Annotated in this window: 213 protein-coding genes and 1 other RNA gene (2 of these 214 only partly in view); 104 read left to right on the top strand and 110 right to left on the bottom strand. The window is 70.0% G+C overall.

All coding sequences use genetic code 11. The annotated features are described in order from the left end of the window. Nucleotides 1-675, bottom strand: partial view of a glucose 1-dehydrogenase gene (locus AC3WSN_RS29380; RefSeq protein ID WP_492542776.1) — the 5' portion only. The gene continues 72 nt to the left of window position 1, outside the view; the window shows 675 of its 747 coding nt (coding positions 1-675); it begins with the start codon at nt 673-675; the stop codon falls past the left edge of the window. 107 nt (nt 676-782) lie between these two features. Here AC3WSN_RS29380 and AC3WSN_RS29375 point away from each other — a divergent pair, with 107 nt between their 5' ends. Further along, nucleotides 783-1,157 (top strand): ArsR/SmtB family transcription factor, encoded by a 375-nt coding sequence (locus AC3WSN_RS29375; RefSeq protein WP_492542774.1) that lies wholly within the window; start codon nt 783-785, stop codon nt 1,155-1,157. Nucleotides 1,158-1,215: 58 nt separating this feature from the next. Here AC3WSN_RS29375 and AC3WSN_RS29370 read toward each other — a convergent pair whose 3' ends face one another. Continuing rightward, nucleotides 1,216-2,559: an LLM class flavin-dependent oxidoreductase gene (locus AC3WSN_RS29370; RefSeq protein ID WP_492542772.1), complete on the bottom strand. Its 1,344-nt coding sequence runs from the start codon at nt 2,557-2,559 to the stop codon at nt 1,216-1,218. A gap of 599 nt (nt 2,560-3,158) precedes the next feature. Between AC3WSN_RS29370 and AC3WSN_RS29365 the strand changes: the two genes are divergently transcribed. The 4 genes from AC3WSN_RS29365 to AC3WSN_RS29350 all read left to right on the top strand — a co-directional run bounded on the left by AC3WSN_RS29365 (nt 3,159) and on the right by AC3WSN_RS29350 (nt 6,773). Beyond that, nucleotides 3,159-4,139, top strand: coding sequence for an aliphatic sulfonate ABC transporter substrate-binding protein (locus tag AC3WSN_RS29365; protein ID WP_492542770.1), 981 nt, complete (start codon nt 3,159-3,161; stop codon nt 4,137-4,139). Between the two features lie 8 nt (nt 4,140-4,147). Next, a complete protein-coding gene (locus AC3WSN_RS29360) occupies nt 4,148-4,927 on the top strand; it encodes an ABC transporter permease (RefSeq protein ID WP_492542768.1) in 780 nt (259 codons plus the stop codon). A gap of 68 nt (nt 4,928-4,995) precedes the next feature. After that, a complete protein-coding gene (locus tag AC3WSN_RS29355; RefSeq protein ID WP_492542766.1) occupies nt 4,996-5,778 on the top strand; it encodes an ABC transporter ATP-binding protein in 783 nt (260 codons plus the stop codon). Nucleotides 5,779-5,816: 38 nt separating this feature from the next. Then, nucleotides 5,817-6,773, top strand: a complete 957-nt coding sequence (locus tag AC3WSN_RS29350) for an aliphatic sulfonate ABC transporter substrate-binding protein (protein ID WP_492542764.1) — start codon at nt 5,817-5,819, stop codon at nt 6,771-6,773. A 27-nt stretch (nt 6,774-6,800) separates the two neighbouring features. On the opposite strand, the gene AC3WSN_RS29345 is transcribed toward AC3WSN_RS29350, so the two are convergent. The 3 genes from AC3WSN_RS29345 to AC3WSN_RS29335 form a co-directional block, all read right to left on the bottom strand. After that, nucleotides 6,801-9,965, bottom strand: coding sequence for an efflux RND transporter permease subunit (locus tag AC3WSN_RS29345; protein WP_492542762.1), 3,165 nt, complete (start codon nt 9,963-9,965; stop codon nt 6,801-6,803). Beyond that, the gene (locus tag AC3WSN_RS29340; protein ID WP_192706693.1) at nt 9,958-11,067 is read right to left on the bottom strand and encodes an efflux RND transporter periplasmic adaptor subunit; all 1,110 of its coding nucleotides are present in this window, start codon (nt 11,065-11,067) and stop codon (nt 9,958-9,960) included. The genes AC3WSN_RS29345 and AC3WSN_RS29340 overlap by 8 nt, the downstream gene beginning before the upstream one ends. Nucleotides 11,068-11,363: 296 nt before the next feature. Beyond that, nucleotides 11,364-11,759, bottom strand: a complete 396-nt coding sequence (locus AC3WSN_RS29335) for an exopolysaccharide production protein YjbE (RefSeq protein ID WP_192706692.1) — start codon at nt 11,757-11,759, stop codon at nt 11,364-11,366. A gap of 402 nt (nt 11,760-12,161) precedes the next feature. Between AC3WSN_RS29335 and AC3WSN_RS29330 the strand changes: the two genes are divergently transcribed. The 4 genes from AC3WSN_RS29330 (at nt 12,162) to AC3WSN_RS29315 (ending at nt 15,566) form a co-directional block, all read left to right on the top strand. After that, nucleotides 12,162-12,923, top strand: coding sequence for a 5-oxoprolinase subunit PxpA (locus AC3WSN_RS29330; RefSeq protein WP_192706691.1), 762 nt, complete (start codon nt 12,162-12,164; stop codon nt 12,921-12,923). Beyond that, nucleotides 12,920-13,654 carry a 5-oxoprolinase subunit B family protein gene (locus AC3WSN_RS29325; protein ID WP_492542760.1) on the top strand — a complete coding sequence of 245 codons (735 nt, stop codon included), beginning with the start codon at nt 12,920-12,922 and terminating at the stop codon, nt 13,652-13,654. The genes AC3WSN_RS29330 and AC3WSN_RS29325 overlap by 4 nt, the downstream gene beginning before the upstream one ends. Beyond that, nucleotides 13,654-14,670 carry a 5-oxoprolinase subunit C family protein gene (locus AC3WSN_RS29320; protein ID WP_492542758.1) on the top strand — a complete coding sequence of 339 codons (1,017 nt, stop codon included), beginning with the start codon at nt 13,654-13,656 and terminating at the stop codon, nt 14,668-14,670. The genes AC3WSN_RS29325 and AC3WSN_RS29320 overlap by 1 nt, the downstream gene beginning before the upstream one ends. Nucleotides 14,671-14,777: 107 nt before the next feature. Beyond that, the gene (locus tag AC3WSN_RS29315) at nt 14,778-15,566 is read left to right on the top strand and encodes an aldolase (protein WP_192706688.1); all 789 of its coding nucleotides are present in this window, start codon (nt 14,778-14,780) and stop codon (nt 15,564-15,566) included. 5 nt (nt 15,567-15,571) lie between these two features. On the opposite strand, the gene AC3WSN_RS29310 is transcribed toward AC3WSN_RS29315, so the two are convergent. Next, nucleotides 15,572-16,849 (bottom strand): lytic murein transglycosylase, encoded by a 1,278-nt coding sequence (locus tag AC3WSN_RS29310; protein ID WP_492542755.1) that lies wholly within the window; start codon nt 16,847-16,849, stop codon nt 15,572-15,574. Nucleotides 16,850-16,990: 141 nt separating this feature from the next. Between AC3WSN_RS29310 and AC3WSN_RS29305 the strand changes: the two genes are divergently transcribed. From AC3WSN_RS29305 to AC3WSN_RS29295, 3 genes are all read left to right on the top strand, one after another. Continuing rightward, complete coding sequence (locus AC3WSN_RS29305) at nt 16,991-17,485, top strand: SRPBCC family protein (protein WP_492542753.1); 495 nt, start codon at nt 16,991-16,993, stop codon at nt 17,483-17,485. A gap of 143 nt (nt 17,486-17,628) precedes the next feature. After that, entirely contained in the window at nt 17,629-19,041 is a 1,413-nt protein-coding gene (gene pyk, locus AC3WSN_RS29300) for a pyruvate kinase (RefSeq protein WP_492542751.1), read from the top strand. Nucleotides 19,042-19,297: 256 nt separating this feature from the next. Then, nucleotides 19,298-19,426, top strand: a complete 129-nt coding sequence (locus AC3WSN_RS29295) for a TFIIS helical bundle-like domain containing protein (protein ID WP_192706684.1) — start codon at nt 19,298-19,300, stop codon at nt 19,424-19,426. 51 nt (nt 19,427-19,477) lie between these two features. Here the strand turns inward: AC3WSN_RS29295 and AC3WSN_RS29290 are convergent, their stop codons facing one another. Beyond that, a complete protein-coding gene (locus AC3WSN_RS29290; protein WP_192706683.1) occupies nt 19,478-20,665 on the bottom strand; it encodes a patatin-like phospholipase family protein in 1,188 nt (395 codons plus the stop codon). A 419-nt stretch (nt 20,666-21,084) separates the two neighbouring features. Between AC3WSN_RS29290 and AC3WSN_RS29285 the strand changes: the two genes are divergently transcribed. Further along, a complete protein-coding gene (locus AC3WSN_RS29285; RefSeq protein ID WP_192706682.1) occupies nt 21,085-21,612 on the top strand; it encodes a GcrA family cell cycle regulator in 528 nt (175 codons plus the stop codon). Nucleotides 21,613-21,624: 12 nt separating this feature from the next. Here AC3WSN_RS29285 and AC3WSN_RS29280 read toward each other — a convergent pair whose 3' ends face one another. Further along, nucleotides 21,625-22,572, bottom strand: coding sequence for a TAXI family TRAP transporter solute-binding subunit (locus AC3WSN_RS29280; protein WP_492542748.1), 948 nt, complete (start codon nt 22,570-22,572; stop codon nt 21,625-21,627). A gap of 275 nt (nt 22,573-22,847) precedes the next feature. Between AC3WSN_RS29280 and cysK the strand changes: the two genes are divergently transcribed. From cysK to AC3WSN_RS29255, 5 genes are all read left to right on the top strand, one after another. Beyond that, nucleotides 22,848-23,822 carry a cysteine synthase A gene (gene cysK, locus AC3WSN_RS29275; protein ID WP_492542746.1) on the top strand — a complete coding sequence of 325 codons (975 nt, stop codon included), beginning with the start codon at nt 22,848-22,850 and terminating at the stop codon, nt 23,820-23,822. Between the two features lie 484 nt (nt 23,823-24,306). Then, a complete protein-coding gene (locus AC3WSN_RS29270; protein ID WP_492542744.1) occupies nt 24,307-24,804 on the top strand; it encodes a hypothetical protein in 498 nt (165 codons plus the stop codon). Between the two features lie 72 nt (nt 24,805-24,876). Further along, nucleotides 24,877-25,086 carry a hypothetical protein gene (locus AC3WSN_RS29265; protein WP_492542742.1) on the top strand — a complete coding sequence of 70 codons (210 nt, stop codon included), beginning with the start codon at nt 24,877-24,879 and terminating at the stop codon, nt 25,084-25,086. Next, entirely contained in the window at nt 25,086-25,400 is a 315-nt protein-coding gene (locus tag AC3WSN_RS29260) for a hypothetical protein (protein WP_492542740.1), read from the top strand. Before AC3WSN_RS29265 ends, AC3WSN_RS29260 begins: the two co-directional genes overlap by 1 nt. Continuing rightward, nucleotides 25,397-25,555 (top strand): hypothetical protein, encoded by a 159-nt coding sequence (locus AC3WSN_RS29255; RefSeq protein WP_238194194.1) that lies wholly within the window; start codon nt 25,397-25,399, stop codon nt 25,553-25,555. Before AC3WSN_RS29260 ends, AC3WSN_RS29255 begins: the two co-directional genes overlap by 4 nt. 48 nt (nt 25,556-25,603) lie before the next feature. Here the strand turns inward: AC3WSN_RS29255 and AC3WSN_RS29250 are convergent, their stop codons facing one another. Together AC3WSN_RS29250 and typA are read right to left on the bottom strand one after the other, a co-directional pair. Further along, nucleotides 25,604-25,849, bottom strand: a complete 246-nt coding sequence (locus AC3WSN_RS29250; RefSeq protein WP_373622279.1) for a DUF2188 domain-containing protein — start codon at nt 25,847-25,849, stop codon at nt 25,604-25,606. Between the two features lie 160 nt (nt 25,850-26,009). Further along, nucleotides 26,010-27,833: a translational GTPase TypA gene (gene typA, locus AC3WSN_RS29245; protein ID WP_192706675.1), complete on the bottom strand. Its 1,824-nt coding sequence runs from the start codon at nt 27,831-27,833 to the stop codon at nt 26,010-26,012. 427 nt (nt 27,834-28,260) lie between these two features. Here typA and AC3WSN_RS29240 point away from each other — a divergent pair, with 427 nt between their 5' ends. Together AC3WSN_RS29240 and AC3WSN_RS29235 are read left to right on the top strand one after the other, a co-directional pair. Further along, nucleotides 28,261-30,909: an ABC transporter transmembrane domain-containing protein gene (locus AC3WSN_RS29240; RefSeq protein ID WP_492542737.1), complete on the top strand. Its 2,649-nt coding sequence runs from the start codon at nt 28,261-28,263 to the stop codon at nt 30,907-30,909. Nucleotides 30,910-30,986: 77 nt separating this feature from the next. Beyond that, nucleotides 30,987-32,423, top strand: coding sequence for a cytochrome P450 (locus tag AC3WSN_RS29235; RefSeq protein WP_192706673.1), 1,437 nt, complete (start codon nt 30,987-30,989; stop codon nt 32,421-32,423). On the opposite strand, the gene AC3WSN_RS29230 is transcribed toward AC3WSN_RS29235, so the two are convergent. The 5 genes from AC3WSN_RS29230 to minC (AC3WSN_RS29210) form a co-directional block, all read right to left on the bottom strand. Then, nucleotides 32,413-33,297 carry an alpha/beta fold hydrolase gene (locus AC3WSN_RS29230; protein WP_492542735.1) on the bottom strand — a complete coding sequence of 295 codons (885 nt, stop codon included), beginning with the start codon at nt 33,295-33,297 and terminating at the stop codon, nt 32,413-32,415. The genes AC3WSN_RS29235 and AC3WSN_RS29230 overlap by 11 nt on opposite strands. Nucleotides 33,298-33,687: 390 nt before the next feature. Next, entirely contained in the window at nt 33,688-34,026 is a 339-nt protein-coding gene (gene minE / locus AC3WSN_RS29225; RefSeq protein WP_492542733.1) for a cell division topological specificity factor MinE, read from the bottom strand. Beyond that, entirely contained in the window at nt 34,023-34,838 is an 816-nt protein-coding gene (gene minD / locus AC3WSN_RS29220; protein ID WP_192706670.1) for a septum site-determining protein MinD, read from the bottom strand. Before minD ends, minE begins: the two co-directional genes overlap by 4 nt. Nucleotides 34,839-34,851: 13 nt before the next feature. Beyond that, nucleotides 34,852-35,580, bottom strand: a complete 729-nt coding sequence (gene minC / locus AC3WSN_RS29215) for a septum site-determining protein MinC (RefSeq protein WP_192706669.1) — start codon at nt 35,578-35,580, stop codon at nt 34,852-34,854. A 302-nt stretch (nt 35,581-35,882) separates the two neighbouring features. Continuing rightward, on the bottom strand, nt 35,883-36,536 hold the full coding sequence (minC, locus tag AC3WSN_RS29210; protein WP_373622863.1) for a septum site-determining protein MinC: 654 nt from the start codon (nt 36,534-36,536) through the stop codon (nt 35,883-35,885). A gap of 210 nt (nt 36,537-36,746) precedes the next feature. Here minC (AC3WSN_RS29210) and addA point away from each other — a divergent pair, with 210 nt between their 5' ends. Next, nucleotides 36,747-40,238: a double-strand break repair helicase AddA gene (gene addA / locus AC3WSN_RS29205; protein WP_492542730.1), complete on the top strand. Its 3,492-nt coding sequence runs from the start codon at nt 36,747-36,749 to the stop codon at nt 40,236-40,238. Between the two features lie 195 nt (nt 40,239-40,433). Beyond that, nucleotides 40,434-40,757, top strand: coding sequence for a thioredoxin (gene trxA / locus AC3WSN_RS29200; protein ID WP_010682902.1), 324 nt, complete (start codon nt 40,434-40,436; stop codon nt 40,755-40,757). A gap of 114 nt (nt 40,758-40,871) precedes the next feature. Here trxA and AC3WSN_RS29195 read toward each other — a convergent pair whose 3' ends face one another. The 4 genes from AC3WSN_RS29195 to trpA all read right to left on the bottom strand — a co-directional run bounded on the left by AC3WSN_RS29195 (nt 40,872) and on the right by trpA (nt 45,150). Then, nucleotides 40,872-41,765: an outer membrane protein gene (locus AC3WSN_RS29195; RefSeq protein WP_192706666.1), complete on the bottom strand. Its 894-nt coding sequence runs from the start codon at nt 41,763-41,765 to the stop codon at nt 40,872-40,874. A 234-nt stretch (nt 41,766-41,999) separates the two neighbouring features. After that, nucleotides 42,000-43,325 (bottom strand): bifunctional folylpolyglutamate synthase/dihydrofolate synthase, encoded by a 1,326-nt coding sequence (locus AC3WSN_RS29190; RefSeq protein WP_192706665.1) that lies wholly within the window; start codon nt 43,323-43,325, stop codon nt 42,000-42,002. 10 nt (nt 43,326-43,335) lie between these two features. Then, nucleotides 43,336-44,232 carry an acetyl-CoA carboxylase, carboxyltransferase subunit beta gene (gene accD / locus AC3WSN_RS29185; RefSeq protein WP_492542727.1) on the bottom strand — a complete coding sequence of 299 codons (897 nt, stop codon included), beginning with the start codon at nt 44,230-44,232 and terminating at the stop codon, nt 43,336-43,338. Nucleotides 44,233-44,310: 78 nt separating this feature from the next. Further along, the gene (gene trpA / locus AC3WSN_RS29180; RefSeq protein WP_492542725.1) at nt 44,311-45,150 is read right to left on the bottom strand and encodes a tryptophan synthase subunit alpha; all 840 of its coding nucleotides are present in this window, start codon (nt 45,148-45,150) and stop codon (nt 44,311-44,313) included. A 206-nt stretch (nt 45,151-45,356) separates the two neighbouring features. On the opposite strand from trpA, the gene AC3WSN_RS29175 reads away from it, so the two are divergent. Beyond that, nucleotides 45,357-46,022 (top strand): HAD-IA family hydrolase, encoded by a 666-nt coding sequence (locus tag AC3WSN_RS29175; protein ID WP_492542723.1) that lies wholly within the window; start codon nt 45,357-45,359, stop codon nt 46,020-46,022. A 99-nt stretch (nt 46,023-46,121) separates the two neighbouring features. Next, on the top strand, nt 46,122-48,794 hold the full coding sequence (locus AC3WSN_RS29170) for an MGH1-like glycoside hydrolase domain-containing protein (RefSeq protein WP_492542721.1): 2,673 nt from the start codon (nt 46,122-46,124) through the stop codon (nt 48,792-48,794). A gap of 35 nt (nt 48,795-48,829) precedes the next feature. Here AC3WSN_RS29170 and AC3WSN_RS29165 read toward each other — a convergent pair whose 3' ends face one another. The 8 genes from AC3WSN_RS29165 to AC3WSN_RS29130 form a co-directional block, all read right to left on the bottom strand. Further along, on the bottom strand, nt 48,830-49,237 hold the full coding sequence (locus AC3WSN_RS29165) for a Ros/MucR family transcriptional regulator (protein ID WP_192706660.1): 408 nt from the start codon (nt 49,235-49,237) through the stop codon (nt 48,830-48,832). Nucleotides 49,238-49,562: 325 nt separating this feature from the next. Continuing rightward, nucleotides 49,563-50,279 (bottom strand): LrgB family protein, encoded by a 717-nt coding sequence (locus AC3WSN_RS29160; RefSeq protein WP_492542718.1) that lies wholly within the window; start codon nt 50,277-50,279, stop codon nt 49,563-49,565. 3 nt (nt 50,280-50,282) lie between these two features. Beyond that, nucleotides 50,283-50,687, bottom strand: coding sequence for a CidA/LrgA family protein (locus AC3WSN_RS29155; RefSeq protein WP_492542716.1), 405 nt, complete (start codon nt 50,685-50,687; stop codon nt 50,283-50,285). Nucleotides 50,688-50,703: 16 nt separating this feature from the next. Beyond that, nucleotides 50,704-51,165: a tellurite resistance TerB family protein gene (locus AC3WSN_RS29150; RefSeq protein ID WP_192706657.1), complete on the bottom strand. Its 462-nt coding sequence runs from the start codon at nt 51,163-51,165 to the stop codon at nt 50,704-50,706. 78 nt (nt 51,166-51,243) lie between these two features. Beyond that, entirely contained in the window at nt 51,244-51,930 is a 687-nt protein-coding gene (locus AC3WSN_RS29145) for a DJ-1/PfpI family protein (protein WP_492543318.1), read from the bottom strand. Between the two features lie 151 nt (nt 51,931-52,081). Then, nucleotides 52,082-52,777: a TenA family protein gene (locus AC3WSN_RS29140; protein WP_492542714.1), complete on the bottom strand. Its 696-nt coding sequence runs from the start codon at nt 52,775-52,777 to the stop codon at nt 52,082-52,084. Between the two features lie 4 nt (nt 52,778-52,781). Further along, nucleotides 52,782-53,456 carry a response regulator gene (locus AC3WSN_RS29135; protein WP_192706655.1) on the bottom strand — a complete coding sequence of 225 codons (675 nt, stop codon included), beginning with the start codon at nt 53,454-53,456 and terminating at the stop codon, nt 52,782-52,784. Continuing rightward, nucleotides 53,453-54,928 carry an ATP-binding protein gene (locus tag AC3WSN_RS29130; protein ID WP_492542712.1) on the bottom strand — a complete coding sequence of 492 codons (1,476 nt, stop codon included), beginning with the start codon at nt 54,926-54,928 and terminating at the stop codon, nt 53,453-53,455. Before AC3WSN_RS29130 ends, AC3WSN_RS29135 begins: the two co-directional genes overlap by 4 nt. A gap of 427 nt (nt 54,929-55,355) precedes the next feature. Between AC3WSN_RS29130 and AC3WSN_RS29125 the strand changes: the two genes are divergently transcribed. After that, the gene (locus AC3WSN_RS29125) at nt 55,356-56,048 is read left to right on the top strand and encodes a hypothetical protein (RefSeq protein WP_492542710.1); all 693 of its coding nucleotides are present in this window, start codon (nt 55,356-55,358) and stop codon (nt 56,046-56,048) included. Nucleotides 56,049-56,221: 173 nt separating this feature from the next. Here the strand turns inward: AC3WSN_RS29125 and AC3WSN_RS29120 are convergent, their stop codons facing one another. Then, the gene (locus AC3WSN_RS29120) at nt 56,222-57,976 is read right to left on the bottom strand and encodes a DEAD/DEAH box helicase (protein WP_192706652.1); all 1,755 of its coding nucleotides are present in this window, start codon (nt 57,974-57,976) and stop codon (nt 56,222-56,224) included. A gap of 259 nt (nt 57,977-58,235) precedes the next feature. Between AC3WSN_RS29120 and AC3WSN_RS29115 the strand changes: the two genes are divergently transcribed. Then, nucleotides 58,236-59,333: a calcium:cation antiporter gene (locus AC3WSN_RS29115; RefSeq protein WP_492542707.1), complete on the top strand. Its 1,098-nt coding sequence runs from the start codon at nt 58,236-58,238 to the stop codon at nt 59,331-59,333. Nucleotides 59,334-59,471: 138 nt separating this feature from the next. Here the strand turns inward: AC3WSN_RS29115 and AC3WSN_RS29110 are convergent, their stop codons facing one another. Both AC3WSN_RS29110 and AC3WSN_RS29105 read right to left on the bottom strand, forming a co-directional pair. After that, nucleotides 59,472-60,209 (bottom strand): FAD-binding oxidoreductase, encoded by a 738-nt coding sequence (locus AC3WSN_RS29110; protein ID WP_492542705.1) that lies wholly within the window; start codon nt 60,207-60,209, stop codon nt 59,472-59,474. After that, complete coding sequence (locus AC3WSN_RS29105) at nt 60,184-60,789, bottom strand: sulfite oxidase-like oxidoreductase (RefSeq protein ID WP_492542703.1); 606 nt, start codon at nt 60,787-60,789, stop codon at nt 60,184-60,186. The genes AC3WSN_RS29110 and AC3WSN_RS29105 overlap by 26 nt, the downstream gene beginning before the upstream one ends. A gap of 168 nt (nt 60,790-60,957) precedes the next feature. On the opposite strand from AC3WSN_RS29105, the gene AC3WSN_RS29100 reads away from it, so the two are divergent. Beyond that, nucleotides 60,958-61,260, top strand: a complete 303-nt coding sequence (locus AC3WSN_RS29100) for a hypothetical protein (protein WP_091781038.1) — start codon at nt 60,958-60,960, stop codon at nt 61,258-61,260. Here the strand turns inward: AC3WSN_RS29100 and AC3WSN_RS29095 are convergent. The 3 genes from AC3WSN_RS29095 to AC3WSN_RS29085 form a co-directional block, all read right to left on the bottom strand. Continuing rightward, nucleotides 61,230-62,198 (bottom strand): DMT family transporter, encoded by a 969-nt coding sequence (locus AC3WSN_RS29095; protein WP_492542701.1) that lies wholly within the window; start codon nt 62,196-62,198, stop codon nt 61,230-61,232. The two genes, AC3WSN_RS29100 and AC3WSN_RS29095, sit on opposite strands and share 31 nt — an antisense overlap. Further along, nucleotides 62,195-62,470: a translation initiation factor IF-1 gene (infA, locus tag AC3WSN_RS29090; protein ID WP_012320343.1), complete on the bottom strand. Its 276-nt coding sequence runs from the start codon at nt 62,468-62,470 to the stop codon at nt 62,195-62,197. The genes AC3WSN_RS29095 and infA overlap by 4 nt, the downstream gene beginning before the upstream one ends. Before the next feature lie 211 nt (nt 62,471-62,681). Then, the gene (locus AC3WSN_RS29085) at nt 62,682-63,821 is read right to left on the bottom strand and encodes a branched-chain amino acid ABC transporter substrate-binding protein (RefSeq protein ID WP_492542698.1); all 1,140 of its coding nucleotides are present in this window, start codon (nt 63,819-63,821) and stop codon (nt 62,682-62,684) included. A 255-nt stretch (nt 63,822-64,076) separates the two neighbouring features. Here AC3WSN_RS29085 and AC3WSN_RS29080 point away from each other — a divergent pair, with 255 nt between their 5' ends. Further along, complete coding sequence (locus AC3WSN_RS29080) at nt 64,077-65,282, top strand: amino acid aminotransferase (RefSeq protein ID WP_492542696.1); 1,206 nt, start codon at nt 64,077-64,079, stop codon at nt 65,280-65,282. A gap of 4 nt (nt 65,283-65,286) precedes the next feature. Then, entirely contained in the window at nt 65,287-66,318 is a 1,032-nt protein-coding gene (locus AC3WSN_RS29075) for a hydroxyacid dehydrogenase (RefSeq protein ID WP_492542694.1), read from the top strand. Between the two features lie 121 nt (nt 66,319-66,439). Here the strand turns inward: AC3WSN_RS29075 and AC3WSN_RS29070 are convergent, their stop codons facing one another. From AC3WSN_RS29070 to AC3WSN_RS29060, 3 genes are all read right to left on the bottom strand, one after another. Continuing rightward, on the bottom strand, nt 66,440-67,234 hold the full coding sequence (locus AC3WSN_RS29070; RefSeq protein ID WP_492542692.1) for a hydroxypyruvate isomerase family protein: 795 nt from the start codon (nt 67,232-67,234) through the stop codon (nt 66,440-66,442). Between the two features lie 3 nt (nt 67,235-67,237). Beyond that, nucleotides 67,238-67,909 (bottom strand): aspartate/glutamate racemase family protein, encoded by a 672-nt coding sequence (locus AC3WSN_RS29065; RefSeq protein ID WP_192706643.1) that lies wholly within the window; start codon nt 67,907-67,909, stop codon nt 67,238-67,240. Between the two features lie 105 nt (nt 67,910-68,014). Beyond that, nucleotides 68,015-69,055: a LacI family DNA-binding transcriptional regulator gene (locus AC3WSN_RS29060; protein ID WP_192706642.1), complete on the bottom strand. Its 1,041-nt coding sequence runs from the start codon at nt 69,053-69,055 to the stop codon at nt 68,015-68,017. A 173-nt stretch (nt 69,056-69,228) separates the two neighbouring features. On the opposite strand from AC3WSN_RS29060, the gene AC3WSN_RS29055 reads away from it, so the two are divergent. The 8 genes from AC3WSN_RS29055 to AC3WSN_RS29020 all read left to right on the top strand — a co-directional run bounded on the left by AC3WSN_RS29055 (nt 69,229) and on the right by AC3WSN_RS29020 (nt 79,559). Next, a complete protein-coding gene (locus AC3WSN_RS29055) occupies nt 69,229-70,536 on the top strand; it encodes an alpha-hydroxy acid oxidase (protein ID WP_492542689.1) in 1,308 nt (435 codons plus the stop codon). Between the two features lie 13 nt (nt 70,537-70,549). Further along, the gene (locus AC3WSN_RS29050) at nt 70,550-71,620 is read left to right on the top strand and encodes a lactonase family protein (protein WP_492542687.1); all 1,071 of its coding nucleotides are present in this window, start codon (nt 70,550-70,552) and stop codon (nt 71,618-71,620) included. 190 nt (nt 71,621-71,810) lie between these two features. Then, on the top strand, nt 71,811-73,106 hold the full coding sequence (locus AC3WSN_RS29045; RefSeq protein WP_492542685.1) for an MFS transporter: 1,296 nt from the start codon (nt 71,811-71,813) through the stop codon (nt 73,104-73,106). Nucleotides 73,107-73,137: 31 nt separating this feature from the next. Continuing rightward, a complete protein-coding gene (locus AC3WSN_RS29040) occupies nt 73,138-73,974 on the top strand; it encodes an NAD-dependent epimerase/dehydratase family protein (RefSeq protein WP_492542683.1) in 837 nt (278 codons plus the stop codon). A gap of 235 nt (nt 73,975-74,209) precedes the next feature. Further along, nucleotides 74,210-74,911 (top strand): molybdate ABC transporter substrate-binding protein, encoded by a 702-nt coding sequence (locus AC3WSN_RS29035; RefSeq protein ID WP_192706637.1) that lies wholly within the window; start codon nt 74,210-74,212, stop codon nt 74,909-74,911. A gap of 59 nt (nt 74,912-74,970) precedes the next feature. Continuing rightward, nucleotides 74,971-76,293: an MFS transporter gene (locus AC3WSN_RS29030; protein WP_492542681.1), complete on the top strand. Its 1,323-nt coding sequence runs from the start codon at nt 74,971-74,973 to the stop codon at nt 76,291-76,293. Between the two features lie 148 nt (nt 76,294-76,441). Continuing rightward, on the top strand, nt 76,442-78,073 hold the full coding sequence (locus tag AC3WSN_RS29025) for an ABC1 kinase family protein (protein ID WP_192706635.1): 1,632 nt from the start codon (nt 76,442-76,444) through the stop codon (nt 78,071-78,073). A gap of 256 nt (nt 78,074-78,329) precedes the next feature. Then, nucleotides 78,330-79,559, top strand: a complete 1,230-nt coding sequence (locus tag AC3WSN_RS29020; protein WP_492542679.1) for a sensor histidine kinase — start codon at nt 78,330-78,332, stop codon at nt 79,557-79,559. Between the two features lie 74 nt (nt 79,560-79,633). Here AC3WSN_RS29020 and AC3WSN_RS29015 read toward each other — a convergent pair whose 3' ends face one another. Next, on the bottom strand, nt 79,634-79,990 hold the full coding sequence (locus tag AC3WSN_RS29015) for an Hpt domain-containing protein (RefSeq protein ID WP_238194119.1): 357 nt from the start codon (nt 79,988-79,990) through the stop codon (nt 79,634-79,636). Between the two features lie 366 nt (nt 79,991-80,356). Between AC3WSN_RS29015 and AC3WSN_RS29010 the strand changes: the two genes are divergently transcribed. The 3 genes from AC3WSN_RS29010 to AC3WSN_RS29000 all read left to right on the top strand — a co-directional run bounded on the left by AC3WSN_RS29010 (nt 80,357) and on the right by AC3WSN_RS29000 (nt 84,680). Next, entirely contained in the window at nt 80,357-81,817 is a 1,461-nt protein-coding gene (locus AC3WSN_RS29010; protein WP_492542676.1) for a sensor histidine kinase, read from the top strand. Next, nucleotides 81,802-83,214, top strand: a complete 1,413-nt coding sequence (locus tag AC3WSN_RS29005) for a sigma-54-dependent transcriptional regulator (RefSeq protein WP_492542674.1) — start codon at nt 81,802-81,804, stop codon at nt 83,212-83,214. Before AC3WSN_RS29010 ends, AC3WSN_RS29005 begins: the two co-directional genes overlap by 16 nt. Nucleotides 83,215-83,360: 146 nt before the next feature. Further along, nucleotides 83,361-84,680, top strand: a complete 1,320-nt coding sequence (locus AC3WSN_RS29000) for an MFS transporter (protein ID WP_492542672.1) — start codon at nt 83,361-83,363, stop codon at nt 84,678-84,680. Nucleotides 84,681-84,848: 168 nt separating this feature from the next. Here the strand turns inward: AC3WSN_RS29000 and AC3WSN_RS28995 are convergent, their stop codons facing one another. After that, on the bottom strand, nt 84,849-85,064 hold the full coding sequence (locus AC3WSN_RS28995) for a hypothetical protein (protein ID WP_492542670.1): 216 nt from the start codon (nt 85,062-85,064) through the stop codon (nt 84,849-84,851). A gap of 169 nt (nt 85,065-85,233) precedes the next feature. Here AC3WSN_RS28995 and AC3WSN_RS28990 point away from each other — a divergent pair, with 169 nt between their 5' ends. The 3 genes from AC3WSN_RS28990 to eda all read left to right on the top strand — a co-directional run bounded on the left by AC3WSN_RS28990 (nt 85,234) and on the right by eda (nt 89,235). Continuing rightward, a complete protein-coding gene (locus AC3WSN_RS28990; protein ID WP_492542668.1) occupies nt 85,234-86,355 on the top strand; it encodes a type II asparaginase in 1,122 nt (373 codons plus the stop codon). Between the two features lie 404 nt (nt 86,356-86,759). Next, entirely contained in the window at nt 86,760-88,586 is a 1,827-nt protein-coding gene (gene edd, locus AC3WSN_RS28985; RefSeq protein WP_492542666.1) for a phosphogluconate dehydratase, read from the top strand. A 22-nt stretch (nt 88,587-88,608) separates the two neighbouring features. Beyond that, nucleotides 88,609-89,235: a bifunctional 4-hydroxy-2-oxoglutarate aldolase/2-dehydro-3-deoxy-phosphogluconate aldolase gene (eda, locus tag AC3WSN_RS28980; protein WP_492542664.1), complete on the top strand. Its 627-nt coding sequence runs from the start codon at nt 88,609-88,611 to the stop codon at nt 89,233-89,235. 206 nt (nt 89,236-89,441) lie between these two features. On the opposite strand, the gene AC3WSN_RS28975 is transcribed toward eda, so the two are convergent. Together AC3WSN_RS28975 and AC3WSN_RS28970 are read right to left on the bottom strand one after the other, a co-directional pair. Continuing rightward, the gene (locus tag AC3WSN_RS28975; RefSeq protein ID WP_492542662.1) at nt 89,442-91,553 is read right to left on the bottom strand and encodes an ABC transporter ATP-binding protein/permease; all 2,112 of its coding nucleotides are present in this window, start codon (nt 91,551-91,553) and stop codon (nt 89,442-89,444) included. Between the two features lie 152 nt (nt 91,554-91,705). Then, complete coding sequence (locus tag AC3WSN_RS28970; protein ID WP_492542660.1) at nt 91,706-91,915, bottom strand: hypothetical protein; 210 nt, start codon at nt 91,913-91,915, stop codon at nt 91,706-91,708. A gap of 398 nt (nt 91,916-92,313) precedes the next feature. On the opposite strand from AC3WSN_RS28970, the gene AC3WSN_RS28965 reads away from it, so the two are divergent. Further along, nucleotides 92,314-92,946 carry a 2OG-Fe(II) oxygenase gene (locus AC3WSN_RS28965; RefSeq protein ID WP_492542658.1) on the top strand — a complete coding sequence of 211 codons (633 nt, stop codon included), beginning with the start codon at nt 92,314-92,316 and terminating at the stop codon, nt 92,944-92,946. Nucleotides 92,947-92,968: 22 nt separating this feature from the next. Further along, nucleotides 92,969-93,616, top strand: a complete 648-nt coding sequence (locus tag AC3WSN_RS28960) for a peptidase inhibitor family I36 protein (RefSeq protein ID WP_492542656.1) — start codon at nt 92,969-92,971, stop codon at nt 93,614-93,616. A gap of 3 nt (nt 93,617-93,619) precedes the next feature. On the opposite strand, the gene lpxB is transcribed toward AC3WSN_RS28960, so the two are convergent. From lpxB to AC3WSN_RS28915, 9 genes are all read right to left on the bottom strand, one after another. Further along, entirely contained in the window at nt 93,620-94,795 is a 1,176-nt protein-coding gene (lpxB, locus tag AC3WSN_RS28955) for a lipid-A-disaccharide synthase (RefSeq protein ID WP_492542654.1), read from the bottom strand. Then, entirely contained in the window at nt 94,792-95,655 is an 864-nt protein-coding gene (locus tag AC3WSN_RS28950; RefSeq protein ID WP_492542652.1) for an LpxI family protein, read from the bottom strand. Before AC3WSN_RS28950 ends, lpxB begins: the two co-directional genes overlap by 4 nt. 12 nt (nt 95,656-95,667) lie before the next feature. Beyond that, nucleotides 95,668-96,486: an acyl-ACP--UDP-N-acetylglucosamine O-acyltransferase gene (gene lpxA, locus AC3WSN_RS28945; RefSeq protein ID WP_192706619.1), complete on the bottom strand. Its 819-nt coding sequence runs from the start codon at nt 96,484-96,486 to the stop codon at nt 95,668-95,670. Further along, the gene (gene fabZ / locus AC3WSN_RS28940; RefSeq protein WP_192706618.1) at nt 96,483-96,959 is read right to left on the bottom strand and encodes a 3-hydroxyacyl-ACP dehydratase FabZ; all 477 of its coding nucleotides are present in this window, start codon (nt 96,957-96,959) and stop codon (nt 96,483-96,485) included. The genes lpxA and fabZ overlap by 4 nt, the downstream gene beginning before the upstream one ends. Before the next feature lie 291 nt (nt 96,960-97,250). Beyond that, on the bottom strand, nt 97,251-98,309 hold the full coding sequence (gene lpxD / locus AC3WSN_RS28935; RefSeq protein ID WP_492542650.1) for a UDP-3-O-(3-hydroxymyristoyl)glucosamine N-acyltransferase: 1,059 nt from the start codon (nt 98,307-98,309) through the stop codon (nt 97,251-97,253). 50 nt (nt 98,310-98,359) lie between these two features. Then, nucleotides 98,360-100,930, bottom strand: a complete 2,571-nt coding sequence (gene bamA, locus AC3WSN_RS28930) for an outer membrane protein assembly factor BamA (RefSeq protein WP_192706616.1) — start codon at nt 100,928-100,930, stop codon at nt 98,360-98,362. A 428-nt stretch (nt 100,931-101,358) separates the two neighbouring features. Next, a complete protein-coding gene (locus AC3WSN_RS28925) occupies nt 101,359-102,513 on the bottom strand; it encodes a M50 family metallopeptidase (protein ID WP_192706615.1) in 1,155 nt (384 codons plus the stop codon). Nucleotides 102,514-102,678: 165 nt separating this feature from the next. After that, the gene (locus AC3WSN_RS28920) at nt 102,679-104,265 is read right to left on the bottom strand and encodes a DHA2 family efflux MFS transporter permease subunit (RefSeq protein ID WP_492542647.1); all 1,587 of its coding nucleotides are present in this window, start codon (nt 104,263-104,265) and stop codon (nt 102,679-102,681) included. Nucleotides 104,266-104,273: 8 nt separating this feature from the next. Then, nucleotides 104,274-105,524 (bottom strand): HlyD family secretion protein, encoded by a 1,251-nt coding sequence (locus AC3WSN_RS28915; protein ID WP_492542645.1) that lies wholly within the window; start codon nt 105,522-105,524, stop codon nt 104,274-104,276. A gap of 139 nt (nt 105,525-105,663) precedes the next feature. On the opposite strand from AC3WSN_RS28915, the gene AC3WSN_RS28910 reads away from it, so the two are divergent. Then, nucleotides 105,664-106,302, top strand: a complete 639-nt coding sequence (locus AC3WSN_RS28910; RefSeq protein ID WP_492542643.1) for a TetR/AcrR family transcriptional regulator — start codon at nt 105,664-105,666, stop codon at nt 106,300-106,302. A 54-nt stretch (nt 106,303-106,356) separates the two neighbouring features. On the opposite strand, the gene dxr is transcribed toward AC3WSN_RS28910, so the two are convergent. The 6 genes from dxr to AC3WSN_RS28880 all read right to left on the bottom strand — a co-directional run bounded on the left by dxr (nt 106,357) and on the right by AC3WSN_RS28880 (nt 112,577). Further along, entirely contained in the window at nt 106,357-107,535 is a 1,179-nt protein-coding gene (gene dxr / locus AC3WSN_RS28905) for a 1-deoxy-D-xylulose-5-phosphate reductoisomerase (protein ID WP_492542641.1), read from the bottom strand. Between the two features lie 19 nt (nt 107,536-107,554). Then, the gene (locus AC3WSN_RS28900) at nt 107,555-108,412 is read right to left on the bottom strand and encodes a phosphatidate cytidylyltransferase (RefSeq protein WP_192706610.1); all 858 of its coding nucleotides are present in this window, start codon (nt 108,410-108,412) and stop codon (nt 107,555-107,557) included. Between the two features lie 19 nt (nt 108,413-108,431). After that, nucleotides 108,432-108,995 (bottom strand): ribosome recycling factor, encoded by a 564-nt coding sequence (frr, locus tag AC3WSN_RS28895; RefSeq protein ID WP_020092978.1) that lies wholly within the window; start codon nt 108,993-108,995, stop codon nt 108,432-108,434. A 310-nt stretch (nt 108,996-109,305) separates the two neighbouring features. After that, on the bottom strand, nt 109,306-110,028 hold the full coding sequence (gene pyrH / locus AC3WSN_RS28890) for a UMP kinase (RefSeq protein WP_192706609.1): 723 nt from the start codon (nt 110,026-110,028) through the stop codon (nt 109,306-109,308). Nucleotides 110,029-110,464: 436 nt separating this feature from the next. Continuing rightward, nucleotides 110,465-111,391 carry a translation elongation factor Ts gene (gene tsf, locus AC3WSN_RS28885; RefSeq protein ID WP_192706608.1) on the bottom strand — a complete coding sequence of 309 codons (927 nt, stop codon included), beginning with the start codon at nt 111,389-111,391 and terminating at the stop codon, nt 110,465-110,467. Nucleotides 111,392-111,509: 118 nt separating this feature from the next. Next, nucleotides 111,510-112,577 (bottom strand): 30S ribosomal protein S2, encoded by a 1,068-nt coding sequence (locus AC3WSN_RS28880; RefSeq protein WP_192706607.1) that lies wholly within the window; start codon nt 112,575-112,577, stop codon nt 111,510-111,512. Nucleotides 112,578-113,037: 460 nt separating this feature from the next. Here AC3WSN_RS28880 and AC3WSN_RS28875 point away from each other — a divergent pair, with 460 nt between their 5' ends. Beyond that, nucleotides 113,038-116,073, top strand: a complete 3,036-nt coding sequence (locus tag AC3WSN_RS28875) for a patatin-like phospholipase family protein (RefSeq protein ID WP_492542638.1) — start codon at nt 113,038-113,040, stop codon at nt 116,071-116,073. 10 nt (nt 116,074-116,083) lie between these two features. Here the strand turns inward: AC3WSN_RS28875 and AC3WSN_RS28870 are convergent, their stop codons facing one another. The 7 genes from AC3WSN_RS28870 to AC3WSN_RS28840 all read right to left on the bottom strand — a co-directional run bounded on the left by AC3WSN_RS28870 (nt 116,084) and on the right by AC3WSN_RS28840 (nt 122,015). Further along, nucleotides 116,084-116,824, bottom strand: coding sequence for a pseudouridine synthase (locus tag AC3WSN_RS28870; RefSeq protein WP_492542636.1), 741 nt, complete (start codon nt 116,822-116,824; stop codon nt 116,084-116,086). After that, nucleotides 116,821-117,726: a class I SAM-dependent methyltransferase gene (locus AC3WSN_RS28865; RefSeq protein WP_192706604.1), complete on the bottom strand. Its 906-nt coding sequence runs from the start codon at nt 117,724-117,726 to the stop codon at nt 116,821-116,823. The genes AC3WSN_RS28870 and AC3WSN_RS28865 overlap by 4 nt, the downstream gene beginning before the upstream one ends. Nucleotides 117,727-118,134: 408 nt before the next feature. Beyond that, complete coding sequence (gene era / locus AC3WSN_RS28860) at nt 118,135-119,109, bottom strand: GTPase Era (protein WP_492542634.1); 975 nt, start codon at nt 119,107-119,109, stop codon at nt 118,135-118,137. After that, nucleotides 119,106-119,885: a ribonuclease III gene (gene rnc / locus AC3WSN_RS28855; protein WP_192706602.1), complete on the bottom strand. Its 780-nt coding sequence runs from the start codon at nt 119,883-119,885 to the stop codon at nt 119,106-119,108. The genes era and rnc overlap by 4 nt, the downstream gene beginning before the upstream one ends. After that, on the bottom strand, nt 119,882-120,667 hold the full coding sequence (gene lepB / locus AC3WSN_RS28850) for a signal peptidase I (protein ID WP_192706601.1): 786 nt from the start codon (nt 120,665-120,667) through the stop codon (nt 119,882-119,884). The genes rnc and lepB overlap by 4 nt, the downstream gene beginning before the upstream one ends. 191 nt (nt 120,668-120,858) lie before the next feature. Next, a complete protein-coding gene (acpS, locus tag AC3WSN_RS28845; protein ID WP_192706600.1) occupies nt 120,859-121,269 on the bottom strand; it encodes a holo-ACP synthase in 411 nt (136 codons plus the stop codon). Continuing rightward, entirely contained in the window at nt 121,266-122,015 is a 750-nt protein-coding gene (locus AC3WSN_RS28840) for a pyridoxine 5'-phosphate synthase (protein WP_492542631.1), read from the bottom strand. The genes acpS and AC3WSN_RS28840 overlap by 4 nt, the downstream gene beginning before the upstream one ends. Before the next feature lie 405 nt (nt 122,016-122,420). On the opposite strand from AC3WSN_RS28840, the gene rpsF reads away from it, so the two are divergent. From rpsF to AC3WSN_RS28790, 10 genes are all read left to right on the top strand, one after another. Then, nucleotides 122,421-122,882, top strand: coding sequence for a 30S ribosomal protein S6 (gene rpsF, locus AC3WSN_RS28835; RefSeq protein ID WP_192706598.1), 462 nt, complete (start codon nt 122,421-122,423; stop codon nt 122,880-122,882). A gap of 3 nt (nt 122,883-122,885) precedes the next feature. Then, nucleotides 122,886-123,137 carry a 30S ribosomal protein S18 gene (gene rpsR / locus AC3WSN_RS28830; RefSeq protein WP_007561044.1) on the top strand — a complete coding sequence of 84 codons (252 nt, stop codon included), beginning with the start codon at nt 122,886-122,888 and terminating at the stop codon, nt 123,135-123,137. 129 nt (nt 123,138-123,266) lie between these two features. After that, complete coding sequence (locus tag AC3WSN_RS28825) at nt 123,267-124,283, top strand: hypothetical protein (RefSeq protein WP_492542628.1); 1,017 nt, start codon at nt 123,267-123,269, stop codon at nt 124,281-124,283. A gap of 40 nt (nt 124,284-124,323) precedes the next feature. Then, nucleotides 124,324-124,896 (top strand): 50S ribosomal protein L9, encoded by a 573-nt coding sequence (rplI, locus tag AC3WSN_RS28820; protein ID WP_192706596.1) that lies wholly within the window; start codon nt 124,324-124,326, stop codon nt 124,894-124,896. A gap of 312 nt (nt 124,897-125,208) precedes the next feature. Then, nucleotides 125,209-126,696, top strand: coding sequence for a replicative DNA helicase (locus AC3WSN_RS28815; RefSeq protein WP_192706595.1), 1,488 nt, complete (start codon nt 125,209-125,211; stop codon nt 126,694-126,696). A gap of 243 nt (nt 126,697-126,939) precedes the next feature. Then, entirely contained in the window at nt 126,940-127,389 is a 450-nt protein-coding gene (locus AC3WSN_RS28810; RefSeq protein ID WP_492542625.1) for a cupin domain-containing protein, read from the top strand. A 9-nt stretch (nt 127,390-127,398) separates the two neighbouring features. Then, a complete protein-coding gene (locus AC3WSN_RS28805; RefSeq protein WP_492542623.1) occupies nt 127,399-128,301 on the top strand; it encodes an SMP-30/gluconolactonase/LRE family protein in 903 nt (300 codons plus the stop codon). Beyond that, nucleotides 128,298-129,194 (top strand): VOC family protein, encoded by an 897-nt coding sequence (locus AC3WSN_RS28800; RefSeq protein ID WP_492542621.1) that lies wholly within the window; start codon nt 128,298-128,300, stop codon nt 129,192-129,194. The genes AC3WSN_RS28805 and AC3WSN_RS28800 overlap by 4 nt, the downstream gene beginning before the upstream one ends. Nucleotides 129,195-129,273: 79 nt before the next feature. Then, nucleotides 129,274-130,182, top strand: coding sequence for a prolipoprotein diacylglyceryl transferase (gene lgt / locus AC3WSN_RS28795; protein ID WP_492542619.1), 909 nt, complete (start codon nt 129,274-129,276; stop codon nt 130,180-130,182). Continuing rightward, nucleotides 130,179-131,267: a class I SAM-dependent methyltransferase gene (locus tag AC3WSN_RS28790; protein WP_492542617.1), complete on the top strand. Its 1,089-nt coding sequence runs from the start codon at nt 130,179-130,181 to the stop codon at nt 131,265-131,267. The genes lgt and AC3WSN_RS28790 overlap by 4 nt, the downstream gene beginning before the upstream one ends. 27 nt (nt 131,268-131,294) lie before the next feature. On the opposite strand, the gene AC3WSN_RS28785 is transcribed toward AC3WSN_RS28790, so the two are convergent. Beyond that, entirely contained in the window at nt 131,295-131,573 is a 279-nt protein-coding gene (locus AC3WSN_RS28785) for a fibronectin-attachment protein (FAP) (protein WP_492542615.1), read from the bottom strand. 66 nt (nt 131,574-131,639) lie between these two features. Between AC3WSN_RS28785 and pgeF the strand changes: the two genes are divergently transcribed. The 3 genes from pgeF (at nt 131,640) to AC3WSN_RS28770 (ending at nt 134,519) form a co-directional block, all read left to right on the top strand. Beyond that, entirely contained in the window at nt 131,640-132,410 is a 771-nt protein-coding gene (pgeF, locus tag AC3WSN_RS28780) for a peptidoglycan editing factor PgeF (protein ID WP_492543316.1), read from the top strand. A gap of 271 nt (nt 132,411-132,681) precedes the next feature. Further along, a complete protein-coding gene (locus AC3WSN_RS28775) occupies nt 132,682-133,533 on the top strand; it encodes an outer membrane protein (RefSeq protein WP_492542613.1) in 852 nt (283 codons plus the stop codon). A 203-nt stretch (nt 133,534-133,736) separates the two neighbouring features. Continuing rightward, on the top strand, nt 133,737-134,519 hold the full coding sequence (locus AC3WSN_RS28770; RefSeq protein WP_492542611.1) for a DUF2076 domain-containing protein: 783 nt from the start codon (nt 133,737-133,739) through the stop codon (nt 134,517-134,519). 94 nt (nt 134,520-134,613) lie between these two features. On the opposite strand, the gene AC3WSN_RS28765 is transcribed toward AC3WSN_RS28770, so the two are convergent. Further along, nucleotides 134,614-135,453, bottom strand: a complete 840-nt coding sequence (locus tag AC3WSN_RS28765; protein WP_492542609.1) for a L,D-transpeptidase — start codon at nt 135,451-135,453, stop codon at nt 134,614-134,616. A 289-nt stretch (nt 135,454-135,742) separates the two neighbouring features. Here AC3WSN_RS28765 and AC3WSN_RS28760 point away from each other — a divergent pair, with 289 nt between their 5' ends. The 5 genes from AC3WSN_RS28760 (at nt 135,743) to AC3WSN_RS28740 (ending at nt 140,019) form a co-directional block, all read left to right on the top strand. After that, nucleotides 135,743-136,459 (top strand): protein phosphatase CheZ, encoded by a 717-nt coding sequence (locus AC3WSN_RS28760; protein WP_192706586.1) that lies wholly within the window; start codon nt 135,743-135,745, stop codon nt 136,457-136,459. A 79-nt stretch (nt 136,460-136,538) separates the two neighbouring features. Continuing rightward, nucleotides 136,539-138,599: an excinuclease ABC subunit UvrC gene (gene uvrC / locus AC3WSN_RS28755; RefSeq protein ID WP_492542607.1), complete on the top strand. Its 2,061-nt coding sequence runs from the start codon at nt 136,539-136,541 to the stop codon at nt 138,597-138,599. Nucleotides 138,600-138,672: 73 nt separating this feature from the next. Then, complete coding sequence (gene pgsA / locus AC3WSN_RS28750; RefSeq protein ID WP_192707344.1) at nt 138,673-139,272, top strand: CDP-diacylglycerol--glycerol-3-phosphate 3-phosphatidyltransferase; 600 nt, start codon at nt 138,673-138,675, stop codon at nt 139,270-139,272. A 52-nt stretch (nt 139,273-139,324) separates the two neighbouring features. After that, nucleotides 139,325-139,576 carry a molybdopterin converting factor subunit 1 gene (gene moaD / locus AC3WSN_RS28745; protein WP_492542605.1) on the top strand — a complete coding sequence of 84 codons (252 nt, stop codon included), beginning with the start codon at nt 139,325-139,327 and terminating at the stop codon, nt 139,574-139,576. Between the two features lie 212 nt (nt 139,577-139,788). Next, nucleotides 139,789-140,019: a hypothetical protein gene (locus AC3WSN_RS28740; RefSeq protein WP_192706583.1), complete on the top strand. Its 231-nt coding sequence runs from the start codon at nt 139,789-139,791 to the stop codon at nt 140,017-140,019. Between the two features lie 96 nt (nt 140,020-140,115). Here the strand turns inward: AC3WSN_RS28740 and xylB are convergent, their stop codons facing one another. Continuing rightward, a complete protein-coding gene (gene xylB, locus AC3WSN_RS28735; RefSeq protein WP_492542603.1) occupies nt 140,116-140,892 on the bottom strand; it encodes a D-xylose 1-dehydrogenase in 777 nt (258 codons plus the stop codon). Between the two features lie 157 nt (nt 140,893-141,049). Between xylB and AC3WSN_RS28730 the strand changes: the two genes are divergently transcribed. Further along, the gene (locus tag AC3WSN_RS28730) at nt 141,050-141,445 is read left to right on the top strand and encodes a flagellar biosynthesis repressor FlbT (protein WP_492542601.1); all 396 of its coding nucleotides are present in this window, start codon (nt 141,050-141,052) and stop codon (nt 141,443-141,445) included. Nucleotides 141,446-141,457: 12 nt separating this feature from the next. Here the strand turns inward: AC3WSN_RS28730 and flaF are convergent, their stop codons facing one another. Beyond that, nucleotides 141,458-141,829, bottom strand: a complete 372-nt coding sequence (gene flaF, locus AC3WSN_RS28725) for a flagellar biosynthesis regulator FlaF (protein ID WP_492542599.1) — start codon at nt 141,827-141,829, stop codon at nt 141,458-141,460. Nucleotides 141,830-141,871: 42 nt separating this feature from the next. On the opposite strand from flaF, the gene AC3WSN_RS28720 reads away from it, so the two are divergent. Beyond that, a complete protein-coding gene (locus tag AC3WSN_RS28720) occupies nt 141,872-142,243 on the top strand; it encodes a hypothetical protein (protein ID WP_492542597.1) in 372 nt (123 codons plus the stop codon). On the opposite strand, the gene AC3WSN_RS28715 is transcribed toward AC3WSN_RS28720, so the two are convergent. The 3 genes from AC3WSN_RS28715 to AC3WSN_RS28705 all read right to left on the bottom strand — a co-directional run bounded on the left by AC3WSN_RS28715 (nt 142,244) and on the right by AC3WSN_RS28705 (nt 143,438). Continuing rightward, entirely contained in the window at nt 142,244-142,387 is a 144-nt protein-coding gene (locus AC3WSN_RS28715) for a hypothetical protein (RefSeq protein ID WP_492542595.1), read from the bottom strand. A gap of 88 nt (nt 142,388-142,475) precedes the next feature. Continuing rightward, nucleotides 142,476-142,739 carry a hypothetical protein gene (locus AC3WSN_RS28710; protein ID WP_238194037.1) on the bottom strand — a complete coding sequence of 88 codons (264 nt, stop codon included), beginning with the start codon at nt 142,737-142,739 and terminating at the stop codon, nt 142,476-142,478. 189 nt (nt 142,740-142,928) lie between these two features. Beyond that, nucleotides 142,929-143,438: a metallophosphoesterase gene (locus tag AC3WSN_RS28705; RefSeq protein WP_492542593.1), complete on the bottom strand. Its 510-nt coding sequence runs from the start codon at nt 143,436-143,438 to the stop codon at nt 142,929-142,931. A gap of 148 nt (nt 143,439-143,586) precedes the next feature. Between AC3WSN_RS28705 and AC3WSN_RS28700 the strand changes: the two genes are divergently transcribed. From AC3WSN_RS28700 to AC3WSN_RS28675, 6 genes are all read left to right on the top strand, one after another. Further along, nucleotides 143,587-144,306 carry a cytochrome c biogenesis CcdA family protein gene (locus AC3WSN_RS28700; protein ID WP_192706577.1) on the top strand — a complete coding sequence of 240 codons (720 nt, stop codon included), beginning with the start codon at nt 143,587-143,589 and terminating at the stop codon, nt 144,304-144,306. A gap of 34 nt (nt 144,307-144,340) precedes the next feature. Next, the gene (selD, locus tag AC3WSN_RS28695; protein WP_492542591.1) at nt 144,341-145,387 is read left to right on the top strand and encodes a selenide, water dikinase SelD; all 1,047 of its coding nucleotides are present in this window, start codon (nt 144,341-144,343) and stop codon (nt 145,385-145,387) included. An 87-nt stretch (nt 145,388-145,474) separates the two neighbouring features. Beyond that, nucleotides 145,475-147,454, top strand: a complete 1,980-nt coding sequence (locus AC3WSN_RS28690; protein WP_492542589.1) for a glycosyltransferase — start codon at nt 145,475-145,477, stop codon at nt 147,452-147,454. Continuing rightward, nucleotides 147,451-148,554, top strand: a complete 1,104-nt coding sequence (locus AC3WSN_RS28685) for a glycosyltransferase (RefSeq protein ID WP_492542587.1) — start codon at nt 147,451-147,453, stop codon at nt 148,552-148,554. The genes AC3WSN_RS28690 and AC3WSN_RS28685 overlap by 4 nt, the downstream gene beginning before the upstream one ends. 282 nt (nt 148,555-148,836) lie before the next feature. Then, nucleotides 148,837-150,312, top strand: coding sequence for a GumC family protein (locus AC3WSN_RS28680; RefSeq protein WP_492542585.1), 1,476 nt, complete (start codon nt 148,837-148,839; stop codon nt 150,310-150,312). Further along, entirely contained in the window at nt 150,305-151,168 is an 864-nt protein-coding gene (locus tag AC3WSN_RS28675; RefSeq protein WP_492542583.1) for a WecB/TagA/CpsF family glycosyltransferase, read from the top strand. The genes AC3WSN_RS28680 and AC3WSN_RS28675 overlap by 8 nt, the downstream gene beginning before the upstream one ends. Nucleotides 151,169-151,170: 2 nt before the next feature. On the opposite strand, the gene AC3WSN_RS28670 is transcribed toward AC3WSN_RS28675, so the two are convergent. The 5 genes from AC3WSN_RS28670 to AC3WSN_RS28650 all read right to left on the bottom strand — a co-directional run bounded on the left by AC3WSN_RS28670 (nt 151,171) and on the right by AC3WSN_RS28650 (nt 154,967). Then, a complete protein-coding gene (locus tag AC3WSN_RS28670; RefSeq protein ID WP_492542581.1) occupies nt 151,171-151,746 on the bottom strand; it encodes an NUDIX domain-containing protein in 576 nt (191 codons plus the stop codon). A 38-nt stretch (nt 151,747-151,784) separates the two neighbouring features. After that, nucleotides 151,785-152,042 (bottom strand): sulfurtransferase TusA family protein, encoded by a 258-nt coding sequence (locus AC3WSN_RS28665; RefSeq protein WP_492542579.1) that lies wholly within the window; start codon nt 152,040-152,042, stop codon nt 151,785-151,787. A gap of 81 nt (nt 152,043-152,123) precedes the next feature. Next, nucleotides 152,124-152,453 (bottom strand): hypothetical protein, encoded by a 330-nt coding sequence (locus AC3WSN_RS28660; protein ID WP_492542577.1) that lies wholly within the window; start codon nt 152,451-152,453, stop codon nt 152,124-152,126. A 98-nt stretch (nt 152,454-152,551) separates the two neighbouring features. Next, nucleotides 152,552-153,919: a glutamate--cysteine ligase gene (locus AC3WSN_RS28655; RefSeq protein ID WP_492542575.1), complete on the bottom strand. Its 1,368-nt coding sequence runs from the start codon at nt 153,917-153,919 to the stop codon at nt 152,552-152,554. A gap of 295 nt (nt 153,920-154,214) precedes the next feature. After that, nucleotides 154,215-154,967 carry a 16S rRNA (uracil(1498)-N(3))-methyltransferase gene (locus tag AC3WSN_RS28650; RefSeq protein ID WP_492542573.1) on the bottom strand — a complete coding sequence of 251 codons (753 nt, stop codon included), beginning with the start codon at nt 154,965-154,967 and terminating at the stop codon, nt 154,215-154,217. 220 nt (nt 154,968-155,187) lie between these two features. Here AC3WSN_RS28650 and AC3WSN_RS28645 point away from each other — a divergent pair, with 220 nt between their 5' ends. Next, nucleotides 155,188-155,667, top strand: coding sequence for a hypothetical protein (locus AC3WSN_RS28645; RefSeq protein ID WP_192706566.1), 480 nt, complete (start codon nt 155,188-155,190; stop codon nt 155,665-155,667). A gap of 84 nt (nt 155,668-155,751) precedes the next feature. Then, a complete protein-coding gene (gene ubiA, locus AC3WSN_RS28640) occupies nt 155,752-156,699 on the top strand; it encodes a 4-hydroxybenzoate octaprenyltransferase (RefSeq protein ID WP_492542571.1) in 948 nt (315 codons plus the stop codon). Nucleotides 156,700-156,714: 15 nt separating this feature from the next. On the opposite strand, the gene AC3WSN_RS28635 is transcribed toward ubiA, so the two are convergent. Further along, nucleotides 156,715-157,170 carry a DUF6101 family protein gene (locus AC3WSN_RS28635; RefSeq protein WP_192706564.1) on the bottom strand — a complete coding sequence of 152 codons (456 nt, stop codon included), beginning with the start codon at nt 157,168-157,170 and terminating at the stop codon, nt 156,715-156,717. Between the two features lie 410 nt (nt 157,171-157,580). On the opposite strand from AC3WSN_RS28635, the gene AC3WSN_RS28630 reads away from it, so the two are divergent. After that, a complete protein-coding gene (locus AC3WSN_RS28630) occupies nt 157,581-158,396 on the top strand; it encodes an inositol monophosphatase family protein (RefSeq protein ID WP_492542569.1) in 816 nt (271 codons plus the stop codon). A 249-nt stretch (nt 158,397-158,645) separates the two neighbouring features. On the opposite strand, the gene AC3WSN_RS28625 is transcribed toward AC3WSN_RS28630, so the two are convergent. Both AC3WSN_RS28625 and AC3WSN_RS28620 read right to left on the bottom strand, forming a co-directional pair. Next, complete coding sequence (locus AC3WSN_RS28625; protein WP_192706562.1) at nt 158,646-158,882, bottom strand: AsnC family transcriptional regulator; 237 nt, start codon at nt 158,880-158,882, stop codon at nt 158,646-158,648. A 240-nt stretch (nt 158,883-159,122) separates the two neighbouring features. Then, nucleotides 159,123-159,332, bottom strand: a complete 210-nt coding sequence (locus AC3WSN_RS28620) for a cold-shock protein (RefSeq protein ID WP_010682786.1) — start codon at nt 159,330-159,332, stop codon at nt 159,123-159,125. A gap of 317 nt (nt 159,333-159,649) precedes the next feature. Here AC3WSN_RS28620 and AC3WSN_RS28615 point away from each other — a divergent pair, with 317 nt between their 5' ends. Next, nucleotides 159,650-160,039: a hypothetical protein gene (locus tag AC3WSN_RS28615; protein WP_492542566.1), complete on the top strand. Its 390-nt coding sequence runs from the start codon at nt 159,650-159,652 to the stop codon at nt 160,037-160,039. A gap of 20 nt (nt 160,040-160,059) precedes the next feature. Here the strand turns inward: AC3WSN_RS28615 and AC3WSN_RS28610 are convergent, their stop codons facing one another. Continuing rightward, complete coding sequence (locus tag AC3WSN_RS28610; RefSeq protein WP_192706560.1) at nt 160,060-160,263, bottom strand: hypothetical protein; 204 nt, start codon at nt 160,261-160,263, stop codon at nt 160,060-160,062. Nucleotides 160,264-160,422: 159 nt separating this feature from the next. Here AC3WSN_RS28610 and AC3WSN_RS28605 point away from each other — a divergent pair, with 159 nt between their 5' ends. Further along, nucleotides 160,423-161,001, top strand: a complete 579-nt coding sequence (locus AC3WSN_RS28605; protein WP_492542564.1) for a type 1 glutamine amidotransferase domain-containing protein — start codon at nt 160,423-160,425, stop codon at nt 160,999-161,001. A 331-nt stretch (nt 161,002-161,332) separates the two neighbouring features. On the opposite strand, the gene AC3WSN_RS28600 is transcribed toward AC3WSN_RS28605, so the two are convergent. Then, on the bottom strand, nt 161,333-162,631 hold the full coding sequence (locus AC3WSN_RS28600; RefSeq protein ID WP_492542562.1) for a L,D-transpeptidase family protein: 1,299 nt from the start codon (nt 162,629-162,631) through the stop codon (nt 161,333-161,335). Between the two features lie 229 nt (nt 162,632-162,860). Between AC3WSN_RS28600 and AC3WSN_RS28595 the strand changes: the two genes are divergently transcribed. From AC3WSN_RS28595 to rcdA, 4 genes are all read left to right on the top strand, one after another. Further along, nucleotides 162,861-163,247, top strand: coding sequence for a hypothetical protein (locus tag AC3WSN_RS28595; protein WP_492542560.1), 387 nt, complete (start codon nt 162,861-162,863; stop codon nt 163,245-163,247). Nucleotides 163,248-163,288: 41 nt separating this feature from the next. Further along, nucleotides 163,289-164,269: a copper chaperone PCu(A)C domain-containing protein gene (locus AC3WSN_RS28590; RefSeq protein ID WP_492542558.1), complete on the top strand. Its 981-nt coding sequence runs from the start codon at nt 163,289-163,291 to the stop codon at nt 164,267-164,269. 530 nt (nt 164,270-164,799) lie between these two features. Continuing rightward, nucleotides 164,800-166,941 carry a TonB-dependent receptor family protein gene (locus tag AC3WSN_RS28585; protein ID WP_492542556.1) on the top strand — a complete coding sequence of 714 codons (2,142 nt, stop codon included), beginning with the start codon at nt 164,800-164,802 and terminating at the stop codon, nt 166,939-166,941. 180 nt (nt 166,942-167,121) lie between these two features. Then, nucleotides 167,122-167,652 (top strand): protease adaptor protein RcdA, encoded by a 531-nt coding sequence (gene rcdA, locus AC3WSN_RS28580; protein WP_192706554.1) that lies wholly within the window; start codon nt 167,122-167,124, stop codon nt 167,650-167,652. Between the two features lie 164 nt (nt 167,653-167,816). On the opposite strand, the gene rpmE is transcribed toward rcdA, so the two are convergent. Then, nucleotides 167,817-168,065: a 50S ribosomal protein L31 gene (gene rpmE / locus AC3WSN_RS28575; RefSeq protein WP_012322259.1), complete on the bottom strand. Its 249-nt coding sequence runs from the start codon at nt 168,063-168,065 to the stop codon at nt 167,817-167,819. A 243-nt stretch (nt 168,066-168,308) separates the two neighbouring features. Between rpmE and AC3WSN_RS28570 the strand changes: the two genes are divergently transcribed. Both AC3WSN_RS28570 and AC3WSN_RS28565 read left to right on the top strand, forming a co-directional pair. Continuing rightward, nucleotides 168,309-170,153, top strand: a complete 1,845-nt coding sequence (locus tag AC3WSN_RS28570; protein ID WP_492542553.1) for an ABC transporter transmembrane domain-containing protein — start codon at nt 168,309-168,311, stop codon at nt 170,151-170,153. A gap of 49 nt (nt 170,154-170,202) precedes the next feature. Further along, nucleotides 170,203-171,225 carry a D-cysteine desulfhydrase family protein gene (locus tag AC3WSN_RS28565; protein ID WP_492542551.1) on the top strand — a complete coding sequence of 341 codons (1,023 nt, stop codon included), beginning with the start codon at nt 170,203-170,205 and terminating at the stop codon, nt 171,223-171,225. A gap of 17 nt (nt 171,226-171,242) precedes the next feature. On the opposite strand, the gene AC3WSN_RS28560 is transcribed toward AC3WSN_RS28565, so the two are convergent. From AC3WSN_RS28560 to AC3WSN_RS28530, 7 genes are all read right to left on the bottom strand, one after another. Beyond that, entirely contained in the window at nt 171,243-171,626 is a 384-nt protein-coding gene (locus AC3WSN_RS28560; protein ID WP_492542549.1) for a methyl-accepting chemotaxis protein, read from the bottom strand. A 633-nt stretch (nt 171,627-172,259) separates the two neighbouring features. Then, the gene (locus AC3WSN_RS28555) at nt 172,260-173,273 is read right to left on the bottom strand and encodes a peptidoglycan -binding protein (protein ID WP_192706550.1); all 1,014 of its coding nucleotides are present in this window, start codon (nt 173,271-173,273) and stop codon (nt 172,260-172,262) included. After that, nucleotides 173,273-174,247, bottom strand: a complete 975-nt coding sequence (locus AC3WSN_RS28550; protein ID WP_192706549.1) for a MotA/TolQ/ExbB proton channel family protein — start codon at nt 174,245-174,247, stop codon at nt 173,273-173,275. The genes AC3WSN_RS28555 and AC3WSN_RS28550 overlap by 1 nt, the downstream gene beginning before the upstream one ends. Nucleotides 174,248-174,347: 100 nt before the next feature. Then, complete coding sequence (locus AC3WSN_RS28545) at nt 174,348-175,166, bottom strand: TIGR00282 family metallophosphoesterase (RefSeq protein ID WP_492542547.1); 819 nt, start codon at nt 175,164-175,166, stop codon at nt 174,348-174,350. Nucleotides 175,167-175,169: 3 nt separating this feature from the next. Then, the gene (locus AC3WSN_RS28540; RefSeq protein ID WP_492542545.1) at nt 175,170-175,781 is read right to left on the bottom strand and encodes a 5-formyltetrahydrofolate cyclo-ligase; all 612 of its coding nucleotides are present in this window, start codon (nt 175,779-175,781) and stop codon (nt 175,170-175,172) included. Then, a non-coding RNA gene (ssrS, locus tag AC3WSN_RS28535) (6S RNA) lies at nt 175,771-175,927 on the bottom strand. The genes AC3WSN_RS28540 and ssrS overlap by 11 nt, the downstream gene beginning before the upstream one ends. A 97-nt stretch (nt 175,928-176,024) precedes the next feature. Then, a complete protein-coding gene (locus AC3WSN_RS28530; protein WP_492542543.1) occupies nt 176,025-177,524 on the bottom strand; it encodes a glucosamine inositolphosphorylceramide transferase family protein in 1,500 nt (499 codons plus the stop codon). 261 nt (nt 177,525-177,785) lie between these two features. Here AC3WSN_RS28530 and AC3WSN_RS28525 point away from each other — a divergent pair, with 261 nt between their 5' ends. Next, nucleotides 177,786-179,891, top strand: coding sequence for a GumC family protein (locus AC3WSN_RS28525; protein ID WP_492542541.1), 2,106 nt, complete (start codon nt 177,786-177,788; stop codon nt 179,889-179,891). Then, nucleotides 179,891-181,186, top strand: a complete 1,296-nt coding sequence (locus tag AC3WSN_RS28520) for a VpsF family polysaccharide biosynthesis protein (protein ID WP_492542540.1) — start codon at nt 179,891-179,893, stop codon at nt 181,184-181,186. The genes AC3WSN_RS28525 and AC3WSN_RS28520 overlap by 1 nt, the downstream gene beginning before the upstream one ends. A gap of 7 nt (nt 181,187-181,193) precedes the next feature. On the opposite strand, the gene AC3WSN_RS28515 is transcribed toward AC3WSN_RS28520, so the two are convergent. Both AC3WSN_RS28515 and AC3WSN_RS28510 read right to left on the bottom strand, forming a co-directional pair. After that, a complete protein-coding gene (locus AC3WSN_RS28515; protein WP_492542538.1) occupies nt 181,194-182,429 on the bottom strand; it encodes a glycoside hydrolase family 5 protein in 1,236 nt (411 codons plus the stop codon). After that, entirely contained in the window at nt 182,429-183,610 is a 1,182-nt protein-coding gene (locus AC3WSN_RS28510; RefSeq protein ID WP_492542536.1) for a DUF1972 domain-containing protein, read from the bottom strand. The genes AC3WSN_RS28515 and AC3WSN_RS28510 overlap by 1 nt, the downstream gene beginning before the upstream one ends. 190 nt (nt 183,611-183,800) lie before the next feature. Between AC3WSN_RS28510 and AC3WSN_RS28505 the strand changes: the two genes are divergently transcribed. From AC3WSN_RS28505 to AC3WSN_RS28495, 3 genes are all read left to right on the top strand, one after another. Then, nucleotides 183,801-184,913: a glycosyltransferase family 4 protein gene (locus AC3WSN_RS28505; protein WP_492542534.1), complete on the top strand. Its 1,113-nt coding sequence runs from the start codon at nt 183,801-183,803 to the stop codon at nt 184,911-184,913. A gap of 253 nt (nt 184,914-185,166) precedes the next feature. Next, the gene (locus tag AC3WSN_RS28500; RefSeq protein WP_192706541.1) at nt 185,167-186,156 is read left to right on the top strand and encodes a sterol desaturase family protein; all 990 of its coding nucleotides are present in this window, start codon (nt 185,167-185,169) and stop codon (nt 186,154-186,156) included. Nucleotides 186,157-186,158: 2 nt separating this feature from the next. Beyond that, nucleotides 186,159-187,289 (top strand): GNAT family N-acetyltransferase, encoded by a 1,131-nt coding sequence (locus AC3WSN_RS28495; protein WP_492543313.1) that lies wholly within the window; start codon nt 186,159-186,161, stop codon nt 187,287-187,289. 31 nt (nt 187,290-187,320) lie between these two features. Here AC3WSN_RS28495 and AC3WSN_RS28490 read toward each other — a convergent pair whose 3' ends face one another. Further along, complete coding sequence (locus AC3WSN_RS28490) at nt 187,321-188,658, bottom strand: polysaccharide biosynthesis protein (protein ID WP_492542531.1); 1,338 nt, start codon at nt 188,656-188,658, stop codon at nt 187,321-187,323. Between the two features lie 124 nt (nt 188,659-188,782). Next, entirely contained in the window at nt 188,783-189,967 is a 1,185-nt protein-coding gene (locus tag AC3WSN_RS28485) for an aminotransferase class V-fold PLP-dependent enzyme (RefSeq protein WP_492542529.1), read from the bottom strand. 53 nt (nt 189,968-190,020) lie between these two features. On the opposite strand from AC3WSN_RS28485, the gene AC3WSN_RS28480 reads away from it, so the two are divergent. Then, nucleotides 190,021-190,659, top strand: a complete 639-nt coding sequence (locus tag AC3WSN_RS28480; protein WP_492542527.1) for a molybdopterin-binding protein — start codon at nt 190,021-190,023, stop codon at nt 190,657-190,659. A 66-nt stretch (nt 190,660-190,725) separates the two neighbouring features. Further along, entirely contained in the window at nt 190,726-191,598 is an 873-nt protein-coding gene (locus AC3WSN_RS28475) for a 4-(cytidine 5'-diphospho)-2-C-methyl-D-erythritol kinase (protein WP_492542525.1), read from the top strand. 11 nt (nt 191,599-191,609) lie between these two features. Here the strand turns inward: AC3WSN_RS28475 and AC3WSN_RS28470 are convergent, their stop codons facing one another. Next, nucleotides 191,610-192,083, bottom strand: a complete 474-nt coding sequence (locus tag AC3WSN_RS28470; RefSeq protein WP_492542523.1) for a hypothetical protein — start codon at nt 192,081-192,083, stop codon at nt 191,610-191,612. Further along, nucleotides 192,080-193,894 (bottom strand): chloride channel protein, encoded by a 1,815-nt coding sequence (locus tag AC3WSN_RS28465; RefSeq protein WP_492542521.1) that lies wholly within the window; start codon nt 193,892-193,894, stop codon nt 192,080-192,082. The genes AC3WSN_RS28470 and AC3WSN_RS28465 overlap by 4 nt, the downstream gene beginning before the upstream one ends. A gap of 162 nt (nt 193,895-194,056) precedes the next feature. Here AC3WSN_RS28465 and AC3WSN_RS28460 point away from each other — a divergent pair, with 162 nt between their 5' ends. Next, nucleotides 194,057-194,497 carry a MarR family winged helix-turn-helix transcriptional regulator gene (locus AC3WSN_RS28460; RefSeq protein ID WP_492542519.1) on the top strand — a complete coding sequence of 147 codons (441 nt, stop codon included), beginning with the start codon at nt 194,057-194,059 and terminating at the stop codon, nt 194,495-194,497. Nucleotides 194,498-194,539: 42 nt separating this feature from the next. After that, the gene (locus AC3WSN_RS28455) at nt 194,540-195,418 is read left to right on the top strand and encodes a protein-L-isoaspartate O-methyltransferase family protein (protein WP_492542517.1); all 879 of its coding nucleotides are present in this window, start codon (nt 194,540-194,542) and stop codon (nt 195,416-195,418) included. An 11-nt stretch (nt 195,419-195,429) separates the two neighbouring features. Here the strand turns inward: AC3WSN_RS28455 and AC3WSN_RS28450 are convergent, their stop codons facing one another. Continuing rightward, nucleotides 195,430-196,449, bottom strand: coding sequence for a polyprenyl synthetase family protein (locus tag AC3WSN_RS28450; RefSeq protein ID WP_492542515.1), 1,020 nt, complete (start codon nt 196,447-196,449; stop codon nt 195,430-195,432). Nucleotides 196,450-196,620: 171 nt separating this feature from the next. Between AC3WSN_RS28450 and AC3WSN_RS28445 the strand changes: the two genes are divergently transcribed. Together AC3WSN_RS28445 and AC3WSN_RS28440 are read left to right on the top strand one after the other, a co-directional pair. Then, nucleotides 196,621-196,845 carry a putative signal transducing protein gene (locus tag AC3WSN_RS28445; protein WP_210032554.1) on the top strand — a complete coding sequence of 75 codons (225 nt, stop codon included), beginning with the start codon at nt 196,621-196,623 and terminating at the stop codon, nt 196,843-196,845. Then, a complete protein-coding gene (locus AC3WSN_RS28440; RefSeq protein ID WP_492542513.1) occupies nt 196,842-197,585 on the top strand; it encodes a tRNA1(Val) (adenine(37)-N6)-methyltransferase in 744 nt (247 codons plus the stop codon). The genes AC3WSN_RS28445 and AC3WSN_RS28440 overlap by 4 nt, the downstream gene beginning before the upstream one ends. Nucleotides 197,586-197,594: 9 nt before the next feature. Here AC3WSN_RS28440 and AC3WSN_RS28435 read toward each other — a convergent pair whose 3' ends face one another. Together AC3WSN_RS28435 and AC3WSN_RS28430 are read right to left on the bottom strand one after the other, a co-directional pair. After that, nucleotides 197,595-197,906, bottom strand: coding sequence for a hypothetical protein (locus AC3WSN_RS28435; protein WP_192706531.1), 312 nt, complete (start codon nt 197,904-197,906; stop codon nt 197,595-197,597). A gap of 38 nt (nt 197,907-197,944) precedes the next feature. Continuing rightward, nucleotides 197,945-198,619 (bottom strand): trna delta -isopentenylpyrophosphate transferase, encoded by a 675-nt coding sequence (locus AC3WSN_RS28430; RefSeq protein ID WP_192706530.1) that lies wholly within the window; start codon nt 198,617-198,619, stop codon nt 197,945-197,947. Between the two features lie 471 nt (nt 198,620-199,090). Here AC3WSN_RS28430 and AC3WSN_RS28425 point away from each other — a divergent pair, with 471 nt between their 5' ends. From AC3WSN_RS28425 to AC3WSN_RS28415, 3 genes are read left to right on the top strand one after another with little or no spacing between them, the layout of a single operon-like run. After that, nucleotides 199,091-199,888, top strand: coding sequence for a heme ABC transporter permease (locus AC3WSN_RS28425; protein ID WP_192706529.1), 798 nt, complete (start codon nt 199,091-199,093; stop codon nt 199,886-199,888). Nucleotides 199,889-199,898: 10 nt separating this feature from the next. After that, nucleotides 199,899-200,042 (top strand): heme exporter protein CcmD, encoded by a 144-nt coding sequence (ccmD, locus tag AC3WSN_RS28420; protein ID WP_192706528.1) that lies wholly within the window; start codon nt 199,899-199,901, stop codon nt 200,040-200,042. Continuing rightward, entirely contained in the window at nt 200,039-200,653 is a 615-nt protein-coding gene (locus AC3WSN_RS28415; RefSeq protein ID WP_192706527.1) for a DsbE family thiol:disulfide interchange protein, read from the top strand. Before ccmD ends, AC3WSN_RS28415 begins: the two co-directional genes overlap by 4 nt. Nucleotides 200,654-200,656: 3 nt before the next feature. Here the strand turns inward: AC3WSN_RS28415 and AC3WSN_RS28410 are convergent, their stop codons facing one another. Then, the gene (locus AC3WSN_RS28410) at nt 200,657-201,271 is read right to left on the bottom strand and encodes a septation protein A (protein ID WP_238193947.1); all 615 of its coding nucleotides are present in this window, start codon (nt 201,269-201,271) and stop codon (nt 200,657-200,659) included. A gap of 133 nt (nt 201,272-201,404) precedes the next feature. Continuing rightward, on the bottom strand, nt 201,405-202,745 hold the full coding sequence (gene ftsY, locus AC3WSN_RS28405) for a signal recognition particle-docking protein FtsY (protein WP_492542509.1): 1,341 nt from the start codon (nt 202,743-202,745) through the stop codon (nt 201,405-201,407). A 57-nt stretch (nt 202,746-202,802) separates the two neighbouring features. On the opposite strand from ftsY, the gene AC3WSN_RS28400 reads away from it, so the two are divergent. Then, nucleotides 202,803-203,477, top strand: a complete 675-nt coding sequence (locus AC3WSN_RS28400; RefSeq protein WP_192706524.1) for an RluA family pseudouridine synthase — start codon at nt 202,803-202,805, stop codon at nt 203,475-203,477. Between the two features lie 327 nt (nt 203,478-203,804). Here AC3WSN_RS28400 and mtaB read toward each other — a convergent pair whose 3' ends face one another. Then, nucleotides 203,805-205,031: a tRNA (N(6)-L-threonylcarbamoyladenosine(37)-C(2))-methylthiotransferase MtaB gene (gene mtaB, locus AC3WSN_RS28395; protein WP_492542507.1), complete on the bottom strand. Its 1,227-nt coding sequence runs from the start codon at nt 205,029-205,031 to the stop codon at nt 203,805-203,807. Further along, entirely contained in the window at nt 205,031-205,918 is an 888-nt protein-coding gene (gene dapF, locus AC3WSN_RS28390) for a diaminopimelate epimerase (protein ID WP_192706522.1), read from the bottom strand. Before dapF ends, mtaB begins: the two co-directional genes overlap by 1 nt. Before the next feature lie 197 nt (nt 205,919-206,115). Between dapF and AC3WSN_RS28385 the strand changes: the two genes are divergently transcribed. The 5 genes from AC3WSN_RS28385 (at nt 206,116) to tam (ending at nt 210,528) form a co-directional block, all read left to right on the top strand. Beyond that, complete coding sequence (locus tag AC3WSN_RS28385; protein ID WP_192707336.1) at nt 206,116-206,859, top strand: GyrI-like domain-containing protein; 744 nt, start codon at nt 206,116-206,118, stop codon at nt 206,857-206,859. A 245-nt stretch (nt 206,860-207,104) separates the two neighbouring features. Continuing rightward, on the top strand, nt 207,105-207,866 hold the full coding sequence (locus AC3WSN_RS28380; protein ID WP_492542505.1) for an endonuclease III domain-containing protein: 762 nt from the start codon (nt 207,105-207,107) through the stop codon (nt 207,864-207,866). A gap of 93 nt (nt 207,867-207,959) precedes the next feature. After that, the gene (gene trpS / locus AC3WSN_RS28375) at nt 207,960-209,024 is read left to right on the top strand and encodes a tryptophan--tRNA ligase (RefSeq protein ID WP_492542503.1); all 1,065 of its coding nucleotides are present in this window, start codon (nt 207,960-207,962) and stop codon (nt 209,022-209,024) included. Next, entirely contained in the window at nt 209,021-209,722 is a 702-nt protein-coding gene (locus AC3WSN_RS28370) for a haloacid dehalogenase type II (RefSeq protein ID WP_492542501.1), read from the top strand. The genes trpS and AC3WSN_RS28370 overlap by 4 nt, the downstream gene beginning before the upstream one ends. Nucleotides 209,723-209,745: 23 nt before the next feature. Beyond that, a complete protein-coding gene (gene tam, locus AC3WSN_RS28365; protein ID WP_492542500.1) occupies nt 209,746-210,528 on the top strand; it encodes a trans-aconitate 2-methyltransferase in 783 nt (260 codons plus the stop codon). A gap of 12 nt (nt 210,529-210,540) precedes the next feature. Here tam and AC3WSN_RS28360 read toward each other — a convergent pair whose 3' ends face one another. From AC3WSN_RS28360 to AC3WSN_RS28315, 10 genes are all read right to left on the bottom strand, one after another. Further along, the gene (locus tag AC3WSN_RS28360; RefSeq protein ID WP_492542498.1) at nt 210,541-212,616 is read right to left on the bottom strand and encodes a methyl-accepting chemotaxis protein; all 2,076 of its coding nucleotides are present in this window, start codon (nt 212,614-212,616) and stop codon (nt 210,541-210,543) included. A 245-nt stretch (nt 212,617-212,861) separates the two neighbouring features. Beyond that, a complete protein-coding gene (locus AC3WSN_RS28355; RefSeq protein WP_492542496.1) occupies nt 212,862-213,515 on the bottom strand; it encodes a pyridoxamine 5'-phosphate oxidase family protein in 654 nt (217 codons plus the stop codon). A 168-nt stretch (nt 213,516-213,683) separates the two neighbouring features. Continuing rightward, a complete protein-coding gene (ilvC, locus tag AC3WSN_RS28350) occupies nt 213,684-214,703 on the bottom strand; it encodes a ketol-acid reductoisomerase (protein ID WP_492542495.1) in 1,020 nt (339 codons plus the stop codon). A 12-nt stretch (nt 214,704-214,715) separates the two neighbouring features. Further along, nucleotides 214,716-215,369, bottom strand: coding sequence for a TetR/AcrR family transcriptional regulator C-terminal domain-containing protein (locus tag AC3WSN_RS28345; RefSeq protein WP_492542492.1), 654 nt, complete (start codon nt 215,367-215,369; stop codon nt 214,716-214,718). Nucleotides 215,370-215,455: 86 nt separating this feature from the next. Then, on the bottom strand, nt 215,456-216,100 hold the full coding sequence (locus AC3WSN_RS28340; protein ID WP_492542490.1) for a glutathione S-transferase family protein: 645 nt from the start codon (nt 216,098-216,100) through the stop codon (nt 215,456-215,458). A gap of 125 nt (nt 216,101-216,225) precedes the next feature. Next, nucleotides 216,226-216,768 carry an acetolactate synthase small subunit gene (ilvN, locus tag AC3WSN_RS28335; protein ID WP_020090724.1) on the bottom strand — a complete coding sequence of 181 codons (543 nt, stop codon included), beginning with the start codon at nt 216,766-216,768 and terminating at the stop codon, nt 216,226-216,228. Nucleotides 216,769-216,850: 82 nt separating this feature from the next. Continuing rightward, nucleotides 216,851-218,626 carry an acetolactate synthase 3 large subunit gene (locus AC3WSN_RS28330; RefSeq protein ID WP_492542488.1) on the bottom strand — a complete coding sequence of 592 codons (1,776 nt, stop codon included), beginning with the start codon at nt 218,624-218,626 and terminating at the stop codon, nt 216,851-216,853. 425 nt (nt 218,627-219,051) lie between these two features. Further along, nucleotides 219,052-220,497, bottom strand: coding sequence for an amidase (locus AC3WSN_RS28325; protein WP_492542486.1), 1,446 nt, complete (start codon nt 220,495-220,497; stop codon nt 219,052-219,054). Between the two features lie 175 nt (nt 220,498-220,672). Beyond that, nucleotides 220,673-221,752 carry a dihydroorotase gene (pyrC, locus tag AC3WSN_RS28320; protein WP_492542484.1) on the bottom strand — a complete coding sequence of 360 codons (1,080 nt, stop codon included), beginning with the start codon at nt 221,750-221,752 and terminating at the stop codon, nt 220,673-220,675. Nucleotides 221,753-221,763: 11 nt separating this feature from the next. Then, nucleotides 221,764-221,847 carry the end of an orotate phosphoribosyltransferase gene (locus tag AC3WSN_RS28315; protein ID WP_238193924.1) on the bottom strand. The gene runs 618 nt beyond the window's last position, so 84 of the gene's 702 nt are visible here — the last part of the coding sequence; its start codon lies off the right edge, out of view; the stop codon is at nt 221,764-221,766.

Below are 221,847 nucleotides of genomic sequence, written 5' to 3'. Positions count from 1 at the left end.
CACGACGCCCGCGATGTCATCGGGCTGGCCGGCGCGGCCGAGGGGCGTCTGCGCGACCATCCCGGCCTCCATCTCCGAACCGGAAATGCCCGCCGTACGCGTGCCCTCGGTCACCACGTAGCCGGGGCTGACCACGTTGACCCGGATCTTGCGCGGGGCCAGCTCGTTGGCGAGGACGCCCGAGATGGCGTTCACGGCTCCCTTAGTGCCGCTGTAGACCGCCGTGGTGGCCGGATGGATGCTCGCCGCCACCGACGAGATGGTGATGATGCTGCCGCCCTCGCCGAGATGCTCCGAGGCGGCCTGCGTCGCCAGGAGCACCCCCAGCACGTTGACGTCGAAGATCCGGCGATAGTGCGCCTCGGTCACCTCGGCGAGCGCGGCGAATTCATAGACGCCGGAATTGTTGACCAGGATGTCCAGCCGGCCGAACGCCTTCACCGCCGCCTCGATCAGCCCGCGTGCCTGCGCGGCGTTGGAGACGTCGGCCTGGACCGCCGTCGCCCTGCCCCCCGCCGCGGTGATCGCCGCCACGACGGCGTCCGCGCCCGTCCGGCTCGATGCGTAATTGACCACGACCGCGGCTCCATCCTTCGCCAGCGCCTTCGCGATCGCGGCACCGATCCCCTTCGATGCCCCAGTCACCACTGCGACCTTGCCGTCGAGCTTCGACATGTGTGCTAACCTTCGACATGGGCCGGTTCCGGGATGGAAGCCATCGTCCCATAGTTCCGGATTTCGGAACTAATAGAACGGAGTTCAAGGCCCCATATGGGTGAAACATGAGGCCCCTGATTCACCCTGCGATTGAAAACGTTCAGCCCGAGGCGATCCTGCACGCGCTGGCCGATCCCGACCGGGCGGCGATCTTCGCGCGCATCACGCGCGCGGGCTGTGTCGAGGCCTGCTCGGCCGTTTCAGCGCTCGGCGAACGGGTGATCCCGAAATCGTCGCTGTCCAGCCACTTCAAGGTGCTGCGCGAGGCGGGCCTGATCCGGTCCGAGCGCCACGGCGTGGAGATGCGCAACCACTCACGCTTCGTCGAGGTCGATGCCCGCTTTCCCGGCATGCTCGCCGCGATCCTGAACGCCTACGCGGCCCGGTTCGCCCAGGACGGGGCGGCCGAGACCAACGCGGCCGGAACCTGCGGGACCTGAGCTTCCGCCGCTCGATCGTGCCTCGCGGCGTCGGGACGGCTCGCGCCGCCGATGGCGGTCAGCGTGCCGGAGCCGTCCCGGGACCGAAGCCCGTGGGCGGGCGCGAGTCGAGATGGCCCCGCAGGGTCCGGCTCTCGTATTCGCTGCGGAAGAGGCCGCGCCGCCGCAGCTCAGGCAGCACCAGCTCGATGAAGTCGTCGAGGCCGCCGGGCAGGGTCGGCGGCATGATGTTGAAGCCGTCGGCGCCGCCGGCCTGGAAGCGCGCTTCCATCTCATCGACGATCTGCGCCGCCGTCCCGACGATCTGCGAGTGGCCGCGGGCGCCCGCGATGCGCAGGTAGAGCTGGCGCAGAGTCAGACCCTCGCGGCGGGCGAGATCGAACATGAGCTGCTGGCGGGACTTGATGCCCTCGGTCTCGGGCAGTTCCGGCACGGGCCCCTCGGGATCGTAGCCCGACAGGTCGTGGCCGCCGATCATGCGGCCGAGCAGTGCCAGCCCGACAACCGGGTCGATCAGGTCCTGAAGCGCCTCGAACTTCGCCCGCGCCTCGGCCTCGCTGCGCCCGACGACCGGGAACAGGCCGGGCATGATCTTCAGGTCGTCCGGCGCACGACCGAACCCGGCCATGCGCCCCTTGAGATCACCGTAGAACTCGACCGCCTCGTCCAGCGTCTGGTTCGCGGTAAAGACGATCTCGGCGGTCCGCGCCGCGAGGTCCTTGCCGGGCCCGGAGGCGCCGGCCTGCACCAGCACCGGCTGGCCCTGCGGCGTCCGCGAGATGTTGAGCGGACCGCGCACCTCGAAATGCTTGCCATGATGGTCGAGGGGCCGGAAGCCGTCCAGCTTCGAGAACTGGCCGCTGGCGCGGTCGATGATCACCGCGCCGTCTTCCCAAGTGTTCCAGAGGCCGAGGACCACGTCCACGAACTCCTCGGCGCGCTCGTACCGGTCGGCGTGGCGGGCGATCCGGTCGCCGCCGAAATTCGCCGCCTCCGCGTCGGTGGCGGATGTGACGAGGTTCCAGCCGGCGCGACCGCCGCTGAGGTGATCGAGCGACGCGAACCGCCGCGCCACGTTGTAGGGCTCGTTGAAGCTCGTCGACGTCGTGGCAACGAGGCCGATCCGGCTCGTCACGGCCGAGAGGGCCGAGAGAAGGGTCAGCGGCTCGAAATGGGTCGAGCGCGCCGTGCGCTCGCTCGAGCGGAGGTCCAGATCACGGATACCCGTGCCGTCCTCAAGGAAGATCAGGTCGAATTTCGCGGCTTCAGCCCGGCGTGCCCAGCCGACATAGCGTTCCAGCACCAGCCCGCCGTCGGCCTCGCTGGAGGGATGACGCCAGCCGGCCACATGGTGACCCGTCGCGTAGAAGAACGCGCCGAGGCGCAGGGTGTCCTGTCTCATCGATCCGACCGGCTACGGGGACGGCCCGCTCCGGGCCGCGTCACGGGACGGAGTGTAGCCGACCGAGCCCCGGCCGCGAACCGCCGGTTGCGGACGCGGTGAAAATCTCGAGCGCTTGAAACGGCCGCGACTTCCAGCGGCGGCCTCACGGACAAGGCCGTGTGATTGAATTCTTCTCGCAGCGCGACCGAACGCCGAAGATTATTGTCTTCAAACTTCAAAGTAGAGAACGCACTTTCGTTGACTCGGGCATGCTCCGACAGGATCTTGTATACACTGTCTGCACCAAGGACCCCGCGGCAACGATGAAGACGCAGAAGCCGTCCGGCAGTGGCCCCGGAGCGACTTTGCGCGAAGGCCGCACGCGCGCCCGCGATCGAGACGCCGCGCCGCGTCACCGCGGATGCACGCGCCTGCCGCGATGTCCGACATCGACGAGCCGCGTCCCGCCGCGCCGGGTGCCGTCGATCGTGCAGCACTGAGCGGCGTTTTCCGTCAACCAGACCGACCAAAACCACGCGCCGGGCGCAGCCTTCGCCTCCCGAGCGGGGCGCCAGAACCGCGCGCAACGCCAACCTCCTGAGCCCTAGGTTATGCCCATGTCCTTGCTCCGCCGATCCCTCCTGGCCGCCGGCCTTGCTCTGGCCGGTCTGGCAGGCCCGTTCGGGCAAGTGGCCAGGGCCGAGGAACCCAAGGAGATCCGGCTGGACTGGGCCACCTACAATCCGGTCGGCCTGCTCTTGAAGGAGAAGGGCTTCCTGGAGGAAGCGCTGGCCCCGCGCGGGATCAAGGTCCGGTGGGTCCAGTCGCTCGGCTCCAACAAGGCTCTCGAATTCCTCAATGCCGGGGCGATCGATTTCGGCTCGGCGGCTGGCGCGGCAGCCCTCGTGGCGCGGATCAACGGCAACCCGATCAAGGCGATCTACGCCTATTCGCGCCCCGAATGGACGGCGCTCGTTACCCGCAAGGAGACCGGCATCACCAAGCCGGCCGACCTCAAGGGCAAGCGCGTCGCGGTCACCCGCGGCACCGATCCGCACATCTTCCTGATCCGCGCGCTCCAGGGCGCCGGCCTGACCGAGCGCGATGCCAAGCTCGTCCTGCTGCAGCACCCCGACGGGCGCACCGCCCTCGACCGGGGCGACGTGGACGCCTGGGCGGGCCTCGACCCGATGATGGCGGCGGCCGAGATCGAGAACGGCGACGTCCTGTTCTACCGCGACGCCGCCGCGAATACCTGGGGCCTGCTCGACGTCCGGGAGGCCTTCGCCAAGGAATATCCCGATCTCGTGCGGGTGGTGATCGCCGCCTACGAGCGGGCGCGGGCCTACGCGCTGGCCAACCCGCAGGCGCTCTCCGCCGCCCTGGTCGCGGCCACCAAGCTGCCAGAGCCGGTGATCGCCCGCCAGCTCGAGCGCAACGATCTGTCCCAGCCGGCGGTCGGCCCGGCCCAGGCCGAGTCGATCAAGGCCGCCGGCCTCGCCCTGCAGCAGGCCGGCGTGATCCCCGCCGGCACCGACGTGACGGCCGCGGTCGACGGCCTGCTCGACGCGAGCTTCAATCCCGTCGCCGGGCGGTGAGGCGGGGCGTGCCGCTGCTGCAGCGGGGCGGTCGCGCCGGACTCGGGCTGGTTCTGCCGCTCCTCCTCGCGATCGGATGGGAGATCGCGGTCGATACGGGGCTCGCGTCCGGGCGCCTGCTCCCGCCGCCGAGCCGGATCGGCGCGACGCTGTGGGACCTCGCGGCGTCGGGGGATCTCTGGATGCATGTCGAGGCGACCCTGGTCCGGGTCGGCCTCGGCTTCCTGTGCGGGGCCGCGGCCGGAATCCTGGCCGGCGCGCTGGTCGCCACGGTTCCGGTCCTGCGCTGGCTGATCGATCCGAGCCTTCAGGCGCTGCGCGCCGTCCCGTCGCTGGCCTGGGTGCCGCTGTTCATCCTGTGGTTCGGGATCCTCGAGACGCCCAAGGTGCTGCTGATCGCCGTGGGCGTGTTCTTCCCAGTCTACGTTGGCGTGTCCGGGGCGATCGCCTCGGTGGATCGGAAGCTCGTGGAGGTAGGGCGGATCTTCCGGCTGTCGCGCCTCGCTCTCGCGCGCCGCATCCTGCTGCCGGCCGTCCTGCCGGCCACGCTCATCGGCTTGCGCACCGGCCTCGGGCTCGGCTTCCTGTTCGTCGTCGCGGCGGAGCTGATGGGCGCCTCCGAGGGCCTGGGCTACCTACTGGTCGACGGCCAGCAATTCAGCAAGCCGGATCAGATCGTGGCGGCGATCATCGCCTTCGCGGTGGTCGGCAAGCTCGCCGACATGGCCTTGATCACCCTGACACACCCCTTGACGCGCTGGCAGGATACCGTGCGGGAGAACCTGTGACGGCCGATCCGAGACCCGCGCCATTCGAGCCGGCTCCGCGCACCGACCCCGACGGACCAAGGTTACCCGTGCTCAACGTCGACGACCTCTCGAAGACCTATGCCGACGGCACCGAGGCGCTGTCGGGCATCGGCCTGTCGGTCCGGCAGGGGGAGATCGTCGCGCTGATCGGCGGCTCGGGCTGCGGGAAGACGACGCTGCTCCGGCTGATCGCGGGCCTCGATCAGGCGAGCCGCGGGTCCGTGCAGGTCGACGGCGAGGCGATCCGCGCGCCCCATCCGAGTGTCGGCGTCGTATTCCAGGAGCCGCGGCTCCTGCCCTGGCTCGACGTGGCGGGGAATGTCGGCTTCGGGCTCGCCGCCCTCCCCCGCTCCGAGCGCCGGAGCCGCGTCGCCCACGCCCTCGACCGCGTCGGCCTCGCCGAATATGGCCATCGCTGGCCGCGCGAGCTCTCCGGCGGACAGCAGCAGCGCGTCGCCATCGCCCGGGCCTTCGTGGCCCAGCCCCGGGTGCTGCTCCTCGACGAGCCGTTCTCGGCGCTCGACGCCTTCACCCGGAAGGGACTGCACGAGCAGCTTCTCGACCTCTGGACCGAGTCGAAGCCCACGATCCTGATCGTCACGCACGATGTCGGCGAGGCCGTCACGCTCGCCGACCGGGTCGTGGTGATGCGCCCGCGGCCGGGCCGGCTCGACGAGACCGTGGCGATCGGGCTCAGCCGCCCGCGCGATCCCGTGGCGCCCACCTACGAGGCGGCGGTGCGCCGGGTGCTGGCCGCCCTCGACCGCTCCCTGCGACCGGCCCAGACCGGCCCCCGTCCCACCCCCGAGACTCGCGCCAGCTGGTGGTGAGCCACCGCCGCCCGGCGACCCGATCCATGGATGATTCGATGCCCGTCACGCGCCGTACCCTGCTCACCGGCCTCTCGGCCGCCGTCCTCGCCGGGCTGAGCCGCCCGGCCCGGGCCGCCGCCACGCTGCGCATCGGCTATCAGCGCTCCTCGACCCTGATCGCACTGCTGCGCCAGGACGGCGCCCTGGAGCGCGCCCTGGCCCCCCTCGGCACCGGCCTGTCCTGGCACGAATTCACCAGCGGGTTGCCGATCATGGAGGCGCTGAATGCCGGGCAGATCGACGTCTCGGCCGATGTCGCGGACACCGTCCCGATCTTCGCTCAGGCCGCTGCCGCCCGGATCACCTACATCGCCCAGGAGGCGCCCTCCCCCGAGGCCCAGGCGATCCTGGTGCCCGCCGAGTCCGCGGTGAAAGCGGTGGCCGACCTCAAGGGCCGGCGGGTCGCCGTGACCAAGGGGGCGGGCAGCCACTACCTGCTGCTCGCGGCGCTCGCGGAAGCCAAGCTCACCTTCAAGGACATCACGCCGGCCTATCTGACGCCGGCCGATGGACGCGCGGCGCTCGCCAGCGGCGGCGTCGAGGCCTGGGTCGCCTGGGATCCCTTCCTGTCCGCGGCCCGGCAGCAATCGGGCGCCCGGGTGCTGCGCGACGGGGCCGGATTGTCGCTCTACAAGCGCTACTACCTCGCGGCCGATCCCTACGTGGCCGCCAACGGCCCGGTGCTCGCCGCCCTGTTCGACCGGCTCGCCGAGACCGGGGCCTGGGTCAAGGCGAACCCGGCCGAGGCGGCCGCCCGTCTGGCGCCCCTCTGGAAGGTCGAGCCCGAGGTGATCGTGCGCGCCAACGCGCAGCGGAGCTACCGGGTCGAACCGGTCACCCGCGCTGGCCTCTCGGAGCAGCAGAAGATCGCCGACGCGTTCCGCGCCGAAGGATTGCTGCCCCGTGCCGTCGATGCCAGCGCTCTGGCCATCTGGACGCCGCCGGCGCGCTGATCCGCATCGCGTTAGACATCGGCGCGTTCAGAGAACCGGTGCCAGCTCCCGAGCCGCCGGCTCGACCTGCCGGAACCGCGCGAAGCGCAGGGCCATCACCGGCAGGATCAGCAGGTTCAGAACCGTCGAGGTGACGAGGCCGCCGAGGATTACCAGCGCCATCGGCCCCTCGATCTCGCGCCCGGGCTCCCCGGCGCCCAGCGCCAACGGCAGCAGGCCGAGGCCGGTGACCAGCGAGGTCATCAGGATCGGCACCATCCGGTCGGCCGCACCCTCGGCGGCGGTGGCGGCGTTCCAGGAACGGTGATCGCGCGTCACCATCTGCTCGTAATGGGCGATCATCATCACGCTGTTGCGCAGCGAGATCCCCGACAGGGTCACGAAGCCCACGACCGAGCCCAGCGACAGCACACCGCCCGTGAGCGCCGCCGCCGCCACGCCGCCCACGAAGGCGAAGGGCAGGTTGATCAGCACCAGCAGCAGGTTCGCCGCCGAGCCCGTAACGATGGCGAGCAGCACCACGATGCCGAACCCGGCGAGCGCCGCATGGAGCAGCAGGTCGCGCCGGGCGGCCGCCTGTGCTTCGGCAGCCCCCGAGAAGGTGACGTAGACGCCTTCGGGCAGCCGCACCTCCTTGGCGACCTTGCGCTTGGCCGCCGCCACGAAGCTCGCGATATCGCGCCCGACGACGTTGGCGGTCACCGCCTGGACCCTCTGCGCGCCCAGGTGCTGCACCTGGTACCGGCCGGCGCTCTCGTAAACGTCGGCCACCTGCGACAGGCGGACGTAGCGGCCACCGGGCGTCCGCAGCGGCAGGTCGCCCACCGCGCTGAGGCGCCCCCGCGCCTGGGCGTCGAGGATCACCAGCACGTTGAACACGGCGTTGCCGCGGTAGGTCTGCCCGACGACATCGCCCTGATAGGCGGTGCGGACCGCCTCCAGGACCTCGACCGGGTCGAGGCCCCAATGGCGTAGGTCCACCGGGCGCAGGGCGACGGTGACCTGAGGCAGGCCGGCGGGCGAGGCCTGCTGGACGTCGCGGGCGCCCTTCACCTCCGACAGTTCCTGGGCCACCGAGCGGGCGGCGGCCTCGATCCGGTCGAGGTCGCTGCCGACCACGTTGATCACGACCGGTGCGGTGAAGCCCGAGACCGTCTCCTCGATCCGCTCCGTCAGGAAGGTCTTGAGCGAGAAGGCCGCGCCGGGAAATCCCGCGATCAGCGCCCGGATCGCGGTCTCGACCGAGCGCTGGGCGGACCCGTCGAGGCCGGGCTGCAGATCGATGTGGATCTCGCTGTAATGTGGGCCGGCCGTGTCCTCGCCCGCCTCGGCCCGGCCGATCTGCGACGCCACCGCCCGCACGCCCGGGATCTGCTTCAGGTCCGCGGTGATGAGGGTGCCGAGCCGCTGCGATTCCTGCAGCGAGGTTCCGGGAATGGCCACCATGTGCAGGATCATGTGCCCCTCCCGGAGATCGGGGAGGAAGACCGCCCCGAGGCTCGGGAGGATGGCGGCACCGACGAGCGTCACCAGAAGGCTGCCGAGCATCGCGAGCCGCGGCACCCGGCCGACCAGGGCGAGCAGCCGGAGATAGGCCGCGCGGCTCCAGCGCACGACCGGCGGCTCCCGGAACGGCGCGGCCTCGCCACCCTTCAGCCGGCTGGCCAGCAGCAGCAGCGCCAGCGCGGGGGTGACGGTCAGCGCCACGAGGAGCGAGGCGACGACCGCCGCGATGTAGGCGAGCGCCAGAGGGCCGAACAGGCGTCCGGCGACCCCGTTGAGCGCCAGCACCGGCATGAACATCAGGAGCACCGCCAGGGTGGCGTAGGCCACCGAGGTGCGCACCTCCAGCATCGCGGAGAACACCACGCGCGCCGCCCCGCGGCCGGTGCCGCGGGCCGCTCGCAGCCGGCGGGCGACGTTCTCGACGCCGATCACCGCGTCGTCCACCACCTCGCCGATGGCCAGCGCCAGTCCGCCGAGCGTCATGGTGTTGAGGCTCTCGCCCCAGGCCTGGAGGGCCAGGGCGGCGGCGATGAGCGAGAGCGGGATCGCCGCCGCGCTGATCAGGGCGGCCCGCCAATCCGCCAGGAAGACGAGGAGCACGAGAACCACCAGCACCCCGCCGAGCGCCAGGGCCTGGAGGACGTTGCCGGTGGCGACGTCCACGAAGTTCGCCGGCCGGAACAGGTCGGGGCGCAGGCTCACGCCCTCGCGGTCGAGAACCGGGCGCAGCTCGTCCAGCGCCGCCTCCAGGCGGGCGGTCACCGCACGGGTGTCGACCCCGATCTGGGCGCCGACCATCAGCAGCACACCTGGCGTCCCGTCCACGAGGGCGCCGCTGATCGCGGGCTCGGGCGCGGCCGTGACGGTCGCGACGTCCGACAGGACCACGCTCGCCCCGCCGTCGTTGTGAAGGACGGTCCGTCCCAACGCCTCGGGCGTCAGCGACTGCCCCTCAGTCCGCAGCAGCACCCGCTGGTTCGGCGTGTCGACGAAGCCGGCGCCCCGGACCCCGGTCGCCTTGCGGGCCGCCGCCAGGACATCGTTGAGGCCGATCTGGTAGCGGATCAGGTCGTCCGGACGGATCTGGACCTGGAGCGACCGGACCGAACCGCCGTAGATCGACACCTGGGCGATGCCCGGGACGGCCTGCAGGCGGCGGCGCACGGTCCATTCCGCGACATGGCGCAGGTCCATGGCATCGCGCGTCTTCGAGGTCAGCCCGACGAGGAGCACCGTGAGCGTCGAGGAGGTCAGCGGGGTCATGGCAGGCGCCGCGACCCCGTCCGGCATGCGGCCCGCAAGGGCCGCCAGACGCTCGTTGACGCGCTGGCGCAACCGATCGACATCGCTGCCGGATCTGAATGCGGCGGTGATCACCGAGAGGCCCTGGATCGATGTCGAGCGCAGGGTCTCCAGGCCGGGCAGGCCGCCGACCGCGACCTCGACCGGCTGGGTCACCAGCACCTCGACCTGCTCCGAATCGAGGCCCGGCGCCTCGGTCTGGATCGTCACGATCGGCGGCGCGAATTCCGGGAAGACGTCGTAGCGGGCGCCGGCGAGGGCGTAGAGGCCGAAGACGATCACCGCGCAGGCCAGCGCCAGCACCACCCGCGGCAGCCGGACCGCGAAGCCGACGAGGAACGCCTGGGGGCCGCCGCGACCGGCAGCGGCGGGCGGCTCAGTCATCGTCGTCGCCCACGACCCGGATGCGGCTCTTCATCTCCTCGGAGAGCAGGGCCTGGCCGCCCTTCAGGACGATCTCGCTCGCCTCGGGCAGATCCTCCACCACGAAGGCATCCGCCGACATGGGCGCGTCCGGACGGATCGGATGCCGCACATAGGCCCCCTCGCCGGTGCCCCGGTACACCCAGGTGCCCCCCTCCCCGTGCACGACGGCATCCTCGGGCACGAGGACGCCGCGCACCGGGCGCGCGGCCGGCAGGAAGGCCATCGTGCTCGTACCTGGCAGGAGCCCGCTCTCGCCCGAGACGAGGTAGAAGAAGCTCTGGCCCTGGATGCGCGGATCCGTGCGGGTCGCGGGCGAGACGAGCCGCAGGGGCACCCGCTCGCTCTGCGGCGGCACCTCGGCAGACGCTTGCTTCGGCGGCTCCGGGAGGCTCTCGCCCGGCGGTAGCGTCACCTGGACCAGGAAATCCGCGCGCTCGATCAGCCGCGTGACCAGGGGCGAGCGCTCGATGATCGCCTTGCCGAGCACCGAGCCCCATTCCTGCCGGGCGGTGGCCGCGAGGGTGCGCACCTGCGATTCGGCCGCGGTCACGGCGGCCCGGTCGGTCAGAAGCGTGCCCTCGGCGGTCTCGATCTGCGCCACAGCCACCACCCCGGCCCCGAGGCTGCGCGCGCGTCGCGCGGCGCTGGCGGACACCTCGACCCGCGCCTGGGCGGTCTGAAGCGCCGCGACGGCCCCCGCGTAGCTGTTGGCGAGCTCGGTGATGCGGGCGAGATCGAGGACGCTGCCATACGCGGTCAGCTCCTGCTCGTGGCTCACCGAGGGCCGCGTCTCAGTGACGAGGCCGATCCGCTCGCGCTCGGCGGTAGAGAGCCGCACGACGGTGCGCCCGTCCTCGATCGCGGTACGCGGCGCGGGGAGCCGCGCCTCAGCAACGGCGTCTCCACGCAGGCCGGGGACAAGCGGTTCAAGCTGCTGCCGCAGGTCCGAGAGGATCGGAGCCGCGCGTGCACGGAGCAGCGCACCGGGCTCCGTGAAGGCGACGCACGCGGCTGCGAGCAGCAAGCCTCCGGCGAGCAGGAGCGTCCGCCGCTGACCCACGTCCCGTCCCTCCCCTGCGCCATTGCCGAATTTACCCGGCTCTAATGCCGAATACACCCGGATGCGCTGGGCTCAAACTGCGCCGCGCTGGGGCGGGGCAAGGATCCAGAGGAATGTCGCGGGTCTCTGCCCGCCGGTCACGATGCCGGACTGGGCCTGATTGTATCGCCTTCGCGTGACGGCGCCGGCACTGCGGCCACGGCGCGGATCTTTGTCGACGATGCTCGTAAAAGGGAAGGCCCGCCTCGCGCTGACGAGGCGGGCCTTCACCGATTTCCGAGCGTCTTGGCTGAGCTTTAGCAGTCGTTGCCCGACACCGGGGCCGTCTGGCTATTGGCGGCGGCGTTGTTCATCGCGCCAACAGTGCCAGGTGACGCCGGCTGCTGGCCGCCCGCAAGGTTGGCGGCAGCCGGATCGGTCGAGTTCGACTTGGCACCCGGGCTTGTCTTGGCGGTGTCAGCCGTCTGCGTGGCACCGGCGTTGTTCATGGCGCCGACAGTTCCGGGCGAGGCCGGCTGCTGACCACCGGCCAGGTTCTTGCTCGACTTGTCGACATCCGAGCTGCTGGGGTTGGATGACTGCTGGTCCGGCGTCTTCGACTTCGTCGTCCCGGTGTTGCAGGGCGCGGCGAGGGCAGGGCCGGCCGCGAGGGCGAAAAGCGCAACCGCGCTGGCCAGGCGTGAGACCTTCATCAAAACGTTCCTCCAGAGTTTTTCCTGGGATGTAATTGCCAGATCGACACGGGAGTTCCGTCAATAGTATCGGTATTTTGATGATGGACGGTCGAAAGCTCATGTCTTCCAGGCGCCGATCGGTGGGTGCGCTTTGCGAAACCGAAACTGTGCGACGCGGAGCGATGCGCAGGCTTGCGGCATCACGCCGACGGGCCGCGATACACGACCGGGGTCTTGCCGACCGCGAGCAGCGCGTGTCGGGCCGATCCGACGTCGGAGCTGGACGTCGGCCAGACAATGACCAGGCATCGACCTTGCAGACGGTGGAGGCCGGCGCGCGACTTCTGCTAGAGCACATCGGCGGGTGGGGTCGGATCGCGCTCCGAATGACGGAGCGGCACGGTTGAGGGAGCAAGTCCGGTGACGCGCGTGGACCTGAACTCCGATCTCGGCGAGGGCTTCGGCGCCTATGCCTGCGGCGACGACGCGGCGATCCTCGGGATCGTCACCTCGGCCAACGTCGCCTGCGGGCTGCATGCGGGCGACCCCGAGATCATGGCCCGGACCTTCGCGCTGGCGAAGGAGCGCGGCGTCGCCGTGGGCGCCCATCCGGGTTTCCCGGATCTCTGGGGCTTCGGTCGGCGGCGGATGCCGTTCAGCCCGCCCGAGATCGAGCGGCTGGTCGCCTATCAGGTCGGCGCCGCGCAGGCGCTCGCGGCCTATGCCGGTCACCGCATCACCTACGTGAAGGCGCACGGAGCGCTCGCCAACATCGCCGCCGAGGAGCGGCCGGTGGCCGACGCCATCGCCCGGGCGGTCCGGGCGGTGGACCGCGACCTCGCGCTGCTGGCCATCGCACTGACCGCCCAGGTGCCGGCGGGCGAAGCCTGCGGGCTGGAGGTCCATCAGGAGATCTTCGCCGACCGCGGCTACACGGAGGCCGGCCTGCTGATCCCGCGCGGCCAGCCCGGCGCTCTGATCACGGAGGCCGACGCGGCCGCCGACCGGGTCGTGCGCATGGTCGAGGCCGGCGCGATCATCACGGCGGCGGGCACGCATCTGCCGACACCGATCCGCTCGATCTGCGTCCACGGCGATTCCGACCATGCCGTCGCCACCGCCCGGGCGGTGCGCGCCCGGCTGGAGGGCGCAGGGGTGACGCTGGCGCCGTTCCGGCCGTGAGCGCGGTCTCGGACGAACCCCGGCTCCTCGATGCCGGCGAGGCGGCGCTGGTCGTCGAGTTCGGCACCACCGTCGATCCCGCGATCAGCGACCGGGTGCTGGCGCTTGACGACGCCCTCGGCGCGGATCCGCCGGAGGGGCTGCGGGAGCGCGTGCCGACCTACCGCTCGCTGATGCTGCACTACGACCCCCTGGTGCTCGACCGCGACACCCTCGCCGCCCGGGTGCGGACGCTCGCAGCGGGCGATGCCGCGCGGGCGGCGACGCCGACCCTGTGGACGCTGCCCTGCTGCTACGACGCCCCGCACGGCGAGGACATCGCCCAGGTGGCCGAGCGCACCGGCCTGTCGGCGGAGGCGGTCGTCTCGACCCATGCGGGGGCGACCTATAGGGTCTACATGTACGGGTTCGCGCCGGGCTTCGCGTATCTCGGCGGCCTTCCGACGACCCTGGCGGTGCCGCGGCGGGCGAGCCCGCGGCCGCCGCATCCGGCGAACGCCGTGGTGATCGGCGGCGGTCTCGCCGCGGTGGCGACCGTGCCGATGCCGACCGGATGGTACGTGATCGGCGCCACGCCGGCCCGCCTCTACGCGCCGGAGCGCGATCCGAGCTTCTTCGTCGGCGCCGGCGACCTGATCCGCTTCGAGGCGGTGGATGCCGCGGCCTTCGAGGCCCTGACCGCCCGGGAGGCGGCGGGCGAGCCGGTGGCGCGGCGCGGGGAGGCTCGCTGATGGCCGCCCTCGTCGTCGAGGCCGCCGGGCCCGGGATCACGCTGCAGGATGGCGGCCGGCACGGCTACCTGCGCTACGGGATCACGGCCGCGGGGCCGATGGATCCGCTGATCTACGCCACCGCCAACCGGGCGGCGGGCAATCCCCTGCACGCCGCCGCGATCGAGATCTCGACCGGTGGCGTGGCCGTCACCGCCGCGGACGGCGCCCTTGGGCTCGCGCTTGTCGTCCCGGGCTTCCGGGTCACGCTGGACGGCGCGGCGCTCCCCGACGCCGTCGCGCTGACCCTCGAACCCGGACAGAGGCTCGTCGTCCGGGCGGGCGACGCGGGCGCGTGGGGCTATCTGGCGGTGAGCGGCCACCTCGATGTGGCGCCGGTCCTCGGCTCGGTGGCCACCCACACGCGCTCAGGCCTCGGCGGTCTCGACGGCCGCGCGCTGGCCGCCGGCGACCGGCTGCCGATCCGCGAAGCCAGGCCCGGCGACGGTTCACCCCAGCGGCTCGTGACGCCCTGGCTCGACCGGGATCCGCGGGAGATCCGGGTCGTGCTCGGGCCGCAGGACGACTACTTCGCCGCCGATCAGATCGAGGCCTTCCTGGCCGGCCCCTGGACGGTCTCGCCGCGGGGCGACCGCATGGCCTGCTTCCTGGACGGCACGCCCCTGACACACGCCAAGGGTCACGACATCGTCTCCGACGGGGTCGCCATGGGGGCGATCCAGGTGCCCGGCAACGGCTTGCCGATCATCCTGATGGCCGACCGCCAGTCGACGGGCGGCTATCCGAAGATCGCCACCGTCATCGGCCCCGATCTTGGGCGCCTCGCGCAGATCCGCGGCGGGGCGCGGCTGTCGTTCCGGCGCGTCTCGGTGGCCGAGGCGGTGGCGGCCCGGCGGGCCGAGCGCGACGTCCTCGCCGAACCGGTGCGCCGGGAGCCGGTAGTGCGGACGGATTTCGCGTCCGACTTCCTGCTGGGGCTGAACCTCGTCGGCGGCGTCACCGACGGACGGCCCTGAACGCGCGGGGGACGCGCACGGCGTGCGCCGCCGCGATCAGGAGCGTAGAAGACCGCGCCGGCCGGGTCGCCGGCCGCAGATCCGAGAGAGCAGGAAGGTCGTCACGCATGGCTCACGCCGTCACCGCCTCGGGCACGCCACCCGCGCGCAGCAACGAGCCCCTGAACGCCGACAGCGTGCGCCGCGCCCGCATCGACCTGGCCGCGTGCCTGCGCTGGGCCGCGCGCAACGGGCTCGAGGAAGGCATCTGCAACCACTTCTCGGCGGTGCTGCCGGAGCGGCCGGACCTGTTCCTGGTCAATCCCTACGGGCTCGCCTTCGCGGAGGTGACGGCGTCGAGCCTGCTGCTGTGCGACTTCCACGGCAATGTCGTCGAAGGGGATGGCCAGCCGGAGGCGACCGCCTTCCACATCCATGCCGAGCTGCACCGGCTGAAGCCGCGCGCCCGGGCCGCCTTCCACACGCACATGCCCTACGCCACGGCGCTCGCCATGCTGGAGGGCGAGCCCCTGATGTGGGCCGGCCAGACGGCCCTGCGCTTCTACGGCCGCATCGCGGTGGACGAGGATTACAACGGGCTGGCGCTGGACTCGTCCGAGGGCCAGCGGATCGCGATGAGCGCCGGCGAGGCGGATGTGGTGTTCCTGAAGAACCACGGCGTGATGGTGCTCGGCGAGAGCATCGCGGAGGCCTGGGACGACCTCTACTACCTGGAGCGGGCCGCACAGGCCCAGATCCTCGCCATGAGCACCGGGCGCGCCGTCAAGGTCGTGCCCGAGGCGATCGTCCGGCACGTGGCGGCCCAGGAGGCGGCCGGGCGCGCCGAGAGCGCACGGCTGCACCTGGAGAGCGTCAAGCGCGTCCTCGCCCGGGACGAGCCGGCCTTCCTCGCCTGACCGGCTCAGGGCGCCGCGCGGATCCGGTCGAGCAGCGGCGCGTCGGCATAGCCGTCCGGCGGCAAGCCGACCGAGCCCTGGAACGCGCGGAGCGCGGCGCGGGTCTTCGGCCCGATCTTGCCGTCGACGCCCCCGGTAGCAAAGCCACGCTCGATCAGGCGGGTCTGGAGGTCGCGGCGCTCGTCCGCAGTGAGGGCCCGGTCGCCCCGCGGCCAGTCACGGGCGAGCGCCGGATCGCCGCGAAGGCGGTCCGACAGGAGCGCCACCGTGAGCGCGTAGGACAGGGCGGTGTTGTAGCGCAGGATCACCGCGAAGTTCGGCTGGATCAGGAAGGCCGGGCCGCGGATCCCCGCGGGCAGGATCAGGGTCGCCTGGGCGTCGTCCGGCATCGGACGGCCGTGGGCCGGAATCACGCCCAGCGCCCGCCATGCCGCGACGCTGCGGGCGGTGGTCTCGTCGGCGAGCGCGGCGTCGAAGCGTTCCGGCAGCACCGCCTCGGTGCCCCAGCCGTCTCCGGGTTTCCAGCCGTGGACCCGGAGGTAGTTGGCCGTGGACGCCAGGGCGTCGGGCACAGACGTCCAGATGTCGCGCTTGCCGTCGCCGTCGAAATCGACCGCGTCACGCTGGTAGACGGAGGGCATGAACTGGGTGTGGCCCATGGCGCCGGCCCAGGATCCGGTCAGCCCGCCGGGCATCCGGTCCAGGGGCGCCTGGTTCCAGGCCAGGATCTGAAGCGCGGCCGCGAGCTCGTCGCGCCAGTACGGGGCGCGGGCGGCATCGCCGCAGCCGAGCGTCGCGAGGGAACGGACCACGGGCTTCACGATCGCCGGATTGTCGAGCACGGCCCCGTAGCTCGACTCGACGCCCCAGAAGGCCACGAGGATATGGCGGTCGACGCCGTACTTCGCCTCAATGGCCGCCAGGGTGTCGGCGTGCTCGGCGAGCTTGCGCTGGCCGGCTTCGATGCGGGCCGGCGTCACGCTGGCTTCGATGTAATCCCAGATCGGCCTGACGAACTCGCCCTGGCTTGCGGTCGCGGCAAGCACGTCCGGATCGGGGGTGAGGTTGCCGAGCTGCGCCTCCGCGAGACTCTGCGGCACGGCCCGCGCCGTCGCCCAGGCGATCAGCTCGGTCCGGCAGGTCTCGAAGGGTTGCGGTGAGGCGGTCGGAGGCGACCCCATCTCCGCGACGGCGAGAGCCGGCGCGAGCACGCAGGCGGTGACCGCGAGGCGGACCGAGCCGCGCCGCTTCGCGTGCCGGATCTGCGCGTTGCTGTGATCCATGGGGTCTCCGGTGGCCCAAAGCCGTGTCTGTCTGCCAGCATAGCTGCCAAGGCAGAGCGACTTCCAGGCGCGGGCCTGCACCGCGACGGACGCACGCTGCGCCCTACATCGATCCGGCGTGGCCCGACGGAGAGGGAAACCGTGAAGCGCATTGCCTGCACGGTGCTCGGCGCGACGCTGCTCGTCGCCGAGCCCGCCCATGCCCTGGAAGTCTCCCGGAGCCGCGACATCCCGGTGCGGCCGGACGCGGTCTGGGCCCTCATCGGGGATTTCTGCGCCATCCAGCTCTGGCACCCGCAGGTGCAGCGCTGCGTCCTGTCGAACGACGACGACGATGACGGCATCCGCGCGCAGATCCGCGGCCTCGTGGTGAAGGGCGGCCTGGGCACGATCGTCGAGGTCGAGACCGCCCGGGACGAGGCCGGCATGAGCTACAGCTACAGCTTCATCCAAGGCCCGCTGCCGGTGCGCGCCTACAACGCGACGCTGGCGGTTCGCCCGAACGGGACCGGCGCGACGGTGATCTGGAGCGCGACCTTCGATGCGGACGGCATGAGCGATGCCGAGGCCGTCGCTGACATCACCGGCGTCTTCGATGCCGGGCTTGCCGGGATCGCTCGCGAGACGGCACGGTGAGTTCCGTCCGGATCGCGGCCTGGCGTGAAAAATGCCGCCCCCGCCCCTCGCCGCAGCATCGTCGAGGACCGATGTGAGCGGCGTCGGCGCGACCGCTCGGCCGGCGCGACACCCCCGAGGCAGCCTCAGGAGCCCGAGACCGCATGCGCCGTCACCGTCACGCCAAGATCGTCGCCACCGTGGGCCCAGCCAGCTCGTCGCCGGACCGGTTGCACGCCCTGTTCCTCGCCGGGGTCGACACCTTCCGGCTCAACTTCAGCCACGGCGTCCAGGAGGATCACGCCAAGGTCCATGCCGCGATCCGCGCCCTCGAGAAGGAGGTCGGCCGACCGATCGGCATCCTGCAGGACCTCCAGGGTCCGAAGATCCGGATCGGCACGCTGCAGGGCGGCCGCTTGGACCTTGAGGCCGGCGAGACGGTGCGCTTCGTCCTGGAGGGCGGCGAGGGCGACAAGCAGGCGATCCCGCTGCACCACCCCGAGATCTTCGACGCTGTGGTGCCGGGCCAGGAATTGCTGATCGACGACGGACGGGTGCGGGTCCGGGTGACCGGACCGGATCGGACCGCCATCACCGCTGAGGTCCTCACCGGCGGGCCGATCTCGAACCGGAAGGGCGTCAACCTGCCGGGCACGCTGCTGGACCTGTCGCCGCTCACCGAGAAGGACCGGGCCGATCTCGCCTTCGGCCTCGATCTCGGCGTCGACTGGATCGCGCTGTCCTTCGTCCAGAAACCCTCGGACGTCATCGAGGCACGGGGGATCATCGGCGACCGCGCCGGCATCATGTCGAAGATCGAGAAGCCGCAGGCGCTTGAGCGGATCGACGACATCATCCGCCTCTCGGATGCCGTGATGGTCGCCCGCGGCGATCTCGGTGTCGAGATCCCGCACGAGGACGTCCCGGCCCGGCAGAAGGAGCTGATCCGCGCCTGCCGACTCGCTGTGAAGCCGGTGGTCGTCGCCACCCAGATGCTGGATTCCATGGTCAGCGCGCCGGCACCGACCCGGGCTGAGGCGTCCGACGTTGCCACCGCCATCTACGACGGCGCGGATGCCGTGATGCTGTCGGCGGAATCGGCCACCGGCCGCTATCCTGTGGAGGCCGTGTCGATGATGGACCGGATCATCCGGAGCGTGGAGGGGCACAAGCTCTACCACTCGATCGTGGCGGCGTCCGAGCCCGGCGAGGAGGAGACCCCGCCCCACGCCGTAGCGACCGCCACGGCCGACCTCGCGGAAGCCGTGCACGCGGCCGCCATCGTCGCCTACACGGCAAGTGGGACGACGGCCGCGCGGGTCGCGCGCAAGCGTCCAGCCGCCTCGATCCTGGCCTTGACCCCGAACCTCGCCACCTCGCGCCGGTTGAGTCTGCTCTGGGGCGCGCACAGCGTGCTGACGGAGGATGTCGATTCCTACGAGGAGATGACCACCAAGGCCTGCCACCACGCGCAGGACGAGGGTTTCGCCAAGCCGAACGACGTCATCGTGGTCACCGCCGGCATCCCGTTCCACACCGCCGGCAACACCAACAACATCCGCCTGATGCAGATCTGATCCGGGTCCGGGTGATCACCTCGGCCACACCGTCCTTGCGAGCGGAGCGAAGCACGCCAGCAGCGCCAAACCCGAAAGGGTCGCGCCGCACTGGGTCACTTCGCTGCGCTCGTGATGACGGCGAGGACCCGCCCGGAGGCTTCACTGGTCATCGCACGAGGCGCGCATCGGTACGGCTGCCGGTGGAACGCGGTCGCCGGGTCACCCGTTGAATCCAAAGCTGCGCCGTTTTGGCGCGAAACCAGAGGGCCGACCCATGAACCTGATCGGACGTCTCGTCACCAAGCTTCTCGGCAACGAGAATCGCCCCATCGATCGCGACGACCGGAACGCCAGCACGGCGACGCCGATCGGCCGCCTCGTCACGAAGATCCTGGGCAAGTAACCCAGTCCGCCGCCGCGCGCCCGGGAGGCGCGCGGCGCGCGATGGGCGGGGTCAATTCGCGAGCGCGCTGGTGGTCGCCTTCACGACCGGCGCCGCCGGCACCGTGTGCTGCCAGAAGGTGCCGCTCCGGCCCTTCTCCAACCCCTCCTCGTAGAGGGCGCGCATGTAGGCGGTGTCGAACCCCTTGGCGGCCGACGCCTTCGGGCCGTTCTCGTCGATGTAGGTCAGGTTGAAGCCGATGCCGTTGTTGCGTGCCAGGGCGTAGGTCGCCGTGAGCGTCGCCCGCGAGCGCGCCCGGCTCGCCGTGGTGAAGGAGCGCTCGACGATCGAGAGCGTGTTGTCCTTGGTGACCTCGAAGTCCGGCTCCAGGCGGCCGTTGATCACCACGTAGATCTCGGCCTTGCCGCCGGTGCGGATGCGGCCGTCGCGCAGCAGCAGCGTCTGCGGCAGCGTGAAGACCGGCGTGACCACCGAGCCGTCGACGTGCATCTCCTGGAAGCGGGCATCGCCGGCCGAGACGTCGATGAATTGCGGCGGGAAGACCGCCGGGATGCTGGCCGAGGCGGCCAGCACGTCGCGGAACAGCTCCCGGGCATTGGGCACGCCGCTCGCCGCGATCGCGCCCATGTTCCAGATCACCGCGCGCTGCGAGTCGAGATTGGTCGTCACCACGAGCAGGCGCCGGCCCTTCGCGTGCTCCTCGGCGACCGCCCGGATCAGGTCGGGCGTCACGTAGCGGTCGATTAGGCTGCGCAGGCGCCCGTCGCCGAACAGGCCCGAGCCGAACAGCACGTTGGCGAGGTTGGGCGAGGCCACGAGCTCGCCCGCGACCCCGCTCGTATAGAACTCGGTCAGGTACGGGTCGTAGGCCGAGCCCAGGAACGCGAAGGGCGCGATCAGCGCGCCGGTCGAGACGCCGGAGACCAGGGTGAATTCCGGCCGCTTGCCGGAGGCGGTCCAGCCGTTCAGCACGCCCGCCCCGTAGGCGCCGTCGCCGCCGCCGCCCGAGAGCGCGAGATAGGTGAAGCCGGCGGAGCGCCGCTGCGGATTGGCCGCGAGTTCCGCGATCGTCTGAACCGAGGCGTCGGCGAAGACGCGCGCGCCCGGGATGCCGGGCACGCTGGCGAAGGCGGCCTGCTCGGCCGTGTAGGGCGCGCGCGGGACGCTCCCGCAGGCCGCGACCTGAGCCGCCAGCCCGAGCGCGAGCAGCGCGCGCAGGCGTCTCTGACGGAAACCCATCGTCCTGACCTCAATCCGTGAAACCCGAGCCACTGTGCCATACGGAACGAGCTTGGCCGTATCCGGCGTTCCGCCTTCGCTGGCTCAGAGGCACGATATGGCCGCGCTGTTGCCCCGCGGTCACGATCGGACGGGATCGCGGCGCGAGCGTGGCCGCGCCGGATCAGCGAGCCCGCACGCGTCGCCCATTGCCGGTGGACAGGGCCAGCGCCAGGCAGGGCGACGCCCTTGCAACGCTCGCGAACGCCGCGCTAGGGTCCGGTCGTGGCCTGACAAGACAGGGTGTCGCACCTGATGCGGCAGCCATTTCGTCGGCGCGCGGTCTGTCCGACGGCTTGCATAGCCGGATGACGGGTCATGGACCCGGGATGCACACCGCACGCGTGGCGCAAGTCAGGTCGCAGGGGGCGGAGGGGATTATGGAAGCGGGCCTTGGCTGGACGGATGATCGCGTAGCTCTGCTGCGGCGACTCTGGGAGGACGGGCAGAGCGCGAGCAAGATCGCCGCGCAGCTCGGCGGCGTCACCCGGAACGCGGTGATCGGCAAGGTCCATCGCCTGGGTCTGGCTGGCCGCGCCCGCGGCGCCGATGAAGCCCCGACCGCCGCAACGCCATCGAAGATCGTGGAGATCGAGACCGCCATCGCGGTGGTGGAGACCCAGGCGCCGGAGCCGGTGGCGATCCTGTCGCATCGGCCGACGCCCGAGTTTCCCGCCGCCGCGGCCGCCAAGGAGCCGGTCGCGATTCCGGTGTCTCAGCGGGTCACCATCATGGACCTGCGGGAATCCATGTGCCGCTGGCCGCTCGGGGATCCGACCACGCCGGAATTCCGCTTCTGCGGCGCGCGCTCGATCACCGGACTGCCCTACTGCACCCATCACGCGGAGATCGCCTATCAGCCCGCCACGGAGCGGAAGCGCGACCGCCGGGTGGCGTCGTTCCGCTGAGCGTCCGGCGCTTCAGCGCAGGCTGATTCCCCCCTCGGTCAGAAGTCGGGCGGTGGCGGGGTTGATCCAGGCCGCTGGAACGAGGCCGACGAGGTTCTTCGGGTGGGTTGCCCCGAGATCGGCGCGCGCGATGGCGCGGACGATCTGGTCGGCCAGCGCCGTGTCGAGGTTCGGCCGCGCCAGGACGAAGCTCCACGAGCCCACCGTCTCGATTGGCGCCGATTGCCCGGGGAAGCTGCCCGCCGGCACCGTGAGCCGCCGCATCGCCGCCCCCGGCTGGGCCAGCCGCGCGATGCCCGCCTCCGAAGGTCCGAAGAACCGGGCGCCGCCCGGATCCCGCGCCAGGGCCTGAAATCCCGGCCAGTCCAGGCCACCGCCCCAGAGCGCGTCGGCTTGTCCCGCCCGCACCAGGGCGGGCCCGTCGCCGGCCCGATCCAGCAGGATCGGACGGATGTCCCGCGCGGGATCGAGGCCCGAGGCGTCCAACGCGCTGCGCCCCATGACCGTCAGTCCGGAATTGTGGGTGCCGAGCACTACGGCGCGCCCACGCAGATCCGCCACCGTTCGGATCTGACTGCCGGCAGGAACCGCGAACAGGCCGGGCGTCGGGTACATCGGCGCCAGGATGTTCAGGCCGTCAGCCGCGGCGAGGGCCGGATAGGCGTACTCGCCCTGCACGAGGGCCAAGTCGACCTGCCCGTCGCGCAGGAGCCCGATATTCTGCGCCGATCCGCCCGAGTTCCGCGTCTCGATCGTCAGTGTGGCGTCGGCCCTATGGATCGCTGCCGCGAACGCATCGCCGAAGGCGGGAAAGCCGCCGCCGGGCGTGGCGGTGGCGAGCACGACCCGCGCCTCGGCGGCGTGTCCGGGGCGGGCCAGCATCAGCCCGAGTCCTGACAGGAGTGCCGCCCGGCGAGTCGGACGTCGGCTTGGCGGGGCACCGGCGCGCCCGCGCGTCATCGGGCACAGACCGGCGTGCGCCGCCGGTCTGGAGAACGAATTTCTATCGTGGCCGGGAAATTCAGCATAGCCGTTCCACCTCCGGCGTTCCTGACTCGCTAAAGCGGAAAGAACTTTCGGCAACGGGACTTAGCCCGATTGCCCCCGCGGCGGCAACGCGATATCGCACCCTCCTGTCCGGCGCCGGACACGGCAGCGCCCGATCGAAGGTCTTCGGTGCGGGTGGTCCGGACCCGACGTCCGTTCGTCCTATTTCCACGAGCAGGAGTTCCGCGATGGCCGATACCCTCAACGCGCCGCAGAAGGTCGGCCATGGCCGTGTCTACGGCTCGATCACCGAGACGATCGGCAACACACCACTGGTCCGGCTGAACCGCCTGCCGAAGGAACAGGGTGTCGATGCCGAGATCCTGCTGAAGCTCGAGTTCTTCAACCCGATCGCCAGCGTCAAGGATCGCATCGGCGTCAACATGATCGACGCGCTCGAGGCGTCCGGCAAGCTTCAGCCCGGCGGCACCCTGGTCGAGCCGACCTCGGGCAACACCGGCATCGCCCTGGCCTTCACGGCGGCGGCCCGAGGCTACCGGCTGATCCTGGTCATGCCGGAGACGATGTCGCTGGAGCGGCGCAAGATGCTCGCCTTCTTGGGCGCCGAGCTGGCGCTCACCCCCGGCGCTCAGGGCATGAAGGGTGCGATCGCCAAGGCCGAGGAGCTCCTGAAGGAGATCCCGGGCTCCGTAATGCCGCAGCAATTCTCGAACCCGGCGAATCCTGAGATCCATCGCAAGACCACCGCGGAGGAGATCTGGACCGACACCGGCGGCCAGCTGGACGCCTTCGTGGCCGGCGTCGGCACAGGCGGCACCGTGACCGGCGTCGGCGAGGTGCTGAAGCCGCGCCTGCCGAACCTGAAGGTCTTCGCGGTGGAGCCGGAGGATTCGCCGGTGATCTCCGGCGGCCAGCCGGGCCCGCACAAGATCCAGGGCATCGGGGCCGGGTTCATCCCCGACAACCTTCACACCGACATCCTCGACGGCGTGCTGAAGGTCTCCAACCAGACTGCCTTCGAGACCGCGCGGGCCCTCGCCCGCCTCGAGGGCATCCCGGGCGGCATCTCGACCGGCGGCAACGTGGCCGCGGCGCTTGAACTGGCCAAACAGCCGGACTTCCAGGGCAAGCGGATCGTCACCATCGCCTGCTCGTTCGCCGAGCGCTACATCTCGTCGGCGCTGTTCGACGGAATCGGCTGAGCGGCCTGGCGCCCGAACATCGCTCTCGCGCCGAAATTTAAATCTGTCATCCCGGGGCCGCATCGCGGATCCCGGGATCCAGACCCACAGGCACGTCAAGGATCGAGACCGAGCGGGTCTCTGGATGGGCTGCCGCCGGCATACCTTTTCGAGTCCCGGCTCGCCTCTGGTGCCCCGGACTGATGACCATGAGGCGACGGCTCGGTGCACGGCTCGCCGCAGGCAAAGAAGGCCAATCCAGACGCTATCGGCCGTTAATGAGTTGGCCTCTTTATCGGTAACCGATATTTTCGACCCTCAATTACCACCTCTTCAGCCAAAAGTGATCACCTCTACTGAAAATAAGCTTCGACACTGCGCGTCAGTTCTCGCATAGGATCACCTCGGGCTGGCGGAGATCGCGATGGAACCTTCGCGAAGTCGATCTGGATCTTCGTTCATCCTTCCGCTACCGCCGATCGGGCGACCGGAAGGAGATTCTCACATGCGCGGCCTGCTCTGCCTTCTCTGCTGCCTCTGGGCACAGGCGGGATTAGCCCAGGGCTTCGCCGTCCACGACCTGACGCAGGTCACCGAAGCGGCCCGCGCGAGCCTCGGCAGCGGATCATCGGCACAGGCGGAGCCGGAGCATCTCATCCTGACGTGCACGGGCTGCGCAGGCGCACCGTTGGCCGAACTGCAGCTCGGGCAGCTGAGCGACGGCACCGAGCAGCGGGTCCGGTCCGGAAAGACCTCCTTCGGCGCCCTGGAAGCGCTCTGCATCAAGCGGAATCCGGATTGCCGGCTGTCCGGCCTTCCCGCCGGCCCCGCTATCGGCTGGATCACCGTCTACGCGCTCGGAAACGGCGGAGGCGCGACTGCGGTGATCCTGCGCGACGGCGACCTGCTTTCGATCGACGCCCGGGCGACGAGCCGCGGGAGCGCCGAGGATACGGTACAGCGGCTGGTGCAGACGATCATGCCGCGTATCGTCGGCCCCTGACGTCCGGGTCGGCACCGATCGCGCAACCGTCCGTCTCCGCCTCCGTTGTCCCGCGAAGACGCAGAGAGGCGGATGATGACGAATCACGCAGACCGATCGTCGCCGAGGGACAACGACGCACCCTCCGGCGGCACGAACGCATCGGAATCCGGCAAGACCGGTTCCCAAGCGGGATCGTCGCGCGAGGACCGCGATGGAGCGAAGGGTCAGGCAAACCCGCAGCTGAGTGAAGCGATCGATCGCGCCACGGCTGCGGTCGGCCAAGACGACGGGAAGCGCTGATGGTCAGGCCGACGAGCGATTCCGGCACCGTCACCCGCAAGCCCGACGACGCGGTCGGCTCACGCGGGGATGCACCCGCGGGCGGCGGTCGGCAGACCGCCGATCAGGCCGCCGTCACCGAGATGGGCACCGGCGGAACGCCGCGCACCGAGCCGAAAGAGGGCTGGGGAAAAGCGGGCGAGCCTGGGCGGTCGCCGCCGGCGGTCGGGGGCTCATCGGGCGGGCACTCCGATCAGAAGGCGTCGCGCGGCCCGGCCGAGGACGAGAAGGTCGCGGGCGGTCGCTACCGGGCTGAGCGGGAGAATCGGGAATGAGCGAGCGCGAGGAGACCGGCGCGAAGCCGGAGAAGCCGAAGAACGTCGCGCCCGACGCGGTCAAGGATCCGAACGAGAAGACCGACGGCAAGCCCGGGATGGGGCCGCCGGCTGGCGGGACCCAGCGCGACGAGACTGATCCCGGCAGCAGCTGAGCTGGGGGTGGACGCGGACGCGGCGATGCCCGCCGCGCCCGGCGCCGCTCAGACGAGCCGGAACGGGATCGGCTCGGCGGAGAGCCGGACGTCGTCCGGCCGGCAACCCGTTTCGATACAGGCGTAGCGGATCGCGTCCTGGCGGGTCCGGAAGATGCCCCCTGCCCGTCCTCCGGTCTCGACGGCGACCCAGTGGCCGTCGCCATCCTGGCCGACGAGGTAGGACAGCGGCGCCGGGGAACCGAGCGACCGGACAGGCGGGAGCGAGTTCGACGCGACGGACATGGAGGTCATGGGGTTCACGCGGACCTCTCGGGTCCGCCATGCCGCGTTACGCCACACGGCATAAGGGTTCGATGGACTCGAGTGAGGCTTACCATAAGGACCGCATCAGCAACCGGGCCTGAGCGCCCGGTTGCCGGTTGTTCACGTCCGGTTGCCCCGGCCGTTCGGCTCAGGCCGCGTTCTCCTTGGCACGCTCGGCGCGCTTCCGGTCGTTCGGGTCGAGAACCGCCTTGCGCAGGCGGATCGACTTCGGGGTCACCTCGACGAGCTCGTCGTCTTGGATCCAGGCCAGCGAGCGCTCCAGGGTCATGCGGATCGGCGGCGTCAGGCGGACGGCCTCGTCCTTCGAGGTCGTGCGGATGTTGGTGAGTTTCTTGCCCTTGAGCACGTTCACCTCAAGGTCGTTCTCGCGGTTGTGCTCGCCGACGATCATGCCCTGGTACACCTTCCAGCCCGGCTCGATCATCATCGGGCCGCGATCCTCCAGGTTCCACATGGCGTAGGCCACGGCCTCGCCCTGGTCGTTGGAGATCAGCACGCCGTTGCGCCGGCCCGGCATCTCGCCCTTGTAGGGCTCGTAGGCCTTGAACAGCCGGTTCATGATGGCCGTGCCGCGGGTGTCGGTGAGCAGCTCGCCCTGGTAGCCGATCAGGCCGCGGGTCGGCGCGTGGAACACGAGGCGCAGGCGATTGCCGCCCGACGGCCGCATCTCCAGCATCTCGGCCTTCCGCTCGGACATCTTCTGGACGACGACGCCGGAATGCTCCTCATCGACGTCGATCACGACCTCCTCGATCGGCTCCAGCAGGCCGCCGGCCTCGTCCCGCTCGTACACGACGCGCGGGCGCGACACGGCGATCTCGAAGCCCTCGCGGCGCATCGTCTCGATCAGGATTGAGAGCTGCAGCTCGCCACGGCCCGAGACGTAGAAGCTGTCCTTATCGGCCGCCTCCTCGATCTTGAGCGTGACGTTGCCCTCGGCCTCCTTGAACAGGCGGTCGCGGATCATGCGGCTCGTGACCTTGTCACCCTCGGTGCCGGCGAGCGGGCTGTCGTTGACGATGAACGACATCGTCACGGTCGGGGGATCGATCGGCTGCGCCTGGATCGGCGTCTCGACCTGCGGGTCGCAGAACGTGTCGGCGACGGTGCCCTTCATCAGGCCGGCGATGGACACGATGTCACCCGCCTCGCCGATGTCGATCGGCGCGCGCTCCAGGCCGCGGAAGGCGAGAATCTTCGAGACGCGGCCGGTCTCCACGACCTTGCCGGTGCGATCGAGCACCTTGATCGACTGGTTCGGCTTCACCGAGCCTGCGGCGATGCGGCCGGTGATGATGCGGCCGAGGAACGGGTTGGCCTCCAGCAGGGTGCCGAGCATCCGGAACGGCCCCTCCTCGGTCCGGGCCGGCGGCACGTGCTTGAGCACGAGATCGAACAGCGGCTCGAGACCCACCGAAGGATCGGCCTCCGGGGTGTCGGCCATCCAGCCGTTGCGGCCCGAGCCGTAGAGGATCGGGAAGTCGAGCTGCTCGTCGGTCGCGTCGAGGGCGGCGAACAGGTCGAACACCTCGTTCACGACCTCGTTGATCCGCGCGTCCGGCCGGTCGACCTTGTTGATCGCCACGATCGGGCGCAGGCCGATCTTGAGCGCCTTGCCGACCACGAACTTGGTCTGCGGCATCGGGCCCTCGGCCGCGTCGACCAGCACGATCACGCCGTCGACCATCGACAGGATGCGCTCGACCTCGCCGCCGAAATCGGCGTGGCCGGGGGTGTCGACGATATTGACGCGGGTGTCCTTCCAAACGACCGAGGTCGCCTTGGCCAGGATCGTGATGCCACGCTCCTTCTCGAGGTCGTTCGAGTCCATCGCCCGCTCCTCGACCCGCTGATTCTCGCGGAAGGTGCCGGACTGGGCCAGCAGCTTGTCGACGAGGGTCGTCTTGCCGTGGTCGACGTGAGCGATGATGGCGATGTTGCGCAGATTCATGGCGGCCCGAAACGGGTTGTGCCGGCTCCCTGGCGGCCGCGCGGCGCGGCCGTCCGCGCCGGTTCAGGTACGGAGTCGTGGTGGTTGCGTCGCAATATAAGGACACGCGCCCGTCGGCAAGGCCACCGAGGACATGGCGGGGGCGCACAGCCCGAATCGCTGGGGGCAGTCGAGGTCATCGCTCGCGCGTCAGTCGGAACGGCGGACCGTCGCTGCTTTCGTGCAGGGCTGCCCTGCACGCGTGCCCGCTGCGGAAATCACCGCCCTATATCAGGACGTGCATGCGCCTCGGCGGCGGCTGCCTGCCGCTTCGGGTTGAGTTGGATGGAATCGAACCGCTCGGGTACCGTGACGGCGGCTGCACTGCGTCCGGCCGCCGCGATTCGGCCCTCGCCCCACCAGAACGGACTTACGTCGGAAGGACACGATGCGCGCGCTTGAGCCGCGGCTGTTCCCGTACATCTGGCGCTACTCCAAGGCCGATCAGCTCAAGATCTGCGCCGTGGTGTTCGCGTCGCTGCCGTTCTACTTCGCGTCGCTCGACCTGCCGAAGCGGATCGTCAACGACGCGATCACCGGGAAGGCGTTCTCTCACGGCGAGGGAACCGCACCCTTCCTCGAGATGACGGTCCAGTGGCCCGACGCGCTCGGCGGCGGGACCACCCGGCTGTTCGAGGGTTTCCAGCTGGACCGGCTGGAATTGCTGCTCGGGCTTTCGACGCTGTTCCTGACGCTCGTCCTGATCAACGGCGCCTTCAAGTTCTGGATCAACCTCCAGAAAGGCATCCTCGGCGAGCGGATGCTGCGGCGGCTCCGATTCCAGCTCTTTTCCCTGATGCTGCGCTTCTCGCCCGAGGCGCAGCGGGAGGTGAAATCCTCCGAGACCGCAACGATCATCCGCGACGAGGTCGAGCCGATCGGCTCCTTCATCGGCGACGCCATCGTGGTTCCGGTGTTCCTCGGGACGCAGGCCGCCACCGCGCTCGCCTTCATCATGATGCAGAACCTCTGGCTCGGCCTCGCGGCTGGCGGCATGGTGGGCGTGCAGATGATCGTGATCCCGCGGTTGCGGCGCGAGATCATCCGCCTCAGCCGGCGGCGCCAGATCGCCTCGCGTAACCTCGCGGGCCGCGTCGCCGAGGTGCTGGACGGGCTGCCGGCGGTCCTGCTCAACGATACCGGGCGCTGGGAACGGGCGGAGATCGGCGGCCGGCTCTACAGCCTCTACGACCTGCGCCTGCGGATCTATCGGCGCAAGTTCGCAGTCAAATACCTGAACAACCTGCTCGCCCAGGTGACGCCGTTCCTGTTCTACGCGATCGGCGGCTACTTCGCGCTGAAGGGTGAACTCGATATCGGCCAGCTGGTGGCGGTCCTCGCCGCCTATCGCGACCTGCCCCCGCCCTTGAAGGAGCTGATCGACTGGGACCAGCAGCGCCTCGACGTGGAGGTCAAGTACGAGACCGTGGCGGCGCATTTCGGGCCGCAGCGCCTGCGACCTGCCGAGCACGAATCGCAAGGGTCGCCGCCCCGGCTTGGCAGTCCGCTCCAGGTGGAAGGCCTGACCTTGCGCGATCCGCAGGGCGGCGCTCCGGTCGAGGTGCGCGATGCCGAGGTGAACCTTCCGCAGCGCCTCGCGCTGGTGCCGTCCGGCCCGGTCGCGCAGGAATTCACGCGCGTCCTGGCGGGCCTTCAAACGGCGCCGAGCGGCTCGATCCGGATCGGCGAGCACGACCTGTTCACCCTGGCGCGTCCCGTCCACGCGCACCGCATCGCGTATGCCGGCGTCGAACCAGTGCTGTTCCCCGGAACGTTGCGCGACAACATCCTCTACGGCCTGCGGGTCCGGCCGCTGCGGACGAACGGACTCGATCTCAGCAAGACCCGGATCAACGAGGCGGTGAAGACCGGCAATCCGTGCGACAGCGTCGAGGATCCCTGGGTGGATTATCGGCGTCTCGGCGTCCGCGATGCCGGGGAGCTGGACGAGCGGCTCGTCGATCTGCTCGGACGGCTCGACCTCGGCGACGACCTCTACCGGTTCGGTCTCGGGGCGCTCAGCTCGGTGGCGCACGACACGCCGGTGGGCCAACGCATGATCGCGGCCCGGGAGCATCTGCGCGAGCACTTCGCCCGCAAGGGCCTGGCCGACTTGGTGATCCCCTTCGCCCGCGGGCGCTACAACGATCAGGCGACCGTCGGCGAGAACCTGCTGTTCGGCGTCCCGCGCGATCCGAGCTTGAAGGAGCCGCAGCGCCTGGCGGCGACCCCCCTGTTCCGCCAAGCCCTCGAGAAGGTGAAGCTGCTCGACGAACTCGACCGCATGGGCGTCGCGATCGCCAGCAACCTCAAGGACATCTTCGCCGACGTGCCGCCCGGCCACCCGCTGTTCCGGCGGTTCTCGCTGATCACGCCCGACGCGCTGCCGGATTACCTGCGCCGGCTCGCCCGCCTGCCGGCCGAAGGGCGCCTGAGCGAGGCCGACAGCGTCGCCTTCCTGGCGCTGGCGCTCGCCTACGTGGAGCCCCGGATGCGTTTCGGCCTGCTCGACGAGGCGCTCGCCAAGCGGATGGTCGGCGCCCGCGGGATCGTGCAGGGCTTCATGCACGGCGACGACGGCTGCGACGTCGAATCCTACGATCCGAACCGGATCAACCCGCGCAGCACGGTCCTCGACAACCTCCTGTTCGGCCGCATCGACACGGCGCGGATGCACGGCGAGGCGCTGATCCAGCAGGAGGCGCGGGCGGTGTTCCGGGAATTCGACCTGGAGCGGCCGATCCAGCGGCGCGGTCTCGAGAAGGACGTCGGCAACCGCGGGCAATTGCTGGCCGAGCGTGTCCGCGTGCGGATCGGCCTCGCCCGGGCGATCCTGCGCGAACCCGAGATCCTGGTGGTCGATCGGGTCGACGAGCACCTCGAGCGCGGCGTCGAGACGCTGCTCGACGTCGCGGACGCCACGCTGCCCCGCGCCAGCTTGGTGGCCAGCCTCTCGCCGGACGCGGATCTCGCCCGCTTCCCCGCCCGTCTGCCGCTCCGCGATGCCGACACGCGCCTGCGCAACGCCGCCGAATGACGGAGGCGTGACCGGCGCACCCGGCGCGCCGGCGGCGGTTTACAGATCATCGCGTGTCCGGCACAGGATGGCGCCCCATGCCCACATCAATGGACGCGACCGCAACCCCGGCCCGGTCGACCGCGAGCCTCGCCGGCCTGCCGCGCGTGGTGCCGCCGCACCGCGCCCCGCCGGAGCGCGAGTTGCCGATCCCGGCCTATCTGCGCTCGATCCGCGACAACAGCCTGCGGGGGTTCTCCAAGCGGGCCTACGAGGAGCCGGTGACCCGCCGCGGCCTGCTGGGGCGCTCGAGCTTCATCCTCAACGACCCGGAGGCGATCCGGCGGGTTCTGGTCGAGAACCAGGCCAACTACGCCCGGACCACCGGCACCACCCGCATCCTGCGTCCGATCCTCGGCGACGGCCTCCTGATCAGCGAGGGATCCGCCTGGCGCCATCAGCGGCGCACGCTCGCCCCGGCCTTCACGCCGCGGGCGATCGACGGCTTGGTCCCGCACATCTCGGCCGCCGTGGACGAGGGGCTAGACCGCATCGCCGAAGAGGCGGCCGCGGGGCCGGTCGATCTGTTCAACGCGTTCTACCGGCTGGCGCTCGAGGTTGCCGGGCGCGCCATGTTCTCGGTGGGCATGGACGAGCACGGCGCGGAGCTGCGCGGGTTCATCGCCGAGTACGCCGAGCGGATGGGGCGGCCGCATCTTCTCGACATCGTGACGCCGCCGGGCTGGCCGGTGCCCCTCGACTGGTCGCGGTCGCGCTTCCGCCGCCGGTGGATCCCGTTCCTCGACCGGATCATCGCGGCCCGCCAGGCCTCGGACCGGGGTCAGGCCCGCTCGGGCGACCTGCTGGATCTGCTGGCGACGGCGCGCAACCCGGATACGGGAGCCGCCTTCTCGCCGGGCGAGCTGCGCGATCAGGTCGCCACCATGATCCTGGCCGGACACGAGACGACCGCCGGCACGCTGTTCTGGGCCGCCTACCTGCTGGCCCTCGCCCCCGAGGTGCAGGAGCGCGCCGCCGCGGAGGCGCGGGGCGCCGACCTTGCGGACCCGACCGGCTGCCAGAGCGACGGGCGACTTCCCCTCACCCGCGCGGTGATCGACGAGACTCTGCGCCTGTATCCGGCAGCGTTCGTGGTCGTCCGCCGGGCGCTCGGCCCGGACATGGTCGCCGGCCATGCGGTGAAGAAGAACGACATCGTGATGGTCAGCCCTTGGGTGCTGCACCGGCACCGTGGCCTCTGGTCCGACCCCGAGGCGTTCGATCCGGGCCGCTTCCTGCCGGGGGCGCCGCAGCCGCCGCGCTTCGCGTACCTGCCGTTCGGCGCCGGCCCGCGCGTCTGCATCGGCGCACAATTCGCGCTGAGCGAGGCGGTCCTGTCGCTGGCGCGGCTGCTGGCGCGGTTCCGGATCGTCCTGGACGAGAGGGAACCGGTCCTGCCGCAGGCCGTGGTCACCACCCAGCCGGACCGGGCGGCCCTGTTCCGGCTGATCGCGCGGGATCCGGTCAGCCCTTGATGCCGGTGATCGTCGCCGAGACGGCCCGCGGGTCGCGCAGCGGCCAGCGGCCGCTCTCCACCTGCGCGAGGAAGGCGTCGAGCAGCCGGTTGTAGGCGTCCGGCTCCTCGACGGAGAGCGCGTGGCCGGTGTTGGGCAGCATGGCCAGGGCGGCGGACGGGATGACCTGCTTGAGCATCAGGCTCGGAGCCAGGCAGGGCCAATCCTCGTCGCCGGCGAGGATCAGGGTGGGCACGGTGAGGCCTGCCAGAGCGTCGGTCAGATCGTAGAGTGAGGGCCGCTCCTTCTGGACCCCGGCCTGCGTGTTGGCGGAGCCCACGGCCGAATGCTCGGCGAGCATCCGCTTGAATTCGGCGTGGCCCCGCGGATCCTTGTTGGCGAATTGCACCCGGGTCGGTCCGTAGGCGTAGCGCTCGGCGAAGGCCGCCATGCCGTCGCGGCGCAGCATCGCGGCGGTGGCGTCGGCCTCGGCCCGGAACAGCGCCTGCCGATCAGGCTCCGCGCCGTAGCCGACGCCGCCGAGGCAGAGCGACAAGGCGCGGCCGGGATGGCGCAGGCCGAAATGGAGGGTCGCGAAGGCGCCCATCGAGATCCCGGCCACGTGCGCCGTCTGAGCCCCGACATGATCGAGGATCGCCAGGATGTCGTCGGCGGCGCGCGCCTGCGTGTAGGCCGAGACGGCCTCCGGAACGTCGGAGGGCGGATAGCCCCGGGCATTGAACGCGATCGCGTGATAGCGCTGGCCGAAATGGCGGAGCTGCGCCTCGTAGCTGCGATGATCGCCGGCGAATTCGTGGACGAAGATCAGCGGCGTCCCGCGCCCGCTCTCCTCGTAGTGGAGGCGAACTCCGTCATCCGTCGTGGCGCTCGGCATGGCGATCCCTGTGCTGATGCCCCCCGGCACACCATACCGATAACCCGAGCCGCCGGAGATGCGGCAGCCTTCAACACCGGCCGAGGTGAAACGTCTCTCCGCTCGGCCCAAGAGAATAAGCACCGTCTTTCCGGGTCGCCGCAGGCGAGCCCGGAATCCAGAACCGCCGTCGGTGCAAGATCTTGGCGCGCTGGCGGCTCTGGTTTCCGGGCTCCGCTACGCGGCCCCGGAATGACAGGGCGTGGAGTCGCGACGCCGGATCGAGAAGCGGCTCGGTCTCCATCCGCGGACCCCAAGCCTCCCAGACGGACTTGCAAGCGAAAAGCCGCGCCCGGCTGCCCGGACGCGGCTTGTGTCGATCCATACCGGCGGGAGCAATCCCGGCCCGGCTCAAGCGGCCTTCTTGGACGCCAGCTTACCGCGGCCCTTGTTGGCGGCGACCTCGGCGAGCTTGGCCGCGAGCTTCGCGTCGAGCTTGCCCGCGGCACCGAGCGGCAGCTCGATGTCGAGGCCGAGGGTCGAGACGCCCTCGCCGCGCTCCAGGGTGACCTTCACCTTGTCGGGTTCGACCGCGACGTGGTTGGCGATCACCGCCAGGATCTCCTCCCGGAGCTGGAGCACGAGGTCGGGGCGACCCGACTCGGCCCGCTCGTGGGCGAGGATCAGCTGCAGGCGGTCGCGGGCGACCGTGCCGGAGTTGCGCTTCTGGAAGATCCCGAGGATGCTCATGCCGCCCTCCGCATGAACAGCTTGTCGAGGAAGGACTTGCGCTCGACCGGCAGGCTCATCGGCACCTCCTCGCCCTTCAGGCGGCGGGCCGCGTCGGCATATGCGCGGGCCGGGGCGCAGAGCGGGTTGTTGAGGGTGACCGGGCAGCCGAGGTTCGAGGCGCGCAGCACCTCCTGGCTCTCCGGGATGATGGCGAGCAGCGGGATCGACAGGATGTCGAGCACGTCCTCGGTCTTGAGCATGTCGCCGCGGTCGGCCCGGCCTGGGTCGTAGCGGGTGAGGATCAGGTGCTTCTCGATGTCCTCGCCCTTCTCGGCCTTGGCGGTCTTGGAGTCGAGGAGGCCGATGATCCGGTCGGAGTCGCGCACCGAGGAGACCTCGGGGTTGGTCACGACCACCGCCACGTCGGCGTGGTGCATGGCGAGCTGGGCGCCGCGCTCGATGCCGGCGGGCGAGTCGCAGATGACCCAGTCGAACTTGTCGCGCAGCTCTTCCATCACCCGGGCGACGCCGGCGTCGGTGAGCGCGTCCTTGTCGCGGGTCTGCGAGGCCGGCAGCAGGTGCAGGGTCTCGACCCGCTTGTCCTTGATCAGCGCCTGCGGCAGCTTGGCGTCGCCGTTAACCACGTTGATCAGGTCATAGACGACCCGCCGCTCCGCACCCATGATTAGGTCGAGGTTGCGCAGGCCGACGTCGAAATCGACGACGCACACGCTCTGTCCGCCCTGTGCCAGGGCTGCTCCGAGGGCCGCGGTCGTCGTCGTCTTGCCGACGCCGCCCTTGCCCGATGTGACGACGAGAACCTTTGCCACGCGTCGATCTCCCTTAATCCAGGCTTGCCATTCGGATGTTGCCGTTATCGAGCCAGACCTGGGCGGCCTTGCCGCGCAGGGCCGTCCCCATGTCCTCCGCCGTCCGCACGAGGCGGTCGATCCCCAGCAACTCGGGTTCGAACTTGCGGCAGTAGATTCGTGCGCGCGGGTTGCGCGCGGCTCCGGCGATCGCGCGTCCGCGCAGGGCGCCGTAGACGTGGATGGAGCCGCCGGCCAGGATCTCGGCCCCCGAGGAGACCGAACCCATCACGGTCACGTCGCCGGTCGGGTTGATGACGCTCTGACCGGAGCGGACCGAGCCCTCGACGGTGATCGAGGTGACCACCTGCGGCTCCGGCTCGGCCGGGACGCTCGGGATCTCGATCGTCTCAGACGGGTGGCCCTTGACCAGCAGCGGCGGCAGTCCCGCCGCGACCGCGTCGGCGCCCTCGATCCCGAGGACCGCGATGCCGCGGGCCTTGAGCTCGGCCATTAACGTTTCGAGCGCGTCCGGCTCGGGCTTGAGCTGGGCGCAGTCCAGGATGACGGCCCGGCCTTTCAGCAGGGTCGGCGAGCGCTTCAGCGCCGCATCGAGGCCCGCGAGCCACTCGGGAAGCGGCGGCTCGGGGGAGAGGGCCAGGGCCTTGAAGGCCCGTCCGCGCAGGCTGAGCGGCCGGGGCGCGGAGGGAGAAGCCGCCTGGGCGGTCTCCGGATCGATCGGCTCGGGGAGGGTCTCGCTCATGTCCGCCCGTTAAGAGTCCTTACCGGACCATTGACGGCGGGTATGGTTACCGAAGGGTTAAGTTTCTGATCCGGTCGGCAAATTCTGCCGGGATCCTTGTATCGGTGCGGAAGAGGACACTTTCACGGTTCGGCCGCGACCGTCGCAAGTGCGGTCGAGCGCTCTCGTCATCGCGAGCGCAGCGAAGCGACCCGGGGCGGCGTCACCCCTGAGATTGGAGCGCCGACCGGATCGCTTCGCTGCGCGCGCAAGGACGGCACGGGTTTCGAGAGGCCGAACGAACCGCTCTCGCGAAAAGCCCATCAACCCCGCTCGAACAGGTTGAGCTTGATCGCATCCTCGAGGAGCCGGACCTCGACGGCCTGTCCGCGGAAAGCCGGATCGAGGTCGTCGGCGGCCCGGTAGAGGCCGTCGATCGCCACGAGCTCCGGCTCGAAGCGGCGACACCAGATCCGCGCCGTGGGATCACCCGCGGCGCCGGCAATGGCCCGTCCGCGCAGCGCCCCGTAGACGTGGATCGAGCCGCCGGCGATCACCTCGGCACCCGAGGCGACGGCCCCGAGCACGGTCACATCGCCTTCCAGATGCAGCACGGTCTGGCCCGACCGCACCGGTGCGTCGAGGATCAGAGAGCGCGCGACCTCCTTCGCGGGCGTCTCGGCCGGCGCGGCCTCACCAGGCGTGTCGATCTCGCCCGCGGGACGACCGCCCGACAAGGCCGGCGGTGTTCCGGATCCGAGAAGCGACGGGGCCGCACCCTCGATGCCGAGGATCGCGATGTTGCGGGCGGCGAGTTCGGCCAGCAGCCCGTCGAGATCCTCACGGCCGAGCCGCAATCCCCCGAGGTCGAGGATCACCGGCCGGCCGGCGAAGAAGTTCGGCGCGCGCCGGTTCAAGGCGTCCAGGTCGCCGAACCACTCGGACACGGGCGGCACCGGCGCCAGAACGGTGGCCATGAAGGAGCGGCCGCGGAAGCGGATCGGCGGGCGCGCCGGCTCGGATGTCGGCTGGGTCACGGGCGTGTTCGGTGTCGCTGCGAGGGTCGTCCGCATCCATGCGGCGGCGCGGCGCCGGGGGCAATCCCGCATCGCCCGGTGTGACGCCTTGGCGGGTGCGCGAGGCCGTTTCTGTTGTAGAGAGATGCGGCAGCCGAGCCGGACGGACCCTTGAGCAGCGCCACCACGCAAGCCCTCAGACCCTTCGTCGTCGATGACCTGACGCAGGCGAACCAGCGCCGGGCGGCCGACCCGCGCGCCTCGGCCTGGGTGTCGGCCAATGCCGGGGCGGGCAAGACCAAGGTGCTGACCGACCGGGTGGTGCGGCTGCTGCTCGACGGCGCGCCGCCCGGACGCATCCTGTGTCTGACCTTCACCAAGGCCGCCGCCGCCAACATGGCGATCCGCGTCTTCCGCCTTCTCGGGCGCTGGGTGACGCTGGATGACGCGGCCCTCGCCGCCGAACTCGCGGATCTGACCGGCGAGCGCGCCGGGCCGGATCGACTGCGCATGGCGCGGCGCCTGTTCGCCAGGGCCGTGGAGACGCCGGGCGGCCTGAAGATCGAGACGCTGCACGCCCTCTGCGAGCGGCTGCTGCACATGTTCCCGTTCGAGGCCAACGTCCCGGCCCGCTTCGTGGTGCTCGACGACACCAAGGCGCGCGAGCTGTTCGAGATCGAGATGGCCAACGTCCTGGCCGACGCGGTCTCGAACGGCGACACGCCGCTGAGCGCGGCCCTCGCCCGCGTGACGCCGGAGGCGACGGGCGACACCCTCCGGGCGGCGATCCGCTCCGCGATGCGGGCCCGCGGCCTGATCGGTGACCGGGCCGGGCTGGACGACGCCTTTGCGCGCCTCCACGGCGCGCTCGGGCTCGCCGCGGAGGAGACCGCCGAGCGGATCGAGGCGGCGATCCTGGACGGAGGCCCCGGCTGTGCGCCGGACGAGCGCGGCGCGCTGGTCGCGGCGCTCCGCACTGGCAAGGCCAACGACGAGAAGCTCGCGGACGCGCTCGCCGCCGCGGAGGCCGAGCGGGTGCGCTCTGAGGCGCTTCCCGACCGGAGCGAGGCGCTCGCGCTCTATCGCGGCGTGTTCTTCACCCAGAAGGACGAGCCCAAGGCCGACAGCAGCCTCGGGACCAAGAGCGTCCCGACCGCCGTGAAGGAGGCCCTGATCGCCGAGCGGGAGCGGCTGGTGCCGCTGTTCGACCGCCTGCGCGCCGCCCGCGCCCATGCCCGCACGCAGGCGCTGTTCCAGCTCGCGGCCGAGATCCATCGGCGGGTCGAAGCCCAGAAGGCCCGGCTCGGCGCCCTCGACTTCGATGATCTGATCCACAAGGCGCTGGATCTGCTCGACCGCGTCGGCGCGGGCTGGGTGCTGTACAAGCTCGACCGGGGCATCGACCATGTGCTCGTCGACGAGGCGCAGGACACCAACCCGGAGCAATGGGCGATCCTGCGGGCGATCACGCAGGAATTCGCCGCCGGCGAGGGCGCCCGGACCGGGACCCGCACGCGCTTCGCGGTGGGCGATCCCAAGCAGTCGATCTACGGCTTCCAGGGCGCGGAGCCGCGGGAATTCGCCCTTACCCGGGCGGCCTGGATCGCCGAATCGCGTTCGGCCGGCCTGACCTTCGAGGACGTCCCGCTCACGCTGTCGTTCCGCTCCACGAGCCTGGTCCTGCAGGCGGTCGACGCGGTGTTCGCCCTCGACGCGCACAATGAGGGCCTGTCCTTCGACGACACGGTGCGCAAGACCGTCCATGCCAGCGCCCGGCCCGGGGCGCCGGGCGCGGTCGAGCTGTGGCCGATCGCCGAGCCCGAGCCGGCGGCCGAGCCCGAGGCCTGGACGGCGCCGCTGGACGCGCCCGAGATCAGCGCCCCCGCCATCGTGACGGCCCGTCGCGTGGCGCAGGCGGTGCGGACCTGGACCACGCGCGGCGACGCCACCGGCCGGATCTGGCGTCCCGGCGACGTCCTGATCCTGGTGCGCAAGCGCGGACCCGCCTTCGAGGAGGTGATCCGGGCCCTGAAGGGGCTCGCAGTCCCCGTCGCCGGGCAGGACCGGCTGGAGGTCTCGGCCCATATCGCGGTGGCCGACCTCGTCGCGGCCGGACGGGCCGGCCTGCTTCCCGCCGACGACCTGACCCTCGCCACGGCGCTGAAGACGCCGCTCGTCGGCCTCACCGACGACGATCTGGTGCGGATCGCCGCTCGCCGCGACCTGTCCGAAACCCTGGAGGATGCCCTGCACCGGCACGCGGAGGCCGGCGACGCGGCGGCGATCCGCGGGCGTACGGCGCTTGCCGACTGGATCCGGCTCGCCGGCCTACACGGCCCGTTCGGCTTCTATGCCCGGCTCCTCGGCCCGCAGGGTGGCCGCGCGAAACTCGTGGCCCGCCTCGGCGGTGAGGCCGGCGACGCCATCGACGTGTTCCTCGCCGCCGCGGCCCAGGCCGAATCCGGAGAGGATGCGCCCTCTCTCGGCGGCTTCCTGGCGCGCTATGTCGGTGCCGAGGCCGGGCATACGGTCAAGCGCGACCTCGAATCGGGTCGAGACGAGGTCCGCGTGATGACCGTGCACGGGGCCAAGGGTCTCGAGGCGCCGGTGGTCGTGATCCTCGACGGCTGCGAGCCCCTGGGACGCAACGATCCGCCGCTGCTGCCGCTGGCGATGGAAGGGGCCGTCCTGCCGCCGGTCTGGTCCGGGGGGAAGACGCAGGATTGCGCGGCCGCCGGAGAGGCGCGCGCGGCCCTGCTCGCCCGTGCCCGGCAGGAACACAACCGCCTGCTGTACGTGGCCATGACCCGGGCCGCCGACCGGTTGATCGTCGCCCCCTTCCGCGGCCACGAACGCGAGAGCGAGACGGCATGGTGCCGGATGATCCATGCCGGGCTGGAGAACGCCTTCGGCGCCGGCCGGTCGATCGAGCTGTCCTACGGTTCCGCGACCGTGTGGCACGACGGGATGGAGACGGCTCGCGAACCCGGTGGGCCGCCGCAAGCCGCCGCTCCGGAGCCGGAGCCGTCCTGGCTGCGCAGCCCCGTGCCGCCCGAGCCGGAGGTGCCGACGCTCAGCCCGTCGGGCGCGCTCCAGGCCGCGGACGGCACTCGCGTGCCGCCGCCACGCCTGGCGGATGCGCAGGCCCGGCGGCGCGGCATCCTGATCCACGCGCTCCTGCAGCATCTGCCCCGGGTCGAGCCGGCACGCCGGGAGGCCGCCGGGCTCGCCTTCGTACGGTCGCGGGCGCCTGGATTACCGCGCCCCGCCGTCTACGGCATCGTCCGGTCGGTGCTGCGCCTCATCGACGACCCGGACCTCGCGCCGCTCTTCGCGCCCGAAGCGCGCGCGGAGGTCAGCCTGTCGGGGCGGGTGCGGACGGAGCAGGGCGAGCGCTCGGTCCAGGGGCGAGTGGACCGGATCTCGGTCACGGCCGACACGGTGCGCATCGCCGACTTCAAGACCGGGCGCCCGCCGGACGAGGACGCGCCGCTGCCGCCGGCCGAGGCGGGCCAGATCGCCCTGTATGCCCGGCTCCTCGGCCAGATCTATCCCGGCCGAACGATTCGTCCCATGCTGATCTGGACCTCCGGCCCGGTGATCCGATCCCTCGAGGCCAGCGACGTCGCGGCGGCCCTCGAGCATGCCAAGATCGTGACCTGACGACGCGCTCCCCGAGCTCTGCCGGTGCCGACATGCGCCAGCGCACACGCGGCAACGGGAGACGGGAGCCCGCTCTCGCCGGAGCGGCCGGACTTCTTGACCGCGCAGTCACCCGTCGCCAATTCTGGTCGGACCGCGCGGGCCCCTGCCCGTTCGACGCTGCCCGACCGGCGGCGACTTCCGAAAGGTGACGTTATGGCGACGGTGAAAGTAACCGACGCGAGCTTCGAGCAGGACGTTCTCAAGTCCGCCGAGCCCGTCGTGGTGGATTTCTGGGCGGAGTGGTGCGGCCCGTGCCGCCAGATCGGCCCGGCGCTCGAGGAGATCGCGACCGATCTTCAGGGCAAGGTGAAGATCGCCAAGGTCAACGTCGACGAGAATCCGCAGATCGCCGCCCAGTACGGCATTCGCTCGATCCCGACGCTGCTCCTGTTCAAGAACGGCGAGCGGGTTGACCAGAAGGTCGGCGCCGCCCCGAAGGGCGACCTGTCCCGCTGGATCGGCGCGCAGACCGCCTGAACGATCCGCGAGGACGGCAAAAAGGAAAGCCCGGCCGCAAGGCCGGGCTTTCTCGGTTTCAAGACCCTGTTCTTATGAAGTCCCGGGCTTCTGCCCGGGACTCGACGTCCGGTCTCAGTACGAGCCGAACTTGTAGTTCAGGCCGGCGCGGACGACAGCGAAGGCGTTCTCGTCGCGACGGGCAGTGGCCAGCGAGTACACCGGCACGAGGCCGACCGGGGAGATCGCGGCGCCGACCAGCGGGAACTGGGCGCGGTTGTTGCTGTCGAGGTTCACGTACAGGCCTTCCACCTTCAGCGTGACGGCCGAGGAGCGGAAGAAGTTCAGGAAGGAATCGGTCGGCAGGGCGTATTCGATACCGCCACCGACGGTCCAGCCGGTCTTGAAGTCGTTCCGGCGACCGGCGAAGTTCTGGAAGCCGACGCGCGCGCCGTCATCCGTGCCGGTGGCGTAGGCGAAACCGCCGGTGGCGTACACGAGGGTCCGGTCGAAGGCGTAACCGAGACGGCCGCGGACGGTGCCGAAGAAGTCGATGGTGTTGAGCGTGCCGTTGACCGGGATGAAGCCCGGGTTGATCGCGCCGGCGTTGGTGGCGAAGCGGGCGCGACGGCCGAAGTCGAGGTACTGCGCGTCGGCCTCGAAGCCGATCACGGCGCCGTTGCCCGGGCTCAGCTGCCAGTTGTAGCCGATCTGGCCACCGCCCGAGAAACCTTCGCGGCTGTTGTTGTCGTAGACCAGCGACGAGCCGTTCGGCAGAAGCGCCTGGTAGGGGACGAGACCGCCCGGCACCAGAGCGACCGGGTTGCCGGGCGTCTGGACGAAGCCGCGGGTCGAGTTGCTGCTGGCGTCGAAGGCGTAGCCGGCGTTGATACCGAAGTAGGCGCCGGTCCAGGTGAACACCGGAACGGGGGTGAACACCGGCGGCGGAGCGCGACGCGGCAGGTCGGCGGCCGAAGCGGCGGCGGTGAGCGCCGTAAACGCCGCAAGAGAGGTAACAAGCTTCTTCATTACTGTGATCCCCAGCATTAGCCCGATCGAGAGTGAAAATAAGCGATCGTGGCTTTCGGGGATGTAGCTTAGCTGCCACAGCCGGGGGAAAGCGTGGCCGTGGAGCGGCTTTCGCCGCGTTGATTGCGGCGAATCGACGACGTTTGGAACTCGGAAACCAAAGTTCGCGAGATGTCCAGGGCCAAGCCCTGGAGCTGCCGGGGCAGCTCCGAACCGCTCCGGACTTGCGAGCACTCAGACCGGCGGCGTGTCGTTGGCCGCAAGGACTAAGCCGGCCAAGTACAGCGATCCGCAGATCAGGATCCGCGGCGGCTGCTCGAAGGCGATGTCCTTCACGAGAGCGAGAGCAGCCTCGATGCTCGGCGCCGCGTAGGTCGAAAGGCCGACGCTCGCGCCGATCTGCGCCACCTCGTCCGCGGGACGTGCCGCCATCGTACCGGTGATCGGCACAGCGACGAGCGCGCGCGCGAGACCGACGAAGTTGCGCAGGAAGCCGTCGGCGTCCTTCGTGCCGAGAAGGCCCACGATCAGCACCAGCGGCACGTCGCTCCGCTCGCCCAGATCGGCCATCGCGGCGGCCAGGATCCGGCCGCCATCGATGTTGTGGCCGCCGTCGAGCCACAGCTCGGCGCCGGGATCGAGCTGCGCGGCGAGGCGACCGCGGCCAAGCCGTTGCAGCCGGCCCGGCCACTCGACCTCGGTCAGGCCCTTCTCCAGCGCGGTGATTCCGATGTCGCCGAAACCGGCCGCGCGCAAAGCCGTGATCGCGGTGCCGGCATTGACCAGCTGGTGGCGGCCGGCGAGCCGGGGGCGCGGCAGGTCGAACAGGTCCGTCTCATCCTGATAGACCATGCGGCCGCGCTCCTCGTGGACCGAGAAATCCTGGTTGCCCACCAGGATCGGTCCGGCGCCCACGGCCTCAGCCCGCCGGCAGAGCACGGCGTCGGCCTCGGCATAGTCCTGGGCGGCGATCACCGCCGGACAGCCGCGCTTGAAGATCCCGGCCTTCTCGGTCGCCACCGACTCGACGGTGTCGCCGAGGTATTCGGCGTGGTCACGGCCGATGGGGGTGACGACCGCGCAGGCCGGCCGCTCGATCACATTGGTGGCATCGAGCCGTCCGCCGAGACCGACTTCCAGCAGCAGCACGTCGGCGGGGCTCTCCGAGAACAGCAGCAGCGCCGCGGCCGTGGTGATCTCGAACATGGTGATCGGCTCGCCGTCATTGGCGGTCTCGCAGCGCGAGAAGGCGTCAGCGAGCCGGTCCTCGTCCACGAAATGGCCGCCGCCGATCCCGCCGATCCGGATCCGTTCGTGGAAACGCACGAGATGCGGCGAGGTGTAGACATGCGCGGCAAGACCGCCCGCCTCCAGGATCGACCGCATGAACGCGATGGTCGAGCCCTTGCCGTTGGTCCCGGCGACATGGATCACCGGCGGCAGGCGCCGTTCCGGATGGTTGAGCCGCCCGAGCAGCCGCTCGATCCGCCCCAGCGACAGGTCGATGGTTCGGGGGTGCAGCGCGAGGAAACGCGCCATCAGGGCGTCGGACGAGGCCATCGCGTGGGTCTTACGCCGCCTCGGAGGCCGCGACCGGCGCACCGGCCTGGGCGACGTTGGTCAATAAGCCGCAAAGGCGCGTGATCGTCTCCTTGAGCTGGTGGCGATGCACCACTTGGTCGACCATGCCGTGCTCGCGCAGATATTCCGCCCGCTGGAAACCATCGGGCAGCTTCTCCCGGATGGTCTGCTCGATCACCCGCGGGCCGGCGAAGCAGATCAGGGCACCCGGCTCGGCGAGATGCACGTCGCCGAGCATCGCGTAGGAGGCGGTGACGCCGCCGGTGGTCGGGTTCGTGAGGACCACGATGTAGGGCAGGCGCGCGGCATTGAGCCGGCGCACCGCCACCGTCGTCCGAGGCATCTGCATCAGCGACAGGATGCCCTCCTGCATGCGGGCACCGCCCGAGGCCGCGAACAGCACGTAGGGGGTACGCTTCTCCAGCGCCGTCTCGGCGCCGCGTACGAAGGCCTCACCGGCCGCCATGCCGAGGGACCCCGCCATGAAGCCGAATTCCTGCGCGGCCAGCACCATCGGCAGGCCGCCGACCCGGCCGAAGCCGATCTTGAACGCGTCCTGCAGCCCGGTCTTGGCGCGTGCCTCCTTGAGCCGGTCGGCGTAGCGCTTCTCGTCGCGGAACTTCAGCGGGTCGGGGGCGACCTCGGGAAGCGCGACGTCGATCCAGGTGCCCTCGTCGAACATCATCTTCAGGCGCGCCTGGGCAGCCATCTTGAGGTGATGCTCGGAGCCCGGAATGACCCAGTGATTGGCCTCAACCTCCTTGTGGAAGACCATCTGCCCGGTATCCGGACACTTGACCCAGAGGTTCTCCGGCGTCTCGCGCTTGAACAGAGTCTTGATCCGGGGGCGCACAACCTCCGAGATCCAGTTCATCGGTTCGACCATTGCGTTGCGTCCGTCCGCTTCAAGCCCGCGCAGATATCAGGATGGGCGCGCCCCACCGCCAGGGTTCAGGAGGCCCGCTCAGGCCGCCCGCTCGACGCCGGCGGATCGCACCCCCTCGGCCAGCTCGCGTACGAGGTCCACGACGGCCGGCACGCTCCCGGCCTGCGGCCGGCCCTCACCGTCGAAAGAGCGGACCAGGGCGTCGACCAGCGCCGAGCCAACGACGACGCCGTCGGCCCCCTTGGCGATCGCGGCCGCATGGGCGCCGGTCTTCACGCCGAAGCCGACCACCACGGGCAAGTCGGTGTGGCGGCGGATCCGGGCGACTGCCTCGGAGACCTTGCCGAAATCGGGCGTCGCCGCGCCGGTCACGCCGGTGATCGACACGTAGTAGACGAAGCCCGCGGTGTTCGCGAGCACCGCTGGCAGGCGACGCTCGTCGGTCGTCGGCGTGGCCAGCCGGATGAAGGCCAGGCCCTTGGCCAGCGCCGGCAGGCACAGCTCGGCATCCTCTTCCGGCGGCAGGTCGACCACGATCAGGCCATCCACGCCGGCCGCGACCGCATCCTCCAGGAACCGGTCGACCCCGTAGGTGTGGATCGGATTGTAGTAGCCCATCAGCACGATCGGCGTGCCGTCGTTCTCCGCGCGGAAGCGGCGGACGAGGTCCAGCGTGCCGGAAACAGTCTGCTTGGCCTTCAGCGCCCGCAGGCCCGCCGCCTGGATCGCAGGACCGTCCGCCATCGGGTCGGTGAACGGCAGGCCGAATTCCAGGATGTCGGCGCCGGCGCCGGGGAGCGCCCTCAGAACCTCCAGGGAGGTCTCGGGATCGGGGTCGCCCGACATCACGTAGGTGACGAGGACGGACCGGTTCTCCGCGCGGGCGCGGGCGAAGGTGGCGTCGATGCGGCTCGGCATGGTCTGGCGGTGTTCGCGGTTGCGGGGCGAGAACGGCCCGGGGTTGCACCCGCGCTACACCAAAGGCGCCGGCCCGTGAAGCGGGCGGCTCTTGCGGCTGCGCTTCGATGCCGACGGCCGTCACGCCCGCGGGCGCTCCGACGCGTGCGACGCGGCCATGCGCGGCGGGCGATTGTCGCGCCCGCTGCAGCTGCGTAGCTGGTCGCATGTCCGAGACCTCGCTTCCGACGCGCCCCTTCTCCGCGATGCTGTTCGACATGGACGGCACGATCATCAGCTCGATCGCCTCGGCGGAGCGGGTCTGGTCGCGCTGGGCCGAGGCGCACGGTCTCGACGCGGCGTCGTTCCTGCCGACCATCCACGGGGTGCAGTCGGTGGAGACGATCCGGCGCCTTAACCTGCCCGGTGTCGACCCGGAGGCCGAAGCTGCCGCGATCACGCGGGCCGAGATGGAGGATGTCGGCGACATCGCGGAGATTGCCGGGGCGCGAGCCTTCCTAGAGGCGCTGCCGCCGGAGCGCTGGGCGATCGTCACCTCGGCGCCCCGGGCCCTGGCGACCCAGCGCCTCGCGGCGGCCGGGATGCCGCTGCCCGCCCTCATGGTGGCCGCCGAGGACGTTCGTCACGGCAAGCCCGCGCCGGACTGCTTCCTGATGGCGGCGGAGCGGCTGGGCGTGGCGGCATCGGAATGCCTGGTCTTCGAGGATGCGCCGGCCGGCATCCAGGCGGCCGAGGCCGCCGGCGCGACCGTGCTGGTCGTCACCGCCACCCACCACAGGCGGGCGAGCGCCGGACACGCCGCGACCCCGGATTACCGCGGGCTCTCCGTCGAGGCCGCCGCGGACGGGATCCGCGTGATCGCGCGCACCTGAGCGGATCGGCCTCGCCGCCACAGGTCGGGCATTGACTTCACGCGGGCACAGCACGGCACTATCGGGCCTGCGAGGATCGGGTCCAGGAGCAGCAGGCTGATGACCAAGCCCAACGGCGTTCCGCGCAACCTCTTCGAGACAGCTGAGGGTCGTCGTCTCGTCGAGGCTCGCACCGACCCGGCCTGGCGCCAGTGGGGTCCGTATCTCAGCGACCGGCAATGGGGCACGGTCCGCGAGGATTACAGCGCGGGCGGGGACGCCTGGGACTACCTGCCCCACGACCATGCCCGCTCCCGGGCCTATCGCTGGGGCGAGGACGGGATCGGCGGCTTCGGCGACCGCCATCTCAATTGGTGCTTGTCGCTCGCGCTCTGGAACGGGCGCGACCCGATCCTGAAGGAACGCCTGTTCGGTCTTACCAACCAGGAGGGCAATCACGGCGAGGACGTGAAGGAGCTCTACTACTACCTCGACGGCCTCCCGACCCACGCCTTCATGCGGATGCTCTACAAGTACCCGCAGGCCGCCTTCCCTTACGGACAGCTGGTCGCGGAGAATGCGAGGCGGGGCCTCGACGACCCGGAATACGAGCTGCTCGACACCGGCCTGTTCGACGAAGGCCGCTACTTCGACGTCGAGATCGCCTACGCCAAGGCCGCACCCGACGACATCCTGATGCGCGTCACCGCGACGAACCGCGGCCCCGACGCCGCCGACCTGACGCTCCTGCCGCAGCTCTGGGCCCGCAATATCTGGTCTTGGAAACCGGACGTTGCCAAGCCGGAGCTGATGGCCGGGTCCGACGGCTCGGTCTGGGCCCGTCATGCCGCGATGCCGCCGATGCGGTTCTTCGCGCAGGGCGCGGCCGAGCTGCTGTTCACCGAGAACGAGACCAACACCCACCGGCTGTTCGGCAGCGGCCCGGCCGCGGGCTTCTACAAGGACGGGATCGACCGCCACGTGATCGGCGGCGACCGTGGCGCGGCCAACGGGCTGTCGGGCACCAAGTGCGCCGCCCGCTACGACCTGCATCTCGAGCCCGGCGAGACGCGGATCCTGCGCTTGCGGCTGCGCGCCGAGACCGTAGCGGGGGAGCCCTTCGCGGATTTCGATGCGGTCTTCGCCGCGCGCGAGGACGACGCGGACGCGTTCTACGCGGCGCTCCAGGCGTCGATCGCGGATCCCGAGATGCGTCTCGTCCAGCGGCAGGCGCTGGCCGGCATGCTCTGGTCGAAGCAGCTCTATCACTACGACGTGCGCGAGTGGCTCGCGGGCGATCCGGCCCAACCCGCCCCCGCGCCCGAGCGCCAGCACGGGCGCAACAGCGATTGGGCGCACCTCCGCGCCAACGACATCATCTCGATGCCGGACGCCTGGGAGTATCCCTGGTTCGCCTCCTGGGACCTCGCCCTTCAGGCGATCGTGTTCGCGCTGATCGATCCCGATTTCGCCAAGAACCAGCTGCTGCTCCTCGTCGACGAGGCTTACGCGCATCCGAACGCGGCGCTTCCGGCCTACGAGTGGGGGTTCGGCGACGCCAACCCGCCGGTTCATGCCCTGGCGGCCTGGCGGGTGTTCGAGCTGGACCGCGCGCTCACCGGCGTGCCCGACCACGCCTTCCTCAAGCGGATCTTCAACAAGCTCACCCTGAATTTCACCTGGTGGGTGAACCGCAAGGATGCGGACGACCGCAACCTGTTCCAGGGCGGTTTCCTCGGGCTCGACAATATCGGGATCTTCGACCGCTCGAAGCCGGTGGGCGACGGAGCGACCCTCACCCAGTCCGACGCGACGGCCTGGATGGCGACCTACGCCCTCAACCTGATGCGCATCGCCATCGAGCTGGCTCTGCAGGATCCCACCTTCGAGGACATGGCGGAGAAGTTCTTCGAGCATTTCCTCCTGATCGCGGGCGCCACCGGCGTGGGCGTGTGGGACGAAGCGGACGGCTTCTTCTACGACGTGATCGAGACACGGGACAGCCAGCGGCTGCCGATCCGGGTGCGGACCATGGTCGGCCTGATCCCGATCTTCGCTGTGGCGACAATCAACGCGTGCGACCTCGAGAAGCTGCCGTCGCTGCGCGCACGGATGGAGTTCTTCCTGAAGAACCGACCGGATCTCGCGACCCTGGTCTCGCGCTGGAACGAGCCCGGCCAGGGTCAGACCGCGCTGCTCTCCCTGCTGCGCGGCCACCGGCTGAAGGCCCTGCTGCACCGGGCCCTCGATCCGGGCGAGTTCCTGTCGGATCACGGCCTGCGCGCCGTATCGCGGGCCTACGCGGACCAGCCGTTCTGCTTCGCGTGGGACGGCCGCGACCTCGGCCTCGCCTATGAGCCCGCTGAGTCCCGGTCACGCTTGTTCGGCGGCAATTCGAATTGGCGCGGCCCGGTCTGGATGCCGGTGAACTACCTGCTGATCGCAGGCCTCAACCGCTTCCACGACTATTACGGACCGGATTTCCGGGTGGAGGCGCCGACCGGTTCGGGGCGGACCTCCTCGCTGCGCGAGATCGCCCGGCATCTGTCTCAGCGCCTGATCGGCCTCTCGACCCGCGGATCCGACGGGAAGCGGCCGGTCTACGGGCACAGCCGCATCGAGCAGGACGACCCGAACTTCCGCGACCACGTCCTCTTCTACGAATACTACGACGGCGACACCGGACGCGGCGTCGGCGCCGCGCACCAGACCGGATGGTCCGGGCTCGTGGCCTTGCTGATCCAGGACATCGCGACGGCGGCCGTCGAAGCGTCAGCGTCGGATTGGCCGTAACGCGCCCCGCCGGTCCGCAGCCGGACGGTGCGGCGCTACTCCGCCGCCTGTCTGACCCGCAGCCGCTGGTCGATGCCGATCTGACGCGAGATGTTCGACCGGCGGGCGCTATAGGCGGCCGAGACCAGCGGATAGTCGACGGGCAGGCCCCATTTCGCCCGGTAGGCCTCGGGGGTCAGACCGCGAATGGTCAGGTGGCGGCGCAAGGCCTTGTAGGGCTTCCCGTCTTCGAAGCTGATCAGCGAATCCGGGCGGATCGAGGCGCGGATCTGCGCGTCGGTCGGTCGATCGATCGACGTCTTCGCGGGTTGGTCTAGCGCCGCGATCGAGCGGTGAACCTGCAAGAGCAGCTCGGGCAGAAGATCCGCGGGCACGCTGTTGCGCGTTACATACGCGCTCAAGATCTTCGCTGCGAGTTCAACACTCGGCGAGGCGGTGCGCATGGTCGTCTCCTCGGTTTTTCTTTATGGCCGATCCGGCGCTCGCCCATCTTTTTGGCATTAGCTCTACCGTGGGCTATTATGCGCCATGAGCAACATAGTACAACTGTGGCGCGCATTTGTCGCACCATAAATACCACCTCGAGTTGAAAAATCCGGTCCGCTGACGCGGCTGCATCGGCGAGGATGCGATGAGGCCTCGGGAACTGCCGCCGGACATCACTCCGATTGGTGCGGACGACGCGACCGAAGCCGTGGAAGGCAGGCTGCGATTCAACTGGCGCAGAGCGCCAGACCCGCGTTGACTTCAAGTCAGCGGGTTAAGAGCTCAGAACAGCAGGTGCAGCGCCAGCGGCGCCAGGATCGCCGTCACGAACGCGTTGAGCCCCATGGCGATGCCCGCGAAGGTGCCGGCCACCTCGCTGACCTGGAAGGCGCGCGCCGTGCCGATGCCGTGCGCCGCGAGCCCGGCTGCGAAGCCCCGGGCCCGCATGTCGTGGATCCGCAGCAAGTTCATCATCGGCGTCACGAGGATCGCGCCGATGATGCCCGTGAGGATCACCAGGATGGCGGTCAGCGTCGGGTCGCCGCCGAGCGCCTCGGCGATGCCCATGGCGACACCCGAGGTCACCGATTTCGGCGCGAGCGACACGAGAACCGGCTGCGGGATGTCGAGCAACCGCGCCAGGCCGATCACGACGGCCAAGGTCGTGGCCGAGCCCGCGGCCAGGGCCGTGAGCATGGGCACCAGCGCGCGCATCACGGTGGCCCGCCGCTCGTAGAGCGGCATGGCCAGCACCACGGTGGCGGGTCCGAGCAGGAAGTGCACGAACTGCGCGCCCTCGAAATAGGCGGGATAGGGTGTTCCGGTCACCGCCAGGACCCCGCCGACCAATGCCACGGTGATGAGCACCGGATTGGCGATCGGATGCCGGCCGGTGGCCGCGGCGATCCGGTCCGCCAGGACGTAGGCCGTCAGAGTCACCGTCAGCCACAGCAGCGGCGTCTTGGCGAGATAGACCCAGAGGGAGAAGTCGCCGCTCACGCGTCAGGGCTCCCGGTCGGACCCGCGTCGCTCGACCAGGGCCGCCACGGCGCGGAAGACCAGGACGGTGACCAGGAGCGACAGCGCGGTCGAGACGACCAGCACGATGGCGAGCTTGAGGCCCTGCGCCCGCAGCAGGTCCAGGCGGCCGACGACACCGACGCCCGCCGGGACGAACATGAGCGACAGGTTCATCAGCAGGCCGCGCGCCGTGGATTCGAGCGTTCCGTCGGTGAGCGGCTTCGGGAGATAGCGGGGCAAGCCGAATCGGGCATTGTCGCGCACAAGCAGGAACGCGAACATCAGCCCCATGCCGATGACCGGGCCCGGGATCGGCACCCCGGCGCCGCGGGCGAGGATCTCACCCAGAAGCTGGGCGAGCAGGATCAGCGCCAAGCTCGCGATCATCGCCGTCCCCGGGGCGTCAGGCGATTCCGACGCTGTGCTGACCGCTGCGCCGCGCGGCCGCGATGGCGCCGTCGTCGAAGCCGAGCAGGCGGCCGAGGCGCTCGACCAGCGCCTCCTCGAATTCGTCGACATGGCCGTCTGCGGCCGCGACCGACCAAGCCATGGTCAGCAGCTCCTGCCGCTCGGTCCTGTCGGCCTCGTGGGGAATCATTTCCACGAGGCTCGCGACGTCGCGCGTCTCGGAGTCGATGGCGGCGGCCCGCTCGATGAGCGCGCGCGCCGCGTCCGGGCCGTCCGCATAATGACCCTGCACGAGGCGGGACAGGCGCTCGCTCTCGGACGGGGCCAGGATCCCGTCGACTCGGGCCACGTGAACGAGAAGCGCCGTGGCAGCCAGATGCGTGTCGTCGACGGTTTCGTGGCTGCCGACGCCGAGGGCCTCGGTCGCGTAGGCGCGCAGGCGTGCGATCAAGGACATGTCGGCTCCGGCGGATCTTGCACGGCACAGTTCGGATGGGCGGCTGCCTCCGTCAAGGACGCGCCCGCACGTCGCCGCTCAGCGTGGCAGAGCTGCATCGCTGAGGCCGGGCTCGGGAGACCGCGCCGCCTCCGTCGCTCCGGCGACCAGCGGCACCAGGATCGCATCGGCGGCCCGGACGGCAGCCGGCCCAGCTTGCGCGGGCGTGCCGGCCTGGAACGGCGGTTCCGGCGCATACTCTGCGACGAGCTGAGCGGTTCGGGCGTACTCCGCACCGCGCAGACGCGCGGCGAGGGCCAACCCGAGGTCGAGCCCGGCCGAGACGCCCGCGCCCGTGACGCGGTTCCGGTCGAACACCACGCGCTCGGCCACCGGCTCGGCGCCGAGGAGCGGCAGGGCCGCATCGCGCAGACACCAGTGCGAGGTGGCCCGGTAACCCCGCAGCAGCCCGGCGGCGCCGAGGATCAGCGAACCGGTGCAGACGCTGGTCAGCCACGTCGCCCGCGCGGCGCGCTCGCGCAGGAAGGCGAGCAGCGTCGGATTGCGCATCTGCGCCGGCGTGCCGTCGCCGCCGGGTACGAACAGGACATCGAGCGCCTGCGGACAGGTCTCGAAGCTGTGCGTCGCCACGAGAGCGAGTCCGGTGTCGGCCGCGACCGGACCGATCTGTTCGGCGACGAGGTAGAGGCTGTCCTGAGCCATCCCGGCGAGCAGCGTCTGCGGCCCCACGAGGTCGAGGGCGGTCATGCCGGGGAACAGCAGCATGGCGATCCGAACCGATCGATCCGGCGGGATCAGTCCGGGCGTGTCGGATCCTGCGGCGAGCGCCGGCCAGGCGGCCGCGGCCGCCGCTGCGGCGGCCATCAGGTTGCGCCGGCTCGGGCCCGACGGCGCTCTCACGGATGCCGCCGACCCTTCAGACCGGCCACCCGGCGTCGCGGTAGGCACTGTCCCAGAACATCCATTCGAGCCGGGTCGCCTGCGTGAAGGCCCGGTGCATCCGCTCGCGCGTGCCCGCCGAAGCCGTCAGCGCCGCCCGATCGGTCGCCGCGATCATTCCGACCACCGCTTCGGCGAACTCTTCGCCCGCATAGGTGTCGATCCAGGCCCGATACGGATTCCCGGCCGCCGCGCGGGCGAAGATGTCGTCGCCCACGGCCTTGTAGATCCAGAAGCAGGGCAGCAGGGCGGCGCAGACGACCTCGAAGGGCTCCGCGTAGGCCGTCGCCAGAAGATAGGACACGTAGTGGTCGCAGGCCGGCGTCAGCAGCGTCGCCGCGAAGCTCTCGGGGCCGATTCCGTAATCCCGGAAGAAGCCGCCGTGGAGCGCGCGCTCCACCACAATCGCGTCCTGTGCGGCCCGGGAGAACTGCACGATCCCGTCCGGTTCCGGCGCCTTCGCGGCGGCGAGGCTGAGCGCCCGGCCGAAGCCGATCAGGTAATGGGCGTCCTGGACGATGTAGTGCTGGAAGGTGGCGCGCGGCAGCGTGCCGGCGGCAAGCTCCGCGTTGAACGGCATCGCCCCGATGGTGTCGCAGGCGGCGGCATTGCGCGTCCAGGCCTCGCCGGAAAAGGAGCCCGGGCCGCCGTCACCCGTCATCGCGAGGGCCATTCCTCTAACCCTGCCGCTGCGCGTGAGTGACGGCGACGTGGATCAGTTCCGCGAGAGTGCGCACGCCGAGCTTCTGGCGCATCTGCGAGCAGGCGTTGGTGACGGTCTTGTAGCTGACCGACAGGTCGGCCGCGATGGCCCCGTAGGAGCGCCCCTGGGCGAGGCGGGCCAGGATCTGCTGCTCGCGGGGCGTGAGCTGGGATTCCGGGGTGCGGCGGGCGTCGGCGCGCAGCATCGCCACCTCCGTGGCGAGCCGGCGGTCCAGATAGACCTCGCCGATCCGCACCTTGCCGAAGGCCTCGAACAGCTCGGCCGAAGCATGGTCCTTCAGGACGTAGCCGAGGGCGCCGGCCTCCAGGGCGCGCGCGACGATGACCGGATCGTTGTGCATGCTGAAGACGAGGATGCGCGTCTCCGGCGCCACCGCGCGGATCCTTCGGATCAGGCCGAGGCCGGCCATGCCGCTGCCCTGGAAAGTCAGATCGCAGATCACCACCGGCGGCCGCAGCCGGTGAAAGATGCGGTAGCCGCCGACCACCGTGGTCGCTTCCGCGATGGTCTCGACGCCGGCATCTTCCAGCACGCGTCGACAGCCCTGCAGCACGATCGGGTGGTCGTCGATCACCAGGACCGGCAGACGGGTTGCTGCGACGTCGATCTGGGAGGCGATGGCGTTCATGCGCTCGGCGCGTTGTTCTCGTCGCCCTGCTCCGGCGGAACGGGGATCGTGATCCGGACGATTGCTCCGGGGCCGCCTTTGTCAAGGGCGAAGCTGCCACCGAGGGCCTCGACGCGCTCCCGCATCCCCGAAAGACCGAGTCCGGTCCCGTGTTCAGCCGGGATTCCGGTGCCGTTGTCGCGGATCGTGGCCTGCACCCGCCCGTCCACCTCGCCGGCCTCGGCCTCCACCCGCGTCGCGCCCCCGTGGCGCACGGCGTTGGTGGCACTCTCCTGCACGCAGCGGAACACGGTGAGGTCCACGAGGTCGCCGTAGCCGCGCGCCAGCCCGTCGAACCGGCCGACGAAGGCGATGGCGGGATGACGCTGGGCGAACCCGCGCAGGAGCAGGTCGAGGCAGGTGGCCAGGGGCGCCTGGCCGAGCCCGTGCGGCCGCAGGCGGTTCAGGAGTTCACGGTTCACCGTCTGGACCTGGCCCACGATGGTGCTGATTTCGTCGGCCCGGGCCGCAAGCTTCTCGCGGCTGGGCTCGGCGGGACCGGAGGCGATCCGGGCAATCGAGGCGGCATTGGCTTCGAGGGCGAACAGGCAGGGGCCGAACTCGTCATGCAATTCGAGGGCGGTGCGGCGCCGCTCGTCATCCTGCGCGGTCAACAGCTGGCGATTGAGCCGGCCGTTGGCGGCGCGGACCTCACCCAGTGCCGCTGCCACCTTGTTGAAGCGATCGGCGATCACCGCCAGCTCACGGGCTCCGGGTGGCTCCAGCCGCGCCGTGTAATCGTGGTGCTCCAGCTGCGTCAGACCGACGCCGAGCCGCCGCAGCGGCGCCAGGATGCGGCCGAGGGCGACGTAGAGCGCGATCAGCATTGCGGCGTTGATCGCCAGGGTGGTCAGCGACAGCGCCCGGGCGTAGCCCCAGATCTCGTCGATCTCGTCGAGCGGCTGCGTGGTGATCTGCGCGGTGCCGAGCTGCTGGCCGTTCACCGCGATGGGCAGGGTGTGCCGCTCGATCGGCGGCATGATCAGGTCGGCGAACCAGCGCGGCGCCTCGCGCTCGGACCGGTGGGGCAAGGCCGGCTGCCCGATTTGGTCCCCGTCCGCGTCGCGCACGGCGACGCGGACGTGACGGAGCACCTTGAAGCGGAGGTCCAGGGTCTGAAGCAGCGTGTCGGGGTTGCTGGTGTCCGAGAGGCGGATCGTATCCGCGACCAGGGACTCGACGGTGGCCAGCGACGCGCGGGTCTCGACTCGCACGGCCGTGCGGGCGTTAAGCACGATAACGCCGCAGGAGATCAGGGCCGCCAGCGCGTCGATCAGCAGCACGACGGCGACGAGCCGCGCGCGCGTGGACCAGCCCGCCCAGGGCCATCGCCCGGTACGGTGCTTGAAAGGCGCAGGCGCGTCGTCCAGCGTCAGGTGTTTCGGTCCTGTATCCACCCCGTGACGCATAGCGGCCGCGCCGCCGAAGTCCATGCCGAGCCGTCCCGTGGAGCGGACCTCGGCAGAGGATGCGCAGCGTCGGAACCGGGGGGATCCCGGCGATGACGGATTCTTAAGCGGCACGTGTATATCTTGTGGATAGCCGAGCCACGACTGGGCTGCGTGCCGATTCGAGCCGACATCTTTGCGCCGTATTGCGCTTCCACTGTCGGATGCAGCGACGAACCTCTTCCGTACTATCGGAAGACGCTGGCCGGTCGCGGGGGAGCCCGGTCGCGCGCATTGTGCATCGTGTCAGAGACCCCGGACCATGATCGATCTCGCCCTGGATCCTTCTGAGACCCGAGAGACTCGGGATCCGGAGCTGCGTCCGAAGCGCGGCGTCAACCTGCGCGTCATCTTGTTCGGTCTCGCCGGGGCCGGGGCCCTCTGCGGCTTCGGTGTCGCCGCCTCGACCTTGATGGCCGGCCTCGCCGCACCGGCGCCAGCGACGTTCAAAGTCTCCGGGAAAGCGGCCGACTGGCCCGACTTGAAAGACGGTCTCCCCGCGCTCGCAGGCTCCGGCAAGGTGGCATCGGCGCCGGTGCCGGCGGCCGAGCCTGTATCGCCCGCCCTGCGAATGGCCGCGCTGCCCGAGGCGTTCACGCCGGCCGCCGCGCCGACCGGAAATCCAGCCGCGCCGCCGCCGGCAAAGGTTGCCGCCGCAGAACCGCCGGCCCGCCGCATCCCGGTCCCGACCCCGATCGCGCCGATCGCCGCCGGGCGCCAGGCTGCGACGCTGCCGCCGAGCCGGACAGCGGCGCTCATCGCTCCGCGTGCCTCGGAGGCCATCAAAGCGCGCGACGTGGTCGAGCCCGCCGCGACGCCTGTTCAGAAACTGGTCGCCGCGTCCGCGCCCGTGGCCGCGCCGCCGGCGGCCGAGAAGGGCGAGAAGCCGGGACGCAAGGCGGTAACAGCCCAGAAGCCGCCTGCTCCGCCCAAAGTTGCCGCCAAGGCGAAGGCGCCGGCGTCCACCGCCGTGGCACAGGCCGAGGCTTCGGAACCGGAAGAAACCGAAGTTCTCGGCATCAAGCTGCCGTCCCTCGCGCCGGCGGGACGTAAGCTCAAGGAGAGCGTCGATGCGCTCGGTGACGCGGTGAAGAACGTCTTCTGAGCGGCCTGCGGCACTCAGCGAAGACAGGCTGAGCTGGGCTCGCACGCCCGCTCAGCCGTGAACGATCACCGAGGATCGCTCGGTCGGTCACCCGAACCGCCTGCGGCCTCACCGATCGCGAGAGGCGCGCCCCGCACGACGGCGAAGCGACAGGGCGGGCTGCAGCGAGCTTTTCAGCCTCGGCCCGAATGGCGGCCCGGCTTGTGGTCCGGCTTCGGACCAGTCCGTTCGACCTTGCGCTGATGCTTTCCGGCCCGCGGGCTCGCGAAGCCCTTCGGGCCGCTGGGCCGTCCGCTGCGCTCGCCGGGAGGGGCATCCCCTACGAGCGCCTCGACCTGGATTTCCGGCGATCCGTTGCGGGCGAAGGATTCGGCAAAGCGCGCCGCCGCATTGCCGCGCACCTCGAACTTGGTCTCGCGTTCGAAGATCCGGATCGCGCCGATCTCCTGACGGCCGATGCCGCCCCGACGGGTCAGCATCGGCAGCAGGCGGCGCGGGTCGGCGTTGTCGCGGCGGCCGAGATTGAGCCGAAACCAGACGGCCGGCCCCATGGCGGCGATCCGCTCGGGATCCATCGGGTCGTAGGGCGGCCGCTCGCCCCGCGGGGCGCGGCCCTCACCCGGATCGCTGACTTCCTCGGGCGCCGGCAGGCGGGTGCGATAGACGCGGGCCAGGAGCGCGGCGAGTTCGTCCGGGCTCTTGCTGGCCAGGAGCGTCTCGGCCAGCGCCACATCCTCCTCGGCCGGCGGCTCGGCGAAGAGCGGGTCGGACAACATGCGCTCGCCGTCGAGGCGGCGGATCTCGTCGGCCGAGGGCGGCCCCGACCATTCGGGGCTCACCTTGGCGATGGCGAACATCTGCTCGGCCCGCCGCCGGCGCGAGTTCGGGATCAGGAGCACGGAGGTGCCCTTGCGGCCGGCACGGCCCGTCCGGCCGCTTCGGTGCTGGAGCACTTCGGCATCGTGCGGCAGATCCGCGTGGATCACGAGGCTCAAGGACGGCAGATCGATGCCGCGGGCGGCCACGTCGGTGGCGACGCAGACCCGGGCGCGGCCGTCGCGCAGGGCCTGGAGCGCGGCGTTGCGCTCGCCCTGGCCGAGCTCGCCCGAGAGCGCCACCACCGAGAAACCGCGCTCGGTCAGGCTCGCCTGCAGATGGCGGACGGCGTTGCGGGTGTTGCAGAAGACCATCGCCGTCTTGGCGTCCGCCTCGCGCAGGAGGTTGAGCACCACGTGCTCGGTCTCGCGCGGCATGATCCGAACCGCCCGGTAGGCGATATCGGCGTGTCCCCGGGTCTCGCTCTTGATCGCGAGCCGGAGCGCGTCGCGCTGATAGCGCTCGGCCAGCGCCTCGATGCCCTTCGGCAGGGTCGCGGAGAACAGGTAGGTCGCCCGCTCGGGCGGCGTCGCCGAGAGGATGAACTCGATATCCTCGCGGAAGCCCAGATCGAGCATCTCGTCGGCCTCGTCGAGGACGACGGCCCGCAGCGCGGTGGGATCGAGATTGCGCCGTTCCAGGTGGTCGCGCAGGCGGCCGGGCGTCCCGACGACGATATGCGTGCCCTCGGCGAGCATCCGGCTTTCCCGGCGCGGATCCATACCGCCGACGCAGGCGGTGATCCGGCCGCCGGCCGGGCCGTAGAGCCAGAACAGCTCACGCTGCACCTGGAGTGCGAGTTCCCGGGTCGGAGCGATCACCAGGGCGAGCGGCGCCGCCGGCGGCGGGAGCATCTCGCCGTCGCCGATCAGCAGGCTCGCCATGGCCAGACCGTACGCCACGGTCTTGCCGGAGCCGGTCTGGGCGGAGACGAGGAGATCGCGGGAGCCGGCAGCCGCCTCCAGCACCGCGGCCTGGACCGGGGTGGGATCGGCGTAGCCACGATCGGCAAGGGCCCGCGCGAGGGGGGCGGGCAGGGTCGGAAAAGGCAAGCTCGGGGAACTCTCAACGGCCGCGCCGCACCCGGCAGCGCGCCATCGCGCGGCGGAGGAATCAGGCACCGGACTCTATTCGGGTGGTGGGAAGGTAACGCCTCCCGGGCCAACTGACCACTCCCGCCGCAGCATGGGGCGGTTGCGCGCGGTCAGCCGAGGGTGCACCGGCCCTGTCATCCGCGATCAGATGGCCTAGAGACGGTCACGTATCGCACACCGCAGCTTGGCCGCGGTCGGCACGGAGAGCATCACGGACATGACGGCAGCCCTGCGAGTGGCGGTAGCCTGGGCGACGGTTCTCGCCTTCGCGTGGTTCGGCAAGGACTGGCTCGGCGACCTGTCGCAGCCGCTTTTCGCGGGCGGATTGTTCGCGTGGCTGTTGGCGGTGATCGTGTGGTCGGCGTTCGGCGTGGTGCATGAGGCCGAGGAACTGGCCCACCGGCTGGGAGAGCCTCTGGGCACCCTGGTGCTCACCCTCGCCATCGTCATCATCGAGGTGGCGCTGATTTCCGCCGTGATGCTCTCGGCCAAGGACGCGCCGACGCTCGGCCGCGACACGATGTTCGCGGTGCTGATGATCGTGCTGAATGGCGTGGTCGGGCTCGGCCTCCTGGTCGGCGGCCTGCGCCACCACCAGCAGCGCTACAACCTCCAGGGGGCCTCGGCCTTCATGGCGGTGATCATCCCGCTCACCACCATCGCGCTGATCATCCCGAACTTCACCAGCTCCACCAGCGACGGGACGCTGACGACCCTCCAGGCGGTGACGTTCTCGGTGTTCACGCTGGCCCTCTACGGCGTATTCCTGCTGATCCAGACCGGCCGGCACAGCGAGTTCTTCATCGACGCCGAGGCTCGGGATGCGGACGCGCATCCCGGAGAGGCCTCCTCCGTGTCGGGCGGCAGTGTCGCCAAGCATGTCGGCCTGCTGCTCGCCAATGTCCTGCCGATCGTCATCCTGGCCAAGAGCCTCGCGGTCATCCTCGACCACGGCATTGCGGCACTCGGCGCGCCCTCGGCGCTGGGCGGCGTGCTGATCGCCGCCATCGTGTTCACCCCGGAGGGCATCTCGGCGCTCAAGGCGGTGGCCCGCAACGAGCTGCAGCGGGCGATCAACCTGTGCCTCGGTGCGGCCACCTCGACGGTCGGCCTCACCGTACCGGCGATCCTGACCATCGGCCTGCTCACCGGACAGACCGTGGTGCTCGGCCTCAAGCCCACCGAGATGACCCTGCTCGCCGTGACGCTGATCCTCAGCGCCCAGACCTTCTCGGGCTCGCGCACGACCGTGCTCGAAGGCGCGGTGCACCTCGTGCTGTTCTTCGTTTACCTCGTGCTGATCTTCAGCCCGTGATCCGCGCGGGTTACCGGTTCAACGCCGTCATCCCGGGGCGCCGCAGGCGAGCCCGGAACGACGGCGCTGGTCATCGAGCCGAAGGTGCCGAAACGCAGGCAATCACGCGTCGGGCCGCGACAGCCCAGATCCCGTGGCTCAGGCGCCGAAGCGCTCCGTGCGGATCAGGCCCGGGGCGACGCCCGCGGCCACGATCAGGTCCGACGCCGCGGCGACGAACCGGTTGGAGCCGCAGATGAACACCTTCCCCGGCGGCCCGGTCCGCGCCAGCGCGGTGGCCACTAGGGCAGCGTCGATCCGCCTGCCACCGGGTTCGCGGGTGACCGCGAGATGCAGGGAGACGCCGGGATCCGTCGCGGCGAGCCGCTCCAGTTCGGCGACCGCGATCGCATCGGCGCGGGTGCGGGCCGAGTAGATCAGCGCCGCCGGGATCTCCCGCCAGCCCTGCGCCCGCCGCCGCAGCATTGCGAGCAGCGGCACCACACCGGAGCCGCCGGCCGCCAGGAGCAGCGGGCCGCCGTCGGGCCCGTCCCACGAGAACGAGCCGCCGATCGGCCCGCGCAGCTCCACCCGGTCGCCGACTTCGGCGCAATCCGAGAACCAGCCAGAAACCTCGCCGTCCGGCAGGCCCTCGATCATCAGCTCGAGGGTGCCGCTGCCGTCCGGCGCCGAGGCGATCGAGTAGCTGCGCTGGGCCTGGTAGCCGTCCTCGGCAGTGAGGCGGACATCGACGTGCTGCCCGGCCCGGTACTGCTCGGCCAAGCCGCAGCGCAGCCGGACGCTCTTCACGTGGGGCGTGACGGGCGCGATCGCGGTGATCTCGGCCTGATGCCAGCGGAAGACGACGGGCTCAGTCACCGATGTAGCGCTGCTCACGCCAGGGATCCCCGTACATGTGGTAGCCGCGCAGCTCCCAGAAGCCGGCGGTGTCGACGGTGGTGAAGCGCAGCCCCTTCACCCACTTGGCGCTTTTCCAGAAATAGAGATGCGGCACGAACAGCCGCGCCGGCCCGCCGTGATCCGGATGGATCGGCTCACCGGCGTAGCGGGTGGCCACGAGGGCGCGACCGCCCACGAGATCCGCCACCGGAACGTTCGTGGTGTAATCGTCATAGGATTCCGCCAGCAGGAACCCCGTCGGCGCCGCGATCCCGGCATCCGCCAGAAGGTCGTCGAAGCTGACCCCTTCCCAGTCCGTATCGAACTTCGACCATTTGGTGACGCAGTGGATATCCCCGTGCCACCTGGTCCGCGGCAGCGCCTCGAACGCGTCCCAGCTCCAGGACTTGATCGGCCGGGATCCCTCGCGGAGCGTGAACCGCCACGTGGCGAGGTCCACCACCGGGTTGGGACCGATCTGCAGGATCGGGAAATCATCGGTGAGATACTGGCCCGGCGGCAGGCGTGCCCCGCTCTCGGGCGGCTGCCTGCGCCCGACGAAGCCCCGTGTCACCATACCGGCCTCCGCGCCCCTCGCTGTCGCCCTGGGTTTGGTGCGACGGCACACCTCACGTCAAGCCGCCGAGTCCCGTCATGTGTGGCCGAACAAACGCCCCAAAGCTCGGGTGTGCTAGCGGGACTGTGCCGACGTTCGGCACGAATCGCCTGCTTTCAGGGGGAAGTCATGAAGTACCTTCTCGCGACGAGCCTTGTCGTCGGGAGTCTTGCCACCCTCGCGCCGGCCGCCCAGGCCCGCGACGGGATCGGTGCCGGCGGCGCGGCCGCGCTCGGCGTGCTTGGTGGTCTGGCGGTCGGCGGCGCCATCGCGTCCGCCAATAACGGCTACTACCCGGGCCGCCCGGTCTACCGCGCCCCGCCGCCGGTCTACGTCGAGGAGGATTACGGCCCGGTCTGCCACTTCGAGCGCCGCCGCACCGTCGATCCCTACGGCGACGTCTACATCCGCCGCGTCCGCGTCTGCGAGTAAGCGGCTTCTGGGACGGACTCGACGGCGAGCGCCGGCTTCAGGCGCTCGGCGCAGGCGATCCCGCCGAGGACCAGCGCGAGGGCGACCGCTTGCGTCGCCCCGAACGGCTCGCCGACCAGAAGGACGGCGAGGATCGCGCCGAAGATCGGCACGAGGTTCACGAACAGGCCAGCGCGGTTCGGACCGATCATCTCGACGCCGCGCATGAAGAAGAGCTGCGCCAGCAGCGACGGCCCCAAGCCGACGAACGCCACCATGGCCCAGCCCTCGCGGCTGGGCCAGACGGCGTGCCCGGTCGCCCACTCGACGGCGAGCGGCGGCAGGGATGTTACGAAGGCGGCCACCGCCATGGCGGCGAAGAAGGCCAGCGCCGAGACCTTCGGCCGGGTCGGCAGGAAAATGGTGTAGCCCGCGTAGAGCAGGCAGGCCCCGAAGACGAGCACGTCGCCGCGGTTGAAGGCGAGGTGCGTGATCACCGACCAGTCGCCGTGGGTCGCGGCGAGGCCGGCGCCGATCAGCGTCAGGACCACGCCGGCGACCTGGCCGGCCGTGACTGGTACGCGATAGGCCAGGCGGTTCAGGAGGATCACCAGAACCGGGATCGCCCCCTGAAAGAGCGCGAGGTTGATCGCGCCGGTATGCACGCCGGCCGCGTAGAACAGGCAGTTGAAGGCCGTGTAGCCCAGCCCGCCCATCAGCAGGATGCGCAGCCAGTGCGGGCGCAGGAGCGGCCACTCGGCCGCGAGCCGTCGGGCGGCGAACGGCGTCAGCACCGCGCAGGCCACCGCCCAGCGCAGGGTCGTGATCACTTGAGGGGAGACGTGGCCCGGCGCCCAGCGGCTGGTGACCGCGTTGCCGGCCCAGAGCAGGGCCGTGGCTGTGAGCAGGAGGTAAGCGGGCGCGGCCGACGGAGCCCGGGCCGCGCGCTCAGTCGTCAACGGCGGCGGAACTGACCGCCGCGGACGGGGGGACGCGGGCCGGAGGAACGCTCGTCCTTGTGGCGGAACACGAGGCGTCCCTTCTCAAGGTCGTAGGGCGACATCTCGACGGTCACACGGTCGCCGGCCAGCGTCTTGATGCGGTTCTTCTTCATCTTGCCGGCCGTGTAGGCCACGATCTCGTGGCCCTGGTCGAGCTGCACGCGGTAGCGCGCATCCGGCAGGATCTCGATCACGAGACCGTCGAACTGCATCAATTCTTCTTTCGCCATGCACCTTCTCCAGTCGGACCGTCCGGCAGCAGGCGTTCCGGCAATGCGTTCTCGGCTGTCATCGAGCTCGGGAAACGCCGCAGGGCGCGGATCCGATCCAGTGGATCGACCGCGCCAGCTCAGCAGCACCGCTCGCATGTAGTCGCCGCGGGAACGGCCCGCAAGTCACGGACGCCGAACCCGCTCCGTCATCGACATGAATTACGCCGCCTTACGGCTCGATGTCGTTGCCGGCATAGTCGATGCGCCCGTCCGGCGACCGCCGCCAGATCCGCAGGGCCACGGCGTTGCCGGTGCGATCCCCGCGAGCGTCGAAGCTCACGGGACCGAGCACGGTGCGCACGGGCTGCGGGCCGCGCAGGATCTCGGCCACCTTCCGGCCCTCGGAGATCCGGCCCGTCTTCGGGTCTGCGGCAGGGGCCTGCTCGGTCGCCCGGGCCAGGAGTTCGACCGCCGCATAGGCGCCGGCCGCCACGGTCTCCGCCTCGGGGGACCGCGGCACGGGCTTGCCGCCGCGGGAGTCGGGCAGGCGCGGCGGGTCCGGGAGCAGCGTCATCACCGTGCCCTCAGCGGCAACTCCGGCGGCGGCCGGGAAGCTCGGGTCGAGGATCCCGTCGCTGGCCACCAGGGCCGTGCCGAGGCCCGCCTCCCGCATCGCCCGCAGCAGCGCGACGGCCTCAGGCGCGAGCCCGCCGAAATAGACAGCGTCGAGCCGGGCAGCCCTCAGGCGGCCGACGAGGTCGGAGAGATCGCGGTTGCCCCGCGCGAACCCGTCGAACAGCACCTCCGGCGCGCCGCTCTCCTTCAGCCGCGCCGAGACGGCGTCGGCAAGGCCGCGCCCGAAGGTCGAGCGGTCGTTGAGGATGCCGACACGACGCCCGGCATAGGCCCTCGCCAGGTACGCCGCCGCGGCCCGGCCCTGCTGCGCATCGCTCGGCGCCAGCCGGAACAGGTTCCAGAGGCCGCGGCCGGTCAGCGGCGTGTAGGTCGCGCCGGTCGTCACCGCGACGGCGCCGGCATCCTCGTAGACCGGTGCGGCGGCCGCGACCGCACCGGATTCGAACGGCCCGATCACGAGACGCACCCCGTCGGCGGAGAACTTCCGGGCAACCGCCGCCGCCTGCTTGGGATCGCCGGCATCGTCGGCGGGGACGAGAACCCAGCGTGGGCGCCCGCCGGCGGCCCGGTTCAGGTCGGCCACCGCCTGCTCGGCCCCCTGCCGGAGTCCCTGGCCGAAGACGGCGTCCGGGCCGGTCAACGGGGCCGAGAGCCCGATCCGCACCGCATTCTGTGCGGAAGCCGGCGCGACGGCGAGGAGGCCCGCGAGGGTCAGGGCGTGAGAGCGCAACATCCCGGCACCTTACGGCGGAGTCCGGCGCCGCCGGAAGGCCGATCTTTGCGGGACCCCGGCTGCGCAATGCGTGACAATGAGCGTCGTCGATCGAGGGATTATGTGCATCCTTGAACCGATCGGGATGCAGATACGCGCGGAAGCGCTGGCGCGCGCGGGCGATGTGCGGAATAAGGCCCTCGGCCCGATCCTCGCCGGTCGACTGAACCGCCCTTCGCGGCCTGCCTCGAAGACCCTCTGGGACGATTGACGATCATGACCTCGCTGTTCGCCGGCATCCAGGACGCGCCGCTCGACCCGATCATGCGGCTGTTCGAGGCCTTCAACGCCGATCCGAGCCCGAAAAAGCTCAACCTCGTTGTCGGCGTGTACACGGATGCGGACGGCAAGGTGCCGCGCCTTCGCGCCGTGCAGACCGCCGAGAAGCGCTGGATCGAGAAGGGCCTGCCGAAGACCTACCGGCCGATCGAGGGCACCAAGCCGTTCCGGGACGCGGTCCAGGAGCTGCTGTTCGGGAAGGGCGCGCCGATCCTGTCGCAGAACCGGGTCGCGACGCTGCAGAGCATCGGCGGCACCGGCGCGCTGAAGACCGGCGCCGACTTGCTGGCCAAGCTGTACCCGGGCGCCACCGTCGCGGTGAGCAACCCGAGCTGGGAGAACCACAAGGCCCTGTTCAGCCAGGCCGGCTTCACCGTGGTCGACTACCCTTATTTCTCGGCCAAGACCGGTGGCGCCGACTACCCGGCCATGCGGGCCTACCTCCAGGATCTGCCGAAGGGCTCGATCGTGGTGCTGCATGCCTGCTGCCACAATCCGACGGGCGCGGATCTCAGCCTCGACGAGTGGCGCGACCTCGTCCCCCTGATGGCCGAGCGGGGCCTGATCCCGTTCCTCGACATCGCCTATCAGGGCTTCGGGAACGGCCTCGATGTCGATGCCGAGCCGGTGCGCCTGTTCGCCGAGTCGGGTCAGGAATTCCTCGTCGCCTCCTCGTTCTCGAAGTCGTTCTCGCTCTACGGCGAGCGCGTCGGCGCGCTGACCATCGTGGCCGAGAACCCGGCCGCGAAGGCGAAGGTTGAGGCCTTCGCCAAGCGGCTGGTGCGGGCGAGCTACTCGAACCCGCACACCCACGGCGCCGCCATCGTCGAGATCGTCCTCACCGATCCGGAGCTGCGCGCCGATTGGGAACGCGAACTCGCGGAGATGCGCGACCGGATCCGCGCCATGCGCGACCAGATGGCCGACAGCCTGCAGCAGCGCCACCCCGAGCGCGGCTTCGACGCCATCAAGACGCAGAAGGGCATGTTCTCCTACACGGGCCTGAGCCCCGCGGAGGCGACCCGCCTGCGCGAGGAGCACGAGGTCTACGCGCTGGAGACGGGCCGGATCTGCGTGGCTGCGGTCAACACCCACAACATCGATCACGTCATCGACGCGATCGACGCCGTGGTGAAGGGCTGACGCCGTGGCGGCTCTCAAGCGCGTCTGCCGGTTCAACGTCTGGATCAATCCGGTCTTCGATACGCGGCTGAGGGCCGAGCCCGATATCGACCTGCAGATCGGGGACCTGCAGGGTCCGGACAGCGCGCTCCAGGCGCTGCTCGAGCAGGCCCATGTCTTCCACGTCTCGCCGGCGCGGGACGAGCTGCCGCGCCGTTGGCACGTCACGGACGATCTGCTCGCCTCCTGCCCGAACCTGCTCGCCGTCTCGTCGGGCGGTGCGGGCTTCGACACGGTCGACGCCGCCGCCTGCACCCGGGCCGGCGTCGCGGTGGTGAACCAGGTCGGCGGCAACGCGCAGTCGGTCGCGGAGCTCGCGATCGGCCTGATGCTCGCCGTCTCGCGCAAGATCTGCGTGTCCGACCGCCTGCTCCGGACCCAGCGCGGCTTCTCGCGGGAATCGCTGATGGGTCACGAAATCGGCGGCTCGACCCTCGGGCTCGTCGGGATCGGGCATACCGGCAAAGCGGTGGCCAAGCTTGCCCGCGGCTTCGACATGCGGGTCCTGGCCTACGATCCGCTGCTCTCCGCCGAGGAGATCCGGGCGCGCGGTGCCGAGCCGGTCGATCGGGAGCGGCTGCTGGCCGAGTCCGACATCGTGTCCCTGCACTGCCCGCTCGACGACACCACGCGCGGCAGCTTCGACGCCAAAACCTTCGCGGCGATGAAGCCCGGGGCGCTGTTCATCACCACCGCCCGGGGCGGCGTCCACGACGAGGCCGCGCTGGCCGAGGCTCTGACCTCGGGCCACCTCGCGGGGGCGGGCCTCGATGTCTGGGCGCCGGAGCCGCCGCCCCTCGACTCGGCGCTCCTCCAGCTCGAGACCGTGGTGGCGACCTACCACACCGCCGGTGTCACCCATGAGGCGCGCCGCAACGTGGCGGCGTGGGGTGCCGAGCAGATCATCGGCATCCTGAACGGCGTGACGCCGCCGCGGCTGGTCAATCCGGAGGTCTGGCCGGCGGTGCTGGAGCGCCGGGCGCGGTTGCTGGGCTGAGTTTCGCGCGGGGCCGCTCATCCGGCGTCGATCCAACCCTCCCTCTCATCCTGAGGTGCCGGCGCGCAGCGGCCGCCTCAGGATGAGGGCGAGGGTTGGAAGTCCGGATTCTCCCAGTCCGCTACGTCGCCGCCCGCATCCAGCCCAGCCCCGCCTCGGTGCCGGCCGCCGGATGGTACTCGCAGCCGACAAAGCCGGCATAGCCGACCTCCGCCAGCGCGGCGAAGATCGGGTCGAACGCGATCGTCCCGGTCCCGGGCTCGTGGCGACCGGGATCGTCGGCGATCTGGACATGGGCGATGAGCGGCGCGTGCGCGCGGATCAGCGCCGCCGGGTCGTGGCCCAGGCAGACGCAGTGATACGCGTCGAACAGCAGCTTGACGTTGTCGCGCCCGATCGCCCGGATCGCCTCGACGGCCACCAGCGGGTCGTCGATCACGTAATTGGCGATCGAGCCGGGGCCGATCGGCTCGACGATCACCGTCATCCCGCGTGCCTTGGCGGCATCGGCCGCGAAGGCGAGGTTGTCGAGATAGGTCTCCCAGAGCCGCGCCTGCTCGACCCCGGCGGGTCGGACGCCCGCCATCGGATGGACAAGGCGGCAGCCGAGCTGCGCGACGTAGTCCAGGGTCGGCTCGATGGTGGAGCGGTAATAGTCGACCTTGTCCGGAAGGGCCGCGAAGCCCTTCTCGCCCTTGGAGGCGTCGCCAGCCGGGAATCCCGTCTGGACCAGCGGCACGCCCGCCCGTTCGAGCCAGCCCGCCACCTCCCGCGCCGGCGTGGCGAACAGGTTCGGGTGTTCGACCGCCCGGAAGCCGGCCTTGGCGGCGGCGGCGAAGCGCTCCGCGAGCGGCAGCTCCGTGAACAGGAAGCCGCAATGGCCGCTGAGGCGGTCCTTGTAGGCACCGAGCTTCATGGGTCAGGCACTCCTGCCGGTCTCGATCATCGCGCGCATCCGGTCCACCGCCGCGTGGGGCGCGGTCAGGACCGGGACATTCACCGCCTTGCGCACCGCCTCGGCCGCCCGGGAGGTCGAGAAATGCGCCAGCATGATCGCGTCGCAATCGGAAAGTTCCGGCGCCCGCTCGGCGACGAGACGGTTGTGCGTCTCGGCATCACCCGCCCGAAGGCGCGCCATGGCGTCGTCCACCAGCACCGTGCGCAAGGTTGCCGGCCGGTCGGCCTGCCCGACGAACTCCTCGAACTCGTCGGTCATCGTGCCGACGGAGGGGCCGAAGGTGGCCAACATGCCGATGCGCTGTCCCTGCGCGATCGCCGCGCGGAACATCGCCTCGTTGGGCTTGAGCACCGGGACCGGCACGGTCTCGATCAGCCGGTCGATCGCCGGACCGAAGGCCGAGCAGGTGATCAGGATGCCGTCCGCGCCCATGTCGTGGCCGTAGCGGCCGAACCGCACGAAGCGCTCGATCATGCCCTCCGAGATCTCACCCGGCTCTTTGGCCCGGTCGAGCGACAGGCCGTCGTCGAGGAGGTTGACGGTCTCGGCCTCCGGCCAGTTTTCCGCGAAGGCTGCCTGGATCGGCGCCATGGCGACGGGCGTGGCATGCAGGAGAACGATGCGGGGAGCCATGCTGTGTCTCAGGTTGGGCGCTTCGGCACCGGGCCGAAGCGCCATCGATCGACTTGTAAGCGATTTCAAACAGGGAGCAAGATAACGCAAGCTAGGCCCGAAGACCTAGCGCCGGGGCGGCGCTGTGCTCGCGCGGAGGATCAGTTCGGCGTCGATCTCGGTGAGGCGCACCACCGGGCGACCTTGGATCCGGGCGATCAGGTGATCGCCGGCGGCGTGGCCGATCTCGGCAGAGTGGATCCGGATCGTGGTCAGGGGCGGATCCAGGAAGGGCGCGAAGTCGGAATCGTTGTGACCGATCACCGATAGGTCGCCCGGAATGGCGAGGCCGCGGGCGCGGGCCTCGATCATCGCGCCAAAGGCGATCTGGTCGGTGCCGCAGATGATCGCGGTGGGTGGCGGACCGCTCGCGAGCATCTGACGGAAGCCGTCGCGGCCGCCGCCGATCCCGTAGGAGATCTCGATGTCGTGCTCCGGCGCGAGTCGCAGGCCGCGGTCCGCGAGCGCCTGCGCGATGCCGTTCACGCGCGCCCCGCCGCGATCGTTGTCCTTGCGCAGGCCCGAGATCACCCCGATCCGGCAATGGCCCAGATCCATCAGGTAGTTGGCCGCCCGGGCCGCCGAGGCGGCGTTGTCGAACCCGACGCAGGGGCGCTCCCGCGACAGGCTGAAGGTCTGCACCATCGGAATACCGGTGCTGGCGATGCGGGCGTAGAGGTCCGGGTGGTGGATGTCGCCGACCAGCATCAGCCCGTCGACGCCCCGCTCCAGCAGGAAGGTCGCCTCCCGCAATTCGTCCTCCAGGTCGTAGCCGGCATTGGCGGCGACCAGGGTGTAGCCCGCCTGCCGCAGCCGGTCCTGGAAGCTCGACAGAACGCGCACGAAGGCCTCGTTCTCGATGTTGGGGACCACCGCACCCACGGCCATGAACCGGCGGGTCGAGAGCGCCCGGGCCGCACCGTTCGCGACGAAGCCGAGATCCTGCGCGGCCCGCATCACCGCCTCGCGCTTATCGGCCCGCACCCCGGCGGAGCCGTTGAGAACCCGGGACACGGTGGCGGTCGAGACGCCGGCGCGGCGGGCCACGTCCCGCGCGACCGGGCTGCGCGACGGTGGCTCGAGGATGTCGCCCCGCAGATCCAGCACTGAAATCGACCGCTCCCCTGTCACCCGGCTTCGCCTGTCGCGCGACGGCTCAGCCCCCTTCTCGGCGTGTGCGCCGACTCGGACAGGCAGTATATTGACACTCCTCGCACCGCCTGACTATCTGAAAGCGCTTTCAAAAGCCGTCCGGCGCGACGGTCTACAGGGAGGAGCGGATGGCGACGCTCGACCGGCCGGCCTCCGGCCTGGGGTCACCGGAACGCGAGGCGCCGACGGTGGGCGGGGCGGATGCCACGGCCGCGGGCATCGCCGCGCCGCAGGCGATCGTGACCAGCCTCAAGCGCAGCGACGCCGTCACGCCCTACCGGTTCCGCGACCTGCTGGCGCTGGACGATTTCGAGCGCCACGCGCGACGGCTGCTGCCGCCGATGATCTTCCAGTACGTGTCCGGCGGGGTCGAGACCGGCTCGGCCCTGGCGCACAGCCGCGGTGCCTATGCCGACTATGCCCTCGTGCCGCGGCTGATGCGCGATACCTCGGCGCGCGACACCACCACCGAGCTGTTCGGCCAGACCTACGCGGCGCCCTTCGGGATCGGGCCGCTCGGGGGAGCCGCCTTCATCGCCTACCGGGGCGATCTCGTCCTGGCCGAGGCGGCCAAGCGCATGAATGTGCCGATGTGCCTGAGCGCCTCGTCGCTGATCAAGCTGGAGGATGTCCACGACCAGAATCCGCAGGCCTGGTTCCAGGGCTACCTGCCGGGCGACCAGAACCGGATCGACCGCCTGCTCAACCGCGTGGAAGCCACCGGCTACCGCACCTTCGTGGTGACCGCCGACACGCCGACGCTCGGCAACCGCGAGCACAACACCCGCAGCGGCTTCTCCATGCCGATCAAGGTCACGCCGAAGGTCGCGTGGCAGAGCGCGACCCATCCGCGCTGGCTGCTCGGCACCGTGGCCCGGACCTTCCTCAAGCACGGCGCCCCGCATTTCGAGAACACCGAGGCCGAGCGCGGGCCCCCGATGATGTCGCAAGGGGCGGTGCGCAACACCATCGCCCGTGACCAGCTCTCGTGGAAGAACCTGGAGGCGATCCGCAGACGCTGGTCGGGCAACCTGCTGGTGAAGGGGCTGCTCGCCCCAGAGGATGTCGAGATCGCCCGCGCATGCGGCGCCGACGGCGTGATCCTCTCGACCCATGGCGGGCGGCAGCTCGACTACGCCGTCGCGCCCCTCGACGTGCTGCCGGAGATCGCCGCCCGGAAAGGCGACCTCAAGATCATCGTCGACAGCGGCATCCGCCGGGGCACCGACGTGATGAAGGCGCTGGCGCTGGGCGCCGACTTCGTCCTGCTCGGCCGACCCTTCATGTTCGCCGCAGCTTTGGGCGGGGTCGCGGGCGTCGAGCACGCGATGCGGATCCTCAAGGAGGAACTGAACCGCGACATGGCGCTGATCGGGGTGAATCGCCTGTCGGAGCTCAATCCCGAGTTCCTGCGCCGCGTCCCGCGTCGGGGCTGAGCCGGAGATCGCCATGCCCGATGCCGCGCTCCGCCCTGCCCCGCTCGGTCTCGCCTTCGTCGGCTGTTTCACCACCGAGCGCCGCAGGGCGCGCGGACAGGGCATCGACGTGTACCGCACCGGCGCCAGCCTGGAGGGCTGGACCCATCTCGGGCGGGTGGACGGGCTGACGAATCCGTCCTTCCTTGTGACCGATCCGGCGCGTGCCGTGGTGTACACCGTTCAGGGCGACGGCGAGGCGGCGAGCGCCTTCGCGGCCGAGGCCGACGGAAGCCTGCGCACGCTCGGAAGCGCGGCAACCGGCGGCACCAACAGCGTGCATCAATCCCTCGACCCGAGCGGGCGCTTCCTGATCGTCGCCAATTACGCCAGCGGCTCGGTGGCACTGCTGCCGGTGCGCGCTGACGGCGGACTCGAACCGGCGAGCCACGTCCTGCCGCTCCCGGGCGATCCCGGCCCGCATCGGACTGAGCAGGCCTGCGCCCACCCGCACCACGTGGTCGTGTCGCCGGGCGGCAGCCACGTGCTCGTCCCCGACAAGGGTCTCGACCGTGTCTTCGTCCTGCGGCTCGACGGCGACCGGCTCGCGCTCGTGTCGGAAACGGTGATGCGCCCCGGGGCCGGCCCGCGCCACATCGGGTTTCACCCGAGCCGCCCCCTCGCCTTCCTGGTCAACGAGCTGGACTCGAGCGTCGCGACCTGCCGCTGGAACGAGGCGACCGGGACACTGGTCCCCCTGCATCTCGTGCCGACCCTGCCCCCGGACTTCTTCGGCGCGAGCACGGCCGCGGCGATCGTGGTCACGCCCTGCGGGCGCTTCGTCTACGCCTCGAACCGCGGTCAGGACGGCATCGCCCGTTTCCGCCTGGAGGACGCCGCCGAGCGGCTCGACCCGACCGGCTGGACGCCGTCCGGCGGCCGCGACCCGCGCTTCATGACGCTCGCGCCCGGCGGCAAGCACCTGCTCGTCGCCAACGAGCAGGGCGACAGCCTCGTCGAGTTCACTATCGACCCCGACACCGGCGACCTGTCCCGGACGGGCACGCGCACGAGCCTCAGCCCCTGCACGATCGCGTTCCTGTGACGGAGACATCCGGATGCGCGGTCGTCCTTCCGCGCGAAGCAAGACAATTCAGGGTTGCAGGATGTTCACCGACGTCGCGCTGCCCTGGGTCGCCCAGCTCCGCTCGCGACGACGGCGCTTTTCAAGAGATCGATCAGAAGCTGCTCGACCAAGATAAAAATAAAAACATGATCTACCCGGAGGAAATCCCATGTTTGCCAAGCGCTACAGGTTTCTGATCGCGTTCCTTCTGTTCATTGCGGGGATCATCAACTACATGGATCGCGCGGCGCTCGGTGTTGCGGCGCCGTTCGTCAAGCAGGACCTCAACCTGTCGCCCTCGGAGCTGGGGGTGATCTTCAGCACCTTCTTCTTCGGCTACGCGATCTTCGCCTTCGTGGGCGGCCAGCTCGCCGACCGCTACGGCCCGCGCAGCGTCTACAGCTGGGCCGCCGCCTCGTGGTCGATCCTGTGCATGCTCACCGGCGCGGTGACCGGCTTCGCCCAGATGTTCGTGGTCCGCGCCCTGTTCGGCTTCGCCGAGGGGCCGATGAACTCGACCACGAACCGGACCATCACCACGTGGTTCCCGCGCGAGGAGACCGCCCGGACGATCGGCTTCACCTTCTCGGGCCAGACCGTGGGCAGCGCCGTCGCAGCTCCCGTCGTCGGCCTGCTGGCGATCCAGTACGGCTGGCGGGTGGCGTTCGTCGCCATCGGCGCCGTCGGCCTGCTCTGGGTCGTGGCGTGGAGGCTCCTCATGACAGACCGGCCGCAGGACAATCCGCGGGTCGGCCCGGAGGAGATCGCCCTCGTCGAGCGCAGCCGGGCCGTGACCCATCTCGCGCCGTCCGACCACGCGCAGTCCCTGCGGGAGTACCTGTTCCTGCCCAGCACCCTGTCGCTGGGACTCGGCATGTTCGCGGTGAACTACACCCTCTACATCTTTCTCTCGTGGCTCCCGAGCTACCTGACTGACGCCCTGCACATGCCGGTGCAGCAGATGGCGCTCGTGGCCTCGATCCCGTGGGCCTGCGGCTTCGTCGGCTATGTCGGCGGGGGTATCGTTGCCGATCACCTCTACAAGCGCATGGGCGACAAGCTGGCCGCCCGGAAGCTCACCACGATCGTGCCGCTCGCCATCGCGGGCGTGGCGCTGATCGCCGTCAATGCCGCGCCGAACGCCGCCGCCGCCGTTGCGCTGATCGCGCTGGCCGTCCTGATGCTGACGAGCTCGGTGCAGTCCTGCTGGGCGACGATCCACGAGCTGGTGCCGGAGGCGCGGGTCGGTGGGGTGAGCGGCTTCATCCACCTGCTCAGCAACATCTCGGGCATCGTCGGACCGACCGCGACCGGGCTCGCCGTCCAGTATCTCGGCGGCTACGCCAGCGCCTTCGTCATCGCCGCCCTGATCGCCGCAGCCGGCGTGATCGCCATGGCGATCTTCGTGCGCCGCCCCCGTCTTCCGGAAGCGGCCCATCCCCTGAATGCGGCCAAGACCGCCTGATCGAGACCGCCTGATCCCGGAGGGCCAGACCATGAGCACGCGTGCCGATACCGTCCCGCAGAAACCCGTCCTCCTGACCGGGGCCTCGGGCGCCCTCGGGCGCGTGCTGACGCGGGCGCTCGGAGAGCAGGGCTGGACCCTCCGGCTCTCGGACCGCGTCCCCTTCCCCGACCCGCTGCCGGAGCGCGCGCGCTTCCAGCTCGCCGACCTGGAGGACGGGCCGGCGATCCTGCGGCTCGCGGAGGGCTGCGGCACGATCCTCCATTTCGGCGGGATCTCGGTGGAGCACCCGTTCGAGACGGTGATCGGCCCGAATATCCGCGGCCTCTATCACGCCTACGAGGCCGCGCGCCGCGAGGGCGCCCGGATGGTCTTCGCCTCCTCGAACCACGCCATTGGCTTCCACGAGCGGACCGAGGTGCTGGATGACGACTGCGCCCTGGCGCCGGACGGCTATTACGGCCTGTCTAAGGCGTACGGCGAGATGATGGGCGGCCTGTATCGCCACAAGCACGGCGTCGAGAGCGTCTTCCTGCGCATCGGCTCCTGCTTCCCCGAGCCGACCGATGCGCGGATGCTCGCCACGTGGCTCTCCTACGGCGACATGACCCGCCTGGTCATGCGCGCCACCCTGGCCCCGACTCTCGGCCCCTCCGGGACGGCCGTGATCTGGGGCGCCTCGAAGAACAGCCGCATGACCTGGTGGCGTCGGGACGGCCGCGAAATCATCGGCTGGGCCCCGCAGGACAGCGCCGATTCCTACGCGGCGGCGCTGGAGGGAAAAACCAGCGGCAACCCGGTGGCCGAGCGCTACCAGGGCGGCGGCTTCACCGCCCTCGACTATTCCCGCAGCGAACCCCCGCGGTGATGACAGGAGGATCGAACCGCCAATCCCCTTTCACCGCCCTCATCCTGAAGTGACCGCGAAGCGGGCTTCGAGGGAGGGCTCCAGGGATCGAAGCGCTCTCTGGACCCCTCCCTCGAGGCCTCCGCTGCGCTCCGGCACCTCAGGATGAGGCCGTAGGCGGGCAACCCAAGACACGCGTGTGCGACCCGGCGGAACGTCGGGCGACCGGCTCTCAGATGAAGTGATGAGACACGATATGGCAGACGAGCAGACCGCGACCCGATTGAAATGTGCCCTCGTGGTGCGGGGCGCCTTCGACGCGCACGTGGTGCCGGCCTTCGAGGCGGCCGGTGGCCGGGCGGCGATCCACTGGGCGCCGACTGCGGTGATCATGAAGGAGATTGAGGCCGGCGCCACCGCCGACGCGGTCTTCGTCCTGTCGGACGCCATGGACCGCCTGATCGCGGAGGGCAAAGTCGAGGCGGAGAGCCGGGTCGACGCGGTGCGCTCCCGCTACGGCATCGCCGTGAAGGCCGGGGCAAAGCACCCGGACATCTCAACCGTGGAGGCGCTCAAGCGGACGCTGGTCGAGGCGCGCTCCGTCGCCTACTCGCGCACCGGCGCGAGCGGGATCTACTTCGCGGGGCTCCTGCCGCGGCTCGGCCTTGCCGAGGCGGTGAACGCCCGGGCGACCATCATCCCGCAGGGCTTCACGGCCGAGAAGCTGGTCTCCGGCGAGGCCGACATCGCGGTCCAGCAGATCAGCGAGCTGATGGTCGTGCCGGGCATCGAGGTGGTCGGCCCCCTCCCCGATCCGGTGCAGGAGATGACGACCTTCTCGGCCGCGATCATGCGCGGCGCGACCGACCGCGCGGGTGCCGCGCGCTTCCTCGCGGGCCTGACCACGCCGCAGGCCGCCGAGGCCTACCGGACCAGCGGCCTCGAACCGGCCTTCTGACCGGCGCGGCGACGATCCGGCGAAACCGGTCGAACAGAACGATGTCTCACGAGGAAACGATGCCCCCGAACGAACAGGACCGGATTGTCCGGCAGGTCTTCTTCAGGCTGATGCCGCTGCTCTTCATCGGCTACGTCATGGCCTATGTCGACCGGATCAATGTCGGCTTCGCGGCTCTGCGGATGAACGCCGATCTCGGCATCGGCCCGGCCGTGTTCGGCCTCGGCGCCGGGATCTTCTTCATCGGCTATTTCCTCTTCGAGGTGCCGAGCAACCTGATCCTGGAGAAGGTCGGGGCCCGGCGCTGGATCGCCCGGATCATGATCACCTGGGGCCTGCTCTCGGCGGCGATGATGTTCGTGCAGGGCTCGACGAGCTTCCTTGTCCTGCGCTTCCTGCTCGGTGCGGCCGAAGCCGGCTTCTACCCGGGCGTGATCCTCTACCTCACCTACTGGTTCCCCAAGGCCTACCGGGCGCGGATCTTCGGCGCCTTCGCGGTGGGGATCCCGGTCTCCCTGGCGATCGGCGCACCGCTCTCGACCTCGATCATGCAGCTCGACGGGCTCCTGGGCCTCAAGGGCTGGCAATGGCTGTTCCTGCTGGAGGGCGTGCCCACCACCCTGTTCGGCTTCGTCTTCCTCGCCCTCATCCCCGACCGGCCCAACGACGCAGCGTGGCTGGCGCCGGCGGACCGCACCGCCCTGCAGGCGGTGATCGACGCCGAGCAGCGGGCGGTCGCGGCCACCCACGGAACCAGCCTGCGCAAGGCCTTCGCCGACCCGCGGCTGATGGCCCTGTCGTTCATCTACTTCGCCAATACCGGCGCCAATCTCGGGCTGGCGTTCTTTCTGCCGCAGATCCTCAAGAGCACCGGCCTGTCCGACATGCAGACGGGCCTGATGACCGCGGTTCCTTACGTGTTCGGGGTGATCGGCGGCCTGACCATCGGCTGGATCTCCGACCGCACCAACGACCGCCGGGTGACGCTGGCGAGTGCCCTGATGCTCACGGCGGCGGGCCTGGCGCTCGCGGGTTTCGCCACGGGCTCGCTCTGGGCGGTGGCCTTCATGGCGGTGGCGGCAGCCGGCCTCTACGGCGGCAAGGCGCCGTTCTGGGCGCTGCCGCCGGTCTTCCTCTCCGGCAGCGCGGCGGCCGGCGGTATCGCGCTGATCAACTGCGTGGGCAATCTCGGCGGCTTCGTCGCGCCGTCCATCGTCGGCTGGATCCGCGAGACCAGCGGCAGCTTCGAGGCCGGACTGTACTTCCTGGCAGCACTGGCCTTCTCGGCGGTGATCGTGACCCTGCTGGTGGTCAATGCCCGCTTCGGCGATGCCCGCCAGCCGGCGACGGTTCCAGGCCCGGCGGTGGCGCCGCGCACCTGACGCAATCCGCGTGGGGATCGCTCCCAGATCCCCACCCGCGACGCCGAAGTCGCCCTAGGGTTCGCCATCCCGGGTTCGCGACCGCAAAAAAGTCCTTATGCTCGTGCTGTCCGGACACCTCATCCCGTCGGACCGGATCGCGCCCTCCATGCTGAAGACAGCCTTCGTTGCCGCCCGCGACCGCCAGCGGCTGTCCGAGATCGCGACGATCCTGATCGGCTTCGGCGTCACGCGGGTCGTCGACCGCCTCGGCCTGCGCTATTTGCCGCTGCTGCCGCGCCGCCAGCCCCGGCTCGACGTCACCCGCCTGTCTGAGCCCGAGCGCCTGCGGCGGGCGATCGAGGCGCTGGGTCCGACCTTCATCAAGTTCGGGCAGGTCCTGGCGAGCCGGCCCGACCTCCTGTCGCCCGCCTGGACCGAGGAGCTGCAGAAGCTTCACAGCCAGGTCGTACCAGTCACGTGGGAGCAGATCGGGCCGCAACTCGAGCAGGATCTCGGCGGCTCGCCGCTGGAAGTGTTCGCCGAGTTCGACACCAACCCGATCGCCTCGGCCTCGATCGCCCAGGTCTACCGGGCGCGCCTGCACTCGGGCGAGGACGTGATCGTCAAGGTCCTGCGCCCGAACCTGCGCAAGATCATCGAGGCGGATCTGCGCCTGATGGCGCACGGCGCCCGCATCGTCGAGAACGAGTGGCCCGACATGGCCCGCTATCAGCCGCGGGAGCAGATGCGCCACCTCGCGGAAGGATTGAACGGCGAGCTCGACCTCCTCAACGAGGCGCGCAACTGCGAGCTGCTGGCCCAGATCTTCGAGGGCCGCGACGACATCGTCTTCCCGAAGATCCACTGGGAGTACTGCTCCGAGCGCGTGCTCGTGCAGGACTTCATTCACGGCATTCCGCCCAACGACGAGGCGGCCCTGAAGGCGGCCGGCGTCGACAAGAAGCTGTTGGCCCAGAAGGGAACCGACGCCTTCCTGCGGATGGCGCTGATCGAGGGCCTGTTCCACGCCGACCCGCATCCCGGCAACATGCTGGCACTGCCGGGCAACCGCATCGGCTTCATCGATTTCGGCATCATCGGCCGGCTGTCGCAGCGGCGGCGCTCGCAGCTCCTTGTGCTGATCGGCGCCATGCTCAAGCAGGACGCCGACGGCCTGATGGCCGTGCTTCTGGACTGGACCGGAACCAGCAACCCGGACCTGACCCGCCTTCAGGTCTCGGCCCAGTCCTTCGTGGAAAGCCACTCCTCAATCCCGCTCAATCTGGGGCTCGTGCTCACCGACTTCATGAACATGGCCCGCGAGAACGATCTCGCGATGCCCACCGATCTCGCGATCCTGTTCAAGGGGCTGGTCACCGCCGACGGCGTGATGCGCCACCTCGACCCGGATTTCGACCTGTTCGCCGCGGCCGGTCCCACGGTCCGGGCGAGCATGCAGACGCAGTTTTCGCTCTCCGCCCTCAAGCAGAAGGCCGAGGCTCTGGGCGTCGGTCTCTACGGCGCCGCCTCGGAGCTCCCGACGCTGATCCACCTGATGCTGGTGCGCCTCAAGCAGGGCCGCGTCACCGTCGAGATCGAGGTTAAGGGGCTCGACAAGGTCACCCGCGGCATTGAGCGCGCCGCCGCCCGCGTCGCCGTGGCGCTTGTGGTCGCCGCCTTCGCCACCCAGCTCGCCCCGCGGCTGATCGACCTCGGCACGCCGGTCTTCGTGTCGATTGGATTAATTATTTTCGTGCTCGGGATCGGCTGGCTCGTGCTGCTGATGCGTAACAAGTAGACGATTTGATCGCCGATCTTGTTACAAACCTAAGTTATGACCCCGCGGCGAATACCGGGCTCGTTTGATTATCGTCCGCGGCGTGTTAGCGTAACTCATCCAACGATTCGCCGGGTCGCGGGCGAGGTATGCACCAGAAGCGGTTAAACCGTCGGTGTAGCCGAGTTCTCGACAATCCGTCGCCGCGCCCTGCCATCGGTGGAAGGCTGGCGGCGCGCCGCGGACAGGCGCCTGCCGGAACCAGAGGGGGCGGGCGATGGATGCGGGCATCGTGTTGCCGTGGACCGATGGGACGACGCGCCGCCTCGGCGCGCTCGAAGCAGAGAACATCCGCCTGCGGGACCTGCTGACGCAGGCGACCGCGCAGGCTGACCGGGAGCGCCAGCGCAGCCGGCGGCTCGGTCGCATTATCGAGGCAGCAAGCCGGGTCGAGGCCGGCCGCCTCGCTGCCGGGCGCGAACCGCCCCCGCCGGGTCCGACGCGGCGCTCAGACTCGGACATGACTTCGGGCCATGACCGACGGGCGCCACGTTCCGCACGGCATCAGGCGGCCAACGATTACCTCGAGCTGCTCGACTGCGACGGCCGCCTGATCACGGGCAGCGAGGATGGGCCGGCGCTCTTCGGCCTGTGCGAGGAGACGGACGCGGTCGGTCGCCTGTGGATGGAGATCTGGACCCGTCCGGAGGATCGCGAAGCCGCGGCGGCCGCCCTGGACCGGGCCCGCGCGGGCCGACCGAGCCGCTTCCAGGCGGAGCTGGAGACCGGCGGCACGGTGCGATGGTGGGACGTCGCCGTCACGCCGCTCGGCGCGACGCCCGATCGGTCGGAGCGCATCCTCGCGGTGTCGCGCGACATCACCGAGCTGAAGCTGACCGAGGCCCGGCAGGCGCTTCTGATGCAGGAGTTGGCGCATCGGATGAAGAACACCATGGCCCTGGTCCAGGCTGTCGCGGCCCAGACCATGCGCAACGCGGCGTCCCTGGAAGCGGCCGGTGAGGCGCTGTCGGCGCGGCTGCTGGCCCTCGCCAAGGCGCACGACGTGCTGCTTCAGGGCTCCTTCGCCCGGGCCTCCCTGACCGACCTGGTGGACGGAGCCGTCTCCCTGCACGGCGACGGCGTCCTGGGCCGGTTCGCGGTCGCAGGCCCCGAACTGACTTTGAGCGCGCGCCACGGCCTGACCCTGGCGCTCATGCTGCACGAGCTCGGGACCAACGCCACCAAGTACGGCGCGCTCTCCGTGGCGGCCGGTCGGGTTGGCATCACCTGGGAGGTGACCGAGACGGAGCGCGGGCCGGCTCTGCGGTTCCGCTGGGAAGAGACCGGTGGACCGCCGGTCGTCCCTCCGACGCGAACCGGGTTCGGGACCCGCCTGATCGCCAGGAGTCTCGCCCACGGCTTCGGCGGGACGGCAACGCTCCTGTACCCGCGCACCGGGGCCGTCCTGACCTTCGAGGCGCCGCTCGACGCCGTGGTGGCGGCTTGACCGGGGACCGGTGTCACGCGGTTCCCGGCCGCATGGTCGGACGTCACGTTCGGATGGGCGATGCGGCGGACCCGTTACCCGGTCGCCAGCCGGATCGACGGTTCCACCGCGGGCCGCATGTCCCGGAGAGCCGTGATCGTCCGGTCGCGGAGGATTCTAAGGTCGATCAGCGAGCCCGTGATGTCGTCGCCCGCCTTGGCGGCCTCCTCGAGACCGCGGCATGCCAGAGACAGGGGTGTGCAGCCGAGCATGCCCGACATGGACACGAGGGTATGCGCCTCGCGCCCGTACTCGGCCGGTCCGCAATCGGGGCCCTCGAAGGCGGTGACGAGGCTGGCGACGAACCGGTCGAGGATACGGACGAGCTTGTCCCGGCCGATCGCGGCCGTGAGCTCGTCGAGCGCATCCCGATTCACCAGCGCGTGTGACACCGTCCGTCTCCGGTACCGGGCATGATGCGAGGGTGGTCCACCCTCGGGCTCTTGCCCCGGGAACGCGGTCACGCGGACCCTGTCGCCGCCTGTGCCACGTTTTGAAAAAGAAGCGTAATCTTCCACCGGAACCTGCGCAGAACCGCGCTGATTTGCAAGCACTGTCGCGAAGCTATTTAGGCGCCGCACCCCGATTTCGGACGCCGGCTTCACCGTAAAGTTGCATTGATTACCTCAATGAAGCCGGTGCTTGTCCACGACTTCTGCCGACGGATTGGTGGCCGCCGCGACGGGCGGTGCTAAGCATTCGAATCAGGTGGCGCACAACCGTCGAGGAGCGCGCAGCTTGCCTGACCGGACGGCACCGTGACAGCCTACAGCCTGCGTGCCCGGCTGCTTGCCCTGTGGGTGCTGCTGCTGACCTCCGCGGCCGCGACGGCCTACCTCATGTACGGCGTCTACAATCAATCGACCGGCGTGCAGGTGGCTCAGGCGGAGGTCGCGGTGGCGCGGGCCTGTCGCGCGATCATCGACCGATACGCCGCGCTGGTCCGCAACCGTGGCGCGCGGACGGCGGAAGGTGACCTCGCCGACGTGGTCGAGGGGGCGCTTGGCGGTTTCGGAGGTGTCGAAGGCGGAATCTGGAGCGCTTCGGACGGTTCAATCGCCTATGCCTATCCCACCTACGAAGGGACCGGACCGAAGACGGATCTCCCGGCGGCCGAGCGTGAGACGATCGCTGCCGTGAACGCCCAGGCGCTGCGCGTCGACCATGCGGTGCCGCAACGTCGGCCGAGCCGCACGCAGGTGCTGCTGCTGCAGGGCTGTCCCCTGCACGGACCCGAGCCCGGGCTGACCGCCTGGACCATGGGGCGCGCTCGCGTCAACGACGGCCCCACCTACACGCGCTTCCTGGCGGGACTCGGCTTCCTGACCGCCACGGTGCTCGGGTCGGCGGCCTTTCTCGGATGGTTCCTGTACGGATTTTCCGGCCGGATCGCGCGGCTCGAAGCCGCGCTCGCGACCCAGCCGGATGGTGAGGATCTGCCTCGGCTCGAACCGACCGGCGAGCGCGAACTCGACCGTCTGGTCGATGCCCTGAATGCGGCGGGCGGGCGCCTGCGGGACGCGCGGGCGCGGATCGTGGCCGCCGAGCGTCTGGCCACTGCCGGCCGGCTGGCGGCGAGCATCGCGCACGAGATCCGCAACCCGATCGCCGCGATGCGGCTCAAGGCCGAGAACGCCCTAGCGAGCGGTGACTCGAACCGGGCCGCCCTGGCCCTCGAAGCCATGCTCGGCCAGATTGCGCGAGTGGACACGCTTTTGCGCGACCTCCTCAACTTGACCCAGGCGCGGCCGCTCCACCGGACGCCCACCGCGATCGCACCGCTGCTCGCCGAATGCGCGCGCCTGCACGAGGATCTCGCGACCGCCCGCAACGTCCGGATCGAAACCGTGTCGGACGGTCTGCCAGAGTCGGACCACCCGCATATCGACCGGGTCCAGGTCGCGCGCGCGCTCGACAACCTGCTGCTGAACGCGCTCCAACACACGCCCGCCGGCGGCCGTGTCCGCCTCGGAGCCGCGCGGGACACGGTCGATGGAACGATGCGTCTGCGGCTTCGCGTCAGCGATACCGGTCCCGGGGTCGATCCCGCGATCCACCCCAGCCTGTTCGAGCCGTTCGTCACGGGCCGCCCCGACGGGACCGGCCTCGGCCTCGCGATCGTGCGCGAGATCGCGCTGGCGCATCGTGGCACAGCCAGGCTGGTCGAGAACGCGCCGGAGACCACCTTCTGTCTGGACCTGCCATGGCGACCATCCTGATCGTCGACGACGACCGAGCCCTCCGCGAAGGCCTCACCGAGACCGTGGCCGACCTCGGCCACACGCCCGTTCCGGCGGCGTCCGGCTCGGAGGCGCTCGCGCGGCTGCAGGAAGGCCCGGTGGCGGCCGTACTCCTCGACCTACGGATGCCCGGCGATCTCGACGGTATGGCCACGCTGGAGCAGATCTGCGCGCTGCCGGATCGGCCACCCGTGACCGTCCTGACCGCCTTCGCAAGCCCGGCCAACACGATCGAGGCGATGCGCCTGGGCGCCCACGACCATCTCACCAAGCCGATCGGCCGCTCGGACCTCGCCGCCGCCCTCGACGCGATGCTGGCGCATGCCCAGCCGGACGCGGCCGCTCAAGCCGCTCAAGCCGCGCATGCGGGCCATCCGGGTCTCGTCGGATCGAGCGAAAGCATGCGGCGGGTGCAGAAGACCATCGGTCTCGTGGCCGATACCGCGTCCACCGTGCTGATCCGCGGCGAGACCGGCACCGGCAAGGAGGAGGTGGCACGTGCCCTCCACGCCTTCTCGCGACGGCGGGCGCGGCCGTTCATCCCGGTGAACTGCGCGGCCATCCCGGGAGACCAGCTGGAGAGCGAGCTGTTTGGCCACGTCCGCGGCGCCTTCGCCGGGGCGACCGCGGACCGCGCGGGGGCCTTTCATCAGGCTGAGGGCGGCACGCTGTTCCTGGACGAGATCGGCGACATGCCGGCGGCCATGCAGGCCAAGATCCTGCGCGTCATCCAAGATTGCGTCGTGACGCCGCTCGGCGGCCGTTCCACCCGGATCGATGTCCGTCTCGTCGCCGCCACGCATCGCGACCTGCCGGCGCTCGTGGCCGAGGGCGGTTTTCGGGCCGACCTGTACTACCGGCTCAACGTCGTGCCGATCGACCTGCCGCCCTTACGCGAGCGCCTCGCCGACATCGTGCCGCTCGCCGAGCATTTCCTGGCCCCGTCGGGCAAGCGCCTGAGCGGCGGCGCGGCATCCCGCCTGCTGGCCTATGACTGGCCGGGGAACGTGCGCGAGTTGCGCAACGTGGTGGAGCGGGCGGCCGTGCTGGTGCGCTGTGGCGTGATCGCGGCCGACGACATCGACCTGCCGGCGGCCCGGCCCGAGCGGCGAGCCGGTGACGGATCACTTCAGGACTGGCTCTCCGGCGACCTGCCCGGAGCCGTAGCACGGCTGGAGCGGACCATGATCGCGGCCGCCCTGCGCGAGGCCGACGGCAACCGCGCCCGGGCAGCCCGCCGCCTCGGTATCCAGCGCCAGCTCCTTTACGCCAAGATCGAGCGCTACGGCCTCGGCACGCCGGGCGCCGACCTGTCGGGAGACACGACAGGGGATGTCGTGAATCCCGACGCTTCGGATCCCTCAGAGGCGGGCTAAGCCGCTCACGGTACACGGAATCTTGAGGCGGTGGGGTGCAGCCCGCAACCCGTGGGAACCGCAGGCCTGTGCGCGCGTCGAGCATCGCGGCGGGCCGGCGAATCATGTGTACTGGGCCTCGCCGTCGATCGGGGGATCGAGGCACGATGGACAGGATCGACGGGGGCCGGCAGGCCCGGACTGCGCGCGTGCGGACCGCCGACACCAAAGCCCTGCGCGGGCTGGACGCGCTGAACTTCTTCCTCGCCGACGTGCGCGACGGCCTCGGCCCCTACCTCGCCATCTATCTCATCGCGGTGCGCGGCCCCGATCAGGGCTGGAACGAGGCCACGACCGGCCTCGTCATGACGATCGCGGGCATCCTCGGCCTCGTCGCGCAGACGCCGGCGGGCGCGCTGATCGACGCGACCAACCACAAGCGCGCCGTGGTGATCGGCGGCGCGATCGCGGTGACGGCGAGCTGCCTCGTCCTGCCGTTCATCGCGAACTTCTATCTCGTGACCGCGACACAATCGATCGCCCACGTCGCCGGGACGATCTTCCCGCCGGCGCTGGCCGCGATCACGCTGGGCCTCGTCGGCCCGAAGATGTTCGCCAAGCGGATCGGCCGCAACGAGGGCTTCAATCATGCCGGCAACGCGGTCTCGGCCGCGGTCGCGGGCGGGCTGGCCTACTTCTTCGGGCCGGTCGTGGTGTTCTGGCTGATGGGCGTGCTGGCGGCACTCTCGATCGGCGCCATGCTGATGGTGCCGGCCGACGCCATCGACAACGATCTCGCCCGCGGCATGACTGAGGATGAGGCGCAGACGCAGGAAAAGCCATCGGGCCTCGCCACCCTGCTGCAGAACCGGGCGCTGCTGCTGTTTGCGGTGCTGTGCGCGATCTTTCACCTCGCCAACGCGGCGATGCTGACCTCCGTGGGTCAGCTCCTCACGCACCTGTCGGGCAAGGATCACGCGACCTCGCTGATCGCCGTCTGCATCGTGGCGGCACAATGCGTGATGGTGCCGGTGGCGATCTTCGTGGGCGCCAAGGCCGACGTGATCGGCCGCAAGCCGATCTTCCTGGCGGCCTTCGGAGTCCTGGCGCTCCGCGGCGTGCTCTACACGATGTCGAACAACCCGTTCTGGCTGGTGGGCGTGCAGCTTCTCGACGGGATCGGCGCCGGCGTCTACGGCGCGCTGTTCCCGATCGTGGTGGCCGATCTCACCCGCGGCGGCGGTCGCTTCAACGCGGCCCAGGGCGCGGTCGCGACCGCACAGGGGATCGGCGCATCCCTGAGCGCGACGCTCGCTGGCGTGATCATCGTGTCGGCGGGCTATTCCACCGCATTCCTGGCGCTCGCGGCCATCGCGGCGCTGGGCTTCGTGCTCTACCTCATGCTGATGCCCGAGACCCGCGGCAGCGGCGCGAGCGAGCCCGAGAGCGACGGGACTCTACCGCCAGCCGTGCCGGCGAGCGCCTGAGTGGCGGATATTCCGGGGCTCCTTCGCCGACCCCGTTTTTGCGAGCGCAGCGACGCAACCCAGGGCAACGCGCCATCGCGAGGGTGGCACTGCTGGACAGCTTCGCGCCGCTCGCAGACGCTAAGAGGCAGCGGCGATTCTGACGGTGTCCCCTCCCACGGGGCGGCCTCAGAGGGCGACGGTTAGAACCGGATCCGGCAGCATCGCCGCGACCGTCGCCTCCGGCGGGGCCTTGCGCGAGACGTAGTAGAGATCGATGGCGCGCCAGAACGCGCCCTGCTCCTCGACCGATCGGCGGGCGAGGGAGCTCTCGAGGATCGACATCGCGGCCCGCGCGGGCTCGCTCCGCTCGAGTTCCTCGAGCAGGCCGGCGAGATGCAGCATGGGGGCTTACCTCCGAACGGACAGCAACCCCTAACAACGCCCGAGCGTGCCGAACGATCCCGAGACCGCGCGCGGCCGCATCCCGCACGATCCTTGCCTCGCGCGGAAGCGCGACTACCATCGCGGCACCGAGTCTGACTCGCTTTCCTTCAACCATCGAGGATCACCGATGTTCTCAAGCCGAAGCGGCGCGGCTCTTACCGCGCGCGGAGCGGTGTTCGCGCTGGCCCTGGCCAGCACGCTCGGGGCGGGTCCGCTCCTCGCCCGCGAGATGCCCGAGGCCGGCACGGCGGCGGCGGCGAAGAAGCCGAACGTCGTGATCCTCGCCACCGGCGGCACGATCGCGGGCGCCGGGGCGGATGCCGCCAACAGCGCCACCTACACGGCCGCCAAGGTTCCGGTCGACAAGCTGATCGCCGCCGTGCCCCAGATGAGCGCCGTCGCCAACGTGCGCGGCGAGCAGGTCTTCCAGATCGCCTCGGAGAGCTTCACGGATGCGCAGCTCGTCCAGCTCGGGAAGCGCGTGTCCCAGCTGCTGAAGCAGGACGACGTCGACGGCGTGGTCATCACCCACGGCACCGACACCCTGGAGGAGACGTCGTTCTTCCTCGACCTCGTAGTGAAGAGCGACAAGCCGATCGTGGTGGTCGGCTCGATGCGGCCCTCCACCGCGATCTCGGCGGACGGCGCCCTCAACCTGCTGGACGCCGTGACGGTGGCCGCCAGCAAGGAGGCGATCGGCCAGGGCGTCACCGTCACGATGAACGACACCATCCAGTCCGGCCGCGACGTGACCAAGCGGACCAACGTCGTGCCCAGCGCCTTCTACAGCCAGTGGGGACCGCTCGGCATGGTGATCGAGGGCAAGACCTACTTCTTCCGCTCCCTGTCGAAGCGCCACAACACGAGCTCGGAATTCGACATTGACCAGATCGACAGCCTGCCTTTGGTGGGCATCGTCTACGGCTCGGGCAACATGATCCCGGGCGTCTACGAAGCCGAGGTCCAGGCGGGCGCCAAGGCCATCGTCAACGCGGGCACCGGCAACGGCTCGGTGGCGGGCTACCTCGTCGACAAGCTCAAGGACATCCGGTCCAAGGGCACGCTCGTCATCCGCTCCTCGCGGGTGCCGGACGGCCTCGTCCTGCGCAATGCCGAGCAGCCCGACGACAAGTACGACTGGGTAGTCGCCCACGACCTCAACCCCGCCAAGGCCAAGATCCTGGCCGCCGTGGCGCTCACCAAGACCAGCGACACCAAGGAGTTGCAGCGGATCTTCTGGGAGTATTGAGCCCAGCGACGGGCCACGTCTTCCAAGCGCGACCGCACCCTGTAGCACGCCGCGAAGGAGCCCCGACGCGGCGTGCTGACGCCAGACAATGGCGTCAAGGCTGCCGTCTTTGTGAGCGGATCAGAGCAATCCAGTAGCGCCACGCCGTCTGGGGTCGCGCTGCCCTGGGTCACTTCGCTCCGCTCGTGATGACTTTGCGGACGGCGTCAGTCGAGGCGCCAACCGGAGCCGCCAAGACTTGGGGCTTCCTTGACGGCCTACCGCTCTGATGCTGCAACCGGTACCCGCCCCGGGTTACATCCCACGGCGCACCCCTTAGATACCGGCCAGCGCCGCGGTTGCGCGGGCCGAACCAAATCGCGGCCTTGGCCCCGCCCGGCGGCACCGATCCTGGAGGAACGAGCATGACCGAGCTTCATCCCGAGGTCGCGGCGGTCACCGAGCGCGTGGTGGCGCGCTCCCGCGAGACCCGGCGTGCCTATCTCGACCTGATCGCCCGCGAGCGCGAGGCGGGGGTCCGGCGCGGCAAGCTCGCCTGCGGCAACCTCGCCCACGGCTTCGCGGCTTCCGGCGAGGACAAGGCGGCGATCCGCGACGAGCGGACGGTGATGAACATCGGCATCGTCACCGCCTACAACGACATGCTCTCTGCCCATCAGCCCTACGGACGCTACCCGGACCAGATCAAGCTGTTCGCCCGGGAGCGCGGCGCGACCGCCCAGGTGGCGGGCGGCACGCCCGCCATGTGCGACGGCGTCACTCAGGGCCAGACCGGCATGGAGCTGTCGCTGTTCTCCCGCGACACCATCGCCCTGTCGACCGCCGTGGCGCTGAGCCATGGCATGTTCGACGGCGCGGCGCTGCTCGGCATCTGCGACAAGATCGTGCCGGGCCTGCTGATCGGCGCGCTGCGCTTCGGCCACCTGCCGACGATCCTGATCCCGGCCGGGCCGATGCCGTCGGGTCTCGCCAACAAGGAGAAGCAGCGAATCCGCCAGCTCTACGCCGAGGGCAAGGTCGGCCGGGCGGAACTGCTCGAATCCGAGTCTGCCTCCTATCATTCAGCCGGCACCTGCACGTTCTACGGCACCGCTAACTCGAACCAGATGATGATGGACATGATGGGCCTGCACATGCCGGGCGCGTCCTTCATCAATCCCGGCACGAAGCTGCGGCAGGCCGTGACCCGCGCGGCGATCCACCGGCTCACCGAGATCGGCGCGGCCGGCAACGATTACCGGCCGCTCGGCCTGTGTGTCGACGAGAAGGCGATCGTGAATGCCGCGGTCGGCCTGCTGGCCACGGGCGGCTCGACCAATCACGCGATCCACCTGCCGGCCATCGCCCGCGCCGCCGGCATCGTGATCGACTGGGAGGATATCGACCGCCTTTCCGGCGCCGTGCCGCTGATCGCCCGGGTCTATCCGAACGGGGCCGGCGACGTGAACCACTTCCATGCCGCGGGCGGCATGAGCTTCGTGATGGCCGCGCTGCTCGATGCAGGCCTCCTGCACGATGATATCCTGACGGTGGCGGGCCAGTCGCTGCGCGACCACGCCCGCGACCCGAAGCTCGCCGAGGAGGAGCTGGTCTTCGAGGATGCCGTGCCGGAGAGCCTCGACGACACGATGCTCCGCCGGCCCGAGAACCCGTTCCAGCCGGACGGCGGCATGCGGCTGGTGAAGGGCAATCTCGGCCGGGCGACCTTCAAGACCAGCGCCGTGGAGGAGCAGCGCCGGACCATCGAGGCCCCCGCCCGGGTCTTCTCGGATCAGGACGAGGTGCTCAAGGCATTCAAGGCCGGCGAGCTGGAGCGGGACGTCGTGGTGGTGGTCCGCTTCCAGGGCCCGAAGGCGAACGGCATGCCGGAGCTGCACAAGCTTACGCCGCCGCTCGGTGTGCTGCAGGACCGCGGCCACAAGGTCGCCCTGGTCACGGACGGGCGCATGTCAGGGGCGTCGGGCAAGGTTCCGGCCGCGATCCACGTGAGCCCCGAGGCGCTCGGCGGTGGCCCGATCGGTCGGATCCGCGATGGCGACGTCGTCCGTCTCAGCGCCGCCGAGGGGCTGCTGGAGGTGCTGGTTGGCGACGACGAGCTGGCCGCGCGCGCGGAGGCCGTCGCACCGGCACCCGCACAGGGCACCGGGCGCGAGCTGTTCGCGTTCATGCGCCATGGGGCCGACACGGCCGAGCGCGGCGCTTCGGCGATGCTCGCCGCCGCCGGCCTGTGAAACCGCACAGGAGGTGCCGACCATGAACGATCTGACCAGCATCGACGCTCTGATGCGTTCCGTGCCCGTCATTCCGGTCCTGGTGATCGACGACGTGGCCCATGCGCGGCCCGTCGCCGAGGCCCTGGTGAAGGGCGGCCTCACCGCCCTCGAGGTCACCCTACGCACGCCCGCCGCCCTCGACGTGATCCGGGAAATGACCCGGGTCGAGGGCGCGGTCATCGGGGCCGGGACGGTGCTCAATCCCCGCGACCTGGAAAACGCGCTCGCGGCTGGCGCCGAATTCATCGTCTCGCCCGGCCTGACCGAGCCGCTGACCGACGCCGCCAAGGCCAACGGCGTGCCCTATCTGCCGGGCGTCGCCACGGCGGCCGACATCATGCGCGGCCTGGGTCACGGGCTCGACCGGTTCAAGTTCTTCCCGGCCGAGGCCGCCGGCGGGATCAAGGCGCTGAAGGCGCACGCGGCAGTGTTCGGCGCGGTGCGGTTCTGCCCGACGGGCGGGATCACCGAGGCGACCGCCCCCGACTGGCTGGCGCTTCCCTCGGTGCTCTGCGTCGGGGGCAGCTGGGTGGTGAAACCCGGCACGCCGGATCCGGCGGCGATCGCGCAGGCGGCCCGGGCGGCCGCGGGGTTGCGGACGGCGTAAACGCAGCGACCGCCGTCCTTGCAAGCGGAGCGAAGCGATTCAGGGTCGCGCCACATCTCGAAGATGTCGCGCTGCCCTGGGTCACGTCGCTACGCTCGTGATGACGGGGAGGTCACGGCGCCCGCGTCGATCAACAAGAGACCGGATGGCTGAGTGGCCGGACAAGGCTCCCCTCCCCGTAGGGAGAAGAGCACTGGTGGGGCCCGCTACTCCGCCGGCAGCGGCTGCCGCTGGTCCCGTGGCGTGAACACCCCGCCCTTCGGCTCCAAGATGATGCGCCGGTCGTGGAAGGCCTCGAGCGTCGAGCGGTGGCCGATCGACACGATCGTCGTGCCCGGGAGCTTCTCGCGCAGCATCCGGTAGAGCGCCGCCTCTGAGGGCTCGTCCAGCGAGGCGGTCGCCTCGTCGAGGAACAGCCATTCCGGCTTGGCGAGCAGGGCGCGGGCGATGGCGAGGCGCTGCTGCTCGCCCCCCGAGAGCCGCCGCTCCCAGGTGTCGACCTCGTCGAGGCGGTCCACCAACGGGGCCAGCTGGGCCGCCGTCAGCGCATCCTTGATCGCCGCGTCGGAGAACTGATCGACGGTGTTCGGGTAGACGACGGCGCCGCGCAACGTGCCCTGGGGGATGTAGGGCCGCTGCGGCAGCAGCAGCGCCGATTGCCCGGCGGGCACGTCGACCCGGCCCTTGCCGAAGGGCCAGATCCCCGCGATCGCGCGGAACAGAGTCGACTTGCCCGAGCCGGACGGACCGGTGACCAGGGTTGCGCCGCCGCGCGGCAGGGTCAGTGCGTCGGCGGTGACGATCGGCCGCCCGTCCGGAAGCGCGAGGACGAGCCCGCGCGCGGTGACGTCGCCGGTGCTGTCGTTGCCCTGCACGAGGCCGTAGCCCGCTGCCTCCAGCGCCTCCGCCTTGGTCATCGCCCGGCGGAAGGAGCCGAGACGGATGGTGTTGGCCTTGTAGGCCGCCAGCGTCGTGTAGGAATCCACGAAGAACGACAGCGAGCTCTGCACCTGCCCGAAGGCCTGAGAGGTCTGCTGGAGCGCGCCCAACGTGATCTTCTTGGCGAAGAACGAGGGCGCCGCCAGCACCATCGGGAAGATCACGCTGGCCTGCCGGTAGCTGAACGTGAAGGCGATCAGCTTGATGCGGCGGAAGATGATGCCGATGTAGTTGTCGATGACGCTATGGAACAGCGTCGCGAGTCGCGAGGCCTCCGCCCGCTCGCCGCGCAGCAGCGCGATCTGCTCGGAATAGATGCGGTTGCGGGCGAGCGCGAAGCGGAAATTCGCCTCGACCTGCTCCTGCCGGAAGTCGAGCCCGATGAGCGGCCGACCGATCAGGTGGGTGAGCCAGGTGCCCACAACCGCGTAGGCGATCACCAGCCAGACCAGGAAGCCCGGGATCACCGCGTCGGTGAACGGCACGACGAAGTCGCGCGACAGGGTCCAGAGGATCACGATGAACGAGACGAGCTGTGCGGCTTGGCTGAGCAGCCGGATCGACAGCGTCGTGGTCTGCACGATGAAGCTGTTGACGTCGGCCTGGATGCGCTGATCCGGGTTGTCCGCCTCCTCGTCGGTGAACGGGATCCGGTAATGCGTGCCGTTGCCGAGCCAGCGCTCGTACAGGCTGTGGGTCAGCCACGTGCGCCAGCGGATCAGCAGCGAGGAATCCACGAACAGGTCGAACATGCCGATGGCGATGTTCATCGTGGCGAGCGGCACGAACACCCAGAGCAGCTGGTACCAGAAGGCGTTCGCGTCGTATTCCTGCAGTGAGTTGTAGATGTCGCGGTAGAAGAAATTGAACCGCAGCGTCAGCGCGACGTCGGCGAAGTTCACGAAGATCGAGAGCGCGACGAGGTTACGGCCGATCCGACCCTCGGTGGTGCCGAACCAGCGGAACAGGCCAATCTCCTTGGTCGGCTTGTCGCGGTTGGCGAAGTACGGGTCGGCGATGTTGGTGATCGCCCGGATCGGTTCGAGATACGAGATGCCGAGCACGATGGCGGCGAACACCACGGCGCCGGTGGCGGCGAAGGCCGGAGGCAGAAGCGCCGCGATCACCGGCGGCAGCAGGCCCATCGCCGCGATGGTCTTCGACCCGGCGAGCAGCAGGTAACCGACGCCGTAGACCGAGACGAAGACCTTCAGATAGGCCGAGATGCGGTTGGACGCGATCAGGATCGCCGCCATGGCGAAGCCGGCCAACGAGACGTAGAGCGGCGGGCTCGGGATACCGGGAACCGCCAGCAGGATCAGCGCGGCGACGGCCGTGAGCACGGCCTGGATTCCGAGCCCGGTCCTGAGTGCAGCCACGCGTCGATCCCCCGTCCCGTTCACACCCGGTCAAGGGCGCAACCCGGCGGCCTTGGCCCCGGCTGATGGCGAGATAGTGGCACTGGCCCCGCGCTGTCGCGTGAAACTTTCGTCACGTTGACGCGCTGCGGCGATTTAGGCCGTTGGCGCGCCTACCAGTTCCATTCCTCGAAGCCCGGCTCGCGGCACCGATAGCCGATCGGGCATTGCGGGTTGTCGCGGGTGGGGGCGAAGCGCAGCTCCGCGATCTCGGAGCCGCTGCACTGTCCGGGCCCGCTGACGAAGCGCTCTGGGGCAGCCCCCGCGACGATCACGACGTCGCCCTCGCCCTTCACCAACGCCATCGCCTCCGCGCAGCTCATCCGGGCGGTGACCGATCCGCGCGGCGCGCGCGGTTGCGCAAACGCCCCCGTCCCGGCCGCGACGGCGGCAAGGTGCGAGCACAGTAAAGCGAGGGCCAAAGGCCTCATCAAGAACGGATTCCAACACGGACCCGGGAAGAAAGCCCACGGGCATCGCACCATCCTGCACGGGCCGGCTGCCGGAGACTGTCACCGGAATGCGCCACCGCACGGCTTTCGCCGTCGGACCGCCGCAATCGGCGGATTATGAGATTTTCGGACCGCCGCGAAGCGTTGCACACTCCGAACCGGGGCCGCCTGCGCGGGCGACCCCGGCAAAGCGTCGCGAACGGCCTTCGGCACGCGTCTCCGGCGCCCGGCGTGCCGGTCGACCTGCGTCGGAGCCAAGGGATCCAACGATGTCCGCCCTCTCGATCCTTGACGTCTCTGCGGTGCGCGCCGCGCCCGTATCCCGGGAGCCCTACGCCTATACCCTCGGGAACAACGTGCTCAATCCGGACGCGATCGACGACATCCGGCGCGACTTTCCCAAGATCGGCAAGCCTGGTTACCTCACCGTCGACGAGGTCGCACTCAAGGGCCGGTTCAAGGCGCTGATCGACGAGCTGGAGAGCGACGAATTTTCCGCGATCCTCGGCGAGAAGTTCGGGATCGATCTGGTCTCGTGCCCGCGGCTCACGACGATCATGCGGCGCAGCCAGTTGAAATACGGCTCGATCCACACCGACGGCCCGTCGAAGGTGCTGACGCTCCTCGTCTACATGAACGACGCCTGGGACGCTCCCGCCGCGGGCCGCCTGCGGGTGCTCTACGACGGCAAGAACTACGAGCCATTCGCGGTCGAGGTGCCCCCGACCATGGGCACGATGTTCGCCTTCCAGAGGGCCGACAATTCCTGGCACGGCCACGAGCCGTTCGAGGGCGAGCGACGCGTGGTTCAGGTCGCGTGGCTCAAGGACGCGTCGGAGCTGGAGCGCAAGCGCAAGCGCAACCGCACGGCGCAGTTCCTGAAAGGCATCTTCGGCCGCTGATCGGACATTTGGGGGGTGGACGATGGGGGCGTTGGTGCTGGCCGATCCGGGAGGCGGAGCGCGTTCCGGTTCCGGGCGTCGCTACGCGTTGCCGGCGCTGCTCATTCTCGGATGGATCGGCCTGTTCGCCTACAGCGCCGCCTACCTGACCGAGGACCTGCCCTTCCGCTCGCAGCCGTCCGAGGCGACCGCCTCGGCAGATGCCGCCGCGCAGCGGGCACCATCGAGCCGGATCGTGATGCTCGATACGCCCGATCTGCCGACCCTGGCTACGCCTCCCGAGACAAAGTCGGAGCCCGCGCCGAGCGTGCCGGCCACGCCCGTGCCGGCGCCGCTCCCGGCCGCTCGACCCGCTCCGGCCTCAGCCCCGATCAGTGCCGAATACGTCGGCGTCTGGGGTCCGACGCCCGAGGCCTGCGGGTCTCGCTCTAGGCGGCGGGGCTATATTCCGGCAACGATCACGCAGGATCGCGCGCGGGCCGGCCGCACGGTCTGCACCTTTCACGACACCCGCCGCAGCGGGAGCGCCTGGGTCACGTCGGCCGAGTGCAGCGACCGCGGCCGCCACTGGTCCTCGCAGGTCCGCCTGACGGTGGAGGGCGATCACCTGACCTGGTCGAGCAGCCGCGGCACTTCGGCGTATATCCGCTGCAGCCGCCGCGCCGGCTGAGCGTCACGGTCCGGGGGCGACCAGCCCCGCAGCCTGCAGGACGATCCGCGCGGCGGCCCGGCTGGGCGTGTCCGCAGCCGCGAGCCGCATGCGGCCATCGATCCGGGCGAGCGCGGCGAGCTGCGCGTCCCGGACGGCGCCGCCAGACAGGAGCGGCTGCAGGGACTCCGCGAGGCGCGCGGGCGTGCAATCGGCCTGGACGAATTCCGGCATGGCGTTCTCGGCCAGGATCAGGTTCGGCAGCACGATGGTCGGAACCTGAATCAGGCGGCGGGCGATGAACTCCTCGGCCCGCGAGACCTTGTAGGCGACGACCATCGGGACGCCCGCGAGCGCCAGTTCCAGCGTCACCGTCCCCGAGGCGGCGAGCGCCGCGCGAGCCCCGCGGAACGCGGCGTATTTCGGTGCCTCGCCGGTGACGATCCGAACCGGGACCGGCCAATCCGCCGCCAAGCGCTCGATCAGCGCGCGGTGGCGCGTCACGGCCGGCAGCGAAGCCGCGATGGGCAGCGTGCGACCGACCTGGGCCAGCACCTGCCCGAAGACCGGCATCAGCCGCTCGATCTCGGACCGGCGCGACCCGGGCAGCACCACGAGGCTGTAGGGCTGCGCCTCGCGGCGCCCCAGTTCGGGATCGTTGGGACGCAGTTCCGACAGGCGCTCGATCAGCGGATGCCCGACATAGGTGCAGGGCGGCCCGCCGAGCCGCAGATGCGCGTCCGGCTCGAACGGGAGCAGGGCCAGGACATGATCGATGAAGGGCCGCATACCCTTCGCCCGCCAGGGACGCCAGGCCCAGACGCTGGGCGAGACGTAGTCGATGATCGGGATGCCGGGCGCGGCCTTGCGCACTCGCTTCGCCACCGCGTGGGTGAAGCCCGGGCTGTCGATGATCACCAGGACGTCCGGCCGGGCGCGCACCGCGGCCTCCGCGGTCTCGCGGATGCGGCGCAGCAGCGTCCGGGCCCGGGCGAGTACCGGCAGGTAGCCCATCACCGCCACGTCATCGAGGGGGAACAGGGACGTGAACCCGGCCTCCGCCATGGCCTCGCCGCCGACACCGCCGAAGGCGAGATCCGGCGCCGCCGCCCGCAGCGCCCGCATCAGCTTGGCCCCGAGCTGGTCACCGGAATCCTCGCCGGCCACGAGCCAGATCGTGCGGGACGGAGGGGCGCTCACGGCGCGCTCCCGTAGCCGGTCACGAACAGCCCAAGGCGATCAGCCTCCGCGGCGGTGGCCTCACGGTCGATCACCAGGGTACCGCCGGCCTCCAGCGCGAGGCCGACGCAGCCGGCCCGGGCCGCGTTCCGGACCGTGCGCGGGCCGACCGCCGGCAGGTCCACGCGCAGGTCCTGGCCGGCCTTGGGCGCCTTCACCAGCACGGTCGCCGGCAAGGGCCGCCCGAAGCCGAAGGGCCGGCGCCCGAGGGCGCGCGCCCGGGCGAGCATCCGGTCGGTGCCCTCCGGTCCCTCGACGGCGAGCACCCGGTCCCCCGCGACCGCCGTCGCCTGACCGAGATCGTAGGGCGACAGGGCCGATAGCACGGCCCGCCCGGTTCGGATCGAGGCGGATGCCTCCGCCTCCGGCGCCCGGCGGCCGATGGGTCCCTCCGGGCAGAGCAGGTCCGGCGCGGCCTCGTGGACGCCGAGGACCCTGTGTCCCTCCTCTTCGACGAGGGATAAGGCCGCGCGGAGCAGGCGGTCATCACCCCCGCCCGCGATGGCGCGCAGGGCCTCGCGGTTGCGCAGGGCCGCGCCGGCGTTGAGAATGGCGGCCGGGCTCGGGCGGGAGACGCCGCCGGCTGGCACGACCATGGCCGGCCCCCAACGGCGCAGCAGCTTCAGCGTCGCCGCGAGATCGAGAAGATCGACGGTCGCGTCGGCGCTGGCGCGCAGGGTCCGGCCGGTGAAGCCGCGCAACGCGATCACCCGGAACGGCCGGCGGGCCCGGCGGAGCGACTCGGCGACGAGTTCCGGCAGACGGCCGGCCCCGGCGATTAGGACAAGCGCCCCCTCGGGCGCGGGATCGGCGATCGCCATGCCCTGCGCCGGTCAGGCGGCGCTGATCGGGGTCGGCACCTCGCGCGGCGTGCAAATCGAGCGCTTGCCGCCGACGCGGATGAAGTCGAGGATCTCCCGCACCGCCGTGTGGGACTCGAAGGTGGCCGCGACGTCCTCGACGCGCTCCATCAGCGTGCCCTCGGGGGCGAAGAGCAGGCGGTAGGCCCGCCGCAGGGCGTGGATGTCCTCCCGCGCGAAGCCGCGGCGCTGCAGCCCGATGATGTTGAGCCCCGAGAGGGTGGCGCGGTTGCCGAGCACCATGCCGTACGGGATGCAATCGTTCTCCAGGCCGGAGAGGCCGCCCACGAAGGCATGCGCCCCGACGCGGGCAAACTGGATCACCGCGGCCCCGCCCCCGAGGATCGCGTAGTCGCCCACCGAGCAATGACCGGCCAGCATCACATTGTTCGAGAAGATCACGTGGTCGCCGACGCGGCAATCATGACCGACATGAGAGTTCGCCAGGAAGGTGCAATGGTCGCCGACCAGGGTCTCCAGCCCGCCGCCGCTGGTGCCGGGATTCATGGTGACGCCCTCGCGGATCAGGCAGTCGGAGCCGATCGTGAGGGTCGAGGCCTCGCCGCGGTACTTCAGATCCTGCGGCGGATGCCCGATCGACGCGAAGGGAAAGATCCGGGTGCGGGGACCGACATTGGTGCGACCTGCCAGCACGACATGGCTGACAAGCTCGCAATCGCGGCCGAGCACCACCTCGCCGCCGACATGGCAGAACGGGCCGATCCGCGCCCCGTCGCCGATTTCGGCGCCGGGCTCGATCACGGCGCTCGGATGGATGAACGGCGCGCTCACTCCGTCACCAGCATGGCGCCGATCTCGGCCTCCGCAACCAGCGTCCCGTCGACCCGGGCCTCGCCGCGGAACCACCACATGGTCCGGCGCTGGTTCATCTTCGTCATGTGGAAGCGCACCTGGTCCCCGGGGGTGACGGGCTTGCGGAACTTGCACTTGTCGATGGTCATGAAGAACACCTGCTTGGTGCGCAGCTCGTCGGTCCGGATGTGACGGCAGCAGATGGCGCCCGCCGTCTGCGCCATGCCTTCGATCAGGAGCACGCCGGGGAAGACCGGCAGGCCCGGGAAATGTCCCATGAACTGCGGCTCGTTGGCGGTGACGTTCTTGATGCCGACGCAGGATTCGTCGCGGTCGATCTCGACGATGCGGTCCACCATCAGGAATGGATAGCGGTGCGGCAGCAGCTCCAGCAGCGTCTGGATATCGGCTGTGCCCAGCTCGCCGCCGGTCTCGCGCGCCGCCTCACTCATCAGATTTCGCACCTCGACGTGCCGCCCGAGGCGGCCTGGGATCCGGCCGCCGACGGCGGACGGATCGCCCTCTTCGGAAGAAATCGTCGAAAGCGCAAGCTCTTCCCGGTCATGCGCGCGCGGCAAGCCCGGTCCCTGACACTTGGACGAGGCCGGGCCGCGCCGAAAGGACGGGCGCCCTGTCCCTCATCCCCAGGCTCAGAAGCAGTGCGGAGGCCTTCAGGGAGGGGCCGGGAGACCTTGTGATCTCCGGACCCGCGTTTGCGCCGGCTGCGGCACAGGATCCTGAGGCTACGCCTCCTCGCCCGCCGCGTCCTTTCCGGAGCGCTCGGCAAGACGGGCCAGCGTCGTCAATTCACGGAACCATGCCCGCACCGGCTTGGCGGGGGTTCCGCCCCAGCGGCTGCCCGGCGGGACATCGCGGTTGACGTTGGAGGAGCCGGCGATCTGGGATCCTCGGCCGATGCGCAGGTGGCCGACGACGCCGACCTGGCCGCCGAGGACGACGTAATCCTCCAGCGTCGTCGAGCCCGAGATCCCGACGCCCGACACGATCACGCAGTGGCGCCCGATCACGACGTTGTGAGCAATCTGCACGAGGTTGTCGATCTTGGTCCCCTCCCCGATCACCGTGTCGCGTGAGGCGCCCCGGTCGATCGTGGTGTTGGCGCCGATCTCGACATCGTCCTGGACGATCACGCGCCCGATCTGCGGCACCTTGAGGTGGCTGGCGCCCATGGCGAAGCCGAAGCCGTCCTGGCCGAGCCGCGCCCCCGGATGCACGATCACCCGGTTGCCGAGAAGTGCGTGGCTGAGGGTGGTCCCCGCGCCGATCGCGCAGTCGCGGCCGATGCGCACGCCCGGACCGATCACCGCGTTCGGGCCGATCACCGTACCGGTGCCGATCTCCGCGCCGGGGCCGATGACAGCGCCGGGATCGACCGCGACGCCCTCCTCAAGCCGCGCGTCCGGATGGACGTGGGCGCCCGGTGCGATGCCGCGGGCCCCGAATTGTGAGCCGGGACGCAACGCGTCCGGATGCAGGCGGCCGAGCAGCACCGCGTAGGCCCGGTAGGGATCGCGGCTGATCAGGGAGACGGTTCCCGCCGGGCAGCGTGCCGCGAAGCGGGGGGAGACCAGACAGGCACCCGCCCGCGTGGCGGCGAGGGCGTCGCCGTAGCGGGCATTGTCCATGTAGGCGAGTTCGCCGGGACCAGCGCTCTCCAGCGGCGCGGCGCCGTCGAGCCTGAAGTCCGGGTCTGCACCCTCCGGGAGGGTCGCGCCGGCGACTGCCGCGACCTCGGCGAGGGTCAGGCCGCCCGCGGCGGTGAAGAAGATGGGATCTGACATGTTCGACAACGCGTCGGCCGGGACAAACCGGCCGACGCGCGAGATTTTTATCAGAAGCGCGAGCCGCCGGAGAAACGGAACGCCTGTGTCTGATCCTTGCCGACGTGCCCGTACTTGCCGAGGATCGGCACGTAGACCGCGATACCCTCATCCTTCGTCAGAGCGTAGGCGTAGTCGAAGCGGATCGGGCCGAGCGGCGAGTTCCAGAGGATGGACGCACCGACCGAGGAGCGGATCGTGGCGCTGTCGCGGACGTTCACGCATTCCGGCTCGACGCCGACGTTGAAGGCGTTGAAGTTGCAGCGCCCGGTGACCGGCGACGTGCCGTTGATGAAGCCGTCTCCGTTCACGTCGAAGTTGCGGCGGCTGTTGTAGCCGAACAGCGTGCCGGCGTCGGCGAAGAGCGCGCCCTTCAGGCCCAGATCGCGCGGAACGAGGGGCAGCGGGAACTGCACTTCGAGGGTACCGCCGATATAGGTCGAGCCGCCGATCGCGTTCGAGCGGGCGTCGGCGATGCCGACGTCGCGCGGGCCGATGCCGTTGGGCGCGAAGCCGCGGACCAGCGACGGGCCGAGGAAGAACTCGTCGGTCACCCGCAGCGGCTTGCCGTCGATCGCCGAGATGTGGCCGCCCTGGAACCGGACGAAGCCGACCACGTCCTCGAAGATCTCCTTGTAGTACCGCGCATCGGCGGTCACGCGGAAGAACTTGGAGTCGCCGCCCAGGCCCGCGACGTCGGGCTTCAGCTCGGCATAGAGGCCGTTACGCGGCGCGCCGATCACGTCGAGCGTCGAGTAGGCAAGCGTCAGGCCGGCCAGCGAGGTCAGGGTGTTGCCCTGCGAGCCCTTGATGGCGATCGAGGCCTCGCCGTCATACGCGCAGTTCGGATAGAGCGCCTGGCCGCCGATGTTGCGGCCCGTGTTCGGGTCGATCGTGCCTGCCGCGTAGGTCGCGGTGTAGCCGGGGATCGGGACCGAGCAGTCGTTGTACGGCCGCTTGAGGGTGTTCGGCACCTTCAGCTCGGTGTTGTACAGCGAGTAGCGCAGGGTGATGCCGAACTCCTCGGTGATCGGCAGGCCGAGGCGCAGCTGGCCGCCGTACACCGTGGTCTCGTAGCGCGAGTACCGGGTCAGGTCGGAGTACTTGTAGAAGGCATCGAAGCCCGCCGCGAGGCGGTAGCCGAGGAAGTACGGCTCGGTGAAGGAGAAGTCGACGCCGCGCGAGTACTGACCACCCGTGCCGGCGAGGCGGACGTACTGGCCACGACCAAGGAAGTTCGACTCGGAGACCGAGACCTCGCCGATGATGCCGTCCTGGGTGGAGTAGCCGCCCGCCACCGAGAACGAACCCGTGGGCTGATCCTCAACGTCGATGTTGATGACCACGCGGTCCGGGGCCGAGCCCGGCTCGTTGGAGAAGCGGACCTTCTTGAAGAAGCCCAGGCCGTTCAGGCGCCGCTCGGCGCGATCGGTCAGCACCCGGTTGTAGGCATCGCCCTCGGCGATATCGAGCTCGCGGCGGATGACGTAGTCGCGGGTCCGAGTGTTGCCGCGGATGTTGATCCGCTCGACGTAGACGTGCGGGCCGTCCTCGACCACGAAGCCGAGGGAGACCTGGTGGCTCCCCGGGTCGCGCTGGCCGGTCGGGCGGACCTGCGCGAACGGGTAGCCGGCGCGGTTGACCTGACGGGTGACGTTGTTGAGCGTCTTCTCGACGTCGTCCGCGTTGTAGACGTCGCCCACGGCGGTGGCGACGTCGCTGTTGAGCTGCGCGGTGTCGAGGCCCGGCAGGCGGGAATCCACCTGCACGGCGCCGACCTTGTACTGCTCGCCCTCGCTCACCGTGACGGTGATGACGTAGCCCGAGGTCTCGCCCTCGACGTAGCGCGCGTCGGCGCTGACCACCTGGAAGTCGGCGTAGCCGTTCTTCAGGTAGTAGCGGCGGACCTGATCGAGGTCGTTGGTGATGCGGTCGGGATCGTAGACGTCGGAGGTCTTGATGAACGACAGGAAGTTCATCTCCGAGGAGCTCATCAGCCCCTTCAGCGTCCGCTCCGAATAGGCGTTGTTGCCGACGAAGTTGATCGAGATGATGCCGGTCTTATCGCCTTCGTCGATCTGGTAGATCACGTCGACGCGGCCGTTGGGCAGATCGACCGTGCGGTAGGTGACCTTGGCGGTGCCGCGGCCGAAGCGCTTGTAGACGTCGCGGATGCGGGCGAGGTCGGCGTTGATGATCGCCTCGCTGTAAGGACCGCGGGCCTTGGCCTCGACGATCCCCTCGAGGGTCGCCTTCTCGACCTTCTTGTTGCCCTCGAAGACCACCCGGTTGATCAGGTTGTTCTCGCGGACGGTCACCACCGTGCGCCCGCCCGACTGGGCGACCTTCACGTCCGAGAACATGCCGCTCGCCAGCAGGTTGCGGCGGGCCTCCTCGGCCGAGCCGGAGGCCGTTCCGGTCACGTACGACCGGATCGTATCTGCATCGACGCGCTGGTTGCCCTGGACGACGATCTGCTGCGCCTGAGCGGCTCCGCTCAGGACAACGCCAAGACCCGCGGTGACTAGGACGATGGTTCTCCGCACCGACTTGCGTCGGCGCTTCCCCGTCAACGACATCATGCAATCGCCCGTTTCTGTTCTGGTCGCGGGGGTTAGCCCGTCTCAGGCGACCGTTGACCGGTCGTCCCGTCACCTGGTCCAAGCGTGGCTTCGGTCCAAGCGTAGCTCTTAGCGGGATTCCCCTGCCAAGCAAACGCGCGGGAGGCCATCGTCAGGGGATTTTGGGGGGTCGTGGCCTTCGCGCCACTTAACGGTGCGGTCAGCCTGTGGGCAAACCGCAGATCGTGGTAAACGACCCGTAAACGCTTGCGACGACGAGCCTTTTCAGACCCGTCGTCGCCCCTGCAAACGCAGCATTAACCGAGATTTCGACCCGCGCGAGGGCCTGTTCAGGGCGGTCTCCCGGCGAGATCGCGGCGGGAATGAGGCATCCTTTCCCGTGCACCACGGACAGCATACCCAGCGCGACCGCTCGAGGCGGCGGCGCGTCAGGTGTTCCGCCAGGACGCGCCGAGGTTGAGGATGTCGTTCCAGGCCGCGAACAGCATCAGCATCAGGACCAGGGCGAGGCCGATGCGGAAGCCGATCTCCTGGGCGCGCTCGCTCAGCGGGCGGCCGCGCACCACCTCGAAGGCGTAAAACAGCAGGTGGCCGCCATCGAGCAGCGGCACCGGGAAGAGGTTCAGGAGGCCGATCGAGACGGAGAGCAGCGCGATCAGACCGACGAGGCCGCCGACGCCGCCGGTCTTGGCGACCTCGCCGGAAACGCGGGCGATGCCGATCGGGCCGGAGAGCTGGTCGGCGGATTCGCGGCCGGTGGCGAGCTTGCTGAGATACGAGAAGGTGCGCTCGACGACGAAGTAGGTCTCGCGCACCCCGAGATCGAGTGAATCGAGCGCCCCGTAGCGGACCAGCCGGGCTTCCGAGCCGGCAGGCGAGCGGATGCCGAGGCGACCGATCCGGTGGCGGCCGAACGGCGTCTTGTCCTCGAAGGTGGCCGGCGTCGCCTGGATGGTGATCGGCTGATCGTTGCGCTCGACCGTGAAGGTCAGCGGCGTCCCGGCGCTGCCGGTCACCGTCCGGTACATGGCGTTGAAGTCGCCGATCTTCTCGCCGTCGATGGCGGTGATCACGTCACCCGGCTGGAAGCCGGCCTGGGCGGCGACGCTGCCGGGCTCGACCGACGAGACCCGAGCGGGCAGCTCGTAGCGGCCGCCGAGCCAGATCGCGCCGGCGAAGAGCAGTATCGCCAGGATGAAGTTCGCCACCGGCCCGGCGGCGACGATCGCGGCGCGCTTGGATACCGGCTGGGTCGGGAAGCTGATCGCCCGCTCCTGCGGGCTCATCCGGGCGACCGCCTCGGGATCGGGCATGCTCGCCCCGTTCACGTCGCCGTGGAACTTGACGTAGCCGCCCAGCGGGATCGCGCAGAGCTTCCAGCGGGTGCCGCGGCGGTCGTTGAAGCCGAACAGCTCCGGGCCGAAGCCGAGCGAGAAGGCGTGCACGCCGACCCCGCACCAACGTCCGACCAGGAAGTGGCCCATCTCGTGCACGAACACCACGACGGTGAGCACGAACAGGAACGGGATCACGGCGCCGAAGAAGCCGCCGGCGGTGCCGGTCATCGCGTTGAGGAAGTCCATAAGCCGTTCCCTGGCCGTCTTCGCGCCGGCTTCTCGGGCCAGGCATCGAACCGTTCTAGCAGATCGGGGCCGCCCCCTGCCAACGCAATCCTGCGCGCAGGCTGCCGAAGGTCGCACGCGCCGTCCGATTCCGCACGCTCCGATCGCGCCTGCCGGGCGGGAGCGTCAGTGGCCGCCGCCCCCGCCCGCCGCGGCGTTCGGGCGGCGGATCAGCGGCACGGCGCAGGCGATCGCCAGGAACAACGCCGTGAGCGCGAGGAACACGTCCTCGAAGGCCATCACCAGACCCTGGATCCGCACCGTGTTGGTCATCGCCTGCAGCGCCATGCCGGGCGCGGCGCTGCCGTAGGAATCGAAGCCGCGCTGCAACGTGTCGAGGCGCTCCAGCGCGGCCGTGTTCGCCCAGGTGAAGCGCTCGTGAAGCCGGGTGAGATGGAGGTCCCAGCGGTCGTTGAGGATCGTGTTTATCAGCGCGAGGCCGACCGCGCCGCCGAGATTGCGCATCAGGTTGAACAGGCCCGACGCGTTCTTCATGCGCACCGGCGGCAGCGTGCCAAGCGCAATGTTGTTGATCGGGATCATGCACAGCATCAGCGAGCAGCCGCGCAGGATCTGCGGCAGCAGCAGCTCGTAGAAGTCCCAGTCCTTGGTGAGACCGGTGACGATCCAGGTACCGCAGGCGAAGCCGACGAAGCCGAGCCCCATCATGAGGCGCGGATCGACCTTGCCGGACAGGCGGCCCGCGATCGGCGCCGTCGCGAACATGCACAGGCCGGAAACGAACATGGTCTCGCCGATCATCAGCGCCGAGTAGCCGCGGACCCGGGCGAGATAGACCGGGTAGATGTAGGTCAGCCCGTAGAGGCCGATGCCCAGCACGAAGCTGGCGACGCAGCCGCTGGCGAAATTCCGGTCCGAGAAGGCGCGCAGGTCGACGATCGGCTGCTTGGCGGTGAACACCCGCCAGAAGAACAGCAGCGCCGAGGTTCCGCAGATCACCGCGCAGGTGAAGACCGCCTCGTCCTGCAACCAGTCGTGGTTCGGGCCTTCTTCCAGAACGTATTCGAGGCAGCCGAGAAACCCGGCCATGAAGGCGAGCCCGGCCCAATCGAACGATTTGATCAGGCCGTAATTGGGCTCGTCGAAATCGACCAGGATCCAGGTCGAGACCGTCACGAAGATGCCCGGCACGACGTTGATCAGGAACAGCCAGTGCCAGGACATCAGGTCGGTGAGATAGCCGCCCACCGTCGGGCCGATCGTCGGCGCCAGCGTCGCCACGAGGCCGATCATCGGCGAGACGATGGTCCGCTTGGAGGGCGGGAAGATCGTGAAGGCCGCGGCGAAGACGGTGGGGATCATGCCACCGCCGATGAAGCCCTGGGCGGCCCGCCAGACGATCATCTCGCCGATCGACGAGGAGGTGGCGCACATCAGGCTCATGGCGGTGAAGCCGCCGGCCGAGATCGCGAACATCCAGCGCGTCGAGAGCACCCGCGACAGGGTGCCGGAGAGCGGAATCGAGATCACCTCGGCGACGAGGTAGCTGGTCTGAACCCAGGGGATCTCGTCGCCCGAGGCCGAGAGGCCGGCCTGGATCTCGTTGAGGGAGGCCGAGACGATCTGGATGTCCAGGATCGCCATGAACATCCCGAAGACCATGCAGAGGAACGCCACCATGCGGCGGCGGTCCAGCGGCGGCTCGGCGGCGCGCGCCGGCGCGCCCGCGGGGATGGCGGCGGTGGCGGCCACGGCCTACCTCAGCGGCTCGCGGTGCTGACCGGCCGGTCGCCGGCGGCCCGGTCCAGCACGGATCGGTCCCCACCGGCGCGGGTATCGACCCGCACCACCGCCGACAGGCCCGGCCGCAGCAGCCCCTCGCGGGCGACGTCCTCCGGCACGCGCACCCGCACGGGCAGGCGCTGGACGATCTTGGTGAAGTTGCCCGTCGCATTGTCGGGCGGCAGCAGGCTGAACACCGAGCCGGAGGCGGGCGAGAACGACTCGACCACGGCGTGGATCTCGCGGTCCGGATAGGCGTCGACCGTGACCGTGACCGGCTGGCCGGGACGCATGCGCTGAACCTGCGTCTCCTTGAAGTTCGCGTCGATCCGCACACTCTGGAGCGGCACGAGGGCGGCGATCCGGGTACCCGGCGACACGTAGGCACCCGCCTCGACGGCCTTGTTGCCGACCACGCCGTCGAACGGTGCGCGGATCACCGTGAAGTCGAGGTCGCGCCGGGCCCGGTCGACGGCGGTGCGCAGCTCCGCCGCGAGGCTCTCCGCCTCGCGCTTCTGCGCCTGCAGAACGTCGACATTGGCCCGGGCCGCGACGAGGCCGGCCTCCATGGCCTTGACCGAAGCCTCGGTCCGGTCGCGGTCGGCGCGGGTCTGGTCGATGCGGGACTTGGCGACGTAATCCGCCTGCATCTGCGTCGCCCGGGTGAAGTCGGTCTGGGCGCGGACGGCGTCGGCACGGGTCGCGTCGAGCTGCGCGGCGGCCTGGGCGACCTGCGCCTGCGCCGCCTCGGCCTGCCGACCGATTCGCGCGATCGTGCTCTCCTGGGTCGCGAGCTTGTCCTGTGCGGCCTGGAGCGCGAGGCGGTAATCGCCGTCGTCGAGCTTGGCGATGACGGCGCCCTTCTTCACCGACAGTCCGTTCACCACCGGGACCGCTTCGAGATAGCCCGGCACCTTTGCGGCCAGCACCGAGATATCGGCCTGCACGTAAGCGTCATCGGTGGCCACGAAGAAACGCCCGACGGTCCACCATTGCCAGCCCTGGTAGGCACCGCCCGTGAGTGCGGCGGCCAGGAATCCAAGCAGGACGAGCCTCCTGAGGGGCCGCTTGCGCCTCGGCGCGTCCGAAGGCGCCACCGGGCTTGCCGGCGCAGCCGCCGTGGAAGCCGGCACACGGGGCGCCGCATGCTCCGCGCGCTCGTCCGAGCCGGTCTCGGCAGGGCTCTCGATACCGGAAGTGGGCCGATCGGCGTCCTCGCGAAGGGACATCTCAGCGCCTCAAGATGACTGACCGAACCGTTCGGTCAATGAGGAGGACGCGTCTTGACGCGCCTCGGAAGACGCCGCAGATTATGTTGACCGAACGGTTCGGTCAAGCGTGGCGGCGTCTCGGACGCGGAGCGGAACGATGGCACAGGGTGCGGTGCTGGAGCGGAGTCAGGCCCAGCACGAAGGCGACAAGCGGCGGCAGATCCTCGACGGCGCGCGGACGGTGTTCCTGTCGGCGGGTTTCGACGGCGCCAGCATGGGTGAGATCGCCCGGGCGGCCGGTGTCTCCAAGGGCACGCTCTACGTCTACTTCGAGAACAAGGAAGACCTGTTCGAGGCGCTGATCATCCAGGAGAAGACCAGCCTCGCCGAGGCGCTCTTCACCCTGGATGCCGGAGATCCGGACGTGCCGGGCGTGCTGGCGCGGCTCGGCACCAGCTTCCTGACCGAGATGTGCCGTCCGGAGCACGTCTTGGTGGTTCGGATGGTGATCGGCGCCTGCGAGAAGTTCCCGCGTTTCGGGTTGGCCTTCTACGAGGCCGGCCCGGCCTGCGGCGTCGAGCGCCTGTCAGGCTATCTCGATGCGCAGGTCGCGGCCGGCCGGCTGCGGATCGCCGATACCGAACTCGCGGCCCGTCACTTCCTGCACTTGTGCCAGGCGGGCCTTCTGACTCGGCTGCTGTTCGGGGCCGGCGGCATCGCCGACGCGGCCCAGATGCGCCATCAGGTCGACGAGGCGGTTCGGATGTTCCTGGCCGGCTATGGGCCGGAGCGCTGAAGCGCGGCTCCGGCGGCGACCGTCTTGGCTTGGCTGCGCCCGCGAAGACGGGGTTCAGCCTGCCGCGCGCAGCTCCGGCAGCGCCTCGGCGCTCCAGACGCGGACATGGGCGTCGATGGCGAGCGCCTCGTCGACGTCGGCCGGCGCTGATCTGTACTGCCCGGCGAAGTGGGTGCAGGCGCGCTCGACGAGATCGCTGATCCCGTAGAAGCCGATCCGGCCGGCGATGAAGGCCGCCACCGCGATCTCGTTGGCCGCGTTCATCACGGTCGGCGCCGCACCGCCCGCCGCCAGCGCCGCACGGGCGATCCGCAGACAGGGAAAGCGCGCCTCGTCCGCCGCCTCGAAGGTGAGCGATCCGAGCTTCACAAGGTCGAGGGGCCGACCCCGCTCGATGGCCAGGCGGTCGCCGAGGCCGAGACAGTGCGAGATCGGCACGCGCATGTCGGGCAGCGCCAGCTCGGCGGTCACGGCGCCGTCGAGCCAGTAGACCATGCCGTGGATCACCGATTGCGGGTGCACCACGACGTCCAGGCGCTCGGGCTCGATGCCGAACAGGTGGTGCGCCTCGATCAGCTCGAGGCCCTTGTTCATCAGGCTCGCCGAATCGATGTTGATCTTCATGCCCATCGACCACGTCGGATGGGCAGCGGCCTCGGCCGCGGAGGCGGCGGCAATCCGCTCGCGGGTCCAGGTGCGGAACGGGCCGCCCGAGGCCGTGATCATCATGGTGCGGACGTCGGCGAGCGGCCGGCCGGCGAGCGCCTGGCTCAGGGCGTCGTGCTCGGAGTCCATCGGCAGGATCGTGGCGCCATAGCGCGCAGCGTCGCGCATGAAGGCGTCGCCGGCGCAGACCAAGCTTTCCTTGTTGGCCAGCGCGACCTTGCGGCCGAGGCGGAGCGCCGCGTGGGTCGATTTCAGCCCGGCCGCCCCGCTCACCGCCGCAACGACGATATCGGCGTCCCGGGCGACGGCCTCCATGACGGCCCCCTCCCCCGCTCCGCTCGGGATGCCGGAGCCCGACAGGGCCTCGGCGAGCGCAGGGCCGGCGGATTCGTCGGCCAGCGCCGCGAACGAGGCGTTCAGCTCGCGGGCGACCTTGGCCAGCGCGACGGGATCTTTGCCGCCGACCAGGGCACCGACGCGGAACCGGTCGGCATGCTGGGCCAGCAGGTCGGCGGTCGAGCGGCCGATCGAGCCGGTGGCGCCGAAGACGCTGACGATCTGGGTCACGGGTTCAACTCCCTCATCGTCACGTGATCAGACCGCCCCCGCGCAGGGCGAGATAGACAGCCGCCAGCAGAGCGACCGCAAAGAATCCATCGAGCCGGTCCATGACGCCGCCATGGCCCGGGATGATCTTGCCCGAATCCTTGACGCCGTAATGGCGCTTGAGACCGGATTCGATCAGGTCCCCCGCCTGACTGAGGACGGAGGCCAGCGCGCTCACGCCCGCCACCACCGGCAGGGAGGCGGCACTGGGCAGGGTCATTCCCGCGAGGTCGGCAACCACCGGGACCAGCGTCCCGGCCGCGACCGCGCCGAAGAGGCCGCCGAGGGCGCCCGACCATGTCTTGTTGGGCGAGACCCGGGGCATCAGCTTGGGGCCGCCGATCTTCCGGCCGGCAAAGTAGGCCGCGATGTCGGTGGACCAGACCACCGCGAACATCCAGGCCGGTCCGACCAGGCCGATGGCGGGATCGTCGCGGAGGGCCACCGGCACCGCGGCGATCGCCGCCGCGCCGAGCACGCCGAGGAAGGCACGGAGCCGCCCCCGGCCGGTCCGGGCCACCGTCGCGCAGGCCGCGGCACCCAGCAGCAGGACCGCGAGGCAGGCCGGCGTTGGGGCGCCGCCGCGCTGGCACAACAGCAGCGCGCCGAGCGTCGCCGCGCCCAGCGCGATCAGCACCTCGCGGGGCTCGGTGCGGCTCATCACCATCCACTCGGCGTAGCCCACGATACCAGCGGCGAGCCAGATCCCCGCGAAGGGCCAGCCGCCATAGACCAAAGCGGCCAGCACGCCGGCCCCGAGCACGAGGCCCGAGGCGACGCGCAGCCACAGCTCGCGCCGCCCCGAGGGACGCGCGGCCGGTGCGGCGGCGGAGGTCACGCGCGTCCCGCCCTTCGCCTCAGACCTGCATGATCTCCTTCTCCTTGGAGGCCAGCACGCCGTCGATCTCGGCGATGTATTGGTCGGTCGCCTTCTGAACGTCGGTGGCCTGACGCTTCTCGTCATCCTCCGAGATGGCGCTGTCCTTCAGGAGCTTCTTGAGGTGGTCGAGGCCGTCCCGGCGCACGTGGCGCACGGCGACGCGGGCCTCCTCGGTGTACTTGTGGGCGACCTTGACCATCTCCTTGCGGCGCTGCTCGTTCATCTCGGGGATGCGGAGCCGGATGGTCTGCCCCTCGGTCTGCGGGTTGAGGCCGAGGTCGGATTCGCGGATCGCCTTCTCGACGGCCGTGACCATGCTGCGGTCCCAGACCGAGATCGACAGGAGCCGCGGCTCCGGAACGCTGACCGTGGCGACCTGGGCCATCGGCATCATCGAGCCGTAGGCGTCGACCTGGATCGGGTCGAGGAGTGACGGCGTGGCGCGCCCGGTGCGCAGCGAGCCGAGATCCTTCGAGAGAGAAGACACAGCGCCCTGCATGCGGCGCTTGATGTCGTTGAGATCGAATTCCGGTGTGGCCATGAGGGTCGTCCCGAGACGTCTGACGTGGTCTTGAGCCCGGCGCGGGCAGTCGCGGCCTCAATGGACGAATTTTTTCAGGGCCGCAAACCGTCTTCCGGTCGGATCACACCCAAGCCCGTCGGGGCCGGTGGAACGGGCAGGTGCAACGTGTGCCGTCATTTCGGGGCCCCGGCGGCGAGCCCGGAAACCAGAACCCCGGACGGTGCCTTGCTCTTGCCTACCGGCGCGTCCGGATCCCGGGCGCCGCGCGCGGCCTCGGTATGACGATGTGGGCTGCCGGCCCCGGAACGCCGCCGGACAGACGGCTCCGTCAGGGCGCCACGAGGGTGGAAGGCGCTTCACCCGATAGGATCGCGGCGATCGAACTCGGCGGGTGCAGCGAGCCGACGAGTATCGACAGCTTGCTCTCGCGGGCGAGCGCGAAGGCGGCGGTGTCCATCACCTTGAGGTCGCGGGCGATCGCTTCGTCATGGGTGATGCGGTCGTAGCGGGTCGCGCTCGGGTCCGTCTTGGGATCGGCCGAATAGACTCCATCGACCTGCGTCGCCTTGAGCACGGCATCGCAGCGGAGCTCGGCGGCGCGCAGGACGGCGGCGGTGTCGGTGGTGAAGAACGGATTGCCGGTGCCGCCCGCCAGGACGACCACCTGACCCTTGTCGAGGTGATGCAGAGCTGGCTGACGGGCGTAGGTCTCGCAGATGGTCGGCATGGAGACTGCCGACATGGTGCGGGCCTGAACACCCGCGGCGTTCAGCGCGGTCTCGATGGCCAGAGAGTTCATGACGGTGGCCATCATGCCGAGCGAGTCGCCGGTCGCCCGGTCGATCCAGCCGGCCGCCGAGATCCGGGCCCCACGGATCATGTTGCCGCCGCCGACAACGATGGCGATCTCGGCGCCCGCCTCGATCGTGCGGGCGATGTCCTCGGCCAACCCCGCCAGGGTCGGGGGATGCAGCCAATAGCCGTCCGGGGCGGCCAGTGCCTCGCCTGACAGCTTCAGCAAGATCCGGCGAAACGGCGTCGTATCCGGCATCGGGTCTCCCGGCTCCATCCCGTATCGGGCAAGCCGGGAGGCTTCTACGTCAGGCGCGGGAGCCGCGTCGAGGGGTTGCGGCGGATCCGGGTAGGGCGTCCCAGCGAAATCGGCACCGACACACGCGCGGATGCCTCACGATTCATTCGTGCGCGAGCGAGGCGCCGGCCTGATTGAGGGCAGGCCGGCGCCCGTTTTCAGCTGCCGACCAGAACGCCGACGGCGCCGAGGACGGTCATTGCAAGACCGGACGCGAACACGCCGATCATGAGGTAGGAGAAGGATTTCAAAGCCATGCGTAGAACCTAGCGCAGCGCGGCAGAATGGCGTGTGCGCCGCAACACGATCCGGCGTGGAACACGATCCGGCCTGCGAAAAAACGAAGCCCCGCCCGGCTCGCGCCGGACGGGGCTCAAATCACACGAGGCCGGTGCGATCAGGCGCGGCCGGCCTGCTGCGCAACCTCGGTGGCGAAGTCCGGCCCGTCTTCCTTCTCGATGCCCTCGCCGAGCGCGTAGCGGACGAAGCCCGTCAGGGTCACAGGGCCACCGACCTTGGAGCCGGCCTCCTTGAGAACCTGGCTCACCGTCTTCGAGCCGTCGTGCACGAAGGGCTGATCCAGGAGGGTGACCTCCTTGTAGTAGCTCTTCAGGCCGCTCTCGATGATCTTGGCGAGGACGTGGTCCGGCTTGCCGGCGTTCTTCTCGCGCAGGATGTTCGACTCGCGCTCCACCGTGGCGGCATCGACGCCCGAGGCGTCCAGCGCCACCGGATTGGTCGCCGCGACGTGCATGGCGATCTGACGGCCGAGCGCCGACAGAGCGTCGACGTCACCCTCGGATTCCAGAGCCACGAGCACGCCGATCTTGCCGAGGCCCTCGGAGATCTGGTTGTGCACGTAGGAGGCGATAACGCCCTTCTTGACCTCGAGCTTGGTGACCCGACGCAGGTTCATGTTCTCGCCGATCGTGGCGATCAGGGCCTGCAGCTTCTCGGAGACGGTCTCGGTGGCGCCCGGGAAGTGGGCGGCCTGGAGGCCCTCCAGCGTGCCGTCGGTGTTCAGGGCGATCTTGGCGGCCTCGCGGGCGAAGGCCTGGAAGGCATCGTTGCGGGCGACGAAGTCGGTCTCGGAGTTCACCTCGACCACCGCGGCGTGATGGCCGGCGGACTCGACGGCGACCAGGCCCTCGGCGGCGACGCGGCCGGCCTTCTTGGCGGCCTTGGCGAGACCCTTCTTGCGCAGCCAATCGACGGCGGCCTCGATGTCGCCCTGCGTCTCGTTGAGCGCGCCCTTGCAATCCATCATGCCGGCGCCGGTCTTCTCCCGGAGCTCCTTCACCATCGCGGCGGTGATGTTGGCCATGGCGATCCCTTTCGTGTGGTCTGGATGAGAGAGGCCCGGCGCGCGGGTGAGCGGCCGGGCCCGGTATGCCTGGAACCGCGACGGCCCGATGACGGGGCCGTCGCGGAGTCCCGATAGATCAGGCCGCGGCGGCGGCCTCGACGAAGCCGCGGGCCTGCGAAACCCACGAATCGCGGTCGATGCGGCCGTTGAGCTTCAGGTCGGCATCGACCTTGGCGACGTCCTCGGGGGTCATCGCGGCGAGCTGCCAGTAATGGTAGATGCCGGCATCGTTCAGCTTCTGCACGATCTGCGGGCCGGCGCCGTTGAGCTTGGTCAGGTCGTCCGGCGCGCCGCGCGGGGCGGCGAGCAGCTCGAAATGCTCGGTCGTCTCGGCGAGCATCGCCACGTCGGCCGGGTCGAGGGCGTCGGACTCGACCGAGACGGCCGCGTCGTCGTTGGCCGGCAGCTCCTCGGCCATCGGCTCCTCGGAGGCGCCGAGATCCATGCCCGACGAGCCCTGGGCGCGCGAGATGCCGTCGATGGCGGCCTTGGCGATCAGGTCGCAGTACAGCGCGATCGCGCGGCCGGCGTCGTCGTTGGCCGGGACGATGTGGGTGATGCCGTCCGGGTTGCAGTTGGTGTCGACGATGGCGGCCACCGGGATGCCGAGGCGGTTCGCCTCCTTGATCGCCAGCTGCTCCTTGTTGGTGTCGATCACGAACAGCAGGTCGGGCACGCCGCCCATGTCCTTGATGCCGCCGAGCGCCTTCTCGAGCTTCTCCTTCTCACGGGAGAGCATCAGGCGCTCCTTCTTGGTCAGGCCCGGGCCGCCGGTCTCCAGCGTCTCGGTGACCTTGCGCAGGCGCGAGATCGAGCCCGAGATGGTCTTCCAGTTGGTGAGCATGCCGCCCAGCCAGCGGGAGTTGACGTAGTACTGGGCCGAACGCTTGGCCGCCTCGGCAATCGTGTCGGCCGCCTGGCGCTTCGTGCCGACGAACAGCACGCGGCCGCCCTTGGCGACGGTGTCGCTCACCGCCTGCAGCGCCGTGTGCAGCGCCGGCACGGTCTGGGCGAGGTCGATGATGTGGATGTTGTTGCGCGTGCCGAAGATGTACGGCTGCATCTTCGGGTTCCAGCGGTGGGACTGGTGACCGAAATGGGCGCCCGCCTCGAGGAGCTGACGCATAGAGAAATCGACGGCCATGTCTTTTGTGCTCTCCGGTTAAATCCGCCGCGGAGGGATGCGGCCGCCCGAATGCTCGGACGACCACCGGAAACGCCTCATTCAGGCATGAGGCCGGCTCCGCGTGTGGGATAGGCGGGCGCTTAGCAGAGTGTGCGCCCCGCAGCAAGTCTGTCCGGTGCGATCCGGCCGGCGAGAGCAGCCGCGGACTCCGCCTCGAAAGGATCTCCGCGTCCGTTCGATCGAGCGCCGCCGTCCAGCGGCACCACGCCCGTCGGCGTCCGGACATCGTCTTGCGCCAGCAATCATTTGTGATCTATATTGTATTTGTTGGATAAGATTGGCAATTCTGAATCAAATACGATTAATTTGAAGCTGATAGATTGAATTTCGACGCGCCGCCCGTCGCTCGATGGGCCGGCGCGGTGCGACGGAACCATGCGCGCCGCTGGTCCGCGGCTTGTCGGGGAGATCGTCAACGATGGCGTCGGTCAATCCTGCGGGGGCATCGGAGGAGAAATCACGCGAGCTGCGCGTCGACTGGAAGACAGCCTTCGCCGAAGAACAGCAAGCGCTCGGCCTCGACGGAGACACCCAGCCGGCGGCCCTCTGCCTATCGGGCGGTGGCGTGCGCAGCGCCGCTCTGTGTCTGGGCGTCCTGCGTTCGTTGGCGGATCGGAAGCACGCGCTGCTCCAGAACGTCCATTATCTCTCCACCGTCTCGGGAGGCGGATATATCGGATCCTGGTTGACGCGGTTCATCGCCGATCAGGACAGGGCGCAGCGGGTCATCCCCGCGATCACGCGGACGATCGGCAAACGCGCTCATGAAGGCGAGGCGGCACCGGTGCGGCAGCTGCGCCGCTATACCCGCTTCCTGGCGCCGCAGGCGGGCCTGCTGTCGCTCGATACCCTGGCGGGTATCCTGCTGTGGATCCGCAATACGCTGGTCAATTGGCTCATCTTCCTGCCGATCTTCAGCGCGGTGGCGAGCCTGCCCCTCGGTCATTTCGCCCTGACGGCGGCCATGATCGGGGTCCCGGTGGATAGTCCGATCAAGATGCTGGTCGCGCTGGTCGCCTTCCTCGGTCTGATCTCAGGCGCGGCGGCTTCAATCCTCTACCTGCCGAGCCACTATCATCCCGACCCGGAGGCGAGCCCCCCGAAAGAGGGCCCTTACGGCATACCGTGGCAGAAGATTCTCGCGGTGGTCGTTGTGCCGATGCTGGCCTGGTGCGTGCTGGTCCCGCTGATGGTCGCCGACACCGTCCTGCCACCTGCACAGATCCGGCACGCGCAGACCGTGTTCGGCACGTGGCCGGACGTGGCGTGCCCCGCCAGCACGCCGGCGGCGTGCCCGCGGGCAGACGGCCAGGCGCCGCTGACCGCGGTGGTGCGCGAAGCCTTGCGGATCGCCGCCAGGGACTCGTCGATTGCGGCGGACGGCCGATCCTGCGGCGCAGCGGTCTCAACAACGGCCTGCGCACGGCCCACGCGCCCCGGCTACCCCTCCGCCGCCGATCTGTGGCGGCTACCGGTCTCGAGTGCCGGTGCGTGCGTCCTGGCCTACCTCATTGCGTATCTCCTTGTCGCGCGACGGCGCTACGCGCCGATTACGCGGAACGGGAAACCCATCGACCCGCGCAAAAAGCATCTCACCGTGCTCGCGCAAGGCTTCCTTCCCTGGCTGGCCGGCTCCGCGCTGTCCTGCGCGTTCCTTTGGGCGGGCATCGCCCTAGCGCGGGACGGTGGCCTGTTCTGGCTCGCCATTGCGGGCCCGCTCTGGGTCGGTGTGGCGGAGACACTGCGAACGACGGTGTTCGTCGCGTTGCGCCATAAGCGGATCCGCGGCGACCTCGATCGAGAATGGCTCGCCCGCATGAGCGGCGCCAAACTCCTCGTCATCCTGGCCGGCACCGCGGGCGGCGCCGTCGTGGTGGTCGGCGGCGCCGGGCTCGCGCTGCTCAGTGGCGGCGCATTCAAGGCGCTGGCCGGAGGCGGTCTGGCTTCGGGGGGCCTCGTGGCCTGGATCGGGCGAAGCGCCGCGACGGTCTTCACGCCGCGCACCGTCGGCGGCCCCGCGCCCGGGCTTCAACTGCCGCTTGCCGCGATCGCCAACGTCGCCGTCATCGTGTTCGGAGCCACCCTGTTCGCGCTGATCGGCCACGGCATGGCGATCCTGATCGGAGCGACGGCAGCCCGGATCACCGCTCCGGCTGAGCCCGGAATATTCGGGATCTCCGTCCTCTCCTTTGCCGTCGCTGCGGCCTGCGCCGGACTCGCCTGGGGCCTCGGCCTCGCGATCAACCTCAACCGCTTCTCGATGCACGCGGTCTACCGCAACCGTCTGACGCGCGCCTTCCTGGGTGCGGCCCGCAAGCCCGAGAGCCGGCATCCGGACAGTTTCACGGGCTTCGATCCGGCCGACAACCTGCGCATGGCGGACGCCTTCGACCGGCCGTCAGGCGGTAACCGCCTGTTTCCGGTCATCAACGTTGCCCTCAACAGCACGGTCGGTGAGGATCCGGCGCGGGCCGAGCGCAAGGCGGTGTCGTTCACGATCACGCCGCTGCGCTGCGGCTCCGCGGCGCTCGATCTGAAACGGAACATGGCGGACCCGAAGGGCGCCTATGTGCGCAGCGACAAATATGCCGGCGACGAGAAGCAGACCGGCCTGCTCGATGAGCGCAAAGGCATCAGCCTCGGAACAGCGATCACGATCTCCGGCGCCGCCGCGAGCCCCAATATGGGCTACCACTCGACGACCCTGATCGCGAGCGTGATGACGCTGTTCAATGTCCGGCTGGGGGCGTGGCTTCCGAACCCGGCCGTCGTCAACGCCCCGAAGCTTCTCGGCCGCGCCGGCCCACGCAACGCCGTCGGGGTTCTGCTCTACGACCTGCTGGGTCTCGCCAGCCTCAAGCGTCCGTACGTCTACCTCTCGGACGGCGGCCATTTCGACAATCTCGGTATCTACGAAATGCTGCGCCGACGCTGCGGCATGATCCTCGCCATCGATGCCGGGCAGGACCAGCATTACGCCTACGAAGATCTCACCCGGAGCATCGAGTACGCGCGCATCGACCTAGGCGCGGAGATCACCTTCCTCCCGCCGATCCGTGTCGGCGACGCCAAGCTGGAGGCCCAGGGGGCCTTCGCGGAGATTCTCTACCGGAAGACGGCGGAGGATGAATCGCCGCAGACGGGCCGCTTGATCTACCTGAAGGCGTGGCTGCCGCCGGATGCGCCGGTGGAATTGCTGGCGATGCAGAAGCGGAAGACGAGCTTCCCGCACGAGAGCACCCTGAACCAGTTCTTCACCGAGAGTGATTTCGAGAGCTATCGGCGGCTGGGCGAGTACCTGATGGATTACCTCATCGATCTGTCGAATGCCCCACCCGGCGAAGGCGCAGATCCAGCGCCATCCGCGAACGGGCTGGAGCACCTGTTCGACGGACTTCAACGTCTAGCGCGGAAGGCGCAGCAGGATCGGGCAGTCCCCCCGGCCAGCCCGTAGACCCAGGCCGTCAGGATGCGGCGAACACGCGCGCGACGGCCTCCTGGCTCATGACGCGATAGGCTCCAGCCGCCAGATCCTCCGGCAGATCGAGCCCTCCGACCCGATCCCGGTGCAGCGCCGCGACGTGGTTGCCGACCGCGGCGAACATCCGGCGGACCTGATGGTAGCGGCCTTCCGTCAGCGTCACGGCGCAGCGTGTGGCATCCTCGACGTCGAGCCGCACCGGCAGCAGCGGGCGCTCCTCGCCCTCCAGCATCAGCGTCCCCGCGGCAAACACCGCCGCCTCGCTGCCCGTCAGCGGCCGGTCGAGCGTAACCCGGTAACGCTTCGCCACCTGGGCCTTCGGGCTGATGATCCGGTGCAGCAGCGCCCCGTCGTCGGTAAGCAGCAGCAGCCCCGACGTCTCCTTGTCGAGCCGGCCGACGGTGGAGAGCGGCGGGTCGCGGCGGCGCCAGCGCTCGGGCAGAAGCCCGTAGACCAGCGGACCGGCCTCCTTGTGCGAGCAGGTGACGCCCAGCGGCTTGTGCAGCATCAGGCACAGGCCCGGCAAAGGATCGAGGGGCGCGCCGTCGATCGTCAGGCGGTCCGGAAGGTCCGGATCGAGGGCAATGCGATCGCCGGCATCCTCCAACTCGACGCCGTCCAGACGGATCGCGCCGGCGCGGGCGAGGCCCTGGATCTCGCGCCGCGAGCCGTAGCCAAGATTGGCGAGGAGCTTGTCGAGCCGGACGGATTTCGCCGCGCTCACCGGCGGGCCTCGTAGACCCGGAAGCCATTCGCCTGCACGGCGACGGTGACGGCCCGGAACGACTCGCGCAGGGTCGCCTCGTAGGGCAGGTGCGCGTTGGCCACGAGCCAGAACGCGCCGCCCGGCCGCAGCACCTCGGCGGCCCGGGCAATGAAGGCCCGGCCGAGAGACGGGTCCTCGGCTCCGCCCTCGTGGAACGGCGGGTTGGTCACGACGAAATCGAGACCGTCCGGCACCACGCCGGGGGTGCGGATATCCGCCCAGTGGATCGTGGCCCGCGGGTCGGCGACGTTGCGGCGCGCCATCTCGACGGCCCGGCGATCGATCTCCACCAGCGTCAGAGCGGTCACCGCGTCGGATCCGAGCAGCGCCCGGGACAGGATCCCGAGACCGCAGCCGAAATCGGCGCCGCGGCCCTTCAGGCTCGGCAGGTTCGCCAGGAGCAGCGCCGTGCCGGCATCGAGCCGGTCCCAGGAGAAGATCCCGGGCTGCGTGCACAGAGCGAGATTGTCGACGTGGCGCGGACCGCCCTCGTCGATCGCCTCCGCGAGGCCGGCCGGAACCTGCGGGCGCTCGGCCGTGCAGATCCGGTGATGCCGGCGCGGCTGGTCGGCGGCGGCGCAGCCGAACGTCGTCAGTTCCTTGGCGAGGCGCGTGCCGCCCCGGTCCTTCGGGGCCAGGGCGACCATGCGGCCGCCGGGGCCCAGGGCCCGCAGCAATTGGGCCAGCACGTAGCGGCGCTCGACCGTTCCGGGTGGCGCCAGCACGGTCGCCGTGTCGAGGCTGTTCTCGGGCAGATCCTCCAGCCGGGCGGCGCCGGGGATCAACGGGGAAAGCTGGACGGCATCGCCGGGGACCTCGGCGAGGTCCACCGGCGGCAAGCCGTAGACGGCATGGCGCATGAAGGATTCGGGATCTTGAGAACCGGAGCCGGAACGCGAATCCGCTGCGGAGCGGGGAGACCCGCGCCCGACTCGGTTCATCCGGGGGGAACACCGCGTTTATACCGGAACCGGCCCGGATGCCCAGCCTTCCGGGCGCGATCACAGAGCCCCGGAAGGGCAGTCCAGGCGCCCGTGCCGGGCTGGGGCTCCGCCCGACGCTCTTATCCGTTCAGGAGATCGCTTCGGCCTGCCCGTCCTTGCGAGCGGAGCAAAGCAATCCGGCAGCGCCACACCCGAAGAGGTCGCGCTGCCCTGGATCCCTTCGCTGCGCTCGTGATGACGGAGGGTCCGTCACCCGAGCGCTTCAGCCGGAAACCGGCTCACGTGTCCCTGCCGGACGCAGCGAAAGAAGCCCGACGAGGCGCATTACCCCCGGGGGAATTCGAGGCCCATCTCGCGGTAGCGGGCCGGATCGTCGGCCCAGTTCTCCCGCACCTTCACGTGCAGGAACAGGTGGACCTTGGCGTCGGCCGCCTCGGCGATCTCGATCCGGGCCGCCTGTCCGATCGACCGGATGGTCTGGCCGCCCTTGCCGAGGACGATGGAGCGCTGGCTTTCCCGCTCGACGAAGATCGTCTGCTCGATGCGCACCGAGCCGTCCGATCGGACCTGCCACTGGTCGGTCTCGACCGTGGAGCGGTACGGCAGCTCCTCGTGCAGCCGGTCGTAGATCTTCTCCCGGGTGATCTCGGCCGCGAGCATACGCAGCGGCGCGTCCGAGACCTGATCCTCCGGGTAGAGCCACGGTCCGGCCGGCATGCGTGCCGCCAGCGCGCGGCGCAGATCATCGACGCCGCTACCGTTGAGCGCCGAGATCATGAACGTCTCGGCGAAGGGCGAGGCAGCGTTGAGCTTCGCGGCGAGGTCGAGGAGCCGCTCGCGCGGGATCAGGTCGATCTTGTTGAGGATCAGCAACTTCTCGCGCCTCACCTCGCCGAGGCGGCCCAGCACGGCCTCCACCTCGGTGTCCACGCCCTTGCGGGCATCCACCAGCAGACAGACCGCGTCGGCATCCGCCGCGCCGCTCCAGGCCGAGTGCACCATCGCGCGGTCGAGGCGGCGCTTGGGCGCGAAGATGCCGGGCGTGTCGACGAGCACGACCTGCGCCGAGCCCTCGATGAAGATGCCGCGCACGAGCGCCCGGGTCGTCTGCACCTTGCGGGAGACGATGGAGACCTTGGTCCCGACCAGGTTGTTCAGGAGCGTCGACTTGCCGGCATTCGGAACGCCGATCAGCGCGACGAAGCCCGCCCGGGCGTCGGCGGGCGTACCCGGAAGGGCCGAGGCCGCGTTGCCGGCCTCCGCTGGTGTCGGGCCGTCGTCCTGATCATTCTCGCTCATGCTGTCTCCGTCGGCCCCGCCTCCGGCAGGGCCCCGATCCCCTCCCGCTCCAATAACGCCTGGGCGGCCGCCTGCTCGGCGATCCGCTTCGATGTGCCCTCGCCGAGGCCGGGCTCAAGACCCTCGACCTGGACGGCGATCCGGAACCGGGGCGCGTGATCGGGGCCGGTCCGCTCAACCACCGCGTAGGTGGGGATCGGCAGACTCCGCCCCATCGCCCATTCCTGCAAGGCGGATTTCGCGTCGCGGCCGCGCGCCGCGGCCGTCGGCTCGCCCGGCCGGAAATGCGCCTCGACCACCGCCCGGGCGGCGTCGAACCCCGCATCGAGGTAAATGGCGCCGAGAATCGCCTCGCAGACATCGGCGAGGATCGTCTGGTTGCGCCGGCCGCCGCCCATCACCTCGCCCTGGCCGAGGATCAGGTGCGGCCCGACCTCCCACGACGCGGCAACCGTCGCGCAGGTCTCCCGCCGCACCAGGGCGGCGAGCCGGCGCGAGAGGTCGCCCTCGTCCGCGTCGGCGAAGGCGCCGTAGAGGCGGTCCGCCACCGCGAGACCGAGCACGCGATCGCCGAGGAATTCGAGGCGCTGGTAGCTGCCGCCCCGCCCACTCGCCTTGCTGGTGTGGGTCAGGGCGCGCGTGAGCAGGTCCTGATCGGCGAAGCGATGGCCGATCCGTTCCTCGAGCGCGCCGAGCGGCGGGCGTGGCTTGTGGGCACGTCGCGTCCGCGCGGAGGATCGAGGCTGCGCCGCGTCGTCCAAGTCCGAACCGGTCAATGGATCGTCGTGAACAGGCGCGACCAGCGGACATGGGCCGGCCAGTTCCACACCTGCCACGCCGGTGTGCCCTCATCGATCGAGAAGAAGATCATCTCGGCACGCCCCACGAGATTCGCGAACGGAACGTAGCCGACATTCGCGAGGTCGCGCGAATCCGTTGAGTTGTCGCGGTTGTCGCCCATCATGAAGAAGTGACCGGCCGGGACCGTGTAGGGCTCGGTCTTGTCCCAGAAGCCGTTGTCGCCGTCGCGCTCGATCACCGGGTGGACCACGCCGTTCGGCAGCGTCTCGAGATATTGCGGGACCTTGGTCGCCTGGCCGTAGGGATCGGTGGTCTCGTAATCGGCGATGCGCTCGCGCTTCACAGCCTTGCCGTTGATGTTGAGCACGCCGTCGATCATCTGGATCTTGTCGCCCGGCAGGCCGATCACGCGCTTGATGTAGTCGGTCGCGTTGTCCTTGGGCAGCTTGAACACCGCGATGTCGCCGCGTTTCGGCTCGGCACCCCACACCCGTCCGTCCGCCTGGATCGGAATATATTCTGAGAGCGGCAGCGAGTACTTCGAGTACCCGTAGGAGTACTTCGAGACGAACAGGTAGTCGCCGATCAGCAGGGTCGGGACCAGTGAGCCGGAGGGAATGTTGAACGGCTGGAACAGCAGCGTGCGCACCACCAGGGCGATGAGCAGCGCCTGGATGCCGACCTTCAGCGTCTCGCGGATGCTGGCCCAGGTGCCGGTCTCGGCGGGTTTCCTGAGCGGCTTGCCGTCGTAATCCACGCGCGCGTCCCGTCTTCGGTTGAGGTTCCGTCGCCTGCCGCCAGCGGGGCGCGGCCCCGCCGCGCGCGGCTTAGATGTGCGGTTGTCCTGAGGAATGCGCCGCAATCGTGTCCGCTGTGTGCGGCGGTCTAGACCAAGCGCGAGCCCCCCGCAACGCGCGAGAGCGGCCGGCTAATCCGTGCTGCCGGATCTTACCCGATGCCGGCCACCGGCAGCGCCTCGATGATCACGAAGGCTTGTGCCATGGGCGGATCGTCCGTGAGGCTCACGTGGAGGCGCCCCTCATGGCCCGCCGGCAGCAGCTCCTGCAGCCGCGCCGCCGCGCCGCCAGCGAGTCGCAGGGTCGGCTGGCCGGAAGGCAGGTTGACCACCTCCATGTCCCGCCAGAACACGCCCGCGCTGAGACCGGTGCCCAGAGCCTTGGCGCAGGCCTCCTTGGCGGCGAAGCGGCGGGCGTAGCCCTCCGCGCGGGCGGCCCGCCGGTCGCAGCGGGCCCGCTCGCCGTCGGTGAAGACCCGATGCGTGAAGCGCTCGCCGTGACGCTCCAGGGTCCGGGCGATCCGGCGGATGTCGCAGAGGTCCGAGCCGATCCCGATGATCATGGTGTCCGCGCGCGGTCCATGGCGGCGCGCATGTCTCGAACGGCCTGGGCGAGCCCGACGAAGATCGCGTCGGCGATCAGTGAGTGGCCGATGTTCAGCTCCCGGAGCTGCGGCAGAGCAGCGACCGGGCCGACGCTACCGAGGGTGAGACCGTGCCCGGCATGGATCTCCAGGCCGAGAGCCGCCCCATGCTCGGCCGCCCGCCGGATGCGGGCGAGTTCGCGCGCAGTGTGGGCTTCGTCCGCCTCCAGGGCGGCCTCGCAATAGCTGCCGGTGTGGAGTTCCACCACCGGTGCCCCCAGGGCGCGGGCCGCGTCCATCACGGCCGGCTCCGGCTCGACGAACAGCGAGACCCGGATGCCGGCCTCCGCCAGGGCCCGGATGCGCGGGGCGAGATGGTCGCGGCCGCCGATGATGTCGAGCCCGCCTTCGGTCGTGCGCTCCTCGCGCTTCTCCGGGACGAGGCAGGCGGCGTGGGGACGGGTGTCCAGCGCGATCGCCACCATCTCGTCGGTGGCGGCCATCTCGAAGTTGAGCGGCACGGTGAGGCCGCGCTTCAGCGCCGCGATGTCCGTGTCGCGGATGTGGCGCCTGTCCTCGCGCAGGTGCGCGGTGATGCCGTCGGCGCCCGCCTCGACAGCGAGCAGCGCGGCCCGCACCGGGTCTGGATAATCGCCGCCGCGCGCGTTGCGCACGGTCGCGACGTGGTCGATGTTGACGCCGAGGCGCAGCTTTTCGGAAGTCATCCGCTCGTTCGTCCCCGTGTCGGCGCGGTTCGACAGGCCTGCGGGCAAGATTTGGCGCGCGTCACGCCGACGCTCCGTAGCTGCGATATGCTGGCGTTTGGCCGCCCCGACAAGACGGGCCGTCGACGCCCGGCGCTCGGGACGGCCCGCCCTTGGGCTTGCCAGCGCCCGGAAAACCGACTAAGCGCCGCCCCTCGCGTTCGCTCCGGCCGGGGGCTGAACGGACGGTGCCGCTTGCGGCATAGGGCTCGTCAAGAACCCGTCGTCCGGTGTCTCCGCCTTCGATCAACCGCTCGGGCCTGAAAATCGGCTCGAAGGGCTTGGCGCCGGGCGATCCGCGAGATGAACCGGCCCGAACCTCCGCCCCCGGCGGCCGGGCTCCTTTTGACGACGAAAGGCCCGACAATGCCTCTCTACGAGCATGTGCTCTTGGCCCGCCAGGACGTGACGTCCCAGCAGGTCGAGACGATGATCGACACCTACAAGGGTGTGATCGAGCAGAACGGTGGCCGTCTCGAGAAGATCGAGATGTGGGGCGTGAAGTCCCTCGCCTACCGGATCAAGAAGAACCGCAAGGCGCATTTCGCGCTCCTCAACATCGACGCCCCGCCGGCCGCCATCGCCGAGATGGAGCGCCAGATGCAGATCTCCGAGGACGTCCTGCGCTTCATGACCGTCCGGGTCGAGGAGCTCGACCAGGAGCCGTCCGCCATGATGCAGAAGCGCGACCGCGACGACCGCAAGGATCGCGAGCGCGGCCGTCGTCGTGACGACGAGGGCTTCGGTGGCGGCGGCTTCGGCGGCGACCGGGGTGACCGCGGCGATCGGGGTGATCGCGGCGAGCGCAGCTTCGGCGGGGAGGGCTAACCCATGGCATTCGGTGCTGGTGCGGGCGGCGGACGCCGTCCCTTCTTCCGTCGTCGCAAGACCTGCCCGTTCTCCGGCGCGAACGCGCCGAAGATCGACTACAAGGACGTCAAGCTCCTGTCCCGCTACGTGTCCGAGCGCGGCAAGATCGTGCCGTCGCGGATCACCGCGGTCTCGGCCAAGAAGCAGCGCGAACTCGCCCAGGCGATCAAGCGCGCCCGCTTTCTCGGCCTGCTGCCCTACGTGATCAAGTAGGCTGAACGAAACCCGCCGGCCCGGCATCAGCCCGGGCCGGTCCTCGCAGAGGGCGGCTCACGCCGCCCGATCGTTGGGGCGCAACGCCGCCTCTAACCCTGCCGCAGCGGCAGCGGGACAGCGGAATCCATGGCACAGCATATCGGCATCGGTATCGGCGCGGGCCTCGTCTCCGCACTCCTGTTCGGGGTGCTGCTGAAGGCGACCCCGCTGGCGATCCTGCTCTACCTCGTGGCGCCGCTGCCGATCCTGATCGTCGGATTGGGCTGGAGCCACAAGGCCGCCCTCGCGGCGGTCGCGACCGGAAGCCTCGCGCTCGCCCTGTTGATCGCGCCCTTCCTGGGACTGGCCTTCGGCGCCTATATCGCCCTGCCCGCGTGGTGGCTCGCCTATCTGACCCTGCTGGGACGCGAGACGCCGAACGGCCTCGAATGGTATCCGACCGGCCGCCTGCTCGGTTGGATCGCCGCCACGGCCGCCCTCGCCTTCATCGCCATTGCGGTCCTGTCCTCGCCGAACCACGCCGCCTTCGACGCGCAGTTGCGCGGGCTCGCTAACACGTTGGTGCAGGCCCGGATGCCGGACGCGCCGACCGAGGCGGGAAAGACCCGCGATGCCGGGCGTGCGTCCGACACCGGGGATGCGGCTGCCGATCCGAAGGCGGTGCCGGACGCGGAGCCGGCCGACGTGACGCGGACCGAGCTGGCCGACGCTCTGGCGCGGGTGGTGCCGGCCTTCGCGGCGAACGGGCTCGCTCTGCTGCTTGCCTTCTATCTCTGGGCCTCGGCCAGGATCGTGAAGATCTCCGGACGCCTGCCGCGGCCCTGGCCGGACATCCCGTCGACCGCCATGCCGCGTGCGACGCTGGCGACCCTCGCGGCCGCCGTGCTGATGTGCTTCGCACCCGGCTATGTCGGTGTGCTCGGCGTCGCGCTGGTCGGCGCATTCAGCGCCGCCTTCTCGCTCCAGGGGCTCGCCGCCTTCCACGACCGCTCGCGCGGCCGCCCGGGCCGCGGGCTGATGCTGTTCGGCATGTACCTGACCCTGTTCGTGACCCAGGGCATCGCCCTGGTGGCACTCACCTTGTTCGGCCTGGCCGACACCGCCCTCGACCGCCGTCGTCCGAAGGACAGTCCGGCGCCGTAGACCCCGGCCTCAGCGGCCGACCACCTGAAGGAGAAAAACCATGGAAGTGATCCTGCTCGAGCGCGTGGCCAAGCTCGGCCAGATGGGCGAGACCGTGAATGTCCGCCCCGGCTTCGCCCGCAACTTCCTGCTCGCCCGCGGCAAGGCCCTGCGCGCGACGGAAGCCAACAAGAAGCACTTCGAGGGTCAGCGCGCCCAGCTCGAGGCCCGCAACCTCGACCGCAAGAAGGACGCCGAGGCGGTGGCCGAGAAGCTGAACGGCCAGAGCTTCATCCTGATCCGCCAGTCGGGCGAGACCGGCGTGCTCTACGGCTCCGTCTCGACCCGCGACCTCGCCGAGGTCGTCGCGAAGGACGGCTTCACGGTCGAGCGCGGCCAGTTCACCCTGAACCAGCCGATCAAGACGCTCGGCCTCCACAAGGTCCCGGTGGTGCTCCACCCTGAGGTCGAAGTCGAGATCACCGTCAACGTCGCCCGCAGCCCCGAGGAGGCCGAGCGTCAGGCCCGTGGCGAGTCGGTCACCGAGCGTGAGGCGTTCAACCTCGACGACCTCGGCCTCGAGGTCGGCGCGGCGCTGGCCGATGCCGGCGAGGGCGCCGACGACCGCGGCTGAGTCCTTTGGCGGCTCCGGCCGGCCTCTCGGCCGGAGCCGCCATCGTGGCGTGGCGTCGGGCCGCTCTGCGGCAGATCGACGGTGCCTGTATACCGGTGAACATCGGGGATCATCGTCCCCGAGACTTGACACGTTCCAGTTTTGTTCCAGCATGGACGCCCGCCGCTTGCGAGAGTCGGCGGGCGTTCGTTTGTTCGGGATCCACCCGACAAACGCGGTGTCGGCTAGGCTTCGGTAACCATACCGCGGCCAAGGTCGTGCGGTGTGATCCTGGTGCGCCCGCCGCGGCGCCTGATACGGAGTCGTCCGCCGATGGCCCTGCCCAATGCGCTCACGGCCAAGCTCGAAGCGGTTCAGGCCGAGTACCGCGTCGCCCCGCACAACGTGGACGCGGAGCAGGCATTGCTGGGCGCGATCCTGGTGAACAACGACGCCTATTACCGGGTGTCGGACTTCCTGCTCGCCGAGCACTTCATGGAGGATGCCCACCAGCAGATCTTCACGGTGGCGGCATCGCTGATCCGGGCCGGCAAGCTCGCGACCCCCATCACCATGAAGACCTATCTGGGCGACGCCGATTTCGGCGGCCAGACAGTGATGCAGTACCTCGCCCGGCTCGCCGCCGATGCCACGACGGTGATCAACGCCGGCGAGTACGGCCGCACGATCTACGACCTCGCCATCCGCCGCCGGCTGATCACCATCGGCGAGGATCTGGTCAACGGCGCCTACGAGGCGCCGGTGGAGCAGGCCCCGCGGGACCAGATCGAGGAGACCGAGCGCCGCCTCTACGAACTGGCCGAGGCCGGGCGCTACGACGGCGGCTTCCAGAAGTTCTCGGACGCGCTCACCGCCGCCGTCGACATGGCCGCCAAGGCCTACCAGCGCGACGGCAAGCTCTCGGGTATCGCCACCGGCCTGAGCGATCTCGACGCCAAGATGGGCGGCCTGCAGCCTTCCGACCTGATCATCCTCGCGGGGCGCCCGGCCATGGGCAAGACCTCGCTGGTGACCAACATCGCCTTCAACATCGCCAAGGCGTATCGCGGCGAGAAGCAGCCGGACGGCACGACCAAGACCGTGAACGGCGGCATCGTCGGGTTCTTCTCGCTGGAAATGTCGGCCGAGCAGCTCGCCACCCGTATCATCGCCGAGCAGTCGGGCGTCCCCTCCTACAAGATCCGCCGCGGCGATATCCGGCCCGAGGATTTCTACAAGATCACCGACGCCGCCCGGGACATGCAGACGATCCCGTTCTACATCGACCAGAGCGGCGGCATCTCGATCGCCCAGCTCGCCGCCCGAGCCCGGCGCCTCAAGCGCCAGAAGGGCCTCGACCTGCTGATCGTCGATTATCTGCAGTTGCTGTCGGGCTCCGGCAAGCGCAGCGACAACCGCGTGCAGGAGATGACCGAGATCACCACCGGCATGAAGGCACTCGCCAAGGAACTGGCAGTGCCGATCATCGGCCTGTCTCAGCTCTCCCGTCAGGTGGAGAACCGCGACGACAAGCGTCCGCAGCTCGCCGATCTTCGTGAATCGGGCTCGATCGAGCAGGACGCCGACGTGGTGATGTTCGTGTTCCGCGAGGAATATTACGTCGGCAACAAGAAGCCCCGCGAAGGGACCGAGGAGTTCTTCGCCTGGGAAGCCGAGATGCAGCGCGTCCACGGCAAGGCCGAGGTGATCCTCGGCAAACAGCGTCACGGCCCGACCGGCACGGTGGAATTGCAGTTCGACGCCAACATCACCCGGTTCTCGAACCTCGCCCAGACGGATCGGATCCCCGAGCAGATGTAAGGCGCCATCGGTTCGGCCGACTCCGTTATCGCGAGCGCGGCGCAGCGACCCCGGGGCGGCGCGCGATCGGTCATCGTCGCGCGCCTGGTTTGCTTTGCTCCGCTCGCAAGGACGACGGGGCTTCCTGGCCGGGGGCCTGAGAACCGCGCGGCGGCCATCCGAGCCCCCGCGTTCCCGCCTGCGAACCATCGGCAGCTCCGGCCGTTGAGCGAGGACGATTTCTCCGCCGGCGCAGGAGCGACGATGAGCGAGCCGACACCTCCGAAGATGCCGTACTGGCACGTCTACACCGACGCGGAGGGGGTGAGCCGCCAGGAGCTGTTCCACCTGGAGCGCTTCAAGTTCGAGGGGATCAACCCCGAGACCGCGCCCCAGTGGAACGACAAGATGGAACCCGCGCCGTCGGTCGTGACCTTCACGGTTCTGCCGGTGGGCTGGGTCGGCGAGTGGCACGAGAATCCGCGGCCGCAATGGATCGCGATCCTCTCCGGCCGCTGGTTCGTCGAAACCATGGACGGCCATCGGGTCGAGATGGGCCCGGGCGAGCTGATGATGGGCGAGGATCAGAACACGAAGGAACGGGACGGAAGGAAGGGTCACCTCTCCGGCACGGTCGGCGATGAGCCCTGCACGATGATCGTGACCGGCCTCCAGGTCGAGCCGACCGTGAACCAGCCGGGCCGGTTCAAGTAAGGACCGGCCATGGACGGCTTCGAACTCACGCAGCCGCGCTTCAAGGCCTACGTTCTGCCGAACGCGCCCTTGCAGAAGCTGGCTGAGGGATTCCGCTGGACGGAAGGTCCGGTCTGGTTCGGTGACCGCGACGAGCTGCTGTTCTCGGATTTGCCCAACAACCGAGTGATGCGCTGGGCGGAATACGCAGGCTTGAGCGTCTACCGGGAGGCGAGCGACTTCGAGAACGGTCACGCCCGCGACCGCCAGGGACGGATGCTGTCGTGCTCGCATCGCGGCCGGCGCATCCACCGGACCGAGCTGGACGGGCGCGTCACCAGCCTGGTCGAGCGCTACCAGGGGCGGCGGCTGAACTCGCCCAACGATATCGTCTGCAAGTCCGATGGCACGATCTGGTTCACCGACCCGCCCTACGGAATCCAGACCGACTACGAGGGCGGCAAGCAGGAATCGGAGCTGCCCGCCGCGGTCTACCGGTTCGACCCGCGCGACGGCTCGCTACGGGTGGTGGCCGACGATTTTCAGGGGCCGAACGGGCTCTGCTTCTCGCCCGACGAGCGCAGGCTCTACATCGTCGAGACCGGACTTCAGTTCGACACCGACCCGCTCCAGCACGTCCGGGTGTTCGACGTGTCCGACGACGGCGGCCTGTCCGGCGGTGGCGTGTTCTGCACGATCGATCCGGGCAATGCCGACGGGATCCGTTGCGACGAGCACGGCAATCTCTGGTCGAGCGCCGGCGACGGGGTCCACTGCATCGATCCGGGCGGCGAATTGGTCGGCAAGATCCTGGTGCCCTCGACCGTGGCCAATCTGACCTTCGGCGGACGGAACAACAGCCGCCTGTTCCTCTGCGCGTCGCATACGCTCTACGCGATTTACGTGAACGTGCGCGGAGCCCCGCTGCTGTGAGCGGCGTGCGGGCGATCGTCGGCTTCGGCCGCACCGTCCTGGATCTCTCGGTTACCGAGGCGTTCTACCGCGACGGCCTCGGCTTCGCGCGGATCGCCCCGCCGGAACCCGTGCCGGTCGCGCAGGTGGAGGCGATGGGCCTCGCGGATCGGCGCGCGTCACAGCTGCGCATGCGGCTCGGCGGGCAGACCGTCGCCTTCCTGGCAGTCGATCCGCCCGGCGCGCCCTACCCGGCCGAACCTGCGGCGACGGACCCGTTCTTCCAGCATCTCGCGATTCCGGTCCGCGACATGGAGGCCGCGATGGCGCAGCTGGCGCGGCTCGCCCCGACGCCCATCAGCCACGGCGGGCCGCAGGGGCTGCCGGCCTCCACGGGGGGCGTGACCGCCTACAAGTTCCGCGACCCCGACGGGCATCCCCTGGAGCTGATCGCATTTCCCGGTGGGCCGCCCGCCGCCCGCTGGCGCGATGCGCCGGGACTGTTCCTGGGCATCGATCACTCGGCGATCACCGTCACCGACCTCGACGCTACGCTGGCTTTCCTCACCGGCCCCGTCGGCCTCACGGTGGCGGAGCGTGGCCTGAACCAGGGTCCGGAGCAGGCGCGCCTCGACGGGGTGGAGGCTCCGCAGGTCGACGTGATCGCGCTGGAACCGCCGGTCCCGGCGCCGCACGTCGAGTTGCTGCACTACCGCCTGCCCACCACCGAGCGGCGGCAGCGTGTCGGTCCGGGCGACCGGGCCGCGACCCGCTACGTCTTCTCCGCGACCGATCCGGAGGGCCTATCGCGACGACTGCGCGCGTCCGGACTGGCGCCGCGGGTCTCCGCCGACGGCACGACGGTCTACTGTGCCGGGCCGGACGGACACGGCTTCTTGTTCGTGCGGGCCTGAGCGCACCTGCCCGGCAAGCCCCGCGCGGGCTTGACGCGTCGCCCCTCCGGCGTCCAATCCGGCCGCCCCGGAGGTAAGATTGATGCCGCTCCTCGCCCTGCCCTTTCCGGCCATCGATCCGGTGGCGCTCGCGATCGGGCCGATCACGATCAAATGGTACGCGCTCGCCTACATCGCCGGCCTGATCGGCGGGTGGTACTACGCGCGCCGCCTCGTGATGGCCGACCGCCTCTGGGGCGTGGTGAAGCGTCCGCAGGTCGTCGACATCGACGACCTCGTCGTCTGGGTGGCTCTGGGCGTCGTGCTCGGCGGCCGGATCGGCTACGTGCTGTTCTACAATCTGCCGATGTATCTCGACGACCCGATCGAGATCCTGGCGATCCGCAACGGCGGCATGTCGTTTCACGGCGGCTTTCTCGGCGCGATCCTGGCCTTCCTGCTCTTCGCCCGGGCCAAGAAGCTCAACGGCTACACGCTGCTCGACATCGGCGCCGTGGTCGTGCCGATCGGCCTGTTCTTCGGCCGCATCGCCAATTTCGTGAACGGCGAGCTCTGGGGGCGGGTCGCGCCGGACTTCCCCTACGCGATCGTGTTCCCCAGCGGCGGGCCGCTGCCACGCCATCCAAGCCAGCTCTACGAGGCGGCGACGGAAGGCCTGCTGCTGTTCATCGTCATGGCGATCGCCGTGCGCCGGTTCGGCTTCCGCAAGCCCGGCCTGCTCGGCGGCATCTTCGTCCTCGGCTACGCCCTGGCCCGGACCTTCTGCGAGTTCTTCCGGGAGCCCGACCGGCAGCTCGGCTTCCTGTTCGGCGACCATCTCGGCCCGATGGGTGGCGGCGTGACCATGGGCATGCTCCTGTGCGTGCCGATGATGATCGTCGGGCTGACCTACATCGTGCTGGCCGCCACCGGCCGGACACGACCGCGCCATCCAGTCGAAGGACCCGTTGCCGCCGAGGAGGCGCGCAAGGCGCCCGTGGAGGCGTGACGCCCCTCGGGGCCGAGATCGCCGCGCTGATCCGGCAGAACGGGCCGATCGGCGTCGATCGCTACATGGCTTTGTGCCTCGGCCACCCGATCCACGGGTACTATCGCACCCGCGATCCCCTCGGCGCGCAGGGAGACTTCACCACGGCGCCCGAGATCAGCCAGATGTTCGGCGAGCTGATCGGCGCCTGGACCGCCTACGTCCACGGGCTGATGGGCCAGCCGGATCCGCTGATCCTGGTGGAACTCGGCCCGGGACGCGGTACGCTGATGGCCGACGCCCTGCGGACCTTGCGGGCCGCGATCCCGGACGTGCGGGTCGCGCCGCACCTCGTCGAGACCAGTCCGATCCTGCGGGCAGCGCAGGAGCGGATCCTCAGCGGCACCGGCGCGATCTGGCACGTGGAGATCGAGACGCTGCCTCCAGGCCCGGCGATCCTGCTCGCCAACGAGTTCTTCGACTGCCTGCCGGTGCGCCAGTTCGAACGCCGGCCGACCGGTTGGCACGAGCGGCAGGTCGGCCTCGGGCCGCAGGGCACTTTCGTCTTCGGCCTCGCACCGGAGCCGAGCCCGGGGCTCGACGCCGACGGGCCAAACGGAGCCTTGCTCAGCGTGCCGACGGTTGGTCTCGCGGTGATGCGGACGCTGGCGCAGCGGTTCCGCACGTCGGGCGGCGCTCTGCTCGCCATCGATTACGGCCACGTCCGACCCGGCTTCGGCGACACCCTGCAGGCCGTGGCGGGCCACCGGTTCGCGGATCCGTTGGCTGCCCCCGGTGAAGCGGACCTGACCCATCATGTGGATTTCCAGGCGCTGGCCCGGGCGGCGAGTAGCCAGGGGGCGCAGGTCCACGGACCTGTCGATCAGCGCGATTTCCTGTTCGCCCTCGGACTGCGCGCCCGCGCCGAACGGCTGAAGACGCGCGCGACCGACGCCCAATCCATCGAGATCGACAGGGCGGTCGCCCGGCTGACGGAGTCCGGTGCGCGCGGGATGGGCTCTCTGTTCAAGGTTCTGGCGGTGAGCGGCCCAAGTTTGGGGCCGCTCCCGGGGTTTCCGGACGCCGGATCGTCGGCAGCCGGTTGATGGCCCGGCCCTGCGGACCGAGTCGGATCAGCCGAAGGAACCGAACCCCGAATCCGTCTGGCTGGGTGCCCGTGGTGTCGGCGGCGCGGGCGGGTTCGGATCGTTCGGATTGAAGGCAGCGGGTTCGCCCGTGACCGGATGTGCGGGCGCGCTCGGGATCCGGGGCTCCTCGGCCTCCGGCTTGGTCGTTTCGATCAGGGCGTCGGTCTCGATCCCTTGGGCCATTGCGATCCTTCTCGGAATGGAGCCGTCCTCGGCCCCATACTGCATTGCAGCAAGAATCTGACGCCTGAACGACATCGTCAAGGGGCGGGCCTTGCGGTATCGGAGCGCGACAGGGGAACCGGAATGGGAGCGAGCGTGACTTCAGGCATGTCGATCAAGGCGCCGCAACTCTCCGCGCATCCGAACGTCCGTCACGCCTTCTTCACCCGCCAGGGCGGCGTATCCGACGGCATCTACGTCTCCCTCAACGGTGGTCTCGGGTCGCAGGACGATCCGGAGCGCGTCGTCGCCAATCGGGCTCGGATGTGCGCCCAGCTCGACGTTCCGTCGGACAGGCTCGTGAGCCTTTACCAGGTTCATTCCGCCGAGGTGGTGACCGTCGAGGCGCCGTTCCCGGCGGCGATGCGCCCCCGGGCCGACGCCATGGTGACTCGCGTTCCGGGGCTTGCCCTTGGCATCGCCACCGCCGATTGCGGGCCGATCCTCTTTGCCGATGCCGAGAACGGAGTTGTGGGGGCCGCCCATGCCGGCTGGAAGGGCGCGCTCACCGGGGTGATCGACGCGACGGTGGCGGCAATGGAGACGTTGGGCGCACGACGGGACCGGATCGTGGCGGTGCTCGGCCCGACGATCAGCCAGGATTCCTACGAAGTCGGGCCCGACTTCGTCGCGCGGTTCCGGACGGAGGCGCCCGGCATGGAGCGGTTTCTCGGCGCCGGGACACGGCCCGACCATGCCCAATTCGATCTGCCGGGCTTCATCCTGGCGCGGCTGGCCGGAGCCGGGATCGGCGATGCGACGTCGCTCGACCTGTGCACGTATGCCGACCCGGAACGCTTCTACAGCTATCGACGCACCACGCATCGCGGCGAAGCGGATTACGGCCGCCTGATCTCGGCCATCGCACTCGCGCCCTGAAGGCTGATTACGAAGACGAAAATCGGGTGCGACAATTTGCCAACCTGGCCCTCGAAAAAAAGCGTAGCCGGAGGCGAACCTTGGCCATTCGAGCGCGTTGTGGGGTCAAGGTGCCGGGGAAAAACGGCGGGTTGCCTTAAGGGGCCGCGATCAGCGGTCGGCGACACCGCGGAGCGCAAAGCAGCCCTGGAACCGCTGGACGACAACCAGAACCGCGCTCCGCACCAGTCCGATCCACGGGCGGTACGGAACCACCAGTGAGGACCAGATCATGAAATCCCTGCTCCGTCTGTCCACGGCCCTCGCGGGCGTCGCCCTCGCCGGCTCGGCCTTCGCTGCCGACCTGCCGCGCCGCGCTGCTCCGCCGCCGGTGTTCACCCCCGTCCCGGTCTTCACCTGGACCGGCTTCTACGCGGGTTTCAACGCCGGCTACGCCTTTGACGCCAGCAGCCGCTCCAACAATTCGACCTTCGTCGTTCCGGGCGGCGTTGGCCTGACCACCGGCCCGGCCGCGGTCGCCACCTTCCGCAACCGCAGCCAGGACGGCTTCTCCGGCGGCGCGCAGATCGGCTACAACTACCAGTTCACCCCGGGCTCGGGCGTGGTGATCGGCATCGAGGCCGACGCCCAGTACCTCGACTTCGGCCGCGACCGGAACAACGCCTTCGTCACCGGCGGCGCGATCGCACCGGGCCTGATCCTCAACGACCCGCGCGGCCTGTCGAGCCTCGACTACTTCGGCACCGTGCGCGGCCGCCTCGGCTACGCCTTCGACCGCACCCTCGTGTACGGCACCGGCGGCTTCGCCTACGGCTCGGGCAGCGCTGACCGCTCGTTCGGCGGCTTCGCCGGCAACGACAGCTTCCGCACCGGCTACGCGGTCGGCGGCGGCATCGAGTATGCGCTCCCGACCGACTCGTTCCTGAACTTCTTCCGCTCGTCCGCCGTGACGCTGAAGGTCGAAGGCCTGTACGTGAACCTCGACCGCGGCACCCGCAACCAGGGCGTCCTGGTCGTCAACGCCGCCAACCTGGCGCCGGTCTACACCACCGGCATCGGCCGCCGCGACGACGAGTTCGCCGTAGTCCGCGCCGGCCTGAACTACAAGTTCGGCTCGTACTGAGAGCCGGCGACGGCGCGGCTTTGGTCGCGCTGATCCGACCGATCAAGCAAGAAGCCCGGCCGAGAGGTCGGGCTTTTCGCTTTCGGCTTCCAGACGAATGAAGTTTTCGCAATCGCCCCTGACAAAGCGTCGCCGCGCACCCATGTCGTGTCTGCCATGCGGCGCGTTCGAGCCCGCGGGTGAGATTCGAGGAGGACGACTCCATGAACAGCGAAGAACGCGACGTCATATCGGGCATCTTCCAGCGGCTGGAACAGGCGCAGACCCAGCCCCGCGACGCGGAGGCCGAGCGCTTCATCGCCGACAAGATCCGCGCGCAGCCCTACGCTCCCTATGCGATGGCGCAGCTGATCTACGTGCAGGAAGAGGCGATCAAGAGCTTGAACCAGCAGCTCGAGCAGGCGCGTCGACAGGGCGAGCAGGCGCAGTCCTCCGGTGGCGGGGGCTTCCTGTCGAGCATCTTCGGCGGAGGCGGGAGCCAGCGCCAGGAGCCGCAGCAGCAGCCGGGCTACGCCCAGCAGCGCCCGGCCGGTCAGCCGTGGGGGAATACCGGCGCGCCGCCGCAGGGCTATCCGCAGCAAGGCTATCCCCAGCAGGGCTACCCGCAGCAGGGTTATCCGCAGCAACAGGGTGGCCCGTGGGGCGGCCAGCCGCAGGCACAGGCTCCGGCGCGCGGTGGCGGCTTCCTGGCGAACGCACTGCCGATGGCCGCGGGCGCGGCGGGTGGCATGCTGCTCGGTAGCGCCCTGTCGAATGCCTTCGCGGGCGGCCATTCGAGCCTCGGCAGCGCCGCTGCGGCGGGCCTCGGGGGTGGCGGTGAGACGGTCGTCAACAACTACTACGGAGACGGCGGCAACCAGGACCTCGGCTCGGCCCTCGACAACAGCGGCGGCGACCTCGGCGGCTTGCAGGACGCGGGCTACAGCGATCCGGGCGGCGATTTCGGCGGCGACCTGGGCGGCGGCGACGACAGCGATTGGACCTGATCGCCTGCCCGGCTGATGACGTAAGAAAGCCCGGTCGTGCTCAGGCACGGCCGGGCCGTTTTGTATCGGCCCATGGTCGGATGTGCGCCGAGCGTCAGAGAACCTCGACGCGAGTGCCGACAGGGACGCGGTCGTACAGATCGATGACGTCCTCGTTCATCATCCGGATGCAGCCCGATGAGACCGACTGGCCGATGGTGTTGGGCTCGTTGGTTCCATGGATGCGGTAGAGCGAGGAGCCGAGATAGAGCGCCCGCGCACCGAGCGGGTTCTCGGGGCCGCCCGCCATGTGGCGCGGCAGATCGGGACGGCGGGCCAGCATCTCGGACGGCGGCGTCCAATCCGGCCACTCGGCCTTGCGGCTGACGGTCTTGAGCCCGGACCAGGCAAAGCCGGGACGACCGACGCCGATGCCGTAGCGGAGCGCCCGCTGTCCGGCCTGAACGAGGTACAGGTGCTTGCCGGAAGTGTCGATCACGATCGTCCCCGGTCTCTGCGATCCGGTGAACGGGACCTCCTGGCGCTGGTATTCCGGCGCGACCGCGCGGGCGATACGGCTCGGATCCGGCTGGGGCGCGCCGTAGTAGGCTCCGGCAGCGGCGGTACCCGCAGCAGCGGCTCCGTACGGCCGGGGCGGCATCGCATAGGCCTGGACCTCCGGCTCGGCCTGCAGCAGCTCGCCGGAATAGGCCGCGACGCGCTGCGGGGCTACGACGGATTGGGGAGCCCGGATTTGTTGCGGATTGGCGTAGCGCTGGGGCAAGCTCCGGCCGCCGCTCCCGGCGCTGCCGGTCATCAGATACTCGATGAGGCCGCCGCCGTAATTGCTCCCGTTACCGCCTTCCGCGTAGCGCGCCTGCTGTGCGTGGGCGGGCACGCACCACGCAAGGGCGGCCACGCTCGCCCACACACCGAGATGGACTGATCCCCGCATCGTCGCACGCTCCCGCACCGGGGCTGCACATCCCCGTCGCGCGAATAGTCCCGCCCGAAATCCGCGAATCAGGTGAATGAGCGTGGTGAATCGAGTGCCGGCTCGGCGCTGTCCCGCGATCCGGCGACGACACCGTGAATCAGCGGTAAAGCATCGCTACCGCGGGACAGAAAACGTCGGGCGCGGCCGAGAACGCGGCATATGCGCGATCGAAGCGTGGCAGTCACAGTCCGCTAACTGATGTGTTAGACACTTATCGCGACCGAACCCGAACGCCTACGCCCGGACGATGACCCAGAAGCGCTATCGCATCGAAGACGCCCTTGGGCTTCCCGGGGCTCCCCCGCCGGCGTCGAGCACGCCCGCCTCTGGGGAGCGCCTCGAAGACATCTTCAACGCTATCCAGGACCTGCGCCGCGTCACTCAGATGAGCGCGAGCGAGACGATCGAGTCCTGCCGCCGCGAGCTGCACGAAGCGCTCGCGATGCGCACCGAACTCGACATCATGAAGGATGCGATCACGCGGACAAAGGGTGAGCTTGCAACGCTGCACCGGACCGAGAACACCGGCAAGGGCATGCGCCGGGCAGCCGACGAGCTCGATGCCGTGGTCGACTCGACCGAACGCGCCACGACGCAGCTCCTCGGGGCGGTCGAGGAGATCGAGAGCCACGCCGGCATGCTCAATGCCGCGACCCTGCCGCCCGGCATGAAGCCGCATGTCGACGTGATCCTCGAGCGGGTCATCACCGCTTACGAGGCCTGCAACTTCCAGGATCTGACCGGCCAGCGGATCACCAAGATCGTCGGCGTGATGAAGTTCATCGAGGAGCACCTCGACCGGCTGATCGCAACCTGGTCGGAACTCGACAGCTTCAAGGAACTCATCACCGTCATGCCGGTGCCGACGGCGCTGGACGACGAGAGCTCGCTGCTTAACGGGCCGAAGCTCGATCATGATCCGGGTCACGTCGATCAGAGCGACATCGACTCGCTCTTCGACTGATCCGTCTGCGGGCCGGCGGCGCACGATTTTTGTTCGCCGCCCTGTCCCCCTCGGCGGCAGGAACGCTTAGATCTGCGGTATGAGCCGCAGAGCCCTTACCGACCTGCCCCCCGACACCTTCGACGACGGCCGCGATGCCGAGCGGGATGAGAGCGCCGACGAGGCCGGACTGGCCGCCGACGCCTCGCCGGAGATCGACTTCGACTTCGAGCCGGGCGCGGTCCAGGCCGGCACCGAGGTGATCCGGCGCTTCTGGTCGACGCTGCCGTCCTCCCCCGGCGTCTACCGGATGTTCGACCATCGCGGCGACGTCCTCTACGTCGGCAAGGCCAAGAACCTGAAGGCCCGCGTCGGCTCCTATGCCCGCGGCCAGGCGCATTCGAACCGCATCGCCCGGATGATCTCGCAGACGGCGGCGATGGAGTTCGTCACCACTGCCACCGAGACCGAGGCGCTGCTCCTCGAAGCCAACCTGATCAAGCAGCTGAAGCCCCGCTTCAACGTGCTGATGCGGGACGACAAGTCGTTTCCCTACATCCTGGTCACCGACGACGGCCCGGCTCCGCAGATCGTCAAGCACCGCGGCGCGAGGCGCCGGAAGGGCAGCTATTACGGGCCCTTCGCCAGCGTGTGGGCGGTCAACAGGACGGTCAACGCCCTGCAGCGCGCCTTCCTGCTGCGCACCTGCACCGACAGCTACTACGAAAACCGCACCCGGCCCTGCCTGCTCTACCAGATCAAGCGCTGCTCCGGTCCGTGCACGGGCGAGATCGCGCTTGAGGACTACGCGGCCATGGCGGATTCGGCGCGCGCGTTCCTGGCGGGCAAGTCCAACGCCGTGAAGGATCGGATGCGCGGCGAGATGCAGGAGGCGTCCGAGGCCATGGAATTCGAGCGCGCAGCCCGCTTCCGCGACCGGATCGCCGCGCTCTCTGCGATCCAGGGCGTGCAGGGCGTCAACACGCAGGGCGTCGACGAGGCCGACGTGTTCGCCCTCGACGAGCAGGCCGGTCAGTTCTGCATCGAGGTGTTCTTCTTCCGCAACTTCCAGAACTGGGGCAACCGCGCCTACTTCCCGAAGGCGGATCGGACGATGACGCCCGACGAGGTACTGGGCTCGTTCATCGGCCAGTTCTACGACGACAAGCCGGCGCCCCGGACGGTGCTCACGAGCCACGCCATCGAGGACGCGGAGCTGGTCGCCGCCGCCCTGTCGAGCCGGGTGGAGTACCGCGTCGAGCTGCACCGCCCGAGCCGCGGCGAGCGCAAGAACCTCGTCGACTACGCCCAACGCAACGCCAAGGAAGCCCTGGCCCGGCGGCTCGCCGATACGGCCTCGCAGGGCAAGCTGCTCGTGGCCCTGGGACAGGCCTTCGGGCTCGACCGTGCGCCGCGGCGGATCGAGGTCTACGACAACTCGCACATCATGGGCACGAACGCCGTCGGCGGGATGATCGTCGCGGGCCCCACGGGCTTCATGAAGACGCATTACCGCACGTTCAACATCAAGTCCGAGGATCTCACGCCCGGCGACGATTACGGCATGATGCGCGAGGTGCTGCAGCGGCGGTTCAAGCGGCTCGTGAAGGAGGCGCCGCGCACCGAGCGCGAGGTCGCCCTGGCGGCGGCCGAAGGCGGCGTGCAGGAGCCGGTGCCGGTCCCAGCCGAGGAGAGCGAGACCTTCCCGGCCTGGCCCGACCTCGTGCTCATCGACGGCGGCAAGGGCCAGCTCGACGCGGCCCGGGCGGCGCTTGACGAGGTCGGCGTCACGGGCGTGCCGCTTATCGGCGTCGCCAAGGGACGCGACCGCGACGCCGGGCGCGAGACGTTTTTCGTACCCGGCCGGCCGCCTTTCAAGCTTCCGCCGCGCGATCCGACGCTCTACTTCGTGCAGCGACTCCGCGACGAGGCTCACCGCTTCGCCATCGGCAGCCACCGGGCCAAGCGCAAGCGAGAGATGGTGAAGAATCCCCTGGACGAGATCGCCGGCATCGGCCCCAGCCGCAAGCGCGCGCTGCTCCACCATTTCGGGACCGTGAAGGCGATCGAGCGCGCCGCCTTCGAGGACCTGGCCAAGACACCGGGCGTCAACGCCGCGACCGCACGGGCGGTCTACGACTTCTTCCATGCCGGCGCCTGAGAACCCCGCCGTCATGACCGAACCGGGTCCTAAGGCGTTGACGCCCGCGCCGGGCTCTGATTTCACCCCGGCGATGAACGCCGTCCTTCCCCGACGACGGTCGCCGGCCTGGACGCTCGCGAATTGCCTGACCTACGGGCGCCTCGTTGCCGTGCCGGTGATGGTCGCGCTGCTGTTCTGGCCCGAGTCCCACACGGCGCGGTGGACGGCGCTCGGCGTGTTCGTCGCGGCCGCGATCACCGACTACCTCGACGGTTATGTCGCGCGGACCTACGACCAGAGTTCCGCGCTCGGCCGGATGCTCGATCCGATCGCCGACAAGCTGCTCGTCTCCGCTTGCCTGCTGATGTTGACGGCGGACCACACCATCATCGGCTCGAATATCTGGGCTGCGATCGTGATTCTGTGCCGCGAGGTCCTGGTGTCCGGCCTGCGGGAGTATCTGGCCGAGCTGAAGGTCGGCGTGCCGGTGAGCCGGATCGCCAAATGGAAGACGACGGTGCAACTGCTGTCGCTGGGCTTCCTGGTGGCCGGACCTGCGGGCGAAACGGTGTTGCCGGGCACGGAATCGATCGGCCTGACGCTGCTGTGGCTTGCCGCCGCCCTGACGCTGTGGACCGGCTGGGACTACATGCGGGCGGGGATCAAGCACGTCATCGACGACCCGCGCTGATGACGCGGCGCGCGGGCGGCCCGGTCCCAGGCCTCTGTTCGGCGGTGTTGCCATGAAGCTCGTCTATTTCGCCTGGGTCCGGGAGCGGATCGGCCGCCCCGAGGAGGAGCTGGCTCCGCCACCGGAGGTCGCCACCGTGACGGATCTCGTGGCGTGGCTGCGCGGGCGGGGCGAGGAATACGCCTACGCCTTCGAGGATCCGGGCGTGGTGCGCGCCGCCATCGATCGCGCCCATGCTAGGCCCGACGCCTCGATCGTCGGCGCTCGGGAGATCGCCTTCTTCCCGCCGATGACCGGGGGCTGAGGGGCGCCGCGCACGTAGTTGACCCGGCTTGAAGCGCGCGTGATTCCGGCGTCTTCAACGCCGTCGCTCCGGCTGTGCTTCATGCCGAACGGCGCGCGGTCCGAGCCAAGTTCGTTTACGGGTTCGGCCCGCCTCAAGACTGCGTTGGCTGCGGAACGCTCAAGCTGGGCCGGCCGTTACCGGGGACCGATATCGATTACCGGAGCCCGAGAATGCGCAAGACCCTGCTCGCCACCGCTGCCCTGTTGAGCCTCTGCGCCGCCGCGCAGGCGCAGACCACCGTCATCGAGCGTGACCGGCCGGCGGTCGTCGTCGATCGCCCGGCCTCCGAGTCGAAGTCCGTGACCGTCCACGAACACGGCGACGGCTGCGTCACCAAGACGGTGCGCAAGGAAAACGACATGGGCGATTCCAAGACCGTGAAGAAGGAGTCGTGCGACTGAGGCACGTTCCTGCGCGGCCGGGCCTCTCCACAGGTCCGGCCGCGAACGCCTCGTTCGCACACGCGGATGGTGATCGCGGGTGACGGCGGCTCGCCATCACCGCCAGCCGGCATCCACGAAGTAGCCATGGCCGGTACACATCCGGGCATCATCCGAGGCCAGGAACAAGACCAGGGCCGCGACATCGGCCGGCTGGATCCGGCCGTCGAGGCATTGGGCCGCGACGATCCCGGCTTCCCCTTCCGCCGTGTACCATTTCTCTTGCCGCGGGGTCTGGACGTTCCCCGGCACGATGGCCGCCACCCGAATGCCGTCGCGACCGAGATCGCGGGCGAGCGCCCGGGTCATGCCCTCGATCGCGGCCTTTGCAGTCTGGTAGAGCGGCATGTCCGGCAATCCGAGATGCCAGCTGATCGAGCCGAAGTTCAGGATCACGCCCCCGCCGGCCCGCCGCATCGCCGGGACCGCCGCCTGGGCGGCGAAGAACAGATGGCGCAGGTTCACCGCCATGCGGTCGTCCCAGTAGGCCGGCGTCACGTCATCGAGCTTGTGGCGGTCGTCGTTGCCGGCATTGTTGACCAGCACGTCGAGGCCGCCCAAGGCCGTCACGGCCTCGGACACGAGAGCCCGGACAGCCTCGACATCGGTCAGGTCACAGCGTCGGTAGAGCGGCGCGTACGCTGCGCCGGGAGAGAGCCTCGCGATTACGGCCTGCGCCGCGGCGTCACTGATATCGCAGAAGAGAACGCGCGCGCCCTGCAGCACGAAGGCTTCGACCAGACCCGCGCCGATCCCGGACGCCCCTCCGGTCACCAGCACACGCTTGCCCTGCAGGCTCGGATAGATCGCGCGATACCCAGGCTTTGACGACATGAGACAGCCCTCCTCGATCGCGACCGCCTCGCGCCGCGAATTGTCGGAGTTTTACCCGCGTGCCGACGCGCCGCAACGCTGAGGCAGGCGTCGTGGATTCGCGAAACGTTAAGAGTTGCCGAATGAGATCGCTGCGTCTTCTAGAAAGGAAAACGCCGTGCCTCTGCGCCTGGAACTCAAGCCGTTCGAGCGGCTCATCATCAACGGTGCCCTGATCCGCAACGGGGACAGGCGGTCCGCGTTCCTGATCGAGACCCAATGCAAGTTCCTGCGGGAAAGCGAGATCATCACGGAGAGCGAGGCCGATACGGCCTGCAAGCAGCTCCACCTGACGCTGACCGTCATCTACCTCGCCGATGACCCCGCACAGGGGATCGACCTGTTCTTCCGCCAGGCGACCGACCTCATTCGCCTGGTTCCGGCGGCCGCCCAGCAGATTGCCGCCATCGCCGAACTCGTCGAGACCGGCGAGTATTACCGCGCGCTCAAGCTCGGCCGAAAGCTCGTCGAGTGGGAGAGCGCGATCTCGTTGGAGGCTCCGGCGGCGCCTTGAGCGCGCCGCGCCTCAGCCCGGATTGCCCTGCAGACCGGCGGCGAGCTGGTTGTTGATCGAGACCAGCGTCGCGATCTTCTCGGAGGTCGGCTCGATCATCGTGTCGACACAGCTGCGCAGCACGAAGACACCGAGACGGGCGACACCCTGCTTCACGTCGGCCGGAAGCGGGTTCTCGTCGGCCGTCGCCTCGGAGCTGAGCAGCGTCCAGATCCGCTGGTTGAACGAAAGCGCTTCGTTCAGCGACCGGACCTCCCCGGAGGCGAGCCCATGCTCCGCGCTGATGAGGCGTTGCGCCGCCTTCAGCAGCAGAGCGGACTCGGCCTCACGGGGCGACAGAGCGCTGCGCGCGGTTCTGGCATAGGCACTGGCGGCAGTGTTCATCAGCGGTCCCCTCCCGGCATCGGACTCACCTGCGCGGCAGGCTTGCGCGTAGCTGTCGCAGAACAGGAGTTAAGACGGCGTGAGCGTCAGATCCGCCATGATACTGCCGGGTTGGACAACGACCACGGTTTGTGGCTCGAAGGAATCCGCCGCCGGACCCCCTCACCAATGCTGAATTTCTGTCTCGGAACTGTTGCTGGCGGCCTGATCGCCTGCGTTCTGACCATCGCGGCGGCACGTCAACCGGAGATTCAGGCGCGACTCGGCCTGAAACCGACCCTGCCGCCGATGGCACTGGCGGCGCTTCCGAAGCCGCCGGAGCCGGATTGCGTCCGGCGCCCCGATGCGGCTCCGAAGATCGGCGCGCAGGATATGCTCTTCAACCGTCAGAGATTCTGGTCGGTCTCGCCCTGATCAGAAGGTGCCGATCAGGACGAGCAGCATGGTCGTCGCGACCGTGGTGCTGACGAAGCCGCAGAGCGCGGCGGCGAAGGACGGACCGGTGCGGACAGCGGTCGCGGAGTCGACATCTTTCGAGAGCGTGGTGGCGGGGGTCATCGGCACAGAACCTTCTGGGCGACGTGAGTCGCGCATGTCGGGATGATGCTGCTGGCGTGGCGCGGCCGAGGTGCGGGCGCGCACCCGATCAGTCGCAGCGGTTGATTTTCTTGGCGATCCGCAAGCCCCGAAGCTCACTGCGCAGATCGATCGCCACGACACCCTCGCCGCATCGCTCGAACGCGTCGCGGGCATCGTCGTAACGGTCGCCAACCTCATCGAGCGTGTCGCAGACACGATCGTGGTTGCCCAGCCGCGCTTCTTGGCGCGCCTGGAAGCGCAGGGCATTCGCCTCATCGACCTTGCGCTGAGCCTCCAGGCACGCCGGCAGAGCCAGCGCCGAGGAGGTCATGACGAGGCCGGCCAGAACACTGGCGAGGCATCGGGACAGAGTGGCCGAACTGGCACTCACGGGAACACTCACACACTGGATGTGATGGCAGACCTTGGTTCGGTCCGCCGGGTTTCTCGGGGCGGCTCGCGTCCTCCCCATCTCTGTCCGCTCAAACGGTGAAGCTGACATGAAGGTTCCGGTCTGTGGTCAGCTCTTCCGGCGCAGGCGAGAGGTGAGGATTGCGGGCAACGCCACGGGGGCCGGCCCCATCGGATCGACCCCGACATCGTATTGCTTGGGCATCGGCTTGAGCTTGCCGTGGCTGTGCCCGTGTAGATTGAGTACGCCCCGGCTCATGCCATTCCAGGTGCGAAATGCGTAGTGACAGAGCACCACCATCCGGCCCTCGACCGCGAATTCCGCATAGTGGCGGACCGAGGCCCAGCCGGGTGCCGTCAGGGTCTCGGGACCGTCGTTGTTGCCGATGATCAGGTGCTTCTCGCCGTTGAGCTCGTCGAGGATCTCGCGGATCCGCGCCCCGGTCGGACCGAGGGCGAAGTCGCCGAGATGCCAGACGATGTCGGTGGGCGTCACGGCCGCGTTCCAGGCCGCGATCAGGCCGGCATCGTGGGCGGCCAGATCGGGATAGGGACGGTGGTCGAAGCGCAGGGCCCGCTGATCCCCGAAATGCGTGTCCCCCGTGAAGAAGGTCGTCACCCGTCGCTCCACCGTGAGCCCGCCGCCTCGCCGCGAAGCGCGCCGGCAGCGGCGTTGTTCCATCGGGACCGTGACCCACCGGCGCGTTGACGCCATCGGCCACAGGCGCGAAGCGTGGCATCCGGTGCGATCGTGGGAGGGCGCGGACATGCTGGGCACGGTCGGATTCGCCTTCCTGGCCGGCCTGCTGTCGGTGCTCTCGCCCTGCGTCTTGCCGCTTGTGCCGATCGTGCTCGGGACCGCGGCGTCGGAGCATCGGCTCGGTCCGGTCGCCCTTGCGAGTGGGCTCGCCATCGCCTTCACGGCCATCGGCCTGTTCGTGGCGACGATCGGCTTCGCCATCGGGCTCGACGGGGACGTGTTCCGGAGCGCCGGCGCAATCCTGCTGGTGGTCCTCGGCGTGGTCCTCATGCTGCCCCGCCTCCAGGCCCAGGTCGCGACCGCGGCGGGGCCGGTGGGAGCCTGGGCCGAGGAGCGCTTCGCCGGGATCGGGACCGGCGGTCTGTCCGGCCAGTTCGCCGTCGGCGTCCTGCTCGGAGCGGCCTGGAGCCCCTGCGTGGGCCCGACCCTCGGGGCGGCCTCGCTGATGGCGTCACGGGGCGAGCACCTTTGGAGCGTGGCCCTCACGATGCTGGCCTTCGGGATCGGCGCGGCCGCGCCGCTGATGCTTCTCGGTCTCGTCAGCCGTCAGGCGCTGATGCGCTGGCGCGGCGGCCTGGCGGCCGCCGGCCGGGCCGCGAAGGCGGCCATGGGCGCCGTCATGGTCCTGCTCGGCCTGCTGCTCCTGACGGGGCTGGACAAGCGCGTCGAGGCTGCGGCCGTCGCGGCCTCGCCGGACTGGCTGAACACGATCACGACGCGCTACTGACAGCCGGCGCCAGCGCCCGCAGCGGAGATCAGCGATGACCGAGCCTCCCCGTCTGACCAGTCTCGCGCATGGTGGCGGCTGTGGTTGTAAGCTCGATCCCGCTGTCCTGCGCCAACTCCTCGCCCAGCAGCCCGCCGCCGGCCCGTTCGAACGCCTGCTCGTCGGCAACGAGACCTCCGATGATGCCGCGGTCTGGGAGCTGGACGACGGCACTTGCGTCATAGCCACCACCGACTTCTTCACCCCGATGGTCGACGATGCCGTCGATTTCGGCCGGATCGCCGCCACGAACGCGATCTCGGACGTCTATGCCATGGGCGGCCGTCCCATCCTGGCTCTGGCGATCCTGGGCATGCCGGTGGGCAAGATCAATCCCGAGGTGGTCGCGCGGATCCTGCAAGGCGGCGCGGCCACCTGCGCCGAGGCCGGCATACCGGTGGCGGGCGGGCACTCGATCGACACGCCCGAGCCGATCTACGGGCTCGCAGTGATCGGAACCTGCCGCCGGGAGGCGGTGCGGCGCAACGCCGATGCGCTGCCCGGGGACGCCGTGATCCTGACCAAGGCGCTCGGGGTCGGCGTCTACTCGGCGGCGATCAAGCGGTCGGCCTTGGACGAGGCCGGCTACCGGGATTTCGTCGCCACGACCACGCTGCTCAACCGGGTCGGGGCGGATCTCGCCGCCGAGCCCGCCGTGCACGCCCTCACCGACGTGACCGGCTTCGGCATCCTCGGCCATGGGCTGGAACTCGCCCGCGGCGCCGGGCTGACGCTTGTCCTGGAGGCCGATGCCCTGCCGCTGCTGCCGCGGGCGGAGGCGCTGGCGCGCGGCGGCTTCGTCACCGGGGCCTCGCATCGCAACTGGGCCGCGTTCGGCGAGGCCGTCGACCTGCCGGCGGGGTTTCCCGAATGGCGCCGCCACCTCTTGACCGACCCGCAGACCTCCGGCGGATTGCTGGTCTCCTGCGCGGCCGAGCGGGCGGATGCGATCCTCGCGCGCATCCACGCCGCCGGCTACCCAGCAGCGGCCCGGATCGGCCGGGTCGAGACGGGGCCGGCCCGGATCCGTGTTGACAGCTGAGGACGCGGCGTCGCCGGGGAGGCAATCTTCAACAATCGCGTTCAGGCTCTCGCCCCGCCGAGTGCAAGAGCTGCCGCCAAACCCGCTGTGACCGACACCTCAACCCTACCGCCACCCCCGCACGGCATCGCCGGCTGGCCGTTCGGGACCGCCGCCGGCGGCCTCGCGCGTCCCACGTCCTTGCCCGACGGGCGGCCGTGGCCGCGCATCCGCGTCATCACGGTCACGCGGCACGGGGTCGATCCGACCGGGTCCCTGGCGTCGGTCCTGCGCCAGGAATACCCGGATTTCCGGCACGACCTCCTGCCGCCCGACTCCGGCCGCGCCGCGGTCGAGCGGATGCTGGACGACCCGACCATCGACCACCTGCTCTGGCTCGGCGCGGGCGATCTCCTCGCCCCGGGCGCCCTCACGGCCCTAGCGCTCGAAGCCGCGCTCAGGGGCGCCGCCGCGGTCGCGGGCCTGCGCGTTCTGTACGACGACGCCGTCCGTGCTCTCGATGCGCCGGCCGCCATGGTGGAGCCGGGTGACGGCGCGTTTGCGGGCAGCGCAATCCTGTGGGCGCGGGACGCGCTGTCCACGCACGCCCTCCTCGATGCCGACGGCGCGCTGCAGGCCGCCGCGGCTTGGTCTGCGCTCGGCGAGGCTCGGCGGGCCATCATCGGACGCCCGGTGCTTCTGCACGGCCTCGCGGCGGCGCCGATCCAGGGGGACGACCTGTCGATCGTCTCGCTTACCGGCACAGGCACCCAGGGCGGCGCCGGCGTGGCGCAACGCCGGCTCGCCGACGCTCTCGCACTCGCGGGCCACCGCGTGACCGAAGTCGCCTTGAGCACCCGCCCCGAGGCCGCCGAGTGGACCGACACGTTCCCGCAGGCCGAGGCCACGATCGCGGCGGCGGCTCCCGATCTGGTGCTCGCCGGCAACCTGCACGGGGCGACCCGCAGCCTCGACGTCGTCGGACGCCTCGCCCGGCGGGGGCCGGTCGGCCTCGTCCTGCACGACCTGTTCCCGCTCACAGGCCGCTGCAGCCATCCCCGCGATTGCGGCCGCGCCCTCGCCGGCTGCGACGCCGCCTGCCCGACACTGGACGAGTACCCGCAGCTCGCCCCGGACCGGATCGCCGGCATGCATGTCCGCAAGCGCGCGGTGCTCGCCGGCCCCGCCGGCCCGTGGCTGCTCGCGAATTCCGACTGGACGCTGGCGCGCGCCCGGGAACTCGCGCCGCCGGGCGCGATCGCGGAGCGGATCCGCCTGGCCTTCCCGACCGCCGTGTTCCGGCCGGGCGATCGCGCCGCCCTTCGCCTTCGGCTCGGTCTGCCGCCCGGCGACGTGCTGATCCTGGTCTCGTCGGTGATCGTCGACGGGCCCGACAAGGGCTTCTCGGACCTGCGTGCCGCGCTTCAGGCCGTGACGCGTCCGGGCGTCGGGGTCGTGGCGATCGGACGGCTCGACGACCCGACCAAGCTCGGTGTCCCGAACCTGTTCGCGCCGGGCCTCATCGCCGACGAGGAAACCCTCGCCGCCTGGTACGGGGCCTGCGACGTCCACGTCACGGCGAGCCGCCACGAGACGCTGGGCCAGACGCCGATCGAAGCCGGTCTCTGCGGCGTGCCGACGCTCGCCTACCGCGTGTCCGGCCTGACCTCCTCGGTGATCGACGGCGTCTCAGGCCGCCTCGTCCCGGTGCGGCCCGGCGCCCTGGCGGAGGCCCTAACCGCGCTGGTCGAGGACGGCGACGCACGGGCGCGGCTCGGCGCCTTCGCGCGGATCATTCTGGAGAGCCGCCACAGCCCGGCCGCGGCCGCCCTGTCCCTGGATGCGGTGTTTCGCCGACGCGGCCTACGGGACGCCACGCTGCGCCCGACCTTCGCACCGGCGATGCTCGGCCACTTCCCGTTCGCCGCCGCGCTGCAGAAGGGTGCCGTCGGCACGGTTCCGGCGGCCTCGCCGCCGCTGGTGCGCCGGCTGCGCCGGGCCAAGCAGATGGTGCTGGGCCGCCGGATGCCGCTCTTCGTGCGCCGCTGCCTCTACCTCGCCGGCACGCTGCGACGGAGCGCGCCGTGAGGCGCGGGGACGGGGCCGGAAGACGGCGAATCTATCTCGACGAGACGCATCTGCGCGGACACGTGACCGGGATCGAGCGGATCACGCTCGACCTTTTCGCGCCCGAGACCCTGGCACCGCACGAGGTCCGCCCGGTGACCAGCGGATCGCTGCCCGGCATGATCGCCGCGCAGCAGCTCGGCCTGCCGCTGCGGGCGCTCCGGGACCGGGAGGCCCTGTTCCTGTTTCCCGGCTTCCCGCCCGGACTGCTCTGCGCCGTCGCGGCCGCGCGGTGCCTGCTCTACGTCCATGACACCTTCCTGATCACCCGAACGGCGGATCTGAGCCTGCGCAGCCGCCTCTACATGAGCCCGAGCTTCGCCCTCGCCCTGCGCTGGTGCCCGAACCTGTTCGTCAACAGCCGCACCACCGGCGAGGTCGTGCGTGCCCTCTGCGCGGACCGCGCCCGCGTCGCGCTCCTCCGCCCCGGTGTGCGCGACGCCTTCGGCCTTGGCGACCTGCCCGGACCGGCCGGCTACGTCGCCGGCCGACCCCTGCGGCTGCTCGCGATCGGCACCATCGAACCGCGCAAGGACTATCCGGCCGCCCTGGCCCTGACGGCCGCGCTGATCCGCGCCGGCGTGCCGGCCGAACTCCATCTCGTCGGCCGCGTCGGCTGGGGCCGGCACGAATTCCTCGACGGTCCGCCCCCCTTCCTGCATCGCTACGGCTACGTGTCCGATGCCGAGCTGCGCGGGCTCGCGGCCTCGTGCCATCTGTTGATCTCGACATCGAAGGCGGAGGGGCTCGGTCTGCCGCTCCTCGAGGTGCAGCACGGCGGCCTGCCGGTGGTGGCGCCGGATGAACCCGTGTTCCGCGAGGTTCTCGGCGCATCGGGGCTTCTGATCCGCCCGGATCAACCGGACTCTGCCGCCGCGGCGCTGCTCGGCTGGATCGCGGAAGGCGGTCTGACCCGGGCGATCCAGGCGAGCCGGGCCAACGTGGCACGCTGGAACGCGGCTGCGGCCGAGGATGGGCGGCGCTTCCGAAGTTTTCTGGCCGGCGATCGAACAGCCTACGACACGCCGGAGTCAATTGTCGCACCTAGAGGCGACGCATGACACGGAGTACGTAGTCCCCAACAAAATCAGGGGTTCCCACGCCCATCTGCCGTGACACTTACGTTTGTCGCTGTATCGCTTATCTGCGCGTTTCCTGCGTCAGGAACCTGCACCACGGCGAGAGTACTTGTTCGGTATGCTGGTTGCTCGACTGCCGGTGACGAGACCGCCGCAAGCGAGGATCTGTCCCGGATCGGCACGGAGCTGCACCGCGGAGAGACAGGGCGATGGAGGCGGTGACGGGCGGCGTTCTCCGCCCCGGCAGGTCAAGGAGCGAGGCGTATGTTCGACTTCTCGACACGAATGGGCGGTGATCAGCCCGTGCGCATGGTGCTGCCCCAGGTCACGCCTCGGACGGAACCGCGCGTGATCCTGCGGCGCCTGTGGCGGGGAAGCGGCTTCATCGTCCTGGGCGCGCTGTTCATGGTCGCGGTCGCGGTCGCGCTGCTCGGGCTCATCACGCCGCGCTACACATCGAGCATGCAGGTGCTCGTCGATCCGAGCGACCTGCGCGTCGTCGAGAACGACGTGAACGCCCGCCAGCCCCAGGCCGACAGCGGCGTCTCGATCGCCGAGAGCCAAGTGCGGGTCATCCAGTCCGATAACGTGCTGCGCCGGGTCATCGCCAAGCTGCACCTCGATCATGATGACGAGTTCGTGCTGCCGGACGGCAACAACCCCACCCTGAACTGGATCAAGGGCGCGCTCGGCATGCTGCCGCCGCCGGCGAGCCGGGATCCGGTCAACATCGCCCTCGACACGCTCCAGAACCGGCTCACGGTTCGGCGGGCCGAGCGGACCTTCGTGATCGACGTCGCGGTTCAGTCCCGCGACGCCGAGAAGGCCGCGCGGATCGCCAACGCCATCGGCGACGCCTACTTCGCCGAAGAGGCCGCGGCCCGGACCGACACGGCGCGGCGCGCCTCGGAGGCTCTGGCCGGCCGGCTCGCGAACCTGAAGCGGGATGTCGAGCAGGCCGAAAGCGCGGTGGTTCGCTACCGCGAGGATCACAAGCTCGTGGCCTCCAGCGGCAGGTTGCTGACCGATCAGCAGCTCGGCGACCTGAACCAGCAGCAAGTCACGGCCTCGATCAAGACCGCCGAGGCCAAGTCGCGCCTGGAGCAGGCGCGAAGGATGCGGTCCTCGGATCCCAGCACGGCGCTCCCCGAGATGCTGCAATCGCTGGAGATGCAGGCCCTGCGCCAGCAATACGCTACGCTCTCCCGCAACACCGCCGAACTCGCCACCCGTCTCGGCGAGCGGCACCCGGCGATGGCCGAGCAGTACGCCCAGCAACGCGACCTTCAGCGGCTGATCCAGCGCGAGAAGGAGCGGATCATCGAGACGACCCAGAAGGATTACGACCGCGCCGCCGCCAGCGAGGCGGCGATCCGGGCCAATCTCGACCGGGTCAAGACCGAGACGGTGTCCAGCGACCGGGCCTATGTCGGCCTGCGCGAGCTGGAGCGGACGCTCGATGCCCGCCGCGGCGTGTACGAGGCCTATCTGAAGCGGGCCCGCGAGGCGAGCGAGCAGGAGCGGCTGAACACCACCAACGTGCGGGTGATCTCGGTGGCGATCCCCGCCCGCCAGCGGACTTTCCCGCCCTCGCCCAAGATTGTCCTCCCGGTCGCCCTGGTACTCGGACTGCTTCTCGGCGGCAGCATCGCCCTGGCGCTGGGTGCAGACAGCGACCGCCGACGCAACCAGCGCGCCGCCGCCCGTCCCGCCGCGAGCTTCCGGGCCGCCGATGCGTGAAATTGGGAATGTCGGCTTCGGCCTGGACGCTGCGGACGCGCCCCGTCGCGAGGTCCGCACCGCGCGGCTTCCAGCCTCCCTGGTACCCGGCGCCGTGCAGGCGTGCGCGACCGTGGAGCTGTTCGGCCTGCGCTTCAACACCGGGACCGCCGCAGCGATCGTCGCCGCGGTGGCGGCCCGACAGGACGATGCGCCGCGCATGATCGTGACGGCCAACATCGACCACATCGTCCAGCTCAACGAGAATGCCGGTTTCCGCGGCGCCTATGCCCGTGCCGTCGCCAGGACCCTCGACGGCATGCCGCTCGTCTGGCTGGCGCGGGCGGTGTCTCGTCAGCCCGTGCAGCGGGTCACCGGCCACGACCTCCTGGCCTGCGTCCTCGCCGACCCGCACACCTTCGCCCAGCGCGTCTTCTTCGTGTCCTCGCGCCAGGATGCGGCGGATGTCCTGACCGCCCGCCTACGGGCGGAGGGTCTGCCGGCCAGCGCGGTGGCGAGCGTCGTGCCGCCCTTCGGGTTCGAGAACGACCGCGACTACAGCCGCGCCCTGGCGGAGCGGATCCGGGCGCACGGCACCACGCTGCTGGTCCTTGGCGTCGGGGCTCCGAAATCGGAGATCTGGATCGACCGGTATGCCTCGGCGCTGGGCAACCCCATGGTGCTCTGCGTCGGCGACGCGCTCAACGTCGCGGCCGGATGCCTGAAGCGGGCGCCCAGCGTCATGCAGCGCCTCGGCCTCGAGTGGATCTTCCGGTTCCTCCAGGCGCCGCGCAGGCTGTTCCGCCGGTATTTCATCAAATCCTGGCGCTTCGTCGGGATCGCGGCCCGGGCGTGCCTCCCGCACCGGATCGGGTAATCTCAGCCCGCTTCGGCGAACAGGTCCGGTCGTCGCAATTGCAGCGCGAACAGCAGCACCAGCGACTTCATGTCGGTGAGGGCGCCGCGCCGGCCCATTGCGGCCAGTTCCGGGAGCGGGATCTCGTGCACGGCGACGGCCTCGCTCTCCGAAGCCAAGCCGCCGCCGGCGCCGGTCCGGTCGGCCTCGCGATAGGCCGCCAGGAACAGGTCCATCCGTTCGGTTGAAATGCCCGGCATCGACCAGGCGCTGGAGACGAAATCGAGCTGCCCCAGGCGTAAGCCCGTCTCTTCCATGGCCTCGCGCCGCGCCTCGTCCTCCGGCAAGCCCTCGTCGAGGAGGCCGGCTGGCACCTCGAGGTGGCTCGACGGGCCGCTGGCGTAGAGCACCGGAGCCCGGAACTGCGAGACCAGCGTCGCGACGCGCCGGTCGGGATCGTAGGGCAGCACCGCCACGGCCCGGCCGTGATCCTCGATCTCGCGCGTGATGCGGGTCCCGTCCTCCTGCATCACCTCCGCCACGAGATAGCGCGCCCAACCGTCGTGCACGAGGCGCACGCCCCCGATCCGTGGTGCCATGCCGTTCCCAACCTCATTCCGAGATCCTGACGGATCGTTCAGGAATGCGGCGGCTTCACGGAGGCAGTCATGCGAAAATGCACGGTCTCGCCGAGGCGCTCGGCCGAATCGAGCCGCGCGCCCTCCTCACGCACGAGGTTGGGGATATCGATCATCGCCAGAGGATCGGTGCAGGTCACCGCGAGGGTCTGGCCGGGCTTCAGCGCCCGGAGAGCCTTGCGGGTGCGCAGCACCGGCAGCGGACATTTCAGCCCGCTGAGATCGACCTCGATGCAGTCCGGATCGTCGTTCCGCAAACGGCTGGCTCCCGGAACGGCGCAGAGGCCCGCTCCGGGTCGGTCATAGGGACCCGTGACCGCCGATGCCAGCGGGTGGCCTCACCATTCGTAGTAGCCGAAGGCCGGGCCGTAATAACCGGCCGGTGCGGACCAGACATAGCGCGGGCCGTAATACCCGGTGTCGAACCCGTGGCTCGGCACCGGCGCGTAGGCGACGCCGTAGCCGAATGGGGCCGGGTAGCCGTATTCGCCGTAGTAGCTGTATTGCGGCCGGCCGCGTGCCGTCACCGTACCGGCGATTCGGCCTTCGGGACCATGGTGCCAGCGACCGGCCCCGTTGTACGGGGCCGGGTCGGCGGCCCGGCACGGGCCGACCGCGATCGTCACAGCAGCCATCGCGGCCAGAAAGATGGTTGTCACACGGATCATGGAACGCCCCCCGGCGAGGCCGAAGCGGGCCTCAGAACGTTCCAATAGCACGTCCGTTCAGGGATTCGCGCCTGGGCCCCTGCATGCTCGGAGCGCGATCAGAACACGCATTCCGAGAAGGCGGCGCGGACGCAGGAGCCCCAGCGTCCCTCGTAATCGGCCAGCAGATCGTCGGCCCGGGTCCGGCCCGCCGCCACTATGGCTTCGAGCGGCTGGAGGTAGATCGTCTCGTCACGCCCTTCGGCGTCGCGGCGGCCCCGCGCGCGCAGACCCGCCCGGGCGATGGCCAGGGCCTCGGCCGCGACCGCACCGAGCGTCGTGTTGGCCACCGGAGTTGCGAGACCGAGCCGCGGCGCCGTGGCTCGCGCGGCCTCGCGGTTCGCGGGGCTCCACCCCTTCACGAGGTCAAGGGCGGCGCCGAGGGCTGATTCGTCGTAGAGCAGTCCGACCCAGAAGGCCGCCTGCGCGGCGATCATGCCGGGATCGCCGACATCGGCGCCGCGCATCTCGAGAAAGCGCTTCAGGCGGACTTCCGGGAAGGCGGTCGAGGCGTGGTTGGCCCAGTCCGAGACCGTCGCGTACTCGCCCGGAAGCTGCGCGAGCTTGCCGGCCATTAGGTCGCGGAACGAGGCACCCGAAACGTCGTGGTAGGTGTCGCCGCGCTTGACGAAGTACATCGGCATGTCGAGCAGCCAGTCGACATAGGCCTCGTAGCCGAACCCCGCCTCGAAGGCGAAGGGCAGCATCCCGGTGCGGTCCGCATCCGTGTCGCGCCAGATCTCCGACCGGCGCGACAGGAAGCCGTTGGGCCGTCCGTCGGTGAAAGGGGAGTTGGCGAAGAGTGCGGTGGCCACCGGCTGCAGCGCCAGCGAGGCGCGCATCTTGCGCACCATGTCGGCCTCGGAGGCGAAGTCGAGGTTCACCTGCACGGTGGCGGTGCGCAGCATCATGTCGAGGCCGAGCGACCCGACCTTCGGCATATAGCCGGCCATGATCCGGTAGCGGCTCTTGGGCATGACCGGGGTCTCGTCCCGGCGCCATTTGGGGCTCATGCCGAGAGTGAGGAACCCGATGCCCAACGGATCCGCGGCCCGCTTCGCGGCCGCCAGATGGGTGGCGAGTTCCGCGGCCGTGGCATGCACGTCGGGGAGCGCCGCGCCGGACAGCTCGAACTGACCGCCGGGCTCGATCGAGATCGCGCCGCCCTCCTCCGCCGACAGGCCGATGATGTTGCCGAGATCGAGGATCGGCTCCCAGCCAGTCTCGCGGCCGAGACCTTCCAGCAGCGCACGAATCCCGCGCTCGCCGTCGTAGGGCACGGGCGCCCGTGTCTCCCGGTAGAACGGGATCTTCTCGTGCTCGGTGCCGATCGCGAAGCGCTCGCGCGGCTTCTCGCCGGCGGCGAACCACTCGATCAGTTCGGCGCGCGCGGTGAGCGGCGTGGTGTCGTTGCTGTCGCGCGCCATGCGCTGCCTGCCCGTGCGTCTGACCTGTGCCTGGGAGAGGGCGCGCCGAACTGCTTCGGCGGGTCCGCCCGGTGCAAACCCAATCTCGCGAATGGGGTTCGGGCTGACACCCGCCCCCGACCCCGATGAGCCCGCGGCGCAGGCGGCGTCCGGTGAGGGACATAGTCGAGCCGCCGGGAACCCACAACGCGGCGGCGCCGACCGGTGCCCCGCTTCACGTCTGATCCGGCGCGACAATCGCCCGCCGAATCATCCTTATGTGCGCCGGCACACATGGATCCGACAGGCGGACATTTCAGCGCGCATCTCCGAGAACCGCCTGGACCAGGGTCAGCACCGCGACAGCGGCGGTGTCGGCCCGGAGGATCCGCGGCCCGAGCGACAGCGCAACGGTGTTGGGCCGGGCCCGAATCAGCGCCTGCTCGTCCTCGGAGAAGCCGCCCTCCGGGCCGACCAGGACGGCGAGCGGCGGCGGCGCCTGCGGATCGCCCGCCCCGCGCAGGGCCGCCACCGGATCGCCGACCGGGGCGTCCTCGTCGCAGAACACGAGGAGACGGTCCGGCGCGAGGCCGGCCAGCACCGCGGGTAAGCGTTGGGGTTCCGGACAGTCCGGGATCGCCAGGATGCCGCATTGCTCCGCGGCCTCCACCGCGTTGGCGCGCAGCCGGTCCATGTTGACCCGCTCGCCCTGCGTGAAGCGGGTGATCACCGGCTGGATCGTGCCGGCTCCCATCTCCACCGCCTTCTGCGCGAGGTAGTCCAAGCGCGCGCTCTTCAGAGGTGCGAACAGGTAGTGCAGGTCCGCGGGCCGAGGCTGCGGGCGCGTGCGCGCCGCGACGTGCAGGTCGGCGCCCTTGCGGCCGGTCTGGATCAGGTGCGCACGCCACTCGCCGTCGCGACCGTTGAAGACCAGAACGGGATCGTCCGGCCCACGGCGCAGGACGTTGAGCAGGTAATTCGCCTGCGCCCGGTCGAGCGGCAGAATCACGCCCGCGGCGAGATCGGACGCGACGTAGAGGCGCGGAGCGGTGAAGTCGTAGGCCGGCATCGGCGCGTGGTTGCCCGCCCCGCTGGGCGTGTCAACGCGGACAGGTCCCCGCACTCTGTTGCCAAAAGGTTACGAGAGCGGCTTTTCCGCGCCTCGTCCACCAGTGCATCGCACAGCCGGTTTGCCGCTTGATTGACGCCACAATCCTATGGCGAACCCAGGGAAACGGATGAGAGCCGGCCGCATGCGGATTCGGCAGGGGCGTCGAGGGAGTCTTGGAATGGCGAAGGGGAGCTTGAGTCTGGGGGCCGCGGTGCTGGTCGGCACCGTTCTGTTCGGTACCGCAGCCTCCGCGCAGAGCGCGACACCGGAATGCGGCGCCATTCAGAAGACCCTCGCCGATCGCAAGGCGCTGGTCGGCCGCGCCAACGCGGCCTCGCAGTCCAAGAAGAAGATGACGCCGCAGGAAGCCTGCGCGCTGTTCGGCAAGCTCCAGGCCAACGGCGCTGAGGGCCTGAAGTGGATCACCGCCAACAAGGAATGGTGCTCGATCCCGGATTCCTTCGCCGAAGGCTTCAAGGCCGACCACCTGAAGGTCAGCGGTATCCGCACCAAGATCTGCAGCGTCGCCGCCCAGGCGACAAAGATGGAGGCGCAGGCCCGCGCCCAGGCCCAGGCTCAGGCCAATGGCAATGGCGGCGGCCTGCTCGGCGGTCCGGGCTTGACCGGCAGCTTCAAGCTGCCGCAGGGCGCCCTGTAAGATCGTCTGAGAGGATCACGGATCCGGCGCGGATCCCCTCTGCAGCGGAGGGGGCCTCTAGTGCGGCGACCGGAGATCCGAGCGATGAGCAGGACGGCGATTGACGACGGGCGGCCGGCGGACGCCGTGAGCGGGCACTGGGTCGACCGGTTCGCGCCACGTCCCTGGCGGCCCTATCTGCGCCTGGCGCGCATCGACCGGCCGATCGGGTGGTGGCTGCTGCTCCTGCCCTGCTGGTGGTCGGCCGCGCTGGCGGCGATCGCCGCGGAACAGCCCTTCCCGGACCCCTGGCACTGCCTGCTGTTCCTGATCGGGGCGGTGGCGATGCGTGGGGCGGGCTCCACCTACAACGACATCGCCGATCGCGACCTCGACGCTCAGGTCGAGCGCACGCGCCTGCGCCCCCTCCCCTCGGGGCAGGTGCGGCCGCGCCACGCGGCCGTGTTCCTGGTGGTCCAGGCGCTGATCGGGCTCGCGGTGCTGGTGCAGTTCAACGAGGAGGCGATCCTCATCGGGCTGTGCTCCCTCGTGCCGGTGGCGATCTACCCGTTCATGAAGCGCATCATGCCGCTGCCGCAGGCAATTCTGGGCCTGGCCTTCGCGTGGGGCGCGCTGATGGGCTGGGCGGCGGTGTTCGCCCGCCTCGATCCGCCGGCGCTGCTGCTCTACGCGGGCGCGCTGTGCTGGGTCATCGGCTACGACACGATCTACGCGGTTCAGGACATCGAGGACGACGAGATCGCCGGGATCCGGTCCTCGGCCCGGCTGTTCGGCCGGCGTGTCAAAGGCGCCGTCGGGCTGTGCTACGCCCTGGCGGCAATCCTGATCCTGCTGGCGGCCAGAGGCGCGAGCGCGGGTATCGTGGGTTACCTTGGCGTTGCGGCCTTCGCGGGGCATCTCGCCTGGCAGGTCGTGTCGCTGCGGGAGCGCGACGGGCGCGGAGCGCTCACCCTGTTCCGGTCGAACCGGGATGCGGGCCTGATCCTGTTCGTCGGCCTCGCTGCCGACGCGTTGCTGCGTGGTCTCTTCTGAGGCCTGCGGAGACCGTCAGGTGCGGGCGATGATCTCGTTCTCGCCGCGGAAGATCTGCGGCCGGGCCGGCAACCGGCCGGTCTTGCGGCGGGCCAGGAAGCGCGGGCGGCGGGCGCCGAGCCCGGCATGGCGGCGGCGGATGCGTACCTGACCGAGGATCAGACGGCCGATCTGCTGGGACACCGGCACGAGGACGCCGTCCTCCCGCACGATCATCCGCACCAGCCCGGCCCGGCCCGCAATGTCGCGCCAAACGGCGACGACGTCGTCCTCGTCGAAGCTGCCGAGGCGATGAAGCGCGTGGCCGTCCGCGTCGACGAGGATCAGCGTGAACCGGTCGGTCCCGGTGATCTCGGCATCCTCGGCCGCGTAGGCGAGTGCGATGCCGGCGGCCCGGCGGGCGCCGGACGTCCGGCCGATCACCGGGAGCGGCGAAGCCGTGAAACAGAGCGCGATGTCCGCATCAAGCATCGGCTGTCCTGTGCGACGTTCATCCGCGATCGGCGAAGTGTTCATCGGTCCGAGTCCCTGGATCAAGTGGCGACCCCTGTCGGGCCGTCCGTTATGCCAAGCAAAATCGCACCCGAACTCCTCCGCACCGCTTAAGAGCCGTCGTTAAGCGAATCTGGACAGCGCTGTCATTTGCGGAATGCTCAATGCTTCCTTGAATGCTCAACACTTCCTTGCGCTGTTCGATCATTATCGATCGATCAACCAACATCCTTGTGGCGCTGCGGGAGGCGCCGTACAACGGAGCGGCCGGATGCGCGGCCCTCCCGCGCCCGGTTCTCTCAGCCCAGCCGGGCCCCGACATCCGCTCAGCCGGATGGACGGCGCAACGAGGCCCCCTGCGGGGCCAGACCGATTCCATGCGGAGCGCGATGTCCGAGCCTCTCACCGACGACGCCGTCTCCGCCCTCATGCCGGACCTGCGCGCGGTCATGCGCGAGGCTGCCGAGATCGCGCGGCCGTTCTTCAGGCTCGGCGGCCAGACCTCCGCGCGGATCTGGTCGAAAGCGGGCGGCTCGCCGGTGACCGAGGCCGACGTCGCGGTGGACGCCTTCCTGAAGGTCCGGCTGAGCAGCCTCGTCCCGCAGGCGGCTTGGCTCTCGGAGGAGACGGCCGACGATCCGGCGCGCATCGGCCACGACCTCGTCTGGATCGTGGATCCGATCGACGGGACCCGCGCCTTCCTGTCAGGCCATCCCGACTGGGCGATCGCGGTCGCCCTGCTCTCCAGGGGCCAGCCGCTGATCGGCTTCGTCCACGCGCCGGCCGGCAGTGCGGATTACGAAGCGGTGCGCGGGCGGGGCGCCACCCGGAACGGCGAACCGATCCAAGTCGATGGCCGGCAGAGCCTGCCCGGCGCACGCATCACCGGGCCGAAGCCGATGCTCGACCGCCTCACGCGCGGCGCCGGCCCGGATCCGGATTTCTCGGTGGTCGCGCGGATCCCGTCGCTCGCCCTGCGGCTCGCGCGCGTGGCCGACGGGACCGTCGATGTCGGGATGATCTCCGGCCATGCCCGCGACTGGGATCTCGCGGCCGCCGACCTCGTTCTGCGCGAGGCCGGCGGAATCGTGTGCGACTTCAACGGTGACGCCACACCCTATAACCGCCCGGATCCGGTTCACGGCGAGCTGCTCGCCGCTCCGGTGGTGCTGCGCGATCCCGTCCTGGCGGCCTGGGGCCGCTGACGCGCGGGACGCCTCTTAAGTCGGCTAAGGCCCAATCACGCCGGGTGACGACCGCGATCCTATCTCGTCATTCGGGATAGGCGGAATCCCGGCGCCGCGCAGCGGAGCCCGGGATCAAGGCACGCCGAGGCGCCACGGTTTCAGCAACCGCGGCGCTTATGGCTTCCGGGCTCGCCTGCGGCGCCCCGGAATGATGGCGTGATGAGCGGGAAGCGATCGGTCGCGAGACTCGCCGCGACGTCTTGACCGTCAGGCTGCCGCGGACTCGCGGAGCATGACCGCGCCAGGCGCGAGGCCGAGGCGCTCGGCGAGATGCCAGTGCAGTTCCCGAGGGGAATGGTAGTTGTAGGACCGGTCGATCAGGTGGCTGATATCGGCCCCGGTCTGGTCCGTGGTCTTGGCCCGCGCCAGCTTGCCCACCCGGAAGGTCGGCGCATCGGTGACGGGGGAATGGACGCCGCGGCGCCGTGTGTATTCGAACATCATGAATCTGGTCTTTTCTTTTCTGGACCGGACGTTTTACGCCGCCCGGCGTCGTTTCTGGGATGTTGCCTCCGACGCGACCGGATACCGAACGGTCTCGTCCGGCATGGAAGCGTCGGAAGGGGGAACCGCATCGCGCGGCCGGTTCAGGATCCCTCACAAGCGCAAATCCGCGGGACGGTCTCCCTCCGCACGCAGGGCGCAGCGGGAGGCCTGTGAGGGTCTTTCAGACCTGCGGGACGGTCAGGCCGCCTGCAGGTTGCCGGCGGCGTCCTTGCCGCTGCGCTTGTCGGTGAGGATCTCGTAAGTGATCCGCTGGCCTTCGATCAGGTTGCGCATCCCGGCGCGCTCGACGGCCGAGATGTGAACGAACACGTCCTTGCCGCCATCATCGGGCTGGATGAAACCGTAGCCCTTGGTCTCATTGAACCACTTCACAGTGCCGGTATTCACGTAGTGTACCTCGTTCGTCCATAGGCCACCCGCGCGACAAATGAGCCGCGTGATGCGCCAAGGTCTTTCTGGGGTTTGGCCAGTGTGGCGGGGCGCGAGATGCCGGACCCTTAAAGCGTCGGTCTCGGTGGGTAAGCCCCCCGAGGACGTATTTAGGGATCGGCTGCGGCCGCAACAAGGCAATTCGGACGCAACATCTGCGTCGCAGGCCGGATCGCGAGCGCCCCCGAGGCGCGCCGCCCCCTGTGATTCTCGGCATTCACGATGCATATACGGAATGCGCTCAAGCAGTTAAGGCACGTGGCTCTGGACGGTACATGGCAGGCATCTCGGTCTCGCTGGACGGTGCGAACATCCAGCTCTCTTTCCAGAAGGATGATCAGGCGACGGCGGTGGTGATGGATGCCCGCGCCGCGCGCGCCCTGGTGCGCGCCGTCGGCCAGCTTCTCACGGCGATCGACGATACCGAGGAGCCGGATGTCGGAGATGAGATGGGCGACGAGGAGGTCGCTATGCTTGAAGTGACCTCCTCGGCCATCGAGATCGGCACCGACGACGAGGGTCAGGCGGTGGTCGCCCTGCAGGCCGGAGCGCTGCCGCCCTTCCAGCTTCGTCTGACGGACGAAGAGGCTCGCCACGTCGTGACGAGCCTCTCAGAGATCCTCAACGCCCCCCGCGACGTTCGCACCTCGCACGGCGGCCACTGACTCTTACCGCTGTTCGCGGGTCACATCCGCGTCCCAGGATCGGTCGGCGTCCCCGGGAAGATGTCGGGTTCGGAACCCGGGCCGCCGGGCTCGCCGATGCCGGGATCGTTGACCGGATAGGGCGTGCGCGGACCGGTCGGGCCAATATCCGGCTCCTCGTCGGGCGTGGGCGGCACAGGCGGCAGATCGCCGGGCGTGGGTTCGGGCAGGCCGGGATTGGCCATGGCGCGACTCCTGATGCGTGAGGGGATGGTCACTAACGGACCGCGCTCCCGGCGGTTCCTTGGCCCGCCCGCTCCAGCCTCAACCGCCGTTTGACCGCGGGAACGGGGTGATCGGCCTTCCGTTGGTCGGGCACATTCCCGCAACGAAGGACACCCGCCATGCCCGACATCAAGCAGGCCAAGATCCTGATCCTGGCGACCGACGGCTTCGAGGAAGCCGAGCTGACGGTTCCGCAATCCAAGCTGTCTCAGGCCGATGCGAAGGTCACCGTCGCGGCCCCGCAATCCCGCCAGAGCAAGGGCACGATCCGCGGTTGGGACAAGACCGACTGGGGTAAGGAGGTCGCGGTCGACACCGACCTGGAGCAGGTCGATCCGTCCGCCTACGACGCGCTGGTCCTGCCCGGCGGCCAGATCAACCCCGACAAGCTGCGGCTCGAGCCGAAGGCGCTGGAGGTGATCAAGAGCTTCCTGACATCCGGCAAGGTCGTCGCCGCAATCTGTCACGCGCCGTGGCTGCTCATCGAGGTCGGCGCGGCCAAGGGCCGCGACCTGACCTCGTTCAGCTCGATCCGCACGGACGTGATCAACGCCGGCGGCCGCTGGCACGACAAGGAAGTCGTGACCGACCACGGCATTGTGACGAGCCGCAACCCGGGCGACCTCGACGCCTTCTGCGCGAAGATCATCGAGGAGATCCAGGAAGGCAGCCACGGCACGCGACAGCTCGCGGCCTGAGGTCACGCGCGCGTGCGACGAGCTGCGCCCGCGCTCGCCCGCGACCTTGAGGACGGCGCAGCTCCGGATCGGCCAGCCGTACTCGTCCGTGCCCTCGACCGTGACGCGATGGGCGACCGGCGGGAGATCGTCCGGGCGCCGCGCCGTACAGATATGGGTTGAGGGTATCCTGGCCCAGCTCTTCTTCGTCTCCGGGTAGCGCTCGAACGGCTCGGCGACGAACGGGTAAAGACGGCGGTCCCCGAAACGCGCGCGGCCCGCATCCTGCTGGAGGATGCGGGCCGCGGCCTATCGGTATCGGGCTCGAAGAACTCCGCGGCGCGCGGGACGCCTACTCCTCGTCGCCGGGCTCGAACGACTGCGGCATCGGCTCGGCGCTGGCAACCGGGGTCGGGGCGCCGATGGTCGAAGGCACATTCACGCCGTCGCGCTTGTAGATGTCGTCGCGGAACTGCACGAGGCCGTCCGGGGTCGACCAGGCGGTGATGTAGGTCCAGTAGACCGGCACCGGCTGGGCGATGTTGGCATCGACGCGCTTGCCGCTCTCGATCGCCTCCTCGACCTTCTGGCGATCCCAGCCGGGCGTGTCCTTCAACAGCCACGTGATGTACTCGCGCACGTTCTGCACGCGAACGCAGCCCGACGAGATGAAGCGGAAATCGTCGCCGAACACGCCCTTGGTGTTCGTGTCGTGCATGAACACGCCGTACGGGTTCGGGATGTTGATGCGGACGATGCCCATCGAGTTGAAATCGGCGCCCGAATCCTGCCGGTAGGTGTAGCGGGTGCCCTCGTCGGAGAACCAGTTGACCGACTTCGGCGAGATCTCCTGACCGTTCGACAGGATGCGGATCCGGTTGTCCGTGAGGTAGTTCGGATCCTTCTGCATCTTCGGGATCAGGTCCTTCTTCACGATGGAAGCCGGGACCGTCCAGGTCGGGTTGAAATTGATTTGGGTCGCCTTGGTGTTCATGATCGGCGACTGCCGGTCGATCTTGCCGACGCCCGCGGCGTGCAGCGTCACGACCTGACCGTTCTCGACGGTCTCGACCAGGGCCGCCGGGATGTTGGTGATCACGAAGCGCCGGCCCAGGTCGCCCGAGTAGGAGCGCAGGCGCACGACGTTGGTCTCGAGCTGGCGCAGCCGGACCTCGGCCGGGACGTTCATGGCCTGCTGCGTGGCGAGGCTCATCGTGCCGGTCTGGCTGAGGCCGTGGCGGGCCTGGAAGCGCTTCACGCCGGCGGCGACGTAGGAATCGTACACGCCCGAGCCGCCGGCCGCCGGATCGAGGTCACCGGTGACGATCAGGCGCTGGCGGACGGCCGCCACGGCCGGGCCGCGCGAGCCGATCCGCAGGTGGTCGGCGCCGGAAACCTGCTTCCAGCCGCCACGGCCGACGATGTCCTTATAGCGCTCGACCATCTGCTCGGTGGCCGAGACCGTCTGGGGCGAGAGAATCGGAACCGTCTCGCGCTGCACCTGCATGGCGGCGGGTGAGGCGTAGTCCTGCGCCCATTCGGCCTGGGCGTAGTTGCCCTGGTCGCGGGCTTCGGCGGCGCCAACGCCCAGCACGCCGAGAGCGGCGACGCTCAGGAGGGTGGTGAACCGGTTTTGTGCCTTCATGCGCATCGGTCGCTGGCTCTGGTCCGGAGTACGTCAGAATGTGGCGGGAGCGGATTGTCTCGGACGCCACGGTGTCGGTCTGACGTTAAGAACCCTTATCGAAGGGGCCGGAATGTGGCATCGCGGTGCGCTAGCGCACGCAGCATCCCGGTGCGGCACGCTGGCAACAGCCAAGGCCATACCGGTGTGGCATTGATGCCATAGCCGTCCGGACCGGACGACTCGCGGGAGCAGCATGAGAGCCGGCCCGTCCCCCACGGATCGACGTGACCGACCTCCGGCCGCTTTTCTGCGGGCGGCGATCGCCGTGCTGGCGCTCTACGCCTTCGTGCTCCAGGCCTTCCTCGGCGGTTTGATGCCGGTCCCGGCCGCGGCCGACGGACTGTGCGCCCAGCATGCCGCGAGCGACGCGGCGCCGGGCAAGGCCCTGCCGCACGGCCACGGCGATTGCTGCACGGCCGCGCAGGCTTCCGCCACGGCGCTTCCGGCGCGGGCGGTTTCGGCCGTCATCGTGTGGACGACTGCTGCGGCCGCGCGCCCAATCTGGGCGACGACCGACGGGCCGCGCGCCCGCGCCCCGCCCGGCGGCATTGCGTCACCGCGAGGTCCCCCCGCCGCCTGAGCGATACCCCCCCTCGGATCTCTCAGGACGGATGCATTCCCATGAAGACCTTTGTCTCGGCCACCCTCGGGCTCGGCCTGCTCGCCTCCGCGGCGCAGGCCCACGCGGTGCTGGAGCGCAAGCAGGCGAGCCCCGGCGCGTCGTATCGCGGCGTCGTTCAGATCATGCACGGCTGCAGCGGCAAGCCGACCACCCGGGTGAGCGTGACCATCCCGGAGGGGCTGATCGGCGCCAAGCCGATGCCGAAGCCCGGCTGGACGCTGGCAACCGCGCGCGGCGCCTACGCGAAGACCTACACGACCCATCACGGCACCGCCTCGGAGGGGGTGACGGCGATCACCTGGAGCGGCGGCTCCCTGCCGGACGACGAAGTCGACGAGTTCACCTTCCTGGCGCAGGTGGCCGACACGTTCGAGCCGGGCGCGACGGTCTACGTCCCCGTGCAGCAGGATTGTTCGGAGGGCGGCTATTCCTGGACCGAGGTGCCGAAGCCCGGTCAGGACGCCCATGACCTGAAGGCCGCCGCTCCCGCGTTCCGCATTGTTCAGGTCGCACAGATGGGCGGGGCGATGGCGGCTCCCGCGGCGGGTCCCGCCGCATCGGCGCCCGTGAAGGCCGGCGACCTGACCATCGAGACGCCCTGGCTCCGGGCGACGCCGAACGGCGCCAAGGTGGCGGGCGGCTATGTCCGGATCACCAATACCGGGAGCACGCCCGATACGCTCACCGGTGCCGCCGTGCCCTTCGCCAAGTCGGGGGACATCCACTCGATGTCGATGGAGGGCGGCGTCATGAAGATGGCCCCGGTCTCCGGCGGCCTGACGATCAAGCCCGGCGAGACCGTCGAGCTGAAGCCCGGCGGCTACCATCTCATGTTCGAGGGGCTCACCGGGGCGCCGAAGGCCGGCGAGAGCGTGTCGGGCACGCTGACCTTCCAGCGCGCCGGCTCCGTGCCGGTGACCTTCTCGGTTGCGCCGATCGGTGCGGCGTCGCCGGGCGGGCAGCACCAGCACCAGCACTAGCGTCTCTGGACGCCCCGCCGAGCGGCCGACCATGACGGCTCCGGTTCTTGCCAGAAGCGGGCCCGCGGGCCCGACGCCCCTCGCCGCGCGGGAGTGGGCGCCCGTCGTGCTGCCGCGACTGCGATCCGGACGCGGACCGGGCCGCCTGCTCCTGGCGGTCCTGGTTCTCTACGCCCTGGTGCTCCAGATCGTGCTCGGCGGCATGGCGATGGCCGCCGCGCTCGGGCCCGACCACGTCCTGTGCCTCGCCGATGGCGGCGCGCACGGGTCGGCGCCGGACAAGACGCACCTGCCGGCCCACGGCCATCTGACCTGCTGCACATTCTGCCACGCCGCCGGTCCTGCCGCCCTCCCCGCACCCGAACCGGACGCGGTCACTCGGCGTCCGATCCGCGTCGCGGCGCCGGGAGCGCGGGCGCATTGCCTAACCATGCCGCGGGCGCCGCCCCGTCCCGGTCTCGGAGCCCGCGCCCCCCCGCCGTCTGATCGATCGCCCGCCTCTCCCGATCGCCAGACACGGATTTCCACCCATGCCCCGCCTAACCCGGGTCGGCCGCCGCGCCGCACTCACCCTCCTCGCCTGCGCGGTGCCGCTCGCCGCGCGTAGTCAGACCGCGCCGGCGGCGGTCGCCCTCCCCGAACTCAGCGTGGTCGGCAGCGCCACGCCGACCGGCCCGCTGCCGGGGGAAGCGCGCGGCTCGCTCTCGGTGCCGAGCGTCGATACGCAGCGTGCGACACTCTACGGGACCGTCGGCTCGGTGGCCTTCGTGGACGCCGCCACGATCCAGGATCGCTACGCCAACACCATCCGCGACGTCCTCAAGGACGTGCCCGGGGTCTACGTGCAGGAGCGCTACGGGCAGGAGCTGCGCCTGTCGGTGCGCGGCTCCGGCGTCGCCCGGAACTTTCACCTGCGCGGCATCGAGCTGCTGCAGGACGGCATCCCGTTCAACCTCGCGGATGGCAGCGGCGACTTCTACCAGATCGATCCGCTCGCCCTGCGTTCGGTCGAGGTCTACAAGGGCGGCAACGCCCTCACCTTCGGGGCGACCACGCTCGGCGGCGCGATCAACTTCGGCACGCCGACCGCCTACACGGCACTGGCGCCCAACATCCTGCGTCTCGACGGCGGCAGCTTCGGCACGATCCGCGAGCAGGCGCAGATGTCCCGCATCGACGGGCCGCTCGACGTGCTGGTCAACGCGACGCTCACGAATTCCGACGGCTTCCGCGCCCACGAGGCGCAGGCGACCCGGAACTTCAACGCCAATATCGGCTACCGGATCGCGCCCGATATCGAGACCCGCTTCTATCTCGGCACCTACATCACCGACCAGAAGCTGCCGGGCAGCCTGACCCTCGGCCAGAGCCTGACCACCCCGACGCTCGCCAACCCCGCCGCGATCACCGGCAACCAGTCGCGCAAGGTCGAGACGGAGCGGATCGCCAACCGCACCTCGTTCCTGCTCGATGTCGGGAAGCTCGACGTGGACACCTGGGCGATCCACAAGAGCCTGTATCATCCGATCTTCCAGGCCATCGACCAGGACGGCTGGACCTACGGGATCAGCCCGCATTGGGCCGGCACGTTCGATCTCGGCGGCTACCGCGACGACGTCGTCCTGGGCCTGCGCGCCTATGCGGGCCAGAACTCGGCGCTCCAGTTCGTCAACATCCGCGGCCAGCGCGGCGCCCAGACGCTGAATTCTCTTCAGAGCGCGTCGAGCTACGAGGCCTATGGCGAGAACCGGTTCTGGTTCCTGCCGGACGTGGCGCTGATGACGGGCGCCAAGGCGTTCTCGTCGAACCGGACCTTCAGCGACAAGGGCGGCGTGCCCGGGAACGTGACGCCGCGCTTCGCCGACCTGACCTATTCCGGCATCAACCCGAAGATCGGCCTGCTCTGGCAGCCCCTGCCCGACCTGCAGGTCTTCGGCGACGTGACCCGGTCCCGCGACGTGCCGGACTTTTCCGACCTCGTGCAGCAGAACCTGCTGAACACAACCTTCGTCCCGCTTCAGGCCCAGCGGGCCTGGACCTACGAGGTCGGGGCCCGCGGCCGGATCGACCGCCTCGCCTTCGACGTGACCCTCTACCGGTCGGACCTGCGCAACGAGCTGATCAACTTCTCGACCAATCCCGGCCTCAACATCCCGGCCGCCACCTTCAACACGCCGCGCTCGATCCACCAGGGCGTCGAGGCAGCCGTCACGCTCGATGTCGCCCGGGACCTCGCCGCGGCCGGCGACGGCTTGAGCCTGACGCAGGTCTGGACCCACAACGACTTCCGCTTCGTCCGCGATCCGGTCTTCGGCAACAACCGCATCGCGGGCATTCCGCCGGATGTCCTGCGCACCGTCCTCAGCTACCGGCACCCGAGCGGCTTCCACATCGCTCCGGCCCTCGACTGGGTACCGCAGGGCGCCTTTGCCGATCACGCCAACACCCTCCGGGTGCCGGGCTACGCGCTCCTCGGGATCGAGGCCGGGATCGACTTCGCCAACGGCGTCTCGCTGTTCGTGGATGCCCGCAATCTCACGGATGCGCGCTACGTGTCGGACATCGCGGTGGTCGCCAACGCCGCCGCGACGGCCGGCGGTGCGGGCGCATTGGCGGCGTTCTATCCTGGCAATGGTCGCAGCGTATTCGGCGGCGTCCGCGCCTCGTTCTGAGCGCTGGCATCCGCCGCCGACGATTATATGTGCAGACGGAAGCGGCCCATTAAGGTTAAAAAACGATGAACCCTGATGTCGCCGCCGATCGGCGCTAAGATTGCCCCGTCGTCGGAAAGCCACGGACGGAGCGTCCCAAATCCGGACGGACAGGCCGTCGGACGGCACAGGAGAGGCAGAATGAACGGCTTCGATGTCACGTTCCGGGACGATCAGGACTGGGTCGATTTCGGTAAGTCCTACGTCAATTCCGAAGCCTTCAAGACGCTGTTTCGCGAGGGGATGACGCTCGTCGAGGAGACCGCCGCCTATCTCGACGGCGAGGGCCGCGACGAGTCGCGTCTCGTCTCCCGCGACGCGACGCTGAGCTACGCGGCCGAGAGCATGCGCCTGACGACGCTGCTGATGCAGATCGCCTCCTGGCTGCTGGTGCAGCGCGCGGTCGCCGAGGGCGAGATGACCCCGGCCGAGGCGCTCCTGGAGAAGCACCGGGTCAAGCTCGGCAGTACCGAGCCGCCGAAGCCGCAGGATTTCACCCTGCTGCCGGTGCGGCTCCAGCAGTTGATCCTGCGGGCGCGGCGGCTGCACACCCGCATTCTGCACCTCGACGTGCTGATCACCGAGGACCGGCCGACCCCGGCTCCGGTCGAGAGCCCGGTCGCGCAGCAGCAGGGACTCCTGCGGATGGCGTTCCGCATGGCCGAGGGCTGACCGCGTCCGGGCATGATCGGATGCAACACCCGTCCTCAGCGGGCATCTGCTGAGGACGGCCGCCACACCGACCGGGCGCGCAACGCAAAACGGGCGGCCTCACGCGGAGACCGCCCGTCCTGTCGCCGCCGCGCCGAAGGCGCAGCGCCCAATCCGTCTGGATCTCAGCGCTTGCCGAGGTTGCCGAAGCGCGAGTTGAAGCGCGAGACACGGCCGCCGCGGTCGAGCATCTTCTGCTCGCCGCCGGTCCAGGCCGGGTGGGTGAGCGGATCGATGTCGAGATTGAGGGTGTCGCCCTCCTTCCCGTAGGTCGAACGGGTCTGGTACTCGGTACCATCCGTCATAACGACCTTGATGAAGTGGTAGTCGGGGTGCTCGGTCCCCTTGGCCTTCGCGGCCGCGTCCTTCGCCATGACCTGTCGTCCCTGATCTGGCACGCCGGCGGGAAGCGCAGGAGGCGCCGCCCGACCCGGAATGCGGAAGATATCACCGGTTGCACCGAACCGTGGGTTCGTGGCAACGGCACGTCCAAGCCGACCGTGGTGGCGGCCCGCGGCCATTGAACACACGCAATCGGATGAGCGGCGGCGTATACCGCAGGCTCTCCCCGGTCACAAGCGCCGCGGACCGGGAGAACGACTGACACGTGAGGCGTGATGGCCCGTAGACCCAAGGCGGCCGCGGAAGGCCGGCCCAAAGCCCCGCTCAGCGCGCTCCGGCCGCTGCTGCCCTTCGCGCTGCACTATCGCGGGCGAATCGTCGCCGGCCTCATAGCCCTCGTCTGCGCTTCCGCTTCGACGCTGGTCGTGCCGATCGCCATGCGCCGGGTGATCGACCACGGCTTCACGGCCGACGGCTCGGGCGTGATCGATGCCTACTTCCTCGCGCTGCTGGGCGTTGTCGCGGCCTTCGCGCTGTCGAGCGCGGCGCGCGTCTACACGGTGGTGACGCTGGGCGAGCGCGTGGTGGCTGACCTGCGCAGCGCCGTGTTCGCGCGGCTGACGCAGCTGGATCCGGCCTTCTTCGACCGGGCCCAGTCCGGCGAGATCGTCTCGCGCCTCACGGCGGACGCGACGCAGATCAAGTCGGCCTTCGGCGTGTCGGTCTCGATCCTGCTGCGCAACCTGTTCCTGTTCGTGGGCGCCACCGCCATGATGGTGATCACGAGCCCGCGTCTCTCCGTGATGGTGCTGGCGGCCATCCCGGTCATCGTGTTCCCGCTGATCTTCTCCGGCCGCGGCGTGCGGCGGCGCTCCCGCGCCGCGCAGGACCGCTTGGCCGATGCCTCCGCCTACGCCGCCGAGGCGGTCGGGGCGGTTCGGACCATGCAGGCCTTCGGTCGCTCGGCCACGACTGCGGCCCGGTTCGCGGCCGCCTCCGAGGACGCCTACGCGGCCGCCCGCGCCTCGATCCGCGCCCGGGCCCTGCTGACCGGCGTCGCGATCTTCCTGATCTCCGCGTCGGTGGTCGGGGTGATGTGGTACGGCGCCCAGGGCGTCCTCAACCATACGATGACAGGCGGCGAACTCTCGCAATTCGTGCTCTACGCGGTCTTCGGCGCGGGCGCCCTCGGCCAGCTCTCCGAGGTCTACGGCGACCTCGCCATGTCGGCCGGGGCGGCCGAGCGCCTCACCGAGATCCTCGCCGCCGAACCCGCGATCCGCGCGCCGTCGCCGGCCCTGCCGCTGCCCGACCCTGCGCGGGGGGCCGTGGCCTTCGAGGATGTGCGCTTCGCCTATCCGACCCGCCCGGAACACGCCGCCCTCAGCGGCCTCAGCTTCGCGGCCGCGCCCGGCGAGCGCATCGCCATCGTGGGGCCGTCCGGGGCCGGTAAGTCGACGGTGTTCCAGCTGCTCCTGCGCTTCTACGATCCCCAGGCCGGCCGGATCGTGGTCGACGGAGCCAATATCACGCAGGTCGATCCCGAGAACCTGCGCGCCCGCATCGCCCTGGTTCCGCAGGACCCGGTGGTTTTCTCCGGGACCGTCAGCGAGAACATCCGCTATGGCCGCCCCGAGGCCGCAGAGGCGGAGGTCCGGCGCGCGGCCGAGCTCGCCAACGCGCACGGCTTCATCACCGCCCTGCCGCAGGGCTACGCGACCCAGGTGGGCGAGCGCGGCGTGACGCTCTCGGGCGGCCAGCGGCAGCGCGTCGCCATCGCGCGGGCCATTCTCAAGGACGCGCCGATCCTGCTCCTCGACGAAGCGACTTCGGCGCTGGACGCCGAATCCGAGCGCGCCGTCCAGGCCGCCCTCGACACGCTGATGCAGGGACGCACCACCCTGGTGATCGCACATCGGCTGGCCACGATTCGTGCTGCGGACCGTATCCTGGTGCTCGACGACGGCCGTATCGTCGAGACCGGGACCCACGAGACCCTGCTGGCGCAGGGCGCGCTGTACGCGCAGCTGGCGAACCTGCAATTCACCGACGCGCTGGATGAGACCGCCCGGGGCAAGGAGCCGCGAACGCGCGGCGAGCGTCTGCCGGCGGCAGAATGAGGCGCGCTGCACCGCGACAGGCACGGCCCCACCGTGTAGGACTGTTGCGATGCCGACGTTCGACCTCGCCCGCTTCCCGCGCCTGCCGCTGCTGACGCAGCCGACGCCGATCGAGCCCCTGGACGGGCTGACGCGCCATCTCGGCGACACCCTCAACGGCGTGCGGATCTTCGTGAAGCGCGACGACTTGGCGGGGATCGGGCTCGGGGGCAACAAGCTGCGCAAGCTCGAATACCTGCTCGGCGCGGCCCGAGCGGAGGGCGCCGACACCGTCGTCACGGTCGGCGCCATCCAGTCGAACCACGCGCGGCTCACCGCGGCCGCGTCCGCGCAGGCAGGCCTCGCCTGCGAGCTGTTCCTGACACGCAGCGTGCCGCGCCAGGATCCGGACTATACCGGCAACGGCAACCGGCTGCTCGACGACGTGTTCGGGGCCACGGTTCACGAGCTGCCGGGCGACGCGGATTCCCTGGCGGCCGCCGAGGCGCGGGCCGCAGAGCTTCGGGGCCAGGGCCGCCGGGTCTACACCTTCCCGTCCGGCGGCTCGAGCCCGACCGGCTGCCTGGGATACGCGAACTGCGCCGCGGAGATCCTGTCTCAGGCGGACCAGCTGGGTCTGAGCTTCGCGCAGATCGTCACGGCGAACGGCAGCGCCGGCACCCATGCCGGCCTCGTGGCGGGCCTCGCCGCCATGGGCCTCGACACGACGCTGGCCAAATCCTTCGCGGTGCTCGCCGAGGACACGCGCGCCCGCGCAGAAGTGCTCGAGAAGGCGAACGCCACGCTCGCGCTGATCGGGTCCGAGCGGCGCGTGTCGCCGCAGGACATCAACCTCGACGGCACGCATCGCGGGCCGGGCTACGGCATCCCCACCGACGGCATGCTCGAGGCGGTTCGGCTCATGGCACGGACGGAGGGCAAGCTCCTCGACCCGGTCTACAGCGGCAAGGCCTTCGCGGGCCTGCTGCACGATGTCCGGGCCGGCCTGTACCCGGCAGGGTCGTCCGTGCTGTTCCTGATGACGGGCGGGACGCCCGGCCTGTTCGCCTACAAGGAAGCGCTCGCCGGCTGAGGCCGCCCTCAAGGCCTTCAGGCGCGCGCGCGCCGCATCGCATCGGCCTTGTCGTGCGACCGCTGGGCCGCGGCCTGAATGCGGCCGACCTGCGACACCAGCGTGTCCGTGGCCCTGGCCATCTGCCCGGCCAGATCCTTCACCTCCGCGGCGGCAGCCGCGAAGCCGCGCCCAGTCTCGCCGTTGCGGGCCGCCGCGATCGAGGCTCGGAGGGCCATCAGGCCGGTCTGTCCGGCGATCGCGGCCAGCAGGCCGCTCACGTCCTCGCCCGCCAAGAGATCATGGGCGGGAGCGGCCGCCGCCTCGACCGCCCGCAGGCGGATCAACCCGTCCTCGAAAACCCGCATGGCCGCCGCGACGGCTTCGGCCTGCGCGCTGGCCTTCTCAGGACCACGTTCCATTGTGGCCGTCTCGAAAGACGTCGTCCCGCAGAGTTCGGGCGCCGTTCGCCCGTCGGGGCACGTTGATACGTTGCGATTCGACATCGATCCCACCCTCCTCGGATCGCCCGCACCCTGCGGCATCAAGGATAACGCAGAGTTAATTTTATATGGGTGCTGGCAGAGAGCCGGAGCGCAAAGCTTTTTCCGGTTTTACTCTTGTTGTTGTCCAGCGCGATTTGCTCATTGCCCGCAGGAGCGGACCAGATTTCGCGAGAGATCTCTTCCCGCCAGGGGAGACTGGCCAGACAAATACTATCTGCCAATCTGCAGAAACATGCGAACGGCCCGACCCATGAGATCGAGTGGCGGCGTGGGTCGCCAGCTTCGGCCTTGCGAGACGCTGCGCGGGCAAGGAGCGTACGGGCGAGCCGCGATAACCGGCTCCTCCCCCGTCCTCGCCCTCATCCTGAGGTGCCCGCGTCAGCGGGCCTCGTAGAAGGGCTCCAGGGACGGCGCGGCTGGCTCGGGGCCTTCTTCGAGGCCTGCGCTGCGCTCCGGCGCCTCAGGATGAGGTCGCGGAGGGAATGTCCCAACCCCGGCCCGCCATCAGCGTCCCGTCATCGATCGTTTCAAGGCGCCCCAGGAACGGCTTCAGCGCTCCGTGAGCTTCATCTCGATCCGGCGGTTGCGGGCGTAGGCCTCTTCGGTGGTGCCGGCATCGAGCGGCTGGAACTCGCCGAAGGCGCCGGCCAGGAGATGCTGGGCGGGGATCCCCTTGCCGGCCAGATACTGCACCACCGCGATGGCGCGGGCGGCCGAGAGGGCCCAGTTGGACGGGAATTGCGACGTGTTGATCGGCCGGGCATCGGTATGGCCGTCGACCCGCAGCACCCAGGGCAGATCCGCCGGGATCTGCTTGGCGAGGTCCGCGATGGCGCCGGCGATGCGGTCCAGTTCGGGGCCGGCCTCGGGCTTCAGGGTCGCGGAACCGGCGGGGAACAGCACCTCGGATTGCAGCACGAAGCGGTCGCCGACCACGCGGATATCCGGGCGGTTGCCGAGGATCTGGCGAAGGCGTCCGAAGAAGTCCGACCGGTACCGGGCAAGTTCCTGGACTTTCTGGGCCAGCGCGACGTTCAGCCGGCTTCCGAGCTCGGCGATGCGCGCCTGAGATTCCCGGTCACGGCTCTCGGAGGCCGCGAGGGCGTCCTCCAGGGCTGCGAGCTGGCGGCGCATGGCGCTGATCTGCTCGTTGAGCAGATCGACCTGCGACAGCGCCCGCTTGGTCGCGCCCCGCTCGGCCTCGAGCTGCTTATCGAGAGCACCCGCCGCGCCCTGGCTGACCGTCGCGGCCTCGGCCTGGGACTTGGCCTGGTCGCGCTCGGCCTCGACGCCGGCGAGCGTCGTGCGGAGATTCCGGGCCTCGTCCTCCTGGCTGCGACGGTTCGAGCGCTCCAGGGCGAGGAGATCGGTCAGGTCGGCGATCTGCCGGTTGAGTCTGACCAGCGTCTCGTCCCGGCCGGTGAGTTCCTGAGACAGGAAGAACTGGCCGACGACGAAGATCGTGAGCAGGAACACCACCGACAGCAGCAGCGTCGCCAGCGCGTCGACGTAGCCGGGCCAGACATTGAGCGTGCGCCGCGTGCGGGTCGCCGTGGAGGCCACTACACCCGCTCCCGGCCGAGCCGGTCGAGCACCTGCTTCAGCTCGCGCTCACGGCTCGCCTGCGCCTCGACCCAGTCGCGGATCATCTGCTGCTCGGCGCGCATGTGCTGGACGAGGCCCTGAATGCCCTCGGCGAGGTTGGTCATGGCGAGCGTGGCAGCGCGGCTGCCCCCGCCCTCGGCCACCAGGGCGCTCAGGCGATCGATCGCGTCCTTCAGCTCCTGCGTGCCGGCGGCCGGCCGGGCCACCACGACCCCCGCCTCGGCGGAAGTCTCGCCGGACATCAGCCAGTCCTGCAATTCGTTGTGGAACCGGGCATGGGCCTGGCCCGCCTGCAGTTCCAGGAAGCCGGTGATCAGCGAGGAGGCGAGGCCGAACAATGAGGCCGAGAAGGCGAGGCCGATTCCCGACAGCGGCACGGCCAGGCCGGATTTCAGCTCGTCGAACATCACCCCGGCATCGCCGCCGCCGCGCATCCCCTTGATCACACCGCCCACCGCCGAGAGCGTGTCGATGAGGCCCCAGAACGTGCCGAGCAGGCCGAGCAGGATCAGGATGCCGGCGATGTAGCGCAGCATCTCGCGGCCCTCGTCGAGGCGCACCGCGATCGTGTCGAGATAGCCGGCGGTCCCCGGAAGGGTCGTCCCGGCGGCCCGCGCCGCGATCATCGGCGCCATGGGGGCCAGGAGCGCCGGTGGCCGCTTGGCCTGGGCGCCGCGCGCCACGGCGTTGACGTAGCTGGTCTCGCGGAACAGCCGGATGACCTGGCCGAAGGCGATCAGCACCGCGATCAGCAGCACGCCGAGGATAAGCCCGTTGAGTCCGGGATTGGCCAGGAAGGCCGGCGTGATCTGCTTGAACAAGATGAAGGCTAGGAAGCCGACGAGGATCAAAAAGATCAGCATCCGCCCGAGATAGATCCCGGGCCGTGCCAGCGGCTCTCTCTTGACTTCGCCGGTATCGCGGGCGGCCATCGATCGCTTTAGCCTAATCTCGAGATGCGGCCGCCGGCGGCGCCCGTCGCGGCCACTGTGGGGGCAGGCTAGCACGCGATCAAGTCACGCGAAGGACACGCTAATCCCAGAAGTGCGGCGCGCTCTCCTCGAGATTCGGCCCGAGGCGCAGGGCCGCGACCCGGGTGGCGAGGCCGCGCGCGTCGGTCTCGACGGCGATCCCGCAGAGCGTTCCCTCGCCGATGGCGACCTCCCAGCGGGATCCCGGCGTCTTCTGGATCATGCGGCGGATCGGCTCGTCCTTCTGCATGCCGATGACCGAGTCGTAATCGCCGCACATGCCGGCATCCGACATGTAGGCCGTGCCGCCAGGCAGGATCCGGTGGTCGGCGGTGGGAGTATGGGTGTGGGTCCCGACCACGAGGCTCGCGCGGCCGTCGAGGTAATGGCCGAAGGCCTGCTTCTCGCTGGTCGCCTCCGCGTGGACGTCGACCACCACGGCGTCGGCCGCCGCGCCGAGGGGGCAGGCGGTGAGCTCCCGCTCGACCGCAGCGAAGGGATCGTCCATCGCGTCGAGGAAGACCCGACCCATGACGTTGACCACGAGGACGCGCGCGCCCGCCTGCGTCTCGATGACCGTCGCCCCGCGGCCGGGCGTGCCGGGCGGGTAGTTCGCCGGGCGCACCAGCCGGGGCTGGCGGGCGATGAACACCAGGGCCTCGCGCTGGTCGAAGCTGTGGTTGCCGAGCGTCACGGCGTCGGCGCCGGCCTGGATCAGCTCGTCGCAGATCGTCTCGGAGATGCCGAAGCCGCCGGCCGCGTTCTCGCCGTTCACCACCACGCAGTCGAGGCGCCAGCGCTCGCGCAGGCGCGGCAGGCGCTCGCAGACCACATTGCGGCCCGAGCGGCCGACGACGTCGCCGAGGAAGAGCAGGCGCATGGGTCAGGCCATCCTGTCGAAACGGATGACCTCCGCTTCCGTGATCACGAAACGCAGCGGCCGGTCGTGCGGCTCGGCGGGCACGTCCGAGACCTCCTGGGCGGCGAACCCGATCCCGACGGTCAGGATCGGCCGATGGCGCGACAGTCGCGTGATCGCGCCATCGTAGTAGCCGCGACCGTAGCCGATGCGCTGACCGGTCCGGTCGAAGGCCGCGAGGGGCACGATCAGGGCGTCGGGATCGACGGGGGGCAGCGCGGGATCCGGCTCGCTCAGGCCAAAGCGGCCGGCGACCAGGGCCTCGCCCAGGCGCCACTCCCGGAAGACGAGGCCCTCCGGCGTCACATGGGGGAGCGCCACGGCCTGCCCGCGGGCGAGCAGGCCCTCGGCGGCGGGACGCGGATCCACCTCACTGCGGATCGGCCAGAAGGCCCCGACCAGGCGGGCATCGGTGAGTTCGGGCAGCGCGAGCAGCGCCCGGGCGATCACCGCCGAGGCGGCCTGCCGCGCGGCCGGGTCGAGCGCGTCGCGCGCCGCGAGGGCCCCGCGCCGGAGTTCCGCCTTGCGCGCCACGTCGGGAGAGACGGTATCGGGAGAAGTCGGGTGCGGAGCCACGTGAGCCGTTGGAGGATCGATCCCGGGAAACCTACAGCGTAGGTGGGCGCCGTGTTGGCCAAGTCCAGGGACGAGGCCAGGGACAGCTCCCGAGGGAGTCGATAAGGCCCCGGGGATAGTGCTCCTGACGAACTCTGCAGCCCCGCCACCGACATGTAGCTGTCCGGGCAGCCAACCGCCAGGGCCAGGCCGGCTAAAAATCGGTTCCCCGCCGCCGCGTCAGGGACGGGGAACGAGACGGCGTCAGAACCGCCGCGCGCGGGCGGCACCGTCGATGCATTCGATGCCGCCGCCGGCGTTCAGGGTATGCAGGCGGCTGCCCGGCCAGCCTGGGCCCGGCGCAATCCGGGCGAGGACGGTCTGCGCGAAGCCCGCGCCGTCGAGCCGGTCGATCCGCGCCAGCGCCAGGGCGCGGCCGTAGCCGGCGGCGCAATCCTGGATCGGGCGGATCAGATGTCCGCCGCGCGCGACGATGCGCCCGGCCGGACGGGCGAGCGCGGGATCGACCAGCACCGGATTGGACGGATGCGGCGTGTAGGGCCCCCGGAAGTCCGGTGCGGACCAGAGGTAGAGGGCGTCGTGGAAGGAGCCCGCACCGGCCGGCGCGTCGCGCTCGGCATCGCGCACGGTGGCGAAGATCCACCAGTGCCCCCCATGCTCGACCAGGGTCGCATCGCTCGCGACCACGCCGGACAGGAGCGTCGTCTCCTTGACCCAGCCGCCGGGAAAGCGCGTCGCGCGATACAGGTCGACCGTGCCGGCCGCAGAGCTTTCCGGCACCATCCAGACCGAACCCGCGCGTTTGAAGACGAACGGATACGAGAGGTGGTGGGGCTCCTCCAGAACCGGGACGGGCGCGCCTTCGGGACCGTCCGGACCGAAGCGGACTGCCGAGATGATGGCCTTTCCGGTCGCGTGCGGAAAATCCTCGACGAAGAGGTGGGTCGTTCCGGCAACGGCAATCGGGAACGGATCGGCGTAGAAACGGCGACCGTCATCCGGCAGCACGGTCCAGCCCGAGTCGGGCAACCGCCCGAGATCGATCAGGTCGGGTCCCACGAGGCGCCGCCATCCGCAACGCCAGTGCGGGGCGTTGTAGCAGAGGCGGTAGAGCCGGTGGACGAGCGCGCCGGCGAGCATCCGCCCGGCCTGCCTGCCGAAAACCGGCAGCGCCAGGCCACCGGATCGAGCCTCCGGCTCGGCCGAGCCGGCCGGCGCGGCCGCGCGCCCCGCGATCCGGTCGCGCAGGGCCGCGGTGATCACCGTCACCGTGCGGGCCAGCGCATCGTCGAAGCTCGGGAGCACGACGCCCGGCCGGTCGGCGCCGAGACGGCTCTCGGCGATGATCCGGCCGTCCGCCGCCAGCGTGGCACGCGGAACGGCGTGGGCGAGCAGAGAGGCGAGCAGCGCCGCCTCGCCCGGCGCGCCGTCATAGGCCAGCTGCCAGGTCGCAGGACCGGGCGGGACGTCGCCGCACACGTCGATCACGAGATCGGCTGCCGTGCCGCGGTGACGCCACCGGTCGAGTTCGTGTAGCGGAAGGGGCGCCGATCCGAGCGGCTGCAGGCCATGGACCAGGGCCTCGAGCCGGAAGAGCAGATCGGCGCTGGACGGCCATGCCCCAGGCCCGGGCGCATCGTCGACGCTCACGCTCAGGATTTCGGGGATGTCTGAGATCCGCCGCAGCAGCGCAGCCTGCCACCGGAGCGGTCGCGTCCCGTCGAGGCGAACTCTCACATGCATCGGCGTTCGCGCTCCGGCCCAGCGCGATGATCCGTCGCTCCGTGGACCGTGCAACGCTATATACCGTCAGCCGTATCGAGAACGATAACATCGCGAAAAGGCGCTCAAACCTGTGAAGAGCGTTTACCAACGTTCCAGTAATCAGCGTTTCTCGCTCGACCGATCGCAGTTATCACGGCTTGTCAGAAGCCCGCGCGACTCTTGCAGCAGGGCATGTCACCCGGGCGGGACTGACCTGGATTGAGACGACGGTGACCGATCGTGGCACGGATCGACCCTAATATCGCTGTCGCAACCTGGCTCACCCCCGTGCAGCCCGGTTATCCCGAGCGGCCGAGCCCCAGCCAGCCGGAGACCACGGCCGAATTCGGAGATCTTTGGCGCATCCTGTGGCGTCGCAAGCGGCTCGTCTTCGGGACGGCCTTGCTGCTTGGCCTGCTGGGCCTGGCTTACGCCCTGATCACTCCGTCCCTCTACACCGCAACAGCCCAGATCCTGATCGATCCGCGCGACCGGCAGGTCGTGTCCAACGACGTCAATCCGGGTGCGCTCTCTCCGGACGGCGGCATCGCGCAGGTCGAGAGCCAGGTGCGGGTGATCGAATCGGACGTGGTCCTCGGACGCGCCGTCGCGCAGGCCGGACTGGAGAAGGAACCCGGTTTCGGGGTGCCGCAGGACAATCGCGTGCTCAGCGCGCTGGCCGCCCTGCGGGAGATGATCACCGGTCCCAGGGTTGAGCGGCGTGTCGATCCGCGCGGCCGTGCGCTCGACCAGCTGCGGCGGCGCCTCGCGGTGAAGCGCGCCGACAAGGTTTTCGTGATCGACGTCGTCGTCACGACAACGGACCCGGACCTCTCGGCCCGCATCGTCAACGCCATCGCGAACGCCTACCTGGCGGACCAAACAGATGCCCGATCCGATGCCGCAAAGCGCGCGGCGGGCGACCTGCGGGGCCGGCTCGACGAGCTGCGCAAGGCGGTCAACGTCGCCGACAAGAAGCTCGAGGATTACAAGGCCCGCAACGGGTTGATCGCTTCGAGCGGCCGCCTGGTGAACGAGCAGCAGCTGACCGATTTGAATACCCGGCTGGTGGCCGCCCAGGCCCGGACAGCCGAGGCGAAGGCGCGCCTGCAGGGCATTCGCAGCGCCCGCGGGCAGCCGGTCGGGTCCGGCGCGATGCCGGAGGCGGTCCAGTCCTCCGCGATCGACCGCCTGCGCGGCCAGTACGCCGAACTCGCCGCCAAGGAGGCGGATCTGCGCACCAATCTGGGGGAGCGCCACCCCTTCATCGCCGCCGTGCGCACACAGATGCAGGACGTCCGTCGGCTGATCGACGCGGAACTCAACCGCATCGCGGGCGCCGCCGAGACCGAGGCTCAGCGCGCCCAGGCCAATGAGCGGACGCTGACGGCCGAGCTGGAGAAGCTGCAGCGGCAATCGGCGGTGACCGCCCAGTCGTCCGTGCAGCTGCGCGAACTGGAGCGCGAGGTCGAGGCGGCGCGCTCGGTCTACAACAATTTCCTGGTCCGGGCCCGCGAGATCAAGGAGCAGACCAGCATCGACAGCTCCAACGCCCGGATCATCACGGCGGCCCGGCCACCGCAGGATCCGAGCTGGCCGCCCCGGCTGATCCTGGTCGCCGCAGCGCTCGCCGGCGGACTTGGCCTCGGCGCGGGCCTCGCGCTGACGCGGGAGTACCTCGCGCCGACCGTTCTCTCCTCGCGTCAGCTCGAAAGGCTCTCGAACGCGCCGGTCGTCTCCGTGCTGCCGGGCGCTCGGCCGAGCCGCGCTAACGCGGCGGCCGCGGGCTTCACCCTCGACCATCTCGCGGCGACATCGGGGAGCCGCGCACCCTCGCTGGCGCTGCTCGTGACGTCCGGCAAGGCGGATGACGCGCAGCGCCGGGCCGTCATCCGACTGCTTGCGTCGGTCGCGGTCGGGCGCGGGGACCGGGTGCTGCTCGTGGACGCGGATCTGCGCGCGGACGGGTCCGGCACGGGCGGCCTTCTCGACGTGTTGCGCAGCGAGCAGAGCCTCAACGCGGTCACGCAGACGGATCCGAAATCCGGAATCCGCCGGATCGGCCTCGGCGACACCCAGAAACCGATCCGCGACGCGCTCACCCAGGCCAACATCGAGCGCTTCATCGCGGGGGTGAAGGGCCGGTTCGAGCTGGTGATCATCGACGGCGGCGTGCTCACCGAGAACCTGCGGCTCGGCCCCTTGGCGGCCGCAGCGGACAGGCTGCTCCTGGTCGCCTGCAACGGCACGACGCGCCAGAGCGACCTGATCGACCTCGTCGACACCTCAGAGACGCTGGGGCGGCCGATCTCGGGCTCCGTGCTGCTGGGCGGACGCCGGGCTTGATGGGTTCGCGTCCGGCCTCGATCGGGCACCGCTTCGATGCGCCCCCGCGGGCGGGCACGGGCGTGCTGGCGCGGGCCGAGACCGTGGCTTTCCTGCTCTGGACGCTGGCGCTCGTCGGCGTCTCGGGCGGCCTCCTCTGGGCACTCGGGCTCAATTACGACGGGATCAGCGGCTCGGCGCCGTCCAAGATCCATCCGGCCACATACATGGCGGTCGCGCTGTTCGGCTGGGTTATGCTGCGCGCCGGCAACCCGGTCATTCCGGTGGCCAAGGCGCTGACCCGCCGCCCGGCCAGCGTTCTGCTGGCGGTCTGCGGCGTCCTGCTCCTCGTCCTGATCGCGGCCCGGGGCGGGACGGGCCTCGCAGGCTCGATCGACACGTTCGTGCTGGCCGGCCTCGTCCCGATCCTGCTCATGGACCGCGACGATGCCATGCTCGGGCGGCTCGAGACCGTGTTCCACCTGGTCATGCTCGCCAACGCCCTGCTCGGGCTCTACGAGGCTGTGAGCGGCCAGCGCTTCTTCCCGTTCCGGTTCGACGGGGTCGCCTTCGAAACCGATACCCGGTCTGCGGCGCTCCAGGGTCACCCGCTCGCCAACGCCACCATGACGGCCTGCTACATCCTCGCCCTAGCCAAGGGCGGCGGCCGGCTCGCTCCACCCTTGCGCGCCGGCATGATCGCCGTTCAGCTCGTCGCGCTGGTCACCTTCGGCGGCCGCTCGGCCACCGTGACGACGCTCGTCCTCGGCAGCGGCGTCGGACTTGTCGCGCTGAACCGGACGCTGCGCAGCGGCCGGATCCCGCTCGCCGGTGCGGCCTGCGCCTGCTTCGCCCTCACGCTGGTGCCGCTGGCCGTGGCGGCCCTGGCCGAGATCGGCTTCTTCGACACGCTGTTGAGCCGCTTCGTCTCCGACGGCGGCAGCGCGCAGGCCCGCGTCGACATGCTGGCGATCTTCGACGCCATCCCGCTCCGGCAGCTGTTGTTCGGGCCGGACCTCCTCCAGGTGAGCACCCTGCGGCGGATCTACGGGCTGGAATGGGGCATCGAGAACTCGATCATCTCGGACGTCTTCTATCACGGCGTCCTGGTGACGGCGGTGCTCGTGCTGGCGGTGGGCCTCTACCTCACGGAGGTCGCGCGCACCTGCCGGCGGGGCGTCTGGCTCCCGATCCTCGCCTTCGTGATCCTGGTCAACACCTTCGAAGGCTTGGCCGGCAAGACCACGATGCTCGCCAAGTTCGCCCTGATGCTGATCGTCCTGTTCCCGCCCGGCCGACGCGCCCCGCGCAGCTGAGGACGCCTCAGCGCCGCAGGCCGAGCGCTGGCACGAGGCCTGGATCGACGACGTGGGCATCGCTCATCAGGCCGAGCCCGTCGAACAGGTTCCAGAACGACCACCCGAAGCCCGCCCGCTCCGCCGCCTCGCGCACGTCACGGATGTAGGCGGCGCGATCGGGCGCGCGCGCGGCCGTGAACCGGGCATCGGTGCGCAGAGCCCCGAACTCGCCCATGAGAAGGGCGGCGGGCGGGATGCCGTAGAGGTCGGCCCAGGTCGAGACGGGGGCCATCGCCCGGGCGATGTAGGCCGGACCGGGCTCGGCCGCGAAGTACTCGCGCAGCTTGGCCTCGATCACCGCCAGGTCGCGGGTCTTCTCCGCCTGCGGAACCGCGGGGTTGGCGTCCATGTGGGCCCGGACCGCCGCGAGCGTCTCCTTCAGGCTGCCGTGGGTGCCGAGCCACGGCACGGCGTTGAGCCAGCGGTAGAACGGCTCCTCGGTGAGCCACGTCGCGCCCTGGTGGGAGAACAGGTAGGGCTCATAGAAGTGGAAGGTGTAGAGGAGCGGCGCGAACGTCCGGAGCGAGGCCGGATCGAGGGCCGTCAGCCCGTCGACGAGGCTGCCGCAGGCGCCGGTCGCCACCAGGGTGAGCGACGGCGCGGCCGTGCGCGCGGCCGTGAGGAGGCTCGCTTGGACGCGGTTCCAGGCGAGCGCTCCGCAGGCCTGCGGCGGCTCGTTGACCGGCTCCAGCGCCACCCGGTCGGCGCCCTTCCGGGCGCACAGACGGGCCAGATCGACGATGAGATCCCGATAGGCCTGGAAGAGCGGGGCCCGGTCGGATCCGTAGAAGGCGTCCGGCGTGTAGTGGTGCGTCGCCGCGTTCGCCTGGACATTGACCAGGACGCGCATCCCATTCGCCAGCACGGCGTCGATCGCAGACGACAGATCGCCAAGGAGTTCGCTGCGCCGCGCGCCGGTAAAGGCGACGAAGGGACCGGGATCGAGCGGAAGACGCGCGAAGTCGAAGCCGAGCGCCGCGAGCTGGCGCAAGTCGGATCGGCTCGGCACTGGCCGGTCCGCCTGGAACGGCGGCCAGGCATAATCGGTTCGCGGCGCCGGAAATTCGGTGGTGAGCGAGAACCAGGGCCAGAGCGCGATCCCGCGGCGGAGCCGCAGCGGCTCCACGTCGCTCCGGGCCGGGCGCGGTCCCGCCGCCGCGACGGCGAGGCCGCCCGCCAGGAGCGCCCGCCGGCTCGGCATTACAACTCCGTTCCCGCGGTTGCTCGGGCGGGCGCGACGACGGGCGGCGGGCGGCGGGGTGGCGCCTTCGGGTAGCCGCCGACCCGCCGCACCTCGTCCTCGTAGGCCGCCAGCACGTCGTCCCAGCGGAAGCTCTCGGCGCGCCGCCGCGCCGCCAAGCGGGCGCTGTTGACCGCGGTCGCGTCGGCCAGCACGCGCTCGATCGCGGCGGCGCAGGAAACACCGTCCGTGAAGTAGAACTGCGCCTCGCCCGCGGTGCCGCGGTTGAACGGGTTGTCGTGGGCGATCACCGCGTTGCCCGCCCACAGGGCCTCCACCAGCGAGGGGTTGGTGCCGCCCACCGTGTGGCCGTGCAGGTAGGCGCGGGCGTGGACCCGCAGGGCCTGGACCTGGTCGGCGTCGTAGATGGCGCCGGGGAACAGCACCTCGGGCGAGGCGGCATCCTCCACGGCGCGGTGGTAGGGATCGCCGACCGTCATCGTGCCGAGCACCACGAGCCGCATCCCCCTCGGCCGACGCGAGAACGCCTCGACCAGCGTCAGGATGCTGTTGTCCGGCTCGATGCGGGCGATCGAGACGAGGTAACGATCGGGTTCCAGGCCGAGCGGCGGCCGCCCGAGACCCGGCGGCGGCGGATCGCCCCCGTAGGGGATGGTCGCGATGGCGTCGCGCGTGCGGCGCTCGGCGAGATGATCGGCGATGGCCGGATGGTCCGCGACCAGGCGCTGGGACGACCAGGCGGCGATCCACTCGCTGACATAGAAGAACGCCCTGACCGGCAGAGACCATTTCGGGCGGCGCCACTCGATCCCGTCCATGTTGGTCAGGATCCGGCCACCGCGGGCGCGCAGATAGGGCAGGAACACCGCCCCGTTATAGCCCAGCACGAGGCAGACCCCGTCCCGATTGGCGGCGTCGTGGGCGCAGATCGCATCGAAGGCCAGCGTGGCGGCCGGGCCGCGCAGGCCGACCTCGACGGTGATCAGCTCGACGCCCTCCCAGAAACGCGACGAGACCCGTGTGCCCACGCGATCGACGTCCTTCTGGCAATACACCCCGACGCGCCAGCCGCGGCTGGCCATATGGAGCGCGAAGCGTTCAGCGAAAGTCTCGAATCCGCCATGGGCGGCCGGGATGCCGCGCGTTCCGAGAATAAGTACCGCGGGCGCGCGATCCGACATCGTCCTTCCTTCTCAGCCTGCCCCTCATATTGTATTAGGCCTGTGAACACCAACCCTGTTAGTCAAATTTTCAACCTTAGGTTTATAGTTGATCACCGGAACCAATCTTCCAGCGGGTAGATCGACATAGAAGATGACTTGTTCCGGGGGTGATCGCGGCGTGCCTGAGCGGGGACTACGCATAAGCTGCGTGCACCAGGGCTACGAACTCTACGGGTCCGACCGCTGCTTCATCGAGACGGTGCGCGCCCTGCGGGCCGCCCATCCGTGGGCAGAGATCGACGTGGTCCTACCCCAAGCCGGCCCGATCGTCGCGGCCTTGGAGCCCTATGCGTCTCGAATCGTGGTCGAGCCGCTCTGGATCCTGCGTCGCAAGAACCTGCCGCGCCTCGCCACGCTGGGCATGATGGCGCTGCCGAGTGCGGTGCTGCGCGCGCTGCGACGGATCCGTGCGAGCGACCTCGTCTACATCAACACCTCCGTCGTGGCCGATTACCTGCTGGCCGCCCGGCTGAGCCCCGGGCGCAGCATCGTGCACGTCCACGAGATCGCGGAGGGGGCGGTGCTGGCGGTCCTGCGCGGGCTGATCCGCTGGAGCGGCGCCAGCGTGGTGTTCAACTCGCGCGCCACCGAGCGCGCCTTCGCGCTGCCGCCGCGCCTCCTGACGCGGGTGGTCTACAACGGCATCGCCGGGCCGGCCGAGCCGAACCCGTCGACCTACGACGGGACGCGTCCGCTCCGGGTGCTGATGCTCGGGCGGATCAGCCGGATCAAGGGCCAGGACGTGCTGATCGAGGCGCTGGCCTCCCTCCCGGAGTCGACGCGGCGTCGGATCGAACTGCGCATCGTCGGCAACGCCTTCGAGGACGAGGCCCGCGAGCGCGCCCTGGTGGCCCGGATCGCCGAGACCGGCCTGTCGGACCAAGTCAGCCTCCGGCCGTTCGTGGCCGCCCCGGACACGCTCTATCGCTGGGCCGACGTGGTGACCATGCCGTCGCAGCGGCCCGAATCCCTCGGGCGGGTGGCCATCGAAGCCATGTCGTACGGGGTGCCGCCGCTGGTGACCGCGATCGGCGGGCTGCCGGAGGTCGTCGATGACGGCAGGACCGGATGGATCGTGGCGCCCGGCGGCCCTCAGCCGCTCGCCGACGCGCTGGCGCGGATCGTCGCCGAACCGGAGAGCTGGCGAGACTTCGGCCGTGCGGCACGCGCGCGCTACGAGGCCCTCTTCTCGGAACGCTCGGCGGCCGACGGCATCACCACCATGGTGCAGGCGACCCTGAGCCGATCGTCGGCACCGTGAACAGGGCTGCCAACCCGTGCGAAGCCGGAGGCAGCCCCGTATTCGGCCGCGAATGGTCCGGTATCGCGTTCCATGTTATGAGCGGCCCGCTCCTCGACCGGAACCAGTCTAAGACGGCTGATTTAGAGAGCACGCAAGTGGGGGTGAGCACCGGTCGAAGGTCTTGCCGGCGATCTATCCGGGTTCAAGCGTGGCAGCGCACGCGCCGCATTCGCGGGAATCGGGCCTTTTTCGGCGAAGGGAACGCGGCTTTATGGATATTGCCCATTTCATCCAGCAGATTATCCAGAAGGTCTCGGCCGAGAATCTGCTCGCGGCGGGCATGCTGTTCGCGACCGCGCTCGGTTGCGCGCTGATCGCGTATCTCCGAACAGCGGAGAGATACTCGTTCGCGGAATTCTTCGAATTCACGATCCCCCGTGAGGTGATCGCGCATCCGTCCGCGCGGGCGGACCTGCTGTTCTACATCACCCGCAAGGCGATCATGCCGTTCCTGCTGATCCCGGCCGGCGTGACCTTCGTGGTCGCAGTCGGCTATGCCACCAACAGGGTCCTGGGCGCGATCTTCGGGATCCACGAGCCGGTCTTCGGCGCACCGGGAGCGATCACCGTGGTGATCTTCACCGCCACGATGCTCCTCGCCTACGACCTCTCCTATTACCTCTATCATACGGCCCAGCACCGCTATCCGTTTCTCTGGGAGCTCCACAAAGTCCATCACTCGGCCGAGGTCATGGTCGGCATCACCAAGGATCGGGTGCACCCGCTCGACGAGTTGATGAACCGGGCCTGGGACGGGGTGATCCCCGGGATCTGCTTCGGGATCTGGAGCCTCGTCGCCCTCAATCCCGTCGAGCTGACCGTGTTCGGCATCAACGTCTACATCATGCGCAACATCCTGATGATGGACTTCGTGCGGCACACGCATTTCAAGATCTCGTTCGGGCCGCTGAACAACGTCGTGCTGTGCCCCCACTGGCATCAGCTCCATCACTCCACCGCACCGCATCACTACGACAAGAACTTCGGCCTGCTGTTCTCCTTCTGGGATCGCCTGTTCGGGACGCTGTGCGTGCCGGAGCCCAACGAAGATTTCAAATTCGGGCTCGTCGATCGGGATGTTGCGGATTATCAATCCCTCTCGGGCCTCTACCTGCTGCCGCTGAAGAAGATGGGCCGGCGGATCACGCGGCAGGCCAGGCGCCTGCGCGGAGCCGTGTCTCAGCCGCGTCCGGGCGCATGACCATGGCCCTCGAGCACTTCGAGACGATTCGCACGAGCGAGCGGCTGGCCGAGGTCGGTCCGGCCTGGACCGACCTGTGGCGACGCAGCGGCGCCCTCGTCTTCCAGAGTCACGCCTGGATCTCCGCCTGGTGGGCGAGCACGCCGGATCGGGAGCGCCGGGCCCTGGCCATCGTGCTGGCCTGGCGCGGGGAGTCGCTCGTCGGCGTGATGCCGCTCGCGACCGTGCGCCGGAAGGGCCTCCGGGTTCTCGAATGGGCCGCGAAGGAATGCGCGGATTTCGGTGACGCGCTCCTGGCCCCCGGGACGGACCGGGATCTCGTGCGGCGGATGTGGCGCCATGCCGGTCAGGCCGGCGGTTTCGACCTCGCCTACCTGAACCGGCTTCTCCCGGGCGCCGCAGCCCGGGCGCTGCTCGACAGCCCGGGCGGCGGGATCCGGCTGCGCCTGAACCATCGCGAGGAGGCGAATTGGCGGGTGCGCGGTCCCTGGAAATCCGGGGCGGCGTGGTTCGACGCACAGTCGAAGAAGACCCGCCAGAACTATCGGCGCGGCCAGAAATTCATGGGCGAGCGCGGCGCGCTGACCTTCCGCCTCCTCGGTCCGGAGGAGCCGCTCGCACCGGTTCTCGAGCGGCTGACCACCTTCAAGCGGGCCTGGCTCGCGGCCCATGGGCTGGCCTCGACGGCGTTCTACGACGAGGGATCGCAGGCTCTGCCTGCCATGGTCGAGGTCCTGCGCGAGACCGGGCTGCTCCATGCCTTCGTGCTGGAATGCGGCGGCGCGGTCGTGGCGGTCTCGATCAACTTCGTCCAGGCGGGCGCCATGATGGCCTTCGTCACCACCTACGATCCGGCCGCGGAGCGGGGCTCCCCCGGCATGGTCCTGATGATGGACTACATCATGTGGTCGATCGACCACGGGTTGCAGACCGTTGATTTCCTGTGCGGCGACGAGGGCTTCAAGGGCCGTTTCGGCACCGAGAACCTCACCCTGGCCTCGCTGATGGGCGCGCGCACGCCGCAGGGCGCGGCCGCACATTTCGTGGACCGCGCCCGCCACGCGTTGCGGGGCCGCTTCGGTACACCGGCGGCGGCCGTGGACACGGCGCCGGCCGCCGAGGCTGTCACCTGACGCGACAGATCCTTTCCGGACGCGCCCGGCCTCAGGTCGCGCAGGTGGCGGACGGCGCGGCGTGCGACATGCGCGCGAGGCTCCGAAAGGCGTTCACCGACCAGGCCAGCGTGGCGATCTCGGAGGCGAGCAGGCCGAGGAGCGCGGTGGCCGCCGGCAGGAGCAGGAGGGCCGGCACCATCAGGGCGAAGCCCAGCGCAGCGCTTGCCACGGCGCCCGCGGTGATGGTCCGGAACGCCGCCGATGCTTCCAGGTAGGCGCGGGGGAGCGCGTAGAGCAGCGAGACGGTGACCACGGCCCAGACGCCGAGCCCGATCCATCCGAGCGGCGCGTCGGCGAACCGCCCCTTGAACAGGATCTCCTCGATAAGCGGCAGCAGCGCGGCCATCGCGGCCCCGTAGGCGAGGCAGGCGCAGCCGAGCAGCGCCGCCTGGCGGATCACGATCCGCCGGGCCGCCTGAACCTGCCCGGTCGCGCGCAGCCGGATGATCTCCGGCAGGACCATGTTCATCAGCGCGCTCGTGGGAATGCGCAGGGGCGCGTAGAGCACGAGCGTCGCCGCGATGGGGGCGTAGGCGGCCGGGCCGGCGAGAAGGGCGAACAGCAGGGTCAGGCCCTGGCCCTGCACCGTCAGGCTGGTCACGCCCGCGAGCGACCAGGCCAGGGTTCGCCAGATCGCCCGGTAGCGCGCCCGGGTCCGCGCGTGCAGCGAGATCCGGAGCCGCTCGCGGAGCACCCCGTAGGCCACCGCGATGGCGACCGCGTGAGCCAGCGCGATCGCCGCGAAGGCATGATCGAGGAGCACCGCGCCCGAACCGTCGAGACCGAGTGCCGCGAACACCGTCCCGCAGGCGGCGTAGACGACGTCGCTGAGCCCGGCGATCCGCGCACGGCCGCGGGCGAGGAGCACGATCCGCAGGTAGCTGCGGAAGGCGTAGAGACCCACGAAAGCCCCGGCCGCCAATGCGCCGAGGCCGATCACCGGGACGAGGGCGAGCCCGACGCCGACGCCCATCACGCCGGAGACCAGCAGCGCGCCGGAGCCGAACATCACGTCGTAGCCGAGAGCTGCCGGCCGGCCGATGCTGCGGGCGACATGCAGGGTCGCCGGAATCGCCACCAGCGCGCGGATGTAGGTGATGCCGACGGCGCCCACCGTGAACACGATCGCGAACAGCCCGTAATCGTGCGCGTCGAGTTCGCGTACCAGCAGGATGTTCAGGACGAAGTGGAACAGGCTCTGGGTCAGCTCGCCGGAGAGGATCACGGCGAACCGCCCCGAGACGGCAGCCCTCAGCGCACCGGGCAGCCGGCCGGGCCGCGTACGGCCGGCATCCGTCGTGCGCAGAAGGTCATCGGGATACGACATAGGTCTCGACATACGCGTGCGGGCAGCCTTTCTCCGCAGGCAGCGAGAGAGGCTGCCGGCGGAGACCTAGGCGTCGGGGATCGGCACGGCATCCGCACTGTCCCGGACGCTTGGCCTAGCCTTGCTACGTTCCCGCAGCGTGTCTGGTTTCACGTCCGAATTCGTCCTGCAGTGCGGCGAGACAGCGCGCGAGGTCATCCTCGTCGGCCCAGACATGCGGGCTGATGCGCAGGGCCTGCGCGCGCTCACTCACGAACACGCCCCTGCGGCGGAGGCGATCGACGACGCCCGCGGGAAGCCCGCTCGGCGAGCGCAATCCGAGGATGTGGGGCACACGCAGGTGCCGCGGCGCGACCGAGAGCGGCAGCGCCGCGGCTGCCTCCGCGAGTCGATCCGTGAGCCCGCGCAGCCGGGTCGCCACGGCCGGCACGCCCCAGCCGGCGATCAATTCCAGCCCGGTCGCCGCCATGGGCAGAGCGACGGGATCGTTCAGCTCGCCGCGATCGTAGCGGCGCGCGCCCACGGCCGGGGGGCGGTTCCCCAGATTGTCCTCGATCGCGGTGCCGTCCTGCCGGTGGGGCGCGGCGTAGAGGAAGCCGAGGCCGTAGGGTCCCAACGCCCATTTGTAGGTCGGGAAGGCCAGGAAGTCGGGCCGCCAGCGCGCGACATCCACCGGCACGGCACCCACCGCCTGCGTCGCGTCGATCACCAGAGCCGCGCCGGTCCGGTGGACCGCGGGCGCCAGGCGGTCGAGATCGATCAGGCCACCGTCGGTCCAGTGCAGCGGGGTCAGGGTCGCGAGCGCGAGCGGCGGGGCACCCGGGCGCTCGATTGCGTCCAGGATTGCGGCGGTCCAGTCGCCGTCCCGGGGACGCGCGACCTCCTCGACGACGAGGCCGTGGACGGCGGCGAGCGTGTCGAACGCGAAGCGCAAGGACGGGAACTCGTCGGCGACCCGCAGCAGGCGCCCGCCCGGCATCGGCTCGATGTTGCGCGCGGCGACGGCCATGGCGTGGCTGATCGAGCCGACGATCGCGACGTCGTCGGCGGCCGCCCCGATCAGCCCGGCGGCGGCCGCACGGGCCCGCTCGGCCCAGGCGGGGATCGCCTCGCGGGGGTGCTCCCAGGGACGGCTCTTGGTCAGGATGCCAGCCTCGCCGGCCGCGCGGACGGCCCGCGGCAGGGGCGACCACGCCGCCGCGTCGAAGTAGCTGACCTCGGGCGGGACCTCGAAAAGGTGGCGCTGGGACGGGAGCTCTTCGGCGGTCGACATGGCGGGACCGTAGAGGATCGGACCCGTCGGAGCCACGCTCCGGAGCTTGATCGCGCCGCCCCGATGCCGCAAGCCGGCGGACCACATCCGTGAGGCCGCCCGTGCCGCCCGCCGGCATCCACGATGCCAACCGGCCGATGCTCGCCGCCCTTCTCTGCCGTCTCGGCACCGTGCCGGTCGATTTCGGCATCCTGCGCGATTCGGCCGCCTCTCTCCGGGAGCGCGTCGCGGCGGTGGCGGCGGATCACGACCTGATCGTGACCTCGGGCGGCGTCTCGGTCGGCGAGGAGGATCACGTCCGCACCACCGTTGAGGCCTCGGGCGGCCTGACCTTCTGGCGCCTCGCGATCAAGCCGGGCCGGCCCGTGGCCCTCGGGCATGTCGCCGGCACGCCCTTCATCGGCCTGCCGGGCAACCCGGCCGCCGCCTACGTGACGGCGCTGGCGATCCTCCGCCCGCTGGTCCTGCACCTGTCGGGGGCGCTGGACGCGGCGCCGTCGCTCACCGTGCGGAGCGGCTTCGCCAGCGCGAAGCGTCCGGGCCGGCGCGAGTTCCTGCGCGTGTGCCTCCGGCCGGGCGCGGATGGGACACCCGAAGCCGTCCCGGCGCCCGGGGGCGCCCTGTCGAGCCTGTCCGGCAGCGACGGGCTGGTGGAACTCGCCGAGGACCTGACCGCGATCCGCGTCGGCGATGCCCTCCCCTATACCGCGCACGGCGATCTCGGCTGAGCTGTTGTTCCCGTGCGCGAGCCTGTAGAGCCTCGCGGAGCGCTTCCACCACCGTTTCGAGATCCCGTGTCCCTGCTCGCAGACCGCGCCCCCGCCAAGGTCAACCTGACGCTCCACGTTCTCGGACGGCGGGCGGGCGACGGCTATCACGTGCTCGAAAGCCTCGTGGCCTTCGCGGGCACCGCGGACCGGCTAACCCTGGATCCGGGCGCTCCGCTGGGGCTCGCCGTCAGCGGGCCGACGGCCGGGCCGGCTGGCCCGACGGCGGAGAATCTGGTGCTGCGCGCGGCCCGGGGGCTGGCCGCGCGGGTCCCGGACCTGCGGACGGGCGGCTTCCACCTGATCAAGCGCCTGCCGGTCGCCGCCGGCATCGGGGGCGGATCCTCCGATGCCGCCGCGGCCCTGCGCCTGCTCGCGCGCCTCAATGGGCTCGCCCTCGACCATCCGGCCGTCGTCGCGGCGGCGCGGGAGACCGGGGCCGACGTTCCGGTCTGCCTCGATCCGCGGGCCCGGATGATGCGCGGCGCCGGCGAGGACATCGGACCCGCCCTCGGCGTGACGCCGCTCCCGGCGGTGCTGGTCAATCCGGGCGTCGCGGTCCCCACCGCGCCGGTGTTCAAGGCGCTGGGCCTGACGGTCGGCGAGACGCGCGCGGGCGCGGCCCATCCGGTCATCGCCGCGGGTCTCGACCGGGACGCCCTCGTCGCGGCGATCGGCCCGGCCCGCAACGACCTCGAAGCGCCGGCCCTGACTGTGGCACCGGTGATCGGCGAGGTGCTGGCGGCACTGCGGGCGCGCGGCTGCCGGCTGGCGCGGATGTCGGGCTCCGGCGCGACGGTGTTCGCGCTGTTCTCCGACCGCCGCGGCGCGGTGCGCGCGGCGTCCGCCCTGCGCCGTGCCCATCCGGGCTGGTGGGTGGCGCCGACTTTCCTGCGCTGATGCGCGGGATCTCAGGCGGGCTCCGCCTCATAAAGCGTGACGACGCCGCCGGCCTCCGGCACCATCACGCGCCAGCATCGGGTCCGCGGCAACGCGGCCGGATCGACGGCGCTGGCGAGGCCGGTCGCGACATCGAAGAGCGCACCCCGTCCGGATTCATCGCGGCCGCACAGGTAGGCGCGCCCGTCACCGAGATGGAGGGCGGCCGCTGACGTCGCGGCTTGGCCGGATGCGGGGGCGCCGCTCGGCGCGATGACGGCGCCGCGCAATTCGAGAACGTCCGCGTCGGGCGGCAGATCGGAGCGGACGGGCAGGTGGCCGCCCTCCGTGCTGCGCCGGTTGAGCAGCAGCGCCGCCGGTCGCCCCTCCCGGCTGACCAGGAGGGCAAGATCCGGCCCGTCGCGGCCGGCCATCAGGCAGCAGGCCCCGGGCCGGACTCGGTCGAGCCTGATCGTCCGCCCCGGGATGCGAAGGCCCTCGGTCATGCTCCGACCTGTGTTCGGCGCGCATCGCGGCTGCGGAAGAACGCCCGCCGCTCGGCCTCGGCGCGCACCACGGTTGCGCGGACCTGGAGCAGGTCCTTGCGCGTCAAAAGTCCAACCAGCCGGCCGCTCTGCGGATCCGTGACCGGCAGGCGCCCCTGCCCGGCCGCGAGCATCACGTCGAGCGCGTGCGAGACCACGTCGCCCGGATGGACCACCGCGAGATCGGCATCCGAGACGCGCTCGCCGAGGGTGCCCTCCGCCGCGTCGCCGTCACGCTCCTCCAGGGCCCAGTCCAGCGCGTCGCTGCGCGAGACCAACCCGACGGGGCGGCCTGCCCCGTCGACGACCGGGTAGGCATGATGGGCTCCGTCCTCGATGGCCGTGAGCGCGTCGGTCAGCGGCAGGTCGGCGGCCAAGGTCTCGACCTTCGGGGTCATCACCGCCGCGACCCGCGCGAGGTCGTAGGGGTCGATCCCGTATTCACGGGTCACGTGCTGGCCGCGCCGGGCGATCTTCTCGGTGAGGATCGAGCGCTTCAGAAGCAGGACCGTGACCGCGTAGGCCGCCATGGTGGCGGCCAGCAGCGGGGCCAAAGCGGCGATGTCCCCCGTGACCTCGACCGCGAAGACCACGCCGGTGAGCGGTGCAGGCAAAGTGCCGCCGAGCATCGCGGTCATGCCGATCAGCGCCCAGAAGCCGTGCGCACCCGGCAGGAGCAGGCCGAGCAGCCATCCCACCGCACCACCGATGATCAGGAGCGGCGCGAGCACGCCGCCGGACGTGCCGGAGGACAGGGCGGCGAGCCAGATGATTGCCTTCACCGCCAGGATGGTCACGACGGCGCCGGCCAGCATGTGCCCGGACAGCAGATCGTGGATGACGTCGTAGCCGACGCCGAGCGCCCGCGGCTCCACGAGGCCGCCCAGGCCGACCACCACGGCGCCCAGGGCCGGCCACCACATCCAGTGAATGGGCAGCCGGCCGAAGCCGTCCTCAAGGGCGTACAGAATCCGCGTCAGGCTGCCCGAGATCAACCCGCAGGCGATGCCCACGGCCGCGCAGGCGGGCAGGCCCCACCACGGCAGGTTCGGGTTGTCCGCGAAGGGAAAGAGCGGGCCGGCCCCGAACAGGGCGGGACGCCAGCAGGCCGCCGTCACTGCCCCGACCGTCACCGGGACGAGGCTGCGCGGGCGCCATTCGAACAGCAGCACCTCGAGGGCGAGCAGCACGGCCGCCACCGGCGTGCCGAAGATCGCCGTCATGCCGGCGGCTGCCCCCGACACCAGGAGGGTCTTCCGCTCCGCGGCACTGAGATGGAAGAACTGGGCGAACAGGGAGCCCACCGCGCCGCCCGTGACGATGATCGGCCCTTCAGCGCCGAACGGGCCGCCGGTCCCGATCGCCACGGCCGACGAGACCGGCTTCAGCACCGCCACCTTGGGCGACATCCGGCTGCCGCCGATCAGGATCGCCTCCATGGCCTCGGGGATGCCGTGACCGCGGATCTTCTCGGAGCCATAGCGCGCCATGGCGCCGACGATCAGCGCGCCGATCACCGGGATGGCGACCATCCACGGCCCTGGCGTCGCGTCCGCGAGGGAGGTCAGGGCCGTGTCGAAGCGGCCGTACCACGCGAAGTTGGTCACGAGGCCGATCAGCGTCAGCAGGATCCAGGCGGTGCCGCTCGCGGCGGTGCCGGTGACCACGGCCATCCCGGCCAGCGTCAGGACCCGTCGATCCGCGCTGAAATCGCCCAACGCGCGGCGCAGCGGCCTCTCGCCACCACGCTCGATCTCGGTCCCGCCGTTCATCTGGATCTCCGGTTGGTGTGTCCGCCATTTATGTCGTGATACGATATATTCCACAACTGCGCGGCTGCGGACCGAACGCTGTTCGGGCCTTGTGGGGGGTCGGGCCGGCGGTGGCACAGAAGGCGCACGCCGGGATCCGAGCCGGGACATCTGGAGGCCGTGATGAGTCACGCAGCGCGGAAGGGCGACGCACACGCCGAAGCGCTCTCGCCTGAGCAGTACGCGGCGCTGGCGGATTTCCGGTTCCGGCTCCGACGGTTTCTTGCTTTCAGCGAGGCCGCCGCCGCCCGGGCGGGTTTGCCACCTCAGCAGCATCAGGCGCTGCTGACCCTCGCGGGCCATGCCGGGCGCCAACCCGCTACGGTCGGCCTGCTGGCCGAGCAGCTCCTGATCGCCCCCCACAGCGCCGCGGAGCTGGTCACCCGGATGGTCGAGGGCGGTCTGCTCGCCAAGGCGCGCGCGGCGGACGACCGGCGACGGAGCGAGCTGTCGCTCACCCCCCGGGCCGAGGCGCTGCTGAGGACCTTGACGGCGGCCCATCTGGAAGAGCTCCGCGATCTCGCACCGGCGCTGGTCGAGGCGTTGAAGCCGGCCGTGCCTTGACGGCGCGCGACGCCGGTGGCCCGCTTGCTGCGGGAGCAACCGATGGCAAGCCGGAGCGACTCAGAAGCGCGCAGCGCCAAGCTGCGAAAGGTCTACGCGGCCCTGGTCGCGGGCCCCGCGTCGGTCGCGGACCGGCGGATCGAGGCGGCCTTCGCGGCGATCCCACGGGAAACGTTCGCCGGGCCGGCGCCCTGGACGATCCTGACACCGGCGCCCCGTCGGTTGCGGCAGCGCGGTCCGGTCTACGTGCGGACGCCGGACGACGATCCCGCCTTTCTCTACCAGGACGTGCTGATCGCGCTCGACGCCGAGCGCGGCATCCATATCGGCCAGCCAAGCCTCCACGCCCTCTGCCTCGACGCCCTGGCGCCGCAGCCCGGCGAGACCGCGCTCCAGGTCGGCACCGGCAGCGGCTACTACACGGCGCTGCTGGCGCATCTGGTCGGGCCGACAGGACAGGTCCACGCCTACGAGATCGATCCGGACCTCGCCGCCCGTGCAACCGCCAACCTCACGCCCTGGCCCTGGGTGCAGGTCTGCGCACGGTCGGGCGTGTCGGACCTACTCCCCGCCGCCGACGCGATCTACGTCAATGCCGGCGCGGCGAGACCGGCCCGCGCCTGGCTCGGGGCTCTGCGGCCGGGCGGGCGCCTGCTCTTCCCGCTCCAGTCCGGTCAGGGCCGCGGCGGAATGCTGCTGCTGCAGCGGCCGAGCAGCGGGTCGGCTTGGCCGGCCCGGTTCGTGTCCTTCGCGATCTTCATACCTCTGCGGGACATGCCGCAAGAGGACGCCCCGGCACTCGCCACGGCCTTCGGCAGGGGCGACCTCCTGGCGGTGCGGTCATTCCGGCTCGCGGGACCGCGCGACACGAGTTGCTGGTACGATGGCGGCGATTGGTGGCTCTCCACGCAGGAACCCTGAGGTGTGCTGCCTCAGCGTGCCCGCGCCACGCAGAACTCCACGGCGCCGATGAGCGCCGTCTTCACCGGTCCGTCCGGGAAGACGTCGAGGGCCATCCGGGCCTGGGCGCCGTAATAGTGGGCGCGCGCGACGGTCTCCTCCAGGGCGCCATGGCGCTGGAGCAGATCGAGGGCCGTCTCCAGATCGTCGTCGCGGATCTCGCCCTGCTGGAGGGTCCGGCGCCAGAAGCCGCGCTCGCCCTCGCTGCCCCGGCGATGGGCCAGCACGATCGGCAGGGTGATCTTGCCCTCGCGGAAATCGTCGCCGACGTTCTTGCCGAGCTCCGCCGAGGTGCCACCGTAATCGAGCACGTCGTCGATCAGCTGAAAGGCGATGCCGAGATTCATCCCGTAGGCGCGGGCCGCCGCCTGCTCCGCCTCCGGCCGGCCGGCGAGGACGGGCCCGACCTCGCAGGCCGCGGCGAACAGCTCGGCGGTCTTGCCGCGGATCACCGCGAGATAGGCCGCCTCGTCGGTCTCGAGGTTCTTGGCGTTGGTGAGCTGCATCACCTCGCCCTCGGCGATCACCGTGGCGGCCGCCGAGAGGATGTCGAGCGCCCGGAGCGAGCCGACCTCGACCATCATCCGGAAGGCCTGGCCGAGCAGGAAGTCGCCGACCAGCACGGAGGCTTCGTTGCCCCACTTGATCCGGGCGGCCACGCGGCCGCGCCGCATGTCGCTCTCGTCGACCACGTCGTCGTGCAGGAGCGTAGCGGTGTGCATGAACTCGACGCTCGCGGCGAGCTTCACGTCGCCGTCGGTGTCGCCCGCGTAGTCGCAGAGCTTGGCGCAGGCGAGCGTCAGGATCGGGCGCAGGCGCTTGCCGCCGCTGGCGATCAGGTGATTGGCGACCTCGGGGATCATCGCCACGTCCGATCCCGTCCGCGACAGGATCGTGGTGTTGACCCGCGCCATGCCGTCAGCCACCAGCGCGACGAGGTCGTTCAGCCCCGCCTCGGCCTCGGGCTTCGGGTTCTCGATGGAGAGGGCCATACCCAAGATCCGTGACCTCCAGACCGGTTGCCCCACAGGGGGCGGGCGATCCCTTCGCACGCGCCCCGCGGCGCCGCAACATCGCTCCCGGCTGGATATGGTGTGCCGGAAACGCGGATCTCACGCGACGAAAGCGCCGATCCGCGCTCCTCTGACCTCGGTGCGCGCCCGATGATCGAGCTGATCCGTGCCAACGACGTCGTGCTGATCGGGTTCGCCCGCTCGGTTCTCGAAGCGGCCGAGATCCCGGTTCTCGTCGCCGACAGCCACATGAGCCTGATGGAGGGCTCGATCGGCGTGTTCGGGCAGCGCCTGCTGGTGCCGCGCGACCATGAGGCCCAGGCCCGGCGCCTGCTCGTCGATGCCGGGATCGCTCACGAGCTGCGCCAGCCGTGAGCCCGGAGCCGGACGGCTTTCTCGGCGGACGCCTGCGCCTGCATCAGCCACCGCGGGGCGCGCACAGGGCCGGGACGGACGCAATCCTGCTCGCGCAGCTGCTGGTTCCGGCGGCCGGCGATCGGCTCTGCGACGCCGGCGCCTCGACGGGCGCCGTCGGCCTCGGCTGCGCCGCGCTGGTGCCGGGCCTGAAGCCGACGCTGATCGAGCGCGATCACGACGTCGCCGAACTGGCTCGGGCGAATGCCGGGCTCAACGGCATCGAGGCTCGGGTGATCGAGGCCGACCTGCTCGCGTCCGCGGCGGAACGCCGCGCTGCGGGCCTGCTGCCGGACAGTTTCGACCTGGTGCTGACCAATCCGCCCTTCTTCGACGGCGGCCACCGGGCCTCGCCCAATCCAGGACGGGCGACCGCCCACACCTTTGCCGGGCAGGACCTCGACGCCTGGATCAGGGCCTGCACGGCGGTCCTTCGACCCGGCGGTCGCCTTGGGCTCATCCATCGGGCCGAGGCGCTGCCCGCCTGTCTCGATGCACTCAAGAGACGATACGGCGGCATCGCGATCCGCCCGGTCCACGCCCGGGCCGAGGCACCCGCGATCCGCCTCCTGATCAGCGCGACCAAGGGCAGCCGCGCCGCGCTGAGTCTGCGCCCGCCGCTCGTGCTGCACGATCCCGACGGGCGCTTCACCCCGGAAGCCGCAGCGCTCCATCGCGGAGCACCGTGGCGGCCCGCCTGACCCCTCCGTTCACGCGGCCAGGGCCGCCGGCTCCTCCTCGCGGATGCCGAGAAACCGCTCTACCTCGGTGAGATCCGGGAAGGACAAGAATTCCGGGCGCAGCGGCTCGGGCAGGCCTTCGAAATTGAGCCCCGGGAACGTATCGGGGTGCGGATAGAGCTGCCAGGCGGCACCGGGTTCCAGCGGTGGAAACAGGATCGCGACCTTCTCGGCGCCGAGCCGCACGATCCGCGATGGGCTGTACGACAAGGTCTCGATGCTCCAGCCCCGGTGGGCGTCCCGGCGGGCCTTCATGGTGCGGCGGCTCGTCGCGCGATGCATGGCGGTCTCCTTCGGTAGGGGGATCGATTGCGGATGGGTTAGGCGGCGCTCTTGCGGCCGGACCGCTTGGGCCAGCCGAGCGCCACGAGGCGCGCTTTTGCGTAGTCCCGGACCTCATCGCGGGTGCCGGCGGGCATCGTCGCCAGGACGGCCTGGGTGGCGCCGTCCAGCATCAGGTCCGTGACGGCGTTGATCGTCTCGGCCTCGTCGATCCGGCGCTTGAGATCGCCTTCGGCCTCGGTGATCTCGTCGAAGGCCGGCGGCTCCTCGAAATCCTCGTCCACGGCCCGGACCGCGGGCTGGTGGGCGCGGAACTCGTCGGCCTCTTCCTCCGAGTAGACGAGGCCGTGCAGCTCGATCAGCTTGAGGATGACGCGGTCCTTACCCCGCTTCTCGGCCATGGCGTAGACATAGGCCGCTTGCTTGCCCGAGACGCGGTAGTTCACATTCACCAGAGCCTCGCCCAGCGACCACTCGACCCGCTCGGTCCCGGGCTTCGCGCCGGGCAGGCGGCCGGTCACGAGGATCACGGCCTCGTCGCGCTCGGACCGGATGATGGTCGGCGGCTCGAACACGATCCCGGCCTGTGCGGCGATGCGCTCCAGCGTCTTGTGGTAGATCACGGCCGTTCCCTGGACGCGCCAGACGTTGCCCCCGAAGGGCTCGCCGTAGCGGACGAGGATGTCGGCGATCTGCTTGTCGGCGGTTCGCATGCGGGGCTCGTTCCGGCGGGATTGGGCCGCGTCGTCCACAGCTTTGTACGGCGACGCTCTTTTGTTCTCTTTTTGTTCGTCTCTATATGCGCAATCCTCCCGAGATGCGCAAGGGTCGGCCGCCGATTTCCGGGACTTCTGGGCCCATGGGATGGGCACCGCGCCCGGCCGTTCGGGCTCGCTGGGCGACGCGACCCGCTCCGTCATCCCGGGGCCGCGCAGCGGCGCCCCGGAACGACGGGGCTAATCTCGTCAGTTCGCGCGGGGTGTTGGACTGCGTCGGCATATGCGTGGGCATTTGGGGATGCTGACCCCGTGCCTGCGCATCTCTTCGGCGGATCACCCGCGCGGAACTCGCTCAGGGGACGCCCACTAAGTCGGTCTGCTGCAAAGCTGCGCCGGAGACTCGCATTGTTGCTGCACCGCATCCTAGGTTAGACCGCAGGAACGATGTCTGAGGCAGCCGCCGCGATGACCCCATCCCTCTGGACCCGCCTGTCGAATCCGAGCCACTTCATGCGGTGGTCAGGCGCGCTGGTGCCGTGGCTCACCGCCCTCTCGCTCGGCGTGCTGGCGGTCGGCCTGTACATGACCTTCTTCGTGGTGCCGCCCGATTACCAGCAGGGTGAGACCGTGCGGATCATGTACATCCATGTCCCCGCGGCATGGCTCGGGGTCTTCTTCTACGGTGCCATGAGCGTGTCGGCGATCGGCAGCCTGGTCTGGCGCCATCCGCTCGCTGACGTCGCCCAGCGCGCCGCGGCGCCGATCGGGGCCGCCTTCACGCTGATCTGCCTCGTCACTGGTTCCCTGTGGGGCAAGCCCATGTGGGGAACCTACTGGGTCTGGGACGCGCGCCTGACCTCGATGCTGATCCTGCTGCTGATCTATTGCGGCATCATCGCGCTGTGGCGGACCCTGGAGGACCCCAACCGGGCCGCGCGCGCGGTGGCGATCCTGACCCTCGTCGGCGCCGTGAACCTGCCGATCATCAAGTTCTCGGTGAACTGGTGGTCGACCCTGCACCAGCCGGCCTCGATCCTGCGCATGGGCGGGTCGACCATCGATCCGTCGATGCTCTACCCGCTGCTGGTCATGATCGCCGCCGCGACGCTCGGCGGGACGACCCTGCACCTCTACGCGATGCGCACCGAGATCATGCGTCGCCGGGTGCGGACGCTGACGATCCGCGAGGCCGAGCGCCTGGACCGGACCCAGCCGCGCCTCACCCCGACACCGGCGTCGCTGCCGGTCGGTCAGCCGGTCTAGGAGGACCGCGATGGATCTCGGATCTCACGGCGGCTTCATCCTGGCGGCCTACGGCTTCACGGGGCTGGTGATGGTTGCCCTCCTCGGCAACGCGATCCGCGACCGGCGGGCGCAGTTGCGCGCGCTCCGGGGCTTCGGCGAGGATCGGCGATGACCACCCCCCTCGACGAGGCGACCGGGCGGCCGCCGCCCGTCCGCCGCTCGCTCCTGCTGATCGTGCCGGCCCTCGCCTTCGCGGCGCTCGCCGCCGTGCTGTTCCTGCGCCTGCGCTCGGGCGCGGATCCGGCGGCCCTGCCCTCCGCGATGATCGGCAAGCCGGTGCCGAGCTTCGACCTGCCCGCCGTGCCGGGGCTGACCGCCGCGGGCGCACCCGTGCCGGGGCTGTCGAGCCGGGACCTGAAGGGGCAGATCACGGTGCTGAACGTCTTCGCCTCGTGGTGCGCCCCCTGCCAGGTGGAGCACCCGATGCTGATGCGGCTGGCGAAGGAGCCCGGGATCCGGCTCGTCGGCATCGACTATAAGGAGCCGAGCCCCGAGGCCGGCCAGCGCTTCCTGGCCCGGCACGGCGTGCCGTTCAGCGCGGTTGGGGCGGATGCCAGCGGACGGGCGGCCATCGATTTCGGCGTTTACGGCGTGCCCGAGACGTTCATCGTCGGACCCGACGGTGTGATCCGCGACAAGCTCGTCGGCATCCTGACGCCGGAGAACTTCGCGAGCGTGCTCGCGCGCATCCGCGCTGCCGGAAAGGTCGCGGCGGCGCAGTAGCGCCTACGCGCCGGGCTGCGGCTCCTTGCGCTCGTAGCGGGTCAGCAGCGGCGTCTGCGCCAGCGCGAACAGCACGGTGATCGGCATGATGCCGAACACCTTGAAGTTCACCCAGAAATCCTCCGTCTGGGTCCGCCACACCGCCTCGTTGAGCGCCGCCAGCACGAAGAAGAACACGCCCCAGCGGAAGGTGAGCTTGCGCCAGCCTTCCTCAGTGAGGCTGAACATCGAATCGAGCACCACCGACAGGAGCGAGCGCCCGAAGGCGAGTCCGCCGAGCAGCACCGTGCCGAACAGCGCGTTCACGATGGTCGGCTTGACCATGATGAAGGTCTTGTCCTGCAGCGCCAGGGTCAGGCCGCCGAACACCACCACGACCACACCCGAGACCAGCGGCATGATCGGCAGGCGGCGGACAAGGACGTAGTGGATCGTCAGCGCCACCACAGTGGCGGCGATGAACAGGCCGGTCGCCACGAACAGCTTCTGATCGGGCGCCACGCCGAAGCGCTCGGAATAGGCGTTGCCCAGGAAGAACAGTACCAGCGGCCCGAGTTCGAGCGCCAGCTTGACGAGCGGCGGCAGGTGTCGGCGCGGGGGGACGGATTCGATCTGCATGCGCTCTGGCTAGCTCGGATGCGGCGCCCTCGACATATCCGAGGCGCCGGACTCACTCGGTTGCGGGTGTGTGGAACGCGGGGCGGCCGAAGTCCATCACGGCGTGTGCCGAAGACCGACGGCCACCCGCGCCTCAATCCTTCTCCAGGCCGGCGATCGCCCGGGCGAAGTCGCGGGCCGCGAACGGCTCCAGATCCTCCACGCCCTCGCCGACGCCGATGAAGTGCACCGGCAGGCCGAACTTCGCCGCCAGCGCCACCAGGATCCCGCCCCGGGCTGTCCCGTCGAGCTTGGTCATCACGAGGCCGGAGACCGGCGCGGCCTGCGAGAACAGCTCCACTTGGCTCAGCGCGTTCTGGCCGACCGTGGCGTCGAGGACGAGGAGCGTCGCGTGCGGGGCGTCCGGATCCTGTTTGCGCAGCACACGGACGACCTTCTCCAGTTCCGCCATCAGCCCGGCCTTGTTCTGAAGCCGGCCGGCGGTGTCGATCAGGAGCACGTCGGTTCCGGCAGCCGAGGCTTGCTTCAGGGCGTCGAAGGCGAGCCCGGCCGCATCCGCGCCCTGCGCGCCGCTCACCACCGGCGTGCCGGTGCGGGCACCCCAAACCTTGAGCTGGTCGATGGCCGCGGCCCGGAACGTGTCGCCTGCCGCGAGCATCACGGTGCGCCCCTCCGCCCGGAGCTTCGAGGCGAGCTTGCCCAGCGTCGTGGTCTTGCCGGCGCCATTGACGCCGACAGTGAGGATCACGAACGGCTTCCGAGCGGCATCGATGGCGAGCGGCACGGCGACGGGCTCCAGGGCCCGCTCGACCTCGGTCGCCAGGATCGCCCGCACCTCGTCGGGCGAGATGCCCTTCTCGTATCGGCCCTTGCCGACAGCCTCCGAGATCCGCATCGCGGTCTCCAGACCGAAATCGGCCTGGATCAGGGCATCCTCCAAATCCTCCAGGGTGGTGGCGTCGAGCTTGCGCTTGGTGAACAGGCCGGTGACCCGGTCGGACAGAGCCGACGAGGTCCGCTTCATCCCGGAGGTGAGACGACTCCACCAGCCCTTGGCCTCGGGCTCGCGGCCCGGCCCGGCCCCGGCATCGTGTGCGAGGGCAGCGGCGGAATCGAGCGGCTGGATGTCGGGAGCCGGATCCGTGATCGGGGCGTGAACCGCGTCCCCGGTATCGACCGGATCGGCCCCGTGCTGCGGATCGTCGCCGGCCGTGCCGGCGGGCGGGCGCTCGGGCTCGCCGGCGATCGGCAGCAGATCCGCGCCCTCGACGACGTCGGCGACGGGCTCGCCCGTCTCCTCGAGTGGCAGCGGCACCTGCTCGACGTCTTCCGCCCCGGTGGCGAAGTCGGGCTGGCCCTCGGACGGCGACGCCGCCTCCGCCGGCAGTTCGGCCTCGGGCTTATCGTCGGCCGCCGCCTGGCCCTTTCGCCCGAACAGGCGTCCCAACCAGCCGGGCTTCTCCTCGCTCGCCATGCAATCGCGTCCTCAACCCACCTTGCCGACCCGGCGCCGACCCTCTAGCCGATCCGGATGCTCAACGCCTTCGACATAGGCGCGCGCCTCCTCTACCGCGATGCCCTGCTGCTCGTCATCGACAAGCCGGCGGGCCTGCCGGTCCATCCGGGTCCACGCGGCGGCGAGACGCTCACCGACCATCTCGACGCGCTCCGGTTCGGCCTGCCCCGCCGGCCCGAAGCCGCGCACCGGCTCGACCGGGACACGTCGGGCTGCCTCGCGCTGGGCCGCCACGCCAAGGCGCTGGCACGGCTGGGCAAGCTGTTCGCCGGTAGCGCCGTCGACAAGACCTACTGGGCGATCGTCGAGGGCGGCCCGTCCGAGGAGAGCGGCCGCATCGACCTGCCGCTGGCGCGGCGCTCGGACGATCCGCGCTCGTGGTGGATGAAGTCCGACCCGGCGGGGGACCCGGCGCTGACCTACTGGCGCGTGCTCGGGCGGTCGGACGGTCGGACTTGGCTGGAGCTGAAGCCGGTGACAGGGCGCACCCACCAGTTGCGGGTCCATTGCGCCGCCTCGGGCTGGCCGATCCGCGGCGACGCGATCTACGGCACCGCGCCACGCGGCAGCGCCCTGCACCTCCACGCGCAGACCCTCTCGATCCCGCTCTACCCGAAGCGCGATGCGATCACCGTGACGGCGCCGCCACCGCCGCACATCGCAGAGGTGGTGGGCGGAATGCGCGCCTGAATTGCACCGTCATCACGCGCGCAGCGACGAGAATCGCGGGCAGCGCGACGGCGCGGACGTGGCGCCGCTGGATGGCTTCGCTCCGCTCGCGAGGACGAACGGTCAGGGCCGCGATAGGCAGGTTCGGTTCCTCCGTCTGCAACCCTCCTGCGCTTCGGCACTGTCGTTGCGGGCGCGCCGCAGGTGAGAGCCCGGAACCCATAACCACGGCGTGATCCGGGTTTGGAGGAGCGTCCTTACGACACCGCGGCTCTGGATTCCGGGCTCCGCCGAGCGGACCCGAAATGACGGGGTTGATTGAGTAGGCACTCAAGCCAAGGCCGCGCGCTAGGCCCCGATGAGCCGCGTACCGTCGTGCCCGGCGATGGCAACGTTGTGGAACGTCCCCGCGGCTTCGGGCGTGGCGAGGCGCACCGCGGTGAAATCCGCGCTCCGCCCGACGCCGCCGCGCTCCGCCAGAACCGTCAGGCGGCGGCCGACCTGAGCGTCGAGGTGCCGCCGGAGGGCATCTCCTCCGGCCTCGCGCAGCCGCGCCCCCCGTGCGCGGATCGCCTCTGGGGCCACCGGCGGCATGCGCGCTGCGGGCGTTCCGGGACGGGGGGAATACGGAAAGACGTGCAGGTGCGTTAGGCCGCATTCCGCCACGAGATCGAGGGAACGGTCGAACTGCGCCTCGGTCTCAGTGGGAAAGCCGGCGATCAGATCCGCGCCGAACACCATATCGGGCCTGAGCCGCCGCGCCGTCTCGCAGAATCGGATCGCGTCGGCACGCAGATGCCGGCGCTTCATCCGCTTGAGGATCAGATCGTCGCCGGCCTGCAAAGACAGGTGCAGGTGCGGCATCAGACGCTCCTCCTCGGCAATGGCGGCGAGCAGCGCCGCGTCCGCCTCCACGGAGTCGATGGAGGACAGGCGCAGGCGCGCAAGGCCCGGCACCGCGCGCAGGATCTGCCGGACCAGGGTACCGAGGCTGAGCGGGGGCCCGGGAAGGTCGCGGCCATAGGCCGTGAGATCCACCCCGGTCAGCACCACCTCGCGGCCGCCATGGTCCACGATCCGCGCGATCTGCGTGACGACGTCGGCCGCCGGCACGGAGCGGGAATTCCCACGGCCGAAGGGGATGACGCAGAAGGTGCAGCGATGGTCGCAACCGTTCTGCACCGGCACGAACGCGCGGGTATGCCCGGCGACCGCCTCGATCCGCGTCGGTTCGGCCGTCCGCGCCGCCATCACCGCACCCGGTCCCGTGCCGGCCGCCGTCCATCCCTCGGGGCGGAGCTTCTCGCTGTTGCCGACGAGGCGCGACACCTCGGGCATCGCCGCGTAGGCCTCGGTCTCGACCTCGGCGCCGCAGCCGGTAACGAAGATTTCGGCCCCGGGCCGCTCCCGGGCGATGCGCCGGATCGCCTTCCGGGCCTGCCGCCCGGCCTCGGCGGTCACCGCGCAGGTGTTCACCACCACCCGATCCCGCCCGTCCGCCGCCGCGTGGGCCCGCAGAGCCTCGGACTCGACGATGTTGAGGCGGCAGCCGAACGTCAGGGTCTCGACCGTCATCAGGCCGCGCTGTCGAACAGCTCCGGCGCCAGGGTGCCCTCGGCGACGAGCGCGACCGGGCCGGTCATCAGGACGTGGTCGTCGGCGCGCCATTCGACGAACAATTCGCCGCCCGGCAGCGCGACATGCGCCTGCCGGCCGATCATGCGGAGCCGCGAGGCGGCCACCACGGTGGCGCAGGCGGCCGTGCCGCAGGCGAGCGTCAGCCCGGCCCCCCGCTCCCAGACCCGGAGCTTGATCGTCTCGCGGCCCGTCACCTGCGCCACCGAGATGTTGGCGCGCTCCGGGAACAGCGGGTGGTTCTCCAGCATCGGGCCGATCCGGGCGAGGTCGAAGCTGTCCGGATCCTGCTCCACGAAGAACACAGCGTGCGGGTTGCCCATGTTCACGGCACCCGGCGAATGGAGGATCGGATCGTCGATCGGGCCGATCTGCAGCTCGATTCGGCGGGTGTCGGGGAACGGCTCGGACAGAGGGATCTCGTCCCAGGCAAGCCGCGGCCGACCCATATCAACCGTGAAGGCGCGCTCGGAGACGCGACGCACGCCGAGGAGACCGGCCGCCGTCTCAAGGGTCAGTCGACCGCCCTCGGCGGGCCGGGCCATGGCCGGGTCGTCGAGCATCGCGTAGGCGACACAGCGCGTGCCGTTGCCGCAAGCGCCCGATTCCGAGCCGTCGGTGTTGTAGATCCGCATAAACGCATCGGTGCCCCGGCTCACGGGATCGTGCAGCACCATCAGCTGGTCGAAGCTCGACCCCGGATCCTGCGCAATCGCGCGCGCCTCTTCGGGCCGCACCGTCACCGAGGACCCGCGCAGGTCTAGCACCACGATCGCGTTGCCGGCGCCGTGCATCTTCAGGAAGCGTCTGTGGGCGAGTGCGCTCATGCGGTCCCGCAACGAGAGGGAAGTGGCGGGCTATATGGCAAAAGCGGCCCCCGAGCGCGAGAGGAACGCGCAGCGTGGCAGATGCGCCGCACCTGCAGCTCTCGTCCGCGGCGGTCTCGCGGGCCGTCCCGTTCGCCATTAGGTTATGCGCCGGGAGCCCGCGCGATCATCCGCTGGCCTCGACCGGAGCGCCCACCGTGATCCGCCTTCGTCCGCTCGTCGCCCTCTCGGCTGCTCTCGTGCTCGCGTCCGGCGGCCCGATCGCCGCCCAACAGCAGCCCGCCCCCCCGCCATCCACGGCGCCCGCGCCGGCCCAGACGAATCCGCTGCCGACGACGACGGCGCCGAACCCGGTGCCCGACCCGGGCAAGAGCCCGGCTCCGGCGCCCCAACAATCGGTGGCGCCTCCGCCCGCGGGCCAGTCCGCCGTGGGAACGCCCGCGCGGCCGACGCTCCTGGAGAAGGCCGGCGAGCCCGGCGACGTCGACGAGGTCACGCTGCCCGCCAAGCCGGCCGCGATCCTGTCCGGCAAGACCAAGTGGGAAGAGGCGGTTCCGAACCTCAAACAGGCCTTCGCGCGGATCGAGGCCGACCTCGCCAAGATCGGCGTCGCGCCGGCCGGCCGGCCGCTGGCGGTCTTCACCCGCACCGACGACGACGGCTTCGAGTTCGAGGCGATGATGCCGGTCTCGGCGGCCCCGAACCCGGCGCCGGCCGAGACTGACGGGCTGCGCTTCGGCACCACGCCCTCCGGCAAGGCGCTGCGCTTCGCCCACAAGGGCTCCTACGAGTCGATCGACAGCACCTACGAGACCCTGACCGCCTATCTCGATGCCAAGGACATCGTGGTGCAGGACCGGTTCGTCGAGGAATACGCCACCGACCTCAAGGACAGCACAGACGACAACCTCGACGTGAACATCTACGCCCTGGTGAAGTAGGCGGCCGCCATCCGGCGCCGATCCGCGGCGTCCCACTCGACTGCCACGTCCTGTTCGGGATCGAGCGCGGGTCCCCTCTCCCATGCGGGAGGGGGGTGAAGGTCACACGCTGCCGGCGGCCGCGCTTGCCGCCTGAGACGTGCGGACGGCGCAGCCTCTCCGGCGTGCGAACCCGACGACACGGACAGATCGCCGCTACCCCGCCACGGCAGGAACAGGGGCGTCGGCTCGCGGATTCGCCTGATATGCCCGCTGCCGACATCAGATCCGCGACCGTCCCGCGTCCGCGCCGCAAGGCGGCCCCCGCCGTCACGGATCCCGCGCTCGCCGAGAAGGCGCTCATCATTCACGCGCGGCTCTGCCCGGTCTACGGCTGCCCGATCCCGTACTTCCACAGCCTCGATCCGGTCAGCGAACTCGTCTCCTCGCTCCTGTCGCATCGGACGCGCAACGCCGAATCCGGCCGGGCCTTCAAGGCGCTGCGGGCGCGCTTCCCGGACTGGGAGGCGGTGATCGACGCGGACGTTCCGGAGATCGAGGCCGCCATCGCGGGCGTGACCTGGCCGGAGCTGAAGGCGCCGCGCATCCGCGACGTGCTCCGGGCGCTGCGCGACCGGTGCGGCAGCCTCGACCTCGCCTTCCTGGCCGACATGGAGGTCGAGGCCGCGCGGGCGTGGCTGCAGGCGATCCCGGGCGTCGGGCCGAAGACCAGCGCAGCGGTCCTGTCCTTCTCCACCCTGCGGATGCCGGCCCTGCCGGTCGACAGCCACCATCACCGGGTCGCCCAGCGCCTCGGGCTGATCGGCAAGTCGGTCGATGTCGGCCCGTCGCACCCGATCCTGCGGGCGCAGCTCCCTGCCGACTGGAGCGCCCAGGACCTCTACGACAATCACGAGATCCTGATGCTCCACGGCCAGCAGGTCTGCCACCATCATCGCCCGGCCTGCGGACGCTGCGTCCTGGTCGATCTCTGCCCGAGCGCGAAGCTGCCCACGCGGGAGCCCTGAGCGAATCCTTGACCGGTCCGGCCTACGGGTGCGAGTAACCCCGCGCCCGGACGGCGCTGAGCCCCGGCCTTACCTTGCTCAGGATCGGCGCCGATGGCCGCGTTCACCGAATTGGTCTTCTCGGGCGTCCAGCCCACCGGCAACCTGCACCTCGGCAATTACCTCGGGGCGGTGAAGCGCTTCGTGGAGATGCAGGAACGCGACGCGCAGTGCCTGTATTGCGTGGTCGACCTGCACGCGATCACCGTCTGGCAGGATCCCGAAGCCCTGCGCGGCCAGATCCGCGAGGTCACGGCCGCCTTCCTCGCCGCCGGCATCGATCCCAAGCGCTCGATCGTGTTCAACCAGAGCCAGGTGCCGCAACACGCCGAGCTCGCCTGGGTGTTCAACTGCGTCGCCCGCCTCGGCTGGCTGAACCGCATGACCCAGTTCAAGGAAAAGGCCGGCAAGGACCGGGAGAACGCCTCGATCGGCCTCTACGACTACCCGGTGCTGATGGCCGCCGACATCCTGGCCTATCGGGCGACGCACGTGCCCGTCGGCGAGGACCAGAAGCAGCACTTGGAGCTGACCCGGGACATCGCCCAGAAGTTCAACACCGACTTCTCGGGATCGATCACGGCGCACGGCCACGGCGACGCGTTCTTCCCGATCACGGAGCCGCTGATCGGCGGCCCGGCCGCCCGGGTCATGTCGCTGCGTGACGGCACCAAGAAGATGTCGAAGTCGGATCCCTCGGACAACGCCCGCATCAACCTCACGGACGACGCGGACGCCATCGCCCAGAAGATCCGCCGGGCCAAGACCGACCCTGAGCCCCTGCCCTCCGAGGTGGCGGGCCTGAAGGAGCGACCGGAAGCCGACAACCTCGTGGGGATCTACGCGGCACTGGCCGGTATCACCCGCGAAGACGTGCTGCGCGACTTCGGCGGGGCGCAATTCTCGACCTTCAAGCCGGCGCTCGCCGATCTCGCGGTGACGAGCCTCGCGCCGATCGCCGAGGAGATGCGCCGCCTCACCGCCGATCCGGGCCACATCGACGCCGTGCTGGCCGATGGCAGCGCCCGGGCCGAGACCATCGCGGCGCAGACGCTGGACGCCGTGAAGGACATCGTCGGCTTCGTCCGGCGCGGTCCGAGCCTACAGGCGGTGCGGTGACCGTCCGCGCGCTGATCTTCGACGTCTTCGGGACGCTGGTCGACTGGCGTTCCGGCGTCGCCCGCGAGGCGGGGCGGCTGCTCGCGCCCGTCGCGCCGAACCTCGATGCCGGCGCCTTCGCGGATGCGTGGCGCGCCCGCTACAACCCGTCGATGGAGACGGTGCGCTCCGGCGCCCGGCCCTTCGTCGACCTCGACACGCTCCAAGCCGAGTCGTTGCCCGACGTGCTGGCGCAGTTCGGCGTCACGGGCGTCTCCGAGGCCGTGCAACGGGAGCTGGTCCAGGCCTGGCACCGGCTCGACGCGTGGCCGGAGGTGCCGGACGCGCTGCGGCGGCTGCGGAAGAAGCACCTCCTGGCGCCGAACTCCAACGGGCATGTCCGGCTGATGGTCGACCTCGCCCGCCGTAACGGCCTGATCTTCGACGCCATTCTCGGGGCCGGCTATTCCCGCGATTACAAGCCGAAGCCGGCGCTCTACCGCGATGCAGTCGCGGCCTTCGGCTTCGCGGCCGGGGAGACCATGATGGTCGCCGCCCATTCCAACGACCTCGCGGCGGCGGCGAGCCACGGCCTGTCGACCGCCCACATCGCCCGCCCGCACGAGCACGGCCCGGCCGGCGGCGAGACCGCGCCGACGGTGCCGGTCACCCACGCGGCGCTGGACCTGGCGGATCTCGCCGACCAGCTCGGCTGCTGAGGCGGACACACCGGAGGGTCCAGATGGCCGATTGGAACCCCGCCCTCTACACCCGCTTCCAGGACGAGCGGACGCGGCCGGCGGCCGAACTTCTCGCCCGCGTACCCCTCGACGCACCGGTTCTGGCCGTCGATCTCGGCTGCGGCCCCGGCAATTCCACCGCACTGATCGCGGCACGCTACCCAGACGCGGAGGTGATCGGCCTCGACACCTCGCCGGCCATGCTGGAGAGCGCCCGCGCCCGGCTCCCCGGTCTCGCCTTCGCGCTGGCTGATGCCGCGACCTGGATGCCCGAACGCGCGCCGGACCTGATCTTCGCCAACGCCGTCCTGCAATGGTTGCCCGACCACGCGACCCTGCTGCCGCGGCTGTTCGGTCTCCTCGCCCCGGGCGGCGTGCTGGCCGTGCAGATGCCCGACAATCTCGCAGAGCCCTCGCACCGGCTGATGCGCGAGGTCGCCGGCGCGGGCCCATGGTCAGCGGCCATCGGCGATCCGGCCGTGGCCGGCCGCCTCGGCCGGATGCTGGAGCCAACCGCCTATTACGATCTGCTGGCACCCCACGCTGCCGAGGTCGATGTCTGGCGCACGACCTACCACCACCGCATGGCGGATGCCGCCTCCATCGTCGATTGGGTCAGCGCAACCGGTCTCCGGCCCTTCCTCGATCCGCTCGACACAGATCAAAAGCCCCGCTTCCTGGCCGCCTATGAGCGCGCCATCGCGGAAGGCTATCCGCCCCGGAGCGACGGGCGGCGCCTTCTCGCCTTCCCGCGGGTGTTCATCGTGGCGCGCAAACCGCGGTAGCAGCCCGCTCCTTCAGGCCGCGCGCACCGTGCCGAGGAAACGGCTCACCTCGGCACTCAGGTGCTCGGATTGCCGGGACAGGTCGGAGGACGAAGCCAGCACCTGATTGGCGGCCGCGCCGGTCATGTCGGCAGCGCCGGCCACCCGGGAGATGTTGGTCGTCACCTCGCCTGTGCCGGCGGCGGCCTGGGTCACGTTGCGCACGATCTCCTGGGTCGCGGCGTCCTGTTCCTGCACCGCGGCAGCGATCGTTGTCGCCACCCCGCTGATCTCACCGACGCGCCCCGTGATGCTGCCGATCGCCGACACGGCCTCGCCGGTGGAGGCCTGAACGCGGGCGATGTGGCCCGAGATCTCTTCGGTCGCCTTCGCGGTCTGGCCAGCCAGTTCCTTGACCTCGGCGGCCACCACCGCGAAGCCTCTTCCGGCCTCCCCGGCCCGGGCCGCCTCGATGGTGGCATTCAGGGCCAGCAAATTGGTCTGGCCGGCGATTCCATGGATCAGCGCCACCACGTCGCCGATCTTGATTACCGCGGCGTTCAGATCCTCCACCAGCCTGACCGTCTGGGCCGCCTCGTCAGCCGCAGCCTGCGCGAGCCGTGCGGATCCCTGGACCTGCCGTCCGATCTCCCGCACGGAGCTGCCGAGTTCCTCGGCCGCCGAGGCTGCGGCGCGAACGTTGGAGGCCGCCTCCTCGGCTCCGGCCGCGACGGTGATCGACTGGCTGGCGGTCTCCGAGGCCGTATCGGCCAAGCCGCGCGCCGTGGCCTGCAACTCGGTGGCCGCCGCAGTGACCGAGCCGACGATGCCGCCGACCGCGTGTTCGAACGCCTCCGCCAGATCAGCGGTCGCACGCCGGCGTTCCTCCTCGGACTGGGCCAGGGCGGCCGCCCGGGTCCGGGCGTCGGCCTCGGCCTGGGCGCGGAGCGCGTCGCGCAGGCTCAGGACGGCGCGTCCGACGAGCCCGACCTCATCGCGGCGCCGCGCCTCGGGTACGCGCGCCTCGTAGTTCCCCGCCGCCATGTCGCCGATCGTCCTGCCGAGGCTGCGGATCGGTGTCCCGACGAGGCGGTGCAGCACGCCGAGGAGAGCCGCGCACCCGATCAGCACGCAGAGGACCGAGATACCGATCAACAGCGCGCGGGCCCGATCCTCCGCGGACGTCAGGGTCGCGACCGGCACCGCGACCACGATGGCCCATCGATCGGGCGTCTCGCCGGCCTGGATATGCTGCGCCATGTAGCGCCACGGCGCGCCATCCGGGCCGGGCGCATCGACGACCACATTCGCGCCCGCCGCGATCGACTGCTTGGCGACGGCGGCGGCGGAGGCGTCAAAGGTCTGCAGCGGCTTTCCGGCGGCTTCGCCGGTCGGGTGCGCCACGGTCGTCCCGCTCGCCGAGACGACGGCCAAGTAGCCGGTTCCGAACGGCTTCACCGCGCCGAGCGCCCGGTTCAGGGATCCGAGGTCGATGTCGACGCCGGCTGTGCCGAGATATGCGCCGTCCACGATGATCGGCGCGCCGAACGACATCATGACGATGTCCTTCCCGGCAACCGGGTAGATGTAGGGCTCGATGGCCACCAGACGGTTGAGCTTCTTGGGTTGAAGGTAATAGGCGCCGTCCGGCTCGGTCTCGTAGCCGGTGAGAACCTCCCTCTTGATCGTGCCGCTGCCGCGGTTCCAGTACGGCATGAAGCGGCCGCTCGCGTCCGAGGATGCCGTGCCGGCGAACTCGCGGTCCCGCCCATCCAGGGCATTCGGCTCCCAGCCCGTCCAGGTCGCGATCAGGTCGGGGTTGGCGCGCAGCAGGTCGCGTAGCGTCGCATCGTAGACCGCCCGATCCCGGATCCCGCCGGCGCGCAGGGCCGACGCCGCAACCGCGAGGCTCTCGGCGGTCTTGGCTGCGGCAGAGAGACGAAGCCTGACGTCGCGCGCCTCACTCGACAGCGTCTCCGACTGGATTTTTGCCGTCTGTTCCTCGAAAGCAGAGTTTATCCGACGGATCAGGAACGTTGTTCCGGCCGCAAAAATCGCGGCGATCAAGACACTGCATATGATTGCGACACGGAGCGGAAGCGAGAACATTTCGTATAAGCGTCCGCACGTAGATTATATGGCTTTCGCCAAGCAATTCCACGCTACCTAACTGAAACACCGCCGTCAACTTTACGATCTCAATGCAAAAACTCAGATTTAAGATGCCGCATTTAATGATATAAAGGAACTAATATCCGAAATAAGATTCGCATAATGTGAAATCGTGCTTCGACTACTGCTATAACGGCGAGCACGCCGGCCGACGGCGGGATCCGGCGGCCGGCAGCTTCCTTTCAGGCTTCGCCGCGTGCGACCAGCGCCTCGTACTCGGACACGTCCAGCTTGCCTTCCTGGGCAACCCGCGCCTTGTCGGCATCACTGATGACATCGCCCGCAAGGTCGAGACGCTTCCATGCAGCGAGCGGCGTCTCGCGACCGGGCCTTGGGACGTACTTGTTCTGCTCGAGCTTCTTGTACTTGTGGATGTAGCGCGGGCAATTGACCCAGATCTTCGTCACCGCGACCTTCACGAGGTACTTGGCCTCGGTGTACTCAGCCATGAGCGCGTCGTCGCGCAGCAGCGTGGCGTGGCCCTGAACGCGGATGCGGTGCGGCGTCTCGAAGTCAATGAATAGCAGGCCGACCTTGGCCTGACCCTCGATGTTACCCATTGAGTAGAACATGCCGTTGCCGTCGAAGCCTGGGAACACCAGCGTGTTGCGGTCGAGCACCTTCACAAAGCCCGTGGGGCCGCCCTTGTAGGAGACGGTCGGCATCCCGTCCGGGTCGACGGTCGAGAGGAAGAACATGTCGCGGGAGCCGATGAAGGCGCCCTCCTCCGGCTGGATGCTCTCGTGGACCCAATCCTCGTCGAGACGCACGGCGAGCTTGGTGGTCCCGAACTCCTCCTGCAGCGCCCGGTGCGCGTCGGAATAGAGCGATGCCATGGCGTATCCTCCGAGCCTTCGTCGGTCCTCGTCGCGCGGGACCGCTGGCCGGGCTTATCGCCGGGAATAGCCGCGCTCGGCAACCAAGAACGCGAAGGGCCGGCCTCGCTCGCGCGTGACCGGCCCCCAGCACGGCCGAACAGAGCCCGGCCGCACGATGAGAAGAAATCAGTTGCGGGTCTTGTCGACCAGCGCCTTCTCGGAGATCCACGGCATCATGCCGCGGAGCTTGGCACCGACCTCCTCGATCGGGTGGGCGGCGAGCTTGGCGCGGGTCGCCTTGAACGAGGTCTGGTTGACCTTGTTCTCCAGCATCCAGTTGCGGGTGAAGGTGCCCGACTGGATGTCGTTCAGCACGCGCTTCATCTCGGCCTTGGTCTCGGGCGTGACGATGCGCGGGCCGGTGACGTACTCGCCGTACTCGGCCGTGTTGGAGATCGAGTAGTTCATGTTGGCGATGCCGCCCTCGTAGATGAGGTCGACGATCAGCTTCACCTCGTGCAGGCACTCGAAATAGGCCATCTCGGGGGCGTAGCCCGCCTCGACCAGGGTCTCGAAGCCGGCCTTGATCAGCTCGACGAGGCCGCCGCAGAGCACGGCCTGCTCGCCGAACAGGTCGGTCTCGCACTCCTCCTTGAAGGTCGTCTCGATGATGCCGGCGCGGCCGCCGCCATTGGCCGAGGCGTACGACAGGCCGAGGTCGTGGGCGTTGCCGGAGGCGTCCTGCGCGATGGCGATCAGGGTCGGCACGCCGCCTCCGCGGAGGTACTCGGAGCGCACAGTGTGGCCGGGGCCCTTCGGAGCGACCATCAGGACGTCGAGGTCCTTGCGCGGCTCGATCAGGTTGAAGTGGACGTTGAGGCCGTGGGCGAACAGGAGCGCGGCGCCCGGCTTCATGTTGCCCTCGAGGGACTCGCGGTAGATGTCGCCCTGCAGCTCGTCCGGGGTGAGCATCATCACCACGTCGGCCCACTTGGCGGCCTCGGCCACGGAGAGAACCTTGAAGCCCTCGTGCTCGGCCTTCTTGGCGGTCGCGGAGCCCTCGCGCAGCGCGATGACGATGTCCTTCACGCCGGAATCGCGCAGGTTGAGCGCGTGGGCGTGGCCCTGGCTGCCGTAGCCGACGATGGCGACCTTCTTGCCCTTGATCAGGTTCAGGTCGGCGTCGCGATCGTAATACACCCGCATGTCTGTCTCCTCTTAAGTTCGGTGATTCGGGTCGGGTTTGGCCTGACCGTAGAGGATCAGGAACTGCTCGACGGCGCGGCCCGCATCGCGCCGGATCTCGGCCCCGTCGAGGTCGAGGGTCTCGCCGAGCAGAAGTCGGATCTGGATATCCCGGCCGACGAGGCCGAAGAAGGTGCGGAAGGCGGCTTCGCTGTCGGCGAAGCTCAGCAGGCCGGCGGCGCGGCCGGCCTCCAGCACGGGCTTGACCCGCTCGCCGATGGCGAAGCGCCCGTTCGCGAGCACGATGCCGCCGAGGTTGCTCTTGCGCGAGCCCGCATGCGCGATGGCGATGCGGTTCAGCGCGACCGAGGTCGGGCCGGTGATGACCTCCAGCCACGTCACGGCGAAGTCCTGCAAGCGCTCCCGCAGGGTCGCGCCGTCGAGCACCTGCGCGGCGTCGTGCCCGGCATGAACCCGGGAGGCCTGCCAGCGCACCGTCGCGGTCAGCAATCCGTCCCGGTCACCGAACCACTTGTAGAGCGTCTCCTTCGAGCAGCTCGCCCGGCGCGCGACGGCGTCCATGGTGACTTGCTCGCCGTCCTCGACCATGAGGCCGAGCACGGCGTCCAGCACCGCCTGCTGGCGTGCCGAGGGTGCGTCCTGCTCTGCTGTGGCGCTGGCCTGCATCGTCTCGAAATGGCGTACCGTACCGTACGGTACGCGCTATAGGCCGATTCGGAGGCCGCGGCAAGGGGGTGCCGCGGCCGGCCGTGTCAGCGCGGGAGAGGCAGACCCTCGCGGGCGAAGACGGCCTGGACGGCCGGGCGCTCGGCGACCCGGCGGGCATGGGCGGTCCAGGCCGGGAAGCGGCCGGCTATGTCGAACCGAAGAGTCGGGCCGTTCGCCCAGAACCAGAAGACCATCAGGTAGGCGTCCACCACGCTGAAGCGGTCACCCACCGCCCAGCCACCGTGCGAGAGGCGCACCTCGGTCATGGTGGCGAGATCGGCATAGGTGTTGGCGGCCTTTGCCTTGATGCCGTCGAAGGCGCTCTCGTCCTCGGTGTAGCGCTCCGGCCGGCGGACATGCGCGTAGGTCACGTGGTGGTTGCAGGCGAGCCAGCCGAGCCACTCGTCCGCGGCGGCCTGCTCCCGCAGGTCAGTGGGCCAGAGCCCCTTTTCCGGCACCTGACGGGCGACGTGGCGAAGGATCGCGGCGCACTCGGTGAGCACCCAGCCGTCCTCGGTCAGCGCCGGCACGCGGCCGCGATCGTTGATGGACAGGTATTCCGGCCGACGCTGGTCGCCCGCGGCGAGGTCGAGCTTGTTGCCCTCGTAGGACAGCCCGGATTCCTCCAGGATGATGTGGGCGGCGAGCGAGCAGGCGCCGGGGGCGTAGTAGAGAGTGCGGGCAGTCATGCAGGGTCCTTGATCGACGAACGCGGGCGCGACGTTTTCAGCGACAACGGCCAGCCGGCTGTCGCCTTCAAATCCGACGACGACTTCCGGCTCCCCCGAGCACCGACTGGCCGCGCGTCAGAAGCTCAGAGCGGTTCCGCCCCGCGCCCCATCGCAGAGATGCCGGTGCGGCAGATCTCCACCAGTCCAATCACACTCATCAGGCGCACGAACCGGTCGACATCTTCGGTGGCGCCAGTCAGCTCGAACACGAAGGAGTTGAGCGTCGCGTCGAGTGTCTTGGCGCCAAATGCAGCGGCGAGCCGCAGGGCCTCGCTGCGGTGCTCGCCCTCGCCCTTCACCTTCACGAGGCAGATCTCGCGCTCGATGGCGTTGCCCTGGAGCGTCAAGTCCACGACCCGGTGCACCGGCACCAGCCGGTCGAGCTGCGCCTTGATCTGCTCGATCACGGCGTTCGTGCCCGTCGTAACGATGGTGATGCGCGAGATGTGGCGCGCCTCCTCGGTCTCGGAGACGGTCAGGCTCTCGATGTTGTAGCCCCGGCCGGAGAACAGGCCCGAGATGCGGGCGAGCACGCCGGGCTCGTTGTCGACGATCACCGCCAGCGTGTGCCGGTTCACCGGCTCGACGCGGACCGCATCGGGGTAGTGGGTGTTCATCGCGTTCATCGCCGGCCTCGTCCTCGTCGTTCGACCCATCGCCGCCGCAGCGGCGGATCGCGGCCCGGCTTTGACACCGGGCCGCCCGCCCTCACACCAGCATCTTGCCTTCCTCGGAGATCACGTCGCCGAGCTCGACGCCGGTCTCGCCGAGGTAGTCGGACAGGAGCATCTCGTTGTGCGCCTTGCCCGACGGGATCATCGGGAAGCAGTTCTCGGTCTTGTCGACGATGCAGTCGAAGATCACCGGGCCGTCATGGGCGAGCATCTCGGCGATGGCGCCGTCGAGGTCGCCCGGCTTCTCGCAGCGCATGCCCTTGGCGCCGTAGGCCTCGGCCAGCTTCACGAAATCCGGCAGGCTCTCCGAGTAGCTCTGCGAGTAGCGCGAGCCGTGCAGCAGCTCCTGCCACTGTCGGACCATGCCCATGTACTCGTTGTTCAGGATGAACACCTTGATCGGCAAGCGGTACTGCACCGCCGTCGACATCTCCTGCATGTTCATCAGGATCGAGGCCTCGCCGGCGATGTCGATCACCAGCCCGTTCGGGTGCGCGAGCTGCGTGCCGATCGCGGCCGGCAGGCCGTAGCCCATCGTGCCGAGGCCGCCTGAGGTCATCCAGCGGTTCGGTTCGTCGTACTTGAAGTATTGGGCGGCCCACATCTGGTGCTGGCCGACCTCGGTGGTGATGTAGGTCTCGCGGCTCTTGCAGGCCTCGTAGAGGCGCTGGACCGCGTATTGCGGCTTGATGATCGTGCCGGACGGCCAGTAGGCTAGGCAATCCCGAGCCTTCCAAGTCGCGATCTTCTGGAACCACGAATCGAGGTTGGACTTATCCGGCCGCGACGGCAGGGCGCGCCACGCCTCGAGCATGTCGGCCAGCACCGAGGCACAGTCGCCGACGATGCCGACATCGACCTTCACGACCTTGTTGATCGAGGACGCGTCGACGTCGATGTGGATCTTCTTCGAGAACGGCGAGAACGCGTCGAGCCGGCCCGTGATCCGGTCGTCGAACCGGGCGCCGACGCAGATCATCACGTCGCACTCGTGCATCGCGAGGTTGGCCTCGTAGGTCCCGTGCATGCCGAGCATGCCCAGAAACTTATCGTCCGTGCCCGGATAGGCGCCGAGCCCCATCAGGGTCGAGGTGACCGGGAAACCGGTCTCGCGGACGAGCTCGCGCAGCAGGCGCGAAGCCTCCGGGCCCGAGTTGATCACGCCGCCGCCGGTGTAGAAGACCGGCCGGCGCGCCGTTGCCATCAATTCGACGGCGGCGCGGATCCGGTCGGAATCGCCCTTCACGGCCGGGCGATAGGTCTTGTGGCTCGCGATCTCAGGACGCTCGTAGAGCCCCGAGGCGAACTGGATGTCCTTGGGCAGGTCGACGACCACCGGGCCCGGCCGGCCGTTGGCCGCGACGTAGAACGCCTCGTGTAGGATGCGCGGCAGGTCGTCGATCGATTTGACCAGGTAATTGTGCTTCGTGCAGTGGCGCGTGATGCCGACCGTGTCGCATTCCTGGAAGGCATCGGTGCCAATCAGGTGCGTCGGGACCTGGCCGGTGATGCAGACCAGCGGGATCGAATCCAGCATCGCGTCGGTCAGGCCGGTGACGATGTTGGTGGCGCCGGGGCCCGAGGTGACGAGGACGCAGCCGACCTTGCCGGAGGAGCGGGCATAGCCCTCCGCCGCGTGGACGGCGCCCTGCTCGTGGCGAACGAGGATGTGCTTGACGGCGTTCTGGTGGAACAGCGCGTCGTAGATCGGAAGTACTGCGCCGCCCGGATACCCGAACAGCGTGTCGACACCCTGATCCTGGAAGGCCCGGATGACCATCTCGGCCCCGGTCATGACCTCGCCGCTCATGCTCGTCTCCTCGCGCTCTCCGGAGCCACCGCGATCCTCGGATCGCCGCCCTGCCCCGTCCTCTCTCACTGCACCTTCGTCCCGCGAGGCGGTCTCCGCCTCGCCCGAACGTGCCCTTCGCGTCGATATCCCGTCTGCGCCGATCCCATGCTGCCCTGACGCAGGCAACAAAAAAGGGCCCCGAGGGACCCTGCATGCGCCACCGCTCGGACCGCGGCCCTAGCTCAGGGCCGCCCCGTCGGTGACGCTACCGCTACAATAAGGATCGTGGTCATCGGATATCCGAACTCGCCCCGCGGCGGCCGACCAATCCAGCATGGATTGCAACGGATCGCGCGTGAAGTGTCGGGCCTCTTAGCGGAGAGCGGGGAGCGGGTCAACGGCTCTGTCGTGCCGTTTCGGTGCTTCGAGCCGCTTCCGCGCCTTCACGACACCGGCGGCGGGTAGCGGCGGACCCAGTTGCTCGCCGCGTCGTAGGCTGTGCCGAGTTGCAGGCAGGCGAGCTCGCCGTGGTTGGGACCGACGATCTGGATGCCGGTGGGCAGTCCGGCCTCTCCGAACCCGGCCGGCACGTCGAGGGACGGCAAGCCCGCCATGGTCACCGGGATCACGGTCTGCATCCAGCGGTGATAGGTATCCATTCGGCGCCCACCCACCGTCTCGGGCCAGCGCAGAGCCTTGTCGAACGGGAAGACCTGCGCCGTCGGCATCACGAGGTAATCGTAAGTCGCCATGAACCGGCGCAAGGTCTCGTACCAGCGCGTGCGGCCCTCGAGGGCGGCGATGATCTGGTCGGCGGTGAGCGCCAGCCCGCGCTCAACCTCCCAGGCGGCCTCCGGCTTCAGCTGGGACCGATGGCGGGGCTCATCGTAGAACGGGCGCAAAGCCGCCGCGACGGTGAGTGCCCGCAGCACCAGCCAATCCTGCCAGAGCCGCTCCATATCGTAGCGCGGCACCGCCTCCTCGACGATGCAGCCCAGCTCGACGAAGGTCGTCAGTGCGGAGCGTCCGAGTTCCAGCACACCGGGATCGAACGGGATCTGCCCGCCGAAATCGCCGAGCCACGCGATGCGGGCGCCGCGAAAATCTCGGGCGCGCGGGCTGGCGAAGGCGGAGGGGTCTTGACGGATCGCGTTCGGGTTGCGCGGGTCGTAGCCCGCCTGGACGGAGAGCATCAGGCCGATATCGGCGGGCGTGCGCCCGATCGCCCCGAGCACGCCGAGGCCGGGGCTGAACACGTCCTTGGCCTCGGCTGGGATTCGCCCCCAGGCCGGGCGCAGGCCGTAGCAATTGTTGAAGGCCGGCGGGTTCCGCAGGGATCCGGCATGGTCGCTGCCGTCGGCGACCGGCTGCATTCGCAGGGCCACCGCGACCGCGGCGCCGCCGCTCGACCCGCCCGCGGACTTGTCGCGATCGTAAGCGTTGGCGGTGGTCCCGTAGACCGGGTTGAAGCTGTGCGATCCGAGGCCGAATTCCGGGATGTTGGTCTTGCCGATGAAGATCGCTCCGGCGGCGCGAAGCCGGGCCACCATGATCGAGTCGGTGTCGGCGATCCGGTCGGCGAAGATCGGCGAGCCCTGCGTGAACCGCAGGCCCCGCACGGGATCGAGGTCCTTCACGGCGAGTGGAAAACCGTGGAGCGGTCCGACCGCCTCACCGCGCGCCAGGACGGCATCCGCGGCATCCGCCTCCTGAAGTAGCGCCGCGTCGTCCCGCAGCCCCACGATGGCGTTCACCTGCGGGTTGATCCTGTGGATCCGGTCCAGATAGGCGCGCATCACCTCGGCGCAGGAGACGATCCGGCCGCGGATGGCGGCGGCGAGGTCCACCGCGCCCATGGCCGTGATGCCGTCCGGTCGCGCGTCCTGCATCGTACCGCTCCTTCGATCTGGTGGGCTGCACCGACCACGCCGCGATGCAAGATCGGTGACCGTCTTTGCGAGCGGAGCGAAGCAATTCAGCAGCGCAACGCGGGTTCAGCCTCGCGCTGCCCTGAGTCGCTTCGCTGCGCGCGCAATGACGGTGCGCAGACCTTGCCCTAGGTGATTACGCCACCGACCAGGGCAGGGTCTCCTCGCCCCGGAACACCACAACGGTCGTGTCGTCGACCGCGACCGCCTCGGCGACCCGGCCCGGCCGCCGCTCTAGGGTCAAGGTCCCGGCATTCGGCTCCAGGCCGTGGAAGCGCGCACCGTTGAGCGACGCGAAGGCCTCGAACCGGTCGAGTGCCCCCTCCTCGTCGAAGACCTGCACGTAGGTCTGGAGCGCGGAAGGCCCGCAGAACACGCCGGCACAGCCGCAGGACGCCTCCTTGGCGCCGCGGACATGCGGGGCCGTGTCGGTGCCGAGATAGAAGCAGGCCTCGCCCGAGGTCGCGGCCTTGCGGAGGGCCAGCCGGTGCCGCTCGCGCTTGGCCACCGGCAGGCAGTAGAGGTGCGGGCGCAGGCCGCCCTGGAAGATGTGGGTCCGGTTGATCACCAAGTGGTGCGGCGTGATCGTCGCCGCGCACCGGCTCCGGTGCTCGCGGACCACGTCGAGGATCTCAGCCGTGGTGGCGTGCTCCACGGTGACCTTCAGCCCCTGATGGCGGCCGAGCAGTGGGATCAGGCTGCCCTCCATGAAGGCGGCCTCGCGGTCGAAGATGTCGATCTCCGGGTCGGTCGCCTCGCCGTGGATCAGGAGCGGCATGCCGATCCGCTCCATCCGCTCCAGCACGGGCGCGATCCCGTTGAGGTCGGTGACGCCCGCGTGCGAGTTCGTGGTCGCGCCGGCCGGGTACAGCTTGGCGGCGACCCAGACCTTGTCCCGAAAGCCACGCTCGATCTCATCCGGATCGGTGTCGTCCCGCAGGTAGCAGGTCATCAGCGGCGTGAAATCCATTCCCCCGGGGAGTGCGGCGAGGATGCGCTCCCGGTAGGCCTGCGCGGCCGCGACCGTGGTCACCGGCGGCACGAGGTTCGGCATGATGATGCCCCGGGCGAACTGCGCCGCCGTGTAAGGCAGCACCGCCTTCAGCATCGCGCCGTCGCGCAGGTGGATGTGCCAGTCGTCCGGGCGGCGGATCGTGATCCGGTCGACCGGCTTTGCCTCCTGGCGCTCGGCGGGGAACAGCTCGGCGACGCCCATCGCGAAACTCCTCAGGCCTGACCGAAGGCGGAGATGCCGCCGTGGGCCGCGGACCACTCCGCCGGCGCGTTGAGGAAGCGCTCGACCTCTTCCAG

The sequence above is a fragment of the Methylobacterium sp. FW102-HT35C08 genome (assembly GCF_058790235.1).
Note: the sequence above shows the minus strand (reverse complement) of the source record. Positions and strands in the feature narration are given on the sequence as shown.

What these genes read in the sequence shown, in the direction of transcription:
- AC3WSN_RS29375 (WP_492542774.1), top strand. Translation starts at nt 783, where the DNA reads ATGAGGCCCCTGATTCACCCTGCGATTGAAAACGTTCAGCCCGAGGCG.
- AC3WSN_RS29370 (WP_492542772.1), bottom strand. Translation starts at nt 2,559, where the DNA reads ATGAGACAGGACACCCTGCGCCTCGGCGCGTTCTTCTACGCGACGGGT.
- AC3WSN_RS29365 (WP_492542770.1), top strand. Translation starts at nt 3,159, where the DNA reads ATGTCCTTGCTCCGCCGATCCCTCCTGGCCGCCGGCCTTGCTCTGGCC.
- AC3WSN_RS29350 (WP_492542764.1), top strand. Translation starts at nt 5,817, where the DNA reads ATGCCCGTCACGCGCCGTACCCTGCTCACCGGCCTCTCGGCCGCCGTC.
- AC3WSN_RS29345 (WP_492542762.1), bottom strand. Translation starts at nt 9,965, where the DNA reads ATGACTGAGCCGCCCGCCGCTGCCGGTCGCGGCGGCCCCCAGGCGTTC.
- AC3WSN_RS29335 (WP_192706692.1), bottom strand. Translation starts at nt 11,759, where the DNA reads ATGAAGGTCTCACGCCTGGCCAGCGCGGTTGCGCTTTTCGCCCTCGCG.
- AC3WSN_RS29320 (WP_492542758.1), top strand. Translation starts at nt 13,654, where the DNA reads ATGGCCGCCCTCGTCGTCGAGGCCGCCGGGCCCGGGATCACGCTGCAG.
- AC3WSN_RS29315 (WP_192706688.1), top strand. Translation starts at nt 14,778, where the DNA reads ATGGCTCACGCCGTCACCGCCTCGGGCACGCCACCCGCGCGCAGCAAC.
- AC3WSN_RS29310 (WP_492542755.1), bottom strand. Translation starts at nt 16,849, where the DNA reads ATGGATCACAGCAACGCGCAGATCCGGCACGCGAAGCGGCGCGGCTCG.
- pyk (WP_492542751.1), top strand. Translation starts at nt 17,629, where the DNA reads ATGCGCCGTCACCGTCACGCCAAGATCGTCGCCACCGTGGGCCCAGCC.
- AC3WSN_RS29295 (WP_192706684.1), top strand. Translation starts at nt 19,298, where the DNA reads ATGAACCTGATCGGACGTCTCGTCACCAAGCTTCTCGGCAACGAGAAT.
- AC3WSN_RS29290 (WP_192706683.1), bottom strand. Translation starts at nt 20,665, where the DNA reads ATGGGTTTCCGTCAGAGACGCCTGCGCGCGCTGCTCGCGCTCGGGCTG.
- AC3WSN_RS29285 (WP_192706682.1), top strand. Translation starts at nt 21,085, where the DNA reads ATGGAAGCGGGCCTTGGCTGGACGGATGATCGCGTAGCTCTGCTGCGG.
- AC3WSN_RS29280 (WP_492542748.1), bottom strand. Translation starts at nt 22,572, where the DNA reads ATGACGCGCGGGCGCGCCGGTGCCCCGCCAAGCCGACGTCCGACTCGC.
- cysK (WP_492542746.1), top strand. Translation starts at nt 22,848, where the DNA reads ATGGCCGATACCCTCAACGCGCCGCAGAAGGTCGGCCATGGCCGTGTC.
- AC3WSN_RS29270 (WP_492542744.1), top strand. Translation starts at nt 24,307, where the DNA reads ATGCGCGGCCTGCTCTGCCTTCTCTGCTGCCTCTGGGCACAGGCGGGA.
- AC3WSN_RS29265 (WP_492542742.1), top strand. Translation starts at nt 24,877, where the DNA reads ATGATGACGAATCACGCAGACCGATCGTCGCCGAGGGACAACGACGCA.
- AC3WSN_RS29260 (WP_492542740.1), top strand. Translation starts at nt 25,086, where the DNA reads ATGGTCAGGCCGACGAGCGATTCCGGCACCGTCACCCGCAAGCCCGAC.
- AC3WSN_RS29255 (WP_238194194.1), top strand. Translation starts at nt 25,397, where the DNA reads ATGAGCGAGCGCGAGGAGACCGGCGCGAAGCCGGAGAAGCCGAAGAAC.
- AC3WSN_RS29250 (WP_373622279.1), bottom strand. Translation starts at nt 25,849, where the DNA reads ATGACCTCCATGTCCGTCGCGTCGAACTCGCTCCCGCCTGTCCGGTCG.
- typA (WP_192706675.1), bottom strand. Translation starts at nt 27,833, where the DNA reads ATGAATCTGCGCAACATCGCCATCATCGCTCACGTCGACCACGGCAAG.
- AC3WSN_RS29240 (WP_492542737.1), top strand. Translation starts at nt 28,261, where the DNA reads ATGCGCGCGCTTGAGCCGCGGCTGTTCCCGTACATCTGGCGCTACTCC.
- AC3WSN_RS29235 (WP_192706673.1), top strand. Translation starts at nt 30,987, where the DNA reads ATGCCCACATCAATGGACGCGACCGCAACCCCGGCCCGGTCGACCGCG.
- AC3WSN_RS29230 (WP_492542735.1), bottom strand. Translation starts at nt 33,297, where the DNA reads ATGCCGAGCGCCACGACGGATGACGGAGTTCGCCTCCACTACGAGGAG.
- minE (WP_492542733.1), bottom strand. Translation starts at nt 34,026, where the DNA reads ATGAGCATCCTCGGGATCTTCCAGAAGCGCAACTCCGGCACGGTCGCC.
- minC (WP_192706669.1), bottom strand. Translation starts at nt 35,580, where the DNA reads ATGAGCGAGACCCTCCCCGAGCCGATCGATCCGGAGACCGCCCAGGCG.
- minC (WP_373622863.1), bottom strand. Translation starts at nt 36,536, where the DNA reads ATGGCCACCGTTCTGGCGCCGGTGCCGCCCGTGTCCGAGTGGTTCGGC.
- trxA (WP_010682902.1), top strand. Translation starts at nt 40,434, where the DNA reads ATGGCGACGGTGAAAGTAACCGACGCGAGCTTCGAGCAGGACGTTCTC.
- AC3WSN_RS29195 (WP_192706666.1), bottom strand. Translation starts at nt 41,765, where the DNA reads ATGAAGAAGCTTGTTACCTCTCTTGCGGCGTTTACGGCGCTCACCGCC.
- AC3WSN_RS29190 (WP_192706665.1), bottom strand. Translation starts at nt 43,325, where the DNA reads ATGGCCTCGTCCGACGCCCTGATGGCGCGTTTCCTCGCGCTGCACCCC.
- accD (WP_492542727.1), bottom strand. Translation starts at nt 44,232, where the DNA reads ATGGTCGAACCGATGAACTGGATCTCGGAGGTTGTGCGCCCCCGGATC.
- trpA (WP_492542725.1), bottom strand. Translation starts at nt 45,150, where the DNA reads ATGCCGAGCCGCATCGACGCCACCTTCGCCCGCGCCCGCGCGGAGAAC.
- AC3WSN_RS29175 (WP_492542723.1), top strand. Translation starts at nt 45,357, where the DNA reads ATGTCCGAGACCTCGCTTCCGACGCGCCCCTTCTCCGCGATGCTGTTC.
- AC3WSN_RS29170 (WP_492542721.1), top strand. Translation starts at nt 46,122, where the DNA reads ATGACCAAGCCCAACGGCGTTCCGCGCAACCTCTTCGAGACAGCTGAG.
- AC3WSN_RS29165 (WP_192706660.1), bottom strand. Translation starts at nt 49,237, where the DNA reads ATGCGCACCGCCTCGCCGAGTGTTGAACTCGCAGCGAAGATCTTGAGC.
- AC3WSN_RS29155 (WP_492542716.1), bottom strand. Translation starts at nt 50,687, where the DNA reads ATGATCGCGAGCTTGGCGCTGATCCTGCTCGCCCAGCTTCTGGGTGAG.
- AC3WSN_RS29150 (WP_192706657.1), bottom strand. Translation starts at nt 51,165, where the DNA reads ATGTCCTTGATCGCACGCCTGCGCGCCTACGCGACCGAGGCCCTCGGC.
- AC3WSN_RS29145 (WP_492543318.1), bottom strand. Translation starts at nt 51,930, where the DNA reads ATGCTGCTGTTCCCCGGCATGACCGCCCTCGACCTCGTGGGGCCGCAG.
- AC3WSN_RS29140 (WP_492542714.1), bottom strand. Translation starts at nt 52,777, where the DNA reads ATGGCCCTCGCGATGACGGGTGACGGCGGCCCGGGCTCCTTTTCCGGC.
- AC3WSN_RS29135 (WP_192706655.1), bottom strand. Translation starts at nt 53,456, where the DNA reads ATGAACGCCATCGCCTCCCAGATCGACGTCGCAGCAACCCGTCTGCCG.
- AC3WSN_RS29130 (WP_492542712.1), bottom strand. Translation starts at nt 54,928, where the DNA reads ATGGACTTCGGCGGCGCGGCCGCTATGCGTCACGGGGTGGATACAGGA.
- AC3WSN_RS29125 (WP_492542710.1), top strand. Translation starts at nt 55,356, where the DNA reads ATGGCCGGCCTCGCCGCACCGGCGCCAGCGACGTTCAAAGTCTCCGGG.
- AC3WSN_RS29115 (WP_492542707.1), top strand. Translation starts at nt 58,236, where the DNA reads ATGACGGCAGCCCTGCGAGTGGCGGTAGCCTGGGCGACGGTTCTCGCC.
- AC3WSN_RS29105 (WP_492542703.1), bottom strand. Translation starts at nt 60,789, where the DNA reads ATGGTGACACGGGGCTTCGTCGGGCGCAGGCAGCCGCCCGAGAGCGGG.
- AC3WSN_RS29100 (WP_091781038.1), top strand. Translation starts at nt 60,958, where the DNA reads ATGAAGTACCTTCTCGCGACGAGCCTTGTCGTCGGGAGTCTTGCCACC.
- infA (WP_012320343.1), bottom strand. Translation starts at nt 62,470, where the DNA reads ATGGCGAAAGAAGAATTGATGCAGTTCGACGGTCTCGTGATCGAGATC.
- AC3WSN_RS29085 (WP_492542698.1), bottom strand. Translation starts at nt 63,821, where the DNA reads ATGTTGCGCTCTCACGCCCTGACCCTCGCGGGCCTCCTCGCCGTCGCG.
- AC3WSN_RS29080 (WP_492542696.1), top strand. Translation starts at nt 64,077, where the DNA reads ATGACCTCGCTGTTCGCCGGCATCCAGGACGCGCCGCTCGACCCGATC.
- AC3WSN_RS29070 (WP_492542692.1), bottom strand. Translation starts at nt 67,234, where the DNA reads ATGAAGCTCGGTGCCTACAAGGACCGCCTCAGCGGCCATTGCGGCTTC.
- AC3WSN_RS29065 (WP_192706643.1), bottom strand. Translation starts at nt 67,909, where the DNA reads ATGGCTCCCCGCATCGTTCTCCTGCATGCCACGCCCGTCGCCATGGCG.
- AC3WSN_RS29055 (WP_492542689.1), top strand. Translation starts at nt 69,229, where the DNA reads ATGGCGACGCTCGACCGGCCGGCCTCCGGCCTGGGGTCACCGGAACGC.
- AC3WSN_RS29050 (WP_492542687.1), top strand. Translation starts at nt 70,550, where the DNA reads ATGCCCGATGCCGCGCTCCGCCCTGCCCCGCTCGGTCTCGCCTTCGTC.
- AC3WSN_RS29045 (WP_492542685.1), top strand. Translation starts at nt 71,811, where the DNA reads ATGTTTGCCAAGCGCTACAGGTTTCTGATCGCGTTCCTTCTGTTCATT.
- AC3WSN_RS29040 (WP_492542683.1), top strand. Translation starts at nt 73,138, where the DNA reads ATGAGCACGCGTGCCGATACCGTCCCGCAGAAACCCGTCCTCCTGACC.
- AC3WSN_RS29035 (WP_192706637.1), top strand. Translation starts at nt 74,210, where the DNA reads ATGGCAGACGAGCAGACCGCGACCCGATTGAAATGTGCCCTCGTGGTG.
- AC3WSN_RS29030 (WP_492542681.1), top strand. Translation starts at nt 74,971, where the DNA reads ATGCCCCCGAACGAACAGGACCGGATTGTCCGGCAGGTCTTCTTCAGG.
- AC3WSN_RS29025 (WP_192706635.1), top strand. Translation starts at nt 76,442, where the DNA reads ATGCTGAAGACAGCCTTCGTTGCCGCCCGCGACCGCCAGCGGCTGTCC.
- AC3WSN_RS29020 (WP_492542679.1), top strand. Translation starts at nt 78,330, where the DNA reads ATGGATGCGGGCATCGTGTTGCCGTGGACCGATGGGACGACGCGCCGC.
- AC3WSN_RS29005 (WP_492542674.1), top strand. Translation starts at nt 81,802, where the DNA reads ATGGCGACCATCCTGATCGTCGACGACGACCGAGCCCTCCGCGAAGGC.
- AC3WSN_RS29000 (WP_492542672.1), top strand. Translation starts at nt 83,361, where the DNA reads ATGGACAGGATCGACGGGGGCCGGCAGGCCCGGACTGCGCGCGTGCGG.
- AC3WSN_RS28995 (WP_492542670.1), bottom strand. Translation starts at nt 85,064, where the DNA reads ATGCTGCATCTCGCCGGCCTGCTCGAGGAACTCGAGCGGAGCGAGCCC.
- AC3WSN_RS28990 (WP_492542668.1), top strand. Translation starts at nt 85,234, where the DNA reads ATGTTCTCAAGCCGAAGCGGCGCGGCTCTTACCGCGCGCGGAGCGGTG.
- edd (WP_492542666.1), top strand. Translation starts at nt 86,760, where the DNA reads ATGACCGAGCTTCATCCCGAGGTCGCGGCGGTCACCGAGCGCGTGGTG.
- eda (WP_492542664.1), top strand. Translation starts at nt 88,609, where the DNA reads ATGAACGATCTGACCAGCATCGACGCTCTGATGCGTTCCGTGCCCGTC.
- AC3WSN_RS28970 (WP_492542660.1), bottom strand. Translation starts at nt 91,915, where the DNA reads ATGAGCTGCGCGGAGGCGATGGCGTTGGTGAAGGGCGAGGGCGACGTC.
- AC3WSN_RS28965 (WP_492542658.1), top strand. Translation starts at nt 92,314, where the DNA reads ATGTCCGCCCTCTCGATCCTTGACGTCTCTGCGGTGCGCGCCGCGCCC.
- AC3WSN_RS28960 (WP_492542656.1), top strand. Translation starts at nt 92,969, where the DNA reads ATGGGGGCGTTGGTGCTGGCCGATCCGGGAGGCGGAGCGCGTTCCGGT.
- AC3WSN_RS28950 (WP_492542652.1), bottom strand. Translation starts at nt 95,655, where the DNA reads ATGGCGATCGCCGATCCCGCGCCCGAGGGGGCGCTTGTCCTAATCGCC.
- fabZ (WP_192706618.1), bottom strand. Translation starts at nt 96,959, where the DNA reads ATGAGTGAGGCGGCGCGCGAGACCGGCGGCGAGCTGGGCACAGCCGAT.
- lpxD (WP_492542650.1), bottom strand. Translation starts at nt 98,309, where the DNA reads ATGTCAGATCCCATCTTCTTCACCGCCGCGGGCGGCCTGACCCTCGCC.
- bamA (WP_192706616.1), bottom strand. Translation starts at nt 100,930, where the DNA reads ATGATGTCGTTGACGGGGAAGCGCCGACGCAAGTCGGTGCGGAGAACC.
- AC3WSN_RS28925 (WP_192706615.1), bottom strand. Translation starts at nt 102,513, where the DNA reads ATGGACTTCCTCAACGCGATGACCGGCACCGCCGGCGGCTTCTTCGGC.
- AC3WSN_RS28915 (WP_492542645.1), bottom strand. Translation starts at nt 105,524, where the DNA reads ATGTCCCTTCGCGAGGACGCCGATCGGCCCACTTCCGGTATCGAGAGC.
- AC3WSN_RS28910 (WP_492542643.1), top strand. Translation starts at nt 105,664, where the DNA reads ATGGCACAGGGTGCGGTGCTGGAGCGGAGTCAGGCCCAGCACGAAGGC.
- frr (WP_020092978.1), bottom strand. Translation starts at nt 108,995, where the DNA reads ATGGCCACACCGGAATTCGATCTCAACGACATCAAGCGCCGCATGCAG.
- pyrH (WP_192706609.1), bottom strand. Translation starts at nt 110,028, where the DNA reads ATGCCGGATACGACGCCGTTTCGCCGGATCTTGCTGAAGCTGTCAGGC.
- tsf (WP_192706608.1), bottom strand. Translation starts at nt 111,391, where the DNA reads ATGGCCAACATCACCGCCGCGATGGTGAAGGAGCTCCGGGAGAAGACC.
- AC3WSN_RS28880 (WP_192706607.1), bottom strand. Translation starts at nt 112,577, where the DNA reads ATGGCCGTCGATTTCTCTATGCGTCAGCTCCTCGAGGCGGGCGCCCAT.
- AC3WSN_RS28875 (WP_492542638.1), top strand. Translation starts at nt 113,038, where the DNA reads ATGGCGTCGGTCAATCCTGCGGGGGCATCGGAGGAGAAATCACGCGAG.
- AC3WSN_RS28865 (WP_192706604.1), bottom strand. Translation starts at nt 117,726, where the DNA reads ATGCGCCATGCCGTCTACGGCTTGCCGCCGGTGGACCTCGCCGAGGTC.
- era (WP_492542634.1), bottom strand. Translation starts at nt 119,109, where the DNA reads ATGAGCGAGAATGATCAGGACGACGGCCCGACACCAGCGGAGGCCGGC.
- acpS (WP_192706600.1), bottom strand. Translation starts at nt 121,269, where the DNA reads ATGATCATCGGGATCGGCTCGGACCTCTGCGACATCCGCCGGATCGCC.
- AC3WSN_RS28840 (WP_492542631.1), bottom strand. Translation starts at nt 122,015, where the DNA reads ATGACTTCCGAAAAGCTGCGCCTCGGCGTCAACATCGACCACGTCGCG.
- rpsF (WP_192706598.1), top strand. Translation starts at nt 122,421, where the DNA reads ATGCCTCTCTACGAGCATGTGCTCTTGGCCCGCCAGGACGTGACGTCC.
- rpsR (WP_007561044.1), top strand. Translation starts at nt 122,886, where the DNA reads ATGGCATTCGGTGCTGGTGCGGGCGGCGGACGCCGTCCCTTCTTCCGT.
- AC3WSN_RS28825 (WP_492542628.1), top strand. Translation starts at nt 123,267, where the DNA reads ATGGCACAGCATATCGGCATCGGTATCGGCGCGGGCCTCGTCTCCGCA.
- rplI (WP_192706596.1), top strand. Translation starts at nt 124,324, where the DNA reads ATGGAAGTGATCCTGCTCGAGCGCGTGGCCAAGCTCGGCCAGATGGGC.
- AC3WSN_RS28815 (WP_192706595.1), top strand. Translation starts at nt 125,209, where the DNA reads ATGGCCCTGCCCAATGCGCTCACGGCCAAGCTCGAAGCGGTTCAGGCC.
- AC3WSN_RS28810 (WP_492542625.1), top strand. Translation starts at nt 126,940, where the DNA reads ATGAGCGAGCCGACACCTCCGAAGATGCCGTACTGGCACGTCTACACC.
- AC3WSN_RS28805 (WP_492542623.1), top strand. Translation starts at nt 127,399, where the DNA reads ATGGACGGCTTCGAACTCACGCAGCCGCGCTTCAAGGCCTACGTTCTG.
- pgeF (WP_492543316.1), top strand. Translation starts at nt 131,640, where the DNA reads ATGTCGATCAAGGCGCCGCAACTCTCCGCGCATCCGAACGTCCGTCAC.
- AC3WSN_RS28775 (WP_492542613.1), top strand. Translation starts at nt 132,682, where the DNA reads ATGAAATCCCTGCTCCGTCTGTCCACGGCCCTCGCGGGCGTCGCCCTC.
- AC3WSN_RS28770 (WP_492542611.1), top strand. Translation starts at nt 133,737, where the DNA reads ATGAACAGCGAAGAACGCGACGTCATATCGGGCATCTTCCAGCGGCTG.
- AC3WSN_RS28765 (WP_492542609.1), bottom strand. Translation starts at nt 135,453, where the DNA reads ATGCGGGGATCAGTCCATCTCGGTGTGTGGGCGAGCGTGGCCGCCCTT.
- AC3WSN_RS28760 (WP_192706586.1), top strand. Translation starts at nt 135,743, where the DNA reads ATGACCCAGAAGCGCTATCGCATCGAAGACGCCCTTGGGCTTCCCGGG.
- uvrC (WP_492542607.1), top strand. Translation starts at nt 136,539, where the DNA reads ATGAGCCGCAGAGCCCTTACCGACCTGCCCCCCGACACCTTCGACGAC.
- pgsA (WP_192707344.1), top strand. Translation starts at nt 138,673, where the DNA reads ATGAACGCCGTCCTTCCCCGACGACGGTCGCCGGCCTGGACGCTCGCG.
- moaD (WP_492542605.1), top strand. Translation starts at nt 139,325, where the DNA reads ATGAAGCTCGTCTATTTCGCCTGGGTCCGGGAGCGGATCGGCCGCCCC.
- AC3WSN_RS28740 (WP_192706583.1), top strand. Translation starts at nt 139,789, where the DNA reads ATGCGCAAGACCCTGCTCGCCACCGCTGCCCTGTTGAGCCTCTGCGCC.
- xylB (WP_492542603.1), bottom strand. Translation starts at nt 140,892, where the DNA reads ATGTCGTCAAAGCCTGGGTATCGCGCGATCTATCCGAGCCTGCAGGGC.
- flaF (WP_492542599.1), bottom strand. Translation starts at nt 141,829, where the DNA reads ATGAACACTGCCGCCAGTGCCTATGCCAGAACCGCGCGCAGCGCTCTG.
- AC3WSN_RS28715 (WP_492542595.1), bottom strand. Translation starts at nt 142,387, where the DNA reads ATGACCCCCGCCACCACGCTCTCGAAAGATGTCGACTCCGCGACCGCT.
- AC3WSN_RS28710 (WP_238194037.1), bottom strand. Translation starts at nt 142,739, where the DNA reads ATGACCTCCTCGGCGCTGGCTCTGCCGGCGTGCCTGGAGGCTCAGCGC.
- AC3WSN_RS28700 (WP_192706577.1), top strand. Translation starts at nt 143,587, where the DNA reads ATGCTGGGCACGGTCGGATTCGCCTTCCTGGCCGGCCTGCTGTCGGTG.
- selD (WP_492542591.1), top strand. Translation starts at nt 144,341, where the DNA reads ATGACCGAGCCTCCCCGTCTGACCAGTCTCGCGCATGGTGGCGGCTGT.
- AC3WSN_RS28680 (WP_492542585.1), top strand. Translation starts at nt 148,837, where the DNA reads ATGTTCGACTTCTCGACACGAATGGGCGGTGATCAGCCCGTGCGCATG.
- AC3WSN_RS28675 (WP_492542583.1), top strand. Translation starts at nt 150,305, where the DNA reads ATGCGTGAAATTGGGAATGTCGGCTTCGGCCTGGACGCTGCGGACGCG.
- AC3WSN_RS28670 (WP_492542581.1), bottom strand. Translation starts at nt 151,746, where the DNA reads ATGGCACCACGGATCGGGGGCGTGCGCCTCGTGCACGACGGTTGGGCG.
- AC3WSN_RS28660 (WP_492542577.1), bottom strand. Translation starts at nt 152,453, where the DNA reads ATGATCCGTGTGACAACCATCTTTCTGGCCGCGATGGCTGCTGTGACG.
- AC3WSN_RS28655 (WP_492542575.1), bottom strand. Translation starts at nt 153,919, where the DNA reads ATGGCGCGCGACAGCAACGACACCACGCCGCTCACCGCGCGCGCCGAA.
- AC3WSN_RS28650 (WP_492542573.1), bottom strand. Translation starts at nt 154,967, where the DNA reads ATGCCGGCCTACGACTTCACCGCTCCGCGCCTCTACGTCGCGTCCGAT.
- AC3WSN_RS28645 (WP_192706566.1), top strand. Translation starts at nt 155,188, where the DNA reads ATGGCGAAGGGGAGCTTGAGTCTGGGGGCCGCGGTGCTGGTCGGCACC.
- ubiA (WP_492542571.1), top strand. Translation starts at nt 155,752, where the DNA reads ATGAGCAGGACGGCGATTGACGACGGGCGGCCGGCGGACGCCGTGAGC.
- AC3WSN_RS28635 (WP_192706564.1), bottom strand. Translation starts at nt 157,170, where the DNA reads ATGCTTGATGCGGACATCGCGCTCTGTTTCACGGCTTCGCCGCTCCCG.
- AC3WSN_RS28630 (WP_492542569.1), top strand. Translation starts at nt 157,581, where the DNA reads ATGTCCGAGCCTCTCACCGACGACGCCGTCTCCGCCCTCATGCCGGAC.
- AC3WSN_RS28625 (WP_192706562.1), bottom strand. Translation starts at nt 158,882, where the DNA reads ATGATGTTCGAATACACACGGCGCCGCGGCGTCCATTCCCCCGTCACC.
- AC3WSN_RS28615 (WP_492542566.1), top strand. Translation starts at nt 159,650, where the DNA reads ATGGCAGGCATCTCGGTCTCGCTGGACGGTGCGAACATCCAGCTCTCT.
- AC3WSN_RS28610 (WP_192706560.1), bottom strand. Translation starts at nt 160,263, where the DNA reads ATGGCCAATCCCGGCCTGCCCGAACCCACGCCCGGCGATCTGCCGCCT.
- AC3WSN_RS28605 (WP_492542564.1), top strand. Translation starts at nt 160,423, where the DNA reads ATGCCCGACATCAAGCAGGCCAAGATCCTGATCCTGGCGACCGACGGC.
- AC3WSN_RS28600 (WP_492542562.1), bottom strand. Translation starts at nt 162,631, where the DNA reads ATGCGCATGAAGGCACAAAACCGGTTCACCACCCTCCTGAGCGTCGCC.
- AC3WSN_RS28595 (WP_492542560.1), top strand. Translation starts at nt 162,861, where the DNA reads ATGAGAGCCGGCCCGTCCCCCACGGATCGACGTGACCGACCTCCGGCC.
- AC3WSN_RS28590 (WP_492542558.1), top strand. Translation starts at nt 163,289, where the DNA reads ATGAAGACCTTTGTCTCGGCCACCCTCGGGCTCGGCCTGCTCGCCTCC.
- AC3WSN_RS28585 (WP_492542556.1), top strand. Translation starts at nt 164,800, where the DNA reads ATGCCCCGCCTAACCCGGGTCGGCCGCCGCGCCGCACTCACCCTCCTC.
- rcdA (WP_192706554.1), top strand. Translation starts at nt 167,122, where the DNA reads ATGAACGGCTTCGATGTCACGTTCCGGGACGATCAGGACTGGGTCGAT.
- rpmE (WP_012322259.1), bottom strand. Translation starts at nt 168,065, where the DNA reads ATGGCGAAGGACGCGGCCGCGAAGGCCAAGGGGACCGAGCACCCCGAC.
- AC3WSN_RS28570 (WP_492542553.1), top strand. Translation starts at nt 168,309, where the DNA reads ATGGCCCGTAGACCCAAGGCGGCCGCGGAAGGCCGGCCCAAAGCCCCG.
- AC3WSN_RS28565 (WP_492542551.1), top strand. Translation starts at nt 170,203, where the DNA reads ATGCCGACGTTCGACCTCGCCCGCTTCCCGCGCCTGCCGCTGCTGACG.
- AC3WSN_RS28560 (WP_492542549.1), bottom strand. Translation starts at nt 171,626, where the DNA reads ATGGAACGTGGTCCTGAGAAGGCCAGCGCGCAGGCCGAAGCCGTCGCG.
- AC3WSN_RS28550 (WP_192706549.1), bottom strand. Translation starts at nt 174,247, where the DNA reads ATGGCCGCCCGCGATACCGGCGAAGTCAAGAGAGAGCCGCTGGCACGG.
- AC3WSN_RS28545 (WP_492542547.1), bottom strand. Translation starts at nt 175,166, where the DNA reads ATGCGCCTGCTCTTCCTCGGCGACGTCGTCGGCCGCTCGGGCCGCAAT.
- AC3WSN_RS28530 (WP_492542543.1), bottom strand. Translation starts at nt 177,524, where the DNA reads ATGCATGTGAGAGTTCGCCTCGACGGGACGCGACCGCTCCGGTGGCAG.
- AC3WSN_RS28520 (WP_492542540.1), top strand. Translation starts at nt 179,891, where the DNA reads ATGGGTTCGCGTCCGGCCTCGATCGGGCACCGCTTCGATGCGCCCCCG.
- AC3WSN_RS28515 (WP_492542538.1), bottom strand. Translation starts at nt 182,429, where the DNA reads ATGCCGAGCCGGCGGGCGCTCCTGGCGGGCGGCCTCGCCGTCGCGGCG.
- AC3WSN_RS28510 (WP_492542536.1), bottom strand. Translation starts at nt 183,610, where the DNA reads ATGTCGGATCGCGCGCCCGCGGTACTTATTCTCGGAACGCGCGGCATC.
- AC3WSN_RS28500 (WP_192706541.1), top strand. Translation starts at nt 185,167, where the DNA reads ATGGATATTGCCCATTTCATCCAGCAGATTATCCAGAAGGTCTCGGCC.
- AC3WSN_RS28495 (WP_492543313.1), top strand. Translation starts at nt 186,159, where the DNA reads ATGGCCCTCGAGCACTTCGAGACGATTCGCACGAGCGAGCGGCTGGCC.
- AC3WSN_RS28490 (WP_492542531.1), bottom strand. Translation starts at nt 188,658, where the DNA reads ATGTCGTATCCCGATGACCTTCTGCGCACGACGGATGCCGGCCGTACG.
- AC3WSN_RS28470 (WP_492542523.1), bottom strand. Translation starts at nt 192,083, where the DNA reads ATGACCGAGGGCCTTCGCATCCCGGGGCGGACGATCAGGCTCGACCGA.
- AC3WSN_RS28465 (WP_492542521.1), bottom strand. Translation starts at nt 193,894, where the DNA reads ATGAACGGCGGGACCGAGATCGAGCGTGGTGGCGAGAGGCCGCTGCGC.
- AC3WSN_RS28460 (WP_492542519.1), top strand. Translation starts at nt 194,057, where the DNA reads ATGAGTCACGCAGCGCGGAAGGGCGACGCACACGCCGAAGCGCTCTCG.
- AC3WSN_RS28455 (WP_492542517.1), top strand. Translation starts at nt 194,540, where the DNA reads ATGGCAAGCCGGAGCGACTCAGAAGCGCGCAGCGCCAAGCTGCGAAAG.
- AC3WSN_RS28450 (WP_492542515.1), bottom strand. Translation starts at nt 196,449, where the DNA reads ATGGCCCTCTCCATCGAGAACCCGAAGCCCGAGGCCGAGGCGGGGCTG.
- AC3WSN_RS28445 (WP_210032554.1), top strand. Translation starts at nt 196,621, where the DNA reads ATGATCGAGCTGATCCGTGCCAACGACGTCGTGCTGATCGGGTTCGCC.
- AC3WSN_RS28435 (WP_192706531.1), bottom strand. Translation starts at nt 197,906, where the DNA reads ATGCATCGCGCGACGAGCCGCCGCACCATGAAGGCCCGCCGGGACGCC.
- AC3WSN_RS28430 (WP_192706530.1), bottom strand. Translation starts at nt 198,619, where the DNA reads ATGCGAACCGCCGACAAGCAGATCGCCGACATCCTCGTCCGCTACGGC.
- AC3WSN_RS28425 (WP_192706529.1), top strand. Translation starts at nt 199,091, where the DNA reads ATGACCCCATCCCTCTGGACCCGCCTGTCGAATCCGAGCCACTTCATG.
- ccmD (WP_192706528.1), top strand. Translation starts at nt 199,899, where the DNA reads ATGGATCTCGGATCTCACGGCGGCTTCATCCTGGCGGCCTACGGCTTC.
- AC3WSN_RS28415 (WP_192706527.1), top strand. Translation starts at nt 200,039, where the DNA reads ATGACCACCCCCCTCGACGAGGCGACCGGGCGGCCGCCGCCCGTCCGC.
- AC3WSN_RS28410 (WP_238193947.1), bottom strand. Translation starts at nt 201,271, where the DNA reads ATGCAGATCGAATCCGTCCCCCCGCGCCGACACCTGCCGCCGCTCGTC.
- ftsY (WP_492542509.1), bottom strand. Translation starts at nt 202,745, where the DNA reads ATGGCGAGCGAGGAGAAGCCCGGCTGGTTGGGACGCCTGTTCGGGCGA.
- AC3WSN_RS28400 (WP_192706524.1), top strand. Translation starts at nt 202,803, where the DNA reads ATGCTCAACGCCTTCGACATAGGCGCGCGCCTCCTCTACCGCGATGCC.
- mtaB (WP_492542507.1), bottom strand. Translation starts at nt 205,031, where the DNA reads ATGACGGTCGAGACCCTGACGTTCGGCTGCCGCCTCAACATCGTCGAG.
- dapF (WP_192706522.1), bottom strand. Translation starts at nt 205,918, where the DNA reads ATGAGCGCACTCGCCCACAGACGCTTCCTGAAGATGCACGGCGCCGGC.
- AC3WSN_RS28380 (WP_492542505.1), top strand. Translation starts at nt 207,105, where the DNA reads ATGCCCGCTGCCGACATCAGATCCGCGACCGTCCCGCGTCCGCGCCGC.
- trpS (WP_492542503.1), top strand. Translation starts at nt 207,960, where the DNA reads ATGGCCGCGTTCACCGAATTGGTCTTCTCGGGCGTCCAGCCCACCGGC.
- tam (WP_492542500.1), top strand. Translation starts at nt 209,746, where the DNA reads ATGGCCGATTGGAACCCCGCCCTCTACACCCGCTTCCAGGACGAGCGG.
- AC3WSN_RS28360 (WP_492542498.1), bottom strand. Translation starts at nt 212,616, where the DNA reads ATGTTCTCGCTTCCGCTCCGTGTCGCAATCATATGCAGTGTCTTGATC.
- AC3WSN_RS28355 (WP_492542496.1), bottom strand. Translation starts at nt 213,515, where the DNA reads ATGGCATCGCTCTATTCCGACGCGCACCGGGCGCTGCAGGAGGAGTTC.
- ilvC (WP_492542495.1), bottom strand. Translation starts at nt 214,703, where the DNA reads ATGCGGGTGTATTACGATCGCGACGCCGACCTGAACCTGATCAAGGGC.
- AC3WSN_RS28345 (WP_492542492.1), bottom strand. Translation starts at nt 215,369, where the DNA reads ATGCAGGCCAGCGCCACAGCAGAGCAGGACGCACCCTCGGCACGCCAG.
- AC3WSN_RS28340 (WP_492542490.1), bottom strand. Translation starts at nt 216,100, where the DNA reads ATGACTGCCCGCACTCTCTACTACGCCCCCGGCGCCTGCTCGCTCGCC.
- ilvN (WP_020090724.1), bottom strand. Translation starts at nt 216,768, where the DNA reads ATGAACGCGATGAACACCCACTACCCCGATGCGGTCCGCGTCGAGCCG.
- AC3WSN_RS28330 (WP_492542488.1), bottom strand. Translation starts at nt 218,626, where the DNA reads ATGAGCGGCGAGGTCATGACCGGGGCCGAGATGGTCATCCGGGCCTTC.
- AC3WSN_RS28325 (WP_492542486.1), bottom strand. Translation starts at nt 220,497, where the DNA reads ATGCAGGACGCGCGACCGGACGGCATCACGGCCATGGGCGCGGTGGAC.
- pyrC (WP_492542484.1), bottom strand. Translation starts at nt 221,752, where the DNA reads ATGGGCGTCGCCGAGCTGTTCCCCGCCGAGCGCCAGGAGGCAAAGCCG.